Source organism: Hyphomicrobiales bacterium (assembly GCA_039989895.1).
Classification (GTDB): domain Bacteria; phylum Pseudomonadota; class Alphaproteobacteria; order Rhizobiales; family JACESI01; genus JACESI01.
Genome location: JBDXGY010000006.1, coordinates 634,388 through 865,073, shown reverse-complemented (window position 1 = coordinate 865,073; position 230,686 = coordinate 634,388). Strand labels below are relative to the sequence as shown.

Annotated in this window: 197 protein-coding genes and 5 tRNA genes (2 of these 202 cut by a window edge); 117 read left to right on the top strand and 85 right to left on the bottom strand. The window is 45.5% G+C overall.

The window, feature by feature from the left end:
* Positions 1–2,090: the 5' portion of an ATP-dependent DNA helicase RecG gene (gene recG / locus ABJ081_10595; protein MEP6357121.1), read on the bottom strand. 25 nt of this gene lie to the left of the window's left edge; only the first 2,090 of its 2,115 coding nucleotides appear in the window; the start codon lies at positions 2,088–2,090; the stop codon falls past the left edge of the window.
* Between the two features lie 147 nt (positions 2,091–2,237).
* On the opposite strand from recG, the gene ABJ081_10590 reads away from it, so the two are divergent.
* On the top strand, positions 2,238–2,525 hold the full coding sequence (locus ABJ081_10590; GenBank protein ID MEP6357120.1) for a succinate dehydrogenase assembly factor 2: 288 nt from the start codon (positions 2,238–2,240) through the stop codon (positions 2,523–2,525).
* Between the two features lies 1 nt (position 2,526).
* Positions 2,527–6,018, top strand: coding sequence for a transcription-repair coupling factor (gene mfd / locus ABJ081_10585; GenBank protein MEP6357119.1), 3,492 nt, complete (start codon positions 2,527–2,529; stop codon positions 6,016–6,018).
* Here mfd and ABJ081_10580 read toward each other — a convergent pair.
* The 4 genes from ABJ081_10580 to ABJ081_10565 all read right to left on the bottom strand — a co-directional run bounded on the left by ABJ081_10580 (position 6,015) and on the right by ABJ081_10565 (position 11,674).
* Positions 6,015–6,671, bottom strand: a complete 657-nt coding sequence (locus tag ABJ081_10580) for a DsbA family oxidoreductase (GenBank protein ID MEP6357118.1) — start codon at positions 6,669–6,671, stop codon at positions 6,015–6,017. The two genes, mfd and ABJ081_10580, sit on opposite strands and share 4 nt — an antisense overlap.
* A gap of 74 nt (positions 6,672–6,745) precedes the next feature.
* Positions 6,746–8,071, bottom strand: a complete 1,326-nt coding sequence (locus tag ABJ081_10575) for a diguanylate cyclase (protein ID MEP6357117.1) — start codon at positions 8,069–8,071, stop codon at positions 6,746–6,748.
* 106 nt (positions 8,072–8,177) lie between these two features.
* The gene (locus ABJ081_10570; GenBank protein ID MEP6357116.1) at positions 8,178–9,875 is read right to left on the bottom strand and encodes a class I adenylate-forming enzyme family protein; all 1,698 of its coding nucleotides are present in this window, start codon (positions 9,873–9,875) and stop codon (positions 8,178–8,180) included.
* Positions 9,872–11,674 (bottom strand): extracellular solute-binding protein, encoded by a 1,803-nt coding sequence (locus tag ABJ081_10565; GenBank protein ID MEP6357115.1) that lies wholly within the window; start codon positions 11,672–11,674, stop codon positions 9,872–9,874. The genes ABJ081_10570 and ABJ081_10565 overlap by 4 nt, the downstream gene beginning before the upstream one ends.
* Before the next feature lie 470 nt (positions 11,675–12,144).
* On the opposite strand from ABJ081_10565, the gene ABJ081_10560 reads away from it, so the two are divergent.
* Positions 12,145–12,831 carry an invasion associated locus B family protein gene (locus ABJ081_10560; protein ID MEP6357114.1) on the top strand — a complete coding sequence of 229 codons (687 nt, stop codon included), beginning with the start codon at positions 12,145–12,147 and terminating at the stop codon, positions 12,829–12,831.
* Positions 12,832–12,940: 109 nt separating this feature from the next.
* Here ABJ081_10560 and hspQ read toward each other — a convergent pair whose 3' ends face one another.
* The 3 genes from hspQ to ABJ081_10545 form a co-directional block, all read right to left on the bottom strand.
* Positions 12,941–13,279 carry a heat shock protein HspQ gene (gene hspQ / locus ABJ081_10555; protein MEP6357113.1) on the bottom strand — a complete coding sequence of 113 codons (339 nt, stop codon included), beginning with the start codon at positions 13,277–13,279 and terminating at the stop codon, positions 12,941–12,943.
* Positions 13,280–13,383: 104 nt separating this feature from the next.
* Positions 13,384–14,304 carry a hypothetical protein gene (locus ABJ081_10550; GenBank protein MEP6357112.1) on the bottom strand — a complete coding sequence of 307 codons (921 nt, stop codon included), beginning with the start codon at positions 14,302–14,304 and terminating at the stop codon, positions 13,384–13,386.
* A gap of 50 nt (positions 14,305–14,354) precedes the next feature.
* Complete coding sequence (locus ABJ081_10545) at positions 14,355–15,509, bottom strand: UbiH/UbiF family hydroxylase (GenBank protein MEP6357111.1); 1,155 nt, start codon at positions 15,507–15,509, stop codon at positions 14,355–14,357.
* 123 nt (positions 15,510–15,632) lie between these two features.
* Between ABJ081_10545 and ABJ081_10540 the strand changes: the two genes are divergently transcribed.
* From ABJ081_10540 to ABJ081_10520, 5 genes are all read left to right on the top strand, one after another.
* Positions 15,633–16,613: a quinone oxidoreductase gene (locus ABJ081_10540; GenBank protein MEP6357110.1), complete on the top strand. Its 981-nt coding sequence runs from the start codon at positions 15,633–15,635 to the stop codon at positions 16,611–16,613.
* Positions 16,614–16,622: 9 nt separating this feature from the next.
* Positions 16,623–16,970 (top strand): Spx/MgsR family RNA polymerase-binding regulatory protein, encoded by a 348-nt coding sequence (locus ABJ081_10535; GenBank protein MEP6357109.1) that lies wholly within the window; start codon positions 16,623–16,625, stop codon positions 16,968–16,970.
* Between the two features lie 160 nt (positions 16,971–17,130).
* On the top strand, positions 17,131–18,702 hold the full coding sequence (locus ABJ081_10530) for a Re/Si-specific NAD(P)(+) transhydrogenase subunit alpha (GenBank protein MEP6357108.1): 1,572 nt from the start codon (positions 17,131–17,133) through the stop codon (positions 18,700–18,702).
* A 13-nt stretch (positions 18,703–18,715) separates the two neighbouring features.
* Positions 18,716–20,149, top strand: a complete 1,434-nt coding sequence (locus tag ABJ081_10525) for an NAD(P)(+) transhydrogenase (Re/Si-specific) subunit beta (protein MEP6357107.1) — start codon at positions 18,716–18,718, stop codon at positions 20,147–20,149.
* A 171-nt stretch (positions 20,150–20,320) separates the two neighbouring features.
* A complete protein-coding gene (locus ABJ081_10520) occupies positions 20,321–21,007 on the top strand; it encodes an outer membrane protein (GenBank protein MEP6357106.1) in 687 nt (228 codons plus the stop codon).
* 83 nt (positions 21,008–21,090) lie between these two features.
* Here ABJ081_10520 and fdhF read toward each other — a convergent pair whose 3' ends face one another.
* The 10 genes from fdhF to ABJ081_10470 all read right to left on the bottom strand — a co-directional run bounded on the left by fdhF (position 21,091) and on the right by ABJ081_10470 (position 34,121).
* Positions 21,091–23,892 (bottom strand): formate dehydrogenase subunit alpha, encoded by a 2,802-nt coding sequence (fdhF, locus tag ABJ081_10515; GenBank protein MEP6357105.1) that lies wholly within the window; start codon positions 23,890–23,892, stop codon positions 21,091–21,093.
* 10 nt (positions 23,893–23,902) lie between these two features.
* A complete protein-coding gene (locus ABJ081_10510) occupies positions 23,903–25,600 on the bottom strand; it encodes an NAD(P)H-dependent oxidoreductase subunit E (protein ID MEP6357104.1) in 1,698 nt (565 codons plus the stop codon).
* 87 nt (positions 25,601–25,687) lie between these two features.
* On the bottom strand, positions 25,688–26,575 hold the full coding sequence (locus ABJ081_10505; GenBank protein MEP6357103.1) for a LysR family transcriptional regulator: 888 nt from the start codon (positions 26,573–26,575) through the stop codon (positions 25,688–25,690).
* A gap of 3 nt (positions 26,576–26,578) precedes the next feature.
* On the bottom strand, positions 26,579–27,772 hold the full coding sequence (gene glp / locus ABJ081_10500) for a gephyrin-like molybdotransferase Glp (protein MEP6357102.1): 1,194 nt from the start codon (positions 27,770–27,772) through the stop codon (positions 26,579–26,581).
* A 3-nt stretch (positions 27,773–27,775) separates the two neighbouring features.
* On the bottom strand, positions 27,776–28,261 hold the full coding sequence (moaC, locus tag ABJ081_10495; GenBank protein ID MEP6357101.1) for a cyclic pyranopterin monophosphate synthase MoaC: 486 nt from the start codon (positions 28,259–28,261) through the stop codon (positions 27,776–27,778).
* A complete protein-coding gene (gene trpC / locus ABJ081_10490; protein ID MEP6357100.1) occupies positions 28,261–29,067 on the bottom strand; it encodes an indole-3-glycerol phosphate synthase TrpC in 807 nt (268 codons plus the stop codon). The genes moaC and trpC overlap by 1 nt, the downstream gene beginning before the upstream one ends.
* Complete coding sequence (gene trpD, locus ABJ081_10485; GenBank protein ID MEP6357099.1) at positions 29,064–30,080, bottom strand: anthranilate phosphoribosyltransferase; 1,017 nt, start codon at positions 30,078–30,080, stop codon at positions 29,064–29,066. The genes trpC and trpD overlap by 4 nt, the downstream gene beginning before the upstream one ends.
* 20 nt (positions 30,081–30,100) lie before the next feature.
* Positions 30,101–30,682 (bottom strand): aminodeoxychorismate/anthranilate synthase component II, encoded by a 582-nt coding sequence (locus tag ABJ081_10480; GenBank protein MEP6357098.1) that lies wholly within the window; start codon positions 30,680–30,682, stop codon positions 30,101–30,103.
* A 2-nt stretch (positions 30,683–30,684) separates the two neighbouring features.
* Positions 30,685–32,199 (bottom strand): anthranilate synthase component I, encoded by a 1,515-nt coding sequence (gene trpE / locus ABJ081_10475; GenBank protein ID MEP6357097.1) that lies wholly within the window; start codon positions 32,197–32,199, stop codon positions 30,685–30,687.
* Positions 32,200–32,204: 5 nt separating this feature from the next.
* The gene (locus ABJ081_10470) at positions 32,205–34,121 is read right to left on the bottom strand and encodes a SurA N-terminal domain-containing protein (protein ID MEP6357096.1); all 1,917 of its coding nucleotides are present in this window, start codon (positions 34,119–34,121) and stop codon (positions 32,205–32,207) included.
* Positions 34,122–34,310: 189 nt separating this feature from the next.
* On the opposite strand from ABJ081_10470, the gene tpiA reads away from it, so the two are divergent.
* The 4 genes from tpiA to kdsA all read left to right on the top strand — a co-directional run bounded on the left by tpiA (position 34,311) and on the right by kdsA (position 38,217).
* Complete coding sequence (gene tpiA / locus ABJ081_10465) at positions 34,311–35,063, top strand: triose-phosphate isomerase (protein ID MEP6357095.1); 753 nt, start codon at positions 34,311–34,313, stop codon at positions 35,061–35,063.
* A gap of 94 nt (positions 35,064–35,157) precedes the next feature.
* A complete protein-coding gene (secG, locus tag ABJ081_10460; GenBank protein ID MEP6357094.1) occupies positions 35,158–35,505 on the top strand; it encodes a preprotein translocase subunit SecG in 348 nt (115 codons plus the stop codon).
* 150 nt (positions 35,506–35,655) lie between these two features.
* On the top strand, positions 35,656–37,284 hold the full coding sequence (locus ABJ081_10455; protein MEP6357093.1) for a CTP synthase: 1,629 nt from the start codon (positions 35,656–35,658) through the stop codon (positions 37,282–37,284).
* Positions 37,285–37,359: 75 nt separating this feature from the next.
* Entirely contained in the window at positions 37,360–38,217 is an 858-nt protein-coding gene (gene kdsA / locus ABJ081_10450) for a 3-deoxy-8-phosphooctulonate synthase (protein ID MEP6357092.1), read from the top strand.
* Between the two features lie 21 nt (positions 38,218–38,238).
* On the opposite strand, the gene ABJ081_10445 is transcribed toward kdsA, so the two are convergent.
* Positions 38,239–38,460 carry a hypothetical protein gene (locus ABJ081_10445; GenBank protein MEP6357091.1) on the bottom strand — a complete coding sequence of 74 codons (222 nt, stop codon included), beginning with the start codon at positions 38,458–38,460 and terminating at the stop codon, positions 38,239–38,241.
* Positions 38,461–38,711: 251 nt separating this feature from the next.
* Here ABJ081_10445 and eno point away from each other — a divergent pair, with 251 nt between their 5' ends.
* From eno to ABJ081_10395, 10 genes are all read left to right on the top strand, one after another.
* Positions 38,712–39,986, top strand: coding sequence for a phosphopyruvate hydratase (eno, locus tag ABJ081_10440; protein ID MEP6357090.1), 1,275 nt, complete (start codon positions 38,712–38,714; stop codon positions 39,984–39,986).
* A gap of 188 nt (positions 39,987–40,174) precedes the next feature.
* Positions 40,175–40,486: a septum formation initiator family protein gene (locus ABJ081_10435; GenBank protein ID MEP6357089.1), complete on the top strand. Its 312-nt coding sequence runs from the start codon at positions 40,175–40,177 to the stop codon at positions 40,484–40,486.
* 166 nt (positions 40,487–40,652) lie between these two features.
* Positions 40,653–41,669 (top strand): pyruvate dehydrogenase (acetyl-transferring) E1 component subunit alpha, encoded by a 1,017-nt coding sequence (pdhA, locus tag ABJ081_10430; GenBank protein MEP6357088.1) that lies wholly within the window; start codon positions 40,653–40,655, stop codon positions 41,667–41,669.
* 13 nt (positions 41,670–41,682) lie between these two features.
* Positions 41,683–43,056 (top strand): pyruvate dehydrogenase complex E1 component subunit beta, encoded by a 1,374-nt coding sequence (locus ABJ081_10425; GenBank protein ID MEP6357087.1) that lies wholly within the window; start codon positions 41,683–41,685, stop codon positions 43,054–43,056.
* 4 nt (positions 43,057–43,060) lie between these two features.
* Positions 43,061–43,339, top strand: coding sequence for a hypothetical protein (locus tag ABJ081_10420; protein MEP6357086.1), 279 nt, complete (start codon positions 43,061–43,063; stop codon positions 43,337–43,339).
* 6 nt (positions 43,340–43,345) lie between these two features.
* Complete coding sequence (locus ABJ081_10415; protein ID MEP6357085.1) at positions 43,346–44,665, top strand: pyruvate dehydrogenase complex dihydrolipoamide acetyltransferase; 1,320 nt, start codon at positions 43,346–43,348, stop codon at positions 44,663–44,665.
* A 55-nt stretch (positions 44,666–44,720) separates the two neighbouring features.
* Positions 44,721–46,160 carry a dihydrolipoyl dehydrogenase gene (gene lpdA, locus ABJ081_10410; GenBank protein ID MEP6357084.1) on the top strand — a complete coding sequence of 480 codons (1,440 nt, stop codon included), beginning with the start codon at positions 44,721–44,723 and terminating at the stop codon, positions 46,158–46,160.
* Positions 46,161–46,370: 210 nt separating this feature from the next.
* Complete coding sequence (locus ABJ081_10405) at positions 46,371–46,622, top strand: GlsB/YeaQ/YmgE family stress response membrane protein (GenBank protein MEP6357083.1); 252 nt, start codon at positions 46,371–46,373, stop codon at positions 46,620–46,622.
* A gap of 4 nt (positions 46,623–46,626) precedes the next feature.
* A complete protein-coding gene (lipA, locus tag ABJ081_10400) occupies positions 46,627–47,586 on the top strand; it encodes a lipoyl synthase (protein MEP6357082.1) in 960 nt (319 codons plus the stop codon).
* Positions 47,586–48,041: an SRPBCC family protein gene (locus tag ABJ081_10395; protein MEP6357081.1), complete on the top strand. Its 456-nt coding sequence runs from the start codon at positions 47,586–47,588 to the stop codon at positions 48,039–48,041. The genes lipA and ABJ081_10395 overlap by 1 nt, the downstream gene beginning before the upstream one ends.
* Here the strand turns inward: ABJ081_10395 and ABJ081_10390 are convergent.
* Positions 48,026–48,505 (bottom strand): CinA family protein, encoded by a 480-nt coding sequence (locus ABJ081_10390; protein MEP6357080.1) that lies wholly within the window; start codon positions 48,503–48,505, stop codon positions 48,026–48,028. The genes ABJ081_10395 and ABJ081_10390 overlap by 16 nt on opposite strands.
* 16 nt (positions 48,506–48,521) lie before the next feature.
* Entirely contained in the window at positions 48,522–49,742 is a 1,221-nt protein-coding gene (locus tag ABJ081_10385) for a bifunctional 2-C-methyl-D-erythritol 4-phosphate cytidylyltransferase/2-C-methyl-D-erythritol 2,4-cyclodiphosphate synthase (protein ID MEP6357079.1), read from the bottom strand.
* A gap of 201 nt (positions 49,743–49,943) precedes the next feature.
* Between ABJ081_10385 and dusB the strand changes: the two genes are divergently transcribed.
* The 10 genes from dusB (at position 49,944) to hflX (ending at position 63,145) form a co-directional block, all read left to right on the top strand.
* Positions 49,944–50,957 carry a tRNA dihydrouridine synthase DusB gene (gene dusB / locus ABJ081_10380; GenBank protein MEP6357078.1) on the top strand — a complete coding sequence of 338 codons (1,014 nt, stop codon included), beginning with the start codon at positions 49,944–49,946 and terminating at the stop codon, positions 50,955–50,957.
* Entirely contained in the window at positions 50,954–52,114 is a 1,161-nt protein-coding gene (locus tag ABJ081_10375) for an ATP-binding protein (protein ID MEP6357077.1), read from the top strand. Before dusB ends, ABJ081_10375 begins: the two co-directional genes overlap by 4 nt.
* Positions 52,114–53,559 carry a nitrogen regulation protein NR(I) gene (gene ntrC / locus ABJ081_10370; GenBank protein MEP6357076.1) on the top strand — a complete coding sequence of 482 codons (1,446 nt, stop codon included), beginning with the start codon at positions 52,114–52,116 and terminating at the stop codon, positions 53,557–53,559. The genes ABJ081_10375 and ntrC overlap by 1 nt, the downstream gene beginning before the upstream one ends.
* Positions 53,560–53,811: 252 nt before the next feature.
* The gene (locus ABJ081_10365) at positions 53,812–56,073 is read left to right on the top strand and encodes a PAS domain-containing sensor histidine kinase (GenBank protein ID MEP6357075.1); all 2,262 of its coding nucleotides are present in this window, start codon (positions 53,812–53,814) and stop codon (positions 56,071–56,073) included.
* Between the two features lie 39 nt (positions 56,074–56,112).
* A complete protein-coding gene (locus ABJ081_10360; protein ID MEP6357074.1) occupies positions 56,113–57,498 on the top strand; it encodes a sigma-54 dependent transcriptional regulator in 1,386 nt (461 codons plus the stop codon).
* 98 nt (positions 57,499–57,596) lie between these two features.
* Positions 57,597–58,976 carry a Trk system potassium transporter TrkA gene (gene trkA / locus ABJ081_10355; protein MEP6357073.1) on the top strand — a complete coding sequence of 460 codons (1,380 nt, stop codon included), beginning with the start codon at positions 57,597–57,599 and terminating at the stop codon, positions 58,974–58,976.
* Between the two features lie 6 nt (positions 58,977–58,982).
* Entirely contained in the window at positions 58,983–60,440 is a 1,458-nt protein-coding gene (locus ABJ081_10350; protein MEP6357072.1) for a potassium transporter TrkG, read from the top strand.
* A 52-nt stretch (positions 60,441–60,492) separates the two neighbouring features.
* A complete protein-coding gene (locus ABJ081_10345) occupies positions 60,493–61,350 on the top strand; it encodes a D-amino-acid transaminase (protein MEP6357071.1) in 858 nt (285 codons plus the stop codon).
* 139 nt (positions 61,351–61,489) lie between these two features.
* Positions 61,490–61,726, top strand: a complete 237-nt coding sequence (gene hfq, locus ABJ081_10340; protein ID MEP6357070.1) for an RNA chaperone Hfq — start codon at positions 61,490–61,492, stop codon at positions 61,724–61,726.
* A gap of 48 nt (positions 61,727–61,774) precedes the next feature.
* On the top strand, positions 61,775–63,145 hold the full coding sequence (hflX, locus tag ABJ081_10335; GenBank protein ID MEP6357069.1) for a GTPase HflX: 1,371 nt from the start codon (positions 61,775–61,777) through the stop codon (positions 63,143–63,145).
* 7 nt (positions 63,146–63,152) lie between these two features.
* On the opposite strand, the gene mazG is transcribed toward hflX, so the two are convergent.
* From mazG to ABJ081_10310, 5 genes are all read right to left on the bottom strand, one after another.
* Complete coding sequence (gene mazG / locus ABJ081_10330) at positions 63,153–64,001, bottom strand: nucleoside triphosphate pyrophosphohydrolase (GenBank protein MEP6357068.1); 849 nt, start codon at positions 63,999–64,001, stop codon at positions 63,153–63,155.
* Positions 64,002–64,064: 63 nt separating this feature from the next.
* Entirely contained in the window at positions 64,065–65,282 is a 1,218-nt protein-coding gene (locus ABJ081_10325) for a CoA transferase (protein ID MEP6357067.1), read from the bottom strand.
* Positions 65,279–66,055: an enoyl-CoA hydratase gene (locus ABJ081_10320; protein MEP6357066.1), complete on the bottom strand. Its 777-nt coding sequence runs from the start codon at positions 66,053–66,055 to the stop codon at positions 65,279–65,281. Before ABJ081_10320 ends, ABJ081_10325 begins: the two co-directional genes overlap by 4 nt.
* Before the next feature lie 150 nt (positions 66,056–66,205).
* The gene (gene glnA / locus ABJ081_10315) at positions 66,206–67,615 is read right to left on the bottom strand and encodes a type I glutamate--ammonia ligase (protein MEP6357065.1); all 1,410 of its coding nucleotides are present in this window, start codon (positions 67,613–67,615) and stop codon (positions 66,206–66,208) included.
* 136 nt (positions 67,616–67,751) lie between these two features.
* Complete coding sequence (locus ABJ081_10310) at positions 67,752–68,090, bottom strand: P-II family nitrogen regulator (protein ID MEP6357064.1); 339 nt, start codon at positions 68,088–68,090, stop codon at positions 67,752–67,754.
* A 522-nt stretch (positions 68,091–68,612) separates the two neighbouring features.
* Between ABJ081_10310 and ABJ081_10305 the strand changes: the two genes are divergently transcribed.
* The 29 genes from ABJ081_10305 to ABJ081_10165 all read left to right on the top strand — a co-directional run bounded on the left by ABJ081_10305 (position 68,613) and on the right by ABJ081_10165 (position 98,389).
* Positions 68,613–68,697 (top strand) — tRNA-Leu (locus tag ABJ081_10305).
* A gap of 151 nt (positions 68,698–68,848) precedes the next feature.
* Positions 68,849–70,192, top strand: a complete 1,344-nt coding sequence (gene tig / locus ABJ081_10300; GenBank protein ID MEP6357063.1) for a trigger factor — start codon at positions 68,849–68,851, stop codon at positions 70,190–70,192.
* Positions 70,193–70,444: 252 nt separating this feature from the next.
* A complete protein-coding gene (locus ABJ081_10295; protein ID MEP6357062.1) occupies positions 70,445–71,068 on the top strand; it encodes an ATP-dependent Clp protease proteolytic subunit in 624 nt (207 codons plus the stop codon).
* Positions 71,069–71,239: 171 nt separating this feature from the next.
* Complete coding sequence (gene clpX, locus ABJ081_10290; GenBank protein ID MEP6357061.1) at positions 71,240–72,508, top strand: ATP-dependent Clp protease ATP-binding subunit ClpX; 1,269 nt, start codon at positions 71,240–71,242, stop codon at positions 72,506–72,508.
* 192 nt (positions 72,509–72,700) lie between these two features.
* Positions 72,701–75,112 (top strand): endopeptidase La, encoded by a 2,412-nt coding sequence (lon, locus tag ABJ081_10285; protein MEP6357060.1) that lies wholly within the window; start codon positions 72,701–72,703, stop codon positions 75,110–75,112.
* A 94-nt stretch (positions 75,113–75,206) separates the two neighbouring features.
* Positions 75,207–75,572, top strand: a complete 366-nt coding sequence (locus ABJ081_10280) for an HU family DNA-binding protein (GenBank protein ID MEP6357059.1) — start codon at positions 75,207–75,209, stop codon at positions 75,570–75,572.
* Positions 75,573–75,741: 169 nt separating this feature from the next.
* Positions 75,742–75,817 (top strand) — tRNA-Val (locus ABJ081_10275).
* A gap of 195 nt (positions 75,818–76,012) precedes the next feature.
* A tRNA-Asp gene (locus tag ABJ081_10270) sits at positions 76,013–76,089 on the top strand.
* Positions 76,090–76,431: 342 nt separating this feature from the next.
* Positions 76,432–76,797 carry an NADH-quinone oxidoreductase subunit A gene (locus ABJ081_10265; protein MEP6357058.1) on the top strand — a complete coding sequence of 122 codons (366 nt, stop codon included), beginning with the start codon at positions 76,432–76,434 and terminating at the stop codon, positions 76,795–76,797.
* Between the two features lie 22 nt (positions 76,798–76,819).
* Positions 76,820–77,398, top strand: coding sequence for an NADH-quinone oxidoreductase subunit B family protein (locus ABJ081_10260; GenBank protein MEP6357057.1), 579 nt, complete (start codon positions 76,820–76,822; stop codon positions 77,396–77,398).
* Positions 77,399–77,425: 27 nt separating this feature from the next.
* On the top strand, positions 77,426–78,040 hold the full coding sequence (locus ABJ081_10255) for an NADH-quinone oxidoreductase subunit C (protein MEP6357056.1): 615 nt from the start codon (positions 77,426–77,428) through the stop codon (positions 78,038–78,040).
* Between the two features lie 2 nt (positions 78,041–78,042).
* Positions 78,043–79,233, top strand: coding sequence for an NADH-quinone oxidoreductase subunit D (locus ABJ081_10250; GenBank protein MEP6357055.1), 1,191 nt, complete (start codon positions 78,043–78,045; stop codon positions 79,231–79,233).
* Positions 79,233–80,450: an NADH-quinone oxidoreductase subunit NuoE gene (gene nuoE, locus ABJ081_10245; protein MEP6357054.1), complete on the top strand. Its 1,218-nt coding sequence runs from the start codon at positions 79,233–79,235 to the stop codon at positions 80,448–80,450. The genes ABJ081_10250 and nuoE overlap by 1 nt, the downstream gene beginning before the upstream one ends.
* Before the next feature lie 3 nt (positions 80,451–80,453).
* A complete protein-coding gene (nuoF, locus tag ABJ081_10240) occupies positions 80,454–81,770 on the top strand; it encodes an NADH-quinone oxidoreductase subunit NuoF (GenBank protein ID MEP6357053.1) in 1,317 nt (438 codons plus the stop codon).
* Entirely contained in the window at positions 81,770–83,848 is a 2,079-nt protein-coding gene (nuoG, locus tag ABJ081_10235; GenBank protein ID MEP6357052.1) for an NADH-quinone oxidoreductase subunit NuoG, read from the top strand. Before nuoF ends, nuoG begins: the two co-directional genes overlap by 1 nt.
* A gap of 11 nt (positions 83,849–83,859) precedes the next feature.
* The gene (gene nuoH, locus ABJ081_10230) at positions 83,860–84,903 is read left to right on the top strand and encodes an NADH-quinone oxidoreductase subunit NuoH (GenBank protein MEP6357051.1); all 1,044 of its coding nucleotides are present in this window, start codon (positions 83,860–83,862) and stop codon (positions 84,901–84,903) included.
* A gap of 15 nt (positions 84,904–84,918) precedes the next feature.
* The gene (nuoI, locus tag ABJ081_10225) at positions 84,919–85,410 is read left to right on the top strand and encodes an NADH-quinone oxidoreductase subunit NuoI (protein ID MEP6357050.1); all 492 of its coding nucleotides are present in this window, start codon (positions 84,919–84,921) and stop codon (positions 85,408–85,410) included.
* Between the two features lie 17 nt (positions 85,411–85,427).
* Positions 85,428–86,045, top strand: a complete 618-nt coding sequence (locus ABJ081_10220; protein MEP6357049.1) for an NADH-quinone oxidoreductase subunit J — start codon at positions 85,428–85,430, stop codon at positions 86,043–86,045.
* Positions 86,046–86,050: 5 nt separating this feature from the next.
* Positions 86,051–86,359 (top strand): NADH-quinone oxidoreductase subunit NuoK, encoded by a 309-nt coding sequence (gene nuoK / locus ABJ081_10215; GenBank protein ID MEP6357048.1) that lies wholly within the window; start codon positions 86,051–86,053, stop codon positions 86,357–86,359.
* 6 nt (positions 86,360–86,365) lie between these two features.
* Positions 86,366–88,342 (top strand): NADH-quinone oxidoreductase subunit L, encoded by a 1,977-nt coding sequence (gene nuoL, locus ABJ081_10210; protein MEP6357047.1) that lies wholly within the window; start codon positions 86,366–86,368, stop codon positions 88,340–88,342.
* A 30-nt stretch (positions 88,343–88,372) separates the two neighbouring features.
* On the top strand, positions 88,373–89,896 hold the full coding sequence (locus ABJ081_10205; protein MEP6357046.1) for an NADH-quinone oxidoreductase subunit M: 1,524 nt from the start codon (positions 88,373–88,375) through the stop codon (positions 89,894–89,896).
* Between the two features lie 12 nt (positions 89,897–89,908).
* Entirely contained in the window at positions 89,909–91,360 is a 1,452-nt protein-coding gene (gene nuoN, locus ABJ081_10200) for an NADH-quinone oxidoreductase subunit NuoN (GenBank protein MEP6357045.1), read from the top strand.
* Between the two features lie 3 nt (positions 91,361–91,363).
* A complete protein-coding gene (locus tag ABJ081_10195; protein ID MEP6357044.1) occupies positions 91,364–92,128 on the top strand; it encodes a biotin--[acetyl-CoA-carboxylase] ligase in 765 nt (254 codons plus the stop codon).
* 33 nt (positions 92,129–92,161) lie between these two features.
* Positions 92,162–93,838: a ribonuclease J gene (locus ABJ081_10190; protein ID MEP6357043.1), complete on the top strand. Its 1,677-nt coding sequence runs from the start codon at positions 92,162–92,164 to the stop codon at positions 93,836–93,838.
* 14 nt (positions 93,839–93,852) lie between these two features.
* Entirely contained in the window at positions 93,853–94,257 is a 405-nt protein-coding gene (mce, locus tag ABJ081_10185) for a methylmalonyl-CoA epimerase (protein MEP6357042.1), read from the top strand.
* A 2-nt stretch (positions 94,258–94,259) separates the two neighbouring features.
* Positions 94,260–94,532 (top strand): DUF1467 family protein, encoded by a 273-nt coding sequence (locus ABJ081_10180; protein ID MEP6357041.1) that lies wholly within the window; start codon positions 94,260–94,262, stop codon positions 94,530–94,532.
* 492 nt (positions 94,533–95,024) lie between these two features.
* Positions 95,025–96,347, top strand: coding sequence for a proline--tRNA ligase (gene proS, locus ABJ081_10175; protein MEP6357040.1), 1,323 nt, complete (start codon positions 95,025–95,027; stop codon positions 96,345–96,347).
* A gap of 46 nt (positions 96,348–96,393) precedes the next feature.
* A complete protein-coding gene (locus ABJ081_10170) occupies positions 96,394–97,665 on the top strand; it encodes a lipoprotein-releasing ABC transporter permease subunit (protein ID MEP6357039.1) in 1,272 nt (423 codons plus the stop codon).
* Positions 97,658–98,389, top strand: a complete 732-nt coding sequence (locus ABJ081_10165) for an ABC transporter ATP-binding protein (protein ID MEP6357038.1) — start codon at positions 97,658–97,660, stop codon at positions 98,387–98,389. Before ABJ081_10170 ends, ABJ081_10165 begins: the two co-directional genes overlap by 8 nt.
* A gap of 237 nt (positions 98,390–98,626) precedes the next feature.
* Here the strand turns inward: ABJ081_10165 and ABJ081_10160 are convergent, their stop codons facing one another.
* Positions 98,627–99,364, bottom strand: a complete 738-nt coding sequence (locus ABJ081_10160; protein ID MEP6357037.1) for an alpha/beta hydrolase — start codon at positions 99,362–99,364, stop codon at positions 98,627–98,629.
* A 77-nt stretch (positions 99,365–99,441) separates the two neighbouring features.
* Positions 99,442–100,830, bottom strand: a complete 1,389-nt coding sequence (locus ABJ081_10155; GenBank protein MEP6357036.1) for a hypothetical protein — start codon at positions 100,828–100,830, stop codon at positions 99,442–99,444.
* A gap of 268 nt (positions 100,831–101,098) precedes the next feature.
* Here ABJ081_10155 and dnaE point away from each other — a divergent pair, with 268 nt between their 5' ends.
* The 20 genes from dnaE to ABJ081_10055 all read left to right on the top strand — a co-directional run bounded on the left by dnaE (position 101,099) and on the right by ABJ081_10055 (position 122,656).
* Positions 101,099–104,566, top strand: coding sequence for a DNA polymerase III subunit alpha (gene dnaE / locus ABJ081_10150; GenBank protein ID MEP6357035.1), 3,468 nt, complete (start codon positions 101,099–101,101; stop codon positions 104,564–104,566).
* A gap of 181 nt (positions 104,567–104,747) precedes the next feature.
* A complete protein-coding gene (locus tag ABJ081_10145; GenBank protein MEP6357034.1) occupies positions 104,748–105,842 on the top strand; it encodes a 30S ribosomal protein S2 in 1,095 nt (364 codons plus the stop codon).
* A gap of 92 nt (positions 105,843–105,934) precedes the next feature.
* Complete coding sequence (gene tsf / locus ABJ081_10140) at positions 105,935–106,858, top strand: translation elongation factor Ts (GenBank protein MEP6357033.1); 924 nt, start codon at positions 105,935–105,937, stop codon at positions 106,856–106,858.
* A gap of 175 nt (positions 106,859–107,033) precedes the next feature.
* Positions 107,034–107,750: a UMP kinase gene (gene pyrH / locus ABJ081_10135; protein MEP6357032.1), complete on the top strand. Its 717-nt coding sequence runs from the start codon at positions 107,034–107,036 to the stop codon at positions 107,748–107,750.
* An 82-nt stretch (positions 107,751–107,832) separates the two neighbouring features.
* Entirely contained in the window at positions 107,833–108,396 is a 564-nt protein-coding gene (frr, locus tag ABJ081_10130; protein ID MEP6357031.1) for a ribosome recycling factor, read from the top strand.
* Between the two features lie 28 nt (positions 108,397–108,424).
* Positions 108,425–109,192 (top strand): isoprenyl transferase, encoded by a 768-nt coding sequence (locus ABJ081_10125; GenBank protein ID MEP6357030.1) that lies wholly within the window; start codon positions 108,425–108,427, stop codon positions 109,190–109,192.
* A 5-nt stretch (positions 109,193–109,197) separates the two neighbouring features.
* Positions 109,198–110,007: a phosphatidate cytidylyltransferase gene (locus ABJ081_10120; GenBank protein ID MEP6357029.1), complete on the top strand. Its 810-nt coding sequence runs from the start codon at positions 109,198–109,200 to the stop codon at positions 110,005–110,007.
* Positions 110,008–110,036: 29 nt separating this feature from the next.
* Complete coding sequence (gene dxr, locus ABJ081_10115; protein MEP6357028.1) at positions 110,037–111,236, top strand: 1-deoxy-D-xylulose-5-phosphate reductoisomerase; 1,200 nt, start codon at positions 110,037–110,039, stop codon at positions 111,234–111,236.
* 122 nt (positions 111,237–111,358) lie between these two features.
* On the top strand, positions 111,359–112,492 hold the full coding sequence (gene rseP, locus ABJ081_10110) for an RIP metalloprotease RseP (protein ID MEP6357027.1): 1,134 nt from the start codon (positions 111,359–111,361) through the stop codon (positions 112,490–112,492).
* A gap of 193 nt (positions 112,493–112,685) precedes the next feature.
* Positions 112,686–115,037, top strand: a complete 2,352-nt coding sequence (gene bamA / locus ABJ081_10105; protein ID MEP6357026.1) for an outer membrane protein assembly factor BamA — start codon at positions 112,686–112,688, stop codon at positions 115,035–115,037.
* Between the two features lie 50 nt (positions 115,038–115,087).
* Positions 115,088–116,134 carry a UDP-3-O-(3-hydroxymyristoyl)glucosamine N-acyltransferase gene (gene lpxD / locus ABJ081_10100; protein MEP6357025.1) on the top strand — a complete coding sequence of 349 codons (1,047 nt, stop codon included), beginning with the start codon at positions 115,088–115,090 and terminating at the stop codon, positions 116,132–116,134.
* Between the two features lie 44 nt (positions 116,135–116,178).
* Positions 116,179–116,652 (top strand): 3-hydroxyacyl-ACP dehydratase FabZ, encoded by a 474-nt coding sequence (gene fabZ / locus ABJ081_10095; protein MEP6357024.1) that lies wholly within the window; start codon positions 116,179–116,181, stop codon positions 116,650–116,652.
* Between the two features lie 17 nt (positions 116,653–116,669).
* Positions 116,670–117,470 (top strand): acyl-ACP--UDP-N-acetylglucosamine O-acyltransferase, encoded by an 801-nt coding sequence (gene lpxA, locus ABJ081_10090; protein MEP6357023.1) that lies wholly within the window; start codon positions 116,670–116,672, stop codon positions 117,468–117,470.
* 8 nt (positions 117,471–117,478) lie between these two features.
* Positions 117,479–118,345: a UDP-2,3-diacylglucosamine diphosphatase LpxI gene (lpxI, locus tag ABJ081_10085; GenBank protein MEP6357022.1), complete on the top strand. Its 867-nt coding sequence runs from the start codon at positions 117,479–117,481 to the stop codon at positions 118,343–118,345.
* Positions 118,338–119,495: a lipid-A-disaccharide synthase gene (gene lpxB, locus ABJ081_10080; protein MEP6357021.1), complete on the top strand. Its 1,158-nt coding sequence runs from the start codon at positions 118,338–118,340 to the stop codon at positions 119,493–119,495. Before lpxI ends, lpxB begins: the two co-directional genes overlap by 8 nt.
* A gap of 21 nt (positions 119,496–119,516) precedes the next feature.
* Entirely contained in the window at positions 119,517–119,879 is a 363-nt protein-coding gene (locus ABJ081_10075) for a copper resistance CopC family protein (GenBank protein ID MEP6357020.1), read from the top strand.
* A 6-nt stretch (positions 119,880–119,885) separates the two neighbouring features.
* Positions 119,886–120,758: a CopD family protein gene (locus ABJ081_10070; GenBank protein ID MEP6357019.1), complete on the top strand. Its 873-nt coding sequence runs from the start codon at positions 119,886–119,888 to the stop codon at positions 120,756–120,758.
* A gap of 147 nt (positions 120,759–120,905) precedes the next feature.
* Positions 120,906–121,187, top strand: coding sequence for a PqqD family protein (locus ABJ081_10065; GenBank protein MEP6357018.1), 282 nt, complete (start codon positions 120,906–120,908; stop codon positions 121,185–121,187).
* Between the two features lie 18 nt (positions 121,188–121,205).
* A complete protein-coding gene (locus ABJ081_10060; protein ID MEP6357017.1) occupies positions 121,206–121,676 on the top strand; it encodes a lasso peptide biosynthesis B2 protein in 471 nt (156 codons plus the stop codon).
* 2 nt (positions 121,677–121,678) lie between these two features.
* Positions 121,679–122,656, top strand: a complete 978-nt coding sequence (locus ABJ081_10055; protein MEP6357016.1) for a hypothetical protein — start codon at positions 121,679–121,681, stop codon at positions 122,654–122,656.
* A gap of 126 nt (positions 122,657–122,782) precedes the next feature.
* Here ABJ081_10055 and ABJ081_10050 read toward each other — a convergent pair whose 3' ends face one another.
* Positions 122,783–122,914: a hypothetical protein gene (locus tag ABJ081_10050; GenBank protein MEP6357015.1), complete on the bottom strand. Its 132-nt coding sequence runs from the start codon at positions 122,912–122,914 to the stop codon at positions 122,783–122,785.
* A gap of 149 nt (positions 122,915–123,063) precedes the next feature.
* Here ABJ081_10050 and ABJ081_10045 point away from each other — a divergent pair, with 149 nt between their 5' ends.
* The 4 genes from ABJ081_10045 to ABJ081_10030 are packed head-to-tail and all read left to right on the top strand — an operon-like array spanning position 123,064 to position 126,262.
* Positions 123,064–124,470 carry a class I adenylate-forming enzyme family protein gene (locus ABJ081_10045; GenBank protein ID MEP6357014.1) on the top strand — a complete coding sequence of 469 codons (1,407 nt, stop codon included), beginning with the start codon at positions 123,064–123,066 and terminating at the stop codon, positions 124,468–124,470.
* Positions 124,471–124,474: 4 nt separating this feature from the next.
* Positions 124,475–125,047 carry a GNAT family protein gene (locus ABJ081_10040; GenBank protein ID MEP6357013.1) on the top strand — a complete coding sequence of 191 codons (573 nt, stop codon included), beginning with the start codon at positions 124,475–124,477 and terminating at the stop codon, positions 125,045–125,047.
* The gene (locus ABJ081_10035) at positions 125,040–125,279 is read left to right on the top strand and encodes an acyl carrier protein (GenBank protein MEP6357012.1); all 240 of its coding nucleotides are present in this window, start codon (positions 125,040–125,042) and stop codon (positions 125,277–125,279) included. The genes ABJ081_10040 and ABJ081_10035 overlap by 8 nt, the downstream gene beginning before the upstream one ends.
* Positions 125,280–125,326: 47 nt before the next feature.
* The gene (locus tag ABJ081_10030) at positions 125,327–126,262 is read left to right on the top strand and encodes a nucleotidyltransferase family protein (protein MEP6357011.1); all 936 of its coding nucleotides are present in this window, start codon (positions 125,327–125,329) and stop codon (positions 126,260–126,262) included.
* Positions 126,263–126,370: 108 nt separating this feature from the next.
* Here the strand turns inward: ABJ081_10030 and ABJ081_10025 are convergent.
* Positions 126,371–126,458, bottom strand: a tRNA-Ser gene (locus ABJ081_10025).
* A 177-nt stretch (positions 126,459–126,635) separates the two neighbouring features.
* Between ABJ081_10025 and ABJ081_10020 the strand changes: the two genes are divergently transcribed.
* The 10 genes from ABJ081_10020 (at position 126,636) to wecC (ending at position 137,363) form a co-directional block, all read left to right on the top strand.
* The gene (locus ABJ081_10020; protein MEP6357010.1) at positions 126,636–127,028 is read left to right on the top strand and encodes a hypothetical protein; all 393 of its coding nucleotides are present in this window, start codon (positions 126,636–126,638) and stop codon (positions 127,026–127,028) included.
* Positions 127,029–127,185: 157 nt separating this feature from the next.
* The gene (locus tag ABJ081_10015) at positions 127,186–128,529 is read left to right on the top strand and encodes a septal ring lytic transglycosylase RlpA family protein (protein ID MEP6357009.1); all 1,344 of its coding nucleotides are present in this window, start codon (positions 127,186–127,188) and stop codon (positions 128,527–128,529) included.
* Between the two features lie 80 nt (positions 128,530–128,609).
* Positions 128,610–129,776: a D-alanyl-D-alanine carboxypeptidase family protein gene (locus ABJ081_10010; protein MEP6357008.1), complete on the top strand. Its 1,167-nt coding sequence runs from the start codon at positions 128,610–128,612 to the stop codon at positions 129,774–129,776.
* Between the two features lie 27 nt (positions 129,777–129,803).
* Complete coding sequence (gene tmk / locus ABJ081_10005; GenBank protein MEP6357007.1) at positions 129,804–130,490, top strand: dTMP kinase; 687 nt, start codon at positions 129,804–129,806, stop codon at positions 130,488–130,490.
* Positions 130,487–131,533, top strand: coding sequence for a DNA polymerase III subunit delta' (locus ABJ081_10000; protein ID MEP6357006.1), 1,047 nt, complete (start codon positions 130,487–130,489; stop codon positions 131,531–131,533). Before tmk ends, ABJ081_10000 begins: the two co-directional genes overlap by 4 nt.
* Before the next feature lie 61 nt (positions 131,534–131,594).
* Positions 131,595–133,142 (top strand): methionine--tRNA ligase, encoded by a 1,548-nt coding sequence (gene metG / locus ABJ081_09995; protein ID MEP6357005.1) that lies wholly within the window; start codon positions 131,595–131,597, stop codon positions 133,140–133,142.
* Positions 133,143–133,144: 2 nt separating this feature from the next.
* Positions 133,145–133,945 carry a TatD family hydrolase gene (locus ABJ081_09990; protein ID MEP6357004.1) on the top strand — a complete coding sequence of 267 codons (801 nt, stop codon included), beginning with the start codon at positions 133,145–133,147 and terminating at the stop codon, positions 133,943–133,945.
* A gap of 11 nt (positions 133,946–133,956) precedes the next feature.
* On the top strand, positions 133,957–134,763 hold the full coding sequence (locus ABJ081_09985; protein ID MEP6357003.1) for an MBL fold metallo-hydrolase: 807 nt from the start codon (positions 133,957–133,959) through the stop codon (positions 134,761–134,763).
* Positions 134,764–134,967: 204 nt separating this feature from the next.
* Positions 134,968–136,110, top strand: coding sequence for a UDP-N-acetylglucosamine 2-epimerase (non-hydrolyzing) (gene wecB / locus ABJ081_09980; protein ID MEP6357002.1), 1,143 nt, complete (start codon positions 134,968–134,970; stop codon positions 136,108–136,110).
* A gap of 2 nt (positions 136,111–136,112) precedes the next feature.
* Positions 136,113–137,363, top strand: a complete 1,251-nt coding sequence (gene wecC, locus ABJ081_09975; GenBank protein ID MEP6357001.1) for a UDP-N-acetyl-D-mannosamine dehydrogenase — start codon at positions 136,113–136,115, stop codon at positions 137,361–137,363.
* Between the two features lie 48 nt (positions 137,364–137,411).
* Here wecC and ABJ081_09970 read toward each other — a convergent pair whose 3' ends face one another.
* Genes ABJ081_09970 through ABJ081_09935 form a run of 8 tightly spaced genes read right to left on the bottom strand, consistent with a single transcriptional unit; the run spans position 137,412 to position 145,875 of the window.
* Positions 137,412–138,560: a glycosyltransferase family 4 protein gene (locus ABJ081_09970; GenBank protein MEP6357000.1), complete on the bottom strand. Its 1,149-nt coding sequence runs from the start codon at positions 138,558–138,560 to the stop codon at positions 137,412–137,414.
* Entirely contained in the window at positions 138,557–139,183 is a 627-nt protein-coding gene (locus ABJ081_09965) for a CatB-related O-acetyltransferase (protein MEP6356999.1), read from the bottom strand. Before ABJ081_09965 ends, ABJ081_09970 begins: the two co-directional genes overlap by 4 nt.
* Positions 139,184–139,207: 24 nt before the next feature.
* Positions 139,208–140,491, bottom strand: coding sequence for a hypothetical protein (locus ABJ081_09960; GenBank protein ID MEP6356998.1), 1,284 nt, complete (start codon positions 140,489–140,491; stop codon positions 139,208–139,210).
* Positions 140,478–141,830 (bottom strand): hypothetical protein, encoded by a 1,353-nt coding sequence (locus ABJ081_09955; protein MEP6356997.1) that lies wholly within the window; start codon positions 141,828–141,830, stop codon positions 140,478–140,480. The genes ABJ081_09960 and ABJ081_09955 overlap by 14 nt, the downstream gene beginning before the upstream one ends.
* Positions 141,831–141,843: 13 nt before the next feature.
* The gene (locus ABJ081_09950; protein ID MEP6356996.1) at positions 141,844–142,983 is read right to left on the bottom strand and encodes a DegT/DnrJ/EryC1/StrS aminotransferase family protein; all 1,140 of its coding nucleotides are present in this window, start codon (positions 142,981–142,983) and stop codon (positions 141,844–141,846) included.
* Positions 142,984–142,987: 4 nt separating this feature from the next.
* The gene (locus tag ABJ081_09945; protein MEP6356995.1) at positions 142,988–143,593 is read right to left on the bottom strand and encodes an acyltransferase; all 606 of its coding nucleotides are present in this window, start codon (positions 143,591–143,593) and stop codon (positions 142,988–142,990) included.
* Positions 143,594–143,603: 10 nt separating this feature from the next.
* Complete coding sequence (locus ABJ081_09940) at positions 143,604–144,545, bottom strand: Gfo/Idh/MocA family oxidoreductase (protein ID MEP6356994.1); 942 nt, start codon at positions 144,543–144,545, stop codon at positions 143,604–143,606.
* 16 nt (positions 144,546–144,561) lie between these two features.
* Positions 144,562–145,875: a nucleotide sugar dehydrogenase gene (locus tag ABJ081_09935; protein ID MEP6356993.1), complete on the bottom strand. Its 1,314-nt coding sequence runs from the start codon at positions 145,873–145,875 to the stop codon at positions 144,562–144,564.
* Between the two features lie 451 nt (positions 145,876–146,326).
* Here ABJ081_09935 and ABJ081_09930 point away from each other — a divergent pair, with 451 nt between their 5' ends.
* The 9 genes from ABJ081_09930 to ABJ081_09890 all read left to right on the top strand — a co-directional run bounded on the left by ABJ081_09930 (position 146,327) and on the right by ABJ081_09890 (position 156,496).
* On the top strand, positions 146,327–148,453 hold the full coding sequence (locus tag ABJ081_09930; GenBank protein ID MEP6356992.1) for a bi-domain-containing oxidoreductase: 2,127 nt from the start codon (positions 146,327–146,329) through the stop codon (positions 148,451–148,453).
* Positions 148,454–148,458: 5 nt separating this feature from the next.
* On the top strand, positions 148,459–150,294 hold the full coding sequence (locus tag ABJ081_09925; protein MEP6356991.1) for a heparinase II/III-family protein: 1,836 nt from the start codon (positions 148,459–148,461) through the stop codon (positions 150,292–150,294).
* A gap of 3 nt (positions 150,295–150,297) precedes the next feature.
* Positions 150,298–151,518 (top strand): glycosyltransferase family 4 protein, encoded by a 1,221-nt coding sequence (locus ABJ081_09920; GenBank protein MEP6356990.1) that lies wholly within the window; start codon positions 150,298–150,300, stop codon positions 151,516–151,518.
* Between the two features lie 150 nt (positions 151,519–151,668).
* A complete protein-coding gene (locus ABJ081_09915) occupies positions 151,669–152,448 on the top strand; it encodes a TauD/TfdA family dioxygenase (GenBank protein MEP6356989.1) in 780 nt (259 codons plus the stop codon).
* A 224-nt stretch (positions 152,449–152,672) separates the two neighbouring features.
* Positions 152,673–153,221, top strand: coding sequence for a hypothetical protein (locus ABJ081_09910; protein ID MEP6356988.1), 549 nt, complete (start codon positions 152,673–152,675; stop codon positions 153,219–153,221).
* Positions 153,193–153,879, top strand: coding sequence for a sugar transferase (locus ABJ081_09905; GenBank protein ID MEP6356987.1), 687 nt, complete (start codon positions 153,193–153,195; stop codon positions 153,877–153,879). Before ABJ081_09910 ends, ABJ081_09905 begins: the two co-directional genes overlap by 29 nt.
* A 37-nt stretch (positions 153,880–153,916) precedes the next feature.
* Positions 153,917–154,627: a class I SAM-dependent methyltransferase gene (locus ABJ081_09900; GenBank protein MEP6356986.1), complete on the top strand. Its 711-nt coding sequence runs from the start codon at positions 153,917–153,919 to the stop codon at positions 154,625–154,627.
* Positions 154,628–154,636: 9 nt separating this feature from the next.
* Positions 154,637–155,287 carry an acetyltransferase gene (locus ABJ081_09895; protein MEP6356985.1) on the top strand — a complete coding sequence of 217 codons (651 nt, stop codon included), beginning with the start codon at positions 154,637–154,639 and terminating at the stop codon, positions 155,285–155,287.
* A 3-nt stretch (positions 155,288–155,290) separates the two neighbouring features.
* Positions 155,291–156,496 (top strand): DegT/DnrJ/EryC1/StrS aminotransferase family protein, encoded by a 1,206-nt coding sequence (locus ABJ081_09890; GenBank protein MEP6356984.1) that lies wholly within the window; start codon positions 155,291–155,293, stop codon positions 156,494–156,496.
* A gap of 56 nt (positions 156,497–156,552) precedes the next feature.
* Here the strand turns inward: ABJ081_09890 and ABJ081_09885 are convergent, their stop codons facing one another.
* The gene (locus ABJ081_09885; GenBank protein ID MEP6356983.1) at positions 156,553–157,872 is read right to left on the bottom strand and encodes a DUF2793 domain-containing protein; all 1,320 of its coding nucleotides are present in this window, start codon (positions 157,870–157,872) and stop codon (positions 156,553–156,555) included.
* Positions 157,873–158,057: 185 nt separating this feature from the next.
* Here ABJ081_09885 and ABJ081_09880 point away from each other — a divergent pair, with 185 nt between their 5' ends.
* Positions 158,058–159,920: a nucleoside-diphosphate sugar epimerase/dehydratase gene (locus ABJ081_09880; protein MEP6356982.1), complete on the top strand. Its 1,863-nt coding sequence runs from the start codon at positions 158,058–158,060 to the stop codon at positions 159,918–159,920.
* A gap of 19 nt (positions 159,921–159,939) precedes the next feature.
* Here ABJ081_09880 and ABJ081_09875 read toward each other — a convergent pair whose 3' ends face one another.
* The 8 genes from ABJ081_09875 to gmd form a co-directional block, all read right to left on the bottom strand.
* Positions 159,940–161,196 carry an O-antigen ligase family protein gene (locus ABJ081_09875; protein MEP6356981.1) on the bottom strand — a complete coding sequence of 419 codons (1,257 nt, stop codon included), beginning with the start codon at positions 161,194–161,196 and terminating at the stop codon, positions 159,940–159,942.
* Between the two features lie 9 nt (positions 161,197–161,205).
* The gene (locus ABJ081_09870) at positions 161,206–162,435 is read right to left on the bottom strand and encodes a hypothetical protein (GenBank protein MEP6356980.1); all 1,230 of its coding nucleotides are present in this window, start codon (positions 162,433–162,435) and stop codon (positions 161,206–161,208) included.
* Positions 162,436–163,123: 688 nt separating this feature from the next.
* A complete protein-coding gene (locus tag ABJ081_09865) occupies positions 163,124–165,472 on the bottom strand; it encodes a polysaccharide biosynthesis tyrosine autokinase (GenBank protein ID MEP6356979.1) in 2,349 nt (782 codons plus the stop codon).
* Between the two features lie 90 nt (positions 165,473–165,562).
* Positions 165,563–166,282: a polysaccharide biosynthesis/export family protein gene (locus ABJ081_09860; GenBank protein ID MEP6356978.1), complete on the bottom strand. Its 720-nt coding sequence runs from the start codon at positions 166,280–166,282 to the stop codon at positions 165,563–165,565.
* Positions 166,283–166,539: 257 nt separating this feature from the next.
* A complete protein-coding gene (locus ABJ081_09855; protein MEP6356977.1) occupies positions 166,540–167,328 on the bottom strand; it encodes a CpsB/CapC family capsule biosynthesis tyrosine phosphatase in 789 nt (262 codons plus the stop codon).
* 268 nt (positions 167,329–167,596) lie between these two features.
* Positions 167,597–168,205 (bottom strand): hypothetical protein, encoded by a 609-nt coding sequence (locus ABJ081_09850; GenBank protein ID MEP6356976.1) that lies wholly within the window; start codon positions 168,203–168,205, stop codon positions 167,597–167,599.
* 555 nt (positions 168,206–168,760) lie between these two features.
* Positions 168,761–169,693, bottom strand: coding sequence for a GDP-L-fucose synthase (locus ABJ081_09845; GenBank protein MEP6356975.1), 933 nt, complete (start codon positions 169,691–169,693; stop codon positions 168,761–168,763).
* 45 nt (positions 169,694–169,738) lie between these two features.
* On the bottom strand, positions 169,739–170,806 hold the full coding sequence (gene gmd / locus ABJ081_09840) for a GDP-mannose 4,6-dehydratase (GenBank protein ID MEP6356974.1): 1,068 nt from the start codon (positions 170,804–170,806) through the stop codon (positions 169,739–169,741).
* A 368-nt stretch (positions 170,807–171,174) separates the two neighbouring features.
* Here gmd and ABJ081_09835 point away from each other — a divergent pair, with 368 nt between their 5' ends.
* Both ABJ081_09835 and lexA read left to right on the top strand, forming a co-directional pair.
* The gene (locus ABJ081_09835) at positions 171,175–171,987 is read left to right on the top strand and encodes a GDP-mannose 4,6-dehydratase (GenBank protein MEP6356973.1); all 813 of its coding nucleotides are present in this window, start codon (positions 171,175–171,177) and stop codon (positions 171,985–171,987) included.
* A 184-nt stretch (positions 171,988–172,171) separates the two neighbouring features.
* On the top strand, positions 172,172–172,885 hold the full coding sequence (gene lexA / locus ABJ081_09830) for a transcriptional repressor LexA (protein MEP6356972.1): 714 nt from the start codon (positions 172,172–172,174) through the stop codon (positions 172,883–172,885).
* A gap of 13 nt (positions 172,886–172,898) precedes the next feature.
* Here lexA and ABJ081_09825 read toward each other — a convergent pair whose 3' ends face one another.
* Complete coding sequence (locus ABJ081_09825; protein ID MEP6356971.1) at positions 172,899–175,142, bottom strand: ComEC/Rec2 family competence protein; 2,244 nt, start codon at positions 175,140–175,142, stop codon at positions 172,899–172,901.
* A gap of 139 nt (positions 175,143–175,281) precedes the next feature.
* On the opposite strand from ABJ081_09825, the gene gltX reads away from it, so the two are divergent.
* From gltX to ABJ081_09810, 3 genes are all read left to right on the top strand, one after another.
* On the top strand, positions 175,282–176,703 hold the full coding sequence (gene gltX, locus ABJ081_09820) for a glutamate--tRNA ligase (GenBank protein ID MEP6356970.1): 1,422 nt from the start codon (positions 175,282–175,284) through the stop codon (positions 176,701–176,703).
* A 291-nt stretch (positions 176,704–176,994) separates the two neighbouring features.
* Positions 176,995–178,287: a citrate synthase gene (gene gltA / locus ABJ081_09815; GenBank protein MEP6356969.1), complete on the top strand. Its 1,293-nt coding sequence runs from the start codon at positions 176,995–176,997 to the stop codon at positions 178,285–178,287.
* A gap of 155 nt (positions 178,288–178,442) precedes the next feature.
* On the top strand, positions 178,443–180,497 hold the full coding sequence (locus ABJ081_09810) for an NAD(+) synthase (GenBank protein MEP6356968.1): 2,055 nt from the start codon (positions 178,443–178,445) through the stop codon (positions 180,495–180,497).
* 89 nt (positions 180,498–180,586) lie between these two features.
* Here the strand turns inward: ABJ081_09810 and ABJ081_09805 are convergent, their stop codons facing one another.
* The 10 genes from ABJ081_09805 to ABJ081_09760 all read right to left on the bottom strand — a co-directional run bounded on the left by ABJ081_09805 (position 180,587) and on the right by ABJ081_09760 (position 189,478).
* Complete coding sequence (locus tag ABJ081_09805; protein MEP6356967.1) at positions 180,587–180,778, bottom strand: hypothetical protein; 192 nt, start codon at positions 180,776–180,778, stop codon at positions 180,587–180,589.
* A gap of 252 nt (positions 180,779–181,030) precedes the next feature.
* Positions 181,031–181,231: a hypothetical protein gene (locus ABJ081_09800; GenBank protein MEP6356966.1), complete on the bottom strand. Its 201-nt coding sequence runs from the start codon at positions 181,229–181,231 to the stop codon at positions 181,031–181,033.
* Between the two features lie 206 nt (positions 181,232–181,437).
* Positions 181,438–182,568 carry a tRNA guanosine(34) transglycosylase Tgt gene (gene tgt / locus ABJ081_09795; GenBank protein MEP6356965.1) on the bottom strand — a complete coding sequence of 377 codons (1,131 nt, stop codon included), beginning with the start codon at positions 182,566–182,568 and terminating at the stop codon, positions 181,438–181,440.
* 9 nt (positions 182,569–182,577) lie between these two features.
* Positions 182,578–183,660, bottom strand: coding sequence for a tRNA preQ1(34) S-adenosylmethionine ribosyltransferase-isomerase QueA (gene queA, locus ABJ081_09790; GenBank protein ID MEP6356964.1), 1,083 nt, complete (start codon positions 183,658–183,660; stop codon positions 182,578–182,580).
* A gap of 76 nt (positions 183,661–183,736) precedes the next feature.
* Positions 183,737–184,201, bottom strand: coding sequence for a peptidylprolyl isomerase (locus ABJ081_09785; GenBank protein MEP6356963.1), 465 nt, complete (start codon positions 184,199–184,201; stop codon positions 183,737–183,739).
* Between the two features lie 39 nt (positions 184,202–184,240).
* On the bottom strand, positions 184,241–184,735 hold the full coding sequence (locus ABJ081_09780) for a peptidylprolyl isomerase (GenBank protein MEP6356962.1): 495 nt from the start codon (positions 184,733–184,735) through the stop codon (positions 184,241–184,243).
* A 93-nt stretch (positions 184,736–184,828) separates the two neighbouring features.
* Complete coding sequence (gene coaD, locus ABJ081_09775) at positions 184,829–185,323, bottom strand: pantetheine-phosphate adenylyltransferase (protein ID MEP6356961.1); 495 nt, start codon at positions 185,321–185,323, stop codon at positions 184,829–184,831.
* A 58-nt stretch (positions 185,324–185,381) separates the two neighbouring features.
* On the bottom strand, positions 185,382–188,192 hold the full coding sequence (gene gyrA / locus ABJ081_09770; GenBank protein ID MEP6356960.1) for a DNA gyrase subunit A: 2,811 nt from the start codon (positions 188,190–188,192) through the stop codon (positions 185,382–185,384).
* A 234-nt stretch (positions 188,193–188,426) separates the two neighbouring features.
* The gene (locus ABJ081_09765; GenBank protein MEP6356959.1) at positions 188,427–188,789 is read right to left on the bottom strand and encodes a hypothetical protein; all 363 of its coding nucleotides are present in this window, start codon (positions 188,787–188,789) and stop codon (positions 188,427–188,429) included.
* Positions 188,790–188,989: 200 nt separating this feature from the next.
* A complete protein-coding gene (locus ABJ081_09760; GenBank protein ID MEP6356958.1) occupies positions 188,990–189,478 on the bottom strand; it encodes a single-stranded DNA-binding protein in 489 nt (162 codons plus the stop codon).
* A 318-nt stretch (positions 189,479–189,796) separates the two neighbouring features.
* On the opposite strand from ABJ081_09760, the gene uvrA reads away from it, so the two are divergent.
* Together uvrA and trmFO are read left to right on the top strand one after the other, a co-directional pair.
* A complete protein-coding gene (gene uvrA / locus ABJ081_09755; GenBank protein MEP6356957.1) occupies positions 189,797–192,700 on the top strand; it encodes an excinuclease ABC subunit UvrA in 2,904 nt (967 codons plus the stop codon).
* Positions 192,701–193,102: 402 nt separating this feature from the next.
* The gene (gene trmFO / locus ABJ081_09750) at positions 193,103–194,518 is read left to right on the top strand and encodes a methylenetetrahydrofolate--tRNA-(uracil(54)-C(5))-methyltransferase (FADH(2)-oxidizing) TrmFO (GenBank protein ID MEP6356956.1); all 1,416 of its coding nucleotides are present in this window, start codon (positions 193,103–193,105) and stop codon (positions 194,516–194,518) included.
* Between the two features lie 25 nt (positions 194,519–194,543).
* Here the strand turns inward: trmFO and ABJ081_09745 are convergent, their stop codons facing one another.
* From ABJ081_09745 to yajC, 4 genes are read right to left on the bottom strand one after another with little or no spacing between them, the layout of a single operon-like run.
* Complete coding sequence (locus tag ABJ081_09745) at positions 194,544–195,368, bottom strand: phytoene/squalene synthase family protein (GenBank protein MEP6356955.1); 825 nt, start codon at positions 195,366–195,368, stop codon at positions 194,544–194,546.
* Between the two features lie 2 nt (positions 195,369–195,370).
* Positions 195,371–195,784 carry an Mth938-like domain-containing protein gene (locus ABJ081_09740; GenBank protein MEP6356954.1) on the bottom strand — a complete coding sequence of 138 codons (414 nt, stop codon included), beginning with the start codon at positions 195,782–195,784 and terminating at the stop codon, positions 195,371–195,373.
* Entirely contained in the window at positions 195,781–198,375 is a 2,595-nt protein-coding gene (gene secD, locus ABJ081_09735) for a protein translocase subunit SecD (GenBank protein MEP6356953.1), read from the bottom strand. The genes ABJ081_09740 and secD overlap by 4 nt, the downstream gene beginning before the upstream one ends.
* Positions 198,376–198,409: 34 nt before the next feature.
* Complete coding sequence (gene yajC, locus ABJ081_09730) at positions 198,410–198,739, bottom strand: preprotein translocase subunit YajC (GenBank protein MEP6356952.1); 330 nt, start codon at positions 198,737–198,739, stop codon at positions 198,410–198,412.
* A 231-nt stretch (positions 198,740–198,970) separates the two neighbouring features.
* On the opposite strand from yajC, the gene ABJ081_09725 reads away from it, so the two are divergent.
* Positions 198,971–199,858: an ATP-binding protein gene (locus tag ABJ081_09725; GenBank protein ID MEP6356951.1), complete on the top strand. Its 888-nt coding sequence runs from the start codon at positions 198,971–198,973 to the stop codon at positions 199,856–199,858.
* Positions 199,859–199,868: 10 nt separating this feature from the next.
* Here ABJ081_09725 and ABJ081_09720 read toward each other — a convergent pair whose 3' ends face one another.
* The 15 genes from ABJ081_09720 to ABJ081_09650 all read right to left on the bottom strand — a co-directional run bounded on the left by ABJ081_09720 (position 199,869) and on the right by ABJ081_09650 (position 216,203).
* Positions 199,869–201,866 (bottom strand): peptidoglycan DD-metalloendopeptidase family protein, encoded by a 1,998-nt coding sequence (locus ABJ081_09720; protein MEP6356950.1) that lies wholly within the window; start codon positions 201,864–201,866, stop codon positions 199,869–199,871.
* A 62-nt stretch (positions 201,867–201,928) separates the two neighbouring features.
* Complete coding sequence (locus ABJ081_09715; GenBank protein ID MEP6356949.1) at positions 201,929–202,606, bottom strand: methyltransferase domain-containing protein; 678 nt, start codon at positions 202,604–202,606, stop codon at positions 201,929–201,931.
* The gene (locus ABJ081_09710) at positions 202,603–203,547 is read right to left on the bottom strand and encodes a DMT family transporter (protein ID MEP6356948.1); all 945 of its coding nucleotides are present in this window, start codon (positions 203,545–203,547) and stop codon (positions 202,603–202,605) included. The genes ABJ081_09715 and ABJ081_09710 overlap by 4 nt, the downstream gene beginning before the upstream one ends.
* A complete protein-coding gene (surE, locus tag ABJ081_09705; protein MEP6356947.1) occupies positions 203,547–204,302 on the bottom strand; it encodes a 5'/3'-nucleotidase SurE in 756 nt (251 codons plus the stop codon). The genes ABJ081_09710 and surE overlap by 1 nt, the downstream gene beginning before the upstream one ends.
* 12 nt (positions 204,303–204,314) lie before the next feature.
* The gene (gene serS, locus ABJ081_09700) at positions 204,315–205,589 is read right to left on the bottom strand and encodes a serine--tRNA ligase (protein ID MEP6356946.1); all 1,275 of its coding nucleotides are present in this window, start codon (positions 205,587–205,589) and stop codon (positions 204,315–204,317) included.
* Between the two features lie 60 nt (positions 205,590–205,649).
* A complete protein-coding gene (gene tatC / locus ABJ081_09695) occupies positions 205,650–206,435 on the bottom strand; it encodes a twin-arginine translocase subunit TatC (protein ID MEP6356945.1) in 786 nt (261 codons plus the stop codon).
* A gap of 17 nt (positions 206,436–206,452) precedes the next feature.
* On the bottom strand, positions 206,453–206,974 hold the full coding sequence (gene tatB / locus ABJ081_09690) for a Sec-independent protein translocase protein TatB (protein ID MEP6356944.1): 522 nt from the start codon (positions 206,972–206,974) through the stop codon (positions 206,453–206,455).
* A gap of 72 nt (positions 206,975–207,046) precedes the next feature.
* Complete coding sequence (gene tatA, locus ABJ081_09685) at positions 207,047–207,262, bottom strand: twin-arginine translocase TatA/TatE family subunit (GenBank protein ID MEP6356943.1); 216 nt, start codon at positions 207,260–207,262, stop codon at positions 207,047–207,049.
* Between the two features lie 98 nt (positions 207,263–207,360).
* Entirely contained in the window at positions 207,361–208,488 is a 1,128-nt protein-coding gene (locus ABJ081_09680; GenBank protein MEP6356942.1) for an ABC transporter ATP-binding protein, read from the bottom strand.
* Between the two features lie 9 nt (positions 208,489–208,497).
* Complete coding sequence (gene scpB, locus ABJ081_09675; protein MEP6356941.1) at positions 208,498–209,130, bottom strand: SMC-Scp complex subunit ScpB; 633 nt, start codon at positions 209,128–209,130, stop codon at positions 208,498–208,500.
* A gap of 97 nt (positions 209,131–209,227) precedes the next feature.
* Entirely contained in the window at positions 209,228–210,067 is an 840-nt protein-coding gene (locus tag ABJ081_09670; GenBank protein MEP6356940.1) for a ScpA family protein, read from the bottom strand.
* 37 nt (positions 210,068–210,104) lie between these two features.
* Entirely contained in the window at positions 210,105–211,121 is a 1,017-nt protein-coding gene (nagZ, locus tag ABJ081_09665) for a beta-N-acetylhexosaminidase (GenBank protein MEP6356939.1), read from the bottom strand.
* Between the two features lie 36 nt (positions 211,122–211,157).
* A complete protein-coding gene (locus ABJ081_09660) occupies positions 211,158–213,059 on the bottom strand; it encodes an SPOR domain-containing protein (GenBank protein MEP6356938.1) in 1,902 nt (633 codons plus the stop codon).
* 67 nt (positions 213,060–213,126) lie between these two features.
* Entirely contained in the window at positions 213,127–214,896 is a 1,770-nt protein-coding gene (locus ABJ081_09655; protein MEP6356937.1) for an arginine--tRNA ligase, read from the bottom strand.
* A 77-nt stretch (positions 214,897–214,973) separates the two neighbouring features.
* A complete protein-coding gene (locus tag ABJ081_09650; protein MEP6356936.1) occupies positions 214,974–216,203 on the bottom strand; it encodes a deoxyguanosinetriphosphate triphosphohydrolase in 1,230 nt (409 codons plus the stop codon).
* 151 nt (positions 216,204–216,354) lie between these two features.
* Here ABJ081_09650 and ABJ081_09645 point away from each other — a divergent pair, with 151 nt between their 5' ends.
* Together ABJ081_09645 and xth are read left to right on the top strand one after the other, a co-directional pair.
* On the top strand, positions 216,355–216,705 hold the full coding sequence (locus tag ABJ081_09645) for an iron-sulfur cluster assembly accessory protein (GenBank protein MEP6356935.1): 351 nt from the start codon (positions 216,355–216,357) through the stop codon (positions 216,703–216,705).
* 8 nt (positions 216,706–216,713) lie between these two features.
* Entirely contained in the window at positions 216,714–217,520 is an 807-nt protein-coding gene (gene xth, locus ABJ081_09640; GenBank protein ID MEP6356934.1) for an exodeoxyribonuclease III, read from the top strand.
* An 11-nt stretch (positions 217,521–217,531) separates the two neighbouring features.
* On the opposite strand, the gene ABJ081_09635 is transcribed toward xth, so the two are convergent.
* The 8 genes from ABJ081_09635 to ABJ081_09600 form a co-directional block, all read right to left on the bottom strand.
* Positions 217,532–218,503, bottom strand: coding sequence for a glycosyltransferase (locus ABJ081_09635; GenBank protein ID MEP6356933.1), 972 nt, complete (start codon positions 218,501–218,503; stop codon positions 217,532–217,534).
* A 551-nt stretch (positions 218,504–219,054) separates the two neighbouring features.
* Positions 219,055–219,933: a sel1 repeat family protein gene (locus tag ABJ081_09630; GenBank protein ID MEP6356932.1), complete on the bottom strand. Its 879-nt coding sequence runs from the start codon at positions 219,931–219,933 to the stop codon at positions 219,055–219,057.
* Positions 219,920–221,644: a dihydroxy-acid dehydratase gene (gene ilvD / locus ABJ081_09625; protein MEP6356931.1), complete on the bottom strand. Its 1,725-nt coding sequence runs from the start codon at positions 221,642–221,644 to the stop codon at positions 219,920–219,922. The genes ABJ081_09630 and ilvD overlap by 14 nt, the downstream gene beginning before the upstream one ends.
* A gap of 197 nt (positions 221,645–221,841) precedes the next feature.
* The gene (locus ABJ081_09620) at positions 221,842–224,697 is read right to left on the bottom strand and encodes a valine--tRNA ligase (protein ID MEP6356930.1); all 2,856 of its coding nucleotides are present in this window, start codon (positions 224,695–224,697) and stop codon (positions 221,842–221,844) included.
* Between the two features lie 97 nt (positions 224,698–224,794).
* Positions 224,795–225,523: a DUF2497 domain-containing protein gene (locus ABJ081_09615; protein ID MEP6356929.1), complete on the bottom strand. Its 729-nt coding sequence runs from the start codon at positions 225,521–225,523 to the stop codon at positions 224,795–224,797.
* A gap of 146 nt (positions 225,524–225,669) precedes the next feature.
* Positions 225,670–227,085: a TolC family outer membrane protein gene (locus tag ABJ081_09610; protein MEP6356928.1), complete on the bottom strand. Its 1,416-nt coding sequence runs from the start codon at positions 227,083–227,085 to the stop codon at positions 225,670–225,672.
* Between the two features lie 162 nt (positions 227,086–227,247).
* Complete coding sequence (locus ABJ081_09605; GenBank protein MEP6356927.1) at positions 227,248–227,919, bottom strand: protein-L-isoaspartate O-methyltransferase; 672 nt, start codon at positions 227,917–227,919, stop codon at positions 227,248–227,250.
* Positions 227,920–228,022: 103 nt separating this feature from the next.
* A tRNA-Cys gene (locus ABJ081_09600) sits at positions 228,023–228,096 on the bottom strand.
* 302 nt (positions 228,097–228,398) lie between these two features.
* Between ABJ081_09600 and moaA the strand changes: the two genes are divergently transcribed.
* Entirely contained in the window at positions 228,399–229,430 is a 1,032-nt protein-coding gene (gene moaA, locus ABJ081_09595; GenBank protein MEP6356926.1) for a GTP 3',8-cyclase MoaA, read from the top strand.
* 1 nt (position 229,431) lies between these two features.
* Positions 229,432–230,686 carry the 5' portion of a multidrug effflux MFS transporter gene (locus ABJ081_09590; protein ID MEP6356925.1) on the top strand. 8 nt of this gene lie beyond the right edge of the window, so the window shows 1,255 of its 1,263 coding nt (coding positions 1–1,255); it begins with the start codon at positions 229,432–229,434; its stop codon lies beyond the right edge, outside the window.

Here is a 230,686-nt window from a genome sequence, read left to right as displayed (position 1 = left end):
GCTTCATCTCTATCAAATATATACAAAAGCCGACGAAGCGCATCGCCGCGAGCGCCTGTTAAATCAGGGTCTTTTGATAAAAACAGGCGTGCATCGTCTCTCGCTGTTGCGAGAAGGTCTGCGTGAAAGGCCATGTCAGCCACTTTAAAACCTGGCATGCCGCTTTGTCGTGTACCTAGCAGATCGCCTTCGCCGCGTAGTTTCAAATCTTCTTCGGCAATAATGAAGCCGTCTTCGGTATCCTTCATCACCTGAAGGCGCGCACGTCCCACCTCACTTAGTGGGCCTTTATAAATTAAGACACAGTTGGATTTTTTCTGTCCACGCCCAACGCGACCACGTAATTGGTGTAGCTGGGCAAGACCAAAGCGCTCGGCGTGTTCAATGACCATGATGGTGGCATCAGGCACATCAACGCCCACTTCAATCACGGTAGTTGCTACCAAAATGCGGGCATCTCCTGTTGCAAAGCGCTGCATGGCGGCGTCTTTTTGGTCTGCGGGCATTTGTCCATGCACGAGGGCTACCTTTTCGCCCACTAATTTTGAAAGCGAGGCGTAGCGTTCTTCGGCGGCGGTAAAATCAAGGTCTTCATTTTCTTCCACCAATGGGCAGACCCAATAGACTTTCTCACCCTCATCGATGGCGGCTTTTATACGGGCCGCGATGTCGGGCAAACGATCTATTGAGACGGTGCGTGTGTCAATCGGCAATCGTCCTGCGGGTTTTCCATGGAGTTTTGAGACATCCATGTCGCCAAAATAGGTCAAAACCAACGTGCGTGGGATCGGAGTTGCCGTCATAACCAAAAGGTCCGTGGCTTCACCCTTAGAGGTTAGAGCTAAGCGCTGATGGACACCAAAACGGTGCTGCTCGTCGATGATGACAAACCCAAGCTTGTTGAAAACAACGCTTTCTTGAAACAATGCATGAGTGCCGATGATGATATGAATATCACCGCGTTGCAGTGCGTCCAGTATCTCTGTCCGCTGAGCGCCTTTTTCACGCCCCGTTAGAATTTCGGCCCGAAGACCAGCGGCTTCAGCTAGCGGTGCAATGGTTTTCATGTGCTGGCGAGCTAGAATTTCGGTTGGGGCCATGAGGGCTGATTGAAAACCAGCCTCGGCTGAGTGCGCCATAGCCATAAGACCGACGACCGTTTTCCCAGCCCCTACATCGCCTTGTAGCAGACGCAACATGCGCTCAGGTGCCTCTAAATCAAGTTCTATTTCTTGTAACGCCTGAACTTGCGATTCAGTCAAGGTAAAGGGTAAGGCGTTTATAATCTTTTGTTTGTGTGTGCCTGTGCCTGTTTTTACGATACCGCGCGTTTTACGCACCTTTGCCCGTGTCAACGCAAGCGCTAGCTGGCTTGCCAGAAGCTCATCATAGGCAAGGCGCTGGAAACCGGCACTCTCAGGCCCAAAATGCTCGGCATCTACGGGAAGATGCACAGTTTCAATCGCCGTCTTGAATGAAGGCCATTTCTCTCGTGCCATTACAGATGGATCAATCCATTCTGGCAGTGGAGGCACAAGGCCAAGCCCTTGGCGCAAAGCTTTACCAAATGTTTTCGGCGAGAGGCCTGCTGTCATTGGGTAAATTGGCTCAATCAGAGGTAGTTTTTTGAATTGCTCTTCATTGACGATGTGGTCAGGGTGGGTCATTTGCGGCATGCCGCCAAAATCATCCACTTTACCGCTGATATAGCGCATGTCGCCAATTGGCATTTGCTTGGCTAGATAATCACCATGGGCATGAAAGAAAATCAGTGTTAGATCGCCAGTTTCATCATGGACAGAAATTTTATACGGCACTCTTTTGTTGCCGCGCGGGGGTGGGCGATGTTCGTCAATTTTTACCTTCAAGGTAACGATTTTCCCCGGTTCAGCATTGGCAATGCCGGGTTGTTGGCGTCTGTCGACCATGCCCGATGGCATATGCAGTATTAAATCAAGAACGCGTGGTTCCAGATCCACACGTAATGCGGGGAATAGTTTTTCTAATATTTTAGCGAGTTTTGGCCCGATACCGTCCAATGTTGTGGCCGGTTTGAACATGGAATCAAGATTGTTTGGGCGGGTTGTCATAGCTAGGGTTAGGTCTACCGAATGAATAAAATCATAACTGAAGTCACACACTATAGCCTAGTTGCTTTGTAGGCGGTATAGAACCGTTTAGCGTGTGTGAAGTGAAAGCCTTCCACAGCCCTTTGATGACAAGACGGATAAATGACAATGGCAAATTCGAGCGGACCTTCCATCTCATCCAGTGGCCTTGATGCCAGACGCAAGAAAATTCTATTTCGCGCGTGGCATCGCGGCATTAAAGAAATGGACATTGTGCTTGGAAATTTTGCAGATGAACATCTGGCAACAATGACAGAGGCTGACCTTGATATTTTGGAGCATTTGATGAGTGCCCCCGACATTGAACTTTTCAAATGGATATCTGGGGAACAAGAAACGCCAGAAGAATACCGTTCTCATGTGATAGACCGCATCGCGGCATTTCATAGCGTCTAATATGAATTCAACCGCTGAATTTATTGAGAATGAAGAAGATGTTATTCTGTCGGGTGTGCCGGACGGGATGGAAGGGCTTGTCCTTTCGGATATGATCCGAGCGAAAAAAGGCGAGGGCTTGTCTCTGGTTTTTGTAGCGCGCGATGGTAACCGTCTTTCGATGATTGAAGAGGCGCTGCGGTTCTTTGCGCCAAATGTCGATATCATCACGCTACCAGCATGGGACTGTCTTCCCTATGACCGTGTGTCGCCATCAGCTTCTGTTTCCGCCGAACGCATGGCGGCTTTATCGAAACTTGGCAATTTGGACGCCATCACTAAGCCCACCATTTTATTGATGACAGCCAATGCAGCGCTTCAAAAAATACCGGCAACGCATACGCTCACCGGCCAAGCGCTTTCAGGAAAACCGGGCAGTCGGTTTGATATGGATGAGATTGTTGGTTGGTTGGAAGATAACGGGTTTGAACGAACGCCGAGCGTACGCGAGCGCGGGGAATATGCTGTGCGTGGCGGTATTATCGATCTTTATGCACCCGGCGATGGTGAACCACTGCGGCTCGATTTCTTTGGCGATACATTGGAATCAATCCGTACTTTTGATGCAGATACTCAGTTATCGGTTGTAAAAAAAGCAAACTTTGAACTCGTTCCCATGAGCGAAATTCAATTGAATGACGCAGGGATCAAACGCTTTAGAGAAACCTATGTTCGGACTTTTGGCGCCACCACACGCGATGATGCCCTTTATCAGGCGGTGAGCGAAGGGCGGCGTTTTGCGGGTATGGAGCATTGGCTGCCGTTTTTCCACGACGAATTGAAGGATATTTTAAGTTTTACTGGCAAAGCACCCATTGTATTCGATCATTTGTGCGATGAAGCGATGAAGGCCCGCTTTGCGCAGGTGAAAGATCATTTTGATGCTCGCCAAAGCGCGCTGGATGAGGCGTTATCCGATGGCTCAACACCCTATAAGCCTGTCCAGCCTGATACGCTTTATCAATCACCGAATCTTTTGGCGGAGGGTATTGTTGCACGCCAGCGTATTGATATGTCGCCGTTTAATATCATGGAAACGGACCGACGCGTGATTGATCTGCAAGGCAATCAAGGTCGTAATTTTGGGCCTGAGCGTAGTAATGAGAATGCCAATGTATTTGATGCAACGGGTACTCACATTATAGATTTGCAGAAGAAGAAATCTCGGGTGGCTATCGCGTGTTGGTCGGTTGGGACTGCCGAGCGCATGGGGCAAATGCTTGTGGACCATGGGTTGGAGCAGGTTAAAACCTGTGAAACATGGGACGATGTGCAGGCGCTACCGCTAAACCATGCAGCCTTGATTGTACTTCCGCTCGAAACTGGTTTTGAGGCGCCAAACTTTTCCATCATTGGCGAACAAGATATTTTAGGCGACAGAATGGTGCGCAAATCAAAGCGCCGCCGCAAGGATGCCGATTTTATTTCTGAAGTGGGCACACTTGGCGAAGGCGATCTGGTTGTTCATATTGACCACGGCATTGGTCGTTTTGAGGGCTTGCGCTCGATAGAGGCAGCTGGTGCGCCACATGATTGTTTAGAGATTGTCTATCACGGTGGTGACCGTCTGTTTTTGCCAGTTGAAAACATCGAGCTTTTGTCGCGCTATGGTTCTTCCGCTGAAGGGGATGCCCATCTTGATCGGCTTGGTGGCACAGCATGGCAGTCACGCAAGGCGAAGCTGAAAAAGCGTCTTTTGGAAATGGCGGATCAGTTGATTGCCGTCGCCGCCAAACGCGCGCTTCGAACTGCCACAGCACTTCCCACGCCTGATGGTCTTTATGGTGAATTTGCAGCGCGGTTTCCTTATGATGAAACCGAAGACCAGATGAATGCGATTGATAGCGTTTTGGATGATCTGGTTGCCGGTCGCCCGATGGATCGGCTTATTTGTGGTGATGTTGGTTTTGGTAAAACAGAAGTTGCACTGCGCGCTGCCTTTGTAGCGGTGATGAATGGCAAACAAGTGGCGGTCGTTGTGCCGACAACTCTTTTAGCTCGTCAGCATCATAAAACCTTCAAAGAGCGTTTCGCCGGTCTTCCTGTGCGTATTGAACAGGCATCACGCCTTGTGGGCGGCAAAGCCTTGAGTGATACCAAAGCGGGCATGAAAGAGGGCGATGTTGATATCGTTGTTGGCACCCATGCGCTGCTTGGTAAGGCGGTTGAATTTAATGACCTTGGCCTTCTTATTATTGATGAAGAACAGCGTTTTGGGGTGAAGCACAAAGAACGGCTGAAAGAGCTTAAGAGTGATGTGCATGTGTTGACGCTATCCGCGACACCTATTCCGCGCACCTTGCAGTTGGCTTTAACAGGCGTGCGCGAATTATCACTCATCACCACCGCGCCGATTGATAGGCTGGCAGTCCGCACTTTTGTTTCTCCTTTTGATGGGTTGACCGTGCGAGAGGCACTACTTCGTGAACATTATCGCGGTGGACAGAGTTTTTATGTGTGTCCGCGGGTCAGTGATATTCGCACTATCAAAGAGTTTTTAGGAGAAAAGGTACCAGAGCTGAAAGTTGCGGTTGCTCATGGTCAAATGGCTCCAACTGAGTTGGAGGATATCATGAATGCCTTTTACGAGGGGCGTTTTGATGTGCTTTTAGCCACCACAATTGTCGAGTCCGGCCTTGATGTGCCGCGCGCCAATACATTGATTGTGCATAGAGCGGATATGTTTGGTCTGTCACAGCTTTATCAAATCCGTGGGCGGGTGGGGCGTTCTAAAACCCGCGCTTATGCGATCATGACAACGCCAGTGAATAAGATACTGACGAAATCAGCCGAGCGTCGCCTTAAAGTACTGCAATCGCTTGATAGCCTTGGTGCGGGTTTTCAGCTTGCTAGTCATGACCTTGACCAGCGCGGTTCGGGTAATCTTTTGGGTGAAGAACAATCTGGCCATGTGCGCGAGGTTGGTTTTGAACTTTATCAACAAATGCTAGAGGAAGCCGTTGCCCAACAAAAAGCTGGTGGTGAGCTGGAAGATGATGGCAAATGGTCGCCACAAATTACCGTTGGTACGCCGGTTTTAATACCAGAGGACTATGTGCCTGATCTCAATTTGCGCCTAACGCTTTATCGTCGCCTTGCTGACCTTCAAGATGCTAAAGAGATTGATGGTTTTGGGGCTGAGTTGATCGACAGATTCGGACCATTGCCAGATGAGGTCGAGCATCTTTTGAAGATTGTCTTCATCAAAGGCCTGTGTCGTACTGCCAATGTTGAAAAAGTTGATGCGGGGCCAAAAGGTGTTGTTTTGACCTTCCGCAACAAAGAGTTTCCCAACCCTGCAGGACTGGTTCAATTTATTGGCGAGCAGGGACGATTGGCTAAAATCAAGCCAGATCAGCGAGTTGTTATTTTGCGCGATTGGCCAGTGCCGACCAAACGCCTTAAAGGCAGTGCTGTGATCTTGAAGCAGCTTGCTAAACTGGCAAAAACTTAAGTGTCTGCGTCGCGTTCAGCTAAAGCTTGTTGTAGCGCTTGCACCAAAGTTTCCGGCTGTTGAGCGCCCATAATGGCGTATTTTTGGTCGATGATAAAACACGGAACACCGGTGACGCCGATTGTTTGTGCATGGGTAATCTCGTCTTTAACTTCCTTCATGTCACTGTCGCCATCAAGCAATCGTTCAACGACGTCGCGGTCCATGCCAATTTCTTCTGCCGCGTCACTGAGTACTGCTTTGTCGCCGATGTCTGCACCTTCCATAAAAAACAATTTAAACAGCTTCTCGACCAATGGCCCTTGATGACCTGTTGTTTTTGACCAGCGAATTAGACGGTGCGCATTGAGTGTGTTGGGGGATTTTTCAATTAAATCAAAGGCAAAGGCTAAGCCTTCGACTTCGCCTGCTTCTTCGATTTGTGAATAGATTTGCCGCGCGTCTTCTTCACTGCCAAATTTTTTGCTGAGATATTCTTGTCGAGACATACCATTGGCTGGAATAGTGGCATCGAGTTGAAAAGGGCGCCAATTGATTTCCACATTCATATTGGGCTCAAGCTCTAATGCCTGCTCTAACCGCCGCTTCCCGATGTAGCACCATGGGCACATTACATCTGAAATAATATCTATGGTGAGTGGCTCGGCAATCATTTCTACTCTCCTGAATTATACAAGCCCGCACTTTTGAGGACTTGAATCAAGAGATAGCACAATCACAGAGGTTCTCAAGCATAGGCTGTGGTGAGGCTTTCCATTATTTGCACCAGACTATCTTCAGGCTTGGAGTCGAAATAATGAGTATCAACATCGACTTTACCCATAAGGCCGCCGACTGAAAATTCTGTCATGCTTAAAACCGCACTAATGCGGCCAATCAAAACAGAGATGGTCAGACCTGATGAATTTGGAGCTGCTACGATGAACTTTCCATCGCCGCGATATGTTGCAATGTCCTCTGCGCGCACGAGCGAGGCGATCGTCTGACCCACTTGTCCGAAGATGCCATCTTGTCGTTGCTTATCGCTTGCTGTCTCGGTGTTGAAAAGGACGGAAACATCAAGCATTCCAAATGCGATTGGTGTTTTCCAAGCTTGACTTTGTCGTACCAGTTTATCGAGATGACGTTCAAAGAATTCGTTGCTTGGCAGATTGGTGGATTTATCACGTATTTTGTCAAAACCGCGAGATTTAAAGGCCATCAACAAGGCGCTTCGCAGTTTTTCAGCCTGAATGAGCGTCTTGGTATGGGTCACAATTTCATTCGCCTCGCCATGTAGATCAAAAAGATCACAAATACCGGTTTCAACAAGGGCTTCTTGTTCGCTCGTGTCCAGCCCTTCTTGCAAAAGTAGTACGGGAAGGGTGAAATAGCGTGCATCCAGTTTGAATTGCTTCAATGTATCAATATCGAAATTTGTATAGGCCAATGTATCGATAATCAGGCAATCAAATGAATGGGTCTCAAACAAAGTCCGCGCTTCTTCAAAATTTGCTGCTGATTTCAAGGTAGCACTGCCGTTGAAAATTGACGCAAGCTGAAAATAACGCTCACCTTTTCCGACCACCAATAAGCGTTCAGAAGAAGGGCTTTGCAAACTCTCAATAGCGGGTGCAGCTACATTAAACAGACGGGCGGTTTCAATTCTACGCGCATATTCAATTTTCATAGCGTTTACGCGAATGAGATGTTTCAATTTCTTTGCAATCACATGGGCAGGTGCACGGTGATTAAGATGTAGATTGACATCAAAAAGACTGAAGTCATTTGGTGAGCCGACCACAACGATTGGCAACACTTTAGAGAGTTTGTTGGATAACAGACGCTTTGAATAATCAGACATAACGGATGGGTCTAAAGCGGAGCCAACATCCAAAATTACAACATCTGGTAAGACGTCAATGACGCTCAAATCAACGTCGCTGCCTGCATAGACCGTTTCGGTGATAACACCATGATTGATGATCTGCTCCAAAGGGCTGTCATAAGCCGTGGCTGGTAGCTTTTGATCTTTGGATGGCTTGATTACAAGTGCACGCGCCGCTCTATACATATGCTCACTATTTCCCCATTCATGAACGCTTCTTTGAACATGGATAAAGGTTGAATATGAATCGAGGGTGAAAGGCGGATGTGTAATTGAAAATAGAGTTAAGCAATTATATCGCTACTTGTTGTCTATCTTCCATCAATTTTCGAGATTTGTTTTCCTCAATAAGCTCGACGAGTTCATGGCGCATGACAACACCACCAACCCCTCGTTTTATTTCATTTATTGGGTAAAGCGCTACGGGTATCTTCAGGTGAGAAACGCCCATTTCCGATAGCTGATTGCTAAATGTTTCTATTGATAGGGTAAGATCACGTGTGACCACTGCGACATTTAGTTCATCTGTTATGGGGTCAATAAAATGAGCCGCGTCAATGATATTGGCAACGGATTTATAAAGATCATCAAGTTCTCCTGCCACCGCTAATTGGTTGGAGCGTTGAATTGTATCGATTAAAAAGCCAATCGGCTCGCATTGTGTAGGGTCATTTTCATTCAAACGGCAGGCAACATGAGTGCACGCGCCTGCATAAACTGTTTTGTTTCTCAGCCGTGATAAGGCTCGTTTCTCACTATTGCTTGGGAACAAGGCTTCAGGGACAGATGCTCCGGTTGCAATAAGTTCACCTCCGGCCAATTTTGTGGACTGTTTTAATTTTGTGTTGGTTGGTTTTTTCAATCGAAGACTAAGATCTTGAACGTCTTCGGTGAGAGGTAAGGAGCTGGGGGTATGTTGGCCAGGGGTGCGTAATTGGCCAAGAGCCACAATCTCATTCAAAATACTGACATCGAATAATTGATTGCCACTATCGCTTTGCTCAACGGGCATTTGGGCTAAATGATTGTTTTTCCATACACAGCCGATGGTCACCTTTTGGTTGGCTGAAAACCGGTTCATTTGTTGAGCAACACAATGTTGTGGAAGGAGCACGAGATCAGGTTTTACCAAATCAAGATGACCAGCCAGCATGTTATCAGTTTGGAAATGGTGAAAATTTACAGCTCCCTTTTGTGTCAGTGTTCGTACGATACCTGCACAAAAACCAATCAACCCAGATAATGCAAAAGGCAAAAGTGTATTTGTTGTTTCTTCAATGACATCAAAAATAGCCCGCTCAGTGCTTAGCCACTGATTTGATGTGCGCGGGATCGCGATCTCAGTGTCTCGTGATTGTAGACTGGTTGGATGCAGACTTATTATTGCATCTGGATGAATGACATCAAAAACAGGTTCAGATTCCATCATCTCTGAAACGGATGGTAGTATCTTGTCGAGGCTGACCACACCATCGGGCAAAGCATAGCCGAAGGCTAAAACATATTTCATGGAAAAGAGATGCTGTGTTAAATCACGACAGCGAAGGGCAGGAGAGTCATTTTCAACCCTGTCTACTGTGATCATTGCACGGGCATGGATCTCGCTCAAATAGTCTTGCATTTCAGCTTGTCGCCAAAAAAGCGGTATGGGGGCTGCTATTAATCCCGCGCGATTAATAGCCAAGATAGATACCGCCATATTGACGGTGTTGGGACCATAAAGTGCCACAACGGCATCTTTTGCTAAGCCTAGCCCTTTGATGAAGGTGGCGAGAATATCTACTTCTTTGTTGAGCGCCCCCCATGTGAGGCTCTTCGTTTCGCCGCTGGTCCATTGACTACGGTTAGGTGCATCACAAAAAGCGAGTGTGTCTGCTTTCTCGCGCCCATTTGTTCGTAAGATGCTGTCTAGCGAATGTGTTTCTGAATTTTCACCCCACAACCCAGAATTAATATAGGTTTGCCGCTGTTCTTCTGTGACCAAAATCATTGACTAGCCTTTTTGATCCACCAAGTCTCAGGACGGGTTCCATACACAGATACTCTAGCTGGCATGCCTATGCGAGTACTATGGGCTACAAGCTGTTTCCCCAGATGATAATGGGGAAGAACGTAATGGCCGGATATCAACAGTCTATCGAGCGCCCGCACGGCATCGATAAAATGTTCTTTTTCACGGGCTGCTAGCATGGCGTCAATCATTGCATCAACGCCAGGGCTTTTAACCCCAGAGAAATTGAAAGAGCCTTGCCGTTCGGCAAAGGGCGAACTCCATCTAAAATATTGTTCATTGCCTGGCGACAGAGAACCGGACCAGCGCCATAATATCATATCAAAATCAAAACTTTTGCGACGTTCTTCAAACTGCGCGGCATCGACTTGGCGGATGGTCAAATTAATACCTAGTTTGCGCAGGTTTTCTGAATAAGATATTGCGATACGACCCGCCGCTCCACCAGCAGGTAGCAAAAGCTCAAGCTCTAATGGCTTGCCATCAGGCCCAATCATAACGCGGTCTTTTAATTGATAGCCAGCTGTGCTCAACATTTTTATAGCATCGCGCAAGACCGTGCGATCGCGACCCGTTCCATCCGTTTTTGTTTGTGAAAATGTGCCCTCAAGAACGTCAAGATTAATCTCGTCCATGTAATCCTTCAATAATTCACGCTCGCGCTTTGATGCTGGTACATTGAGAGAAGACAGAATAGAGGATTGAAAAAAGCTGGAAGTACGGGTGAACCCGCCGGAAAACAAATTGTTGTTTAGCCATTCAAAATCGAAAAGTTTACTAAGAGCCGCGCGAACGCGTACATCGTTTAGGGGAGGGCGTCTTGTGTTATAGGCATATCCGCGCATCCCGGTTGACACACCAGTCATAAATGTCGATTGGACAATACGATCTTGTACGCTTTGATAATTGCTTTTCCAACTGTTGGGATCTGTTTCAAAAAAGACATCGACTAATCCTTTTTTGAAGGCTTCAAAAAGCGTGTTGGTTTCACGATAATAAGTAAAACGAATTTCATCGAAATTATCAAAGCCACGTTTGACAGGTAAATCTTTGGCCCAGTAATTAGGATCACGTGTGAGAGTGATGGACGAGCCTTGATCAACATCGCTCAAGATATAGGGTCCGCTACCCATAAGCGGCGTTAATGTGGTTTGATCGAATGTTTCAGGATCAATCGCATGTTTTGGTAAAATAGGCAGCAGGCTTATAAGGAGCGGCAACTCGCGGTCGGTACCTTTTTTGAAGGTGATGCGTATTTTTCGCTCACCAGTCTTTTTAATATCTTCAATGCTTGCGTAGTATCCTTGGTAATTGGGCCGTCCTTTTTGTGCTAATAGATCAGCGGAAAATATCACATCGTCGACTGTGACAGGATTGCCGTCTGAAAAACGCGCCTTTGGGTTCATTGTAAATTCAATAAATGACCGGTCTTCCGGCATGTAGACGCTTTCAGCCAGCAATCCATACATAGTGAAAGGCTCATCGCGGCTTCGTAACATCAAGCTTTCATAGACGTTATTTCCAAAAAAGGTATCCCTTAATCCTGCGACTTTTTGGCCACGCAGAATGAATGGATTCACACTATCGAACGACCCTCTAATGCCATAAGTAATGGTGCCACCCTTGATGGCATCTGGATCTGCATAGGGAAGATGCTCAAAGTTATTCTCGTGCTCTGGTAAGCCGTGCATTGATATGCCGTGTGTTGGTTTGATTTCTGTAGCTGATGACAATGATGCGGTTAGCAACAAAATAGATAAAACCATGAAACCAAACATGGCTCTCAAGCAACACGGTATAGAGTGCATTCCTATTTTCATGTTTTATTGTTCCTAATGATTATCAAAATTTTGATTTGGCGAATCATGTTTTGGGATTTGACCAGAACAATCATTGTTAGGAAAGATATTCCTTTAAAATCATAATGTGTTCCACCTTGTTTATTAGAATTCATCTGGTTTTATTAGAATCAAACTGGCATCGGTTCATTTTAATGAAAACTGAGGCACTGCTATCGGTTTTGTTAGGGAATATATAACTCATAAAGTGATCACAATTGCGTATAACCAGGAATTAAGAAGGCAGAAAACTTGGTTTCCATTTTTTGATGTTGTACACGATATACGCTGATTCAAATTCTGGCCTAAGTATATAATTGCCGCATTTCTTCCCTTATTGGTATGGAAACTACAGTCATTTCATGCTTAGACGGAGTTAACTACTCTATCAAAACTATATTGAGGTTTTTATGAAGATGTTTTTTCGACCTGTTTCTACACTAATAGCCGCAACCGCAGTTTGTGGCTTATTGACATCTGGCGCTTTGTCACAGGAAACAAAACCTGCGGCACCGCAAGCTGCTGCACCGCAAGCTGCTTCCGCAATTTCAAATACAAATAGCTGGTATAAGATTTGTGAAGTTGATCCGCGATCAAAAGCAAAATTATGTACTTTGAACTTCAGCTTGGCTAATGAGAAGGGTGCCGTAGTTGCTCAGGCTCGTATTATAGAGCAGGCGGGTGCAGCTCAGAAAGGGTTTAGTTTTGCCCTTCCACCAGGACTTTTGATTCAACCTGGTATGCGCATTCAAATTGATGGAGCTAAAACGGGAACCGCTAAATTTCAGGTCTGTACTCAACAGGCGTGCTTTGCTGAAGCTCGGTTTGATAAGGGTTTCATCTCAAACTTGAAGCGTGGTAATGAGATGAAAATTATTGGCATCAACCCAGCAGGCAAGCAGGCTGAGTTCCCAATAACATTAACAGGTTTCACCGCGGCCTATGATGGGCCAGCAGTTGATCCGAAGGCTCTTGCTAAAACTCAAGAGACATTGCAAGACCGCTTGCAACGTAAGGCCGATGAAGCGCGTAAAAACCTTCTTGAAAAAGAGAATAAAGAAGGTGCGGCTGCCGAGCCTGCAAAAGCAGCAGAATAAGCGTTTTAATGACGCAGTCATTTAAGATGATTTTTAATTAAAGGCGGCTCAGAATTGGCCGCCTTTAATTTTGACTTTATGATTGTTTGAAGGTGTTTTTTGCAGATATTTAATGGATGACTTGTCCGGTATTTTCATAAACACCATTGCGCAGCTCACCAAATACCTCCCGTATTTGGGGGTGTCTGATAGGTAGTCCTGTTTTATCAATTATGAGATTTTGTTCGGAAACATAGGCTATATATTCAATTTCGTCATTCTCTGCCAGTAGATGATAAAATGGTTGGTCTTTTTTTGGGCGCACGTCTTCTGGAATAGCCAGCCACCATTCTTCTGTGTTGTTGAACACAGGGTCGATATCGAAGATAACACCACGAAAATCAAAAATACGGTGCTGAACAACTTGCCCAATTTTAAAGCGAGCTGTCCGCTGTTTATTTGTTTCCATTACACTTGTCGTCCAATGATAATAATCTATCTGTCGTAATTCTGTATATCTTATTCGCCAAGACGATTTCGTGCAAGTTTTTGATTTAATGCACAAAATTACTTCTAACACATTGGCTTTTTAATTGGTTGCAGACGATGGGTCCAGCGATAAGGCGCCCACATCCATTGTTCTGGGTTTTCACGGATCCATAATTCAAATTGGCTATGAAGAGCTTGCGTTAAATTGCGGCTATCAACCTTTAGATTGCCAGTTGCTTCATAGTGTATTTGCTTCATATCTAGCGCGAAATGGGCACCTTTGACGCGGCGCAATTGAGCAGCAAATACAGGCTTTTTATATTTAATTGCCAATGTCTCAGGGAAACTTGATACAGGGAATGGCATATTAAAAAATTTGATTGGTATGCCACGGTTAAAGCGAAGATCGCAGACCATTGCCATATCAATACCGTTGCGTATTTTTTCAATGGATTTTTTTGCTGCCCCATCTTGTTGTGAGTAAATCCCTCCGGGAAATAGTGGCTTTCGTAATTTTAGAAAAAAAGCTTCTACTAGCGGATTTCTTATACTTTTATAAATGCCTAATATTTTGTGGTCGCTATATAATACGGTGGGGGCGCTGCTTAATTCCCAATTTCCAAAATGGTGTGTAAGCAAGAGGGCACCATCTTTGCATTCTTCATTCCAATACCGAAAAGTCTCGCTGTCAGCGATAATGCGTTTTGGGTTTTTTAATATGCGATCAGAGATCAAGCCCTCACAAAAAGTGCGGCCAATATTCTCCCACATGGCACGTGCAATTTTCTCACGTTCAATAGGCGTGCTGTCATCACCCAAGGCCCATTCCATATGACGTATTGCGCGTTGATGGCGCTTGTTAAAGGGTGCGATGATCCGCCATGCTTTTCCCATTAAATAGGAAGCCATATCGACAGGCATGTACAGCAGTATGAACCGTATAAAGCGTAGCAGGATATACTCTGTGTAATGTTTATATCTTGTGGGTATGAACTTTTTTTTCATTACATAGGTGATCCGCTATTTGCCTGAGTGGGTGTAAGCTATAACGGCCTTTATTCTGCGCTAAGACCACGTTTCATCACGAATTTTCTCAAAAACGGCAAAGAATTAATAGCGTAAAGGCCGATGCCACGGCCAAGGTGAACCGGAAGTATCTCAGTTAAAAGCGAGCGGTTGAGTGTATCAACTGCTTTTGTGCGGATAGTAACATCTGTTTTTCGTGCTTTGGAATATTGATCTGATAATGATGATGGAGCTGAGTTATGATTGGATGATTGCTGGGTGAGGCAGTCACTCAATGCTTTGATGTCGCGAATGCCGAGATTCATGCCTTGAGCACCTATAGGAGGAAAGACATGGGCACTTTCACCAATCAAAACGACAGGGCCTTTGCCAAACTCATCTGCAGTCAAACCACTTAGTGGATAGGCCATTGGTTTGGCCTTAATCGTTACATCGCCTAAAAGATAATGAGATTTCTCACTAATGCGCTGGGCTAATTCAACGAGAGGTAAGTCAAGAATTTTCTGCGCCTCATCGGGCTTTTCAACCCATACCAGTGAGGAGTTTTTTCCCGGCAGGGGAACAAGCGTAAAGGGGCCGCTCTCAGTGTGAAATTCTGTTGAAATAAAATCATGATCGCGGGTATGCGATAGGTCCATAACCATAGCAATTTGTGGGTAGGACCATTGTGTGGTTTGAATGCCAGCGGCACTTCGCACCATAGAATTGCGACCATCAGTGGCAACCAGTAAACCAGTATTCAGCACTGTGTCGTCTTCGAGTGTTATGGACGCCTTTTCTTCGTTATCGAATTTGACACTGAGAGCGGGCATTTTAATGCGCTTGATATTGGAATGCTTTTTTATAGTTTCATTGAGCGCTATTAAGAGGTCTTGGTTTCTTATGTTATGTCCGAAACAATCGGCATTAAGTTCACTGCTATCAAAGCGTGCTTCAGGGGCCCGTATCAAACGTTTCGTGCCATCCACAATGCGCATAACTTTGAGGGGTGCTGTTTTGTTGTTGAGCTTTTCCCAAACCCCAAGCGAGTTAAGGAAATCAACACCCTCATTCAAAATGGCAGTCGTCCGTCCATCTTTGGGAGCATCAGGGCCAATCAATGTTATTTTTTCGTAGTGATTACCAAGGGAAAGTGCCGCCATTAGTCCAAGTGGGCCCGCGCCAACAATAATGGGATGTGACATGATAAGTGTTGTCCCTTTTGGTAATTTAGTTTGCAGCGCCGCTTTTATCATACTACGAAGCATGTAAACAATAAGCGATTGAGCTAATCGCTTACATGATGCGTGGAACAGGAGAACTTTAAAATGGGCAATGCTATAATTGTAAGTGAAACTGGCGAGCCGCAGGTTATGAAGTATACCTCGATTGAAACGCCGAAGCCGGGACCGGGCGAGGTTCTTGTTCGCCATACAGCCATTGGTGTTAATTTCATCGATGTTTATTTTAGATCAGGTCTTTATCCTTCGCCAAGTGGTTTGCCGTTTACGCCGGGAGCAGAAGCTGCGGGTGTTGTTGAAGTGATTGGGGAAGGAGTGACGGAAGTTGATCCGGGTGATCGTGTTGCTTATGTCATTCCCACAGGCTCGTATAGACATGAGCGTGTGGTGCCAGTGGATCGTTTGGTGGCCATTCCTGATGGCATTGATGACCAAACCGCAGCGGGCATGATGCTCAAAGGTCTGACAGCACAATATCTTCTGCGTCGGACTTATGATGTGAAGGCAGGGGATACAATACTTATTCATGCAGCCGCAGGCGGTGTTGGTCTGCTTGTTTGTCAGTGGGCAAAGCATCTTGGCGCTACGGTGATAGGCACTGTTGGATCAGAAGAAAAAGCAAATCTTGCAAAAGAAAACGGCTGTACCCATACGATTTTGTATCGTGAGGAAAACTTTGTTGAGCGTGTACAAGAAATCACAGAGGGTGTGGGCACGGATGTTGTTTATGACTCTATCGGCAAGGATACTTATCCCGGCTCATTGGAATGCCTTAAACGCTTAGGAACATGGGTAACCTTTGGTCAGTCATCTGGTCCCATCGTCGATTTTGATCTGGCACTTTTAGCTAAAAATGGCTCGCTATTTGCAACCCGACCGACCTTATTCAACTATATAGCGGCGCGTGAAGATTTGATTGCAATGTCAAAAGATTTGTTCGATGTGGTGGAAAAAGGAGCGGTTAGCATTCCCGTCAATCAGCAATATTCATTGCGCGAAGCTGCCGATGCTCATAAAGCGCTAGAAAGCCGCATTACGACTGGCTCTACCGTTCTAATACCTGACTAGAAGCATAAAATGACATTGATACTTTATGGATTAAAAAACTGCGACAGTTGTAAGAAAGCAATCAAGGCTATTGAGGCAACTGGCAAGGCGATAACATTCTTTGACGTGCGCAATGATGGTATTTCCAAGGAAAGCCTTGATGAATGGCTTGCCGCTGTCGGGCGCGATAAGCTTGTCAACACACGCTCTACCACATGGCGAGCACTGAGTGATGATGAGCGCGTTATGGAAAATGATGAAGACGCAAAGCGACTTTTAATTCTTTATCCCACTTTGATCAAACGGCCCGTTATTATCAATCAAGGAACGATAAGTGTTGGATGGTCAAAGGGTCAGGAATCTTTATTCGCTGATTGATCAAGAATGGTTGTTCAACAATAGACCAAATCTAATATTGAATATATACTTTTGTATTAAACCGTATTAAAGAATGCGGCTGACGCCTAATGGGTTGATCAAAGGCGGCGCTCTATTTGTTGCAGAGTGTGAGAATTACAAAGGATAGGGAAGTTAGTCCATGAAAATTGGAAGTCCTAAAGAGATATTTGCTGGTGAAGACAGAGTGGCGCTGACGCCACAAAGTGCAGTGCAGCTTCAAAAGCTTGGCTATGATGTGGCGATTGAAAGCGGTGCGGGCAAAGCTGCACGTTTTTCCGATGCTGATTATAAGGCTGTGGGCGTTGAGGTTATCAAGGGAGCGGCGGCTCTTTGGAAAGCCTGTGATATTGTTGTGAAAGTGCGTGCGCCTGAAGGGGCAGCTGAACTAAAACGTATCCAGCCTGGACAAACACTGATTTCCTTTATTTGGCCTGCCCAGAATGAAAAGCTGCTTGAGCATCTCAAGAAGAAAAAAGTGACCTGTCTTGCGATGGACATGGTGCCGCGTATTTCACGCGCTCAGAAAATGGATGCTTTGTCATCTATGGCCAATATTGCGGGCTATCGGGCTGTGATTGAGGCAAGCAATAATTTCGGTCGTTTCTTTACGGGTCAAATTACAGCTGCCGGTAAAGTGCCGCCTGCGAAAATTCTTGTGGTTGGCGCGGGCGTTGCCGGTCTTGCCGCGATCGGTGCAGCTCAAAGCATGGGCGCGATTGTTCGTGCCTTTGATGTGCGCCCTGAAGTTGCCGAACAAATTGAATCAATGGGCGCAGAATTTCTGTTCCTCGATTTTACAGACACACAAGTTGATGGTGCAGCAACGGGTGGTTATGCGCCGCCGTCGTCACCAGAGTTCCGCGAGAAGCAGTTAGAGCTCTTCCGCGAACAAGCCCCTGACGTTGATATTGTTATTACAACAGCGCTGATACCAGGCCGTGATGCCCCTAAGTTGTGGCTCAAAGACATGGTCGACGCCATGAAGCCCGGTTCCGTCGTGATTGACCTTGCGGCTGAACGTGGTGGCAATTGCGACTACACTGTTATGGATGAGAAAATCGAAACCAAAGGCGGTGTGACCGTGATTGGTTACACTGATTTCCCAAGCCGTATGGCAACGCAATCATCGACGCTCTATTCAACCAACATCCGTCATATGATGGATGATTTGACGCCGAAAAAAGACGGTAAGACAAAAATTGATATGAAGGATGATGTGATCCGTGGGGCGGCGGTGACGCATGCCGGTAAGATAACATTCCCACCACCACCACCAAAGGTACAGGCGATTGCGGCTCAAAAGCCAAAAGCACCTGAAAAGACCGCTGAAGAAGTGAGAGCAGAAGAAGAAGAAGCCTTTAAAGCACAAACAAAAAACCAAGTTGCTTTGATTGGTGTTTCTGCGGCCGCTCTTTTGCTGATGGGGCTTGTGGCTCCTGCAAGCTTTATGCAGCACTTCATCGTTTTTGTCTTGTCAGTGTTCATCGGCTTCCAAGTCATTTGGAATGTCGCACACAGCCTGCACACACCTTTAATGGCGGTGACTAACGCAATTTCATCCATCATCATCCTCGGTGCGCTGATCCAGCTAGGATCAAGTTCGTGGTTGATTACCATTTTATCCGCTGCGGCCATTTTTATGGCCTCAATCAATATTTTCGGCGGTTTCCTCGTAACACGGCGTATGCTCGCCATGTTCCAAAAGTCGTAAGGAGCATCGCGTCATGGATTTCGGATTTACAATTGCAGCCTATGTAGTGGCAGCTGTTCTTTTCATTCTCTCACTGGGTGGGTTGAGCGATCAAGAAAGCGCAAAACGCGCGGTGTGGTATGGTATTGCTGGTATGGCGATTGCCGTGCTTGCAACTCTTATGGGGCCGGGTAGTGGCCTTTGGGGCGCTTCACTGGTGCTGATTGCACTTGGCGCTGCTGTTGGTTATCAACTAGCAACCAAAGTGCAAATGACACAAATGCCTGAGCTTGTGGCTATCATGCACTCGCTCGTTGGCCTTGCGGCGGTCATTGTTGGTTTTAACGCTGATATTACGATCCTTGGTGTGCAAGCAGCCCAATCTGGCGGTGATGCCATCACGGGTGTCTTTGCTGAACTTGTCGCCAAGAAAACGCCTGTTGAAATTAATATCTTGCGCATTGAGCTTGTGCTCGGTGTGTGGATTGGTGCGGTGACATTCACGGGCTCGCTTATTGCTTATGGCAAATTGGCGGGGCGGGTCGATTCATCTGCAAAACAGTTAAACGGTGGCCATATGCTCAATGCGGGCGCGGCTGGTTTATCTGTCATTATGATGCTGATGTATCTTAATGGCTCTGGCAGCTGGAGCTTGGTTCTTTTGACCCTTCTGGCGCTGTTTATCGGTTATCACCTCATTATGGGTATCGGCGGCGCTGATATGCCGGTTGTGGTCTCTATGCTCAATTCATATTCCGGTTGGGCGGCTGCCGCGATTGGTTTCTCACTCGGCAATGATCTTTTGATTGTTGTGGGCGCATTGGTCGGCTCATCTGGTGCAATCCTGTCTTACATCATGTGTAAGGCGATGAACCGCAACTTTATCTCGGTCATTCTTGGTGGCTTTGGTGGTGCAAGTGGTCCGGCGATGGAAATTGAAGGTGAGCAGATTGCTATTGATTCTGATGGTGTTGCAGCCGCTTTAGAAGAAGCTGATAGCGTTGTGATCGTGCCAGGCTACGGCATGGCGGTGGCGCAGGCGCAGCAATCTATTTCTGAGCTTACTAAACGGCTACGGGCGAAGGGCAAAGAAGTTCGCTTTGCAATCCACCCTGTTGCAGGGCGTCTGCCAGGTCACATGAATGTACTTTTGGCGGAAGCAAGGGTGCCCTATGATATTGTGATGGAAATGGATGAGATCAATGACGATTTCCCGAATACGGATGTCACAATCATTGTTGGTTCCAATGACATTGTAAATCCGGCTGCACAAGATGATCCAAACAGCCCAATCGCTGGCATGCCGGTGTTGGAAGTTTGGAAATCAAAGCAGGTGTTTGTTTCAAAACGTGGGCAGGGTACGGGCTATTCTGGTATCGAAAACCCATTGTTTTATAAAGAGAATACGCGGATGTTCTATGGTGACGCGAAAGCGTCGGTGGATTCATTGCTTCAAAAAATTAGCTGAATTCTAGCAATTTCGAGAAACAAAAGCCCGATCATGTCGGGCTTTTGTGGTATTTGCGTCACAAATTCGAGCGAAAGCGCACGATTTGCGATTATTGAGTTGCGCTCCCTCTATCGGTAGCGTCTACATTGGACAAATACTTGAATCAAATTCTAAAAGTAAGCGATCATCATGAAGTACCTCATCTCCTTAGCCCTCGCATCAACCATGCTTGCAGGCGTAAGCGCACATGCTGCGGACATCGATCCAGCGCCCGTCGTCGAAGAAGCACACGATTGGCGCGGCGGTTACTTTGGTATCCAAGGTGGTGGCGTGTTTGGTTCTAATGTAACCGCATCGACTCCAATAGTGGCACCATTTGATTTCGTTACTGGCACAAATTTAGACGGCGTACATGGCGGAATATTTGGCGGTTACAACTTCCAAAGTGGCAATGTTGTTTTCGGCATTGATAACGACTTTTCATTCACAAGCTCAGATACCATACTCGATGGGGGGCCTGCGACTGCTGATCTGAGAACTTTGTCATCTGTTCGTGGTCGAGTTGGGTATGCTTTTGACCGTGTTTTACCTTATGTAACGGGCGGCCTCGCTTACGGGAATGTTCGAGTTAATTTACCTGGTTTCGGTTCGGAGAGCGAATTTCAATTTGGCTGGACTGTGGGTGCAGGTGTTGAAGCAGCACTAACCGACTATGTGTCTGCACGCGTGCAATACACCTACTCTGATTTAGGTAGTGATGGGTTTTTACCTGATGTGTTTGGCGGTGTAAACGTTGACCTTGGTGGCATCCATGCAATCCGTGCTGGTGTCTCCATCAAAACGGCACCACTTTGGAATAAAGTTTTTGGTCGGTAGTTGACGACATAATTTGAATTAAAAAGCCCCGCATATGTTGCGGGGCTTTTTTGTTTCTAGCATTGAAAAGAGCTGAAGCATTATTACTCTGCCGCTTCCAAATCACCGCTCTTGGTCGCTGCAACGCGACAGGCGGAGAATTTGAACTCTGGAATTTTGCCAAAAGGGTCAAGCTGCGGGTTGGTCAGCGTGTTGGCGGCAGCCTCCACGAAGGCAAACGGCATGAATACCATGTCTTCAGCCACCGCACGGTCTGCGCGTGCCATGATAGAGATCACCCCGCGACGGGTCTCAATATCGATCATCTGACCCGGTGCCACGCCCATTTTACGTAAAGTTTTGGGGTGTAGCGATGCATTGGCTTGTGGTTCCACAGCATCAAGAACATTGGTGCGCCGTGTCATAGAGCCCGTATGCCAATGCTCTAACTGACGACCCGTTGTGAGGATCATCGGGTATTCTTCATCTGGCACCTCAGCGGGTGGTGTCACTTGCGCTGGCGTAAACCGAGCGCGGCTATCAGCGCGTGGGAACCCGTCACCAAATACGATCGCTTGACCGGGGTCTTCCGGTGATAGGGATGGATAGGTGACAACATCCTGATTTTCGAGCCGCTCCCATGTAATATTATCAAGTGATTTCATGCCAAGCTTCATTTCGGCAAAGACTTCAGATGGGTGTCCATAGTGCCAATTGAGACCAAGTCGGTTGGCAAGGTCGGTGATGATTGCCCAATCTTCGCGCGCTTCACCTGGAGGGGTGGTGGCTGGACGGCCCATTTGCACCTGACGGTTTGTATTGGTGACTGTGCCGGTTTTTTCAGCCCATGCGGATGCTGGTAAAATGACATCGGCGTAATTGGCCGTCTCAGTTAAGAAAATATCTTGAACGACCAAACATTCGAGTTTGGCGAGAGCGTCGCGGGCGTGTTCTACATCAGGATCAGACATCGCAGGATTTTCACCCAGCACATACATGCCTTTGATTTTATCATCATGGACCGCGTCCATGATTTCAACCACTGTTAATCCTCGTTGAGGGTTCCAATCATCGCGCTCCCAAATTCCGTTAAAGAGTGAGCGTACGCCATCATCAGCCACTGACTGATAATCAGGCAGGAACATCGGAATAAGGCCTGCATCTGATGCGCCTTGTACGTTGTTTTGTCCACGTAGTGGGTGAAGACCGGCGCCCGGGCGTCCTATTTGACCACACATAAGTGCAAGTGAGATGAGGCAGCGTGAATTATCTGTGCCGTGGATATGTTGTGAAATACCCATGCCCCAGAAGATCATGCCAGCTTTGGCGGATGCAAAGGTTCGCGCCACATCGCGTAAGACATCAGCCTCAACGCCGCAGAGCGGGGCCATTTTTTCTGGTGAAAACCCGGTTAGATGATCCTTCATCGCATCCCAATTTTCAGTGTAGGTTTGAATATATTGTTCGTCGTATAGCTTTTCTTCAACGATGACATGCATGAGAGCATTCAGCATGGCGACATCAGAGCCGGGGCGGAATTGCAGCATGTGCGATGCATGACGTTTTAGGCCTTGACCGCGTGGGTCCATGACAATGAGCTTGCCGCCACGCTTAGTGAATTGCTTGAAATAGGTGGCCGCAACGGGGTGATTTTCTGTTGGATTTGCACCAATCACAATTGCAACATCAGCGTTCTCTATTTCATTGAAGGTTGCTGTTACAGCACCTGAGCCGACATTTTCCATGAGGGCTGCAACGGATGAAGCGTGGCAAAGCCGTGTGCAGTGATCAACATTATTGTGGCCAAAGCCCGTGCGGATCAGTTTTTGAAATAAATAGGCCTCTTCATTGGAACATTTCGCTGAGCCAAAGCCTGCAACGCTTTCGCCGCCAAGCCTGTCACGTAAGCCGCCAAGACCGTCTGCTGCGACACCAAGCGCTTCTGTCCATGTGGCTTCGCGGAAATGCGTCAATGGATTGTTAGGGTCAACATTGAGGCCTTTTTCTGGCGCGTCATCGCGGCGAATAAGTGGCTTTGTTAGGCGGTGTTTGTGGTCTACATAATCAAAGCCGAAACGACCTTTGACACAAAGGCGGCTTTCATTGGCAGGACCATCAACACCTTCTACGCGGATGATTTTGTCGTCTTTTATTTTATAGGAAAGCTGACAGCCAACACCACAATAAGGGCATACAGATTGAACCTCGCGGTCATGGTCTTTGCTATCGCCTAGTTGATTATCGTCAAGCACACTGGCTTCCATGAGCGCGCCTGTCGGGCAGGCCTGAACACATTCGCCACAGGCTACACAGGTCGATGAGCCCATTGGATCATGAATATCAAAGATGATTTCAGAGGTGCGGCCACGGCCGGACATGCCGATCACGTCATTGACCTGCACTTCGCGGCAGGCGCGGGTGCACAGGTTACACTGAATGCAGGCATCCAGATTAACATTCATGGCCACATGGCTTGAGTCTAGGAGGGGAATAAACTCTTTTTCGATTTTAGGGAAACGGCTCGTTGCCACATTTTGCGCATCTGCCATGTCCCAAAAATGGGAGGATTTATCATGTGCTTCATTACGTGCTGGCTGGTCTGCTAGTAAAAGCTCCATCACCATTTTACGTGATTTTTCAGCGCGCTCGCTCGATGTTTTAACAACCATGCCTTCGCTGACAGGGCGAATGCAAGACGCCACAAGCGTACGCTCGCCTTCCACTTCCACCATACAGGCACGACAATTGCCATCAGGACGATAGCCAGTTGTGTCTTTGTGGCAAAGGTGGGGAATTGTTGTGCCTTGACCTTTGGCAACATCCCAAATGGTTTCGCCTTTTGTGGCGGAGACTTCTTTGCCGTTAAGAGAAAAGGTAACGCGGTTATTTGAGTTTGTTTCAAGCATTATTTTACCCTTAAATCTCGTCTGAGAAATGTTGCATTGTCAGCTTAATCGGGTTTGGCGCTGCTTGGCCAAGGCCGCAGATAGAGGCATCAGCCATCACATCGCATAGGTCGGTGAGCAGGTCTTGATCCCATGCGTCGGCCTGCATCAGTTTTACAGCTTTCTCGCAACCATTGCGGCAAGGTGTGCATTGGCCACAGCTTTCATCTTCAAAGAACTTCAACATGTTAAGCGCTGCGTCGCGGGCTGAATCTTTGTCTGATAAAATAACAACAGCAGCAGAACCTATGAAGGTGCCAAGCGGTTGAAGTGTATCAAAATCAAGCGGCACATCGTTGATGGAGGCGGGAAGGAGGCCCGATGATGGTCCACCCGGTTGATAGGCTTTGAACTCATGGCCGTCTAACATGCCGCCACAAGCTTCAATGATATCTGTGATGGTGGAACCTGCAGGAAGAAGCTTCACGCCCGGTTTTTTTACACGGCCTGAGACCGAATAAGAGCGCAGACCTTTGCGGCCATTTAATTCTGTAGAAGACAGAACTTGTGGTCCTTCACGGCAAATTTTAGCAATCCAATGCAATGTCTCAATGTTGTGAACCAGTGTCGGTCGATTAAAGATGCCAACTTGCGCCACAAAGGGGGGGCGATGACGGGGAATGCCTCGTTTCCCTTCAATCGATTCTATCATTGCGCTTTCTTCGCCACAGATATAAGCGCCTGCACCACGACGAAGGTCGATATAACCCTCAGGAGCAATACCAGCGGCTTCCAAAGCTTTGATTTCAGTTGCTAGTATTTCAAGCACGGCAGGATATTCATCGCGCATATAGATAAAGCAGGTTTCAGCCTCAATTGCCCAAGCGGCAATGAGCATGCCTTCAAGGAAAAGATGTGGGGTGCGTTCTAGATAATAGCGGTCTTTGAAAGTCCCCGGTTCACCTTCATCGCCGTTGACCGCCAAATAGCGGGGCCCGGGTTCTGCACGCACGAATGACCATTTTTTGCCGGATGGAAAGCCAGCACCACCAAGCCCGCGAAGGCCAGAGGAGAGAATGGTTTCTTGCAGTTGGTCTGGTGTTTGATCACCAGATCTGAGCGTTTCAAGAGCCTGATAGCCGCCATCAGCTTTATAGGCGTTCAATGTCTCATAAGCGGGTATTTTATGATGTGTATCACCGGCATTTACCGCAGTTTCGACTTTTTCAACAGTAGCGTGGTCGATGTGGTTATGACCCAGTTCAAGGGTTGGCGCCGTGTCACAACGGCCCATGCAAGGCGCACGAAGAACGCGTACGTTACCGCCGCCGCCATATTTATCGCCAAGGTCTTTTAAAAGCTCTTGAGCGCCTGCCAATTCACAAGAAAGACTGTCGCATACTCGAATGGTGATGTCGGGCGGCGTTTGTTCGCCTTCTTTGACCACATCAAAGTGAGCGTAGAAAGTTGCCACTTCATAGACTTCTGCCTGTGCAAGGCGCATTTCTTCGGCAAGTGCGCGAAGATGCTCGGCAGATAGGCACTTATATTTATCCTGTATGAGATGCATATGCTCGATTAGTAGATCGCGTCGACGCGGTTTGTCACCTAGGAGATCACGCACTTCTGTGAGAGCTTTATCATCAAGTTGACGGCCTTTTGGTGTTTTTCGGCCTTTGCCCGTGCCGTCTTTCCAGACACCTTGCCTGTTTTCAACTTTCTTGAGCATGCGTAATTCTCCCGTTAAGAGAGAAGAATCTAGTCAAAGCAAGGAATCACATCAAATTCAAAGATGCAATGGCGTGATAGCTTATAGTTATCGTGAAATAGCCGCTAAGGTGTCCATCAATACTTTATGTGAAGGGGGAGCTGGTTCGCGCTTGGGCAATAAAAGTCCAATTTCACGTTCAACGACAGGGTCTGTCATTTTTAGCGCAATGACTTTGTCGCTTAATGGCAAGACATCGACTAGGGCTTTTGGGATAATTGTCGCAGCGACACTTGCCTCGACTTGAGCCAGTGAGATCATCAGCGCATTTGTTTCCATAAGAGGTTCAATGCTTATACCAATTTGAGTGAATATTTCTTCAATGATACGGCGATTACGCATGGTGCGCGATAAAAGGCATAAAGGCAGTTCTGCGGCGTCATGCCATGTAATTGTCTGTTTCTGGTTCTTGAGCAGTTTCTTTGGCGCCAACAGATAATATTGTTCATTATATAAATGAGTAACTTCCAGTGAGGAGCCAAGTCCGTCCTCGATATAGGAAATGCCCGCGCCAAACGAGAAATTTTCCAAGCCACGTTTTATCTCTATTGATGTTGCCGAGCTAATCTCAATACGCAATTGAGGGTGCTTTTGTTGGATGATCATCGGGATTTGTCCCGCAATGGGCAGAGCCGTTGGTATCACGCCAATGCTAAGATTACCCTCAAGCTCTTTGGTTGCGGATGTGAGTTCTTGTCGAAAGCCGTCTGCATCAAGCATTAATTTACGAGCCCATTTAAGAGCAATATCGCCTTCTGGTGTGAAACCCATAAACCGATTGCCGCGTTGTATGAGCGACGTGTCCAGTTCTAGTTCGAGGTTCCTTATGCGCGCAGAAAAAGCGGGTTGTGATATGCCGCATTGTGCCGCCGCACGCGCAAAATGCCTATGGTGATCAAGGGCGATTAGCAGTTCCATATCTCGAAGATCAAACACGGCTTAAATCCACATTATGGTGCAACGATCACCAGTTTTTGCAGGTTCTTCAAAAGAGTCACGCAAGACGAGACAGTTGGATTTTGCTAAGACTGATAAAATCGAACTATCTTGCTGCGCAAAAGTATCAACCACCCATTTCCCGTCCACTTTAGCAGCAAATGCGCGCAAATAGGCGGGGCGTTGTGAGTTTTTAGGAATTGGGGTGCCAACAAGGGCTGTATCAAGATCATAGGCTGGATCGCGCCCCTGCATGGCAAGCAAGAGCGGGCGCAAAAACAACAGGCTACAGACAAGAGAGGAAACAGGATTGCCCGGCATGCCGAGCATGCGCATGTTGTCTAATTTGCCAAACATGAAAGGCTTGCCTGGACGCATAGCGATTTTCCAAAAATCGAGTGTCACGCCTTTTTTCGCTAATGCGGGTTTGATGAGGTCGTGATCACCCACGGATGCGCCGCCAAGTGTGACGAGAACATCGCATTTCGCGCTTTGGGCGCGATCAAAGGCATTGACGATATCTGATGTTGTGTCCCGTGCAATGCCAAGGTCTATCACTTCACCGCCTGCTGCTCGCACGAGGCTGGCAACACCAAAAGCGTTTGACGCAATAATTTGATCATCATTGGGAACTTCACCGGGCAGGACCAATTCATCACCGTTTGACATGATACCAATGATTGGCTTTTTGTGAACCGGCAGGGTCGGGTGGTTCATGGCGGCTGCAATGGATATTGATTGAAAGTTTAAGATGGTGCCAGCGCTGATCAGTTCTTCATTTTCGGCAAAATCCATTCCTGCTGGGCGAACATAAAGACCACATTTTGGTATCTCGCGCGGTATGATCGTATCGCCATCGCGCTCTGCATCTTCCTGTATTAAGATGGTATCTGCGCCATCGGGCAGGGGCGCGCCGGTGAATATTCTTACAGCACTGCCAGCTTGAAACGTGCCGGAAAATCGGTGTCCTGCAGCAGATTCACCTATGACTTCAAGTGATTTTCCAAGCACCAAATCCGCATGGCGCACGGCATAGCCGTCCATGGCGGAAGCTGCAAAGGGTGGCTGTGTGCGTGTGGCAGCAACATTTGTCGCGAGCGTATAGCCATCGGCTTCATGAAGCGGCACATGTATAGTTTGAGTTTTTGGTGCATCTTCTAAGACACGGGTGAGAGCTTCATGGACCGGCAGCAGCATGATTTACGCCTTAAAGTCGCCAGAGACACCACCGCTTTTTTCAATTAAACGAATGCCGGTGAGGGTCATGGTGCGGTCAACTGCTTTTGCCATATCATAGATCGTCAGACAGGCAATGGAGGCAGCGGTAAGTGCTTCCATTTCAACGCCTGTTTGACCTGTACATTTTGCCATACTCTCTACTCGTAAGCCGGGCAAGCTTTCATCTGGTGTGATATCAACGCTTACTTTGGTGAGCGCCAAGGGATGACAAAGCGGGATCAAATCAGATGTGCGCTTTGCGCCCATAATACCTGCTAGCCGTGCAGTGCCTATAACATCACCCTTTTTTGCGTCGCCTTTTATAATCATTGCTAATGTCTCAGGCTTCATTATCACGGCACCTTCAACGCGAGCTATGCGTGTGGTCACTTCTTTGTTGCCAACATCAACCATATTGGCTGTGCCATCACTGTCGATGTGAGTGAGAGTATCGGTTTCCCTCGCCATCACGCTGCTCCTTCTTTGCGTTCAAGTATAATACGAGTGGCGGCTGCCACATCATCTTGCCGCATTAAGCTCTCGCCGACCAGATAGGTTGTGATGCCAATGGCTTCCAGCCGTGCTGTGTCTTCGCTTGTAAATATACCGCTTTCTCCCACAAGAAGCCGGTCGCTTGGTACTTGTGGTGCCAAGGCTTCAGATGTGGCTAATGTCACATCAAATGTTTTGAGATTGCGATTGTTAATACCAAGAAGCCGTGAGGTGAGTTTAAGCGCGCGCTCTAGTTCTTCGGCATTATGCACTTCCAATAGAACATCCATACCAAGCTCAAAAGCGGTCTCTTCAAGCGCTTTGGCTTCATCATCTGTGACTGAGGCCAAAATGATCAAAATACAATCAGCCCCCCAAGAACGAGCCTCATAGACTTGATAAGGTTCATAGAGAAAGTCTTTGCGAAGGGCAGGCAGATCACAGGCTTCACGTGCTGCTATCAGATAGTCGGGCTTCCCTTGAAAAGAAGGACCATCAGTGAGAACAGAAAGACAAGTCGCCCCGCCAGCTGCATAAGCACGAGCATGGTCTGCTGGATCAAAGTTTTTACGGATGAGACCTTTCGATGGACTGGCTTTTTTGATTTCTGCAATCAAACCATAGTCACCAGCAGCCTTCTTGATTTCAAGCGCTTTGAGAAAACCGCGAGGGGGAGATTGATCTGCCGCGCGCGCTTTTAACTCATCAAGTGAGACCACATTTTTTGCGGCGGCGACTTCTTGGCGTTTATAAAGCTCAATCTTTTTGAGAATATCACTCATTTGGTGTTTGATACCTCAACGAGTTTATCGAGGGCATTGAGTGCTTTGCCTGATGAAATGCTGGTTCTTGCTAGTGCAATACCGTCTGCCAATGTATCTGCTTTTCGGGCAACTACGAACCCTGCGCCAGCATTGAGTAAGACTGTGTCTGTATGCGCGCTTACCTCGCCACCTAATACAGCGCGAAGAGCTGCGGCGTTTTCCACGGCATCCCCGCCTTTGATGGCTGATAGGGGTTCGCTTTTGATGCCTACATCTTCTGGTTTTACTGTCATTTGACTGATATTATTGTCTTTTAGGGCAACAATATGTGTGGGACCTGAAATAGATATTTCATCCAGATTGCCGTCGCCATGCACGAGCCATATGTCGGTTGAGCCGAGAGATTTTAATGTTTCAGCCATCGGCATGAGCCAGTCTTTTGAAAAAACCCCTATCATCTGTCGCTTAACGCTGGCAGGACTGGACATTGGACCAAGCAGATTGAAAATTGTGCGTGTGCCAAGTTCAACGCGTGTAGGGCCTACAAAGCGCATGGCAGCGTGGTGGTTTGGGGCAAACATGAAACCAATACCGGCCTCATGAATACATTTTGTGATGGTTGCCGCATCGATATCAAGATTGATTCCAAGAGCCGACAAAACATCGCCTGCGCCGGATTTAGAGGACATGGCACGGTTGCCGTGTTTAGCAACGGGAACACCGCCGCCAGCCAGTACGAAAGCTGAGCAAGTTGAAATGTTATAGGTGCCGGAGCCGTCGCCGCCCGTGCCGACGATATCAACTGCCTCTTTTGGTGCCGCTACCGGCGTCATTTTAGAGCGCATCGTGCTTACCGCACCGATTAGCTCGTCAACCGTCTCACCGCGCACCCGCAGCCCCATTAGAAAGCCGCCGATTTGTGATGGTGTTGCATCACCTGACATGATGGTTTCAAAAGCGCTTGAGGCTTCTTCCCGATTCAGGCTTTCACCGTTTGCCACTTTGGCAATCAATGGTTTGATGTCAGGCATCTCAGTATCCTCAAAATAAGTCAGGTGTTCTTTTTCGCAATATCCAAGAAATTACGCAATATATGATGTCCATGTTCAGAGGCAATGCTTTCAGGGTGAAACTGAACGCCGTGGACTGGGTGCGTTTTATGCATGGCGCCCATGATTGTACCGTCTTTAGCCGTTGCGGTTATTTCAAGGCTGTCAGGAAGACTGTCTTCTTTGAGTGTTAGCGAGTGATAGCGGGTCACATTGATTGGACCGTTGAGACCAGCAAATACACCTTTTGCGTTATGATTTATCTCGCTCACTTTGCCATGCATCAAGCTTTTGGCACGCACCACTTTTGCGCCGTAAGCCTGACCGATTGCTTGATGACCGAGGCAAACACCGAGGATGGGTACTCTTCCATCAGCTTGTTTGAGCAAATCAAGACAGATACCCGCCTCATTTGGCGAGCAGGGGCCGGGAGAGAGGATGATACCTTCCGGTTTTAAATTCAAAACCTCTTCGGCTGTGATTTTATCATTTCGGTGGACGACCAGTTCGGCACCTAGTTCACCTAAATAATGGACTAGATTATAGGTGAAACTATCATAATTATCGATGACAATAAAACTCATGACTATTGCCCCCGTCCGACTTGGTTTGCAAAGCGCACAGCTTCTTCTGCTGCTTTAAAGAGTGCTTTGGCTTTGTTGACGCACTCTTGATACTCGCTCTCTGGCACGGAATCTGCCACAATACCAGCGCCTGCCTGCACATACATCTTATTATCTTTGATGATTGATGTGCGCAGGACAATACATGTATCCATGTCGCCGTCAGCGGTGAAATAACCAACACAGCCTGCATAAATACCGCGCTTTTCGTGTTCCAACTCGTCAATAATTTCCATTGCTCGCACCTTGGGTGCACCCGAAACTGTGCCCGCAGGAAAGCCTGCGCATAATGCGCTGATCATATCGTGGTTGGCATCGTCAAGCTCGCCAGTCACATTTGAGACGATGTGCATGACATGGCTGTAGTACTCGAGAAAGAATTGGTCTGTCACGTTGACGGTGCCGATTTTTGCTACACGGCCGACATCATTGCGACCAAGGTCGAGAAGCATAAGATGCTCAGCACATTCTTTCGGGTCAGCTAAAAGATCGGCTGCATTGGCTTTGTCTTCGGCCTCTGTTGCTCCACGAGGTCTTGTTCCGGCTATAGGGCGCATGGTGACTTCGCCATCACGCACCCGCACTAAAATTTCAGGGCTAGAACCGGCAACACAAAAGCCTGCAAATTTCAAAAAGAATAAGTAAGGAGCAGGGTTGGTTCGTCTGAGTGCACGATAAAGCGCGAACGGTGGTAATGTGAATTCGGCCTCAAAGCGCTGGGCGAGGACGACCTGAAAAATATCACCCGCCGCAACATAGTCTTTCGCCTTGGCAACCATATCTAGATAGTCGGCTTTTGACGTGTTTGAGGAAATTTCAATATTAAAATCTGACGCAATGTCATGTGCTTTTTTATCGATTGGATTGTCTAGCTGATCCATAACGCTGGTTAATCGATCAAGTGCGCGAGTATAGGCTTTCTCAGCACTCAAAGTGCTATTGGGCCGTACTGGTGTAACAATAATGATTTCGTCTTTAACACTGTCAAAAATAACAATGACCGTAGGGCGGATCATAAGAGCGTCCGGCACGCCGATGGGGTCAGGGTTGATGTCTGGTAAATGTTCGATAAGGCGGATTGTGTCATAGCCCAGATAGCCGAACACACCCGCAGCCATTGGGGGCAGGCCTTCCGGTAGGGCAATATTTGATGAAGCAATCAACGCACGAAGAGCATCCAATGTTGGTTCACTACAAGGCTCAAAGGTGTCTGGTGATGTTATTGCTTTATTGTTGATTTCAGCTTCATTGCCATGAGCACGAAAGACAACATCAGGATCAAGCCCAATAATTGAATAGCGTGCCCGTGCAGCACCGCCTTCGACGGATTCGAGCAAAAAACAATTTTCACGCTCCGCTGAAAGTTTCAGCATAGCAGAAACCGGTGTTTCAAGATCACCTACTTGACGCGTGAACACCACTTGAGGCTCACCCGCGTCATATTGGGCGACGAATAGGCTGCGTTCAGGTTCAAACATGAGCTTTAGTAATTGCCACCGTGTCCACCATAACCGTGCTGAGCGTCAAGGTCTGTGGCATATTCAAGAGCTTCAGCATTGATTGTTGATCCTTCACGATCACGCACGTAACCAATATATGTGGCAAGCACATCGTTTTGTACGGCGCTTGTAATATTGTTTGTAAGATCCTCATTGCGTTCGCTTGATCCGCTGGCAATGTCGGTCACTTTGATGACAAAGGCTTGGTTGCTGCGTTCACCGGGTGCGCTGGTGATATAACCTTTCGCGCCATTGAAGAGTAGGCCAACAGCGGCTTCGCTTAAGCCATCAACGGGTGCATTGCGTTTGATGCCGCTCACAGTCGTTACTTTACGCCCCATCTCTTCTTCAAGCTTAGCGATCGTTTTACCACCGTTGAGGGCGTCAACGATTGCATCAGCGCGTGCTGCGATCTCGTTCGTTGTTTCTGCTGTAATCCAGTCTTGGCGCGCACGCTCTTTTACTTCTTCAAGCGTGCGGTCGCGTGCTGCTTTGATGTCTGTGACTTCAAACCATATAAAGCCATCACGACCCACTTCAATGACGTCATTTTCAATGCCTACATCACTTTGGAACGCTTCGCTCAAAAGTTGTTCGCGACCAGGTATTGTCGATGAAACTTGGCCAGTTGCTTTCAGCTCGCCTGATTGAGCGACATCTTGCAATTTTGAAAGTTTAAGAGAGTACTTAGCCGCGATCTCGGAGAATGTGCTGCCAGCTGCGCGCGCGTCTTCCACTTGATCGAGTTTTTCCAAAAGAACACGGTTGTCTTTCTCTGCAGCCATTTCGCTTTTGATTGATGTGACGAGAGATTCAAATGTTTGGGTTGAACCACCTTCGATATCATCAACAATGATAATCATTTTACCAAAGTCACCGTCAATCACGCCACTTGGCTTTTTAGCTTCCAGCGCAAAGGCCGCATCGGCGAGTTTTTTATCAAGGATAGCATTTTTTGAAAGAACACCTAGGAAGACATCGGCTGCCGTTAATTCAAGTTCCATCAGTAAGGTATCAAAGCTTATGCCGCCTTTTAATTTTGTTTCCGCATCGCGCGCTTTAGCTTCTGTATCGAAGTTGATACGACGAATGTTGCGTTTTTCGGTTTTGGTGAAACGTTCTTTGTTGGCGTTATAATACACACGCGCATCTGCATCACTTATACCGTCTGCTCCACCTAGATCAGATAATTGTACTGAGATATAATCAATGGAGCGGTATTCCGGTGCGCGGTATGTGCTTTTATTGCTGTCGAAATATGCTTGGAGCGTTTCGTCGTCTGGTGAAGGGATGGCTGTGATGTCACGCACATCAATTTCCAAATAATCGACTGTGCGTTCCTCATTCATGTGGGCTGCAGCCGCTGCTAGTAACGCGTCTGGTATGGCTACGTCACCAATCAAGGTGTTGACCACTTGTTGTCTCGTGTAGGCTTTCTTTTGTTCCTGTAAAAACGCTTTTTCGCTCAAACCTGAACCAACAACAAGTTGTTGATAGCGATAGCCGTCGAATGAGCCATTGGCATTTAAAAATGCGGGATCTGTTAGTATTTCTTCTGCGACTTTATCATCAGACACGCCAAGCTTGAGTGCCGCTGCTCTATCATCGAGTGTTGCCTGATTGACCATGCGGGCAAGTATCTGGCGATCAAGGCCAAACTGACGCGCTTGCGTGGATGTTATTCGTTGACCAAATTGACGGCCAACGCGATCTATTTCGGCAAGGTACTCACGTTGGAAATCTGACGTGCTGATTTTTGTTGATCCAACGGAACCAATAGTGCCACTGGCAAAATTAAGAGCGGCACCAGAAACGCCCCAAACGGCAAAACTTGCAATGAGTAAACCTAGCAAAATTTTTGCAACAATTGTTCCAGAAGCGCCTTTTAGAAAAGTGAGCATTGATAAAGGACCTTTATGAGCCGTTGATTAGATATAATAACATATGTGGCTGTGGCTTACGCTGCAAGCTGAAAGACGTCAATATCATGCATAATATTGTGAGTGTTCTATATAATGATACACTTGTAACCTTTGATTGTTCTGTTAAAACACGCTCAAAGTTTTAAGAAGAATTGAGGATTTAAAAAGATGGCGATTAAACCACTGGTAGCAGGCAATTGGAAAATGAATGGCTTATCCAGCGCTCTTGCTGAGTTTGTGCACATGAAAAAAGCCTACAATACAGACTTGAGTGCTGCTGTGGATTTGATGATATGCCCTCCCGCAACTTTGGTTCATTCCTTAGCCAATGATCGCGATAATATGCTGGTTGGAGCGCAAGATTGTCATATGGAAGTCAGTGGTGCTCATACTGGTGATTTATCGGCTGAAATGCTTGTAGATAGTGGCGCAAGCGCCATAATCGTTGGCCATTCCGAACGTCGCGCTGACCACGGTGAAACAAACGACACGGTTCATGCAAAAGCCTTGGCTGCAAAACGGGCAGGGGCGGTTGCTATCATATGTGTAGGAGAAACAAAGGATGAGCGGGAGGCTGGTAATGCCATTTCAGTTGTTTTGTCCCAACTCCAAGGATCCACACCAGCTGATGCAACAGCTGCTGATGTTGTGATTGCTTATGAGCCTGTTTGGGCCATAGGAACAGGATTGGTTCCAACAGCTGATGATATCGCTGAAATGCACGCTGCGATTCGCAAGGCTCTCAATGAGCGGTTCAATGCTCAAGGCGATGCGATGCGTATTCTTTATGGCGGTTCCGTCAAGCCATCTAATGCCGGTGAGCTTATGAATATTGATAATGTGAACGGCGCTCTTGTGGGCGGCGCAAGCCTCAAGTCAGCGGACTTTTTGGGGATTGCTGAGGTCTACAGAGGTAATTGAAGTGCGAATGGGACTGGCTTTTCATGGCCAAGTCTTGTAAGGCAGCAAAAGAAAGCCCATTTGTTGGGTACTTAATTGTAAGAAAGTAAGCCATATGGAAACGGTATTAATCGTTATTCACTTAATTATTGTCCTAGTGATGGCTGTCGTCATTTTGTTGCAACGTTCTGAGGGCGGAGCTCTTGGTATTGGCGGCGGCGGCGGCGGCATGATGTCCTCACGCGGGACAGGCAATTTGCTGACAAAAACAACAGCTATTTTGGCCGCTGGCTTCTTTATTACATCCATTACATTGACCATTTTAGGTAATTTAGACTCTGGGTCGTCACTTTTGGATCGTGTGCCTGGTGCTGAAAATGGTGGCATACAACCGCTTTCGCCACTGACGCCGATTGAGCCTGTAGTGCCGAGTACTGGACCACAAGTGCCAACAGCTGAATAAATTGGCAGTCTATATATTTACAACTAAAACAATACATTAAGTGATTTTCTCGTGATTTATTCCATTCTATATGGATTTCTCACGGGGAAAGTTTTGGAAAAGTGCATTTAGCATTTGGAATTCAAGATTAGGACGCTATTCTGCACGCCCATGGCACGGTATATTTTCATCACTGGTGGCGTGGTTTCCTCGCTTGGAAAAGGTCTCGCTTCGGCAGCACTTGGTGCTGCCCTTCAAGCGCGAGGTTATAAAGTTCGCCTTCGCAAACTCGATCCCTATTTAAACGTTGACCCGGGCACAATGAGCCCCACACAGCATGGTGAGGTTTTTGTTACCGATGACGGCGCGGAAACTGATCTTGATCTTGGTCACTATGAGCGCTTCACCGGACGCGCTGCCAATAAAACAGACAACATTACCACTGGTAAAATCTATCAAAGCATTATTTCCAAGGAGCGCCGAGGTGAATATCTTGGTGCGACTGTTCAAGTCATTCCTCATGTTACGGATTCGATTAAAGACTTTGTTCTTGATGGTAACGAAGATTATGACTTCGTTTTATGCGAAATTGGTGGAACTGTTGGTGATATTGAGGCTTTGCCGTTTTTTGAAGCGATACGACAACTCGGCAATGAATTAGACCGTGGGCAAGCAATTTACATTCACCTGACCTTGATGCCTTATATTAGCAGTGCGGGTGAACTTAAAACAAAACCAACCCAGCATTCGGTAAAAGAATTACGCTCGATTGGTGTGCAGCCTGATATTTTAATGGTTCGGTGTGATCGCGAAATTCCTAAAAGCCAATGTCGGAAACTAGCTCAGTTTTGTAATGTTCGTGAATCGGCTGTTATACCCGCACTAAATGCTCTCAGTATCTATGATGTACCCATTGCCTATCATGATGTGGGTCTTGATCGGGAGGTATTGAATGCTTTTGGTATTACCGATGCACCTGAGCCTGACTTTACGCCATGGCGTGATATTTCCCATATTCTGCATAACCCTGAAGGTGAAGTGACAATCGCGATTGTTGGCAAATATGTGGATTTGCATGATGCCTATAAATCTCTCATCGAAGCACTGACCCATGGTGGGATTGCTAATAAGGCGCGCGTTAAAATTGAGTGGATTGCCTCAGAAGTTTTTGAGCAAGAAGATCCAACGCCTTATCTCCATCAGGTCAATGGTATTTTGGTGCCGGGTGGATTTGGTGAACGCGGTGCTGAAGGAAAAATCAAAGCCATCCAATATGCGCGCGAGCACAATGTTCCTTATTTCGGTATATGCTTTGGTATGCAAATGGCCGTGTTGGAAAGCGCGCGCAATCTGGCAGGGATTACAGACGCTACATCTTCTGAATTCGGCGAAGGCGGCAAACCGATTGTTGGCCTGATGAAAGAATGGGTGCGTGGTAATATGCTTGAAAAACGCGCTTCTCAGGGGGACATGGGCGGTACATTGCGACTAGGCGCTTATCCAGCATCTCTTGGTGAAGGCAGTCAGATTGCAAAAATCTATGGTGATACGACAATTTCAGAACGCCATCGCCATCGTTATGAGGTGAATGTAGCTTATCGGGAAACACTGGAAGATACGGGTCTAATCTTTGCCGGTATGTCGCCTGATGGCATTTTGCCAGAAACCGTGGAACGCACCGATCATCCGTGGTTTGTTGGTGTTCAATATCATCCTGAATTGAAAAGCCGTCCGCTAGAGCCGCATCCATTATTTTCATCCTTCATATCCGCAGCACTCGACCAAAGCCGACTTGTTTAATAACGTGATGCCTCATCTGTTGATGTTATTATCGCGACAGGTAAAATTATAAGTATCAAAAATTAGGTGCGCCGAATGAGTAATAAACCAAATGCAAAAGTAAGCACCTTGAGAGGTGCCGTTACTTTCGACAATCAGGCGCCTTTTGTTCTGATATCTGGTCCCTGTCAGATGGAAACTCGCATTCATGCTCTGATGATGGCTGAAGCCTTGAAGGAAATTGCTGATAAGCTTGGTGTCCCTTATGTCTTTAAAGCTTCATTTGATAAAGCAAACCGTACCAGCTTGAGCGGCAAGCGTGGCATTGGGCTTGAAAATGCAATCCCTGTATTCGATGAAATTCGCGACCGTTTTGGGATTCCTGTTCTCACCGACGTCCACACAGAAGAACAATGCGCGGCCCTTGATGGTCACGTTGATATTTTGCAAATTCCGGCCTTTTTGTGCCGCCAGACTGATTTGCTGATTGCGGCGGCAAATACATCCTGCATCGTGAACATTAAAAAGGGGCAGTTTCTTGCGCCTTGGGACATGACAAATGTATTGGCTAAAGTCACCGAAAGCGGCAATCAAAATGTATTGCTGACTGATCGCGGAACAAGCTTTGGTTATAATACGCTCGTGTCTGATTTTCGTGGGTTACCAACTATGGCGGCAAGTGGTGCGCCGGTTGTCTATGATGCAACACATTCAGTGCAGCAGCCTGGTGGCCTAGGTGGCGCCTCAGGGGGGCAACGTGAATTTGTACCGGTATTAGCGCGTGCAGCCGTTGCTGTGGGTGTCGCAGGTCTGTTTATGGAATGTCATCAAGACCCCGATAATGCACCATCTGATGGCCCAGTTATGGTGCCTTTGGCAGAAATGGAACGCCTGCTAGTTAGTCTTGTGGCACTTGATAAATCAGCGAAAGAGAACCAATTCTCTTTCGCTTGATTGCTTAGCTAAACGAGTTGATTAGCGTTTCCGCTTATCATTCTTAGAGGCAACTTTTCTCGCTTGTCTCTTTTTTGCCTGTCTCTCTTCGAACTGTCTATTTTGTTCTTCAGCTATTGCGGCATTTAGAGCTGTAGTGCTTGGGTCTTCACCGCCACCAGCCGTGGCAAAAGTAATGCCGGTTAAGCCTATGGCAAATACGAGGCTTGCAGTTGAAATTATGTTGAATGCTATTTTTTTCATGGTCTGGCGTCCTTTGAAAATTTAAACCACACGTCGAATGTCCAAGATTGATCGGGTCGTTTCATAGGTTTAAACTAAGGAGTGGCCGATTGTCATACCAATCATATGAGGTAATAATTACGTGAATTTGTTGCCAAACGCTCCAAAAATTAGGCCGGATGCGGCCGAATTTCAAAATACAACTTTTCATTTTTCCCCTCATGGGATAGGACCTTCGTATTAGTTTACCCCTATTGCTACAGGAAAATTGAATGACTGCTATTATTGATATTACTGCCCGCCAAATTTTTGACAGCCGTGGAAACCCTACTGTTGAAGTCGATGTGACACTGGAAGATGGGTCAATGGGCCGTGCTGCTGTACCTTCTGGTGCATCTACTGGCGTTCACGAGGCCGTTGAGCTACGAGATGGCGGCGATCAATATATGGGCAAAGGTGTGTCTAAGGCTGTTGAAGCTGTGAACACGGAGATTTTTCAATTGCTCAGTGGTCTTGATGCAGAAGATCAACTCCAGATCGATCAAGCGATGATTGAGCTTGATGGAACACCGAATAAATCTCGCTTAGGTGCTAATGCGATTTTGGGTGTATCATTGGCAAATGCAAAGGCCGCAGCAGAAGCTGCTGCTTTACCGCTTTACCGCTATATTGGTGGAACGCAATCGCATGTGATGCCGGTGCCGATGATGAATATCATCAATGGTGGTGAGCACGCAGACAATCCAATTGATATTCAAGAGTTTATGATTATGCCGGTTAAGGCCGCATCCATTGCGGATGCTGTTCGTATTGGCTCTGAAATCTTCCACACGTTGAAGAAAGCGTTATCAGCTGCTGATCATAACACCAATGTTGGTGATGAAGGTGGCTTTGCTCCTAATATTGGCTCCACAAATGAGGCGCTCGATTTCATTATGAAATCTATTGAAGCTGCAGGATATAAGCCAGGCGAAGAAGTTTGTCTCGCGCTTGATTGTGCATCTAGCGAATTTTATAAAGATGGAAAATATGTACTTGCAGGCGAGGGCAAAACGCTTTCATCTGATGAAATGGCGCATTATCTGGCAGACTTGGTTGCGCGCTATCCAATTATCTCAATTGAAGATGGTATGGACGAAGACGACTGGGATGGTTGGAAAACATTGACTGATTTGGTTGGTGATAAATGCCAACTTGTGGGGGACGATTTGTTTGTAACTAACTCAGTGCGCTTGCGTGAGGGTATCGCTAAAGGTTGTGCTAATTCCATCCTTGTGAAGGTCAATCAGATTGGCACTTTGTCTGAAACACTGGATGCCGTTGAGACAGCGCATAGGGCAGGGTTCACGGCTGTGATGTCGCATCGCTCTGGAGAAACCGAAGACAGCACGATTGCTGATTTGGCTGTTGCTACGAACTGCGGACAAATTAAAACAGGCTCTCTGGCGCGCTCTGACAGAATGGCAAAGTACAACCAGCTTATCCGTATCGAAGAAGAGCTGGGGACGCAGGCCGCTTATCTTGGACGTGACGCGCTTAAAATCTAAATGTTGGCCTGCAACAATTGCATGCTTGTGTGTTCACATTAAAAGCATAAATATCGAATTATGTGGCGGCGCTTTCAAGCGCCGCTTTTTTTCATTACTGATTCGAAAAATAACAAATGGAAACTATTTCTTAATGTGGGTGAAGGATAATTAAGGCTTGTTTTGAGTAAAGTGTAACGGTGTATTCAATGGCCACCCGCCAGAGAAAAAAATCTTTCATAAATCGTCTATTACTACCCGTATTCACAATAGCGTTTTTAGGCTATTTTGGATTCCATGCCTTTCATGGTTCTTATGGATTGATAGCCTATTGGTCTATTCGTAGTGATATTAATACGCTAGAAGCGAAACTATTTGATACACGAGAAGAGCGTAAGGCCTTAGAGCGACGTACGACGCTCTTGGCGCATGGCAGTCCTGACCGTGAGACAGTAGATGAATTAGCGCGCGCTAAATTGAATGTTATTCATCCTAATGAGGTTGTTTACCTTTTGAATTAAAATTAATCACTATATTGTAAATTTATTTAATTTGCTTATATTTGGTTTATTATGTGATAGTTCATCAATAATAGTTATTTAGCTCATAAAAAAAACCATTTATATTTGTTCCGCGCTTTTAAAATATCTGATACATTGCAACAATAGGTTCCAAACGGGAGGCACTATGGCAGCCGCTGCTAAGAAAACCACGAGTCGATCTAAGGCGAAGTCAAATATAGACTTTACTGAAGAGCAAGATGTACAAGCGTATAAGGATATGCTCCTTATTCGCCGCTTTGAAGAAAAAGCGGGGCAGCTTTATGGCATGGGCGTTATTGGTGGTTTTTGCCATCTTTATATAGGCCAAGAAGCCGTGGTTACTGGCATGCAGATGTGCATTAATGAAGGCGAAGATCAGGTTCTAACAAGTTATCGCGATCATGGTCACATGTTGGCCTGTGGCATGGACCCCAAAGGTGTGATGGCTGAGTTGACCGGACGCATTAGCGGTTTGTCGAAAGGCAAGGGCGGATCAATGCATATGTTCTCTAGAGAAAAGCAATTTTTTGGCGGTCATGGCATCGTTGGTGCGCAGGTGCCAATTGGTGCAGGGCTTGCTTTTGCAAATAAATATCGGGGCAATGATAAAGTATCTCTCACCTATTTTGGTGATGGAGCTGCTAATCAGGGTCAAGTTTATGAAAGTTTCAATATGGCTTCCTTATGGAACTTGCCAGTTATTTTTGTTATTGAAAACAATCACTACGCTATGGGAACGTCTGTTTCACGGGCATCGGCACACACCGAATTTGCTGATCGAGGTGCTTCTTTCGGCATACCGGGTATCAAGGTGGATGGCATGGATGTACGCGAGGTGCATGCAGCAGGGCAAGACGCTGTTGCTCATTGTCGTTCGGGCAAGGGGCCGATGATATTGGAGATGAGTACGTATCGTTATCGCGGGCACTCAATGTCAGATCCGGCAAAATATCGCAGTAAAGACGAAGTTCAAAAAATGCGTTCAGATCACGACCCGATCGAACAGGTTAAAGAGCGTATTCTTGGCAATAAATGGGCCGATGAAGCAGGCTTGAAAGCAATTGACAAAGATGTGCGCGCGGTGGTGAATGAGGCTGCAGATTTTGCAACCAATGATGCTGAGCCACCTGTGTCAGAGCTTTATACAGATATTTTGATTTAAGGGGAGGCTGATCATGCCTATAGAAATTCTCATGCCTGCCCTGTCGCCAACAATGGAAGAGGGTACTCTTGCTAAATGGCTCGTCAAAGAGGGTGACACGGTTTCATCAGGTGATGTAATTGCTGAAATTGAAACCGACAAAGCGACCATGGAAGTGGAAGCTGTTGATGAGGGCACCGTTGGTAAGCTGCTTGTGGCAGAAGGCACAGAGGCCGTTAAAGTCAATGCGGTGATCGCTATTTTGGTTGAAGAAGGCGAAGATGCCAGCAATTTGAGCGCTTCAGAGCCTTCCGCAGCCGGTCCTGCTGCAGCGCCAAGTGAAGAACCAGCACAAGCGCCTGTTGCGGCCGCGCCGATTGTTGCAGAAGTTGCCAATGACCCAGACATACCAGCCGGTACGGAAATGGTTTCAACCACTGTGCGTGAAGCTTTGCGCGATGCTATGGCTGAAGAAATGCGCCGGGATGATGATGTTTTCGTTATGGGCGAAGAAGTGGCCGAATATCAGGGCGCTTATAAAATCACTCAAGGCTTGCTTGATGAATTTTCAGACCGTCGAGTCATTGATACACCGATTACTGAGCATGGTTTTGCTGGACTGGGTGTTGGTGCGGCCTTTGCGGGCTTGCGGCCAATCGTTGAGTTTATGACTTTCAATTTTGCCATGCAGGCAATGGACCATATAATCAATTCAGCGGCTAAAACTCTTTATATGTCGGGTGGTCAAATGGGTTGTCCGATTGTGTTTCGTGGTCCAAATGGTGCCGCTTCTCGCGTTGCCGCTCAGCACTCTCATTGTTATGCCGCTTGGTATAGCCAGGTGCCGGGTCTTAAAGTGGTCATGCCTTACAGCGCTGCAGACGCTAAAGGTCTCTTGAAGGCTGCAATCCGTGATCCAAACCCTGTTGTTTTCCTTGAAAACGAAGTCATTTACGGCCAGAGTTTTGATGTGCCTAAGATGGATGACTTTGTGTTGCCAATTGGCAAGGCTCGCATTCATAAAACGGGCGATGATGTGACGATTGTCTCGTTTGGTATTGGTATGAAATACGCGATTGAAGCGGCTGATATACTTGCTGGTGTTGGGGTGAGTGCTGAGGTTATTGATCTTCGCACAATTCGCCCGATGGATTTGCCTACGGTTATTGAATCGGTCAAAAAAACAGGCCGCTGTGTCACCGTGGAAGAAGGTTTCCCGCAGTCATCAGTCGGTTCTCATATTTCAAGCCAGATTATGCAGCAAGCTTTTGATTATCTGGATGCACCAGTGATTACCCTGTGCGGCAAAGATGTGCCGATGCCTTATGCGGCTAATTTAGAGAAACTTGCATTGATCACGACAGAGGAAGTGGTCGAGGCGGTGAAAGCTGTCACATATATGGGCTAAGAATATGATCAGATTGGACATTAAATCTGTGCGCTATGATCGCATGAATGACGGTGTTCAGTTTGATACAATGAGACGAGTAGGGCGTAGCCCGGGATTGATAATTGAAGTGAGCAAAGATGCTCTTGAAGATCATTTTCGGCGGCCCATGAATCAAGAGACTGCAATCGCGAAAGCGGTTGAAATACAAACGTTTATTCAACAGGCGGCCAACCGTATTCCAGCGGATGACGGTAAAGTCCGCCTCACAAAAGCCACGCTAAGCGGGCGGGACTGGGAGTAAAGAACCATGCCGATTGAAATTTTAATGCCCGCCCTTTCACCAACCATGGAGGAAGGCACACTTGCCAAATGGATGGTAAAAGAAGGGGATGCTGTTACATCTGGCGATGTTTTGGCGGAAATCGAAACCGATAAGGCGACGATGGAAGTTGAGGCCATCGATGAAGGTACTGTCGGCAAGATTATGGTGGCAGATGGCACTGAAGGCGTGAAGGTCAATGCTGTTATTGCTGTTCTTCTTGAAGATGGCGAAGATGCAAGTGCTATTGGATCATCACCCAAAGCTGCCGCTGCACCCGCAAGCGGCGCTCCTGCTGCCGCTGAGCCTGATGCCGCACCAGCTGCGGCTGCCACCCCCGCGCCAGCACCAGCACCAGCCGCACCAAAAGTAGATGGTGAGCGCATTTTCTCGTCACCTCTTGCGCGGCGTATTGCTGGACAAGAAGGTCTTGATCTTACAAAAATTACTGGCACGGGGCCTCGTGGTCGTATTGTGAAGCGGGATGTTGATGAAGCGCTTAAATCGGGCACAGCTAAGGCTGGTGCACCGGCGCCTGCTAAATCTGGTGCGAGCGCTATGCCAACTGGCATGTCTGATGAGGCGGTGCTCAAACTGTTTGAGGAAGGCTCTTATGATGTGGTTCCGCATGATGGTATGCGTAAGACAATTGCCAAGCGCCTCACAGAATCCACGCAAACAATACCGGGCTATTTCCTAAGTGTTGATTGCGAGCTGGACGCCTTGATGGCGGCGCGCAAGGAAATCAATCAAGCTGCACCGGTAAAAGACGATAAGCCTGCCTATAAAATCTCAGTGAATGATTTTATTATCAAAGCACTGGCGTTAGCTCTTAAAGCGGTACCTGAAGCAAATGCATCATGGACTGAAAGCGGCATGATTGTCCACAAACACGCAGATGTGGGTGTGGCTGTTGCTATTGATGGCGGTTTGATTACGCCGATTGTACGTGAAGCAGAGAACAAGTCTTTGTCTGTCATTTCAAATGCAGTCAAAGATATGGCTGGGCGCGCGAAATCCAAAAAGCTGGCACCCACAGAATATCAAGGTGGTACGACTGCTGTTTCTAATCTAGGTATGTTTGGTGTGAAAGAATTTACTTCCATCATCAATCCACCGCATGCGTCCATTGTGTCCATTGGTGCTGGTGACAAGCGTCCTGTTGTCAAGGATGGGGAGCTTAGTGTTGCCATGGTGATGACGGCAACATTCGCGTTTGATCACCGTGTTATTGATGGTGCTGTTGGTGCGCAATTGGCAGCTGCCTTTAAAAATTACATTCAAAACCCGATGAGTATGCTCGTTTGAAGGATGGCTGCTTAAGCCTGCTCAATCGATCCTTTTCGAATTAGGAGTTCGTCCCATGTCTCAATACGACGTTATTATTATCGGTGGAGGGCCAGGCGGATATGTCGCGGCTATCCGTTCTGCGCAACTAGGTTTGAAAACAGCCGTGGTTGAACGTGAGCACTTAGGCGGTATTTGCCTCAATTGGGGTTGTATCCCGACCAAAGCGCTTTTGCGATCAGCTGAAATTTTTCATTATATGCAGCACGCCGAAGATTATGGCCTAAGTGTCGATAAAGCCGGCTTTGACATAAGCAAAATTGTGGGGCGCTCGCGTGGTGTTTCAGCACAGTTGAATGGTGGCGTTGGTTTTCTTCTTAAGAAGAATAAAGTTGATGTGATTTGGGGCGAAGCTGAAATCATTAAAGCGGGTGAAATAAAAGTAACTGCCAGCCCAACGAAAAAAGCCGTTATGCCGCAGCATCCTGCTCCAAAAGGCACGAAGGGCGAAGGCACCTATAAAGCTAAGCATATTATCATCTCTACTGGCGCTCGGCCACGTGCTCTACCGGGCATTGAACCGGATGGCGATCTAATCTGGACCTACTTTGAGGCAATGGTGCCCAAGGATATGCCAAAGTCACTCGTTGTGATGGGCTCAGGTGCGATTGGTATTGAATTTGCCAGCTTCTTCAACACCATGGGCGCGGATGTGACTGTTGTTGAACTTATGCCACAAATTATGCCGGTGGAAGATGCAGAAATTTCTGCCATCGCGAGAAAACAGCTTGAAAAACAGGGCATGAAAATCATCACCGAGGCCAAAATCACCAAGGTGGAAAAAGGCAAAGGGCAGGTAACCGCCCATGTTGAGGGTAAAGATGGAAAAGTGACGCCAATTACTGCAGATAAAATGATTTCTGCGGTTGGTGTTCAAGGCAATATCGAAGGGCTTGGCCTTGAGAAACTCGGCATTAAAACGGACCGTGGCTGTGTCGTGATTGATGGCTATGGCAACACCAATGTTGCTGGCATTTACGCCATTGGCGATGTGGCTGGCCCGCCGATGCTTGCGCATAAAGCGGAACATGAGGGCGTGATCTGCGTTGAGAAAATTGCAGGCCTCGATGCGCATCCAATGGACAAAAAGAAAATTCCAGGCTGTACCTATTGCCATCCACAGGTGGCCAGTGTTGGCTTGACTGAAGCAAAAGCCAAGGAAGAAGGTTATAAAGTCAAAGTTGGCCGCTTCCCGTTTGCTGGAAACGGTAAGGCGGTTGCGCTTGGTGAACCTGATGGATTGGTGAAAACTATTTTTGACGAAAAAACAGGCCAATTGCTTGGCGCACACATGGTGGGCGCAGAAGTGACTGAGCTTATTCAGGGCTATGTGGTTGCTATGAATTTAGAGACCACCGAGGAAGACCTCATGCACACAGTCTTCCCACATCCAACTTTGTCAGAAATGATGCATGAAAGTGTGCTTGATGCATATGGGAAGGTTATCCATTCCTAGAATAAGCTTTGCCTAGGTAATCCGCTAGAATATTACGTATAAGGACCGGTGAGAAAAAATCAAAAGCGGGTAACGATGCGTCGTTAAGCGTGATGTGCATAACAAGTGTCAACCGACAGGGCTTGTGCAACAAGATGTCTTGGTATTCAATTATTCGCATCAGTGCTCGATATTGAATAATAAAGGATTTCACTGAAACAGGAGAAGTTTATGAGTTTTATATTTTGGATTATCATTGGTGGTGTTGCTGGTTGGATAGCTGAACGTGTTACAAACAGCGACCACGGTATTTTTACCAATATCATTGTTGGCATTATAGGTGCTTTTATAGGGGGTTGGGTCATCAATCTGCTGGGGCTTCAAATTGGTGGCGGTATTATTCCATCCTTAGTCACCGCTGTTGTTGGCGCTTTAATTCTGCTTTATGTCCTGAAGTATTTCAAAGGTCGCGGCTCGGAATAATATTGTGGTAACTTTACTCGACACAAAGCTGCGACCAAAAGATTTTGTGCGGCATCCGGAAAAAGCCAAACGTCCAGCGTCTCCACGCGTGGAGAAGCCATCTTGGATTCGTGTAAAGGCACCAGGGTCTAAAGCCTATAATGAGACGCGAGAAATCGTAAAAGAAAACAATCTTGTCACGGTTTGTGAAGAGGCAGGATGTCCTAATATTGGCGAATGTTGGGAAAAGAAGCACGCGACTATGATGATCATGGGTGAGATTTGCACCCGTGCTTGCGCCTTTTGTAATGTGCGTACCGGCATTCCTGATGCATTGGACGATAAAGAGCCTGAAAATGTCGCTATTGCCGTTAAAAAACTCGGCCTACTGCATGTGGTGATTACTTCGGTTGATCGTGATGATTTGAGCGACGGGGGCGCTGAGCATTTTGCGCGTGTTATCCGCGCAATCCGCGAGCATTCGCCAAGCACAACTATTGAGATTTTAACGCCAGATTTTCTGCGCAAAGAAGGTGCGCTTGAAGTTGTGGTGGCGGCCAAGCCTGATGTCTTTAATCACAACTTGGAAACTGTGCCCTCTAAATATCTCACAGTGCGTCCGGGTGCGCGTTATTTCCACTCGTTGCGGCTTTTGCAACGGGTCAAAGAGTTGGACCCTGAAATTTTCACCAAGTCCGGCATTATGGTAGGCTTTGGTGAAGCGCGAAACGAAGTGCTGCAATTGATGGATGATTTGCGCAGCGCTGATGTGGATTTCATTACAATTGGCCAATATTTGCAGCCTACACCACGCCATCATGAGCTTGTGCAATATGTCACGCCAGAAGAATTTAAGGCCTATGAAACAATTGCCTATACCAAGGGTTTCTTGATGGTTTCATCAAGCCCGCTCACACGTTCTTCTCATCATGCCGGTGAAGACTTTGCTCGTTTGAAAACCGCGCGGGCCAGCAAGCAGAGCTAATGCCTTCTTTCGAGACACACCATATTGTGCGCCATAGCATGGCGAATATGTTTGATCTGGTGGCGGACGTTGAGCAATACCCCAAATTTCTTCCCTTATGCGAAAGCCTAAACGTGCGCGGCCGCAAAACCATGCCTGATGGTCGTGAGGTGCTCGTCGCCGATATGACCGTGGCTTATAAATTGGTGCGGGAGACTTTTACCACCAAGGTGACTTTTGATCGGGAAGGCTCGAAAATTCTGGTTGAATATCTTGATGGGCCAGTGAGCGATCTTGAAAACCTATGGACGTTTAAGAAAATTGACGCAACGACCACGGAAGTCTTGTTTCATCTCACATATGAATTCAAAAGTCGGACATTTGCGGCCCTGATGGGGGCGGTTTTTGATCGTGCTTTTCGTAAATTTGCGGCAGCTTTTGAGGCGCGCGCTGATGAGGTTTATGGAGTGAGCTGAGCCGAGAGCATTTCTAATGCTTTGATAACGGTTTTTTGGCGCACTGCTTCGCGGCCAATGTCGCCAAATAGTTCTTTTGAGACGAAAGCCTCTCGCCCGCGCCTTTGGGCTGCGATATAGACAAGGCCGACGGGCTTCTCAACTGTGCCGCCACTGGGACCAGCAATACCGGTGACGGCAACTGCGACATCAGCGTTTGAATGTTTTAGGGCACCTGCGGTCATGGCTTGTGCAACAGGGTGGCTTACGGCGCCATGCTCCACTATGAGAGGTGTGGGCACGCCAAGCATCTCAGCTTTTGCTTCATTGGAATAGGTGACAAAGCCGCGATCTAGAACGCTAGACGAGCCGGCTATTTCTGTGAGCGCTGCTGCGATCAGTCCGCCGGTGCAGCTTTCAGCCGTCGCCACCATCATTTTATTCGCGTTAAAGCGTTCTATGACGGTTTGGGCGAGAGAATGCATGGTGGGCGAGGCCATCTTAGTCCTCAAACGGAATTTGTATGGTGGCTGTTGCCATGGCAGCAATGCCTTCTTCGCGCCCTGTAAAGCCCAGCCGTTCGGTTGTTGTTGCTTTAACCGCCACACGAGAGAGAGGTAGCGAACAAATTTCGGCGATTTGGGCGCGTATGGTATCGCGGTGCGGGCCAATTTTAGGGGCTTCACACATCAAGGTGAGGTCAAGGTGGACAATGCGCCCGCCGCGCGCTTTTACCCGTTCGCAGGCATGGATCAAGAACTGATCAGAAGCCGCGCCCTTCCATTGTGGATCGCTCGGCGGAAAATGACTGCCGATATCGCCGTCAGCTAACGCGCCGTAGATAGCATCTGTGATGGTATGCAAACCAACATCCGCATCAGAATGCCCTTTAAGTTTCTTTGTATGGGGTATTGAAACACCACCTAGTATGACTGCATTGCCTTCTTCAAAAGCGTGGACATCAAAGCCATTACCGACACGGGTTTCCATCATTACTGTCTCACTCATTCGTTTGTTGGCCTCATCTATATCGTCAGCGGTGGTTATTTTGACATTCTCTATATTACCTTCAACCACATGCACATCATTGCCTCGCCACTCCATAACAGCGCAATCATCGGTAAATTGGTCTGCTTTTGCTTGTGTATGTGCTGCATATAGTGCATCGAAGTGAAAGCCCTGCGGTGTTTGTGCTGCCCATAATTGAGAGCGATCCACAGTTTCGCGGATGATGTTATCATTTGTCGAGGTTGTTTCTACGCGTTTGATTGTATCAACAACGGGTAAGGCAGGCAGCACGGCTTTGTGATTAAAAAGCGCGTCAATGACCCGCTCAATGGTGCCATGCGACACAAAGGGGCGCACGCCATCATGTACCAGAACATAATCAGGGCTTAATGAGTGTATCGCCTTTAATCCTTCGAAAACAGATGCTTGTCGTGAAGCGCCACCTTTTACGGTTTTACGTATTTTATCATTGGCGATATTTGCATCGATGTTTGCCAGTGCTTTGCTGCACAGTGCATCATCGTCTTTATGAATGACAACAACAATATCAGTAATAAGAGAGTGGGTTGCAAACCGCTGAACCGTTTCGGCAAGTACAGTTGAGGAGCCTATCTGGCGATATTGTTTTGGCCCTTTGTCGCTTTCACCCTTTCTACGTGCCCGTTCTCCGCGCCCAGCAGCAACAATGACTACAGCAATCCTCTGACTTTCCATTAAATACGGCTTTCATGCGATTTTAGTATATTTTAAGCCAAGGCATACGCTTCACAAAGCGCATCCGCAATAAGTCTAGCTGGATTTTTACCATACTTCATCTTTTGCGCTTGTCGAAAAGATATAAATGATTATTATGTAGGCAAGATATAAAACGCATAATTATTATGCATATTGCGGATCAAAGGTTCCTTGTATTCAATGAATATCGGCGATTTCACCATTAGAAATCCGACCTTTCTTGCTCCCATGTCGGGCGTAAGCGATTCGCCGTTTCGTCGTCTTGCTATGCGTTTTGGGGCCGGAGCGGTTGTTTCCGAGATGATTGCCAGTGAACAATTGGCCATGGAAGATGATGAGGCCGTTTTAAAATTAAAGGGAGAGGGTATCTCTCCTAATATTGTTCAACTTGCTGGTCGTGAAGCCAAATGGATGGAAATCGGCGCGATGCGGGCGCGTGATTCTGGTGCGGATGTTATTGATATCAATATGGGCTGTCCGGCGAAAAAGGTCACAAGCGGTTATTCCGGATCAGCACTTATGCGCGACCTTGATCATGCGATGGGCCTTGTTGAGGCGACGGTCAATGCGGTTGATTGCCCTGTAACGCTCAAAATGCGTCTTGGTTGGGATGATAATTCTTTAAATGCGGCTGATCTGGCTAAGCGAGCTGAAGAGGCGGGCGTGCAAATGATAACGCTGCATGGGCGTACACGATGTCAGTTTTATAATGGATGCGCTAATTGGCCTGCAATAGGTGCTGTAAAGCAAGCTATATCTATACCTCTTATTGCCAATGGCGATGTTTGTAGTGTGCGTGATGCGGCTCATATACTTGATATTACTGGTGCTGATGGTGTGATGATCGGACGAGGTGCTTATGGTCGTCCATGGCTTGTTGGCCATGCTGCTCATTACCTTGAAACTGGTGAGGTCTTAGAGGAGCCAACTCAGGATGCTCTGGTTGATATTATTATTGAACATTATGAGGCGTTGCTTGATCATTACGGTGAGCATATTGGGATGCGGGCCGCGCGCAAACATTTGTCTTGGTATCTTGACGCCAATGAAAATCGCGCACGCCAGACACCAAAAGAGGAGCGTTTAGTGCTCTTAACAAATACCGATACTGCACTTATTTTGAAAACCATAAAAACCGTGTTTGAGCGTGCTGTCGCGCCAAAACATGAAAACGCAAAGCGAAATGCCGCATGAATAATAGCAAAGCAAATGATGGCATGAGTGTAGAGAGCGACATTCAACAAGGCGTGTTAAATGTTTTGCCGAACCCTGTGCTTGTTGTTGATGCTGATAACAAGATTATTTATGCCAATTACGCTGGTCAAGATTTCTATCATGCAGGTATTGCATGGCTTAAAAAACATACCATTGAAGAGATATTGCCTTTTGGTAGCCCTGTTGTTGATCTCATTCCTCAGGTAAGAGAGCGAAATGGTCCGGTGAACGAATATAAGGTTGATATAGGCACGCCACGCACCAATGGTTCCCAAATTGTTGATGTTTTTGCTACTCCAATAGACCATGGCAGGGGCGAGGTCGCGATTATGCTGCAAAAGCGTAGTATGGCCGATAAAATTGATCGCCAACTAACCCATAGAAGTGCGGCAAAAAGCGTCATCGGTCTGGCGTCAATGCTTGGCCATGAGATTAAAAACCCTCTATCCGGCATAAGAGGCGCTGCGCAACTTTTGCAGCAATCAGCAAACAATGATGACCGCGCGCTGACACGTCTTATTATCGATGAAACTGATCGTATTGTTGGCCTTGTGGACAACATGGAAGTGTTTTCGGATGAGCGGCCTATAGAGCGTGAACCGGTTAACATTCACACGATCTTCGATCATGTTGTTAGCATTGCAGAAAATGGTTTCGCAAAGAGTGTGAAAATCATCAAAGATTATGACCCATCGCTGCCGCCAGTCTTTGCTAATCGTGATCAATTAATACAGGTATTTTTAAATCTGATTAAAAATGCTCAAGAAGCAGCAGTAGGCAATGAGAATCTTGAAATCATTGTTTCGTCTGCTTTTCGCCCCGGTGTTCGTATTGCCGCAGCTGGCAGCAGTGAGCGCGTTGCTCTGCCTATGGAGTTTTGTATCATTGATAATGGTAAGGGCGTTCCTGATGAAATCCACCCCTTATTATTCGATCCATTTGTAACCACGAAAACGAATGGTAAGGGCCTTGGCCTTGCTTTAGTTGCCAAGATTATAGGTGACCACGGCGGTATTATTGAATGCAAATCGCAACCAAAACATACGGTTTTTCGCATACTCCTCCCAGCCTACAATTCTGATGTGGAACCAAAGCGCAATGGTATGGAAGATCATGACACGGAAGGTAATAACTGATGTCAAAAGGCCAAATTCTCGTCGCTGATGATGATGCAGCAATTCGAACAGTGCTTAATCAGGCGTTGTCTCGCGCTGGATATGAGGTGCGGTTGACGTCTAATGCGGCAACACTTTGGCGTTGGGTCGCTGAGGGTGAGGGTGATCTTATCATTACTGACGTGATCATGCCTGATGAAAATGCCTTTGACCTTCTGCCACGCATCAAAAGGGCGAGGCCAGAAATTCCGGTTATTGTTATGAGTGCACAAAATAACTTTATGACCGCGATCAAAGCCTCTGAACGTGGTGCTTATGAATATCTACCCAAACCTTTTGATCTCACAGAACTAACATCCATTGTTGGTCGCGCTTTGTCTGAACCAAAGAGTCAAATTTCAAAACAAGTATTCGATGACGGCGACGACAGTATGCCTCTTGTTGGGCGTTCAGCGGCAATGCAGGAAATTTATCGAATTCTTGCGCGATTGATGCAAACTGATCTGACCGTGATGATCAATGGCGAATCTGGCACAGGTAAAGAACTGGTCGCCCGTGCTCTTCACGATTACGGCAAACGCAAGCACGGCCCTTTTGTTGCGATCAATATGGCGGCTATACCACGCGATCTCATAGAGGCTGAACTTTTTGGTCATGAAAAAGGGGCTTTCACCGGGGCTCAAACACGTGGAACAGGCCGATTTGAACAGGCAGAAGGCGGCACGCTATTTCTTGATGAGATAGGTGATATGCCGATGGAAGCGCAAACCCGTTTGTTGCGGGTTCTCCAACAAGGTGAATATTCCACCGTGGGTGGACGCACCTCGATTAAAACTGAAGTTCGGATTATTGCAGCAACCAACAAGGATTTGCACCAGTTAATTAATCAGGGGCTTTTTCGCGAGGACTTGTTCTTCCGGCTCAATGTTGTGCCGCTTCGTCTTCCGCCATTGCGTGAACGCGTGGATGATATTGCAGACTTGGTACACCACTTTTTTGCTCTTGCAGAAACTGAGGGTTTGGGCAGTAAGCAAATTGAAAAAAATGCACTCGAACGGCTTAAACGGCATAATTGGCCTGGTAACATTCGGGAGCTTGAAAATTTGATGCGCAAACTGGCTGCTCTTTGTCCTGAAGATGTCATCACTGAAGGCATTATTTCTGCCGAATTTGATCAAATTGATGAACCGGCCCTTATGCGTCAGGCGATTGAAGAAGAATTGACTTTGAGTGGCTCTATTGAACGATATTTAGCAAACTACTTTAATAGCTTCGGTGATGATTTGCCGCCACCAGGCCTGTATCACAGGCTTCTCAAAGAGCTGGAATATCCTCTGCTCACATCAACACTGACTGTGACAAGGGGTAATCAGATTAAAGCAGCCGAATTATTGGGCGTGAACAGAAATACATTGCGCAAGAAAATTCGTGATTTGCAGATACCTGTCGTTCGTATTTCTGTCTGAACTGGACTTTTCGTTCCAGTATTATGGCCAGTATTATTGCCAATATCATGACTCGTATCATGGCTACAACTTTGGCCTTGGTTTAAGATAAATCGTTGTGGCGAGCATATTTTGCTCATTGATATGTAGTAAAATTGTATAAATACAGCGCCCTAGGTGTTGTGTGTCATTTAAGTAACAGTTAGTGTTGCATATTAATCGCAGTACATTAGATATACTGTCGAGCGTAGCAAGAACAGTCTTTGATTACACATGGCTCATCAGACAGAAACGATGAATGTAGATATAGTCCCCAAAACCAAACGGATGAATCTGTTGCAATCAGGTCGGTTGTTTGGGCTCGTTTTGGTTGTTGTAGCGCTCATTAGCACCATTATTGCTTTCGCAGTTTTAATGGGTTTCACGTCGATTGAACCAACCAGTGAAGTTACTCGTACGATTGCGATTTTGATCACAAGCTTGATTGTTTGTCTGGTCATAACGGTTGGCTATGAGATTTTTCATTTATGGCGGGCAAGATTAAAAGGTCGTGCCGCCGCTCGTTTGCATATCCGTATTGTCAGCCTTTTTGGACTTATCGCGGCTGTACCAGCTTTAATTGTCGCTATTGTAGCAAGCTTCACGCTAGATCAGGGGCTTGATCGGTGGTTTTCGGATAGAACTCAAAGCATCGTTGATTCATCGGTCATTGTTGCTCGTTCTTATCTTAACGAACATGCACGTTTTCTTTTGGCTGATGTTGATGCAATAGCGAAAGATTATGAAAGGATACGTGACGTCCTTGATCAAAACGTGAAACAACGACATTTGTTTCTAACGTCACAAGCGGGCATTAGAAAAATTCCACATCTTCAGATCATTGACGAAAATGGGGAAGTGATTGATCAAGCCAATATCGCGAGCCCGCGCGAATGGCCTAAAGTACCTCAAGTCGCCCTCGATGATGTGACAAAACGCCTTGAAAAAGTTCCTATATTTATCAATCCAGGCCGGACAGAAAACCTTGTTGGTGCTCTTATCCGAATTGATGTTTTTGATAACCATTTCCTTTATGCCATCCGTGCCGTGGACCCTAAAGTTGTCGAACATCTTCGCAATGCGGAATTAAAGTCAGCGGAGTATTCGTCATTGGATGCCTCACGAACCGGGACGCAGGTTGCTTTTGCTCTGCTTTATCTCGGTGTTGCGCTTGTTCTTTTAGTGTCGTCTGTGTGGATGGCCATTAATTTTGCTGATGGCTTGGTAAATCCAATACGAAAACTCATGCTCGCTGCAGAATCTGTTTCTAAAGGTGATTTGTCCGTTCAGGTGCCTGTGCGCAAAAAAGAAGGTGATATTGGTGCTTTGAGCGACACATTCAATACAATGACCATGCAGTTAAATGATCAGCGTCGTGATTTGTTGGAAGTCAATGATCAGCTAGAGCTTCGACGTCGGTTCATTGAGACCGTCTTGTCAGGTGTAACCGCTGGTGTAGTTGGCATTTCGGCGAATGGTAATATTGAAATTATCAATCGTTTTGGCCAGTTATTGATCAATCTAAAAGAAGAAGAGGCGGTTGGTAAGCCTGTTGCGGAGGTAATACCAGAAATAGCAAAATTGATGAAAACAGCCATGGCCGCTGACCGTGATTCTCATCGCGCACAAGTCTCCCTTGTTCGAAGCGGTATGGAATACACTGTTAACGCGCGTATAACATCGGGGTTTTCTGATGCTACTAGAGATGGTTTTGTTCTCACGCTCGATGACATTACAGATTTGGTGACAGCTCAGCGTACCTCCGCTTGGGCAGATGTTGCTCGGCGGATTGCCCATGAGATTAAAAATCCACTGACCCCGATCCAGTTATCAGCGGAACGGTTACGTAGACGTTTTGGTAAAAATTTGAATGAAAAAGATCAAGATGTCTTTGACAAATGCACCTCAACGATCGTCCGCCAAGTCGGTGATATTGGTAGAATGGTGGATGAGTTCTCATCCTTTGCCCGTATGCCGAAGCCAAGTTTTCAAAAAGGCGATTTGAGGGAGTGCCTCAAAGAGGCCGTCTATGTGCGTGAGGTTGCGCAGCCGGAGATATCATTCGCCCTAGAATTGCCTGAAGAACCTTTGACTGGTTATTTTGATGAACGTTTACTCTCACAAGCTATCACAAATATTGTTAAAAATGCCGGAGAAGCGATCACCCCATCGGATTCTGACCCAGCGGATCATGTCGGTAAAATTGATATCAAAGGCTCGTCTGATGAGAATTTTTTGATAATTGAGATTATTGATAATGGTAAGGGATGGCCGAAGGAAAACCGCCACAAGTTACTCGAACCTTATATGACGACACGCAAAAAAGGCACCGGCCTTGGTTTGTCAATTGTTGTTAAGGTGGTTGAGGATCATAAAGGTAAGGTAGAACTGCTAGATTCACCAGATTTTGCTCAAACTGGACGTGGCGCAATGGTGCGCATAAGCCTTCCAATCAAAAATGAGAATTTATCTAGTGAGCAGGAAGCAGCAGAATAATGATGAATGAGATTTTTAAAAAGCGAGTAGTTTCAAGCAATGGCAACTGATATTCTTGTTGTAGACGACGAAGATGATATACGCGAGCTTGTGGCAGGCTTACTTGAAGATGAGGGTTATGAAACACGCTCAGCTGCGACAAGTCATGATGCTCTGGCAGAAGTGGCCAAAAGGCGTCCAGCTCTTGTGTTTTTGGATATCTGGCTTCAAGGCAGTGATATGGATGGGCTTGGTGTTCTTGATGAACTCAAAAAGCTCCACGATGGTTTGCCTGTTATTATGATTTCAGGACACGGAAATATTGAAACGGCGGTCTCAGCCATTCAGCGTGGTGCTTATGACTATATTGAAAAACCATTCAAAATGGATCGTTTGCTTCAGGTGACAGAGCGCGCCTTGGAGGTTTCTAAATTAAGATCAGAAGTTGAGGAGTTACGGCAGCGGACAGGCGTTGACGATACTTTGATAGGGGAATCTCTCATCTTTCGTCAGATGATGCATAATGCCCAACGCATTGCACCAGGCAATAGCCGCATTATGATCTCTGGTCCTTCTGGTGCGGGTAAAGAATTAATCGCGCAACATATTCACAATCAATCTCAACGCGCCAAAGAACCTTTTGTTATTTTGACAGCGGGTGGTTTCGATCCTGACCAGATAGAAGAAGAGTTATTTGGTAGTGAAGCACCTGATGGTAGTGCGCGGCGTACGGGCGCTTTAGAACGCGCTCATGGCGGCACGCTTTATCTTGATGAAGTAGCCGATATGCCGATTGAAACGCAAAACAAGATCTTACGCGTTCTGGTTGATCAGTATTTTCATCGGGTCAACGGCAAAACACCTGTAAAAGTTGATGTGCGCTTTATTTCTTCAACGGCACGAAACCTTGAGGCAGAAATTGAACAAGGCACATTCAGGGATGACTTGTTTCATCGGTTGGCCGTTGTGCCGCTTCGTGTGCCAGCTTTGTCTGAGCGACGCGATGATATTCCGCTTCTCGTTACTCATTTCATGGGCCAAATTTCAGAATCTCAAGGCCTTCCAGTTCGTGAAATCGCTGGAGATGCAATGGCTATTTTGCAAGGACACGATTGGCCAGGCAATATTCGGCAATTACGAAATAATATTGAAAGATTGATGATCCTTGCTAAAGGGGAACCAGATAGCGAGATCACTGTAGATCTTTTGCCGTCAGATATTGGTGCTTATTTACCAAGTGCGCCTCATGGTTCAAATACGGGTGGTGGCGAGCAACTTATGGCCATGCCGCTTCGTGAGGCGCGAGAAGTCTTTGAACGTGAATATCTGTTAGCTCAGATTGCTCGTTTTGGCGGTAATGTGTCGAGAACCGCCGATTTTGTGGGTATGGAGCGCTCAGCCTTGCATAGAAAAATCAAGTCCTTGGGTGTAAGTAGCAAAAAGTGATACTAACAGAACGACAATTTAGCTAGAACCTGTTGAATAGAGTAAAGGTTTATATGCTGACCTTTAAATTCTATTAGCATTACGCGGGGCAAATTCTTATGAAAGTGGTTATTTGTGGAGCAGGGCAGGTTGGCTACGGTATTGCTGAGCGCCTCTCATCCGAGGGAAACGATGTAACTGTTGTTGATTCATCTGAAACCTTGATACAGCGCATTCGTGAAACGCTAGATGTGCGCGCTGTTGTTGGTCATGGGGCGCATCCTGATACGTTGCAGCAAGCTGGTGTTGCAGACGCTGATATGTTGATCGCCGTTACCCTCTATGATGAGGTGAATATGGTTGCTTGTCAGGTGGCTCATTCTCTTTTCAAAGTACCTACAAAGATTGCACGCATCCGCGCCCAATCTTATCTCAAATCTCATTGGCACGATTTGTTTTCCCGTGAAAATATGCCGATCGATGTTATTATTTCGCCAGAAGTTGAAGTTGGTGAAATGCTCCTGCGCCGTCTGCAGGTTCCTGGTTCTGATGATACTGTCATGTTCGCAGATGGTAATGTCGCAGTTGTTGGTATTCACTGTAATGAGGATTGTCCCGTTGTAGAGACACCCCTCAGGCAGCTTTCCGAATTATTTCCTAATCTCAATACGGTTGTCGTGGGCATTGTGCGCGGTGATAACCTTTTTGTACCGCGTTCTGATGACAGCTTGTTGGTTGGTGATGTGGTTTATGTGGCAGTGGAGCGAGATCAAATACGTCGTGCACTTGGTATTTTTGGGCATGAAGAGGCGCAAGCAAACAGAGTTATTATTTCGGGTGGTGGTAATATTGGTCTTTATGTTGCTCAAGAAATTGAAGCCAATCAAACCCGCGCAAAGGTCAAAATTATTGAAGCCAATAAAGAACGCGCAATAGCTGTCGCCGATCGCTTGAAGCGAACAGTTGTTTTGAATGGTAGCGCCTTGGAGAAAAATCTGCTGATTGAAGCTGATGCCGGGGATGCAGATATCATGGTGTCACTGACAAACAATGATGAAGTAAATGTATTGTCTTGTGTGATCGCTTCACAACTTGGTTGTAAACGAACAATGGCATTGCTTAATAACCCGGCCTATCCAGGATTAACTCGATCTTTGGGCATCGATTCTTTTATCAATCCAAGACAAGTCACCATGTCCAAGATTTTGCAACACGTGCGTCGTGGACGTATCAGAGCCGTTCATTCAGTACAAAATGGAAAAGCGGAAGCGCTCGAAGCGGAAGCGCTCGAAACATCATCTTTGGTTGGTCGTCCTTTGCGTGATCTGGGGCTTGATGATGGCATTCGTTTTGGCGCGATTTATCGGGATAAACAGGTCATCATACCAAACGGTGACACGCAAATTCAGGCAAAAGACCGCGTTATTATTTTCGCAGAAGCTACGAGCGTCAAACAGGTTGAGCAAATGTTCCGTGTCAGCCTAGACTTTTTTGGGTAACGGAGCATGTCAGGTGTTTTCCGTTTTTCTACTATATGGTTTGCCTTTGCAGGCGTGATCATAGGCTTATGTGCCTTAATTGGTAAAGAATCTGGGCCAGAGTATGAAAATCTGATCCTGTCGTTCATCATCTTACAAATAAGCGTATGCTTGTTTTTTGCCTTCCGCATCAAGGACGTATCAATCAACCGAGCTGAAGGTTGTATCTTACTTGTTATATTATGGGTTATCTTACCTTTGCCCATTGGTATATTTATGATGCAATCAATAGGTTTATCCTTTGTAGATGCTTATTTCGAGGCGACATCCGCTTTAACCACGACAGGTGCAACAATTCTGTCGTCTTATGAAAATATTCCAAATTCAGTTCTGTTTATAAGAGGCATGACACAATGGCTTGGTGGACTGCTCACGCTTATGGGGGTTTTCTCGATAATGGCGCCGGCTGGTTTGGGTGGTTTGCCGAAGAAAAATTCGGCCTTTATCAATAGCGAGAATAAAAACTCACAACGCACACAACGCTTAGCGAGTAACAAAGTCATTTTAAGTTATATCGCTTTGTCTGCAATTTGCTTTATCTCTTTAAATATCAGCCAAGTTCCGATTCAGGATTCATTTTTATTGGCTCTTGCAACTGTATCGTCGGGTGGATTTGTTTTCTCTGATACGCCTGTTTCTGAAATAGGTAACGGTTTTACACCGTTCGCATTGATGATCTTTATGGTTTTGGCAGGTAGCAGTATCATATGGCAGGGGTATTTTTTGTCATGGCGCAAGGACCTCTTGAAGAGTCACAGAGAAACCTACTTTTATTTTTTAGCCATACTAGGTCTTGGTTTCGTGTTTTCTCTGACCTTCTTTGAACGGGCGGGCTCTGTTAGCGTTTTGACGCCTTTTGAGGCTTTGGTTGAGGGTGCTTTTACAGCTGTTTCGCTTATCAGTACAACTGGATTTGAAATCCGCAATAGTAGTTTTAGTGTCTTGCCTGCGACCTTGATGATTATGGTCGTTTTGATAGGTGGATGTTCGTTTTCCACAGCCGGTGGCATGTCTTTTTATCGTCTAGGTGCTATGTTGGTACACTCACTAAAAGATTTGAAAAAACTGGTCTATCCAAACAGTGTTCATCGATCAAGTTTTGGGTCGCAAACGTTCGAAACTGGTTTGGCTAAATCCGTTTGGACATATTTTTTTCTAGTTACGATGACTATAATGTTGGGTACTATGTTTCTAGCGCTCCGGCTCGATACATTTGAAGCCTCTTTGATTGCTAGCATTGCAGCATTTTCAAATATAGGATCATTTTATGCCACTGGTTGGAATGAGACGGGGCAGTGGGTGCCTTTTAAAGACATGGATGCCGAATCTAAGTTTGCCTTATGTGTATTAATGACCCTTGGCCGTTTACATATTGTGGCCCTACTAATTGCCTTCAATCGTACTTATTGGCAGCAATCACGTTAAAATTTAAGATCAGGTGGCACCAAGTCTGTACTGACTAATATTGGAGTAAACAATGAGCCGTATTGCATATGTAAATGGATATTATGTATCCCATCTTGATGCCGCTGTTCATGTTGAAGATCGCGGATATCAATTTGCAGATGGCATTTATGAAGTGTGCGAAGTCCGAGACAGTAATTTAATTGATGTTAAAGGGCACCTTGATCGTTTGGAGCGCTCAGCCAGTGAACTGGATATGAATATGGCTTTAGGTCGCCGTCAGCTTGAGTTTGTGATGGGTGAAATTTGCACCCGCAATAAAGTGCGTGACGGGTTAATTTATATACAAATGACAAGAGGTGTCGCTCCACGCAATCATCTATTTCCTGATGCTGATACACCTTGCTCGATCGTTCTTACAGCTCGCTCAACACCTCGTGCAGTATCTGAAGCAAATGCAACTCATGGAGTATCGGTTATAACGGTGCCCGATAATCGCTGGGATCGCGTTGATATTAAAACAACCTCTTTGCTACCTAATGTTATGGCTAAACAAAAAGCGAAGGATGCTGGTGCGTTTGAGGCTTGGTTTGTTGATGATGATGGGCTAATCACCGAAGGCACATCGACCAATGTATGGATCGTGACACATGATAATGTTCTCGTGACACGTGATGCAAGCAAAGGGATTCTTAAAGGAATCACTCGTGAAGGTGTGCTCATGACCGCTGAGCGCTTGCAGCTCAAAGTAGAAGAGCGCCGCTTTAGTGTAGTCGAGGCTCAAAACGCGAAAGAATCTTTTATTACTGCGGCGACAACGGTGGTTGTTCCTGTAGTGAAAATTGATGGAAAAATTGTGGGTGAGGGAACGCCTGGGGAAATATCACAAAAAGTGCGCACTTATTTTCACAAATATACTGCGCCGCAATAAACAACTAATTTTTGATCTTGTTTAATGTCACGGCTTATGCCAGCCTGACATTGTACTATTATTACAAGATACTTATATAAAGATTATATCAAACTGATTGTTACAAAAATAAGATGTATCAATAAGGGCAAAAAGAAGAATGGCAGAACGCTCACAAAATTTACAAGACACTTTTCTCAATACTATACGTAAAACAAAAATACCCGTGACTGTTTTCCTCGTTAATGGGGTAAAGCTACAGGGAGTTGTGACTTGGTTTGACAATTTTTGCTTGCTGTTGCGCCGTGATGGGCATTCGCAAATGGTTTATAAACACGCTATTTCAACGATTATGCCGTTGCAACCTTTGCAAATGTTTGAAAATGAAGAAGAATAACTTGTCATATCGTTGGCAATTTTCATTTTCGACTAAAAGAGGTTGCGTTTGAGCGCTCCTATATCCACCGAAACGCCAAAAACGCGATGTGCTGTTTTTGTCCCTGTTGTGGGATATTCTTCCACGCAACGGATGAATGCAATCGACGTGCGACCAAGGAATAACGGCATAAGCCATATCCGCGCACCACATGCACAGCTTGAAGAGGCTTGCGGTCTGGCTGAGGCCATCAATCTCGACATCGTGCTCACAGATATAACTCGTGTGGCAACTTTTAAACCTGCGACGCTTTATGGCGGTGGCAAGGTTGATGAGATGCATGGCGCTTTGAAAATGCATGAGGTCGATGTGACACTTGTCGACCATCCACTCACACCAGTTCAACAGCGAAACCTCGAACGTGCATGGAATACGAAGGTGTTGGATAGAACGGGTATGATTCTCGAAATATTTGGCGCTCGAGCACAAACAAAAGAGGGGCGGCTACAGGTCGATCTGGCAGCGCTTCGCTATCAACGTGGCCGACTTGTGCGTTCATGGACGCACCTTGAAAGACAAAGAGGCGGCGCTGGTTTTCTTGGTGGCCCTGGTGAAACGCAAATTGAGTCTGACAGGCGCGAACTACAGATGAAAATTGAGCGGCTGGAAAAACAACTCGAAGAGGTCCGCCGCACGCGCTCATTGCATCGTAAACAACGCAAGAAACGCGAAATTCCAATCATCGCTTTCGTTGGCTACACGAATGCGGGCAAATCGACACTTTTCAATAAGATGACGAAAGCTAATGTCTTAGCAAAAGACCTTTTGTTTGCCACGCTTGACCCAACCTTGCGGCGCATTGAATTGCCACAAGGGACTGTGGCTGTGATGTCTGATACTGTGGGTTTCATTTCAAATTTGCCGACCGATCTTGTCGCCGCATTCCGCTCAACCCTTGAAGAAGTGCTAGAGGCAGATGTTATCGTACATGTGCGCGATATTTCACATGATGACACACACGCACAGGCTGATGATGTGGTGGGTGTTCTTCAAGATTTGGGACTGGATATCAACGATAGTGATGAGCTTTCATTAGCTGGTACACATTATATGGAAGTGTGGAATAAAGTTGATTTGCTTTCGCCAGAAAGACAAGATGAGGTTAAAGCGCTCATTGACGAGCGCGATGTTTCTCCAACATGCATCACATCTGCCACGACAGGTGAAGGTATTGAAAATTTGTTGGTGCATCTTGAGGCTTTTTTGAACTCAGGGCAAAAAACACGAACAGTCACATTAAAAGACGCGGCACTTGGCAAAATGCATTTTGCTTATGAACTTGGTACGGTTTTAGATCGCAAAAATACAGATGAAGGACATGTTATTCTCAAGGTGCGCTCGGCTCGATGGCATGAATTAAACCATCATCTTGATTTGTAATTGAAAATCATTTTTTTGCATTTTTAGCTGCTTGCCAAAGCGCTTCCATCTCCTCCAAAGTCGCATTTTCCAAAGTTTTATTCTTCTTGTTCAGTGCGTTTTCGATAAAATTGAACCGTTTAATGAATTTTGAATTTGTCGAATTAAGCGCGACTTCAGGATCGATTTTTAAATGGCGCGCGAGATTTACGGCAACGAACAAAATATCTCCCATTTCATCAAGCTGCTGCTCATTAGAATCATCTTTAGCGCATTCAGCTTCGAGTTCCGCAAATTCTTCGCGTAGTTTATCAAAGACGAGATCAATGTTGTTCCAGTCAAATCCGACAGTAGATGCGCGCTTTTGTAATTTCATCGCATGAGTGAGAGCAGGCAATGTATTTGGTACACTATCAAGGAGTAGGGAAGAATTTGATTTTTCATGCGCACTTTTTGTTGCTTCTTTCTCTGCGCGCTCTATCGTTTTGATGCGCTCCCAATCACCTTCTTTCATGCCGCTTTCGCGTTGTTCATTTGTGCCAAAAACATGAGGGTGGCGGCGTATCATTTTTTTGGTGATTGACTTAACAACATCCTCAAAATTAAAAGCACCACGTTCACTCGCCATTTCTGCGTGATAGACAACCTGTAAAAGAAGGTCACCCAGTTCATCGCAAAGATCGTTCATGTCATCACGTTCAATCGCGTCTTTGACTTCATAAGCTTCTTCGATTGTGTAGGGAACGATGGTTTTGAAGGTCTGTATTATGTCCTGCGGGCATCCAGTTTCAGGATCTCGAAGCCTGCCCATAATTTCAAGCAATCGAGCTATATCGCCTGAAGGCTCAAGGTCGCGGTAATCATCATCTATGCTCATGGTTTTACTCAATCAGATCATTGTTTATCATTCTTATATCGAAATATAAGATGGCATGTAGCTTTACGCCTTAGTCTCATTGAGAGTGACGATCTTTTCAATCTCGTCATTACTGTAACCAAGTTCAATTAAGACCTCACGGGTATGCTGTCCAAGCAATGGAGCAGGGCGGGTGACCCCGCCGGGAGTTTGCGAGAATTTGACCGGCAACCCAATCGCACTGGTTTTACCAACGATAGGATGCTCGGTTGTTTCTATCATGTTGCGGGCAAGTGTTTGCGGGTCGCGGTGCATTTCTTGAATGCTTGATACAGGACCGGCAGGAAAACCACCTTCTTCAAGCATGGATAACCACTCAGTGGATGATTTTTGCCTAAAAATAACGTTTAAAGCTTCTTCAAGTTCGCCACGATGCGACATGCGATCAGCATTGGTCAAAAACCGCGAGTCTTTTTTCAAGAAATCGGCATCAATCAAATCAATCAAACGTTCCCAGTTTTTTTGATTAGCGGCCCCCAGTGTTATCCAGCCATCAGCTGTTTGAAATGCCTGGTAAGGGGCATTCAAAGGATGCGCAGAACCCATGGGGCCCGGTGAGGTTTGGGTGGCAAGTGCAATAGCAGATTGCCAATAGGTATGCGTGATGGCCGCTTCATAGAGGGATGTATCGATAAATTGGCCCTCGCCAGTGGTTGTACGATGATGCAGCGCGGCACATACGCCCATTGCACCTAATATACCTGCTGTGGTGTCAGATACAGGTGCGCCGACTTTAACAGGAGGGCGACCTTCACCTTCGCCAGTAATAGCCATTAAACCAGACATGCCTTGAGCAATCAGATCAAAACCACCACGATCCGCATAAGGACCAGTTTGTCCGAATCCAGAAATTGCCACATAGATCAGGCCAGGGTTTGTTTTTTTGAGGACGTCATAGCCAAGGCCTAGTTTTTCCATCGTGCCTTTGCGATAATTTTCGATCACAACGTCAGCGTCACTCAAGAGACGTTTGAGTGCATTGATGCCTTCCGGTGTCTTCAAATTGAGCGTGATACCCCGTTTGTTACGGTTCATCATCATATAAGCGGCGCTTTCGCCGTTTACATCAGGTGGAACCATGCGTCGGGTGTCATCACCGCTTGGTTTTTCCACCTTAATAAGATCAGCACCCATATCAGCCAACATCAAACCGCAAACTGGCCCTGCCATAATGTGTGCAAGTTCAATGACGCGTAGGCCTGCGAGTGGGCCTTTTGGCTTTTCACCATGTGCTTGGTTCATTTGCCTTTCCATTCCGGTTTACGTTTGGCGAGAAACGCTTCCATACCTTCTTTGAAGTCATCGCTCATGTAGGTATCAACGATGATATCGCTGCCGTCAGCATCAGGGCCATCCATGCGTAATCGTCTAAGACCTTCTTTCGTCGCTTGTAAGGTCATCGGGGCATGGGTGCTAAGAAGTGCTGCCAGCTCAAACGCGCGTTGTCGCACGCTCTCGGCATCTTCTAGCACCTCGCTCACCAGTCCAATGAGGTGCGCCTCCTCATGGCCTATCAAACGTGCTGTGAAGAGTATCTCACGTAACTTTCCCATGCCTATGAGAGTGCCAAGACGATTGAGATTGCCGATTGAGAGGCAATTGCCAAGGGTTCTTGCAATGGGAAACCCAAATTTCAACCGTTGGTCGCATATGCGTATATCACAAGCTGCTGCAATGGCAGCGCCACCGCCGGTGCATGCTCCGGTGACCGCCGCGATTGTGGGGATTGGACATTTTTCAATGTCACCCAAGACACCATCCATGCGTGCTTCATAGTCAAGTGCATCTTGAGGTGTTGTGAAAGCGCGGAACTGGGTCATATCTGTGCCAGCAGCAAAAGCTTTATCACCTGCACCACAGATCACCAGCGCTTTTATAGGTCCGCCAGCGACAGTGTCGCGGCAGATTTTAGCTAGTCCTTCATACATTTCAAAGGTGAGGGCATTGCGCGCTTGCGGACGATTAAGGGTGGCATGACCAATATCGTCCCGAATTTCATATAAAATATCACTCATATCGGGTGATGTTACTTCTCAATTACAAATATACAAGTGTCTTCATATTAGCCGTAATTGTTGCGGCCAAAAAAAAGGGCGCTTCGATGAAGAAGCGCCCAGTCTGCGGACCATCATAAGGGGGGATGGCCCGTAATTTTTTCAGTTTCCTTAAACTGAGTAGTAGAGATCGAATTCTACTGGGTGTGGTGTGTGCTCATAAATGGTGTTTTCTTCCCATTTAAGTTCCATGTAAGCGTTGATTTGATCAACGTCGAATACGTCACCAGCAGTAAGGAAGTCATGATCTGCTTCAAGGCTATCGAGAGCTTCACGCAAGGAGCCACAAACTGTTGGGATCTCAGCAAGTTCAGCTGGTGGTAGATCATAGAGATCTTTATCCATCGCTTCGCCTGGGTGAATTTTGTTCTTGATGCCATCAAGGCCAGCCATAAGCATTGCAGAAAATGCAAGATATGGGTTGGCTGTTGGATCAGGGAAGCGCACTTCAACGCGTTTCGCTTTCGGGTTGTTGCCGTAAGGAATACGACAAGAAGCCGAACGGTTACGAGCGGAATAAGCAAGAAGTACTGGTGCTTCATAACCCGGGATCAAACGCTTGTATGAGTTTGTGGATGGGTTTGTGAAAGCATTCAATGCTTTTGCGTGCTTGATGATACCACCAATGTAGAACAAGCAGCTTTCTGAAAGACCTGCATATTCAGAACCTGCAAAAGTCGGCTCGCCGCCTTTCCAGATAGACTGGTGAACGTGCATGCCTGTACCATTGTCACCCATGACTGGTTTAGGCATGAATGTTGCCGTTTTGCCGTAAGCGTGGGCTACGTTGTGAATGCAGTATTTGTAAAGCTGTAGGTGGTCAGCAACTGTTGTCAGTGTGCGGAATTTCATGCCAAGTTCGTGTTGAGCTGCCGCCACTTCGTGGTGGTGCTTTTCAATCTCGACGCCCATCTCACCCATAACGGAGAGCATTTCGCCGCGAATGTCTTGACCTGAATCAATTGGGTTTACTGGGAAGTAGCCGCCTTTAGTGCGTGGACGGTGGCCCATGTTGCCCGCTTCGTAATCTGAATCCATGTTTGATGGAAGTTCGACTGAATCGAGTTCAAAGCCTGTTTTATAGGGATCTGTTGAGAATTTTACATCATCGAAGATGAAAAACTCAGCTTCAGGGCCCATGAAAACTGAATCGCCTGCGCCTGATGATTTAACATAAGCTTCTGCTTTTTTGGCTGTCATGCGTGGGTCGCGGTTATAGCCTTCGCCACTGTCTGGTTCCAAAATGTCACAAAATACTGACAATGTTGATTGAGCGTAAAAAGGGTCCATTGTTACCGTTTCAACGTCAGGCATCATTACCATGTCGGATTCATTGATAGCTTTCCAGCCCGCAATTGATGATCCATCGAACATAACGCCATCAGCGAACATGTCTTCATCAACGCAAGATGTATGCATGGTCACATGCTGCATTTTGCCACGTGGGTCCGTGAAGCGTAGATCCAAATATTGAATGTCATCGTCTTTGATGGTTTTTAATACATCGTTTGCTGTTGTCATAAGTTCAGTCCTCAGTACTTTTGTTTTACCTGTCTCGCTTAATTATGCGATCTAGGGAGATTAAATAAACCACACTCGTCCGAAAGGAAATGGTGATTCTGCACAATTTGCAGGCATGATTAGTGTCTGCACATTTTTAAATAGCTTCTTCGCCGGTTTCTCCAGTCCGAATACGAATTACTTCATCGATTGTAGAAACAAAAATTTTGCCATCGCCAATACGTCCGGTTTGCGCTGCGCTGCGGATAGCCTCCACTGTGCGTTCCAGATCTTCATCTTTAATCACCACATCAATTTTCACCTTAGGTAAAAAATCAACGACATATTCGGCGCCCCGATAAAGCTCTGTGTGGCCTTTTTGACGCCCAAAACCTTTGGCTTCTGTTACAGTTATACCTTGTATGCCAACATCCTGCATCGCTTCTTTTACTTCATCGAGTTTGAATGGCTTGATAATGGCTTCAATTTTTTTCATTGGTTATTAGCCTCCGCGTGACCCACTTTTTATAATTCTATATTTTTTATGTTTAGCAAATCGATGATTGATTATTGTTTTGATTGCTCGCAATTTCATCATCTATAAGCACAAGGCATGCCACTTTTAACTTTTAAGCAATAAATCTTCAGAGTAGATGTAACTGCTCATTTATTAGGTATTTTCTTTTTTAAAAAATAATCATCCCTGACCTATTGCCTAAATCATAAGCAATTGTATAGCCTATACAATGGGCAATTGCATAGATTGTGTGCATATATTAATTGTGAGATTTCTAGTTTTGTTGTGTTGGTAGCAAATACAGGGGCGGCTTATCATTGTTTCTCGCTTCGGATTAATTGCGAACTTTCCGCTAATTGCGAGATAAATCATCATAAGAATGCGTTAAGTTTCAAAATCTGCCACGTTTTTTATTGACCCCACCGCGCGGGGTGTTATAGAGGCGCTTGAATTTTGGAATTATGGCGTATTTGGCCATATTCGATATTTTACGCCAAAACAGCGGGCGTGGTGAAATTGGTAGACACGCCAGATTTAGGTTCTGGTGTCGCAAGACGTGGGGGTTCAAGTCCCTCCGCCCGCACCAGCTCTCCCGGTTATGTGATCATAACCATAAGCGAGAGCTACACCACAGGTCGACTTCATGTTGACTTTTTGAAAGTAAGATTTCGGCATTCCTTGAATTATGATGGGTAGGGCAAGACCGCAACCCTGAAGACTTAATAAGGAAACAGACGATGCAAGTCACAGAAAAGCTCTCCGAAGGCCTCAAGCGCGAGCTACAAATCACTATTCCTGCAAAAGAGCTGGAAACGAAACTGATGGACCGCATGGTGGATCTTAAAGATAAGGTTCGCATCAACGGCTTTCGTCCGGGCAAAGTTCCACTGTCACACATCAAAAAAACCTATGGCCGCTCTATCATGGCTGAGATTGTCCAAGAAACTGTAACAAAAAGCAGTGAGGAAACATTGGAAGAGCGCGGTGAACGCGCTGCCATGCAACCTCAGCTTGATATGACAGAAGATGAAAATGAAGCTAACCAGATACTGGATGGTAAAAAAGACCTCGATATTACGATGTCATATGAAATTATGCCAAGTTTCGAAGTTGGTGATTTGTCCGGTTTGAAAATTGAAAAGCCCGTAGCCGAAGTTGCTGAAGAAGAGGTGATGGCTGAAATTACTAAAATTGGCGAACAAAGTCGTCCTTTTGAAGAGAAAAAAGGCAAAGCCAAAGACGGTGATCGTATTACCATGTCTTATCTAGGCAAGATTGATGGCGAAGCATTTGAGGGCGGCGCAGACGAAAATGGACAGCTTGTTTTGGGCTCAGGTCAGTTTATTCCAGGCTTTGAAGAACAGCTTATAGGCAAAAAAGCTGGCGATGAATCTGTTGTTAAAGTTACCTTCCCAGAAGAATATCAAGCAGCACACCTTGCCGGTAAAGAAGCTCATTTTGATATTGTTGTTAAAGAAGTGGCCAAACCGGGCGAGCTTGTAATTGATGATGAGTTTGCGAAAAATCTCGGTTTAGAATCTTTAGAGAAACTCAAAGAAATATTCACTACTCAAGTTGGCAATCAATATGAGGGCGCAGGTCGTCAAAAAGTAAAACGTCAGTTACTCGATCAGCTTGATGAGAAATACGACTTTGAATTACCGCCAACCATGTTGGAGCAGGAATTTCAGGGCATTTGGGATCAAGTGATGAAAGATCTCGAAGAGTCTAAAAAGACTTTTGCAGATGAAGACACGACTGAAGAAGAAGCACGCGCAGAATATATGAAAATTGCTGAGCGCCGCGTGCGCCTTGGTCTCGTGCTTGCTGAAATTGGTGATAAAAATAAAATACAGGTTACCGATGAAGAAATGCGCCATGCTGTTTTACAGCAAGCGCAGCAGTATCCTGGACAAGAAAAAGAAATTTTTGAATATTTTCAAAAGAATCCAGAGCAACTCGCTGGGATTCGCGCCCCTATATTTGAAGAAAAAGTCGTCGATTATATTCTTGAGCTTGCCACTGTGACTGAGAAAAAAGTCTCTAAAGAGGAAATTCTCGCCCAAGACGAAGACGAATAAAGACAGCTTGTCTTGTATTTCAGATTTTCGAGTTCCATATGGAATTAAGGTTAAGCTGAGAATATCGTTGTAAATTTTGTAGATGTGATGCTTTTTGAAGTTCACGAAAACAAAATGCATTCCTAGTATCGAGTATTGAAGTTTTTGTGCAAAGGCAGTCATTTAGACTGCCTTTGTTAACTTCAACTTGCTCTAATGCGTACGATTCGCAAAAGCAACTAAGGCAGATTAAGAGCCGCGGCAGGAGAAAAAATGAATAACCCGATCGATACTTATATGAATTTAGTACCTATGGTGGTCGAGCAGACAAACCGTGGTGAGCGAGCTTATGATATTTTCTCGCGCCTGTTGAAAGAGCGGATTATTTTTATTGCTGGACCCGTTGAAGATGGCATGGCCACTCTTGTCTGCGCACAGCTTTTGTTTCTTGAGGCTGAGAATCCTAAAAAGGAAATCTCGCTTTATATTAATTCGCCAGGCGGCGTTGTGACGTCAGGCATGGCGATTTATGACACGATGCAGTTTATTCGTCCTAAAGTTTCCACACTTTGTTTTGGGCAGGCAGCTTCTATGGGCTCGCTGCTTCTTGCTGCAGGTGAACCTGGCATGCGCTATTCATTGCCCAATGCTCGCATTATGGTTCATCAGCCATCTGGTGGATTCCAAGGGCAGGCGTCAGATATCGAGCGCCATGCACAAGATATTGTGAAATTGAAGAAACGCCTCAATGATGTATATGTGAAACATACAGGTCAAAAATACGATACTGTTGAGAGCACTTTGGACCGCGATCACTTTATGACGGCGCAAGAATCACTTGAGTTTGGGTTAATAGATCAGGTCTTTGACAGCCGCGCTCCAGTGGAAGATGATTAAGGAATAAAGATTAAATTAGCGAAAAATAACGATAGTTAAAGGCAATCAGCGCATATAGAATTTCTTTTTCTTGCGTTAAGCTCTCTTGAAGTCTTTGTGTTTATGGTATTTCGTTAGGTTTATAAATTTTACCTCCTATTTATAAGTGGAGGAATTTAGAAGGATAGTAGAATGAGCAAAACTAGCGGATCTGGCGACACAAAAAATACGCTCTATTGTTCCTTCTGTGGCAAAAGCCAACATGAAGTTAGAAAGCTAATTGCTGGACCCAATGTTTTCATCTGTGATGAATGCGTTGAGCTGTGTATGGATATTATCCGTGAAGAGAATAAATCTTCACTCGTTAAATCCACAGAAGGTGTTCCAACTCCGCAAGAAATTTGTGACGTTCTCGATGATTATGTGATCGGCCAGTATCATGCAAAACGTGTACTCGCTGTTGCTGTGCATAATCACTATAAGCGCCTCAACCATGCATCTAAAAATGAAGATGTTGAATTGGCGAAATCTAATATCCTTCTGATTGGGCCGACAGGTTGTGGTAAAACACTGCTTGCTCAAACATTAGCGCGCATCATTGATGTGCCTTTCACGATGGCTGATGCAACGACGCTGACAGAGGCAGGTTATGTCGGTGAAGATGTTGAGAATATCATTTTGAAGCTTCTTCAAGCTGCTGATTATAACGTTGAACGCGCTCAACGTGGCATCGTTTATATTGATGAGATTGATAAAATTTCACGCAAATCTGACAATCCTTCGATTACTCGCGATGTGTCGGGTGAGGGTGTGCAGCAAGCTTTGTTGAAAATTATGGAAGGCACAGTTGCCAGTGTCCCGCCACAAGGTGGACGCAAGCATCCGCAACAAGAATTCCTGCAAGTTGATACGGCCAACATCCTATTTATTTCAGGTGGTGCTTTTGCGGGCCTTGATAAGATCATTGCTGACAGAGGCGAGGCTACATCAATCGGCTTTAATGCACATGTTGCTGCTGAAGATGATCGTCGTATCGGTGATTTGTTCCGCAGTGTTGAACCTGAAGATCTATTGAAGTTTGGCCTTATTCCTGAATTCGTTGGTCGTTTGCCTGTTCTTGCAACATTGGAAGACCTTGATGAGGATGCGCTTATAATGATTTTGTCAGAGCCTAAAAATGCTCTCGTAAAACAATATCAACGCCTCTTTGAGATGGAAAATGTTGAATTGACATTCAATGACGACGCTTTGAAAGCGATTGCTTTAAAAGCGATTGAGCGCAAAACAGGCGCTCGTGGATTGCGTTCGATTATGGAAACCATTCTTCTTGACACAATGTATGACCTACCAGGTCTTGATGGTGTTGATGAAGTTGTGATTTCAGGTGATGTTGTCGATGGTGATGCAAAACCGCTTTATATTTATAGCGAACGCACAGAAGACACCGGCACTGGTGCTTAAATAATTACCTAGATTTATGTTTTTTCTCTGGCGATCATTGATTTGATCGTCAGATACGTCCTTGACGATGTTCTTCGTGGATACCATGTAGTAATTAGGTGTATTGGCTTGGATTGTTACGGCAAATCGCGCACATTACTTACTAATTCTATTTAGGGGCTATGAAATGAGCTCCGCAAGAAAGGACTACGAATGACCAAAGATAATATCGGTCTTTCATCAGAAGAGAATGTTTACCCGTTGCTTCCGCTGCGCGATATCGTTGTTTTTCCTCATATGATCGTTCCATTGTTTGTTGGTCGAGAAAAATCAATTAGTGCGCTTGAAGAGGTCATGCAGGCAGATAAGCAAATCCTTCTTGCTACACAAATTAATTCAAGCGATGACGATCCAAAACCTGAAGCCATCTATCCTGTGGGGACTATTGCTTCTGTTCTTCAGCTTTTGAAATTACCTGATGGCACTGTGAAGGTTCTTGTTGAAGGCAAAGAGCGTGCAGAGATCCAGCAATATACGGACCGCGAAGAGTATTATGAAGCGCAGGCCATGACGCTGGACGAGGAACTTGGTGATCCAGCTGAAGTCGAGGCTTTATCCCGCTCAGTAATCACTGAGTTTGAAAGTTATGTAAAACTCAATAAGAAGCTTTCTCCTGAGATCATCAGTGCTGTTGGTCAAATAGAAGACTATGCAAAGCTCGCTGATACAGTGGCCTCTCATCTTGCGATCAAAATTGCTGAAAAACAGGAAATTTTAAGTTTCACGAGTGTTATTCAGCGACTTGAGCATGTGCTTGGCTTGATGGAGAGCGAAATTTCTGTTCTGCAGATTGAAAAACGCATCCGTTCACGCGTGAAGCGTCAGATGGAAAAAACGCAGCGCGAATATTATTTGAATGAACAAATGAAAGCCATTCAAAAAGAGCTGGGTGAGGGTGAAGACGGCAAAGATGAGCTGCAAGAGCTTGAAGATAAAATTGCCAAAACCAAATTTTCAAAAGAAGCTCGCGATAAAGCCACAGCTGAACTCAAGAAATTACGTCATATGAGTCCAATGTCTGCTGAAGCGACTGTGGTGCGTAATTATCTTGATTGGTTGCTTGGTATTCCATGGAGCGCTAAATCAAAGGTCAAAACCGATCTTGCCTATTCGGAAGAGGTTTTAGACGCTGATCATTATGGTCTTGAAAAAGTAAAAGAACGGATTCTTGAATATCTAGCAGTACAGACGCGCGCAAAAAAATTGAAAGGTCCGATTATATGCTTGGTTGGACCTCCAGGTGTTGGGAAAACATCGCTTGGCAAATCAATTGCCAAAGCAACAGGACGCGAGTTTGTTCGCATGTCGCTTGGTGGTGTCAGGGATGAATCAGAGGTTAGGGGCCATAGGCGCACCTATATTGGTTCGATGCCTGGTAAGGTTATTCAATCAATGAAAAAAGCGAAGAAGTCGAATCCACTTTTCCTTCTCGATGAAATTGATAAAATGGGTATGGACTTTAGAGGTGATCCATCTTCTGCTCTACTCGAAGTTCTTGATCCTGAGCAAAACTCTTCCTTTGGTGATCACTACCTTGAGGTCGACTACGATCTGTCCAATGTCATGTTTTTGACGACAGCCAATACACTAAATATCCCCGGTCCCTTGATGGATCGTATGGAGATTATTCGTATCGCTGGTTATACAGAGCAAGAAAAACTTGAAATTGCTAAACGCCATTTGATACCTGAAGCCATTAAAGATCACTCTTTGAAAAAAAGTGAGTTTTCAATTGATGATGAAGCTCTCTTGATGGCAATCCAGCGCTATACTCGAGAAGCAGGTGTGCGTAATTTGAAGCGTGAGATGGCTAAGCTGACACGTAAAGTGCTCAAAGAAATCATCTCAGGCAACAAGACGAGTATTGATGTTACGGTAGATAACATCGAAGAATTCCTAGGCGTTCCGAAATACCGTCACGGTGAAGCTGAAGGTGAAGATCAAGTCGGCGTTGTGACTGGTCTTGCTTGGACTGAAGTTGGTGGTGAGCTACTGACTATCGAAGGTGTCATGATGCCTGGTAAGGGCAAGATGACTGTCACTGGTAACTTAAAAGATGTGATGAAAGAATCAATTTCTGCAGCCGCGTCTTATGTGCGCTCAAGAGCAGTTGATTTTGGTGTTGAACCACCACTATTTGACCGTCGTGACGTTCATGTGCATGTGCCAGAAGGGGCGACGCCAAAAGACGGGCCGTCGGCTGGTATTGCTATGGCAACAGCTATTGTTTCCATGATGACAGGCATTAAAGTCTCAAAAGAGATTGCCATGACAGGCGAAGTAACTTTACGTGGCACTGTTTTGCCCATTGGTGGATTGAAAGAGAAGCTTCTTGCGGCTCTTCGCGGCGGCATTAAGAAGGTGCTAATCCCTGAAGAGAACGCGAAAGACCTTGCTGATATTCCTGAGAGCATAAAGGATGGTTTGGAGATTGTTCCTGTTTCTATGATGGATGAGGTTTTAGAACATGCTTTACTTGAAAAGCTGGAGCCTATTGAATGGACTGAACCTGACCCGAATCAAAAAATTGATGATGATGCCGAGCTCGCTCTGACGGCTCATTAGAAAAATCTAAAATAAAACCCAGTCCTTAATAGCCTGGGTTTTTTGATTTTTGATTGTTTTATATGAAAACTTTATAAAATAATCTGAAAACCCTATAGATAGCCTTGTTTTTATAACCGACTCCGATAATTGTCAGTCACCAGATAATTTTGCTTTATATAGAAGAAAAATAAGGATTAATCTTATGAACAAGAACGAGCTTATAGCCGCAGTTGCTGAAAAAACTAATACAACTAAAGGGGCTTCTGGAGAAGTTGTGGAGGCGACATTTGAAGCTATCGCTAGCGCGCTAAAATCAGGTGATGAAGTTAAGATCCTTGGTTTTGGTAACTTTAGTGTAACACAACGTGCTGCGACAACTGGACGTAACCCACGTACGGGTGAGTCGATTCAAATTAAAGCGTCTAAATCGCCAAAATTTAAAGCTGGCAAAGGCTTGAAAGACGCGATCAACGGCTAAGCTATTTAAATATTATAAATTTAAAGACGGGACTTCATATCTGAAGTCTCGTTTTTTTATGTTTTATTTGATTTAGATATTCTTCATTGTCTTTTTGTTGAATATTTCATCTTCAAAACATATAAAGTTGTTGCGTCAAGGTTGTGTTCGCGCTATCTCCATCGCGGTTGGGTGGTTAGCTCAGTTGGTAGAGCATCTCGTTTACACCGAGAGGGTCAGGAGTTCGAGCCTCTTACCACCCACCATTTTCTCAAATTTCAATTTTTCTGCTGCTTTATGTGGCATGAATTGTGATATTCGCAGCGTTATATTCGGCCGATATAAATTTACCATTTTTGCAATCTGTATTATTTTTACAATAAGGCAGAAGTCGACGCTTGACTTGACGCTGTGCATCCCTTAACCCACTCAAACACACCGTTCATCGGTGTGTAAAATGCGCGGGTGTAGCTCAGTTGGTTAGAGTGCCGGCCTGTCACGCCGGAGGTCGCGGGTTCGAGTCCCGTCACTCGCGCCATTTTTTCATATTTTAAATCAGATTTGAGAAAATGGCGCATTAAATGAGTAATAAGCTCGTAACCCAGTATATTATAACTTTCCCCATTCTTTCGAAATTTAGGACCAAGTGTTTTGTTTCGTGGTAATATATGAAATCTGAAAATGAGACTTGTCGCTGATGGGATTTAAACGCTATATTTCTGATACAATTTGTGGGCATTTCTGATCTTGATGCTCAATCTGACATTCTACTCAATTGCCCTCTTGACGATTCCTCTTTGCGGGCGTAGTCCAAGTTTAACTTATTTGAATTGAGATAATTATTAGCAAGCTATGCTAATGGCTATGAAGGAAGCGGATGATGGAACAACTCCTTTCTGAATATTTACCGATTATTGTTTTTATCGGCATTTGTCTGGGAATTGGAATTGCGCTTCTTATTGCCCCCTTTGTTGTTGCCTATAAAGCACCAGACACAGAAAAACTTTCAGCATATGAGTGTGGCTTTAATGCTTTTGATGATGCGCGCATGAAATTTGATGTGCGCTTTTATCTGGTTGCTATTTTATTTATTATTTTTGATCTGGAAGTAGCCTTTCTTTTTCCTTGGGCAGTCGCCTTTTCAGATCTTGGTTGGTTTGGTTTTAATTCAATGATGATCTTCCTTGGTATCTTGACGATCGGTTTTATCTACGAATGGAAAAAGGGGGCACTTGAGTGGGATTAAACCACTTAGGAGATATAAAGATATGGCAATGACAGATACATCCCCTTTGATCGCTGAAAAGCCAAAAGGCATTATTGACCCCAATACCGGCAAGCTGGTTGGGGCAACTGATCCTTTCTTCGTTGAAGTTGACAACGAGCTGGCTGACAAAGGCTTTTTAGTTACAAGCACAGATGATCTTATAAATTGGGCGAGAACTGGCTCTTTGATGTGGATGACATTTGGTCTTGCGTGTTGCGCTGTTGAAATGATGCAAATGTCGATGCCGCGTTATGATGCTGAACGCTTTGGCTTTGCGCCTCGGGCTTCCCCACGACAATCCGATGTGATGATTGTTGCTGGAACGCTGACGAACAAAATGGCGCCAGCCTTGCGCAAGGTTTATGACCAGATGCCTGAGCCACGTTATGTGATCTCAATGGGCTCATGTGCGAATGGCGGCGGTTATTATCACTATTCATATTCGGTTGTGCGCGGTTGTGATCGTGTGGTTCCGGTGGATATCTATGTGCCAGGCTGTCCGCCTACCGCTGAAGCTCTTCTTTATGGTGTACTTTTGCTGCAAAAGAAGATTAGACGCACAGGAACAATTGAAAGATAAGAGACCCAATCGGGGGAATTCGTTAATATGACCATTGAAGTCGACCAAGGGCTGGATGAACTAGCTGAATATTTACGTTTGTCATTAGGTGACAAGCTGGATGATGCTGTGATTGCCTTTGACGAATTGACCTTAAGGGTAAGCGCGGACAGTATTTTAGATGTCTTGCGTTTTTTGCGTGATGACGGACAATCCATGTTTGTCAATCTAACCGACATCTGCGGCGTTGATTGGCCAGGTAGGGGGCGACGTTTTGATGTGGTCTATCATCTACTGTCGCCCAAACAAAACGCACGCGTTCGAGTCAAAATTCAAGCCAGCGAAGAAACATTAGTTCCATCAGTAACGAGCGTTTTTCCTGGAGCCGACTGGTTTGAACGTGAAGCATATGACATGTATGGGATTTTGTTCACAGGACATCCTGATTTGCGCCGCCTGCTAACAGACTATGGTTTTGAAGGGTATCCATTACGAAAAGACTTTCCGACCACAGGTTATGTCGAAGTGCGTTATGACGATAAAGCTAAACGGGTTGTCTATGAACCAGTCAAACTTGCACAGGAATTTAGAAATTTTGATTTTGAATCCCCTTGGGAAGGCACAGAATATGAGTTGCCCGGCGATGAGAAGGCGACGCAGTAGATATGGCTGAATCACAGGTAAGAAATTTCAACATCAACTTCGGTCCGCAGCATCCGGCAGCGCATGGTGTTTTGCGCCTTGTGCTCGAACTTGATGGTGAAGTGGTTGAACGCGTTGATCCGCATATCGGACTTTTGCATCGCGGCACAGAAAAGCTAATCGAATCGAAAACCTACATGCAGGCGATTCCTTATTTCGATCGGCTTGATTATGTCGCGCCGATGAATCAAGAGCACGCCTATGCGTTGGCGATTGAAAAAATGATAGGCATCACTGTGCCATATCGTGGCCAGCTTATCCGTGTTCTATATTCTGAGATTGGGCGTATTCTTTCACACCTTCTCAATGTCACGACACAGGCTATGGATGTTGGCGCTCTAACACCGCCGCTATGGGGCTTTGAAGAGCGTGAAAAGCTTATGGTGTTTTATGAGCGTGCCTCTGGTGCTCGTATGCACTCAGCCTATGTGCGCCCCGGCGGTGTTCATCAAGATTTGCCGCAAGAGCTGATTGATGACATTGGCGCATGGTGTGATCCGTTTTTGGAAACCTGCGATGATATTGAAAGCCTTTTGACAGAAAACCGCATTTTCAAACAGCGTAATGTTGATATTGGCTATGTGTCATTGGATGATGCGTGGAAGTGGGGCTTTTCTGGTGTCATGGTGCGCGGTTCTGGTGCGCCATGGGATTTGCGTAAATCGCAGCCCTATGAATGTTATGCGGATTTAGATTTCAAAATACCAATTGGCAAAAATGGCGACAATTATGATCGCTATGTCATCCGCATGGAAGAAATGCGTGAATCTGTGAAAATCATGAAACAGTGTGTTGAGCTTTTGTCCGGTCAAAAAGGTAAAACGCCGATCTCGTCAAAAGATGGCAAGGTTGTGCCGCCAAAACGCCCTGAGATGAAAAAATCGATGGAGAGTCTGATCCATCACTTCAAACTCTATACCGAGGGATATAGCGTTCCCGAAGGTGAGGTCTATGCGGCCGTTGAAGCGCCAAAGGGTGAGTTTGGGGTTTATCTTGTGTCTGATGGCTCAAACAGGCCTTATCGCTGCAAAATTAAAGCGCCGGGCTTTGCGCATTTGCAAGCCATGGATTTCCTGTGTCGTGGTCATATGTTGGCTGATGTCTCTGCCGTTCTTGGTTCATTGGATATCGTTTTTGGTGAGGTGGATCGCTAATGTCTGTTCGTCGTATCGCAAAAGAACAACCTGATAGTTTTGTTTTTGACAAAGCTAATCTTGCATGGGCAAAAAAGCAGATCGCAAAATACCCTAAAGGGAAACAAGCCTCTGCTGTAATTCCACTTTTATGGCGGGCGCAAGAACAGCATGAAGGTTGGTTGCCTGAGCCTGCTATGCGCTATGTAGCTGAAATGCTGGATATGCCTTTCATTCGTGTGATGGAAGTTGCGACTTTCTATACAATGTATCAGCTGAAGCCTGTGGGTTCTGTGGCACACATTCAAGTATGTGGCACAACGCCTTGCATGTTGCGCGGCTCAGAAGACATCATTGCTGTATGTAAGAGCCGTATTTCACCGAATCAACACGAAGTAACGACTGACGGAAAATACTCATGGGAAGAGGTTGAGTGTCTTGGTGCTTGTGTGAATGCGCCGATGGTTCAAATTTTCAAAGATGCCTTTGAAGATTTGACGCCTGAGACATTTGAAAAAATGCTAGATGATATGGATGCTGGTCGTCCCGTTAAACCAGGGCCGCAGATGGACCGCCATTTGTCAGTCAATGAAGGCGGACGGACGCAACTTTTTGATGACAGCATGGATTATGGTCAAGCCGCTGACCCTCATATCCCGCCTTATGTGATGAGCGGTAATGCAGCCATGATTAAGAGCGATGCAGGTGATTTTGGTGCTGCCAATGATGCAGGACCTGTTCGCCGCAAGAAGGTGACAGCGAAAGCTACACCCAAGAAAGCGGCGACCAAAAAGCCTGCTGCGAAAAAGCCTGTGGCGAAGAAAGCAGTAGCCGTTAAGAAGCCGGCTGCCGTGAAAAAACCGACAGCAGCACAATTGAAAAAAGAAGAAGCCGCAGCCAGCGCGAAACTCGCAAGCCTTCCTAAAGGGGCTAGCGCAGAAGATAAAGCCAATGCTGTGGGTAAGAAGCCTCGTGGCTTACCAAAAGCACGCAAGAGCGGTGCAGATGACTTGAAGTTGATTAAAGGGGTTGGTCCGGGGATTGAGGGTAAGCTCAATGCTCAAGGCATTTTCCATTTTGATCAGATTGCTAAATGGGCACGGCCTGAAATTTTGTGGTTTGATACATTTTTGTCTTTCAAAGGTCGTATCGACCGCGATGACTGGATCAAACAAGCTGGTACATTAGCGGCCGGTGGCGCGACTGAGTTTTCTAAGCGTGCAGGGAAAGGGAAATAAATCATGCAAGCCTTTCTTGAAGATAAAGACCGGATTTTTACCAACATTCATGGCTTCCACGACTGGGGTCTTGCTGGCGCACGCGCACGTGGCCAATGGGATGGTACAGGCGCGCTTATTAAAAAAGGCCGCGATTGGGTTGTGAATGAAATGAAAGCTTCCGGCCTTCGCGGACGCGGTGGTGCTGGTTTCCCGACTGGCCTTAAATGGTCCTTCATGCCAAAAGAATCCGATGGTCGTCCTCATTATTTGGTCGTTAATGCGGATGAATCAGAGCCGGGCACCTGTAAAGACCGTGAAATCATGCGTCATGATCCTCATACATTGGTTGAGGGTTGCCTGATTGCTGGTTTCGCCATGGGCGCGAATGCCGGTTACATCTATGTGCGGGGTGAATTCATTCGCGAACGTGAACGCCTACAAGCGGCGATTGATCAAGCTTATGATGCAGGCCTTTTGGGCAAAAATGCTGCAAAATCCGGATGGGATTTCGATCTTTATGTTCATCATGGCGCGGGCGCTTATATCTGTGGTGAAGAAACTGCATTGTTAGAGAGCTTAGAAGGCAAAAAAGGGCAGCCGCGTTTGAAACCACCATTTCCTGCAAATGCTGGTCTTTATGGTGCGCCCACAACGGTGAACAATGTTGAATCGATTGCGGTGGCTCCGACAATTCTGCGTCGTGGGGCCGAGTGGTTTTCCTCCTTTGGCGCGGAGAACAATAAAGGCACTAAGCTTTTCTGTGTTTCAGGTCACGTCAATCAGCCAGCAACTTTTGAAGAAGCGATGTCGGTTCCTTTTAAAGAGATGATGGATAAACATTGCGGCGGTATGCGCGGTGGATGGGACAATCTTCTGGCCGTTATTCCTGGTGGATCTTCGGTGCCTTGTGTACCAGCTGAACAGATCATGGATTGCCCGATGGATTTTGACAGCCTGCGCGGGTTGCAGTCTGGTCTTGGGACGGCTGCCGTTATTGTGATGGATAAATCTACTGACATGATCCGAGCGATTGCGCGGCTTGCTTATTTTTATAAGCATGAAAGCTGCGGCCAATGTACACCGTGCCGCGAAGGTACTGGCTGGATGTGGCGTGTTCTCACGCGCATGGCAGAGGGACGCGCTCAAAAAAGAGAAATCGATATGTTGTTAGAGGTGACCAAACAAGTTGAAGGTCACACTATTTGTGCGCTGGGGGATGCTGCGGCTTGGCCTGTTCAAGGTCTTATCCGCCATTTCCGCCCAATGATAGAAGAACGCATCGATCAATATTCACATCGCTCCGATAAAGATGGCGCGGTTATGGAGGCGGCTGAATAATGGGTGACACAGCAAAAATTGTCGTTGACGGCCAAGAGATCGAAGTCCCGAGCCACTTCACCTTGCTGCAAGCATGCGAAGAAGCAGGAGCTGAGGTGCCTCGTTTTTGTTTCCATGATCGCTTATCGGTCGCGGGCAACTGTCGCATGTGCCTGATTGAAGTAAAGGGCGGCCCACCAAAACCTGCTGCTTCTTGTGCTATGGGTGTCAAAGATTTGCGCCCTGGTCCAGAAGGCCAGCCACCTGAGATTTTCACCAAAACACCAATGGTCAAAAAAGCGCGGGAAGGGGTGATGGAATTCCTTCTCATCAACCACCCCCTTGATTGTCCAATTTGCGATCAGGGCGGTGAGTGCGATCTACAAGATCAGGCCATGGCCTATGGTCTTGATGGCTCGCGCTTTGATGAAAACAAACGCGCAGTTGAAGATAAATATATTGGGCCGCTTGTCCGCACAAAAATGACACGTTGCATCCATTGTACGCGCTGTGTCCGTTTTACGACTGAGATTGCCGGCGTTTCTGATTTGGGCCTGATTGGTCGTGGTGAAGACGCTGAAATTACTACTTATCTTGAGGGCGCAATGTCGTCTGAGCTTCAGGGTAATGTTGTGGATCTTTGTCCCGTTGGTGCGTTGACATCGCGGCCTTATCAAGATCAGGCGCGACCTTGGGAACTCAATAAAACTGAAAGCATTGACGTGATGGACGCGCTTGGATCTGCCATTCGCGTTGATACACGTGGGCGCGAAGTGATGCGCATTATGCCGCGTCTCAATGAAGAAATTAATGAGGAATGGATTTCAGATAAAACCCGTTTCATTTGGGATGGTTTGAAAAGCCAACGCCTTGATCAACCTTATGTCAGAAAATCTGGTAAATTAGTGCCTGCAACATGGGCGCAAGCCTTTGCCGCGATTGCGAGAAAGATCAAAGCAACCACAGGCAACAAGATTGGTGCGATTGCTGGTGATCTTGTTGGTGTTGAAGAAATGTATGCAGCAAAAATTCTGCTTAATTCACTTGGCTCCAAAAATGTTGATTGTCGCCAAAATGGTGAGACACTTGATCCATCAAAAGGCCGCGCTGGATATCTGTTTAATTCTACGATTGAAGGCATTGAAGAAGCCGATGCCATTGTTTTAATTGGCACAAATCCACGTAGTGAAGCAGCTCTTGTGAATGCTCGTATTCGCAAAGCATGGCGCGCCTCACAAGGCAAATTGCCAATTGGATTTATTGGTGAGCCTGCCGATTTAACCTATGATGTTTCTTATCTAGGAGCAGGGCCTGACTCTCTCGCTGAACTTGTGAGCGGTAAAGGTGCGTTTGCTTCGAAATTAAAAAGAGCAAAGCGACCACTTATTATTGTTGGCCAAGGGGCTCTTACACGTGCTGATGGCGTTGGCGTACTTGCCAATGCAGCAGCACTTGCGGGTAAAGTTTCTGATGCTTGGAACGGTCTTTCTATTCTTCATACAAGCGCAAGCATGGTTGGCGGTCTTGATATTGGATTTGTGCCTGGCAAAGGAGGCGTTAAAGCCTCTGGTATGGGCAAGCTTGACGTGCTCTTCATGCTTGGTGCTGATGAGATCGATATCACGGGTAATGCGTTTAAGGTTTATATCGGCTCGCACGGTGACAAGGGTGCTAATTCAGCAGATGTTATTTTGCCGGGTGCCGCTTATACTGAAAAATCGGCCATCTATGTGAACACTGAAGGCCGTCCACAAATGACAGGCCGCGCAGCATTTGCTCCAGGTGATGCACGTGAAGACTGGGCGATTTTACGTGCCCTGTCTGAAGTTTTGGGCCAAAACTTACCATTTAACAATTTGAATGAATTGCGATCAAAGCTCTTTGAGGCGCATCCGCACCTTTCAGCATTGGGAGACATTGTTACTGATGATCCAAGTGCCGTGGTCGCGCTTGCCAAAGGAGCAAAGAAGATGAATAAGGCATCTTTTGCACCTGCCGTACTTGATTTTTACCTCACAAACCCGATAGCGCGTGCGTCTAAGGTGATGGCTGATTGTTCAGCACTTGCAGCCAGCCAACGCGCAGAAGCAGCGGAATAGGGGCAGACACGATGGAATTTATCGATACATACGTCATCCCCGGAGCGATTATCGTCGGGCAAAGTCTGTTGCTTTTAGCGATTGTACTTTTGGGTGTGACCTATTCGACCTACGCCGACCGTAAAATCTGGGCGGCTGTCCAGCTTCGTCGCGGGCCAAATGTTGTTGGTCCTTGGGGGCTGTTTCAGGCTTTTGCTGATGCATTGAAATTCATTTTGAAAGAACCAATTATTCCATCTGGCGCCAATAAGGCGGTGTTCCTTTTGGCGCCCCTTGTTACTGTGACGCTAGGGCTAGCGGCTTGGGTGGTAATGCCTGTGAATGCAGGCTGGGTTGTATCTAACATCAATGTCGGCATTTTGTTTATCTTCGCCATTACATCGCTTGAAGTTTACGGCGTGATCATGGGCGGATGGGCATCAAACTCGAAATATCCATTCCTTGGTGCGCTTCGTTCTGCTGCTCAAATGATTTCTTACGAAGTCTCTATCGGTTTTGTGATCATTACAGTGCTGTTGTGTGTTGGCTCACTGAATATGTCAGAGATTGTGCTGGCGCAAGCAGAAGGGCCGGGCACGATGATTGGCCTACCAGCTTCCATCCTTGATTGGCACTGGTTTGCGCTCTTCCCGATGTTCATCATCTTCTTTATCTCGCTTTTAGCGGAGACAAACCGTCCTCCATTTGATCTGCCTGAAGCAGAATCAGAATTGGTTGCAGGTTTCATGGTGGAATATTCTTCCACGCCTTATGTGATGTTCATGCTCGGCGAATATGCAGCCATCTTGTTCATGTGTGCGATGACAACAATCCTGTTCCTTGGTGGTTGGTTGCCGCCAGTGGATATTGCACCGTTTAACTGGGTGCCGGGTGTTATCTGGTTCGTTTTGAAGCTATCACTTGTCTTTTTTATGGTGTCTTTGGTGAAAGCCTTTGTACCGCGTTATCGTTACGATCAACTGATGCGTCTTGGTTGGAAAGTATTCCTGCCAATCTCACTCTTCATGGTCTTCTTTGTTGCCTTCATCCTGATGTTGACAGGATGGGGACCGTAGATCGAGGGAAAAATTATGGGTTCATTAGCACAAGCCGGTAAGGCACTTTTCTTGAAAGAATTCGTAGGCGCGATTGCGTTGTCCATGCGCTATTTCTTTAAAGCAAAAGCAACCATCAATTACCCCTATGAAAAAGGGGCGATTAGCCCGCGCTTTCGTGGCGAACATGCACTGCGCCGTTATCCAAACGGTGAAGAGCGCTGTATCGCGTGTAAATTATGCGAGGCGATTTGTCCCGCACAGGCCATCACTATTGAAGCAGGCCCACGCCGCAATGACGGCACACGTCGCACCACGCGCTACGATATAGATATGGTAAAATGTATCTATTGTGGTTTCTGTCAGGAAGCTTGTCCTGTGGATGCGATTGTTGAGGGGCCAAATTTTGAATTTGCGACTGAAACCCGCGAAGAACTTTATTACGACAAAGACAAACTACTTGATAATGGGGCGCGCTGGGAGCGCGAACTGGCTCAAAACATCGCGCTCGACGCGCAATACCGTTAGGAAGCTTGAGGACCGACATGGGCTTGACTGCAATCTTCTTCTACCTGTTCTCCGTCATCGCGATCGGTTCGGCGTTCATGGTTATATCCGCAAAGAACCCAGTGCATTCTGTGCTGTTTCTTATTCTGGCATTTTTTAATGCCGCAGGTTTATTCGTGCTATTGGGTGCTGAATTCCTCGCCATGATCCTTGTGATTGTTTACGTGGGCGCTGTGGCGGTGCTGTTCCTGTTTGTCGTCATGATGCTTGATGTTGACTTTGTGGAGCTGAAACAAGGTTTCTTGCAATATGTGCCACTTGGTGGCTTGGTTGCTCTCATATTGGCTGGTGAGCTTGTTGTTGTTTTGGGTGGTTTTTTGGTGGACCCGAATTTTGCAATTGGGGTAGGTGCCGCACCTATACCTGATATTGGTGAGGTTAGTAACACAGAGGCCATAGGCCTACTTTTATACACCCGCTATATCTATTTCTTTCAAGCCGCAGGCATGGTGCTACTGGTCGCCATGATCGGCGCTATTGTTCTCACTCTTCGCCATAAAGAAGGTGTGAAACGGCAAAACATTTCTGCGCAAAACGCGCGCACACGCGAAACAGCCATCGAGGTTGTGGACGTTGAGACGGGTAAGGGGATTTAACGCTTATGGAAATTGGAATTTCCCATTATCTCGCCTTAGCAGCGATATTGTTCACGATTGGTGTCTTCGGCATTTTTGTGAACCGTAAAAACGTCATTATTATTTTGATGTCTGTTGAATTGATCTTGCTGGCTGTTAATATCAACCTTGTTGCCTTCTCGTCATTTGCGGGTGATTTAGTCGGTCAGATTTTCGCGCTCTTCATTTTGACAGTCGCGGCTGCTGAAGCGGCTATTGGTCTTGCAATCCTCGTGGCTTTTTATCGTAATCGCGGGTCGATTGCGGTTGAAGACATCAACGCAATGAAAGGGTAAGGGCACATGTATTCTGCAATTGTTTTCTTACCTCTTATCGGTTTTCTCATCGCCGGTCTTTTTGGTCGCGTCATTGGCGCTAAGGCCAGTGAATATATAACAAGCGGCTTACTTGTTATATCAGCCGTGCTTTCGTGGGTGGCGCTTTTCCAAGTGGGTTTTGGCGACAACGAAGGCTTCACTGTGCCCGTTATGCGCTGGATTCAATCTGGTGATTTTGCTGCAAACTGGGCATTTCGTATTGATACGCTCACTGTGGTGATGCTTGTCGTGGTCAACTCTGTATCGGCGCTAGTGCATATATATTCTATTGGTTATATGCACCATGATGCGCATCGCCCACGCTTTTTTGCTTATCTCTCGCTTTTCACCTTTGCGATGTTGATGCTGGTCACGTCCAACAATCTCATTCAAATGTTCTTTGGCTGGGAAGGTGTTGGTCTAGCATCTTATCTGCTAATTGGTTTTTGGTATCATAAACCATCGGCCAATGCGGCGGCCATGAAAGCGTTTATCGTCAACCGTGTGGGTGACTTTGGTTTTGCGCTTGGCATCTTCTCGATATTCATAATCTTCGGCTCCGTTGAACTTGAAACCATTTTCTCTGCTGCAAAAGGCATGGTGGATGACAAGGGTAATGTGATCGCTGCTGGTACAATTCTCAATTTCCTTGGTTATGAGCTGGCCCTTGATAGTGCACTGACAATCACCTGTTTGCTTCTCTTCATGGGTGCTATGGGTAAATCGGCTCAGTTCCTGCTACACACGTGGTTGCCTGACGCTATGGAAGGCCCGACACCTGTGTCGGCACTTATTCATGCAGCGACCATGGTGACAGCGGGTGTTTTCCTTGTAGCGCGCATGTCACCGGTGTTTGAGCTTTCGCATACAGCGCTCGCCTTTGTTACATTCATCGGTGCATTTACCGCTATTTTTGCAGCCAGCGTTGGTCTTGTACAAAACGACATCAAACGCGTGATTGCTTATTCGACCTGTTCTCAGCTTGGCTATATGTTTGTGGCTTTGGGGCTTGGCGGATATTCCATCGCGATCTTCCACCTCTTCACACACGCCTTCTTTAAAGCATTGCTGTTCTTAGGGGCGGGGTCTGTTATCCATGCCGTGTCTGATGAACAAGACATGCGTAAAATGGGTGGCTTGAAAAAGCATATTCCTATCACTTATTGGACCATGTTTATCGGCACCATCGCTCTAACAGGCTTGGGTATTCCGGGAACCTATATCGGTACTGCTGGTTTCTTCTCAAAAGATGCCATCATTGAAGCTGCCTTTGTGGGACATAATGCAGTTGCAAGCTTTGCTTTTGCCATGACCGTTTTGGCTGCACTGTTCACAAGCTTTTATTCATGGCGTCTTGTGTTCATGACTTTCCACGGCAAACCACGTGCTTCGGCTTCTGTAATGAGCCATGTACATGAATCACCACTTGTGATGACTGTGCCGCTGTTTATTCTATCGATTGGCGCGCTCTTTGCCGGCGTTGTCTTCTACGGCAGCTTTATTGGTGAAGGTTATGATGGTTTCTGGAAAGAAGCTCTCTTCACGGGCGCTGACAATCATCTCCTACATGATATCCATGGTGTGCCATTCCTTGTGAAATCAGCTGCCACAATCGTCATGGTTCTTGGCTTCTTGATTGCTTATCAATTTTATATTCGCAGACCTGATTTGCCGAAGAAATTAGCGGAAGAGCAACCAGGTCTTTATCAGTTCCTTTTGAACAAATGGTACATCGATGAAATTTACGACTTCCTATTTGTTCGCCCAGCCATGCGGCTTGGCACGTTCTTCTGGAAACGGGGTGACGGCTGGTTTATTGATGGTTTTGGCCCAGACGGCATTTCTGCCCGTGTGCTTAATATCACTGATAAAGTGGTCAAATTTCAAACCGGTTTCATTTATCACTACGCCTTCGCCATGATGATCGGCATTGCTGCCCTTGTCACTTGGATGATGTTCTAACAAGACGATGAGAAAGACGAAATAAATACCATGTCATTTCCAATCCTCTCTACGGTGACCTTTTTGCCTTTAATTGGCGTTGCAATGATTTTGATCGTGCGCGGCGATGATGCAATAGCGCGCCAAAACATTCGCTTTATCGCGCTGATTACGACAGCCGTTACGTTCATATTATCGCTCGGTATCTGGATCAATTTTGATGCATCCAACCCTGGCTTCCAGATGAAAGAACAGTTTAACTGGCTTGACGGTGACGCAATCGGTTATCGCATGGGTGTTGATGGCATTTCTATGCTGTTTGTTATTCTCACAACATTCCTGATGCCGCTTTGTATTTTGGCAAGCTGGGAGTCTGTGCAAAAGCGCGTTAAAGAATATATGGTCGCGTTCTTAGTACTAGAAACACTGATGATCGGTGTATTCTGCTCGCTAGATCTTGTGCTTTTCTATGTTTTCTTCGAAGCAGGCCTTATTCCGATGTTCATCATCATTGGTGTGTGGGGCGGTAAACGCCGTATCTATGCCTCTTTCAAGTTCTTCCTTTACACTCTGCTGGGCTCGGTTTTGATGCTCCTAGCTATAATGGCAATGTTTTGGGATGCAGGCACAACAAACATTGAAACCTTGCTTGCGCATGAATTCCCGCCATCCATGCAAACATGGCTGTGGCTTGCGTTCTTCGCGTCATTCGCCGTCAAAATGCCGATGTGGCCCGTCCATACATGGCTGCCGGATGCTCACGTTGAAGCACCTACGGCAGGGTCTGTTATTCTGGCTGGTATTTTGTTGAAACTGGGTGGTTACGGGTTTTTGCGCTTCTCACTGCCAATGTTCCCGCTCGCATCGGATTATTTTGCACCATTCGTGTTCACTCTATCTGTGATTGCCATAATTTACACTTCACTAGTGGCGCTCATGCAAGAAGACATCAAAAAACTGATTGCCTATTCATCTGTGGCCCATATGGGTTTTGTGACGATGGGTATTTTCGCTGCGAACGAACAAGGCATCCAAGGTGGTATTTTCCAAATGCTATCTCACGGCCTTATATCCGGGGCACTCTTCCTTTGTGTTGGCGTCGTTTATGACCGCATGCATACACGCGAGATCAAGGCTTATGGAGGACTGGTAAACCGTATGCCTTGGTATGCCACCGTCTTCCTGATTTTTACTATGGCAAACGTCGGACTTCCTGGCACCAGTGGCTTTGTTGGTGAGTTCGTCATTCTGGTTGGCGCGTTCAAGGCAAACACTTGGGTTGCGCTATTTGCGACAACCGGTGTCATTCTGTCGGCTGCTTATGCCTTGTGGCTTTATCGACGTGTTGTTTTTGGCACGCTTCAAAAGGAAAGTCTGAAATCAATTTTGGATATGTCACTACGCGAGAAAGTAATCATCGCACCTTTGGTTATTCTGACTATTTTCTTTGGTATTTATCCCGCGCCAATATTCGATGCCACTGCAGCATCAGTCGACAATCTCATTCAGGGTTATCAAGCAGCCCTAGCGAAAGCTGATCTTCTTCAGCAATCTGCCGCAGCAAGCTTGAAATAGGGGGCATAAGACATGCAAGAAAAATATTTAGCCGCCTTGAATTTATCACCTGCCATGCCAGAAATATTACTGGCGATCGGCGCTATGGTTTTGTTGATGATTGGCGTTTTCTCAAGAGAAAAATCGACAGTTACAATTACTGGTCTTGCCATCGCACTTCTTATTGTTGCGGGTGTTTTTGTTTTTAACGGTAGTAATGAAACAATCTCTACATTTGATGGCGCCTTTATTGTCGATCCTTTCGCCAATTATATGAAGATTTTGACTTTAATCGGTTCTATTGCTGCCATTGCTATGTCAATTGCTTTTATCCGCCGTGAAAAGTTTGATCATTTTGAGTATCCCATTTTGATTGTGCTGGCGACACTCGGCATGATGATGATGATATCTGCGAACGATATGATCGCGCTTTATCTCGGGCTCGAGCTTCAGTCCTTATCACTTTATGTGATTGCCGCGATCAACAGAGATTCAACACGCGCGACGGAAGCGGGCTTGAAGTACTTTGTGCTAGGCGCGCTATCATCTGGCTTCCTTTTATACGGCATGTCACTCATCTATGGCTTTACCGGGCATACTGAATTTCCAAACATTGCCGCCTCCTTACAAGAAGGCAAAGCATCAGCTGGGGTTATCATTGGCCTTGTATTCGTGCTTTGTGGTATGGCGTTTAAAATATCAGCTGTGCCATTTCATATGTGGACACCTGATGTTTATGAGGGTGCTCCCACGCCTGTGACCGCCTTCTTCGCCGCTGCCCCAAAAATTGCAGCCATGGCATTGTTCGTCCGCGTTACCTATGACGCCTTTGAACCGGTGACCAAAGACTGGCAGCAGGTTGTTGTCTTTATCTCCATCGCGTCCATGATCCTTGGTGCTTTTGCCGCAATCGGCCAAAACAACATTAAACGTTTGATGGCTTATTCTTCCATCGGTCATATGGGATACGCTCTCGTGGGGCTTGCTGCTGGTAGTCAAGTTGGCGTCAAAGGCGTTATCATTTATATGACCATCTATATGGCCATGACGCTGGGGGCCTTTGCTTGCATCCTTGCCATGCGCCACAAAGATGGCATGGTGGAAGATATTAATTCTCTTGCTGGAGCCTCTAAAAATCATCCGGTCATGGCCTTTATTCTGGCAATGATTATGTTCTCACTAGCAGGCATTCCACCGCTTGCTGGCTTCTTCGGTAAGTGGTTTGTGTTCGTTGCAGCTATAGAAGCTAATCTATATGTGCTTGCTATCATTGGTGTGTTAGCAAGTGTCGTTGGTGCTTTTTATTATCTTCGTATTATCAAGATTATGTATTTTGATGAAGAAAAAGGACCGTTTGAAGCAATGCCGATTGAACTGCGCGTTATCATGACGATCGCTGGGCTTTTTGTGCTGTTCTTTGGTCTTATTATCGGACCGATAGGTGATATGGCGGAAACGGCTGCTAAGACCTTTTTTGTCGGATAGAACTTGCAAGAGTTCGTAGACACATCACTGGATATCACTCATTTTGCCTTTGATACAATTGGTTCAACCAATGATGAAGCTTTTAGGCTAGCGGAAGAGCGAGGGCTGGCGCGGTTTTTCGTTACAGCAAAAGCTCAAAGTAGCGGACGAGGGCGACGAGGCAGGGTTTGGGTCTCTAAGATAGGTAATCTCTATGCAAGCCTATTTCTTAAAGCTCCAGCAAGCCCTGTGTGTTGCGCTGAGCTTTCTTTTGTAACTGCCGTGGCTTTGCATGAAGCGATATCAGATTGTACGCAGGAACGTTCATCGTCATGTGCATTGAAATGGCCGAATGATGTTTTGTGGAACGGGGCCAAAATTGCTGGTTTGCTTTTGGAGGCACGCGAACAGTCCGGTGATATGGATGTCGTGGTTGGTATGGGTGTAAATTGCACCCATCATCCTGATGACACACCGTATCCTGCCAGTAATTTTCTATCCGAAGGTATAGACCTGACTGCTGATCAATTATTTGAAGCCTTAAAGTCGCGTTTGGTCCAGAATGTAAATTTATGGAACGCTGGTCGCGACTTTGAAACGATCCGCACTAAATGGCTGAAACACGCACGCGGTATCGGGCAAGAAATAACTGTACGTTTAGATAATGAGGAAATAAGTGGTCAATTTCGAGATATAAACAATCGTGGCCAACTTATTCTTGGTCTTTCTGACAAAACAGAACGCATTATAACCGCAGGAGATGTTTTCTTTCCTGACCGCACGCGCTAAGTCAAAGTTACACATTTCCAACTAAGGAATATTATGACTGATTCCCAATCCCCTGAACTCGTATTTTCTCCACTTGGTGGTGTTGGTGAAATTGGTATGAATCTCGCGCTCTATGGTTTTGGCCATGCGAAAGAACGAAAATGGATTGTTGTCGATTTTGGTATTTCTTTTCCTGGCCCTCATCAACCTGGTGTGGATGTTATTTTTCCTGACATCGCTTTTTTGGAAGATAATCGTAAAGACATCCTTGGGATATTTATTACCCATGCGCATGAAGATCACTATGGTGCGCTGCTGGAACTATGGCCAGCCGTTGAAAAACCAATTTATTGTTCGGCCTTTGTTGCGGGTCTCTTAAATGCTAAGGCCGCGCGTTACGGCGAATATCAAGCTGTGCCGACAACTGTTGTTGAACAAGGTGAGACGATAGATATAGGCCCGTTTAGTGTCGAATTTATCGCCGTTTCTCATTCAATTCCTGAACCAAATTCGTTGCTGATAACGACTGAGGCGGGCAGGGTATTGCATACGGGTGACTGGAAACTGGACCCAACTCCCGGTGCTGGACGTGCGACAGATGTTAAACGTCTTAAAGAGATTGGTGAGACTGGCGGTGTTGATGCCCTTATTTGCGATTCTACCAATGCCATGCGTGAAGGCGTAAGCCCGAGTGAAGCAGAAATTCAAGAAAATCTCACAAAAATTATCAAGAACGCAAAAAACCGCGTTGCTGTAACAACTTTTTCTTCAAACGTTGCGCGTATTCGCGCGATCGCGCTTGCAGCTAAGGCCGCAGATCGTCAAGTGGTGTTGATGGGTGCTGCCATGCGTCGTGTGGTCGATGTATCGCGAGAGCTTGGATATTTGGACGATGTGCCACCTTTCATCGGTGAAGCGGAATATGGCTATATGCCCCGTGAGAAAGTGCTGGTGATTTTAACGGGATCACAAGGTGAACCTCGCGCTGCTCTTGCGCGCATTGCTAGAGATGATCATCGCAACATCGCTTTTTCAAAGGGTGATCTGGTGATTTTTTCATCCCGTGCGATTCCTGGCAACGAGAAAGTAGTCGGTAATATCATCAATCAACTCGTAACAAGTGGTGTTGATGTAATTACAGATCGCGATGAAGTGGTCCATGTCACTGGTCACCCTCGCATCAATGAACTTGTACAAATGTATGATTGGGTAAAACCACGCTCGCTTATTCCTGTTCATGGCGAGGCTATGCATTTGCGTGCTCAAGCGCGTCTGGCATTGGGGGCGGGCATTAGCGATGTAATGGTCATTGATAATGGTGATGTGGTTCATGTTGCACCGAACGCGCTTCAAAAGGTTGATGAGGTGCCTGTCGGTATTTTGGTGCGTGACGGTAAATATATCCGTGATGAGGATGGGGCAGGCGTCAACATACGACGCAAGCTTTCGTTCGCGGGCATTGTGAATGTTGCTATTGTGCTAGATGCTAAAGGCGGTATTCCTGATGATCCAGCAGTCGAACTATTTGGTCTTCCCTTGGAAGATGATGAAGATGAATTGTTTGAAGATATTATTTTCAATGTTGTTCTCAACACGATTGAAGCGCTACCAATGAAAAAACGTAAAGACGAAGCTTTAGTCAAAGATGCTGTCTACCGTGCCGTGCGGGCCAAGGTAAATCACTTATGGGGCAAAAAACCATTTTGCTCAGTAATGATGCTAAGAGCATAGAGTGGAAAATTGTTATGATTGGTCGTTTAAATCATGTGGCAATTGCGGTGCCTGATCTGACAGCAGCCTGTGCACAATATGAAAATGCATTAGGTGCGAATATAACAAAACCGCAAGACTTGCCTGAGCATGGTGTGCGGGTTGTATTTGTTGAATTACCCAATACAAAAATTGAGTTTTTATATCCGATTGGCGATGATTCTCCGATCGCTGGTTTTCTTGAGAAGAACCCCACTGGTGGGATTCATCACATATGCTATGAAGTCGATGACATTATTGCCGCACGTGAACGCCTTATCAATCAAGGCGCTCGTGTGCTTGGGGATGGTGAGCCTAAAATCGGAGCGCATGGAAACCCTGTTTTGTTTCTCCATCCTAAAGATTTCCAAGGCTCTCTCATTGAGCTTGAGGAAGTATAGTAATGGCTGTAATTACCGTTTTTGCCTTTTATTTCATTTTGTGGTGGTTGGTTTTTTTTACCGTGCTGCCTATTGGCGTGCGCACTCAAGATGAAGATAATGATGTGACGCTTGGCACTGTATCGAGTGCACCTGTTCAACCAATGATTTTGAAAAAGATGCTGATCACTACATTGGTCTCTGCAGTTATTCTAGCCGTGATCTATTTGGTGGTTGTTGGTTTTGGCATCACGATTAAAGATGTTCCATTTTTGCCAACTTTTGAGCAGTTGTAAGCTTTCTCGTTATTCCTATTTTTATGAGGGTGCTAGCCAAAAAAAACAGGACCATAAGGTCCTGTGTTTATAGGTTCAGCTATCTGCTATTCCATTCCAATTTAATTGGTGCAGCGTGACAATGACGCGCCGGAAAACAGTCCCTCCCAAGACTTCAGAATGCTCATAATGGAATGGTGAAATCCACTCTCTATTCTCATTAAAGAAAAACATATACAACCTACAGGCACTTGTCACCTGTATAGTATAAAAAATATTACTGCATTGAGGCTTATGGTTTAAAGTCTATTGATGCTGCGCCCTTAATCTTATAATTTAATGGGATAGTCGGTGCGCGGCGTCGCTTTTTTCTTTTTATTATTATATCAATTAGTTGCGCATAATCAGCATTTTCTGAGCATATTTTTTTGAGTCATGTAATTTTTTGCTAGCTTGCGAGCAATTCTACAGATAACTGATATCTGTATGAAGTAAGAACATAGGACTATGGCCATGCGGCTTTCACAATATTTCCTTCCTATTATCAAAGAAACACCCAAAGAAGCGGAGATTATATCTCATCAGCTTATGCTGCGTGCTGGAATGGTACGTCAGCAAGCCGCCGGTATTTATACGTGGTTGCCATTGGGTTTGAAGGTGTTGGAGAAAATCAACGCTATCGTGCGTGAAGAAATGAACAGAGCTGGTGCAGTTGAGATTCTCATGCCTACCATTCAATCAGCTGATCTGTGGCGTGAAAGTGGCCGTTATGATGCATATGGCAAGGAAATGCTACGCATTCAGGATCGCCAAGATCGCGAGATGCTTTTTGGTCCCACCAATGAAGAAATGGTGACTGATATCTTCCGCAGCTATGTGCGTTCTTATAAAAGCTTGCCGCTTAATCTATACCATATTCAATGGAAATTTCGTGATGAGGTGCGCCCCCGTTTTGGTGTGATGCGCGGGCGAGAGTTTCTTATGAAGGATGCTTACTCTTTTGATGCAGATTATGAGACAGCAAAGCTCTCTTATCAGCGTATGTTTGCAGCCTATTTGCGCACCTTTAATCGCCTCGGATTGCAAGCAATTCCTATGAAGGCCGATACAGGACCGATTGGTGGTGATCTCAGTCATGAGTTTATTGTTTTAGCTAATACGGGCGAGAGTAATGTTTTTTGCCATAAGTCACACCTTGAGCGTGAAGCACCACCTGAAGACGTGGATTTCCAAGATCCCGCTGTTATGCAGGGCATTTTTGACGCATGGACTGCTGATTATGCCGCGGATGAAGAAATGCATGATGAACAGGCTTATGAGGCCATCAGCGAAGAAAATCGTGTGAGTACACGCGGTATTGAAGTAGGCCATATCTTCTATTTCGGTACTAAATATTCTGAAGCTATGGGTGCAACAGTTATGGGTTCTGATGGCGTGGAAAAACCTGTCCATATGGGGTCTTATGGTATTGGCCCATCTCGCCTTGTGGGCGGTATTATTGAGTCAAGCCATGATGACGATGGCATCATATGGCCACAGGGTATCGCGCCCTTTGATATTGGCCTTATCAATATGAAACCAAGTGATGATGCTACTGACCCTGCTTGTGAGCAACTCTATAATACCCTTATCAAAGTGGGCAAAGATGTGCTCTATGATGATACAGATACACGTGCGGGTGCTAAATTTGCTACAATGGATCTAATTGGATTGCCGCAGCAGATTATCGTAGGACCTCGTGGCCTGAAGGATGGTGTAGTAGAATTAAAGAATCGGGCAACAGGTGAACGGGAAACACTGACTATTGAAGCTGTGCTCAACAAACTAACAGCTTGAGTAGGCATGAATGGGGATTGGCGGGGCGCCAAAGTAGGATAGGTTTATGGATCTTCCGGTTAAAACACGTGCATTTTCAAAATTTGAATGGCTGATTGCTAGTCGTTATTTGAGGTCGCGACGTAAAGAAACTTTTATTTCCTTTATTGCGGGGCTTTCTTTTCTTGGAATTCTTTTAGGTGTTGCAACACTGATCATCGTTATGTCTGTGATGAATGGCTTTAGGACAGAGCTGCTTGACCGGATTTTGGGCATCAATGGGCACTTTATTGTCCAGCCTATGGATGGAGCAAACTTTGAGGATTTTGATGCAATTGCTAGACGTATTGAGGGTGTTGGCAATGTTGTGCGAGCCGTGCCTTTTCTTGAAGGGCAAGTGTTAGCAGCTGGGGCGCGTGAGCCAACGGGCACATTGGTGCGTGGATTGCGCGAGAAAGAAATCAACCGGATTGATTCACTTATCAATAATGTTCAATTGGGCACATTTGAAAGTTTTGACACATCTAAAGGTATTGCCCTTGGTTCACGCCTTGCACTCAAGCTTGGTGTTTCATTGGGCGACAATGTCACTTTGATTGCGCCGCGTGGTAATGTCACCGCTTTTGGGGTTACGCCACGGGTGAAAGCATATCCAGTTAAGGCTATTTTCGAAATAGGTATGTCGGAATATGATGCGGCGTTACTGGTGATGCCACTTTTAGAATCTCAAGCCTTCTTCAATAAAGAGGGTAAGGTCGATGCTATTGAGGTGTTTACGACAAATCCTGATTTAGTCGATATTTTGCGCCCAAAAATTGAAGAGGCCATTAATCGCACAGCCTTGGTCTCGGATTGGCGGCAGCGCAATCAAACCTTCTTTTCTGCGCTAGAAGTTGAGCGTAATGTGATGTTCATCATCTTGACCTTGATTATTCTTGTTGCAGCCTTGAACATCATTTCTGGCCTTACGATGCTGGTAAAAGACAAAGGCCGAGATATTGCAATCTTGCGAACCATGGGGGCAAGCCGTGGTTCAATCTTACGGATTTTCCTCATCACTGGCGCAGCAATTGGAACGCTTGGAACACTTGCAGGCTTTTGTGTTGGTATTCTTATCGCCGATAACATCGAACCAATCAGACAATTTATTTCCGAATTGACGCAAACTACGATCTTTCCACCGGAGCATTATTTTTTAAGCGAGTTGCCGTCTGATATTGATATGGGTGAGGTTATTTCTGTTGTCATTATGGCACTTGTGCTCTCATTCCTTGCAACACTTTATCCTGCGTGGCGGGCTGCCCGTTTAGACCCAGTTGAGGCTCTTCGCTATGAATAGTACAGTACGTGCCAATAATTTGGATGAGACGGGGACAGCCACAAGTCCTGCGGCGCCACTGGCTTTGGTCGATGTTGAGCGTCGTTTTAAACAACTCGACGGTGAGTTGACCGTTCTCGATGGCGCTAATTTGACCATCGGTGACGGTGAAATGGTGGCGTTGGTTGCTCCTTCAGGTGCAGGTAAATCAACATTGCTGCAGATAGCAGGCTTGTTAGAGAAACCAGACGCTGGCGAGGTTTATATTGCTGGTCGTTCTTGCGGTAAAGCAAATGATGAAACCCGTACATTGCTACGGCGATTGGAAATTGGCTTTGTCTATCAATTCCATCATCTTTTGCCAGAATTTGATGCATTAGAAAATTTGGTGCTACCACAAATGATTCGTGGCATGTCGACAGAAAAAGCTCAGGTGAGGGCTCTACAAGTTATGGAATATCTCAATATTGATCATCGGTCGACGCATCGACCGACAGAATTGTCAGGTGGTGAACAGCAGCGTGTTGCTATCGCCCGCGCTGTGATTAATGGACCACGCGTGTTGCTTGCTGATGAGCCGACTGGCAACCTCGATCCTGATACAGCATCCCACGTTTTTGAGGCTCTTATGGGTATTGTTCGCGGTAGCGGCCTTGGCGCTTTGGTTGCGACTCACAATATGGAGTTGGCAGCTAAAATGGACCGACGCGTGACATTGCGTGACGGTAAAATAGTCGAATTTTAAAGATTTGCTAACCCTGTTCTAATGGTAATTGTCGGGGTATTGACAATAGAACAAAACAAGAACATACTGAGCTGAACAACAAAAGGAAATACCCAATGTTACTTATTCGTGATTTCGCCGCTCTCATTTCTCTCGCTGCATTCTTCCTTGCCTCTACTTATTGGGCAGACGCATTTATTAAACTAACATAAGGTCTTAGAGGCTAAGAATGCTCAAAGTCACTTATGGCATTTGGGATTATTCACCCCAATGACGTTTCAATTTTTCTGCAAACACTTGTGGGCGTTCACAAATAGCCCAATGACCCGTATTGGGTTCTATGTGTAGGGGAACTGACCATTTGTCGCAAAACTGCTTGCCGAACTTTAATGGCACAAATGCATCCTTTTCTCCCCAAAATACCAGGCCATGCTTTGGAAGACCTGATAAGTCACCACCCCATTCATTGTGCATCTTAAGAGCTGATCTATAGAGTTTGAGGATAGAGCTTTTCATATGCCGGTTAAAATGAGGAACCTCGATGTTTGCAATATCGAGTGGCATACCAGAACTGAGCAGAACTTTTTTAAGACGTTTTTGGTTGAAATAGAGCATGAACAATTCGCCCTTAATTGGCGTTTGCCAAATGCGCGCCAGCGAGTGCCAACCAATTTCAGGTAATAGAACAGCATTCGTAACGGCCCATGTGCGAATAAGGTCAGGGCGCAGATGAATTGCACGCAGGCACAATATCGCCCCCCAATCGTGACCGACCAGATCTATGGGGCCATTATTTCGCTCTGCAGCTGCCTCAAGCACATTTATCAACCATTCGATATAGGCTTCTTTTGTGCTGGAAAAACCAGAAGGCGCCGGAGAAGCAAAACCGGGCAGGGCTGGTGTGACAATCTCATTTTCAGGCAGAGATAATTGTTCTTTAAGCGGCCCCCACATAGCAGGTGTATCAGGGACGCCATGAATGAAAACTCGAAGCATATGACAGCTTTCTTTTATAATATCGTGAATCCATGACATTAGACGATGCAATGATGTGTCGAATGCCAATCCTTTTTTTATTCAGCGATAATTTTTTTCATGTTTGTGAGTGCTGGCACCATGAGTTCACGGATTCTCTCCATAACCTCAATCACCTTTGGTTCATGGGGGTCGACTTCACGTGCAGGCCGCCCAAATCCGTCGAGCCTACAAACGTTAATCCAAGACTGTAATTCTGGTATTTGCGACCAAGCATATTGGTTTGTTGAATTGATAATCTGAGCTGCAATCCAAGTTTCCACTGTGTCGGTCATGGACATAGGTATAGCAAGCTTATTTTTGGTTTCATCGTCGTCAAACATTGACTCAATTTTGGCCAGCAAAGCCACACTAAACGTAGGTTGATAGAGCCGGATCATTTGTAGATCTATGCGATTTTTTGAAAAGATAGGCCATGGCTTATTAGGCTTGATCGCGCGGGCTGTACAATCAACATATAAGGTATCCGGTTTTGCTGGAATGGTTTCTTTTTCAAAGATGAGCTTTTCAGGTTCCACTCTTTTCACATGGCCATTGCGTATGATGTCTTTAATCTGCCGAAGATATGCAAATTCAGCTTTAGATACAGTTGGGCCATGCATGATTTGAGGGCGTACATTGGGGTCAACACGCATCCATATGCCTGCTTCTTCCATTCTTTCCGCAAAATCATCAACAGAAATTGCATCCCGTCCTGCTTCTAATTGGCGCGTTACGCCGCCATAACTCTCGTAAAAGCAAGCCCCACGAGGTTGTGCGAGAGCACGGTTCATCATCCACGGATCGCGCGGCATAATCCAGCTTATTTGATCTGAATCTGCGCCGTTATCTTTCAACCAGATAATAGAGTCCATTGCCGTCTTGCCTGCACCCACAATCGTATAATGACGATGTTTATGAGCATTGCTGGGTAGAAAGTTAGGAGGAATGCAGCGCACCCCTTTAGAGATACTAAATTTTCTTCTGTGAGTTAGAGGGATATTGGTTTCATAGATGGTGGCATCGACGAATTTTTTGCGCGCTGTTACGGTGATTGTTTTATCATTTAACAAATTGCGGATGACACCATCACCGATGTGTTCGTGCATGGGGAAATATTTAACACGTCCTGATGTTAAGAATTTATCGCGCATGACTTCATGGAAATAACTTGCGACTTCAAAGCCAGATGCCAGTTCCTCAAAACCTTTGTTGAGTCCTAAACGGTCAATTCTTCCGCTGCCCAATTCTCGTGAAGCAACACCATAATAGGACGAAGGCTGGTGTAATGACACAAATGGATAAGCTTCATTCCAATGCCCGCCCGGCTTGTCACGCCTATCAACCAACGTGAAATGCGCACCAGTCGTATCAAGCATCGTATCGACAAATGCTAAAGCCGTCGCTCCAGCACCGATAACAAGATAGTCGGTTTCAAAATCATCCAATTACTTCACTCCCAGTGATCTAATATATGATTTAATTTGGGAGTTTGTACACTAAACTATGTTCTCATACCCCAGTAGTAACACCTTATCACAAGCCAAATATTTTATTCACACGCTTGTGAGCGCACAAATCTTTAGGTGCTTCAATTTGCATATTCAGTGGATTAAACAATCTGAAGGCATCTGGGTCTCTCGACCATCTTATTAAATAGATTAAGTTCACTGAGGCGCTGTCGGTCATGTTATCAAAGACTGCTAGGAGAGTTTAATGGTAAATGATGCGGAATTCATACATTTAAGATGTCATTCCGCCTATTCGTTGCTTGAAGGCGGGATGAAAATCCCACAACTTATCTCTCTAACTAAAAAACATAATATGCCTGCATTGGGATTGGTTGATACGTGCAATCTTTTCGGGGCTTTGGAGTTTTCTGAAAAGGCTGCATCTGAAGGCATCCAGCCTATCATCGGTTGTCAGCTCAAATTATCAGATATCACCAATACTGATGATAATGAAACCCGCTTTAGCAACACGAACAATCAGTCATTTTCTAACATCGTTTTAATCGCGATGAATGATGAGGGATATAAAAATCTCGTCGCGCTCGTATCGCGTAGCTATATGGATACTAACGGTGAACAAGAGGCGCATATCACGCCTGATATGCTGCGCGATCTAAATCAAGGTATTATCTGCTTAAGTGGTGGTCGGGGTGGACCAATTGATAAGGGCATATTGGATAATCGCCTAGAGGAAGCAAAGAAAAGAGCCGAGCAACTCAAAAATATATTTAAGGATCGCTTTTATATTGAACTACAACGGGTTGATCTGGGCGAGGAGGCGCGGCGTGAGCCCCTCATAATCGATATTGCTTATGAATATGATATTCCATTGGTTGCTACCAACGAGCCTTTTTTCGCCAGTGAAGAGGATTATGAGGCGCATGATGCATTAATATGCATCTCTGAAGGCGCAGTATTACAGATGGATGACAGGCGGCGGCTGTCTAGTTCTTGCTATTTCAAAACACCGTCCCAGATGTGCGAGCTCTTTGCTGATATTCCTGAGGCAATTGATAATACAATTGAAATTGCCAAGAGATGTCACGTGCGTTCACAAACATGCGACCCAATCTTACCGCAATTCGCGGCCGAAGGGCTTAGTGGTGATGAAGCAGTTAAGGCAGAATCCAAGGCTTTGAAAGAGCAGGCCATCGCTGGGCTTAAAACGCGACTTGAGGTGCATGGTTGCGCCGAGGGGCGTATTGAAAAAGAATATTTTGATCGTCTCGATTTTGAACTTGGCGTGATCGAGAATATGAAATTCCCTGGGTATTTTCTAATCGTTGCCGACTTTATCAAATGGGCAAAAAATGAAGGTATTCCAGTTGGACCGGGCAGGGGTTCTGGCGCTGGTTCTGTGGTTGCATGGGCGCTAACCATTACTGATCTAGATCCGCTTCAGTTTTCACTTCTGTTTGAGCGGTTTTTGAACCCTGAACGTATATCAATGCCCGATTTTGATATCGATTTTTGTCAAGATCGCCGTGATGAAGTAATCCGCTATGTGCAGGAGCGCTATGGTCGCGATCATGTTGCGCAAATCATTACCTTTGGGTCGCTACAAGCCCGTGCTGTAATGCGCGATGTGGGGCGGGTCTTACAGATGCCTTATGGTCAGGTGGATCGTTTATGTAAGTTAGTGCCTAATAATCCTGCTAATCCTGTCACGTTGGCACAGGCTGTTGATGGCGAGCCTAAGTTGCAAGAAGCACGCAAAGAAGAGGAGGTGGTTGATCAGCTTATTTCCACGTCTCTCAAGCTAGAAGGGCTTTATCGTCACGCGTCCACTCATGCGGCCGGCATTGTGATTGGTGATCGATCACTGGAGCAACTAGTGCCTCTATATCGCGACCCGCGATCAGACATGCCTGTCACACAGTTCAACATGAAATGGGTTGAGCAGGCAGGCCTTGTTAAGTTCGATTTCTTGGGCCTCAAAACACTCACTGTTCTGAAAAAAGCCGTTGACCTGATTGCCAAGCGCGGCGTTGATGTGGACCTAAACGCTTTGCCACTCGATGATGACAAGACTTATGAGATGCTGGCGAAAGGCGAGTCTGTTGGCGTGTTCCAACTTGAAAGTCAGGGCATGCGCAAAGCACTTGTGGGCATGAAGCCGGATGTTTTTGAAGATATTATTGCGCTCGTGGCTCTTTATCGTCCAGGGCCAATGGATAACATACCTGTCTATAATGATCGTAAGCACGGCCGAGAAAAACCTGATTTTATTCATCCTAAAATTGAGAAATATCTGAAAGAAACACAAGGCGTTATCATCTATCAAGAGCAGGTAATGCAGATCGCGCAAGAACTGGCGGGGTACTCACTGGGTGAAGCAGATATGTTACGCCGTGCTATGGGTAAGAAAATCCGTGCAGAGATGGAGGCACAGCGCACTCGTTTTGTTACGGGGTCTGTTGAAGGTGGTTTAAAAAAATCTAAAGCAAATGAAATCTTCGATCTACTGGCAAAATTTGCAAACTATGGCTTCAACAAATCCCACGCGGCAGCCTATGCTTTGGTTGCTTATCAAACAGCCTATTTGAAAGCAAACTATCCGGTTGAGTTTATCGCGGCCTCCATGACTTTAGATATGGGAAATACTGATAAATTAAATGATTTCAAGAGGGAAGCAAAAAGACTTAATATAATCGTTGAAATACCTAACATCAATAAATCGGGTGCGGAGTTTGATGTTGATGGCAATACAATCTTTTATGCGTTGTCTGCAATCAAAGGTGTTGGCGGGCAGGCAGTATTGGATATTGTGGCACAACGCCCGCAAAATGGGTTCGCTGATTTATCGGATTTCGGCCACAGGTTGGACCCAAAGTCGATCAATAAACGTACGTTAGAAAACCTCATTTCAGCAGGCGCTTTTGACAGCTTAGTTTCCAATAGGGCGCAAGTACTGGATGCGTTGGAGCAGATCGTGGCACTTGCTCACCGTCGACAAGAAGAAAAACGCAGTGGGCAAAATGACATGTTTGCCGCAGTATCAGGTCCTGAGCCTGTCAGGCTAAAACCAATACAAGATTTTGACATAGCCGATAAGCTTGCGCGCGAGCTCGCTTCTGTGGGTTTTTACCTCAGCGCCCATCCGCTCGATGAATACCAAAACCTACTCAAAAAGCTTGGCGTCAAGCCGTGGCTCACCTTTGAAGAAGATGTTCGAAAAGGTTCGCCTGTTGGAAAGCTTGCAGGAACGATTGTATCCAAACAGGAACGCAATACCAAAACTGGAAACCGCATGGCTATTTTGAATATATCAGATGCCAGCGGCCAATATGAAGCTGTTTGTTTCAGTGAGACATTGGCGAAGCACCGTGATGATTTAGAAGCAGGATCTTCTGTCATTTTGATTGTTGCGGCGGAAGACCGACCAGAAGGGGTTAATGTTCGTATCCAGTCTGTTGAACCACTCGACCGCGCGGCCTCAAATTTCACAGGTGCATTGAGCATTTTCATCAAAGAAACAGGCGCTATTGAGCATTTACACAAGCAGTTACCGGTTAGTGAGAATGGTAAAGGAGGCACCGTGAGTGTCTTCGTTTATGACGAAACAACTGGTCGTGAGGTGGAGATCAAATTAAACGACAAATATATGCTCACACCCAAGCTCTCTGGAGCTTTAAAGGCCATGCCGGGTGTCGTGGATGTTGAACTTCATTAGCAAATATAATTATGAGCAATAAGCGGATATAAAAAAAAGCATTTTTACTTGCAAAATTACGTCAAGCAATGTACGACCCGCGCATCACACACACGGGCTAGGCGCTACGGACAACTTCGTAGTTCCATTCGGTGAAACCACACGGCCCGTGGAGGAAAAACCGAAAAAGGAGAATAGAGCCATGGCTCTACCAGAATTTTCTATGCGTCAACTCCTGGAAGCAGGCGTTCACTTTGGTCACCAGACACACCGTTGGAATCCGCGAGTTGAGAAATATCTCTTTGGCTCACGCAACAACATTCACATCATTGATTTGTCACAAACTGTACCGCTTTTGCATCAAGCATTGAAAGCAGTCAGCGATAGCGTCTCCAAAGGCGGACGGATTCTTTTTGTTGGAACAAAACGTCAAGCCTCAGAAATTATAGCAACGTCATCAAAGAGCTGCGCACAATATTATGTGAATGCGCGCTGGCTTGGTGGCACGTTGACAAACTGGACAACGATTTCAAATTCAATCAAACGTTTGCGCGAACTTGAAGAAATGTTGGCTGGCGACAAAGCAATGTCTTTCACCAAGAAGGAGCGCCTAACGCGAACACGCGAGCTTCAGAAACTTGAGCGTTCGCTTGGTGGCATCAAAGATATGGGCGGCCTGCCAGACATGTTGTTTGTTGTCGACACCAACAAAGAATCAATAGCGATTCAAGAAGCCAACCGTCTTGGTATTCCTGTTATTGCGATCCTTGATTCTAACTGTTCACCTGATGGGGTCGATTACCCAATTCCTGGCAATGACGATGCTGGTCGTGCGATTTCACTATACTGCGATCTCATCGCCCGTGCATCAATTGATGGAATTAGCCGTGGGCAAGGTTCATCTGGCATGGATGTTGGCGAGTCTGAAACAATTGCAGAACCTGCATTGGTAGACGCGCCAGTGGCGGCTGTTGAAGCCGTTGCTGAAGTGAAAACTGAAGCTGAGCCAGAGAAAAAAGCTAAAGCGGCACCAAAGAAAAAAGCTAAAGCAAAAAGCGATGATACATCTGCAAGCCTCTTTGCAGCACCTGAAGGTGATGCAGATGATTTGAAAAAAATCTCTGGCGTTGGTCCTGTTCTTGAGAAAAAACTCAATGATTTGGGGATTACAAAATTTGCACAAGTGGCTGCTTTCACTGCAGAAGATATTGCTAAAGTTGACGATGCACTGTCATTCAAAGGCCGTATTGAACGTGATGACTGGCTAACACAAGCCGCAGCACTTGCCGCTGAATAAGTGATTTAAAACATCTGTATACAGGTGTTTTCACTATCGTTTGAAACTAATGCACCAGTAAACTTAGGGTGCAAAACCTAAATGAGGATGACATGGCTATAACAGCATCCATGGTCAAAGAGCTCCGCGATAAAACTGGCGTGGGCATGATGGACTGTAAAAAGGCATTAAATGAGAATAATGGCAACCTAGAAGAAGCAATCGATTGGTTGCGTACCAAAGGCCTTGCAAAAGCCGCTAAGAAAGCTGGCCGTGTTGCTGCTGAAGGTTTGGTTGGTGTTGCAGCAAGCGGCACGAAAGCTGCCGTTATTGAGCTAAACTCCGAAACAGACTTCGTTGCACGAAATGATGCGTTCCAAGCTTTGGTCAAAAACATCGCAACAGTTGCCTTGTCAGTTGATGGTGATATTGATGCCCTTGCTAAGGCAGATTATCCCGAAGGTAATCGCAGTATTGAAGCTGAAATCACTGATGCTATCGCTACAATTGGTGAAAACATGAGCCTGCGTCGTGCGGCTTCTTTGCAAGTGGATAATGGTGTCGTCGCTACATATATTCATAACGCTATTGCGGATGGTATCGGCAAGATTGGTGTACTCGTTGCGCTAGAATCAACGGGTGATACGGATAAGCTCAATGCTTTCGGTCGTCAGGTTGCGATGCATATTGCGGCGGTCAACCCACTTGCAGTAAGCTCTGATGAATTGGACCAAGAAATTGTTGAGCGTGAACGCGCTGTTTATGCAGAACAAGCCAAAGCATCTGGCAAACCTGATAATATTGTTGAGAAAATGGTCGATGGCCGGATTCAAAAATACTTCAAAGAAGTTGTATTGCTTTCACAGGTTTTTGTTATCGACGGCGAAAATACTGTCGAAAAAGCAGCAGAACTTGCTGCAAAAGATATTGGCGCTCCAGTCAAAATCAAAGCGTTCGAGCGTTTTGTTTTGGGTGAAGGTATAGAAAAAGAAGAAGAGGATTTTGCAGCAGAAGTAGCTGCGATGTCTGGCAACTAGTCTTTGTCGTCAAATTCATTAAAAAGCCGGCGCTTAATACGCCGGCTTTTTTCTGCCTATAACATAAACAAAAATGTCGGGATTGCTTATCATATGCCCGCATATCGGTTCACATCATACCAAGGTTAGTGTATGCGAGATTGAACAGTTATCTTCAAATCGGGAAAAGCCAACAATGTCTGATGATCTTCCCTTTAAAAGTATCTTACTGAAAGTCTCAGGTGAAGCTTTGATGGGCGATCAAGGCTTTGGCATTGATAGATCTGTCATTGATCGTGTTTCAGAGGAAATTGCCGCTGTCACATCTCTTGGCGTGCGTGTGGCGGTTGTTGTGGGTGGCGGTAATATTTTTCGCGGCGCTGATGTGCAAATAGCTGATGAAAACCGTGTCGCCGGACACCATATGGGCATGCTGGCAACCGTGATGAATTGCATAGCGTTGCATGATGGATTGCTAGAAGCTGGGCTTGATGCACGGGTCATGTCTGCCATAGCAATGCCTGAGATTTGCGATACATTTTCACAAAGAGAGGCACGCGAAGCCTATGATAACGGCGAAGTAGTGCTTTTTGCTGCTGGAACGGGAGCTCCTTATTTTACAACAGATACAGGGGCTGCATTAAGAGCACTCGAGATGGATTGCGATGCTCTATTTAAAGGCACCAATGTGGATGGCATCTATACGGCTGACCCGAAAAAAGATGATAAAGCTGAGCGTTTTGATAAAATTACACATGATGAGGTCATTGAAAAGGGCCTTGAAGTGATGGATGTTGCCGCAGTTGCGCTTGCCAAACAAGGAAATATTCCTGTAGTTGTTTTTTCAATTCAAACGCCAGGCGCATTATTTGAGATAATAAATGGAGCAGGGCGTTGTACTATTGTTCGTTAGCTATCAAGTGACGCACGATAAGATAATAGTATAGTATTAAGCCGAGATAGGCGCATAGCCTACAATGAAAGTGATGGAGAATATGTCAGATAACCCGGTAGACTTCGATGATTTGAACCGCCGAATGGAGGGGGCTCTTACGTCACTTAAAAGCGAATTAAACAGTTTGAGAACAGGCCGCGCTTCTGCAAGCCTTCTCGATTCTGTTATGGTGGATGCTTATGGATCACAAATGCCAATCAGTCAGGTTGGAACTATATCAGTACCAGAACCACGCACTGTATCCGTTCAAGTCTGGGACAAGACCATGGTGGCCGCAACGGATAAGGCTATTCGTGAATCCAATCTAGGCTTAAATCCTATTATGGATGGCCAATTGCTCCGTATTCCTATGCCAGAACTAAATGAAGAACGACGCAAGGAGCTTGTTAAGGTCGCTAATCAATACGCCGAGCAAGCCCGTATTGCCGCGCGGCATGTGCGACGTGACGGTATGGATACCTCTAAACAAGCTGAAAAAGATGGCGATTTAGGCAAGGACGATGCCCATAAGGCTTCTGATAAAATACAAAAGATGACGGATGATTTTATTACTAAAATTGATGAAATGTACGCGGAAAAAGAAAAAGAAATAATGCAGGTGTAACGCACATCACGCGAAAGCCAGATCAATCATGTCAGATGCATCTATAATCCCAATCCAGCCAGAAGAGCCAGACAACCGTCAATCGCCGCGTCATGTCGCGATCATTATGGATGGCAATGGACGTTGGGCAAAAGAACGCGGTCTACCACGAGTTGAAGGGCATAGAAAAGGTGTCGATGCCGTTCGCGATATCACGAGGATTGCGGGTGAGAGCGGCATTGAATTTTTAACGCTGTATAGCTTCTCTTCTGAGAATTGGAACCGGCCAGCAAGCGAGATCACTGAACTTTTTAGTTTGCTGCGGTTTTTCGTGCGCAAATATCTTGCCGAATTACATCAAAACAACGTCTGTCTCAAAGTTATAGGCGATGAAGAAGACGTTCCTGATGATATTAATAAACTGGTTCGTGATGCCGTTGAACTGACAAAAGATAACGATGGGCTGACACTGGTGATTGCCTTTAATTATGGCTCCAGAAATGAGATTACTAAAGCGACAAAAAGAATTGCAAAAGCGGTCGCTGATGGAAAACTTTCCGTTGACGAAATCACCATCGATGTGGTGAGTGAGCATCTCGACACCAAAGGCATTCCTGACCCTGATCTTATTATCCGTACAAGCGGCGAACAAAGATTGAGCAACTTCCTGCTATGGCAGGTAGCTTATTCTGAATTTGTATTTACTGACTGCAAATGGCCTGATTTTGATAAAAATGCCTTCACAGAAGCGCTCAATGAGTTTTATCGACGAGATCGTCGCTTCGGGGCAATAGAATCAGCACAGACGAGCAGTTAGAACCATTGTCAAAACCAGCATCACCCAGCGATTTTAAAACGCGACTGATATCGGCTCTAGTGCTTGCTCCTATTGTTATTCTCCTCGCATGGCTTGGTGGTTTATGGTTTGCAGCGCTCATGATTGTTGTCGCCGCTATCATGTATTGGGAGTGGACAACAATCACTGTTCGCGCCATAGACATCCGCCGTGATATCTTCGCTGGCATCATCATAGTGGCTCTCATCATACCAGTCATAATCATGCCATCTATGACGCCGGTCTTGCTTTCCTTTGCCTTGATCGCGATAGGCGCTTTTGTGGTTTTGATCTTCAAACAAAAAATCGGCTGGAACATAGCTGGTGCTGGTGTTGCCAGCAGCTTAGCGCTTTGTTTAATTTATATCCGCAATTCACCGGATCATTCTACAGGTCTTATCTTGCTGATTTTCCTTTGCTTTAGTGTCTGGGCTGCAGATATTTTTGCCTATCTGGTAGGGCGCACAGTCGGTGGTCCTAAATTGATGCCAAAAGTTTCACCGAAAAAAACATGGTCAGGTTTTTTGGGTGGCATGGCAGGCGCTATTTTTACCGGATCAATGGTCGCATTCATTGCCGCGCCCGATAAAGTAATTTTGTTCTCATTCGTTGCGCTTGCTGTGGCATTAGCTGCACAAGCTGGGGATTTAATTGAATCAGCTATAAAACGTCACTTCAATGTTAAAGATGCCAGCAACCTCATCCCTGGGCATGGTGGTGTGCTAGACCGTGTCGACGGTCTTACTTTAGCGGCCTATGCATTTGTTATAATTCATGGCATAGGCATCTTCGATTAATAAATAACGTCAATATACGAAAGCGTTTTATGGATAACAGGCCTTCATCAAAAGCCAAGCAGCGCCGGATTTCAATATTGGGTGCGACGGGCTCAATTGGCAAAAGCACGCTGAGTATCGTTGAGACGCATCCTGATCTCTATAAGGTTGTGGCTGTCACGGGTGGTGGCAATGTTGCGCGACTGGTAGAAATTGCTCGCGCAACGCGTGCAGAATTTGTAGCCATTGCCGATGAAACCAAGCTTGGTGAGCTAAAAGAGGCACTCAGTTCTTTGCCCTGTGAAGTAGCGAGTGGTGATGCAGGCATTATTGAAGCTGCGAAAATGTCATGTGACATGACTATATCCGCTATTGTTGGCTTTGCAGGTCTAGCTCCTACTTTGGCCGCTTTAGATGCATGTGAGACATTGGCATTGGCAAATAAAGAAAGCCTTGTTTGTGCAGGAACGCTTGTGCGCAAAAAAGCAGCTGCTAACAATGTTGAACTATTGCCTATGGATTCAGAGCATAATGCTATTTTTCAGGCGTTGAATGGTGAAAAGATAGACAGCGTTGAAAAAGTGACGCTGACTGCATCAGGCGGGCCTTTTAGAACTTGGAGCAAGGCTCAAATTGCTGAAGCCGGACCAGAGCAAGCCCTCAAACATCCCAACTGGAGTATGGGCGCAAAAATCACTATTGATTCAGCAACGCTGATGAATAAGGGTTTGGAAGTCATTGAAGCTCATCACCTTTTCCCTATAAGACATGATCAGCTTGATGTTGTTGTACATCCCGAATCTATCATTCATGGCATGGTTTCCTTCATTGATGGCGCGGTCATTGCTGAACTTGGTTGCCCTGATATGCGCACGCCAATAGCACACTGTATGGGGCATCCTGAACGCATCAGTGCCCCGGTGGAACGTCTGAACCTTGCCAAGCTCGGCAGCCTTACGTTTGAAGAACCTGATTATGATCGCTTTCCCATGTTGGGCTTGGCGCTTGAAGCTTTGGCAAAAGGTGATATTGCGACCAACTTGCTCAATGCAGCGAATGAAATTGCGGTCCATCAATTCTTGAATAACGGACTGTCTTTTTATGGCATGAGTGATTTGGTGGCCAATGTTTTAGATGAAGGCCTTAAAAACTTCTCTAGCTCACAATCGATAGAAAGCTTAGAGGAAGCTATTGAAGTTGATCATTTTGCGCGCAACAAAGGGTTTGATTTTATGAAGATTGCCTCTTAATTAGATCGCAACCGCTTCGTAATCAGACCATCATTCATCGTATTTTAGTTTTCAATTGCTTTAATGCATAAATGCATCATAAACCGTTCCTATAAAAACAGTTGGAACACGTGGAGTTCAATATGGAATTTATTAGCGAATGGTTTTTCTGGCTTATTGGCTGGGGATTGCCTTTCTTATTTGTTCTCACAATTGTTGTGTTCTTTCATGAGCTTGGCCATTTTATGGTGGCGCGCTGGAACGGGGTAGGGATCGCTAAATTTGCGATTGGCTTTGGACCAGATATCTTTAGCTTTACCGATAAGAAAAATACAATCTGGGCTTTTTCAATAATTCCGCTAGGCGGCTATGTGAAATTTATCGATGACGCTAATCCAGCAAGCATGTCAGGTGATACAAGCGAACTTGAATCTGCGGGCTATGATAAGTCCACATTTTTTGCCAATAAAAAACTATGGCAACGCGCAGCCGTTGTTGCAGCAGGTCCGATTGCTAATTTCATCTTAGCTGTTGTGATTTTCTCTGGCATATTTTTTATAAACGGCCGTGATATTCTGACTGCGCAAGTAGATGAAATAGTCGCTGATAGTGTTGCAGCAGCAGCAGGATTTCAGCCCGGCGATACAATCATCAAAGTTGACGACCAAATTATCGAAAGCTTCTCTGATCTTCAAAGAAAAGTGTCGGTCAGCGCAGAAATTCCACTTGTGTTCATTGTGAATAGGAATGGAAATAACGTTACCATCAATGCAACTCCCGCATTTCGTGAGGTTGATGATGGTTTGGGTGGTACTCAACGCATAGGTCAGCTCGGTATCCAACGCAGTGGAAATGCCGATGCGATCATCAATAAACAATTTGGACCATTAGAAGCCGTGGGCGAGGGCGCTGGCGAAACATGGTACATTATGAAGCGCACTGTGCAATTTTTTGGTGGCCTCATAACTGGTAGAGAATCGATTAATCAGCTCGGCGGCCCAATCCGAATCGCTGATGTTTCTCAACGTGTTGCTGCTATCGGTTTCACAGCACTTATAGGGCTGACTGCTGTTTTGTCAGTTAGTATCGGCATCATGAATCTTATGCCTGTACCTGTGCTGGATGGTGGACATCTAATTTTTTATGCTCTGGAAGCTGTCAGAGGGCGGCCTGTGAGTGAAAAAACGCAAGAAATCTGCTATAAAATAGGCTTCGCATTTTTGCTCACATTTATGATTCTGGTGACTACGATTGACATCAATCGATGGCTCAACTGAATCGCCGCAAAACGCAGACTTTATCGCTATCGTTCACAAAGTGTTTCAAAGATGCAATGCATTGTAAATATTTTGTTAATTTCAAATGGTAGTTTGGCTTGCTTATGAGCTCATTTTTTGCCAAAAGATTATAAAGTAAAAGGAATCTCTATAAACGAGTGACTTCAGAAGCGAATTTAAGGCAGTTTGATTAATGAAATTTATGAACATCCGTCTCCTTGCTAGTTTTTTTGTTATCACAACTATATTTATGACATCACTGGCTGCTAGCATTTTTGACGCGTCGTTTTCTGAAGCGAAAGCTCAAACAATTTCGTCGATTCAGGTTACAGGTAATCAACGCATCGGTCGTGAGACCGTTTTGACTTATGTTACCGCTCAACCAGGCCGCCGTGCATCACCCATTGAAATTGATGAGTCATTGAAAGCTCTCTTTGCGACAGGATTGTTCAAAGATGTATCAATTACAACCAGTGGCAGCACTTTGGTTGTTAATGTAGTCGAAAATCCAGTGGTCAATGGCATCGCCTTTTTAGGTAATGATAAACTTGATGAGACTCAGCTGAATTCTATCCTTTTAACGAAGGCACGCGGTGTATTTGATCGTGAGCAAGTTGCTGTTGATGTTGATCGCATCAAGGAAGCCTATAAATCAGTTGGCCTCTTTAATGTGGCAGTAAAATCTAGAATTGACGGGCTTGATAGCAATCGAATCAATGTGCTTTTCAGTATCGAAGAGAATAAAAAAACAGGCATCGCGAAAATTAATTTTGTTGGTAACAAAGCATTTGGTGACGGACGCCTAAGAAATGCTATTGCGACACGCGAAACTGGATTATTGGGCTTCCTTCAATCAAGTGATATTTATGACGCAACGCGATTAGCTGCCGATGAAGAACAATTGCGTCGTTTCTACTTCAATCATGGTTATGCAGATTTTGAAGTTATTTCTTCTGTTGTTGATATTGATGAAAAGAAAAACAAGTTTTTCATAACGATCACTGTGAACGAAGGTGAACGATACAGATTTGGTAAGATTGCTATTGATACTGTTCTGCTTGATGTGAACCCAGATGATTTCCTTCCGTTGATTACAACGAAGGAAGGCGACATTTATGATGCGCAAAAAGTTGAGCGCAGTATCGAAGCATTATCCTTAGCTGCTGCTGGTAAAGGCTTTGCTTTCGCTCAAGTTCGTCCACGCGGTGAGCAAATTGACGGTCGGATCATCAATATTACTTATGCTATTGACCAAGGTCCGCGCGTTTTCGTCGAACGGATCAACATTTTGGGCAACACGCGCACACGTGAATACGTAATACGCCGTGAATTTGATATTGCAGAGGGCGATGCTTTCAACCAGTCTTTGATTACGAAGGCTGAGCGACGCATTAGAAATCTTGGTATTTTTCAAAGTGTTAGGGTGACTAGAGCACGTGGCAGTGCGCCTGACCGTGTGGTTTTGACCGTAAATGTTGAAGAGCAACCAACGGGCGATCTTTCTTTTGGCGCGGGTGCTGATCTATCTGGTGGATTTTTGACAAATGCCGCTCTTACAGAGAGAAATTTCTTGGGTCGAGGGCAGTTTGTCAGACTTGCCGTTGGTATCGGAACCGGCAATCAGACTTATGATTTAAGCTTTACCGAACCATTCTTCCTCGGTCGCCGAATTAGTGCAGGCTTTGATCTCTTCAGACGTAATAGTGAAGACCAAGATAGTCGAAGCTTTGATGTGAGCAACACAGGTGCGTCAGTTCGTTTCGGCTTGCCCGTAACAGAGAACTTAAGGCTTGGGGTTAACTATACCTACGATAAAGAAAGCCTGTCTGATATTGATCTAGAAGATGCGCCTGCTTCTATTATATCCCAAGGTGAGGGTGATGTTGTGACATCATCACTAGGGTATGCTGTGACCTATAATTCACTTGATAGTAATCAAAACCCAACAGATGGTATTAATTTCAGGTTCACGCAAGAATTTGCAGGCATTGGTGGAGATGTTAATTTTCTTAAGACGGAAGCGCGCGCTGTTGCCTATCATGAGTTAAATGCCAATCACCAAATTGTTGGTCTTGTTAGAGCTCGAGTTGGTAACATAACGGGCATCGGTGAAGATGTTCGCCTTCTTGACAACTTCTTTGCGGGCGGAGACTTGGTTCGTGGTTTCGAAAACCGTGGTATCGGTGCACGTGAAAATGGTGACACTAGCGATGATGATGAAGATGTTGGCAATGATGCTGTAGGTGGGCTTAATTTCTTTGGCGTTTCTGCTGAAGTATTATTCCCTATACCGTTAGTGCCACGTTCAATTGGCGTCAAAGGCGCTCTATTTGCTGATGCTGGTTCTGTATTTGGGCTTGATGATAGTGTCACAGAAGATCTTATTCCAGGATCTGATGACTTTAGCCTTCGTTCTTCTGTTGGTATTGGCTTCGAGTGGAAATCACCATTTGGACCTCTACGCGGTGACTTTGCTTGGGTTTTATCTGATGAAGAATTTGATGATACACAGTTCTTCCGTATTGGTGGCGGTACACGTTTCTAGGCGTTCTACATCATTCAAGAAAACCTGTATTACTGCGGAGAACACTCCTATTGCTTGATGTTGAAACAACATTTTTTCCCAATCCTGAGGCTGTCAAGCTATCAGCGATTGCGGAAATGACAGGTGCATTGATAAAATCAAATGATACGTCAGATCCTGTCATAAACGGTATAGCGCCGTTGAATGATGCAAGAGCAGGCACCATCAGTTTCATTGATAATCCTAAATACCTTGATGAACTTCAAAATACGTCTGCTACCGCTTGTTTTTGTGCAAAAAAATACACAACAAAAATACCTGAAGGGGTGATTGCATTAGAAATATCTGATCCTTATCGCGCCTTCGCACAGACGTCAGCTTTATTGTACCCATCAGCATTAAAGCCAATTCATGGTATCAAAACTGGCACAATTTCCGAGCAAGCCTATATAGCACCCACGGCTAAATTAGAAGAAGGTGTCACTGTCGAAGCATTCGCTTATATCGATGAAAATGCCTTGATCGGAGCGAATACCTATATTGCATCAAACGCAAGAATTGGTGCGAACGTAAAAATAGGTCGCGATTGTTCTATCACCTCAAATGCTGTTATCCAGCATAGTTTGATTGGCGACCGCGTTATTATTCATCCCGGTGTCAAGGTTGGCCAAGATGGCTTTGGGTTTGCAATGTCACCTCAAGGTCACCTAAAAATACCGCAAATTGGTCGCGTTATTATTCAAGATGATGTTGAAATTGGTGCTAATACTGCAATTGATCGAGGCGCGACACGCGACACGGTGATTGGTGAAGGAACTAAAATCGACAACCATGTCCAGATCGCCCATAATGTGGTTGTTGGCCGTCATTGCGTATTGGTTTCACAAGTCGGCATATCGGGAAGCGCCACACTGGAAGATTTTGTTGCCATTGGAGGTCAGTCAGGCGTCAATGGGCATGTCACCGTTGGTATGGGCGCACAAATAGCAGCAGTCAGTGCCGTGCATGACGATGTCCCAGCAGGTGCGCGATGGGGAGGTGTACCCGCGCGTCCCATACGCGAATGGTTTAAAGAGCGACTTTTACTCATGAAAATGGTAAAAGAAAACAAGAAATAAGCGAATATCAAAGAATTAATCACCCGCTGAGGAGGAGAAGAAATATGGATGCTTCTTCGAATACGACATTAGAAACAGCTGACATCATGAAAATTATGGAGCTTTTGCCCCATAGATATCCCTTCTTGATGATTGACCGAATTATAGATATCGATGCTGATAATTCAGCGACAGGAATTAAAGCTGTTACGATTAATGAACCGCATTTCCAAGGTCATTTTCCTGATCAACCTGTCATGCCTGGTGTGCTTCTTATAGAAGCCATGGCACAGACAGCCGGTGCTATTTGCGTCAATGCAGACAAAAATACAAATGCACCATCACTGGTGTACTTCATGACGATTGACCGTGCTAAATTTAGAAAACCTGTAGTGCCGGGTGATGTGGTTAAAATACACGTTAAAAAGCTTAAGCAACGTCGTAATATTTGGAGGTTTGCCTCAGAAGCAATTGTAGATGGCAACAAAGTTGCCGAGGCAGAAATCAGCGCCATGCTTATCGCAGGCGAAGACCAATAACAGTAAGGTAATTCAATATGGCCAGTATACACCCAACAGCGTTGATCTCAGACGATGTAAAGCTAGGTGATAATGTTGACATAGGACCTTATTGTGTTTTGGAAGGTAATATCACCATTGGTGATAATGCGACCCTCAAAAGCCATGTTTCACTTGCTGGAAACACGACAATTGGCAGTGGTTTGAAGGTTTATCCCTTCGCATCTATTGGCAACGACCCTCAAGACCTGAAGTTTAAGGGCGAGGAGACTAAGCTTGTTATCGGTGATAATTGTATTATCCGAGAAGGGGTGACGGTTAATCCAGGAACGGCAGCAGGTTCAATTGAAACACGAATTGGAAATAATTGTGTCTTACTCGCCAATTCGCACGTTGCACACGATTGTGTGCTGGGTGACAACGTCATATTGTCAAACGGTGTTCTAATTGCTGGCCATGTGTCGATCGGCAATCATGTAATCATGGGCGGAGGGTCGGCTGTGCACCAATTCACTCGCATTGGCGATCATGCCTTTATTGGTGGACTTGCAGGCATTGAAAATGACGTTATACCTTTTGGTATCTCTCTTGGTAACCGAGCTTATCTTGGCGGCATTAATCTAATCGGCATGAAAAGGCATGGCATTGCACGCGAAAGTATTCATGCGGTGAGACAGGTTTATAAAGATCTATTTCTCGAACAAGACGAGACCCTGCAAGTACGACTCGACAAGCTCTCTGAAGAACTTCTTCAAGACCCACAAGTAGCCAGTATCGTCACTTTTATACAAGCGGCTTCTGATCGTTCATTGTGTGTTCCACGCACTGTTAAGGAATAGTCATTTTGATGATGGCCTCAAACCCAAAAGAAAAGCCAATTGGTGTTTTCGCTGGTGGTGGTGGCATAGTTGGCGAATTAATAAGTGCACTGGAAAGCAAGGCGCAGCCCTTTGCGGTGGCGGCTATCGAAGGCGAGAGTGATGATGAGCTCAAGGCCGATATTATTTCCCATTTTAAATGGGGGCAAATTGGGAAGATTGCCACGTATTTCCGCGAGCAGGGCTGTGAAAAACTGGTGCTCATTGGGCGTATAAATAAGCGACCAGATTTTCTTAATATTGTTGCAGACCCAAGCACTCTTAAACGTATTCCTAAAATAGTTGCAGCCATGACGGGTGGCGATGACAGTCTTTTGCAAAAGGGCATCAAAATCATCGAAGAAGAAGGTTTCACCGTCATTGGTGCCCAAGAAGTCGCGCCCGAATTGCTACTTGAAAAAGGGCTCTTTGGCAGCAAAAAATCCTTCTCTCATTTTGCAGAAGATGCTGTTACCGGGAAAGCCGTTTTAAGAGACCTTGGTAAACATGACATCGGCCAAGCCTTGGTTATACATAATGGACGTGTGCTGGCTGTTGAAGGTGCAGAAGGCACTGACAATATGTTGCGGCGGGTCAAAATGTTACGTGAGGAAAAGCGCATCACCAATAAGGGCGCAACTGGCGTTTTAATTAAAGCCGCAAAACCCAATCAAGACTACCGAGTTGATTTGCCGACAATCGGGCCACAGACAATTAGGCTTGCTTCTGACGCAGGTCTTGCTGGCATAATTTGTGAAGCAGGAAAGGTGCTTGTGGCCAGCCGCTCAGAGACATTCGCATTAGCAAAGAAACATAAAGTATACCTATCAGGTGAGGGTGGATTTAGTCATGAGTGATGCGCTATTCCATGTTTTCATTGTAGCGGGCGAGGAATCCGGTGATCAGCTGGGGGCGACGCTCATAAAAGCTCTCAAACAGCGCCTAGGAGGTGATTTGATTGTCTCTGGTGTTGGTGGGCGAGCCATGACGGAACAGGGCTTACAATCGCTGTTTGATATGGATGAAATTGCGGTTATGGGTGTGACAGCTGTTATCCCACGGCTACCGAAAATCCTCAAACGCATCAATGAAACGGCGAAAGCTGCTATTGCTGCTAAGCCTGACGCCCTTGTTATTATAGATAGTCCGGACTTCACGCACCGCGTGGCTCGTAAAGTAAAGGCGGCAATGCCAAACTTACCTGTTATCGACTATGTCTGCCCTAGTGTATGGGCATGGCGGCCTGGTCGTGCGAGTAAAATGAGAACCTATGTCGATCATGTTTTGGCACTATTGCCCTTTGAACCGCAAGCGTTGAAGGAACTCAATGGACCGGCTACGACTTATGTCGGCCATCCACTTGCAACTCGAATTACAAAGCAAGACCAAAGACTTGAAACAGATACACGTAAAACGCTACTCGTTCTTCCTGGAAGTAGAAGCGGTGAAATCAAAAGGCTTCTGCCTATATTTCAACAAACATTACAAAAGCTCACATCTGTGCGCGATGATATTGATATTGTAATTCCTGCTGTGCCCCATCTTGAAGCAACCATTCGCAGCACAGTGTCACAGTGGCCGCTTCCGGTTCGAATTGCCTCTGGAGAAGATGAAAAAAAAGCAGCTTTTAACAAAGCATCGGCAGCCTTGGCAGCATCAGGCACGGTCTGCCTAGAGTTGGGTTTAGCTAATATTCCCATGCTTGCCACCTATAAGCTCGATCCAATAGCAAGCAAGTTACGCTTCCTTATGACGACGTGGTCGACAAATTTAGTGAACCTGATTATCGATTATCCCATAGTGCCTGAATATATAGATGTAGATCTTCATCCGGGCAAATTATATCGTGCTTTAAATCGGCTTTTAGATGACACACCAGAGCGGCATACACAGCTAGAGGCCTTTAAAGTTTTGCGAGAAAAAATGGCGTTAGAAGAAGGTGTTTCATCTGATGAAAAAGCTGCTGATATTATAATGCAGCTAACAACAAAAAGCAGGTCGAGCTAGCGCCCACACAAGGATTGATTGATGTTGATGAAGCATATTTGTCTTGTATGCATTTTATTGCTTGGTTCAGTGAGCGCAGTACATGCTCATTCGTCAACCAAGATGACAATTCCTGAGGCGGGTGCAATTTTGAACAAGGCTCCAGATGCTGTTGCTTTGACATTTATAGAACCTGCCCGTGTTACCAAAGTCTTGTTGACCCACAAAACTGATGCCAGCTCGCAATCCGTTAATCTTAAAATCCCTACGAAAGAATTTGTCACAACAATAAAGCTGGCCACCGATATGGTGGGCGCTGGTGATTATCAAATTATATGGCGTGCTTTAGGACATGATGGACACCCAGTAAATGGGGCATTTTCTTTTAAAGTAACGGGAGAATAATAGACTATGCTGATGTGGGATATCTGGCTCACCACTGCAGTTTTACTCAAACTTATTGTTTATATAAGCTCCTTCATGGCGATCGGCTCGATGCTGTTTATTATTATGGTGCAGCCCACGCTAAACACTCTACAAAAAAACCTTCTCAATATCACTATTACAATGTGTCTGATTGCGCTTGTTACAACCGCTATTAGCATACCGGTTCAAGCCGGGCAGATGTTGGATAGTGGCATTATTGGCATGATGGATCGTGAAATGTTGCAGCTTGTTGTGCAAGGACCATCGGGGACTTCCACATTTATCCGAGCTGTTGGTTTACTTATTTTGATAGGCGCAGTCTTTTTCATTTCAACACGCTTAATACTCATACCAATTGGTGCTTTTATGGTGGCGCTGTCTTTCGCGCTTGTTGGTCATGCGACCGAACAAGCAATGTGGCTTAGCAGCTTTCTTACCCTACATCTTCTAGCGGTCAGTTATTGGATAGGGGGGCTGTGGCCGCTTCATCGATTGGCGAGCTCCATTGATACCAGACCAATGGCTGGTCTGCTCGCTCGCCGGTTTGGTAAACAGGCACAATATATCGTGCCTGTTTTGATCGTCACTGGCGTTATATTTTCCGTCATGCTTGTCGGAAATTTTCAGGCTTTATTTGGTTCACTTTATGGGTGGGTTTTGATTGGAAAGATCAGCGTCGTCTGCCTTCTTCTCGGTCTTGCTGCGCTTAACAAACTAGTTCTTGTGCCATCATTACTAAAAGCAGATGAGCAAGCAGCAAGACACCTTCAATTATCTATACGTTTTGAGGTGTTTTCATTCTTCATTATCTTGTTTATTATTTCTGTTTTAACATCAGCAATAACCCCGCCTAAATAAGTGCTAAAAGAGCGGAGATTTTCAATTACGCAGATAAAGTTGCATGCTCACTAGTAATTAAGTCATATTAGATGGCTATTGTAGTAAGAACCTATTTAAGCCTTTTAGTGCTTACGGAATTATAGCCAGAATAAATGGATAGTAAGAATGAGTAAAATTACACATAGTACAATTTTAGAGTTCGAGCAGGTCGCCAGCATGCGTTCTGTTGGGGAGGGAGCGGTTATTCTTCTAGCTGATAGCGGGCAACTTTATACCTGCAACGAGACATCTGAAACTATATTACGCGACATGAGCAAGCAGCGAAGTATTGGCGATATGGTTGATCTTTTATGTGAAGAATTTGATATCACAAAAGAAACCGCCACAACTGATGTTATCGAGATTGCTGAGAACCTGATCGAAGAAGGAATTTTACGCATTGTCTAATAGGCTGGTATTATAGCAATGTCCTCGCAAACGAAGACCGATTATAGTGCGATCCATCGTCGCGATAAACCTGCTGGTTTAGCTCGTTTTTTATTACGATGCGAGATGTGGCTTCATGCTCGCTTACTTCCTTTTCAGGTGAGAGGTAAGCAGCTGCAGCAGGCTCTTAAATTAGCACAGCCGACGCCAAGAATGTTTCATTTCAAAAATTTATCGCCAGCCTACATCGTAAAAGCTGTGCGCCGCACGACACGCCGCCCGTGGTTGATGCGTGATCGTCGCTGTTTTCGCCAAGGCTTGCTTACCTATCGCTATCTCCTTCATACAGGCCACCAACCGCAACTCCATTTTGGTGTGGAACCTGATGTTGTGACGAACGAGAAAGTGAAGGCCCATTGTTGGGTGACTCTCGATGGTAAAACGGTGATTGGTGAATCCGATATTCCCTATATCGAAGTACATGTCCATGCAGACCATAAGGCCAAATGAAGATGGCAAACCACATCTATGATCTTGGCCCCACGCAGATCCGTGTTGAAGCAGAATATGAAGATCTACTTATTGGGTTCAATAACTTTCTTGAAGAGCGACGCTGGCTAAATACATCAAAACTCACTCCAGTTAGCACATTCGAAGTTAGTATTCGTATAGGCGAAACAAAACCACACCCTGCTGATTGCGAATTACTGTTTCAAGGGAAAATGCAGACTGAAGGAGAATGCGAATTTGCTCGCAGGGGAGAGACATATTTTCTGTCGTTTCCCGGTGAAGCACGCATGATGATTGATGTTGAAGGACGACGGGCGGAAATTGTTGTTGCACATAACCACAGAATACGCGCTCAAGGTTGCATGGTGCCGATCATCATTGAATATGCACTAGACCGAGAAGATCAACAGGTCGTTCATGCGGCTGGGCTCGCTTTACCTGATGATAAAGGAATGATTTTGATTTCTGCCGCGAGTAACACAGGCAAGACAACCACGTCATTGGCGCTGGCAAAATGTGGACTAAAATTTGCCGCAGACGATGTTATGGTGCTGCGGCGCGAGGCTGATGGTCTCGTCGCTTGGGGTTTACCTCGATGGCTCAACGTGCATCGCAAAACGGCAGAAATGTTGCCATGGCTAGAACTAGAGCCAAAATGGAATGAAAATGAAGAACAGATGGTACCTCGACGAGATATTGCATCTAAGATTGATATTGAAAATTCTACCTTGCCGGTAACGGCTCTTATCCATTTGAAGCGTGGTGAAAAGGCAGCAATTGAGCCGATAGAAGCTACCGATATGTTGGTTCATCTTACCGAAGATAATGTTCGTGGTTCACCCACTGGGCTAACATCCTTGCAGGCAAACCGTTTCACTATGCTGGCTGATCTTGTGGATAGCGTTCCAGCTTATAGTGTGACGATTGGCGAAGGTCTTTTAGATATTGAAACAGTCGCGCGTGATATCAAAGAACTATAGCGATATATTGACTGTTAGAATTGTTTAGCCCAACCGCGTTTAATTTTACAGAGAATAAAAAAATCCGCCGAAAAACGGCGGATAATATAAATTATCTCTTATTTTATAAGGCGAAGCTGGGATTAATTAAGCACTCGCTATAGCAAGAGGTTTAGCTACAACTCTTGCATCTGAATCTAACGCTGAAACTACCGTTGAAATTTTTACGCGTTTTTCAATGCTTGGTTTAGCATATGCTTTTTTAATTTTTGTATTCATCAGATTTCCCCTTATACAATACCATTTACATAATGCTTTGTTACACATAATAATACAATATGTCAAAACTGATATTAAGTTAATAATATATATTATTAATGCAAAAAATGGGGAGCTGCAATCGTCAGGTCCAGTGAAATTTTCAAACAATGTTACTTTCTCTTTTTAATAATCAAGCCAACCTCATCGATCAACGTTTAGACAAAACAATCGACTTGTCTAAATTTAAGAAAAACATCAAAGCGCGGGCAGATGTGTTGCATCGCTCTGGTCTTGGTAACGGGCAATGCGCGATAGTCGCGCGCACAGCACCTCTCGATTATCTGCTTGATATTTTTGCCCTATGGCAAGTGGGTGCGATGGCTGTTGCTATCAATCCCTCTATCACGCAAGAAGAGCGTGACAATGTCATGCGCGCGACCAATGCATCTCATCTGTTGGATGATACACCACTAGTCCCGATAAAGGGTGGGGCGTGTCATACCTATGAGCCGCTGGGTATTAATGAGGCTGCCTTGACACTTATGACCTCTGGCACCACAGGCCAGCCCAAGGGTATTGTTCACACTCAACAAAGCTTAGCGGCGCGCATTGCACTTAATATCGCGGCCATTGGTGCTGATACTCTTGCGCGCTCTTTATGTGTTCTGCCACTTCATTTTGGACATGGGCTTATCGGCAATATTTTTACTGTGATGGCCGCTGGCGGAACGTTGCATCTTTGGCCTCAGCCCAGCATACAAGAGATGGCAAGCTTTGGCCCCTTGATTGATGAGCATCGTTTTACTTTCATGAGTTCAACGCCATCATATTGGAAAATAGCTATGCGGTTATCATCGCGCCCACACCATGCCATGCAGCGTGTCCATGTTGGCTCTGCACCGCTTTCTATAGAAAACTGGCAAGCGATCGCTGAATGGACCGGCACTCAAAAGGTGTTTAATATGTATGGCATGACAGAAACGGCGAACTGGATTGGTGGCGCTTGTCTTGAAGATGAAAACTTAGCGGATGGTTTGGTAGGTCAGCCTTGGGGTGGTTCATTGGCATTACTAGATCAAAACAATAAAGTTACACAAGAAGGGACGGGCGAGGTGCTTATCTCCACGCCATCAATGATGACAGGGTATCTGGGAATGGAAGAAGCGACACAGGCAGCATTTCACGACTCTTGGTTCCGCACAGGTGATATTGGCCGCCTTGATGCTGAGGGCTGCTTAACGCTGATTGGTCGCATCAAACACGAAATCAATCGCGGCGGCGTCAAAATTCCCGCTGAAGAAATTGATTTGCTGCTTGAACGTCATCCCGCTATCAATGAGGCTTGCGCCTTTAGCATAGAAGACCCTATCGCAGGAGAAGCCGTGGCAGCGGCAATTGTATTCAATGAAGAAGCCAATGTGCAATCGATCCTTGAGTGGTGCCGTGAAAGATGTCGAGCGGAAGCTGTGCCTTCAAAACTTTTCTTACTTGATGAAATACCACGTAATGACCGTGGTAAAGTGGTGCGCGATCGTGTGCGTGAGGCAGCACTAGCAATAGGGGCGGGGGAATAAATACATGAGCAAAACTGGACTTAAAGCACCCTTTGAAAGCGAACGCTTCCGCCTTGTGCCGTTGAATAAGTGGCAAGCCTTTAGATTGACGCATCCATGGACAAGTGACAGCGCCTTCATGTCGGATTATGCCGGTTCTGGCGAGAGCGTATCACGCTGGAGATGGTATCGACGTATGTTGAGACCAAACAATAAGAATAAATTTTGCCATGCAATCATTCCACATGGAGAAACCAAGCCTATAGGAGTGCATAATATCGTGATTCACCCCTATAAGTCATGCCTTCTTGCCGTTGGTATCCCTGACCGTGATTGGTGGGGTAAGGGGGTTGTGCATGAAGTGCGAGGCCGGGTGATAGAACACGTTTTTGAGCACAGTGATGTAGATAGGATCTACTCACAAGTGAACGCACGTAACTTCCCTTCGATTTTCAACTACCGAAAACACGGGTTTACGCATGTCGGTACTATTCACAGGGTAAAGCAAGACAAAGTCACGGGAGCTATCCACGACATGCTCATTTTTGAGATGTTCCGCGAGGAATGGATGGAGAAGAAGGCAAAAGCCAATGCATGACGATCAAATGAAGGCAGGCATTGAAATTATTGCCTCAGTTCTCGGTTGCCAATCACAGGATGTTAAGCCAGATGCGACCATTGGTTTTCATCCTCAGTGGGACAGCATCACACATGTGACAATCATAATGGCGTTTGAGGAGAAGCTCGGACGGCAATTGAGCACTGAAGAAATTGCTTCCTTGATAGATGTTCAAAGTTTCGCCGCTTTACTTGAGCCTTTGAATGAATAAGCTTTTCTTTGGCGTATTGGAGCATGGAGGTGACTGTGACTAATCAAATGACCACTATGTTAGCTAAACTCGCGGACCCTGAGGCTCCAGTCTTGGAGCTATCGGCGCAGGATCGTGAAAAGGTTCTTGAGTTAGCGCGCCTGCATAGGGTTGACAATATTCTGTGGCGCAAATTCGGTTCCAACGTTGATACCAAAGAGGGCGCTCACACGCTTACTCGTGTAGGCCAGTCAATGCTCCTCGACAGTCTTCGTCATGACATAATGGACGGATTCAAAGAAAAGGGTGTGAGTGCCTGCATCGTTAAGGGGCCCGTTTTTGCCCAACGATTATATACATCAACCAGTGACCGTCTTTTCACCGATATAGACCTGCTGATTGATCCTACTGTTATGCCAAAGGCACTTCTGACGATGAGTGAACTTGGTTATAATCGACCAACCAAAACTTGGGACAATTCCGATCGTGATATGGAATATAAGTTCTATCATCCAGATCACCCAATCGTGCTGATAGAGCTTCATGGCAATCTGGTACATTACCCTTTACTGCGCAGACGCGCGAGCTTTGGTCTGCGCGATTTACTTCAAGCAGGTGAGGGCGATGGAGAAGCGCCTAATGCGCTGCTTGCCACAGCTATTGTGCACGCAACTCTTGGACACAAAATAGATCATGTCCAGATGCTGGTTGACGTGCTTCAGGCCACAAGAAACCTGCCACGTGACGACTTCACAAATGCTGTAGAAATTTTAAAAAAGATGCGACTAGGGCTCGAATGCGCTGTGTGTCTTTCTGTTGTGGGGCAATTATTTGATGATGATGTCGTGAATGAACTTGCCGCTCATTTCATAGGCGGGATTCGCTCAAAGATCGGCAGGAAACTAATCACGCCAGATGTCGTCGTACAGGCGCAAGGAAATGAAAGGCACAAAGGCTCATGGCGTAGGCGGAAGACATTTCGCATGCTGCAATATCTGCCTTAAAGCCCACTACAAACCAAAAGTGGCCGTATATATCTTATAAAATGAACCCAACGATTCCGTTGGTTTTAAGCAATCATATTTTTTAATAAATAAGTTAAGTGAGGCAAATGGCGGAGAGGGAGGGATTCGAACCCCCGGAGACTCGCGCCTCAACGGTTTTCAAGACCGCCGCATTCGACCACTCTGCCACCTCTCCACGGGTGCCGTAATGCGACGATGTTCAAAATAAATCAAGTGGAAAATCATATTTCTGCCATGAGTACAGTGAAAAAATGTCACATAGGCCCGATTTGAGAACCCAAAGGTGAACCAATATCCTTTTTAAACGTACTATATTCTAACTCTAGATATAATGGTTGGGAGATATCTTCTCATGAATAAGAATTCTCTAAGCACTATTGTTTTGTCATTTATGATGTTGTTTGGGGCTATGGCAACGGCAAATGCATCTGCTTTGAATAACGATGAGATCAAATCTCTTGTTAATGACAAAGTCGTATTTTTGAAAATTCCGGTAGGCGGTGAATTTCCACTTCGTTATAAGCCCAATGGCACTGTACTTGGTGATGGGTCAGCGGTTGGTCTTGCTAAGTTTTTTACGCCAAAAGACTCGGGTCGTTGGTGGGTTAAAGACAATCAACTGTGCCAAAAATGGGAAGAGTGGTATAAAGGCAAAACCGCTTGTTTTGTTATTAGCAATCTGGATGGAAAGAAATTTCGATGGAAGCGCAATGATGGAAAGAAGGGGTCTGGTCGGGTTAAATAAGATTTAATAATTTATTGAGTGTTCTGTGTGATTATGTCTCGAGGCTTTGACAGCCCTTTGTGTATTGAGTAAACGATTGGTTCTGCATGTGCGTTGAGATGTTTGAAAAAACACTCTGATTTGCTTGCGACCATGATATAGATGAGGCAACCCTACAGTGTTTGTTGATCAAGGATCGAGCCACCACATGGTGAAGCGAGAAGATGCCTCACGTATTTCCCTTAAGTCGGGCCTTATTTTAGGCTTTGGACTATTATTGGCAAGCTGCGCGTCTAATACGACACCTCAGAAAAAGGCTTCTGGGACCAATAAAACACTATCACGCGTAGATTCAAAACCACCTGTAGAAGCTGAGATTGTTACCAAGGCAAAATTTAAAGCGGGCAAAGCCTATGGCACAGCCAGTGAACGGATTGTTCGCTCTGCTCTAAAACCTGTCCCACGCGGCGGCGGACGGGCGGTTGTTGGTAAACCCTATAAAATCAATGGGCGTTGGTATAAACCACGCCGTCAGCCTAATTATAATAAGACAGGTATTGCTTCTTGGTATGGACCAAATTTTCACGGCCGCAAAACGGCTAATGGTGAAATATATGATCAAACGGCTCTTTCTGCTGCCCATCCAACTTTACCTTTGCCCAGCTATGTTAAGGTGACAAATCTATCAAACAAACGTTCTGTGATCGTGCGTGTTAATGATCGTGGTCCGTTTCATAAAAGCCGGATTATCGATCTCTCTTATCGCACAGCCGAATTATTGGGCACGCGGGCAGGGGGACTTGCCAAGGTTAAGGTGAAATATGTCGGGCCAGCGCGCGTTGATGGTAAAGATGAAAAATATCTGTTGGCTTCATACAAGGGCCCAGGCTCAGTAGAGCCAAGCCGCGTTGCCGCACGCAACAAGCTTTTACAATATGCTGGTCTTTCACCAAATCATGAATTAGTTCATGCCGATCTCCCGGCAGTAACAGCGCCACCACCAATTGCGTCTCCAAATCGATACGCAGAACCATTGCGAAGCTTTGCTGGTAGTGGACACGCGCCGTCACCAACTCCCACTATTGTTTCCTCTCAAACATCTGGTAGCGCTATATCAAACCAGCCATTGTCTTTGTCACCTAGCGCCTCTCGAGGCTTAGAAGCACCTAACGTGACGCCTGCTCGCCTTATTAAAGCAAATCCTGCCGCCGAGTCTGGTGGAGCTGCTTATGCCGCACGCGATGTTCGTTCATCACATGTCAATAATGTTTTCTCCAAAGTACTAAAAAATGAGGCGCTAAATTGGAAGACGGATGAAGTCGAGCACTTGCATGTAGGGATATTCCTAGACCGTAATGATGCTTTGAAGATTAAAGATAAATTAGCGCGATTTGGTGCCGTTAATCTGAGTGAACACTATGTTGATGGTAATCCAGCGATACGCATTGATCTTGAAAGCAATTTACCATTTGCTAAAATAGCTATCCGCCAAGTGTTATCAAAAGCTATTATTACAAAGTAATATCTATATAATAGCTGTGCAATGATCAGCGTGGCTACGCCACATCAAATAGATACAACAGGTTAGCTATGATTTCTCGTATGCACATCAGCTGTGCAATAGGTGTTTTTGCCCTCTTAATCTTTGTTACCAATGTTAAAGCGCAGGTTTTTTCAACGAAGGCTGAGTTTGCTGTTTTGGTTGATGTCAATTCAGGAACAACGCTTTATACAAAAAATGAAAATAAGCCGATGCCGCCAGCTAGTATGGCAAAAATGATGACATTGGCAGTGGTATTCGAGGCTTTGAAAAAAGGCGAGCTTGCGCTGCACGATACGATGCCTGTTACCGTCGACGCTTGGAAAAGGGGGGGAACCAATTCTGGTGGTTCCACGATGTTCCTTGATCCGAACCCAAAGGTAGACCCTCCAACTGTAGAAGATCTTATTAGAGGCATCGCCATTCAATCAGGCAATGACGCAAGTATCGTGATTGCTGAAGGAATGTCTGGTTCTGAAAGTGCCTTTGCCGCTCGTATGAATTCTTTAGGTAAAAGCATTGGTATGACCAATAGTAATTTCACAAATTCAACAGGACTGCCTGATCCTGAACAATATACAACAGCACATGATCTCGCGGTTTTGGGAATCTATTTGATAGAAGAATTCCCAGACCTTTATGCCTATTTTTCTGAACCAGAATTTACGTGGAATAAAATCCGTCAATTTAATCGCAATCCACTTTTGAAAGCCAAAATTGGCGGCGATGGTATCAAAACAGGATTCACGAAGGAATCAGGTTTTGGTATGGTTGGCTCAGCTGTCCAAGATGATCGCCGGCTCTTGTTGGTCGTCAATGGATTGAATAAACGACGAGCTCGTACGGAAGAAGCCAAAAGGTTGCTGGCATGGGGATTTAGATCATTTCAATCATATCCACTCTTTGAGAAAAATGAAGTTATTGGAAGCGCTAAAGTATTTGGTGGTGAGAAAAACTCAGTCGAGGTTATCTCAAAGAGACCGATTGCTGTGCTTTTACCAAAGGGTGATCGTGGTCGTATTACCGCTAAAGTTCACTATAGAGGCCCATTAAGTGCACCCGTTGAGGCAGGTCTGCCTATTGGTGAATTGATAGTCAAAATTGATGGTAAGCAAGTGCAATCACAAGAGGTGTTCACAAATGAAGATGTGGCTATAGGAACCTTGAAGCAACGCGCTTATGGTGCTCTATGGGAGTTGACGGGCGGTTGGCTTGGATCAAAGCTGTAAAGCAGACGACCGTTTTGTGAGGGTGATTTGCCAGGAATATTCATAACTTTTGAAGGTGGTGAAGGCGCTGGTAAGTCTACTCAGATAAAAAGACTTGCTGAACGTTTGAAAAAAGAAGGGCGCGAAGTCCTTTTAACGCGTGAACCTGGGGGCTCGCCTGGAGCAGAGGCTGTGCGTTATGTGCTGTTAAGTGGTGCCGCAGAGCCATTTGGTGCAAAGACTGAAGTCATGCTGTTTGCAGCCGCTCGCCTTGATCATATGCGGGAGACAATCTTGCCCGCGCTCAATCGTGATGCCGTCGTGCTTTGTGACAGATTTTATGATTCAACAAGAGCCTATCAAGGAGGAGGCGATGGCGTCTCACCTGATTATCTTGCCTTGATGGAAGAAATCGCAGTCGGTTCACACCATCCCGATTTGACTATCATTTTAGACATAGATCCCAAACTTGGTTTAGAGCGCGTTAAATCGCGCCTTAAGGATTCAAAAAAAGATTCTAACGACGCACAACACATCGATCGCTTTGAGAAGGATACACTTGCTATTCATAAAAAGCGCCGCGCCGCGTTTTTAGCCATAGCCAAGCGCGAGAAAGACCGCTGTGTCATCGTTGATGCCAATCAGGAGGCAGAGGGCGTGTCACAGGTAATCTGGTCCATTGTCAACTCTCACATGGCAAAAGAGATCAAAAACAAGCTAAGGCTCAAAAAATGAGTGCAACTGAGCATGAGCTTCCTATTGCAGATCGAATTGAGGGGTTAAAACAGCCCTATGAGCACAGTGTCTTAAAAGGACAAGAGGAGGCGGAGACGCGTTTTTTGGAGGCTGCATGTTCTGGTCGTCTCCATCATGCATGGCTACTATCTGGGCCGAGCGGATGTGGTAAAGCCACCTTTGCTTTTCGAATGGCTCGATATTTTGCACAGGCCAATGAGGAGGGTGGCTCACCTACAGTTGATGATCTGAATAAAGCAGGTGCGCATGATAATCCGACATTTAAACAAATCGCACGTGGCGCACATCCTAATATTTTACATTTGCGCATTCCATTTGATGAGAAAAAAAAGAAATTCAAAACTGAGGTGACCGTCGATGAAGTGCGACGTAGCGTTGCTTTTTTTGGGATGTCATCCGGTGATAAGGGCTGGCGTATCGTGATTGTTGATAGCGCCAATGATATGAATGCTAATGCAGCTAATGCACTTTTGAAGATATTGGAAGAACCTCCTGAAAGAACAGTATTTTTTCTTTTGTCATCGCAACCAGGTAGATTGCTACCTACCATTCGTTCGCGGTGTCAGCATTTAGCGTTGAAACCACTGGACAATGACAATTTGATTGCAGCCTTAGAGAATGCCTCTCACGATATAACCTTTGAGGCTGACACCTTAAAGCGGCATCATACTGTCATTAATGGTAGCGTTCGCCGCGCGTTTCATTTTGCTAACAATGATGCAGAAGCTCTCTTGAATGATTTCAATACGCTGATTGGCCAACAACCCACTTATGATATTCCTATGTTGCATCAATTTGCCGATAGCGTCAGCGCCCGCAGTGCTGATGAGAAGTATGCGTTTTTTATTGAGTTCATTGAAAATTATGTGGCGAACAAAGTAAGAGTATTCGACAACATAAGGCCGCTTGTCAGCTGGACTGAGGTATGGGACAAGATGCAGGCGCGGATCAAGCAGGAAGAGGCTCTAAATCTCGACCGAAAACAGACTATATTAGCTCTGTTTCACGACCTTCGCATTTAACTTTCAATTGAGCACCTCAATCAAAAATGCTCCCATGATAAAGTGAAGATTATATATTCGCATGTCTGACAATAAAACATTCTACATTACCACAGCCATCGTTTACCCCAACGGTGCACCTCACATTGGCCACGCTTACGAGCTGATCGCAACTGATGCAATTGCCCGCTTTTATCGACTCGATGGTTATGATGTTTATTTCCAGACAGGAAGTGATGAGCACGGCATTAAGATGATGCAAACAGCAAGAGAGCAGGGCATCACACCCCGACAACTGGCTGACACTAATACAGCCGTGTTCCAAGATATGAGCCCAGCCCTTGGGTGTGAGCCAAATAGTTTCATCCGGACCACTGATGAAAGTCATAAAACTGCTTGTCAGGCTATTTGGCTCAAGATGCAGGAAAATGGCGATATCTACAAAGACAGTTATTCCGGCTGGTACTCTGTGCGTGATGAAGCTTATTACGATGAGACCGAGACTGAATTGCGCGATGATAAAAAGCGCTATGGACCGCAGGGGACGCTAGTTGAATGGGTAGATGAGGAAAGTTACTTCTTCAAGCTGTCAGCCTATGGTGACAAGCTACTTGCGCTCTATGACGCGCAACCTGACTTTTTATGCCCCAAAGAGCGGCGCAATGAAATTGTCAGCTTCGTTAAATCAGGCCTGCGCGATCTATCCATTTCTCGCACCACATTTGACTGGGGTGTTCCGGTTCCAGGCGACGAAAAACACGTCATGTATGTATGGGTCGATGCGCTGACGAATTATCTAACTGGCCTTGGGTTTCCTGACATGCAAACAGATGCTTTCAAAAAGCACTGGCCGGCAGACGTTCATATCATCGGTAAAGACATCACACGCTTTCATGCAGTCTATTGGCCAGCCTTCTTAATGTCGGCAGGAATTGATCTACCCAAACAAGTTTTTGGCCATGGCTTTGTCCTCAACAAGGGCGAGAAAATGTCTAAATCTATAGGCAATGTGCTCGACCCATTCGCTTTGGCAAACCACTATGGAATTGACCAAATTCGTTATTATTTACTCCGTGAAGTACCTTTTGGTCAGGACGGAAGCTATAGCCATGAGGCAATTGTTAATCGGGTAAATGCTGACCTCGCCAATGATATAGGCAATCTTGCTCAGCGGTCTTTATCTATGGTTTATAAAAACTTAGACGGATTACTTAATGCACCAGATGCACTAAGTTCTGAAGATGAATCTATGTTGGAAATGGCTGATGGGATGCTGGAGAAATGTCGCACTGCCATGAAGGGCTACGGCATTCATCATTCGACAGCAGCTGTGTGGGATGTGGTGGCAGAGGCCAATCGATACTTCGCTGGGCAAGAACCTTGGGCTTTAAAAAAGACTGACCCTGTACGCATGGCAACCGTTCTTTATGTGACAGCCGAAGTTGTGCGGCAAGTGGCAATACTGGCGCAGCCTATCGTGCCCACATCCGCCAATCTGCTGCTTGATACCCTCAAGATACCAAATGACCAGCGTCAGTTTGCTGATTTAACCCAGCGCCTCGCTTCTGGCACCGTGATTGATAAGCCTGAGGGTGTATTTCCGCGTTATGTGGAAGAGGGGGAGCGCTAGAGATGCTTGTAGATAGTCACTGCCATCTCGATTTTCCTGATTTTGAAGATGAACTGGACGATATAGTTGCGCGCGCAAAGGCTGCCGGCGTCCAACGCATGGTAACCATTTGTACGCGCGTTAAAGAGTTTGATCGTGTGCTAGCGGTCGCAGAACGCTTTCCTGAAGTCTACTGTTCTGTTGGAACTCATCCTAATAATGCAGATGAAGAAACTGATATAACTTACGAATATATAATAGATAAATGCTCAAACAATAAAGTCGTAGCTATTGGTGAAGCTGGGTTGGATTATTATTATGATAAAGCAACACCCATCAACCAAGCGAACAGTCTGCGTCTACATATTGATGTCGCACGTGAGACGGGATTGCCGCTCGTGATTCATGCTCGCAGTGCCGATGAGGATATGATTGCGCTTTTAGAGAAGGAATCCACAAAAGGATTATTCCCAGCAATTTTGCACTGTTTTTCATCTGGGCCAGCCTTAGCAAAAGCCGGTCTTGCGCTTGGGCATTATGTTTCTTTTTCAGGCATTTTGACCTTTAAAAACGCACAGGAAATTCGTGATATCGCAGCTGATGTACCGATGGACCGCTTGCTTGTTGAAACTGATGCACCATATCTCGCGCCAACACCCTATCGCGGAAAACGTAACGAGCCCGCATATACAGCGCATACGGCAGCAGTTTTGGCTGAAGTGAAGGGTGTGAGCACCGAAGAAATTGCAGCTCAAACAACCAAAAATTTCTTTAAACTTTTCACCAAGATACCAAAGCCTGAATCATTCAACGGCAGTATATAAGGCGAGCTTTTATGGATCGCATGATTTTCACAATTCTTGGATGCGGCTCTTCGCCTGGTGTGCCTCGTATTGGCAATGATTGGGGTGCCTGTGATCCAAAAAACATTAAAAATCAACGCTTACGGTGTTCCTTGATGGTTGAGCGTGTAAACGAGCAGGGGGCCACAACACGCATTTTGATCGACACCTCACCTGATTTGCGCACCCAAATGCTACGTGAAGATGTTCAGCATATTGATGGTGTTATATATACCCACAGCCATGCTGACCACATTCATGGCATTGATGATTTGCGGGGATTTTGGATATTACAGCGACAGCGGATCGATACATATGCTGACAAAATAACTGCCGCGCGCTTAAAAGAAGCTTTTGGTTATTGCTATGAAACACCGATGGGAAGTTCTTATCCTCCAATTCTCAATGAGCATTTGATTGAAGCTTATAAAGAAGTGACGATTATCGGCCCCGGTGGTCCTATCACAGCTTTACCATTTGAGCAGACCCACGGTGATATTTCATCGCTTGGCTTTCGCATTGCGAACTTTGCCTATTCAAGTGATGTGAACAAACTCGATGAGAAAGCCTTCAGTGTTTTGACTGGTCTCGATACATGGGTCGTCGATGCGCTACGCTATACGCCGCATCCAAGTCATTTCTCGCTCTCAGAGGCATTAGAGGCTGGTAAGCGCGTGAATGCGAAACGTACGATCCTGACGCACATGCATATTGACCTAGACTACGAAACGCTAAAAGATGAACTCCCACAAGGGTTTGAACCAGCTTATGATGGTTTAAAATTAGAGATATCCATATAATAGCATATATTTTTATTCCATAATATATATTATGCGAATAATGTTTGTTGTTTGTTTTGCCTAAAGCTCTAACCTCCCTTTTGGTGTATATTGACAAGGTAATGGATTTAATTATTTATCCCACCCGCTAAGGTGGCAAAAACATCGCAACACAATCGTTATTACTTCCCATAGTTAGTTTGGTTGCAAATCAAGGTTATCTATATGACTCCAACAAAACGGATATTACTTGTTTTCGGAACAAGGCCTGAAGCTATAAAAATTGCTCCCTTGGTATTAGCCCTAAAGGAAGACTCGCGGTTCGATGTGAAGGTCTGCGTTACAGCGCAGCATCGCCAAATGCTGGATCAAGTCCTTGAGCTGTTCGAGATTGTTCCAGACTTCGATCTAGACATCATGACCCCAAACCAGACGCTGCACCAGATAACCGCTAGGATATTGGAAGGGATGCGAACGGTTTATGAAGCCTATGACCCTGATATGGTCTTAGTGCATGGTGACACAACCACAACATTTGCTGCCGCCCTTGCTGCTTATTATGCCAAAATACCTGTTGGGCATGTTGAGGCTGGACTGCGAACTGGGAATATTTATTCGCCTTGGCCAGAAGAAGTAAACCGCAAGCTCACAGGGAGTTTGACTGCCTGTCATTTTGCTCCAACTGATTTAGCTCGTGACAATCTACTTGCTGAAAACATCGATGGAAAATCGATTGAGGTCACAGGCAATACAGTCATTGATGCCCTACTCCACATACAAGCGCGTATAAAAGAGCATCCAGCACTTATGGCCACACTGGACGATAAATTCAAATTTTTGAATAAAGACAAACGCCTCATTCTTGTAACAGGACATCGGCGAGAAAGCTTTGGCGGTGGATTTGAGCGTATTTGTAATGCTTTGAAAGAAATTTGTACGGAAAACTCCGACGTGGAAGTGCTCTATCCCGTCCACCTAAATCCGAATGTTCAAGAACCAGTCAATAGAATATTAGGCGGTGATAAGAATATCCATCTCATTGAGCCACAAGATTATTTGCCCTTTGTTTATCTGATGGATCGGTCGCATATTATATTGACAGATTCAGGTGGCGTGCAGGAAGAGGCCCCTTCCCTTGGTAAGCCCGTACTTGTCATGCGAGATACAACAGAACGTCCAGAAGCCGTTAATGCTGGAACTGTCAAATTAGTGGGCAGCGATGTGCAGAAAATCAAAGCAGAAATTTCTATACTTTTGAATGACCAAGACGCGTATAACACCATGAGTATGGCCCATAATCCATATGGAGATGGGAAAGCATGTTCGCGCATCATCAAGAGATTAAGCCAGATTAAAAGCAAGGACTGACAGTGAATTTTTCCAAAATATGCGTCATTGGATTAGGCTATATCGGTCTTCCTACAGCAACTATATTCGCTTCGCGCAAAGTCGAGGTTATTGGTGTTGATGTCAATCAACATGCAATCGACACCATCAATCGTGGAGAGATCCATATTATTGAACCCGACCTCGACATTATGGTCCGCTCTTGTGTGCAGGCGGGATATTTGAAAGCGACCAATAAAGCGGAGCCTGCAGAAGCATTTCTGATTGCGGTCCCCACCCCGTTTAAGGGGACAGGTCATGAGCCTGATTTAAGCTATATTAAACAGGCAGCATTGACGATCGCGCCAGTTTTAGAGCAAGGCAATCTTGTTGTTTTGGAATCCACCTCACCTGTTGGCGCCACAGAGAAGCTGGCAAATTGGCTGGCAGAGGCCAGACCAGACCTCACCTTCCCTGAAACACACGGAGAAGACTGCGACATACTTGTTGCTTATTGCCCTGAAAGAGTTTTGCCTGGGCACGTAATGCGAGAACTTTTGGAAAACGATCGTGTCATCGGTGGAATGACGCAAAAAAGTTCAGATGCAGCCGTGGAACTCTACAAAACGTTTCTGCAAGCCGAATGTGTAATCACCAATTCCCGTACAGCTGAAATGGCCAAACTGACAGAAAACAGTTTTCGAGATGTGAATATAGCTTTTGCCAACGAACTTTCATTAATTTGCGACGAACTGGACATCAATGTTTGGGAGTTAATTGCACTAACCAACCGACACCCAAGAGTTAATGTTCTACAACCTGGCCCAGGCGTGGGTGGTCACTGTATTGCCGTTGATCCTTGGTTCATCGTCAGCAGAACGCCAAATCTGGCAAAGATTATTCGTACGGCGCGCGAGGTAAATGATGCGAAGCCGGAATGGGTGATAGAAAAAGTTGAGGTCGCTATTGGTTCTTTCCTGATTGCCAATCCTGACAAAACAGCAAAAGACGTTACCATTTGCTGTTATGGATTAGCCTTTAAGGCTGACATTGATGATCTGAGAGAAAGCCCTGCCCTGAGTATTGCGAAACAATTGAGAGAACGGCACTCTGGGCGGGTCCTCGCGGTAGAACCTAATATTGCGAAGCTACCTAAAGACTTGGACAAGATTAAATTGGTCCAGTTGGATGCCGGAATTTTAGAAGCCGATATTCACGTCATGCTTGTCGCACACAAGGAATTTAAAGTTGTCGAGAACTGGAGTGGATCGATGGTCGATATTGTTGGAATTTAAGGGGCCAGTTTGACTATCCATTCGTGCCAATGCCTGCGGAGTGAAGGATCAACTCAACACTCGTTTTGCCAATTTTTTATAGTCCAGAATTGCCTCGGCAATGGCGTAAGAGTTTTGCTGCATCCGTTCTAGCTCATCTCTTTTGGTTGAGACTTCTTTCAATATATTTTCCAGGGATTGAGCCTCACTAATGAGCCAACCGTTTTCTTTTATGTATTTGGTATGTGCTTTCACATCGTCTAGGATCACTGCGCAGTGAGCACATAGGCTATTTTGCATCGTTACAGATTGGGTTCCAGGTTGTAGATAGATGTCTGCTGCGGCCAATATTGCATTCATTTCATCAGCGGATTTCCAACCGAGAAATTGCACTCTCTTATCAGCGTTGATAAGAGCCATTACTTCAGCCTCAATCGTATCGTCCAAAACTCCAATAATGCATAATCTAAAGTCAGGATTGGTCACTTTGGAAAATGCTGTCAAACTCTCAATCAGTTTTTTCTTTCGAGTTATTTTGCCTGATTGAACAAACAAGATTTGTTGTCTTTCAATCTTTAGCGCTTGCCTAGAAGTTTCGCGTAATTTTTTGTACTCATCAGGCGGTATTGGCCTGCCGCCTAACGGATAAAATTCTAATTTTCCTTTGGGAATGCCATATACCTCATTTACGAAGTCCATGACCTCAGTCGATATGCATAATATCTTTGAAAACGCCTGATGTGATTTTCTTAAGATCGGCCCATAGTAGCGTCTGTGCAGTATTTCGCGTGAGACAAATCCTTTTGCAGAGTTCCCCCAATATTCATGCGCATCTATATACGTAATGACTTTTGGAAATTCTCTTTTGTATCTGGCAATATTCAGCATCTCCCAACCCGTCGTGCCATGAAATAAAATAGCATCTGGCTTCAACCTTACGAGAAGATCATAAACACCTTTGTGGATGCGTAATTTTGACGCGATGAAATGAGATAAAAAGGCAAACCTGTATGGAAGCCGTATTATTCGCGCCCCTTCCGCACCAATGTAATCGGCGGGCTCTACATAAACTGTCTTGCCGTTTTCATCGTGATTATGCGTCGAGGCGATAACAATAACCTCATGGCCATCTTTGATATGCTGCTTGACCAACTCATTTTCTTGATAACTACGGTCATCGATATAAAAGCATGATAAACATACATGTGCGATTATCATATTAAGCCCTTACTTTTTAGAAAATCGGTGGGGTCGGTAAACAAAGAAGCAGCTTCGGTCAAAGTTACATCATCATAATTCCACCATTGAGATTCCAAGAGTGCGTTGACAATCGCAGTATCAAATCTGGCGCGAATTAGCCTCGCTGGATTTCCAGCAACTATGCTGTAGGGCTGGACATCTGAAGTAACAATGCTGCCCATACCGACAATGGCACCATCACCAATCTTAATGCCAGCTTTTATTTTTGCCCCATGTCCTATCCAGACATCGTGCCCTATATAGGTTTGTGGTTGGTGAGAATAACTATGCAGCGAGTATGTTTTCTTGGGGTTTCCTTTATGCTTTAAAAATGCCGGGCTTGTAGACACAAAGTGAGACGGGTGACCTGCTCCTCCGATATAGACTTGATCGGCAATTGAGCAGAAACTACCTATGTCTACATTAATCAGTGTGCAGTTATATCCACAGTAAGAGTGGCGTCCCATCTTTAAATTTGAAACTTGTGACCCTGCTTCAATCTTTGATGTGGGATCTATATTGCTGGACTTTATTGCGCTTATTTGTGCCTTTTTTAAAGCTCTAGCTAAGATATAACGCAGGTTAGTTAGTAGGTTGTTCATCGAATTATTGTTCCAAAAAATAGATCAAAGCTTGTTGATTTGTTGATGATTAGCTTTCAGATGAACAAAAAACCTTGCGACATATCCAAGTAAAAGGACGCTGCTTGCAGCGAGTACAGCAACCCATGCTTCGTGTCCCAATTTTGCAACTGATATAAACGCAATTATTACAAAAATAAATGTGCCGAAGTCACAAAGCAATTGCCAATGTGCTTTGTTGTAAACGATTAGATGAGTTGTTGGACTGAAAACGATCATACCTACAAGATAAGGGGTTACAGCCATCAAAAGCAAACCTGCACCACTCCATTCTTCTGGCCCAAATATATAAGGAATATAAAAAGGGCCCATTAAAAATAGCATCCCCATTGGAATTGCTAAAATTGCTAATCGTTTAATTGTAGATATATAAAAGTGTCGCAAACTTTTGGGGTCGGATTTTGCCATTGTCGCTGCATCTGCCCAAAAACTCTGCACAAGAGCTGCAGTGATCAATCCAATTGGTGCTGTTGCAACTCGGAATACCAAACCATACCAACCAATAATTTTTGCACTGTAGAATAATATCAGAAGACCTGTGATACTCATGGTCATCGATATATTGACGATGCTAAGTGCTGTTGATGATAGGAGTTGGCCCCTATAAAAAAACAAAAGTAGGCTGGCTTTTCGAAAAACTGTAAAAGGCTTTTTAAGCTTGGGCGCCCTTTTGCCTGAAAAAAGAACAATGGCTGCTAATGCAAAGCCGGACACATAAGCAAAAATTAGCGCGGTAGAGACCGGGATGAGCATCCCGAAAGCTAAACTTAAAACCAGTGTAACAAGAGCCTGTGTGAGCTTTGCTTTGGCAACGCGAGACAAATCACCCGTGAAAACATACCAAGCCTGACCCAGAAGCTGAAAAACCCCCGAAATTACACCGAAAAGAAGTAGTGTTAATTCCAGGTTGCCGATGTGCGTGTCGAAAACCAGAACGGTGTAATTTTTCAAAAGAAAAAACAAAAATACAAGTATCAGCAAAATCAATGCTGCGACCATAAGGCCAAGGATTATTAATTCCTTTACCCGCCTTTCCATCTTAGAATTTGGAATGACCCATTCTATTCGAAGGCTCAAAAAGCTGAGCATAATGCTTTGGAAAAGCATGAACGTGGTCAACATGCCAAAAGCTTCTGGAGCGTAAAGCCTTGATAATATAGGTAGCGAAACAATACCTATAACTTGAGAAATTGCGTTTGATGATGCGGTCTTTATAAAATTCGCCCGAAATCTCTTTGATCCGCCAAGTAAGTTTTCAAGAAATGGCATTACGCTGCCTTTGCGGACGCCTCTGGCTCCTTAAACTTATGGGCTGGCCGGGTTGGCGCCATATCATGATAATAAACACCAATGAAAAGAAACCGTAGCTCAATAATGCGGCAGGAAGATCTGTCGAGGTGAAAAATACACTGAAGAAATAAAAGCCAACTCCTGCAGTAGCGACGCGTGGGGAGGTTACATAACTCAAATAATTTACATAGTTTGTAACAACACCTGAAAGCACAGCATATATCAGCATGCCAATAACACCAGCATTGCCATAACCAGAACCGAGCCAACCAGTGTTTGCATTATGAAACTGAACAGCTCTGGCCGACACATCGATACCACTGAAGTAGCTTCCGATAACTCTGGGTGTTGAGACGCCATATGGAGATTGAACAATTCCCAGCCCCACTGTAGAGTCTGACCAATAGGCATAAGGGTTTGTTGTGAAAAACTCCCAGTACAAGAAATTTGCATAGGCCGGCACGAACAAGTATCGCCGCACAAAGAGCGTGGGTAATTCGAGTAATTCGGGATCATAAATATACAGAAGCGTTAGACCTGAAGAGATGCCGCAAAATAATAAAATCAGTATCTTTTTTGGGCTACGTAAACCTAAAATGTAATACAAACCCAATGTAAACGCGCCTACAAATAGGAATGACTTATTAGAGGTCAGGCCGAATATCAGAATATTAATAGCAATCAAAATTATTATTAACGGGTACTTTTTCAAATAAATTGATAGCGCGAAGCCAAAACTTAAAATAATACCGATATAATTCAAAAGCAGGTAATTTAATATTGAACCGCGAGTTGAGCTGGCATCACGTCTGAATTCGTAGACAGAGGAAAAATCAAAATTTAAAAAACTCAATCCGCCTCTCGCTATTGTTAATAATAAAATTAACAACCCAATGAAAATACAAAGATAGATATAATTTGATTGGGAGATAATCCCATATTGTAATCTTATCGTGAGCGCAGTGATTTTTAATTTTGATACATACAAAGATATAGAAAAACAGACCATTACCCAAGCGAGGTAATCTACACCCACCTGTTTATAACTCGCGATGACGCACATTGGCATAATGGGTGTGATGAAAAAGAATAAATGCATATAATCGCTTGGCCGTTTACCAAGCCCAGCGGTTATAAATGCCCCTATCGCAAATAAAAGTGCAGAAATTTCGAAAGCAAATTCGTTTTTAGCACCATGCCCCCATGAGGTCTCTAGAAAATCTTGTCCCCAAGCCTCCAGCATGAAATGCGTATAAGCGAAATGAAGTGCAATATAATAAATTACAAGAAACAGGAATGTATGTAACTTTTTTTCCATGTTTTTAAGCCAGTTACAATGACTGGTGCCTCTCGTAAAAATAGTTCTTTATTGCCTCTACAACAAAATCTTGCTCACCCTCAGTTAAGTAAGGATGCATCGGCAGCGACAATACCGTTTTACTAAGATGTTCTGATACCTGCAATCCATTTGGATCACGCGGAAATTCTGCATAAGCCGGCTGTAGATGCAGGGGTTTGGGATAATACACAACGCTTGGGATATTATGCTCGCTGAGACAGGCTCGCAAAGCTTCACGTGCTTTATTCGTTTCCAAGCTTACTGTGTATTGTGCCCAGATTGATCGGCAGTTTTCTGGAACATGCGGTGTTTTTACAATGCTTTTCAAACCTTGCGTATAGCGGTCAGCAACTACTTGGCGTTTCTCGATTTCGTCCTCGTAAACAGCCAGTTTCTCCAGCAGTATAGCGGCTTGTAAGGTGTCCAGTCGAGAATTCATGCCAATGCGAGCATTATCGTATTTTTCAGTGCCCTTGCCGTGAATTCGCAAACTATCAATGCGCTCGGCGTAAATTTCATTATCCGTAAAGATGGCACCACCATCGCCGTAACAACCCAATGGCTTTGCTGGAAAAAAGGACGTGGTTGTGATGTCGGCAAGTGTCCCAGTCATCCTATTATCGAATAATGCACCGAACCCCTGCGCGGCATCATCAATGATATATAACCCTTCATCCTGAGCTATTTTACCAATCGTGCTAAAGTCTGCAGCTAATCCGAACAGGTCAACGCATACAACAGCTTTAGGGTTAAGCCCGATCTCTCTGGCATGGAGGATTGCCCGCTTCAGGCTCTCAGCATCAATGTTGAAGGTTTCGGGATTAACATCGACAAATACAGGTGTTGCATTTTGTCCGGGCACGACCTCCGCACTTGCTGCAAAAGTGAAGGATGGAACAAAAACTGCATCATCAGCTCCAATCTCCAGTGCCATCATTGCGAGTTGCAGGGCATCAGTTCCATTGGCGCAAGTTAAAGTATGTTTTGCACCACAAAAGCTACCCAGTTTATTTTCAAACTCAGCAACCTCCGGCCCCATTATATAGGCTCCATGTGCAAGAACATCTTGAATGCGGACATCAAGCTTACTTTTTATGCGATTTTGTTGGGCGGCGAGATCAATAAATTTCATTGAGTTATCCCTTGACTAACCGCAAACCGTTAGCTCCATCGTCTTCGTAAGCCTCGCCTGTTGCAGGGCAAACCAAATCTTCATTCATACGATCGCCATTCTTGCTAACCCATCCAATACGAACTGCAGGCACACCAGCAACGAGAGCATGAGCTGGAACATCTTTTGTCACAACAGCACCTGCTGCCACCATACAGTATTCGCCGAGTTTGTTGCCACAAACAATAGTAGAGTTTGCTCCAATAGTTACGCCATCACCAACAGAAGTTTCCGAGAAGCTGTCCTTGCGGTTCACGCCAGCACGTGGAGTAGTTACATTTGTAAAAACGCATGAGGGGCCACAAAAAACATCATCTCCAAGCGTTATTCCTTTGTAAAGCGCAACGTTGTTTTGAATTTTGCAGCCGTTGCCAATGACTACTTCTGGCCCTGCCATAACATTTTGCCCAAGAACGCAATTGTTTCCTATTCGGGTATCACGAAGGATATGCACAAAATGCCAAAGCTTGGTATTGGCACCTATTTCTACAGGTTCATCCACATATGCGCTTTCATGGATAAATGCGCTTTCATCTATATTGGTTTTTATAATGCGGGTTATTGTCATCATTTATGCCGAATTAAAGCGTTGCAAAATCGGGATGTCTTTCACTGTGGCCAGGTTGCAAAGCTTGGGTGCGCAGAGAACTAACAAGCTCTATAGATGGGCGGACTACATCAAGTCGGTAGCCCGAACCACCTAGTATGTTTTGATAACTGATTGTGTGAAGATCGGTGAAACCATGCGAAAATTCTAACTCTTCACCATCAACGGTGACGGATCTATAGGTCGTTTGTCCTTCTGGCGTTTGTGGCGGGAGATGTTCACGATTTATGGATAAAACCCAACGGACGCGCGCCTTGTCAAATTCAAGGTATCCCGCAGCTGTATCAGCCGTTCTGAAATGCATAACACTTTCACGAACATCACCGAAAACATACCCCAGCATGTCGAAAAGATGTACACCAATATTTGCGACGATACCGCCAGATTTGTCTTCGGCACCTTTCCATGAAGCATGATACCACGAACCACGGGAGGTGAAATAACCCAAATCGACATCGTACACCTTATCTGGATCACCGTTCTCAATTTTTTGTTTTAGGGCAATAATTGAGGATTGTAGTCGAAGCTGCAAGATTGAATAAACTCGATTTCCAGTTTGTTTCTCCAGTTTAGCCAAATCATCAAGATCACTTGGGTTTAGCACAAGAGGCTTTTCACAAATCGCATCTGTTTTGTTCCGCAACGCCGAACTCATATGTGACTTGTGCAAATAGTTGGGTGAACAGATCGAAACATAATCCACGCCGCGTCCTGCATGGCTTTCATCAGCCAGATAGGCTTCAAAGCGTTCGAATTCTGTAAAAAATGCTGCCTTTGGAAAATGACTATCTAAGATTCCTACGCTGTCATTCACATCATAAGCAACAATAAGATTGCCATCTGTTTCTCGAATAGCTTTCAAGTGTCTTGGTGCAATATATCCAGCAGCACCTATCAAAGCATATTTTTTTGTCATCTTAATATTTCTTTCGTTAAGCGCGCCAAACATTGTCGTTTGCTTGATTAGGATACTTGCCTCGGGTGTCAATCAAGATTTGGGCATTTCGTAAGATCATTTCATAATCAAAATCACTATGGTCTGTAAGCAGAATAACAGCATCAAAATCTGCTATACTTTCAGGAGTAAGCTGAACTGATTTTAGATTAAAATTATGTTCCCGCATTTTTGGGAACACCGCAACATGTGGATCGCTATAAGATAATTCAGCACCCCAGTTTCTCAATAGTTCCATTACAAAAACTGACGGACTTTCTCGCATGTCATCGATATCACGTTTATAGGCGATTCCAAGGATTAGGATTTTTGAATTTTTGAGCGACTTACCCGCCTGATTAAGGGCATGGATAATCTTATCAACCACATATTGCGGCATGGCTGCGTTGACTTCGCCTGCCAGTTCAATGAAACGCGTATTCAAGCCAAATTCCTTGGCTTTCCATGTAAGATAGAATGGATCAATTGGAATGCAGTGCCCACCAATACCAGGGCCTGGATAATATGCAGTGAAACCAAATGGTTTGCTTTTGGCAGCATCAATAATCTCGAAAATATCTAGACCCATTTCGTCGCAAACGATTTTCATCTCATTGACTAAGCCAATATTTACGGACCGATGGATGTTTTCTAGAAGCTTCACCATTTCCGCGACCTGCGTAGAACTAACCGGCACGATATGATCAATGAACGAGCCATACAGAGCGTTCCCAGCTGCAAGACAGTTGGGTGTATGTCCACCAATTACCTTGGGAATAGTTTTCGTATTAAAGTTAGGATTGCCTGGATCTTCACGTTCTGGCGAATAGGCGAGGAAAAAATCTTCCCCCACAACAAGGCCTGCCTGTTCAACAAAGGGCAAAAGGATTTCAGCTGTTGTTCCGGGCCAAGTAGTGCTTTCTAATGACAAAAACTGGCCTGGACGTAAATAGGGTGAAATCATCTTCATGGTGTTTTTAACAAAGCTCAGATCCGGTTCACGAAACTGGTTCAACGGCGTTGGAACACAGATAATTAATGCATCACATTCTGCGCTGCGTGAAAAATCTGTACTCGCCTCGAACCCAAAACCTTTCATTGCCATGATGTCTTCGGGGAGAATGTGTTTTATTGGGCTAATGCCAGAATTCAAATCGGCTACGCGCTCTTCCAATATATCAAAGCCCAGTACGGGAAATTCAATTTCGGATATCCTCTTGGCAAGTGGAATGCCTACATAACCAAGGCCAAATATGCCGATCTTTGCAGAGCGGTCAGTAATACTTGCAACAAATTTTTCCAAATGTGTCATTCAATGGCCTTATCTTTAATCCCTACGAGATCCCAAATAGGATCAATCCAAGCTTATACAGTTTCAATTTTCTTGTGCGTTACACGTATTACATAAACATCAAGGTCAGCAACTCCTGTATTCATTTAAACTAGGTCATATTTACTAGTTCGTCTGGTAACTTGGACATATTAGGCTCTATCAGTCTCAGCTTGGAATGCCAGTCCATAACAACAAATTATAACGTCTTTTTCAGTTTTCCCAGATTAGTTAATCGGGAAAGAGCCGATTGCAGCTTCAACTTTATTGATAATCCATTCCGACTTCTTACCATTACAGCTCACGCTGTGCGAATAATCTTTGCTATATCAATTCACCTAAATGCCCCATACGCGCTGATGACAAACAGTATTATGACAGCTACAAAGGCACAAAATTAAATATGAAACTTTCCAATGCAGGATTATAACGCGTGAAACAAGTTTTCCAAAACCTCTCCAATGGCAAGTCAGAGCTTGTTGAGGCGCCCTCGCCTGTTGTTACATCTGACACAGTGCTGATCGACACAACTGGGTCACTCATTTCCACCGGTACAGAGCGCATGCTTGTTGGCTTTGGTAAGGCGGGTCTTGTGAGTAAAGCAAGGCAGCAGCCGGAAAAAGTGAAACAGGTTATAACAAAGGCAAAGACCGAAGGTGTTTTGACAACGGTTGACGCGGTTCGTTCTAAATTGGGTGCACCCATCCCACTTGGTTATTGCAATGTTGGTGTTGTGAGCGAAATCGGCAAAAATATCGTAGGTTTCGAAACTGGTGACCGGGTTGTATCAAACGGTCCTCATGCTGATGTCGTGCGGGTTCCTCAAAATCTATGTGCCAAAATTCCAGATGCCGTTTCTGACGAAACAGCCAGCTTCACAGTTGTGGCTGCTATTGGCCTTCAAGGTATAAGACTTGCTGAGCCTACGTTGGGTGAATGCTTTGTCGTAACAGGCGTCGGACTTATTGGCTTGTTGAGCGTGCAAATATTGCGCGCGCAGGGCTGCAAGGTCCTTGCAATTGATTATGATGATGCAAAGCTTGAGCTTGCCCGTAGTTTTGGTGCCTCCATATGCAATCCCGGCAAAGGTGAAGATCCGGTTGCCGCTGGCATGGCTTTTAGCGGTGGTGCGGGCGTGGATGGCGTGATCATAACAGCTTCCACAAAATCAAATGAACCCGTTACCCAAGCAGCCCAAATGTGCCGCAAACGGGGGCGTATTATTCTTGTTGGCGTCGTTGGGCTTGAATTAAACCGCGCTGATTTTTACGAAAAAGAGCTAAGCTTTCAGGTTTCCTGCTCTTACGGGCCTGGACGCTACGACAAGGCATATGAAGACCAAGGCAAAGATTATCCGCTTGCTTTCGTCCGCTGGACTGAACAACGCAATTTTGAGGCGATTTTGGACCTCATGGCGAGTGGGCAATTAAAAACTGATGATCTGCTGACGCATCGCTTCTTGTTTGAAAAGGCTGTTGATGCCTACACCCTACTAACTGATGATACATCAGCTCTGGGCATTTATCTTGAATACCCTCACCCCGTTGCAGAACGACATATCAGTGATCTTGTGTTGGGACCGCGGCAATCAGTTGAAACAGGTTCACCGGTGGTTGGATTTGCAGGCGCTGGAAACTATGCGTCACGCATCTTGATACCAGCATTCAAAAAGGCTGGGGCCGACCTGCACACGATTGCTTCATCCGGCAGTGCCAGCAGCACGTTGCACGGCACTAAAAACGGATTTCACAATGCGACATCCGATACAGATGCAATGATTGCCAATGACGATATCAATACCATTGCTATCGCAACAAGACACAACTCTCATGCCAGTCTGACGGCGAAAGCATTGAGTGCTGGCAAGCATGTTTTCGTGGAAAAACCATTGGCGTTGACCCATGAAGAACTGGAAGAGGTCAAACAGGCTTATACCGAAAGCAAGTCACAACTCATGGTCGGTTATAATCGTCGATTTGCCCCACAAGTTCAAACCATCAAGCGATTGATTGACAATGTTCACGAGCCAAAATCATTTATGATGGTAATGAATGCGGGTTCTATTCCTGCTGATCACTGGACACAGGATGATGCCATTGGTGGTGGCAGGATTATCGGTGAAGCATGTCACTATATCGATTTGATGCGCTTTCTTGCTGGATCGAAAATTATCTCAGCTCAAGCGCGTTGCATGGGCAACCACGACACAGTGCCAATTCGTGAAGACAAGGCGGCGATCATTTTAGGTTTTGAGGACGGTTCATTCGGAACCATCCACTATCTAGCTAATGGCGGCTCCACTTTTCCTAAAGAGCGAATTGAAGTTTTTGCAGCTGGGCAAACATTGCAATTGGACAATTTTTTGAAACTGCGCGGTTTCGGCTGGAAAGGCTTTAAGTCACAAAATGCGTTTCGACAAAATAAAGGACAATTTGAATGCGCCGCTGCTTTTGTCGAGAGCTTGAGAAATGGCAATCCCTCGCCTATACCAGCGGAAGAATTGTTTGAGGTTGCCGAGATAACACTTCAAGTTGCGGAGCAATTGAGAGAGCAAGAATAACCTTGATGGATAAGTTTCGCACACTTTTAAGGCTTGGACCAAGCAATCTTGCAAGGGTGGGAATCTACCGGCTGGGTTTGAAATCTGGATTTCATCGGGTTCAAGCAATATCAGCACCAATTCCATCTGGCCGACTTTTTAAGCCCGTTCAAACCACAGCGCCAAAAGGGTGTGTCGCTCGTAATAGCTGGCACCAAAACAGTGCTCGTATATTCGGGCAGGATATAACTCCCTACCCTGAACTCCCCCAATGGCATGCAAATGCATTGGTCGTGGGCGCATCGCAAAGCGCATCCCAAGACTGGTGGAATATTTCTGATTTTGACCCGAATGTTGGTGATATTAAAGGTATATGGGAGGCGTCTCGTTTTGACTGGTTGATTGCTATGGCCCAGCGCGCTGCATTGGGAGATGCGGGCGAATTAGAGCGGGCAAATATCTGGCTTGAGAACTGGCTTGAGAAAAATCCTCCCTATAAGGGGGCTAACTGGAAATGCGGTCAAGAGGCCTCAATCCGTGTGGTTCATTTGGCACTGGCGGCATGCATTATTGGCCAAGTAGAAGAGACAAGCCCAACATTGCTTTCAGTTGTCGAGTTACATCTAATGCGCATTGCTCCAACCATTGGGTATGCGATTGGGCAGGCAAACAATCATGGCACATCAGAAGCGGCGGCACTTTTTATCGGCGGTAGTTGGCTTGCCAAGAACAATATAGAAGCGGGTAATCAATGGCTGAAAATTGGACGGAAATGGCTTGAAAATCGCGCACAAACATTGATCGAACCTGACGGTTCTTTCAGCCAATATTCTGTCAACTACCACCGCATGATGTTGGATACATACTGCTTTGTTGAAGTGTGGAGACAAAAACTAAAGCTTACAGAATTCTCGCGCAGCTTCTTTGAGCGTCTCGGCAAATCAACACAATGGCTGCAGCAGATGGCTCAGGTTGAGAACGGTTTGGTGCCTAATATTGGCGCAAATGACGGCTCTCAAATACTCGCCCTGACAGATAGCAGCTACCGAGATTTCAGGCCCAGCATACAACTGGCTTGTGCCTTATTTTTGGATGCATGTGCTTTTGATGATGACGGTCTTAATAACCAGCAATTGTTGTGGCTCGGCGTGGATATGCCATCCAAAAAAGCTCAGCCGTTGCAAAGCATGACGTATGATGACGGTGGTTATCACATTTTACGTCAGGGAAACGCCGTTGCATATTTGCGCTATCCTCGCTTCCGCTTCAGACCAAGCCAAGCGGACATCTTGCACTGTGATCTCTTTGTGAATGGTGAAAACTTACTGCGTGACGCTGGCACATACAGCTATAATTCATCACACGAAGATCTTGTCTATTTCAATGGCACTAAGGCACACAATACCATCGAATTTGATGACAAAGATCAAATGCCCCGACTTGGCCGCTTTCTTTTTGGGAACTGGGTGAAAACCAAGAGCATTAACAAAATTAGTGAGAATGAAAACAGGGTAACTGCCGGTGCATCCTATCAAGGTCCAAGTGGTGAAAATCATTCGCGGGTATTGCAGCTTGAACACGATAAACTTGTCTGCATAGACGAAATTAGCGGCTTTAAAGATAAGGCGGTTTTACGATGGCGCCTTGCACCGGGGGCATGGAAGCTTGATGGTGATACACTCAGTGATGGGGTGCGTTCAATAGTCATCAAGTCAACGGTCGCTATAAAAAACATTGAAATTTTAGAAGGCCGTGAATCCTTATATTATATGCAACAGTCAATTCTTCCTGTATTGACTGTCACCCTTAGCAATAATGAAAAATCAAGCCTTGCTCAGATCACAACAACAATCCGGTTTTAACTAATGCATGTAATCTATTTTCATCAGCATTTTAGTACCCCGCGCGGTGCTGTTGGCATCAGGTCGTACCAAATGGCTCAAGGGTTACTGCGAAAAGGCCATCAGGTAACAATGGTATGCGGAAAATATGCAGGTGGCGTCACCGGCCTTGAAGGCGCTTTCAAAAATGGCAAACGTGAAGGCATGGTTGACGGCATCAAAGTTATTGAATTTGATCTCGCCTATGCAAATTCAGATGGCTTTATTCGCCGCACACTCACTTTCTTGAAATTCTCACTTCGAAGCATAATTCTAGCCCTGCGTGAGCCTTATGATCTGGCTTTTGCAACAACAACGCCCCTTACAGCCGGCATTCCTGGAATTGTTGCCCGATGGATTAGACGCAAGCCTTTTGTTTTTGAAGTCCGTGATTTATGGCCTGAGTTGCCGCGTGAAATGGGCGTTATAACCAATCCCCTGATCTTATGGATGATGGGTGTATTGGAATGGACATCATATCGCTCAGCTCATCGTTGTGTTGCTCTTTCGCCAGGGATTGCGAAAGGTATTGAGCGGTGTGGTGTTAGGCCAGAGAAAATTGCAATGGTACCTAATGGCTGTGATCTGGATATATTTAAAGAAACAACTGAAAAACCATGGCGCCCTGCTGGCGTGTCCAGAGACGACCTAATGGCTGTTTTTGCGGGAACGCACGGACTGGCTAACGGATTGGATAATGTGCTTGAGGGCGCGAAAGAATTAAAAAAACGCTCTCGCAAAGACATCAAGATTGTATTGATTGGGCGAGGCAAACTTACAGATTCTTTGAAGGAACAAGCGCAAAGAGACGGGCTGGATAATGTTATTTTTCATGAGCCGGTTTCCAAGGCAAAACTATCCGGTTTGATGGCAGATACTGATATAGGCATTCAGTCACTTGCCAATGTACCTGCGTTTTATTACGGCACCTCCCCTAACAAGTTTTTTGACTACATCGCCGCAGGGCTGCCTGTGCTCAATAATTATCCAGGTTGGATTGCTGATTTGGTCAGTGAGAACGAATGTGGGTTTGCAGTTCCTCCCCTTGATGAAAAAGCATTTGCCGATGCGCTGGAAGAAGCGGCTGATAACCGCACTGCCCTTAAACGAATGGGAGAAAACGCGTCGCTGCTTGCTGCCAAACAGTTCAACCGATCAGATTTAGTGGAGCAATGGTGCGACTGGATTGTAGAAGATTCGGCGTGAATTCATCTGCCTGTTAATCAAAACTCCAGAATGGGTTTTTATGTATAAGAACAATCTATTGTCACAAAGCGGTGTTATGTAGTAATTTAAACTTTGAGTTGAATAAAAGGATCGATTCAATTCGACAGATTAATTCTTAAAGGTGAGATGATGTTCAAAAAAATCGTTTTTGATTCTACTGTTAATGCCAACGCGGTTGCGGAAGCTATTCGTCAAGATTGGTTGGATAAAAAAGTAATTCATGTCAAGCGTCCTCATCAAGGTGACACTGATGAATTGCGGGCTTTTTATGATGAAGTCCTTGAAACACTAGGCGATCCCGTTGATATCGGCGAAGATGCAACCGTGGGCGACCGTGACAATCAAAGAACAGGCCTGAGATGGATGGAAATCCGTTACGATCCTAACATCCCAGATGCCTATAGGCATTCTTCGAACCCGCAACCTCTTCATACAGATGGTTCATACATTCCAGATTTCCCAGATGCCGCAATCATATATTGCCAGTCGAGCGCCAATAATGGCGGGGAAACTGTTTTTCTAGACTCAAAAGTTTTGATTGATGCGCTTGAGAGTGATGCTCCTGAGCTTCTCGCACGTCTTCGCGGAAATATAATTCCACATTCACGATCAGGAGACACACGCGTCTCTAAAATCATTGAAGGTGACACACAGGATCCAACACTTCACTGGAACTATTATTGCGTCGCTAAAGATATAGATGACGATTTAAAGGAACTGCGCGAAGAGTTTCACCAATTCCTACTTAACAGTCAAAAGGTGCAAGATTCTCTCGTTGCAGTAACGTTAAGACCAGGTGATTGTGTCATCTGGAAAGATGACAAAACTCTCCATGGGCGCAATAGCTTTGATCCGAAAGTGAAATCAGAACGGTTTTTATGGAAGTCCGCCGTTCATGTGAGGCACTAAGGTTGGACACACCCAATAAAATAAAACTGAGCCTTTCTAATCATTTTATTTTTGGCACTATGCGTATGGGCGATATCGGGTTGGATGCTTCTCGAGCGCTAATAGCTCATATGCTTAAGTGCGGCGTTACAAAATTCCATACTTCTTTTGAATATGAATGCTACGACCTTTTTTGTTCGGCTCTATCTCAGGCTTGTCAAGAAACCAATACAAATCAAGCCACTTTGAAACATATTGTAAAACTCGCCTCTCCTCACTTCGACGAGACGCATGTTAGTAGCGCAGATATTGTTTCTCATGTGGAGCGGTACAAAGGTGATTTGCAGGTTGATACGTTACACTGCATTCAATGGATGGCGCGCATAGACCTTTCCAAGGAAAATGAACGGCTGGATGTGCTTGAGCGTGATTATGATACGCTTGGCGATGTTTTCAAAAAACTGAAATCCTCCAAAGACATCGAGCAAGTTGGTTGCTTCCCATACACAACAGGGTTCGCACAAAAAGCCATCAAAACAGGTCTTTTTGATTGCATGGTTGATTATCTGAACCCGCTTGAAACTAATGCGCTTGACTATATGAAAGACCTGCAAACGGCTGGCATGCCATTTACGGCTTTACGTCCCTTTAATGCGGGCAAGTGTTTGGATGAAGGATATACGATTGCCAAGTTACTTGACTATGTGAAACAAAACGCACCATTGAGCGGAGCTATCATTGGTACGGGGTCGTTTGAACATTTCAATGAAATTCGGCGGTTATTTGAGCAGTGAACAAATGAAACCTTCAAGTCATTCCTTCTATGTCAACCATATCAAACGTGCGATTGACCTTTTTGCCGCGATTGTAACGATCCCGTTGTGGGGTGGAGTTTGCCTATTACTTTGCCTACTCATTAAAATAAACATGGGTGGCCCAGTTTTGTTCAGGCAAGACCGTGGTGGATACCGTTGTGAAAAATTTAAGCTGTTCAAATTTCGAACAATGACCCAACAAAAGGACGAAAATGGCGACCTTTTACCTGACGATCAAAGGATAACTCCATTGGGGCGTTTTATACGCTCAAGCAGTCTGGATGAGCTACCATCTCTTCTCAACGTTATATTGGGAGACATGAGCCTGATTGGGCCAAGGCCCTTTATATATGATTATATGGATTATTATACAGAGGAGCAAAAAGCGCGGCATAACCTGAGACCCGGCGTAACCGGATGGGCTCAGATTAATGGGCGTAATACGATTACGTGGGAGCAGAAATTTGAGTATGATTTATGGTATGTAGAAAATGTGAGTTTTGGGCTCGATATCAGTATAATCCTTAAAACCTTCAAAAAAGTCTTGTTCAGGAGTAACGTAAACTCCAATCAGGATGAAACCATGCCGCGTTTCGATGCAGGTAAAATCAAGCGAAATTCTGACAATCAGAGTTAGTGTCTATAACTATTATTTTTAAGATAGGTTTTCATATATGAGCCTCGTACAGCGCCTAGACAAGCTTTGGTATCCCAATCACGAACATGCATGGGATGCTAAAAACTTCCGTAAGCGTATTTTGGAGAAAGTATCTTCAGATATGACCTTATTGGATGTTGGTTCAGGCCGTGGCGCGGAACCGGCGATGAATTTTCGCGATATCGCCAAGAAAGTCTATGGAGCAGATATTGATCCGGCTGCCATGGATAATCCTTATCTTGATGAGCCGATGCTGTTTCAAGATGGCGAGCTCCCCAAACTGGAAGACGCTACAATTGATCTGGCTTTCTCCTGTAATGTCTGGGAGCATGTTGCCGACCCCAAGCCCTTTTTGAAAGAAGTAAACAGGGTTCTGGTACAAGGTGGATTGTTCTTAGCCAAGACACCCAATTTTTGGCACTACATGCCTATTATTGCTCATCTCACACCGCACTGGTTTCATGTTTATTATAATAAGCTAAGAGGCCGTAATGTCGTTGATACTTTCCCGACTGTATATGCTTTGAACACTTATAAAGATATCAAACGCCATGCTGAAGAGAACGGCTATGAGGTGCTTTACATTGAAGCTGAAGAAGGTCGTCCAGAATATTTGCGTATATCTGCTTTCACATATGTGTTTGGATATCTATATGAACGAGCAGTCAATCTTCTTGGGTTAAATTCGCTCAAGGTTGTCTATTACATCGCCCTGCGCAAAAAATAGGACCCCGCTTTGGCTTCACATACACCAACGATTGATACTGGCCGTAGACTGCTTTTGATTGGTGCTGGTGGGCACGGCAAAGTAGCCGCTGATATTGCTGAAATTTGCGGCTTTAAGGATATCACCTTTCTTGACCAATCTTATCCAGAGCGTGAGACAAACGGTTCATGGAAAATTGTCGGTGATTTAACGAGCATTGATAATTATAAAGCACAAGGCTGTGCATTCTTTTTAACGGTTGGGAATAATCAGACCCGTGAAAGATTATGGAAAGAATGCAAGCTTCAAGAATGTGTTCAACTCATTCACCCTTCAACCAACATTTCCCGATATGCCACACTTAATTTTGGCGTGCTTGCGGTTGCAGGTGTGATTGTAAACCCTGATACAGTTATTGGGTGTGGCACGATACTCAATACAGCGTGTACCATTGATCATGACTGTGTGATTGGGGATTTCGTACATGTTTCACCTGGAGCAAATATCGCTGGCGGCTGTCGTATTGGTGACCGCTCGTGGATTGGTATTGGCGCCTCCATCAAACAAGGTGTAACAATTGGCCGCGATGTTACAGTTGGTGCTGGGGCGACAGTTGTTAATGATATACCCGATGGTTTGACCGTTACAGGCACGCCTGCCAAACCTTTTAAGGAACAATAACAGATGCTCCACGGACCCTTCCCTCCCTGGCCAAATTTCACACAAGAAGAAGCAGATGCTGTGCAGCGTGTATTGCTTTCTAACAAGGTGAATTATTGGACTGGCGATGAGTGCAAGCAATTCGAAAAAGAATTTGCAGAATTTGCAGGTGCCGAACATGCAATTGCAGTTTCCAATGGCACAATTGCACTTGACCTAGCGCTGGTTGGGCTTGGAATAGGGTCGCATAATGGCGGATCAGCTTCTGACGAAGTTATCGTAACGCCACGCAGCTTCTTGGCTTCAGTATCATGTGTTGTAAACGCTGGCGCCATTCCCGTATTTGCGGATGTAGATTTAGAAACTCAGCTCATAACAGCAGAAACAGTCGCGCCTCATATCTCAGTAAATACGAAAGCCATCTTGTGCGTGCACCTATTTGGCTGGCCGTGTGACATGGACGCCCTTCGCGATCTTGTTGCAGGTCGTGGCATCAAGCTCATAGAAGATTGCGCACAGGCCCATGGTGCTAAATACAAGGGCAAGCCAGTTGGCAGCTTGGGAGATGTGGCCGCATGGTCATTTTGCCAAGATAAAATCATGACCACAGGCGGCGAAGGCGGCATGGTCACTTGTAATGATTTAGATCTTTGGAAAAGAATGTGGGCCTACAAAGATCATGGCAAGAGTTACGATGCTGTCTTTAACCGTGATCATCCGCCAGGGTTTCGCTGGCTGCATGAAAGCTTTGGAACCAATTGGCGGATGACGGAAATTCAAGGCGCAATAGGCCGAATACAGTTGAAACGCTTACCATCATGGACACGCCAACGTACGGAAAATGCAGAGGCTCTCAAGAAATTACTTATGCCGTTTAGCGGGCCGGATAAATGGCTTCGCGTTCCCGATTTGCAATGTATGGCATGCGAAGAACCATGCAACCCCGACGGGGCTTGTAAGCACGCATGGTATAAATTCAGCGCCTTTGTGCAGCCTGAAAACCTACCCACCGACATTTCACGCGACGATGTTATCGGCATGATTGCAGAGCAAGGTTTACCATGCATGCAAGGCAGTTGCAGCGAGATTTATCTAGAGCGGGCCTTTGATAATACAAGGCTAAGACCTGCTAACCGACTTCCAAATGCACAAAAACTTGGCGAAACCAGCCTATTGTTTGTTGTGCACCCGGGAGTTGATGTTGCGGGCATATCGCTTGATTTGAATTAGATATGCCCGCTAATTATGCGCTATCAACGTAAGCCAACGTCGATGGTCGACATCTATTATCCGTAAACGTGGACACTGGGATGTATTCCGACGTTCGAAGGTAAAATCACTTCCCCTACCATGAATGTTGGTAATGCGACTGCGACTTCTGAATTAACTGAAGCGAGTACATCCAACATTCTGAAGTTATATCCAAAAGAGTTTGGCTTTGGATGAAATAAGATATGCTGCCACCCTACATCAGCACGCACAACTTGATTTCCGAATATCCGTTCACCCTCAACATACACACGATTAGAATTACTCGTGTTTATCAAAACCTCACCTGAAATAACTTTGATATAACAACTTGCAGTCATTTGGTAGGAAACCGGTGTCGAGCGCGTCGTCAACACTAAGCCAAAATCGATCTGGTCATGTGATAATGGTGCCAATAATGGTGCAGTTAGCCGTTGAGTGAATTTTATTGCATGCCAATCAGCACCAAAACGCCTTCCATTTGTATTCGTTTTGTATTTTGTAACGAACTCAATAATACTTGGATCAAGTTCTTCGGCCGTTCCTCCGAAACTTGAATTATTGTGCCGAAAACTAGCGAATAACTCCGAGCTTGCCCCTGAAACCTGCGAAATGTAGGAGGGTTGCTGATAAGGCACGCCTGAGAGAGTTGCATTAGAATTAAAAGATATGAAACGCCCGCTGTCAGGCAGTATATTGGGTGTGAAAACTGTATTGGGTAATAGGACTGCACCAGTTTCAGAATTTGCAACTAAAGCCTCATTCCATTGTTCACCATCTGCTGTCACCTTCAGGTGCAAGTCGTCATCACCGACCAAGCCTATTTCAGCCCTGCCAGAAAACCCTGTTTGGAAAAGCAGGCTTCCAACATCATCTTTTTCAGCTTTATTGACTCTCATTTGATGTCCCTCACCGATGTGATTGAACAACGTGCCCGGAGATGAGACTGACAGTCTGTTGACTTCATCTGCCGTAGTATTCACACCAAGAAGAGAAACTGGATTAACAGATGTTTCAGTAGTGACGGGTTGCCAAGTTGTATCCTGATAAACAACGATTTCCATTGTATCGAGGTTCCAAACTAACCAACCTTCTACTGGGGCATAGTTTATCCAAGCGTTGTTGACAAAACAGGCTAGATTATCTTCCCATCCAGACCATTCGTCCGTTGCTTCATTTGCAACCAGATAACAATCACCCTCTTGTGGTGATGTTGGTGGTGATGAAAGATCTCTCGTTATAACACTTGTTTGAACCAACCTATCGAGGGTTTCCAGAGCCTCATTATGGGTCACGTGTTTTTGGGCTTGCGATGGCAATATGCGAGGTAAATTAAGTCGGGTGGTTTTGTCACTCATAGTCATTCTCCTGTTGTGGAGAATATTTTACGCGACTGTGATGTGACGGGGATAAGCCGATTAACTGTAAGTGTTATTTGTATGCTGCAACCTTTATTAAAATGATATATTACTAAATTCAGCTGGGTGGAAAATATAATACGTTTTGATTTGATGCTATGCGTTATCGGTGGGTAAAAGAATAGATGTATAAATATTTGGATGATCTGCCGCGCACTGTGAAGGGCTGGATCCTACTCATTAATGACCATATAATTTTGATCGCTTCATTCTTGATCGCCTTGATGTTGCGCGTAAACGATATATGGCCTTCCTTTTGGATCATTAAATCTTTCCCCCTTCTCGTCTTATTGCTGGTGAACGGGGTCATATTTTCCATGGCTCTTAGATTGTATTCAATCAAAATTGGTACCTTTGAAAACACCGCATTACTAAGAACACTTTGTTGGGTTGCTTTGCTTACTATTATTGGCACGACTGGCAATATTATTTTTCAACTAGGCGCACCACGTACAGTACCTGTCATTTTCGGGTCTGTTATGTTTCTTCTAATTTTGACAAGCCGTATCAGTATGATTGCACTCATAGTCTGGTTACGAGATAGATCAAATGGTAGGATTCCCATTGCAATATACGGAGCGGGCTCAGGTGGATTACAGATGCTTGCGGCACTCAATAACTCGCCCGAGTTTCGACCAACCGTTTTTATTGATGATAACCCAACGTTAAAAGGCACAATAATTGGCGGATTGAAAGTTATCACTACGGAGGGACTGCCACCTTTCATTGCTAAACGCCGAGTAAGAAAGATTTTTCTGGCAATCCCCTCCATATCCCCAAAAATGAAAAGATCAATCGTTAATCAGCTTGAACAATTTGATTGCGAGGTTCTTGAGCTACCCTCTTATATCGAGATGATAAAAACGGGTGGTATATTGGACAGTGTGCGACCTGTGTCAGCTGATGAGCTTTTGGGACGTGATAATATAACTTTGAATGTCCCAGACATCAAACGTGCTTATACCGGCGCTAATATCCTTGTATCAGGTGCTGGTGGCTCCATTGGCTCAGAGCTTTGCCGAAAAATTCTTGAGGTTCAGCCAAAGCACCTTGTCATTGTGGATGCATCCGAATTCAATCTCTACACGATTGAAAAAGAACTGGTCCCTAAAGCTGAGAAATTGAACATCAAGCTAACCGCCGTGCTTGGTTCAGTTGGTTCTGGTGACAAAATAAAATCCGTCCTCTTTGAACATCAAATCGATGTGGTGTTACACGCCGCCGCTTATAAACATGTGCCTATCGTCGAAGACAATGAAGTGGCTGGTGTAAAGAATAATGTTTTAGGTACGCGCATACTGGCAGAAGCAGCCGTTGAAGCGAATGTGAAACGTTTCATTCTTGTCTCTACCGACAAGGCGGTCAGACCAACAAATGTCATGGGAGCAACCAAACGTCTTGCCGAACTTGTGTTACAAGATTTGCATTCTCGAAACAGTGGTACAATTTTTTCGAGTGTTCGGTTTGGCAATGTACTTGGCTCTTCCGGCTCAGTCATTCCGCTGTTTAAAGAGCAGATTGCCAATGGCGGGCCGGTAACGGTTACCCACCCCGAAGTCACCAGGTATTTCATGACAATTACTGAAGCAGCAAGTCTTGTTCTTTTGGCAGGTTCCTATTCAGAAGGCGGAGAGGTTTTTGTGCTGGATATGGGGGAACCGATTAAAATTATAGATCTTGCCCGCAGGATGATTGAACTCTCTGGAAAAACTATATTGGATGCGGAAAATCCAGATGGTGAGGTCGAACTTTTAACGACAGGTCTAAGGCCTGGTGAAAAACTCTATGAAGAACTACTGATTGGCGAGAATACACTTCCAACGCCACACCCCAAGATACTCCGAGCCAAAGAAAACCATTTAGCAGAAAAAGAAATGCGAAAGGTATTAAAGGAGCTTCAATTAGCCGTCAAAAGCTTAGATGTTGAGGCGATTAGAGCTACTTTACACAAGTGGGTTGAAGGCTACAAAGACACGTCGATTGATTAAAAATCAGAGCACTATTAAATTACCCAGCAACTTTTCTGGAGCGTTTTTTAACTTTCTTTTTTTCACGCCCCCCTACTTCCTCTGGCTTAGTCAATATAATGGCGATCGATAATATAAAGACCATGGATATAGCCATTGTGCGCAATGGAAAATCCACAAAGCTATGAATCATAATAGAGAAAATTGAGATTGCTGCCGCTTGTGTGAACTCATTCGTTAGTCCGTTACGCGCAATGAGAGCTATAAAAATTGCCACTAAAATAAAAAATGATATTCCTGTTTCTAGAAACAATTCGATGTAGTCATTGTGTACGTGCGTTATATATGTTTCGCCAAGATTGGTTGTGTCTTCATAGATTGGCCATATTGAAAAAAAGCTTCCCAGTCCCGTTCCTGTAAGCCAGTTTTTGGTGGCTATGTCCCAGCTTTTCAAAAAATAGTAATCGCGAGAACTTGTATCGATAAGGCTTGAACTCTCTTGGGTAAGAAATAGATAGCCAACAAGAGCAACGCCTACTGAAAAGATGATCACTTTTACAGCAAGAGGTTTTTTATGGGTTATTGCCCAAACAAAACAAAATAAAAATAAGCTGGTTGAAATTATCATTCCAGCACGGGCACCCACAGCAAATTGCAGACCAGCCAGCACCAAACCTGCAATGGCATATAATACAGGGTTCCATCTCATTAATAGAAACCTCCATGCAAGAAAGGGAATGACAAGATAACTCAAGCTGCCAAAATGGTTTTCGTTTTGAAATGTTCCCATTCTGATCGTATATGGCAACAATCCTGAGATAACGATTTTAGAATCAAATGAAAGTTGAATGACTGTGATTAATGCGTTGAGTGCAACACCGATGAAAACGAAATTGATGAGAGACTGCAAACTATCTCCACTCAAAGTAGCTAGGTATAGAAAGAAGCCCAGCAAAACAATTGATGTGATGATTAAATTGAAGCTTCTTGATGGAACTGTCGTCAAAAAATAACTGCCATCACTTGGTATTTGATACTCAGGTAGATTTTTCACAATATCTATTGGCAGAAATTGCGCGACGAGAATGACTATAATGGCAATACAGAAGCCTCTAGCAAAACCTCCCAACCTATTTTCAAATAAGTTAGAAAATCCTATTATTACAGCTGGTATTGCCAGCACATATAAAAGGCTATCAGACCAAATACCTTGTTTTGTCGTCCCTCCCAAAAGGATCGCAAACAAAACCAGGCAACCAGCATAATTACGCCTAATGAATTCATCCGAATAATGCATGAGGCCTAACTAGTCTCCAACTTTTTCAATGGATACATCGTGAATAAGCAAGCTTCCCGTTATACGGTTTGCCCAGCTTTTTGAGAAATTCTTATTATACACATTTATCACTTGCATCTTGCAGTCATCGTTCGGTACGAGCACTTCAATATCAATAGAGTTTTGCTCATTTTTAGATTTTAACAACGCCACTTCACCGAGTAATCGTCTTGGTTTAAAGCATGAGATACCCATAACAACTGGTTTTGGACTCTTTAAATTTTGATTTGTATAGCTAACGTTCAATCTTAAACGTCCAGGTGGTAATCTAATATGTTGAATCAGGTTGTTTAAATTTGTGGGTTTGCCGAGAAAGCGTATTTCAAGGGATGTATCATCAGGTGATTTGATCGCCGTTTTTTTAAGTCCAATGTCAACGCCAGCTTGATCTATGATGTGCCAATCAAAAGGACTTGTTGTCGGTTTGAAATCAAATGAACTATTAAACACAAAGCCAGCTTGTTCGCGTTGTTCGTCATTCAACGTCAGCAAAAACAAAATATAAGCATTAGAATATTTTTCGGCTCTGATTAGAGATTTACTAGTGTATGCTATGAGATGCTCAAGATTTTTTTCACCCGATTTATGCCAATCAATAACCAAGCGATAAGCTAAATCTTGGCCACGCACATCCTCACTCTTAATCAAACTTTTTATAAGGTCGACCTCGCTAGATTTATATTGTGTGAAAAACTGACTTGCTGATTTGTAAGAATCTTCATCTTGAAATAGTTCAACCAAGAATGGTTCGATAAGTGGCCAACGGTTTCGCCACCTCAAATAGACCAATTCAGCAAGCTTTGTTGCTTTGAGGTATTCACCTTTTTTGAATTGAAAAACAAACCTTCGCAATAAGGCATATTGGTCTGTCTGGATAAGTTTGCGGGCATGGATGTAAAATTCTTGCGCCTCTTCTTCCCTGCCCTGACTTTCTTCAATGAAACCGAGAAGACTGTAAAGGCGACCATCAAAAGGGTCTTTTTCCAATCCTTCTAATATGATTGGCTTCAGTTCGGAAATATCGCTTCCAGGCTCAGAAGTCGCCAGATATTCATATATGAATGAGCGTCTAGCGTGATTGTTTAAGGGGTTAATTTTAAACGCGAGATGTTTATCAAATTGCTGAACAAACTGACTGGTCGAGCTAAATAAAATTAGACAACATAATAGTAGTGAGACTACAAACATTATCTTTTTCAATTGAAATCACGCCTTAAATTCATGTCATCCGAAGCAACCTGTTTCTAACATTCTCATGCCAAGGATACCATATCTCATTTATTTTTTTACCATAAAGGCGCAAGTGATCATTGCTTGCTACAGATATGGTCTCATGAAATATTTTAAAATTTCCGCCATCACAAATCCCCCACCTAGAACATGGCCTATATTTATTTTAGCTTGAGGTAAGGTCGCGGCTTTAATTCTCGTAATCGAGTAGCTTAATTTGTTACGACAGTTTATTTGATTATGCATAGGTAAAAATACGCTTTTGTAGATTAACTAAAAGCGCATGTGATATAGCTGCTGAATTTACTGAAATTGAATATTTGGATTAAATTTTATCAAAACTTGAGTTGAAGAGGCTTTTAACTTTCCCAAACGTTTCAATATCTGTTTCAAAACGTTTAGTAAAAAGATTAAAGGGTCCGTACTTTATCTTAATTCTAGGACTACCCATGTGATTCCGACGAAAATAAAAATTAGCGCCGCTACTTTTATAATATGATGCCTTGCGAATTAAATCTATATCCATGACTACACAACAACTAATTACTCTACTCTTCAAAATTACAAGTATACTTTAATTGTTTATATGTAGTATATTTTATTCAAATTTGTCAATATTTATACAATTTGGTTAATAAAATCATTTAAATGAGAACAATCATCTATTAGCAAATCCAAACCGGCTCGCTAAACGACTAAATGTGTTGCTTTTTTGCGATGAATGCTCGTTAACATCACTAATATCGTTTGATACCAAGGCTGGTTGTGGCTCGTCGCTCTCATAAGAATAATAATTATACTGCATATATCGATAGGCATAATTATAGTCGAGTTGATTGACTTTGAATTTAGTAAACGCACAACCAATCACATTGGCGCCAACTGCACGCAGCCTCTTCAATGCATTTTTTGCCGCTTTGCGCGTTACCTGTTTAGACGAAACAACAACCAACGTTGCATCAACCTGCCGCGCTATAATTGGCGCATCTGACAGCCCCATTACTGGCGGACAATCAATGATCACCAAATCATACTTCTTAGTGCAATAGTGGATGGTCAGCCCCATTTTTTGTGAGACCAGAAGATCTGAAGGATTTGGAGGGATTGTTCCTGCAGAAAGAAAAGTAATATTAGGATTATCCGTTTCGCGGAAAATCTTAACGACATCTCCACCGCGCACAACATTGGTGAGAAGATTACTTAGACCTATCCCAGCGTCCGTATTAAAGAGACGGTGCATACGAGGTTTGCGCAAATCTGCATCAATCAATAAGACCTTACGACCAAGAGAGGCAAAATCATGGGCAAGACGAAAAGCCGTGGTTGATTTACCCTCCGAAGGCTCAGAGCTGGTTACCATCAAGCTGCGAATATTAGTATCCGTACCCGTAAACTGAACCGAAGTACGCAAAGTTCTATAAGCTTCTGATAGTGCTGAATTCGGGTTGTCGATCGTTTCCAATAGCTCACCGCTCTCCGTATAAGGAAGAACCCCGAGGATTGGAATATTGAGTTCATTCTCCAACTGATCTGGAATACTAAATGTGTTGTTTAATAGTTCCAAGACATAGACTGTTGCCGCAGCTAAGCCAGCAAAAGCGGCTAGAAACGCAACAAGGTTCAGTAGTAATTTAGGAGATAAAGGACGTATAGCAGGTACAGCGAACTCTACGATATTCGCACTGGCATCACGCAATTCCGATCCGATTCCCACATCACTCAATTTAGTAATTAAAGACTCGTATTGACGGCGATTAGAATCCACCTCTCGCTTCAAAATTGTATATTGAATATTCTTTCGTTGGTAAGAAGATTGTTGCTTTTCCAATTCAGCTAATTCAAGCCGCAGTGATGCTTCCTTTGATTTACTCTGCTCATATTTTAGTTCAACAGATTTAGCGATCGAATTGATTTCGGACCTCACCTGTTTGCGCAGTTCATTTATCTGAGCATTTAACCTGATCATTTCAGGAAAACCAGGCTTAAGCGTACCAAGTTTTTCTTGATAAGTAGCGCGGAGTTCAGCAATTTTCAAATTAGTTGTCTGTATCGATCCACTTGCAAATACATCGGGCAGAGAAGCTGCGTCACCATTAGAAATTTGCGCCTTGAAGCGCTCTGCCTCAAGACGCTCTTGAACAGCCTGAGATAGTGCCGAATTAATTTCAGCTATGCTTGATGCAATCAGGGAAACTTCATTTCCTGTAACTGTTATACCGGCATCTTCGGCATATTTAACAAGTTCTTTTTCCGACTTATGAAGACTCTCTTTGGTCTGAATCACTTGTTGTTGGATAAAGTCTTTTGCAACGGTGGATGTTTCGCTTTTTTTATCAATACTTTGTTCGATATAACTCTTAGCCATCTCATTAGAAATTTTCGCAGCTATTTCAGGGTCGGGATGGGTATAATTAACCGCAAGAATGCTCGTATTTCTGATCAAATTAATGGAGAGATTTTTTTTGATTTTATCAAGAGCTACTTCCTCTCGTTGTTCGGCAGTTAACTCGCCAAGCTCCCGTTTATCTGAGCCTAATGTAAATCGCTTGGTTATATTAGTTAAAGAGAATTTAGGTGTAGGCGATAAAAAATCCGGGTCTTCAGCAAGGCCTAGTTCAAATATAACTCTCTTAGCCAATTCCCGTGACAACATCTTTTGTCTTGCTGTCTCAAAGGTTCGCAAATCATTTGACTGGGAAGTCACTTCCAAGTCTTGGAAAACTTTGGCACTGCTGGTCAAAACTTCAATTCTAGTGGTTGAACCATATTGAGGTGTCTGCAAAAAATTAAAGAATACAGCGAGCACGATAGCTGCGATAAAGAAGGCTGCCAGTAACAGTCGGTAATGAATGACGTACCAAAACAGTTTTACAGGATCAAAAGTACTCTCTTCTTCTTCCGGATTACTATATGGATTGAAGCCATGGTGGTTGTAGCCACCATTAGGCATCGGCATCACTGGATGCGAGCTGGCTTCTAAGTGCGTGGGGAGATAATCGGGTTTCATATAAGCAGTGTTACTCGCATAATAGAATTGGTGGCTTTTTAGAATGGCATTGTTTATCGCTATCTATTGAACTCATTACACAATCAACCACTATAGCAATGGAATTGCTCGCACAGCATTTGCCGCAACCCCAAGTGTTTCTTTCAGGTTTTTCTGAGCCAACTTTGTTTTAGATGAAAATGCGACGATTATGTCACCACCAAAAATTTTTGGATCAATTGCCTGACCTTGTTGAATTTTCTTGAGATTATAATTAGCTACAAGCTTCTTCCCTTGAAAATCTCGATAAACGAATATTTTGCCGGTATCAGCAATTGGCGAAAGCCCCCTTGCAAGGGCAACAGCTTGCAAGAGCGTGGTATTCGAGCTGCTCGGATAAACCCCAGGCGTTAAAAACTCTCCATTAAGTGTGACTTGCTGACCTTTGGATTCTGTAACCAAAACTGCGATATCAGGAGATTGCAAGTGCTTTATTTCATATAATCTTTCTAGCTCACTTTCTAAAGCACCAACAGTTTTGCCAGCGGCGGCTACACGACCTATCAAAGGCATTGAAATGCGGCCACTGGAATCAATTTGGACGGTCTTATCAAGCTCATCTACCTGAAAAACATCAACCTCCAGCAAATCACCAACTAAGAGCACAGAATCAGCACCACCCCGCGTGTTTTCAGGGGCTGGCAAGCTTTCAACAATTTGGAGGTCATTTTCAATAGACTTATCTCCATTCGGAAGCTGAACATTATCTTGTGGCGATACGAGAGCAGTTACCGGTACTTGTCTTTCCACACCGCAGGCGGAGATAAGCACGCAACATCCGATCAATATCACATGACAGCATAATTTATTTAAACTGTTCAAAACCATTACTGTCGCCCTTTATAATAACTCAACACCACTCATTTTATTTTAATCATATTCAAAATACTTGCCCTAATAGCTTATGATACAAGTCTTATTTTTATGACAAGAATAAGATAATAGCAAAATTTGAGTATTTTAGATACTCTATCAATTGCCCGTTTTTTTAGCTAAAATTGTTATCTATTCCTAAATCCAACTTCTATCTATTTGAACCAACTCCAGAAGCCCTTTGATTTTTCTTTACCATCCCTTTTAATAACACTACGGTTTTTTCTTGGGAGCGGCTGGTTTTCCATAATCAACTTTGGGTTTTCATGGACAATTTGAATAGCCGCTGATTCGTCCAAACGGGCGGAGATGATCTCGAATGCTTTACTAAGTCCAGGCGGGCGACTTTTTAAATTATGTGCATCACTTGCTATGATATCTACACGCCCCTCATCTAACATACGTTCTGACCAATACTTAGCTCTATCCCCAAATCGTCCGGTTATTGATGCTGCTGTCAATTGAATTGGAACGCCTAATTCGTCCATTTCAACCATCTTGTCATAATGGCTCTCAATCCAAGTGAGTCTCTCAGGGTGAGTCAGAATTGGAATGTAATTTTCGGCCAATATTTTTTTACTGAACTCAACAATTTTGGGTGGCATGACATGATGGCTAGGTTCAAATAGAAAATAACGTGTTCCATTCAATGATGGTATATAACCAGCTTGCAATCCTTGGACGTTTGATGGACCAATATGCACATCGGCACCAATTATCAGTTTGAGAGGCAGTTCTTGTTGTTTGAGCGCTTCTTCTAGTTCGCTCATTTTCTGCTGGATTATACCGGTGTCGTTATCATAAATGCCAGGCATAATATGTGGCGTACAAGCGATATGTGTTGTTCCATCAGCAACAGCCAATCTGGCCATTTCAACTGACATCTCAATATCCTTTGCACCATCATCAATGCCATGAAGTATATGACTGTGTAGGTCTATCATTTAACAGGACAGCTATCTTTTCAATTGATTCACATAGCTACATTTAAAATAAAAGATCAGATATTACCCTTATCCATTCTCCTATATTAAACTACTATCGGAATAATATATTTACTCATGCGACATGTACCCTACATGAACGCTGGAACTAAACAGTTGTCACGCATGAATATGCTAGATTTCAAATACTGATATTACCGCAAAATTAATGCCGCAACCATTATGGTGCGACATTAATAATTCAAAATCAAATCTGAAAGAAAATCAACTATGGAGTTGCTGGAGAAGCGCCGGCAGCATCATCATCGTCGTCGTCAATCAGTTCAAAAATGCCATATCCAACACCACCAAGGACTGCGGCGCCGAGAAGCAAGTAAGCAGGGGAGAAACCACCACCAGTAACAGCCTCAGTTACTGGTGCGAGGACTGAATCAGACACAGCTTCAGGAAGGTCAGCCCCATATTTAGTTTCAATCGTGTCAAAAGTTGTTACGGAAGCTTCCTTTTGCCCTGTAGATGAAATACTAGCGCATATCGGAGCAGCGACATTATCTGTGAGAGAAACTTTCAACTCAGAATTTGCAGGAACCAAAACTGAACAAGAAGAACCAAATGAGACCTTCGCAGCAGACTTTTCTCCAACGCTCAAAAGAGACCCTACAGAAATATCAGAACCAGCTACTGCTTGGCTATAGCCAGACTTGCCAGACTGAAGAACTTCCCCGGCTACAGAAATAACTTTACCAGCAGAATTACCCGCTGAGGCTGAAACACAACTACAATTGATTGTATCATTTGCCGCAAATGCAATTGATGTATGCGCCGAAGTCGCTGCCACCAAAGAAAGGCTTAATACAGAGCTCAATACCTTATTCATTTTTATCATTCCTGTTTCATGGTTCTTGAGAGTTTTCAAAATCACATATGCGATAGCTTAAAAACCTCATTAGAATATTCATTTAGAGACTCATTAACTCAAGTCAATTAGAGACTCATTAACTCAAGTCAATTGATAACGCAAATTACTTTTTATTGCAACCTACAATTACAATCACACATTTAATACACCCAACAATGAAATGTGATATCTTTAACCAATCAAAACTGCAATAAATCAATGTTTATCAATAGCTTATTCATAAAGCTACCACATACCGATGACCGTTTTATTAACAAATTATTTTAATTTGTTTTGAATAATAAAATACTAATAATTTTTTTTCAAATTAGATTTAACTAAACAACAGGCAAAACATTATTTTCGTCAGGTTTGTCTGTCGTAAGGTCGTTTCAATCATAATGTAAGCAAAACCAAGGTGAGCAACTGTACAAGCGAATGAGTATAAGGTTGCCGGTTATTGGTGAACTTTTTTTTGATAACGGGCTCCAGCCTAACAAAGCCATTGCAGGTACAAAAAATAATTTAAATAGCTCATATCCAAGTATGAGCAATATCTTCATAAGTTGACTTCACTCCGAGGTTTAGTTTTCTCGCATTATTCCAGCCCAGCAATTTCAATTTTGTAACATCACTAAGTTTGCGTGGGGTGCCATCTGGTTTTGAGGCATCAAAGACCAATTCTCCTTTAAAGCCGACAACATCACAAATAATTTCGGCGAGCCCACGGATCGACACTTCTTCCCCAGAGCCAACATTAATGAGATTTTCATCGCTATAATTTTTTGTCAGGAACACAACAGCGTCAGCAAGATCATCTACGTGTAAAAACTCACGCAAAGGATCACCACTTCCCCATACCGATAAAGTCTCGGCATTTCGTATTTTTGCCTCGTACGCTTTTCTTAACAACGCAGGCAAAACATGGCAGTTCTCCAAATTATAGTTATCATCTGGACCATACAAATTTGTTGGCATTAAAGAAATGAAATCGCAACCATACTGTTTGCGGTAAGCCTGACATAACTTTATTCCGGCAATCTTGGCAATTGCATACCATTGATTTGTTGGCTCCAATGGTCCGGTTAGCAGCGAATCTTCCTGCATCGGTTGTGGCGCCAGTCGCGGATAGATACACGTAGAACCTAAAAATACGAGTTTTTCGACACCTGCTTTAAATGCAGCATGGATCAGATTTGCCTCAATCATCAAATTCTCATAAAGAAAATCCGCTGGATAGATGTTATTGGCATGAATACCACCGACCTTGGCAGCAGCAATAAAGACCACATCAGGTTTGCTGGATTGCATCCAAGTTTCGACCGCTGCCTGATTGATAAAATCAACCTCTTTGCGGCCCACACCCAATATATCGCAATTCTCTGATTGTAGTCGCCTCACAAGGGCGGCTCCTACCATGCCGCGATTGCCTGCTACACATACTTTTTTGTTGCTCAGATCAAACATTAGACATGCCTAATTCAATTATTTTAAAACCCAAGTTCGGCATTATCAGGCCAACTTCTTTTTCAACAAAGCAAGATCTGATGCGACCATATCCTTAACCAATTCAGAAAAACTCGTTGTGCATTCCCAGCCCAAAAGTTTTTTGGCTTTGGAAGGGTCGCCTAAAAGAATGTCTACCTCTGTCGGACGAAAGTATCTCGGGTCGATCTCAATCAAAACTTTTCCCGATTTAACATCTATACCTTTTTCTTCAACGCCCTGCCCGCTCCATTCAATCGTAATTCCAAGTTCTGCAAAAGCTATCTCGACAAATTCCCGAACAGACCTTGTTTCACCGGTTGCCAGAACAAAATCATCTGGTTCATCGTGCTGCATCATACGCCACATACCTTCAACATAGTCGCGCGCATGGCCCCAGTCACGTTTTGCATCAATGTTGCCGAGGTAAAGCTTGTCTTGCAAACCCAACGATATCGAAGCCGCTGCATGGGTAATCTTACGAGTTACAAAGGTTTCGCCACGAATTGGACTTTCATGGTTAAAGAGTATGCCGTTCGATGCGAACATTCCGTAGGCTTCACGGTAATTTACGACAACCCAGTATGCATAGAGTTTGGCCGCCGCATAGGGAGACCTTGGATAAAACGGCGTTGTCTCAGATTGCGGTGTTTCTTGTACTTTCCCGTAAAGTTCAGATGTTGATGCCTGATAAAACCGTGTTTTCTCTGTCAAACAAAGCAGTCGAATAGCCTCTAATAATCTAAGGGTACCGACAGCATCTGAATTCGCGGTATATTCCGGTGTTTCAAAACTAACCTGAACATGCGATTGGGCGGCAAGGTTATAAATTTCATCGGGTTGGGTTTCTTGTATAATACGGATCAAATTAGTGGAATCCGTCATATCACCATAATGCAAATTGAACTTTACATCGCTCTCATGCGGATCTTGATAAAGGTGGTCAATTCTCTGACTATTCAATGAAGATGAACGACGCTTTATGCCGTGAACGATATAGCCTTTAGAGAGAAGTAGTTCTGCAAGGTAAGCGCCATCCTGCCCTGTAACCCCTGTAATAAGTGCCGTTTTTATAGTCAAAATTATTCCATTCATTGTAAGGTTTGATTAGATAATCAAGCGGGCTATTTGATTGTTTTGACCCCTAGCCCGTCAAGATTGTTCGAATTCTTTTTAGGACGATTAACAGATCAAGCCATACTGAGAAATGTTTGATATAAAAGAAATCATAATGAGGTTTCTCTAACATAAGATCTGGAGTTGCTAAATGCCTTGATTGACCCAAGCCCAACCAGACACTTCAGGCCTTAAGATAAGCTAATACTTGTAGTAAGACAATTCCATTTGATACCAATCAGATAGAGCAATTGCTTCTGGGTATGGACCTTACCGCTTTCGTTCCAAGAATCCTTTAGCAATTCTCAACAACACGCTTGCTTCAAGCATGCATAGCAGCCACAGAGATGAACGCACTCAATAATCTGCTTGATAGCATCAACCTTAAATCTTTAGTGAATAAAAGCTTAGCCATGACCGCCTCCTTGTCCTCAGTCTTATGGAACAAGCCGCCTACAAATCTAGTGGCTATTCATTATCAACATGATCCAGTGCAGACGGCAAAAACATCGGTGATCGGCGCCATCAACATGCTTGGACTAGCTAAGCGGTTGGGTTGCAAAATATTTCAAGCCTCAACAAGCGAAGTTTACGGTGACCCAAGTGTTCACCCGCAACCGGAAGAATATTGGGGCAACGTGAACCCAATCGGCCCACGCTCTTGTTATGATGAAGGTAAGCGTTGTGCGGAGACTTTATTCTTTGATTACAATCGTCAAGTAGGTGTGCCGGTCAAGGTTGCACGTATTTTCAATACCTATGGCCCAAGAATGCATCATGCTGATGGCAGGGTCGTTTCAAATTTTATTGTCCAGGCTTTGAATGATGCCCCTATTACAATCTATGGCAATGGAGAACAAACAAGGTCGTTTTGTTATGTTGATGACTTACTTGATGGCTTTATGAGAATGATGGATACACCAGATGACATCACAGGGCCTATTAATCTTGGCAATCCAAACGAATTCACAATTGGTGAATTGGCTAAAACGATCATCCAGATGACTGATAGTCAATCAGAGCTCTTACAGGAGCCACTGCCCATAAATGACCCAAAGCAGCGGAAACCAGACATATCAAAAGCACGAGAATTACTAAATTGGGAGCCAACTATTGAGCTTAAACACGGGCTTGAAAAAACCATCGAGTATTTTAGATAATTTTAGACCCCAATATATCAAGTGTGTTGCGGCACTTATCATCTCTATATTTCATCAATAGATTACGTGCTTCAGCTCAAAACGCCATGCTTTACGAAATATTTACACTTGTGGAACACAACTAGAACATCTATAAATGTTCTTGATTTGTATCCAACAAGATTCGGAAAGCAGGAATCGGTCAATGTTAACACGCAAACAGCACGAGCTCTTAATGTTCATCAATGAACGTTTGAAGGAATCTGGTATTCCGCCAAGTTTTGATGAAATGAAAGATGCACTTGATTTAAGATCAAAGTCAGGTATCCACCGATTGATTACAGCATTGGAAGAACGCGGTTTTTTACGTCGCCTGCCCAACCGTGCACGGGCGCTTGAGATTTTGAAACTCCCTGAATCTGTAACACCAGGTCTTGCCTCCACTCAACGCTCAACGGGTTTTTCGCCCAGTGTGATTGAAGGCAGCCTTGGTAAAGTGCCTCCAACACCATCTAATAATACAGATGAAACAACGGATGCGATCTCTATTCCTGTTATGGGCCGCATTGCAGCAGGCACTCCAATTTCCGCTATACAAGAGCATTCCCATTCCATCTCCGTCCCACCTGATTTGCTATCAAATGGTGAACATTATGCACTCGAAGTACGTGGCGATTCTATGATTGAGGCTGGTGTTTTAGATGGTGACACAGTCATCATCAAAAATCAGAATTCCGCTGATAATGGCGATATTGTCGTGGCTCTTGTCGATGAAGAAGAAGCCACGCTGAAACGCTTGCGACGCAAAGGTGCTTCCATTGCACTCGAAGCGGCTAATCCTTCCTATGAAACACGAATCTTTGGCCCTGACAGGGTCAAAGTTCAAGGCAAATTAGTAGGCCTTATTCGGCAATATTGATTAAAATAAAGACCTATCTGTTTTTAGATTGATAGTGGTTGTGCCATGGACGTTTTATCGCAGGTATCGATGATTTCACGATAAAGATTTCATCTGCGCTCTTATTTTTCACGCCATGTGTTTTCTTTATATACACACTATGCGCACCCCCTGCTTTCAGGCGATAACGATCAATGACAAGAGCTGATTGCTCACAATATCGTGGCGCCGAGAATTGCGAGATGACGATATCAGCCCGTCTGCAATCTTCATAAAAGCCTGAGGGGTGTTTCACATGGGCAATAATCTTATCTTGGAATTGAAACACACACCCAAAGTCATCACAAAATGGCTTGTTTATTTTATCACTAGGCTTCTGGTCTTTATGTAGACCAAGGCCTGCGCGCCAAACCTTTTGCTCAAACCGCCCTGCCCTCGCCCCAGAGACAACCAATTCATCGCCGTTAGTGCGCACAGCGACCGTCTTACCGTCTTCAGCAATTAAAACATGCGGCCGAGAGGTGACCGGTAGCGCCCAAAACCCAAGAGCAAAAACAGGTATAAGCAATAGACGCAATTGGGATTTCATTACGCACAATAAAATAAGTGCCGCACTGAGCAATAAAAACGCTTTTGAATTTAACGCACCGGTTGCAGCATATGCACCCGTATATGTGCCTATTTGATCTGCGACTTGCACAATGATGTCGATACCAAGCCCCATAACCTTAAAAGGCAGCGCTTCATAACCAAATGGCATCAAAGCAAGCCCCAAAAAGCCAAATGGCATAACGAGGGACGCAAAAATGGGCACACCAATCAAATTTGCCACAAGCCCCAAAGGAGCTATGCGATGGAAATGGAACGCAGCAAATAGCCCCGTCGAAATACCCGCGAGAAGTGATGTGATAATCAAACCCAAAAAGTAACGTTTGGCGTTTAAAAGCAACCAGCTAGGAATAGTTATATTACCTGCATTTAAGGTCGATCTACCAAGCCAATAAGAAGCAAAAGCTACCAGACACAGCGTGGCCGCGAAAGACATTTGAAACCCTGGACCGATCAGTGCAAAAGGTGACAGCAACAATATCAACAAACATGCCAATGCAATATTTCGAACAGAAATGGCGCGGCGACCAAAAAGCATAGCCAAAGCCATAATACTTACCATGATGAAGGCCCGCGTTGCCGAAACGCTCCCACCTGACAAAAGAAAATAGATAAATCCTGTCCCAAGACCTGCGTAAGTTGCAATATTTCGAATTGAATAATGCAAAGACCATCGTACATTAAGAGCCAATACGCCTCGTGTAGCAAAGATGATGAATGTCATTACCAGCGCCATATGTAACCCCGAAATAGCCAATAAATGAGCAAGACCAGAGACCACAAATGCCTCACGAATTTCTGGTTCTATATTACCCCTCTCTCCAACCAAAAGAGCGGCTGCAACGCCTTGGAATTGCGCTTGTCCATTTGCCTCAAAGGCGTTTGAGATGCGGCCTGAGATTGCCGCGCGCCATTTTGTCGTTGAAGACAGAATTAGCATTGAACCAGACTGTCTAGCGGGCACTATTTTAGGGGTTCCAAAAACAAAACCCGTAGCCCCGATGCCTTTAAAAAACATATCACGGGCGAAATCATATCCGCTTGGCATGACCGGCCCCGGTGGTGGACCAATTTCGGCACGAAAGGCTAAACGGTCGCCGGGCTTCGCGGTAAAGCCTTTAGCCAAGACCCGCACTCGAATGCGCTTTGGCATAACAAGCCCTTCGCGTGTGCTTTTTAAAGCAATATCACCGATTACAAGCCGCTTCGATCCATCAGCTCTTTTCTCGTAATTTTGAACGGTTCCCTCAAGCGATACGCTATATTTTCGATCAATGATCGACGGATCTGACCAATGCGTATGAAAGGTAGCGATTGTAAAACCACCCATGAGTGCGAAAATCGCACCTATCCCATAAAAACGCAGCCCCTCAAACCGCCAACGCCATAAAAGGACACTAACGCCCGTAAGCAACAGCACAATTGTCATCAAGTGAGGCTCACTTGGAGCCGCAAAATAAAGCGCAATGCCAACTAAGAAAAGGCAGGTCATCCATACCAAAGGCTCGGCAAGGCGTATCTCTTTTACAATATTCAGAGAAAACCAATCGATCAAACGAAAAGACAAGCGACGATGAAGACCAACGCCGCGATATGCTAGACCAAACCGTTCACGCTTGATGTCGCTCGCAGCATCTTTCTTCTTGTCTTTCTGCTCTTTGATCCCCAAGGCAACACCATTAACAACACTATCCGCTTACTTTCTGCAAAACTACGCTTCATTGCAAACACTCTTCATGCTAAACGGCCAATAAATTTGGTTCACTCAAAGCCATTCATGTTTTTATTTCAAATATCGGAACGCATTTATGTCCAAAACTGTGGTCACTCGCTTTGCCCCCTCACCCACTGGTTATCTTCATATCGGTGGCGCCCGCACGGCGCTTTTTAATTGGCTCTATGCCAAGAAACATGGCGGCAAAATGCTGCTGCGCATTGAAGATACCGACCGCGCCCGTTCGACAAATGAAGCCGTGGAAGCAATTTTGGATGGATTAAGCTGGCTTGGTATTGACTGGGACGGTGAGCCACTTTCACAATTTGCACGCATCGACCGGCACAAGCAGGTAGCAGAAGAACTTGTGGCAAAGGGTCGTGCATATCATTGTTATGCATCACCAGAAGAACTGACCGAAATGCGCGAGAAAGCACGCGCAGAAGGTCGGCAACCGATTTATGATGGCCGCTGGCGTGATCGTGATCCAAGTGAAGCACCTAAAGACATTACACCCGTTATCCGCTTGAAAACCGAGACCGAAGGCGAGATAATCGTTAATGACAAAGTTCAAGGCGAAGTGCGCATTCCAAATAAGGATATCGATGATTTCATTATCCTGCGCTCAGATGGCACACCAACCTATATGATGGCTGTGGTTGTGGATGACCACGACATGGAAGTCACTCATGTTATCCGAGGGGATGACCACCTGACCAATGCCGCGCGTCAAACCGCGCTGTTCAAAGCGATGGACTGGGATGTACCGGTTTTTGCCCATATCCCGCTTATTCATGGGCCTGATGGCGCAAAACTATCAAAGCGTCACGGTGCCCTTGGGGCAGAAGCCTATCGCGCGCTTGGCTATCTGCCGATTGCCTTGAAAAATTATCTCGTGCGTCTTGGGTGGGCAAAGGGTGACGAAGAAATCATATCACCTGAAAATATGATCGAATGGTTTGGTTTTGATGGCATGGGCAAAGCTGCATCACGATTTGATTTCACTAAACTTGAAGCGGTTAATGGCCATTATATACGCCATAACAATGATACAGATCTAATGGATGCTCTTGAGCTTATGTTGCCAGAAATGGAATCCGGTCCAGCCATCATTGAAGCACTTGATGATGAGAAGCGCGCGCAATTACTCAAAGCCATGCCTGTCTTGAAAGAACGTGCGAAAACACTTGTAGAGCTGATTGAAAACGCCTCTTTCGTCTATGAAAGTCGCCCACTCAATATGAATGAAAAAGCGGCAGGCCTTCTAACTGATGACAGCCGTGCTCTTTTCGTGGAATTGGCCAATGATCTAGAAGCACTTAACGAATGGAACCACGATGCCATCGACGCTTGCATTCGATCTTTTGCTGAGAAGTCAGATCTAAAATTGGGTAAAATTGCACAACCACTTCGAGCAGCTTTAACAGGGAAAACCACATCACCGGGTATATTTGATGTTGCCGATGTTTTGGGACAACAGGAAGTCTTACTAAGAATAAGAGACCAAGCAATATAAACGAGGCAAAGTTTTTTCCAAAATATTTTATATCCAAGGATTATAGATTTTTCTAATAATCACTTGTTTTCAGTTACTTAAAAAGAGTTGGTGAATTTTAATTTTGGTACTTTGGATAACGTCGATCAACAATTAGTCTAGTTGTATTGCTCCTGCGTGTAAAATCAGTTAGTCAATGACTACCAATTAACGTGCGATTTCATAATCTTGCACAAAAAGAAAACTACGCAGTCATACAAGCTACGCAGTCATAAAGTTGCGTAAATTATTTCCCAAAGATGGAGAATGCACATGTCCGATAAAAAGGCACAACTCACAATTGATGGTAAAACTATCGAATTTAATATCAGTGACGGTGTAGTAGGACCAAGCGTTATCGATATTTCGTCCCTCTATGCGAAAACAGGAATGTTCACATATGATCCAGGCTTCACCTCTACAGCTTCATGTGATTCTCAAATAACCTTTATTGATGGCAATAAAGGCCAGTTATTGCATCGTGGTTATTCCATTGAAGAGCTGGCGATCGAAGGTGATTTTCTAGAAACTTGTTACCTTCTCCTTTATGGTGACTTGCCCAACAAGCCAGAGAAGGATGATTTTGTTGCTCGAGTGACATATCACACGATGATACACGAACAGATGTCACGTCTCTTCACTGGTTTCCGTCGTGATGCTCACCCAATGGCTATCATGTGTGGCGTGGTTGGTGCGCTTTCAGCTTTTTATCATGACAGCACTGATATCACTGATCCTCATCAGCGTATGATCGCCTCCTTACGTATGATTGCAAAAATGCCAACAATTGCGGCGATGGCTTACAAATATCACGTAGGTCAACCCTTTGTTTATCCGCGCAATGACCTTAGTTATACAGGTAATTTCTTGCGCATGTGTTTTGCCGTTCCATGCGAAGAATATGAAGTTAATCCTATTCTTGCACGCGCAATGGATCGCATATTTATTCTTCACGCAGACCACGAACAAAACGCTTCGACATCGACAGTGCGCTTGGCTGGTTCTTCTGGTGCTAATCCATTTGCCTGTATCGCTGCCGGTATTGCTTGTTTGTGGGGCCCTGCCCACGGTGGAGCCAATGAAGCTGCTCTAAAAATGCTTGAGGAAATTGGTACAAAAGACCAAATTCCTGAGTATATTCGTCGAGCAAAAGATAAAGAAGACCCGTTCCGTCTGATGGGTTTTGGTCACCGTGTTTATAAAAACTATGATCCACGCGCCAAAATCATGCAAACCACAACCCACGAAGTACTTAATAGCCTTGGCATCAAAGATGACCCGCTACTCGAAGTTGCTATGGAATTAGAACATATTGCTTTAACGGATGAATATTTCATCGAGAAAAAACTCTATCCAAATATTGACTTCTACTCCGGTATAACACTGAAAGCTCTCGGCTTCCCGACATCCATGTTCACTGTACTGTTTGCTCTTGCACGTACAGTCGGCTGGATTGCCCAGTGGAAAGAAATGGTTGAAGATCCATCACAGCGTATAGGGCGTCCGCGTCAACTCTATACCGGTTCAGCGCCACGCCAATACCAAAAGTTAGACGAACGCAGCTGATAGAGCTTGTTAAGCTTGAGAATAAACAACCCGTCCATGCATGAGCATTGGCGGGTTTTTTCTGTTATAGTGTTATAATAAAGACCAATATTTGACCCAAAGTCAGCAACTTGGCAAAAGAAGTGCTTAAATTTATCGCGTAAAGGCGCTCTCAAATGACCCTTGGTCGTAATTTTTATAATCTTCACGAACATGGATTTGTCCGTATTTCCACGGCCACTCCATTGGTGACAGTTGCTGACCCAATTTCAAACGGCAAAGCCACGCTCGATATGGCAAAAGTGGCCCATAAACAAAATGTAAGTCTCGTCGTCTTTCCCGAACTCGGTATCAGCGGTTATTCACTGGATGATTTATTCTTTCAAGACGCCCTCCTTGATGGCTGTCTTGAGGCATTGGAGAGCTTGATTAAGGGCAGTGAGAAGCTTACGCCCGTTTTAGTGGTTGGTATGCCGCTGCGAGTGCGCTCTCTTCTCTACAATGTTGCAATTGTTATTCATCGCGGCAAAATTCTTGGTGCTGTGCCAAAAATGTTTTTGCCAAATTACCGTGAGTTTTATGAAAACCGCCACTTTACTGCTGGCACAAATCGCAGTGCCGATACGGTTAAAATCGCCGGACAATGCGTGCCTTTTGGCAATGACTTGATTTTTGAAGCTGATGACATGCCTGATTTCAGTCTGAACATTGAAATCTGCGAAGATGTTTGGGTACCTGTTCCTCCCTCTTCTTATGCTGCTATGGCAGGCGCCCATGTAATTGCAAATCTATCTGCCAGCAATGTCACTGTTGGAAAATCTGACTACCGCCATGCCTTATGTCGAGTACATTCAGCGCGTACCTATTCTGCCTATCTTTATTCGGCGGCTGGGCGCGGTGAATCCACCACCGATCTCGCTTGGGATGGCCACGCCATGATTTATGAAAATGGCGAGCTGCTTGGCGAGAGCGAGCGCTTTTCAATGGAACCGCAACTCATCACGGCCGATGTAGATCTTGAACGCTTACGCCAAGAACGTATGCGGCACACAACCTTCGCTGATTGTGCAGGTGAATATAAAAACCGCGCGTTCAGACGTATTGAGTTCACGCTCAAACCTGATCGCAAAAAAGATTTGGGCCTGCGCCGCCCTCTCGATCGCTTTCCTTACGTGCCCAATGACAATGATAAACTCGATGAATTGTGTTTTGAGGCCTATAATATTCAAGTAGCTGGCCTTGCCAAACGGCTCCAAGCTAGCGGTATTAAAAAGATTGTGGTTGGTATTTCAGGCGGGCTGGATTCAACACAAGCCCTCTTAGTTGCCGCACAAGCTTTTGATGAGCTAGGCCTTAGCCGCAAAAACATCCTTGCCTATACATTGCCTGCCTTTGCCACCTCAAAATCAACCAAGAGCGCCGCATGGGCCTTGATGAAAAGCCTTGGGGTGAGCGCAGAAGAAATAGACATGGAACCGGTGAGCCGGCAAACACTTGAAGATATCAAACATCCTTTCGCATCAGGCAAAGAGCTCTATGATGTGACTTTTGAAAATGTGCAGGCGGGTGCACGTACAGCCACCCTATTCCGGCTTGCTAATATGCATGATGCGCTTGTGCTTGGAACAGGCGACCTATCAGAACTGGCGCTTGGTTGGTGCACCTATGGTGTTGGCGATCATATGAGCCATTACAACGTCAATGGCTCTGTTTCCAAAACACTAATTCAACACCTCATCAGATGGGTTGCAGCCTCTGATCGGTTTGGCACGGATGCATCGAGCGTTCTTTATAAAATTTTGGACACTGAAATATCACCCGAGCTTGTGCCTGGTGATGATGATGAGGCACCAAGCCAGCGCACCGAGGACTTTGTTGGGCCTTATGAACTTCAAGATTTCAACTTATTCCATATTACGCGGTTCTCTTTGCGCCCCTCAAAAATCGCGTTTCTGGCGATGCATGCATGGGGTGATTTAGAACAAGGCCATTGGCCACCGCATATGAAAGAAGAAAAGCGTAATAGCTATGATTTGAAAACCATTCGCAAATGGCTGCGTGTGTTTTTGTGGCGCTTTTTTCAAACGAGCCAGTTCAAAAGATCGGCCGTACCTAATGGTCCTAAAGTCGCGTCAGGCGGATCCCTCTCACCAAGAGGCGACTGGCGCGCTCCATCAGATAGTTCTGCGGAAATATGGATTAAAGAACTAGAAGATAACATACCAAAATAAAAAAGAGCAGCTTTGAGAAAAGCTGCTCTTTTTTTACGATACTCTAATACCTTAGGGAGGCGTATTAAGCATTGAATTGATACTTGAAATTAGCCTTCGTTTTGTATCAAGAAACCTTCTGTAGTGTCTTCATTAAAGCCATCGAATGAAGAAGAAACTGAAGTCGTTAGGTCAACAGCATTTAATTCTTCAAATGATGCACCATCAACATCGTCAGCGAAAGCAGCACCTGATGCGATAAAAGCAGTGGCGGCCAGTGTAGAAATAAGAACCTTTTTCATAATAAAACCCTTTATGTTTGTTTTGTTTGGAAGAGCATCATCGCCCTTCCGATGATTTATATTTGGGAAGGGATGGGATCACATACAATTCAAACGGTCGCCAACAAAAAGTACATTTAAATCACAAATTTGTGATATTAAAACAATAACTTATGACAACCCAACAAAAAAGAGCAGCTTAATAAAAGCTACTCTTTTTTATCTATTCCTGTGCCCGGAGAGACACTTTAAGCGTTGTGTGACCGCTTAACCTTAGTTATTGCCTATAGTTTCTTCGAAAAGAACGTCAGAAGCATCAATTTGCTTGAAGCCATCGAATGAAGAAGAAGCTGATGCGGTTTGATCAACAGCGTTCAATGCTTCAAATGATGCACCATCAACATCGTCAGCGAAAGAAGCGCTTGATGCGATAAAAGCAGAAGCAGCAAGTGTAGCGATAAGAACCTTTTTCATAATAAAACCCTTTATATTTGTTTTATGTAGAAGAGCATTATCGCCCTTCCGATGATTTATATTTGGGAAGGGAAGAGATCACATACAATTCAAACGATAGCGAACAAGAATGACCTTTAACTCACGGATGCGTGACCAGAATTTTTGGTATTAAAAAGGCTTCAACCATTGTATTTTATAAAGAGTGCAGCGCGCAGATTGAGTGGTTAAAGTACAGGGATATCGCCCTGCTCCCAACCTGATTGACAGGTCGCGCTATAATCAGCAAATCCGCCAGCCTCAATAGAATCCCGCATACCTTGCATCAGGTCTTGGTAATAGCTGAGATTATTCCATGTCAAAAGCATGCCGCCCAAAGCCTCATTCGCACGAACAAGATGGTGCAGATAAGCGCGGCTATATTGGCTTGAAGCCGGACAACTTGATGTCTCATCAAGGGGGCGGTGATCATCGGCATGGCGCGCATTGCGCAAGTTGACCTTGCCATGCTTTGTAAAAGCCTGCCCGTGACGCCCTGCCCGCGTTGGCATCACGCAATCAAACATATCAACACCGCGCCCAACGGCTTTTAAAAGGTCATCTGGCGTACCAACGCCCATCAAATAACGTGGTTTTTCAACCGGCAGATGTGGACAGGTTGCCTCCAGCATCGCCATCATTATTTCTTGTGGCTCACCAACGGCAAGACCGCCTATGGAGTAGCCTTTGAAATCCATATCCGCCAAAGTTTTCGCCGAGCGCTCGCGCAGCAGCACATTGTCACCGCCTTGCACAATGCCAAAAAGCGCCTGTGCAGGCCTATCACCAAAAGCCACTTTACAGCGCTCAGCCCACCGCAATGAGAGTTCCATTGCGCGTTCAATATCTTCTTCACTCGAAGGAAGACCAACACATTCATCAAGTTGCATTTGAATATCAGAACCAAGCAAGCACTGGATTTCGATTGAGCGTTCAGGCGTCATTTCATGTTTTGAGCCATCAATATGCGAGGTGAATGTGACACCGTTTTCTGAAAGCTTTCTCAACTTTGCAAGCGACATCACCTGAAAGCCGCCGCTATCGGTCAAAATTGGATGCGGCCAGTTCATAAACTCATGCAGCCCACCAAGGCCCGCTACCCGCTCAGCGCCGGGTCGCAACATCAAATGATAGGTGTTACCCAGAACAATATCCGCGCCAAGATCGCGCACTTGGTTTGGGTACATGGCTTTAACGGTTGCAGCGGTCCCAACTGGCATGAAAGCGGGCGTTCCTACAACGCCACGATGTGTCACAATTTCACCGCGTCGAGCTAGACCATCGGTTGCCATCAAATTAAAAGAAAAAGGTGTTGTCATAAAAGGCTCTTATCGCAATTCTTCGTTTAAGTCAGCCCGCCATAACAAAGAAGCATCACCATAGGAATAAAAACGGTAGCCTGTTTGAATTGCATGGTCATAAGCTGCTTTCATCAAATCAATTCCGCAAAAGGCTGAGACCAACATAAAGAGTGTGGATTTTGGCAAATGAAAATTTGTCATCAACATATCGACCGCACGGAATTTATACCCTGGCGTGATGAAAATATCTGTCTCACCTGCGAAAGGCTGAACGATTCCTTGCTCATTGGTGGCACTTTCAAGAAGCCGTAAGCTCGTTGTACCAACCGCAATAATCCGCCCGCCTTGTGCACGAACATCATTCAGCGCTCTTGCTGTCTCTTCACTCACAACACCAATTTCCGCATGCATTTTATGTGTTTCAGTATCATCAACTTTAACAGGCAAAAAAGTACCTGCCCCCACATGCAAGGTTAAATAATGCAGCGAAACACCCTTCGATTTGGCCGCGTCAAGCAACCGCTCTGTGGTGTGAAGACCCGCAGTCGGTGCTGCCACTGCTCCGGGCTTGCTTGCATAAATAGTTTGGTAATCTTCAAGGTCGTGTTCATCTTTTCCACGTTTACCAGAAATATAAGGTGGCAGAGGCACATGACCCACAAGCGCTATGGCCTCATCAAGGGCTGCGCCTTTACAGTCAAAATTTAATATAACCTCGCCCGCTTCGCCCTTTTCCATTACCTCAGCCATGAGGTCACCAAAATGCAGTGTGTCGCCAGTTTGCAGCTTTTTTGCAGGGCGCGCGAAAGCTTTCCATTGGTGTGGAGCTGATCGTAGGTGAAGCGTTAGATCAATCTTTGCTTCAATGGCACCCTTTGGCCCGCCTCGACGCCGGATACCAGATAATTGAGCTGGTATAACTTTGGTATCGTTGAATACAAGCGCATCACCCTCTCGTAAAAAAGTGGGCAAATCCATCACACCATGATCACTGACAGGAATATCACTATGCGGATTTATGCCAAGCATTTTGGCGCTATCGCGGGGTCTAGCGGGGCGAAGAGCAATGGCCTCATCTGGCAAATCAAAATTAAACAGATCAACGCGCATGGCGCTATTCGCCTCTTACAAAAAAGATGGCCTTCAGCATGCTGAAAGCCATCTTAAATTTCCATCAAAATCGCTCTTAAGCGTCAGCAGCAACTTTTGCCGAAATAATTTTATCAGGATCTTGAACTGGCTCACCACGTTTAATCTTGTCAACGTTGTCCATGCCGTCACTCACTTCACCCCAAACGGTATATTGACCATCGAGAAAACCAGCATTACCAAAACAGATGAAGAATTGAGAATTGGCAGAATTCGGATTTTGTGAACGCGCCATAGAACATGTGCCACGAACGTGTTTTTCGGTCGTGAATTCAGCACGAAGATCTGGCTTATCTGAACCACCCATGCCAGTGCCGGTTGGATCGCCGCCCTGTGCCATGAAGCCATCAATCACGCGGTGAAAAACCACGCCATCATAAAAACCTTCACGCGAAAGCTCCTTGATCCGCTCCACATGATTAGGTGCAAGATCAGGCCGCAAGGTTATTGTAACCGTGCCAGCCGTCGTTTCCATAATAAGTGTATTTTCCAGATCGCTCATATTGCCACCTATTTCCTTTCAGTTATTTTGAAATCGTTCCTATCTGGAGACGACAGATGCTTTGATAATTTTGTCACGTTTGTCCACGGGCACGATGCCACCTTGGCCATCACCTTTTTGTAATGCGTCAACAGCATCCATGCCTTTGATCACCCGACCAAATGCAGTATATTGACCATTCAAAAAATGACCTTCATCGAACATAATGAAAAACTGTGAATTCGCACTATTGTGGGATTGGCTACGAGCCATACCAACAACACCACGATCAAAAGGTGTAATTGAGAATTCTGCATTTATATTGGGTTCTTTTGAACCACCAGTACCTGTCCCTGTTGGGTCACCAGTTTGCGCCATAAAACCTTCGATCACACGATGGAAAACAATGCCGTTATAAAATCCGCTTTTAGCAAGTTTAGATACTTGTGCCACATGCTTTGGTGCAACATTTGGCAAGAACTCGATTTCTACGGTTCCTTTGCTTGTTTCAAGCACAAGAACGTCTTTCGCATGAACCAATGTATTGAACGCCATGACAAAGACGAACACCATAAAACCAAGTGTAATTTGTTTAATGTTTCTAATCATAAAACTTCCTTTAACGTTTGAAGAATGGGCCGCTGGCCCTCATGCAAATTTATCTTTCAAAGCAGTCGTGACAGCCTTTGGTACAAAAGATGTGACATCACCACCCATTTTTGCGATTTGCCTCACCAGTGTGGCCGTAATAGGACGAACAGAGGGGCTTGCCGGCAAAAATACGGTCGGAATATTTGGTGCCATTGCACCGTTCATGCCCACCATCTTCATTTCATAATCGAGATCGGTGCCATCACGAAGACCACGAACGATGATCGATGCACTCTCACGCGCCGCTGCATCAACCACAAGGTCATCAAAAGCAACTACCCGTAAGATTTCAGTAGAGATAACGCTGGTTTCGCTTACCGCTGCATGCACAAGGCCTGCTCGTTCATCGAATGAGAACAAGGGAGCTTTACCTGGATGAACCCCTATACCCACAACAATTTCATCCGCGATTGAGGCGCAATGCTTCAATACGTCAAGATGACCATTTGTTATGGGATCAAATGATCCAGAATAAAATGCGATACGTCTCATGGAACGAGGTGATACCTTCTGTTAGGCTTTTCTGCAACGCAAATTCTCATTTATAGCGTTATTCAGATGCAGATCCTTCCTCTGGTGCGTCAGTATTACCTTCAACAGTGCCGTTTGTATCTTCATCTTCGGCGTCATCTTCGCCAACATCAGAAATACGTTCAACAGAGACAACACGCTCTTTTTCTGCAGTAGAGAAGACAGTAACGCCCTGTGTTGAACGTCCCATAACACGGATTTGCTCGTTTTCGGCTTGCACCGGCACACGAATGAGTTTGCCAGCATCCGTGACCAGCATAATCTGATCGCTGTCTTGTACCGGGAATGATGCAACGAGCGCTCCATTCCGTTTTGTCATGGACATAGCCGCGATCCCTTTGCCGCCACGACCCGAAACACGATATTCATAAAGCGAGCTGCGTTTGCCATATCCATTTTCAGACAAGGTGAGAACAAACTCTTCGGCAGCACTCATCTCAGCATAACGCTCCGTTGAAAGCTGCGCATCTGATGCGCTGTCATCTCCGTCTTCATCAAGTGTGACAGCCTCATCCGTATCCGTGTCGCCAGCTATCAGGCGACGCTGTTTAAGATAGGTTGTGCGTTCTTCGGGTGCTGCATCAAAGTGACGGATAATAGACATTGAAATCACGTCATCATCATCAGCCAATCTGATACCACGAACACCCGTGGAATCACGACTTTGGAACACGCGCACATCGCCCACTGGGAAGCGAATGCACTGGCCTTTGAGTGTTGTCAGCATAACATCGTCATGTTCGGTGCATGGTTCCACGCCCAAAATATCCATGCCTTCATCCAGTTTCATCGCAATTTTACCTCTGCGATTAACCTGTACAAAATCAGATAATTTATTGCGGCGGACCGATCCGCGATTTGTCGCAAACATCACGCCTAATGTATCCCAGCTGTCTTCATCTTCTGGCAGTGGCATAATAGTCGTAATGCGCTCACCGGCTTCGAGTGGCAACATATTCACTAGGGCTTTGCCGCGCGCATTAGGGGCTGCAAGCGGCAAGCGCCAGACCTTCATTTTGTGAACAATGCCGCGCGATGTGAAGAATAGAATAGGCGTATGGGTATTTTCAACGAATAGACGCGTGACAAAATCCTCGTCCTTCGTGGACATGCCCGCACGTCCTTTACCGCCACGTTTTTGCGCACGATAAGTATCAAGCGCAACACGTTTGATATAACCACCATGTGTCACCGTGATGACCATATCTTCTCGCTGGATCAGGTCTTCATCTTCAAGCTCTGCCCCGCCCTCGAGTATTTCTGTGCGGCGTGGTGTTGAAAACTCTTCCGAAATTTGGGTCAGCTCATCTTTGATGATGCTCATAATGCGAATGCGCGAACGCAGAATATCAAGATAGTCTTTGATGCGCTCACCAAGCTTGTTTAATTCCTCATCAATTTCATCGCGTCCAAGAGCTGTAAGGCGCTGTAGGCGTAGATCAAGAATAGCGCGGGCTTGCTCTTCGGAAAGCATGTACGTGCCATCACCCTCTAAACCATGGCGCGGATCATCAATCAGCTCGACAAGCGGGGCCACGTCTTTGGCAGGCCAACGGCGCTCCATCAGTTGTTTGCGCGCGGTTGCTGGATCTGGGGCACTGCGTATTAGTGCAATCACTTCATCAATATTGGCAACAGCAATGGCAAGCCCCACCAAGACATGTGCCCGCTCTCGTGCCTTGTTCAAAAGGAACCTAGTGCGGCGCGAAACAACTTCTTCACGGAAATTGACGAAAGCTTTGATCAAATCAAGCAAATTCAGTTGCTCGGGCTTGCCGCCATTTAAGGCCACGATATTACAACCAAAAGAAGACTGGAGCGGCGAGAAACGATAGACTTGGTTCAAGACAACATCAGCGACCGCATCACGCTTTAACTCAATCACGACCCGCATCCCATTGCGGTCGCTTTCATCACGGATATCAGAAATACCTTCAATGCGTTTATCACGCACGAGTTCGGCAATTTTCTCAATCATCGTTGCTTTGTTTACCTGATAAGGGATCTCCGTAATAATAAGAGCTTGGCGATCCTTACGAATTTCTTCCACACTCGCCTGGCCACGCATGATAACGCTGCCACGACCTGTGTTATAGGCGGAATGAATGCCAGAGCGACCAAGAATCTGCCCACCTGTAGGAAAATCAGGCCCCGGCACATGTTCGATCAGGCCAGCAACATCAAGGCTTGGGTCATCAATATAAGCTTTGCAGGCAGAAATCACTTCGCCCAAGTTATGAGGCGGGATATTGGTCGCCATACCAACGGCAATGCCGCCAGAGCCATTGACGAGAAGATTGGGGAATTTGGCAGGAAGTACGGTCGGCTCAACTTCGGAATTATCGTAATTTTCCTTAAAGTCGACCGTGTCCTTGTCGATATCATCGATCAGTTCGTGGGCGACTTTTTCCAATCTAATCTCGGTATAACGCATCGCAGCTGGCGGGTCGCCATCAACTGAACCAAAATTGCCCTGACCATCGGCAAGGGGCAAGCGTAGTGAAAATGGCTGCGCCATGCGCACCAACGCATCATAAATCGCCGTGTCACCATGGGGGTGATATTTACCGATCACATCACCAACGACACGAGCGGACTTACGGTAAGGCTTGTTCCAATCGTAGCCGTTTTCATGCATTGAATACATAATGCGGCGATGCACAGGCTTTAAACCATCACGCACATCAGGAAGAGCGCGAGAGACGATAACGCTCATCGCATAATCAAGGTATGAGCTCTTCATTTCATCAATGATTGAAATCGGCTCAATACCGGATTCGGGACCGGATTCAGGGGTATCGGACGGCGGTAAAATTGTTTGGTCTGACAAGGGTGTTTCCACTTATTGCTACTTTGTCACAATAATAAATGATTCCTTGCGTAATGGCTACTTTTCACCCCTCACCAAGACATATTAATCCACTGACAAAACAAGCTCTTAAAAGGTTTTCCCAATTTGTTTTTCTCTATAAATATAAAGACGCCATAAAGTGATCAATTAGCCATCAGTACATCGAACAAACCAAAGTCTCCTCGAGCCGACGTAAATGGCATTGCAAAGGCCTTATTTGGGCAATGTAACAACGATTTCAGCACCGCCAAGACCATGAACCAAATCATTCGCCCTCACCGTCACTTTTGAGATGTCGGCAGGAATATCAATAAGCCCTGACCTTGTGAAGGGCTGTTCTTCAACGTGAGGGTGGGCCAAAACACGCTTCCCAAGGACGGTGCCATCAGGTCCAACGACCTCCCAGCCATTGGCATAATGCTCCCATCCTGTATCTGCATGACGAACCGTAACATTAAAGCGCCACTTGCCGCTACCTGCTGCTTCAACATCCACAGCTGTGACATCAGATTCCCCTGCAAAGGTGGGTTGAGCGAACAAACCCAACACAGCACTCAATAAAATCAATTTTCGCATGGCATAGCCTCCTAAAAATAACACCCAGTCAAAGCCGTATACTACTATACATAAAAAATGCGAGACTATTGATCTATTTAATGATTTCACAAGTAACGCTTACATCAGCACCGCCAATAGGCGCGTGACCAATAGGCGCGTGATTTGAGTGGGCATGTGAACTGAGAGAGCTAATTAGATATGGCTGATTGTTTTTCTCATTAAAACGGAATTTCATCATCCATATCATCGGCCATGCCCGCTGGCGCAGCACTTGGCCCGCCGGCACCAGAAGATGCTCCATCATAGCCCATTTGCTGGCCACCGCCGCCATAATTTCCGCCGCCACCGCCTTCGCTGCGTCCATCAAGCATCGTTAGGGTGCCATTAAAGCCCTGCAGCACAACTTCAGTACTGTATTTATCCACGCCCTGCTGGTCTTGCCACTTGCGAGTTTGAAGTTGTCCTTCAATGTAAACCTTGGCGCCCTTACGCAGATAATTTTCTGCAACCTTGCAAAGACCTTCGGAAAAGATCACGACACGGTGCCACTCTGTTTTATCGCGCTTCTCGCCCGTATTTTTATCGCGCCAGCTCTCACTGGTCGCAATACTTAAATTAGCAATCGGCCTACCATCTTGTGTGCGCCGAATTTCAGGGTCAGCGCCCAAATTGCCCACTAAAATTACTTTATTCACACTACCAGCCATACTAACCTCACAATTCACGCCACAATCCGTGGCTATATTCATAACTTGAGCTGCACCATAACAGTCGCCGCGACATCCCTATATGTTCATTATTATTATCCACAGCATGTTCATTATTGCTATTCATAGCAATATTTCAAGTATTTTGTTCTATTTTTGTTCTTTTTTAATAAAGGCTGTGAATAAGGAAACAGCGGGGACAATTCGAGATCCTTTATAATCAGGATCTCGACAAACTGTGCCAGTGACCTAAAACATCAATAAAACAACACCACAGGATAATTTCCATTGCCAAGCGCGACTTACGATAAAACCAGAATGATTTCCGTCAAAGGCGCCCGCGAGCATAATCTTAAAAATGTGGATATCGACCTCCCCCGTGACCAGTTGACCGTCATCACGGGGCTTTCTGGGTCAGGAAAATCCTCTCTAGCCTTTGATACAATTTATGCAGAAGGACAGCGACGCTATGTAGAAAGTCTGTCAGCCTATGCGCGCCAATTTTTGGAAATGATGCAAAAGCCGGATGTAGATCAAATTGATGGTCTATCGCCTGCCATTTCTATTGAACAAAAGACCACATCGAAAAACCCGCGTTCAACTGTCGGCACCGTGACAGAGATTTATGATTACATGCGCCTTTTGTTCGCGCGGGTTGGTGTTCCCTATTCGCCAACAACGGGCTTGCCGATTGAAAGCCAGACCATTAGCCAGATGGTTGATCGCATCGTGATGCTTGAAGAAGGAACGAGACTTTATCTCCTCGCTCCTATCGTGCGTGGTCGCAAAGGCGAGTACCGCAAGGAAATTGCCGAGTTAATGCGAAAAGGTTTTCAGCGCATCAAGATCGACGGTGAATTCTATGAAATCGCTGAAGCGCCCGTTTTAGACAAAAAATATAAACACGATATCGACGTGGTGGTGGATCGCCTTGTTGTGCGTGACGACATTGCGACAAGATTAGCCGATTCACTAGAAACTGCTTTACGACTCTCCGATGGTCTTGCTGTTGCAGAACTGGCGGACAAACCATTGCCAGTAAATGAAACTGCTGGAGGCTCCGCCAATAAATCAAAGAATGAAACCCACGAGCGCCTCACCTTTTCAGAAAAGTTCGCCTGCCCCGTCTCTGGGTTCACCATTTCAGAAATTGAACCACGCTTGTTTTCCTTCAACAATCCTTTTGGCGCATGTCCAAAATGTGATGGTCTTGGCACTGAGCGGCGCGTTGATCCTGGTCTTGTCGTACCTGACAGTAGTTTGTCAGTCACAAAAGGCGCAATTGCACCGTGGTCAAAATCAACGTCACCTTATTATATGCAAACGCTTGAAGCCGTTTGCCGTCATTTGAAGGTTAAACCATCTACTTCCTTTGAAAAATTGCCGCAAAAAATTCAACACGCTTTGCTTTATGGCACGAAGGATACAGTCACTTTCACCTATGACGATGGGGTGCGCTCATATGAAACGAAAAAGCCGTTTGAGGGTGTCATCAACAACCTAGAACGGCGATGGCGTGAGACAGAATCAAATTGGTCGCGCGAGGAAATAGAGAAATTCATGGCGGCAACGCCTTGTGATGCCTGCTCAGGACATCGCCTGAAGCCTGAAGCTTTATGCGTAAAACTTGCCGATATTCACATTTCACAAGCCACAGAAATGTCGATCCGTAAGGCACAAAACTGGTTTGGCACCTTGCCAGAATATCTCAATGACAAACAAAATGAGATCGCAATTCGCATCTTAAAAGAAATTCGTGAGCGGTTGCGCTTTCTCAATGATGTTGGACTTGAATATCTAACTTTATCGCGGAATTCTGGCACGCTATCGGGTGGTGAAAGCCAGCGCATCCGCCTTGCCTCACAAATCGGGTCGGGTCTGACCGGTGTACTTTATGTGCTCGATGAACCATCCATCGGGCTTCATCAGCGTGACAATGAACGATTGATCGGAACCTTGAAGCACCTACGCGACCTCGGCAATACGGTGATCGTGGTGGAACATGACGAAGACGCGGTGCTGTCCGCCGATTATGTGGTCGATGTGGGGCCGGCTGCCGGTATTCATGGCGGCGAGATTGTCGCTCATGGCACACCCGCAGAAGTGATGGCCAATCCAAAGTCGCTCACCGGCCAATATATCAGCGGTGAAATGGCTATCCCGACACCTGAAATACGGCGCAAGGCATCAAAGAATCGTAAGATTAAAGTTGTTGGAGCACGAGCCAATAATCTCAAAAATGTCACGGTTGATGTCCCGCTTGGGCTTTTCACCTGCGTTACTGGTGTCTCTGGCGGAGGAAAATCCACGCTTTTGCTCGATACTCTTTATAAGGCGGTTGCACGTAAATTAAACAATGCGCGCGCCAATCCAGCAGAACATGACCGTATTGAAGGCCTTGAGCACCTCGATAAAGTGATCGACATTGACCAATCGCCAATTGGTCGCACACCGCGCTCTAATCCAGCCACATATACCGGCGCTTTCACCCCTATTCGCGAATGGTTTGCTGGTCTTCCTGAGGCAAAAGCTCGTGGCTATGCGCCAGGTCGTTTCTCTTTCAATGTCAAAGGCGGACGCTGTGAGGCCTGTCAGGGCGATGGTGTTATCAAGATCGAAATGCACTTTTTGCCTGATGTTTATGTCACCTGCGAACAATGTAACGGTAAACGCTATAATCGTGAAACGTTGGATGTTCAGTTCAAGGGCAAGTCAATTGCAGAAGTGCTTGATATGACTGTTGATGAAGGTGTCGAATTTTTCTCTGCTTTTCCTGTTGTGCGTGACAAACTGGCGACATTACAACGGGTTGGCCTTGGCTACATCAAGATTGGCCAACAAGCGACAACCCTATCGGGTGGTGAAGCCCAGCGTGTCAAACTTGCCAAAGAACTATCCAAACGAGCAACGGGGCGCACGCTTTATCTGCTTGATGAACCAACCACCGGCCTGCATTTTCACGATATAGCTAAACTGCTTGAAGTGCTTCATGAACTGGTAGATAGCGGCAACAGCGTGATTGTTATTGAACATAATCTGGAAGTCATTAAAACCGCTGACTGGATCATTGATCTTGGGCCGGAAGGTGGCGACGGGGGTGGTGAAATCGTCGCGGTTGGCACACCCGAAGATGTGATCAATGAGCCACGCTCGCACACGGGACAATATCTCTCAGAACTCACTAAACGCCGCCCTGTAAAACACGCCAGAGCTGCAGAGTAACGGATGCTTAAACTTTAGCGTTTATTTTTGTTGCAAGTTAAATGCTGATCAATCGCTTCGCTATGCACTGAGCGCATAGCTGGCATACTTTTTTTGCGCTGCACAATTTTACGAATCTGACTATATTCAAATCAACACAGCAACACATACATTGAGTTGTTGTTAAAGAGATACGAAATCATCACCCTCCTCCCAGATGATTTCGTTGTGAAATGGTTCACCCTCCTCCCAGAACCATTTCTGAGTAAAACGCCAGCCGAAGAACCCTCCTTCCTCGGCTGGCGGTTTTTTTTACCAAGCCTCCTTTTTTTTGAGTAATCTCAAATTTATTTTTGATCAATCCAATAACAATTTATTGCTCTGGCAGTTGCACTAAATCTGGAACCAGATTAGCTTCCGTCCATGACAGATAAAGCTCCAATTCATATCATCGGTGGCGGTTTGGCAGGCAGTGAAGCAGCTTGGCAATTAGCCGAGCGCGGCGTGCCAGTTATTTTGCACGAAATGCGTCCAACCAGAAAAACTGATGCTCATCAGACAGACGGATTGGCTGAGCTGGTTTGTTCAAATTCATTTCGCTCTGATGATGCTGAAAACAATGCCGTTGGCGTTCTTCATGCAGAGATGCGGCTGGCAGGATCTTTGATTATGCGTGCAGCCGATGCCAATCAGGTGCCAGCTGGCGGCGCATTGGCTGTCGACCGTGTCGGTTTTTCTGATGCTGTCACCGATACACTCAACAACCACCATTTGATCACCATTGATCGTGGTGAAGTCAAAGACGTGCCCCTTGATGAATGGGGTGACGTATTGATCGCATCCGGCCCTCTCACCTCAGACAATCTTGCGAATTTTATTCGCGAGAAAACAAGCGCAGAAGAATTAGCCTTCTTTGATGCCATTGCACCGATCGTTCATAAAGACAGCATTGATATGAGTAAAGCTTGGTATCAATCGCGCTACGATAAGGTTGGACCGGGTGGAACCGGAGCTGACTACATCAATTGCCCGCTCGATGAGGCTTTATATAATGCTTTTATTGATGCACTCATTGGCGGTGAAAGCACTGACTTCAAGGAATGGGAAGAAAACACGCCCTATTTTGATGGCTGCCTGCCAATTGAAGTCATGGCTGAGCGCGGGCGTGAGACATTGCGTCACGGTCCGATGAAGCCGATGGGACTTACCAATTCGCATCAACCGGATATCAAGGCCTATGCGGTGGTGCAATTACGTCAAGATAATGCGCTCGGCACGCTTTATAATATGGTCGGTTTTCAGACTAAGCTACGCTATGGGGCACAGGGGGATATTTTTCGCATGATCCCCGGCTTAGAAAATGCTGAGTTTGCCCGTCTTGGTGGCTTGCACAGAAACACATTTTTAAATTCCCCAAAGCTGTTGGATGAAACTCTTCGCCTGCACAATGATCCGCGCATTCGCTTCGCCGGACAAATTACAGGTTGTGAAGGATATCTCGAGTCCGCGGCAATTGGATTATTGACAAGCCGCTTCATCGCCGCTGAGCGCCATGGTGAAAAACCAAGTTTGCCGCCTGAAACCAGCGCCTTTGGTTCGCTTCTTGGTCATATCACAAAGGGACATATTTCTTATCAAGAAACGAATGCCAAAAAATCATTCCAGCCTATGAACATCAACTTTGGACTTTTCCCGCCAATCGAAGTGCCAAAACCTGACGATGGCAAGCGTTTTCGTGGTAAGGAAAAGACAAGAGCTAAAAAACAAGCCATGGCTGCGCGCGCCTTGGCGGACACCAGAACATGGCTAGGAATAGAGGCAAAAGAAGCGGCAGAATAAAGCCTATCGCCCGCGCCACACCCCCCTATTGCCCGCGCCACAAAGCCCATTGTGCACGGAGTTGTGAAATTTTCATGCGATCTGCAAATGGATTAAACCCAGCCTTTTCCATGTTTCTAAGGTGCGGCTCAATCAAACAGAGCGGCAGGAAAGCCGGACGCAAACTTGATGGCAATTCGTCAAGTGAGGCTACAGCTTTCTCTTTATGATCACGACAAAGAGCAATCATTTTTGTTAGCGCCTTTGGTAACCCCTCATGCATATCGCCGCTCAAAATTAACGCAGGCTGTGCACCGGCATTCTTCAAAATATCAGCTGGCAAATAAAGCTGGCCTCGCGATGAATGGCGTGGCAAATCTCGAAGAATAGTCATAAGGGCATAGCAAACCCCAGCATGACCACAGCACTCTGCCAATTGTGAAGAAGGCTCAGCGCCCGCAATCAATGCCGAAAGTTGAAACAGCAAGGAAGTTGTCTCTCCCGCATATCCTTCCAAATCACCCATGCTTGGCATTGGGTCATCATATAAATCAAAAGCCCGCGCCAGCAACATTTTATCAAAAGCATCGCGTGGTAAATTATGTTTGGTAATCACCTTAAGCAAGGCATTAGCAAGAGGGTTAGCGCGTGCGCCTTCACCATCATTTGTAATCGCATCACGCCACCATTGCAGGCGGATTTCACCGGGCATTGGTTCGCTAACAACATCACGCACCCGCGCTATCTCTGCATTAAAGGCATAAAGTGCAACGCAGTCATCGAGGTATTTTTCAGGTAAAAGCAAACTGGATAGATAACGGTCACGATCATGCATCCGCAAAACTTCAAGACAATGAGCATTATCATCCATTTTTAATCCACCGCGATGAGACCGCAGGCAACAGCACGCGATTCAGACAGAAGAACATTGTAGGTTCTCACCGCAGCGCCCGTGCTCATAGGGTCAATCGTAATGCCTGCTTCTTTAAACAAAGCTTTGATCGATGCATCCAATGGCCTGAAATCAGCTCCAAGGCCCAGCAAAAATACCTCGACATCAGAACGCGATATGACCTGCGCAAAATGGTCTGAGTTTAAGTCCGAAAATTCAGCCACATCCCAGCGTGAGATACTGTCCGGCAAACATAGTATTGAGCCTTGATGCGACATTTCAGCAAACCGAAAACCACCATTCCCATAAGCATCAATTGCAGCGCGACCAGGAAAATGGGCCGCATGCATTTCTATTCCACGCGCTCCACTTTGACCAGATTCATTATCGCTCATGCAGTAGCCTTTTCCTCATCATCCTTATCGGTTTCGCGCGTTTGATCAATTTGACCAGGGCGCAAATTAAGCAAAATCAAGATTGGCGCGGCAATAAAAATTGAGGAATAGGTACCAATGATTACACCCCATATCATCGCAAAGGTGAACGAGCGAATAACTTCTCCGCCCAGCACATAAAGTGACAAAAGCGCGAGTAATGTGGTTACCGATGTCAATGTTGTACGAGACAAGGTCTCATTGATCGCAAGATCAAGGACAGAGCCGACGGCACGCTTTTTGAATTTCCGTAAATTTTCACGAATTCTATCATACACCACAACCGTGTCATTCAATGAATAACCCACGATGGTCAAAACCGCCGCGATGGTTGAGAGATTGAAATCAAGTTGTAAAAGAGCAAATAGTCCGATCGTAATTGCCACATCGTGAACTGTGGCAACAACGGCACCGATGGCAAAATGCCACTCAAATCGGAACCAGATATACACCAGCACCGCCAACAATGCGGCAATCACTGCGATACTACCAGCCTGTGTCAATTCTTCAGAAACGCGCGGGCCAACCACCTCGACACGTCGGTAATTAATATCGGTTTCACCAAGTGATGCGCGAACTATTTTGATAGCTTCTTGCTGAGCTTTCTCGCCGCCCTCTTGTTGTTGAACACGAATAAGAATGTCATTTGGCGCCCCAAATTCTTGAACTTCGATATCACCAAGACCAAGGGTTCCAAGTTTGCCGCGAATTGCAGCGATATCCGCCGGGCCGTCGGTTGTTTCGATTTCAACCAAGGTGCCACCTTTAAAATCAATCCCTAAATTCAGGCCGTTAAGGGCAAACAATCCCAGCGACGCAATAATAAGCACCACTGATAGCGGGAAACTCCAGCGGCGATGTTTCATGAATTGGAATGTTGTTCCATCAGGAATGAGGTCCAAGATCCAACGCAAGGAAAGCGTTTTTGGCTTTGAGCGCAAGACCCACTTCACAACAATAAACCGCGAGAAAGTGCAAGCACAAAACACGGTGGCGAAAATACCAATAGCAAGAGTGACCGCGAAGCCTTTAACAGGGCCCGAACCAAGGAAAAACAGAATAGCGGCGGCGATGAAGGTTGTGATATTGGCATCCAAAATAGTGCCAAGCGCCCGTGAATAACCCGCATCAATCGCTTGCATCGGTTTTCGCCCGTCGCGCAATTCTTCACGCACGCGTTCGAAAATCAGAACATTGGCATCAACTGCCATACCAACGGTCAAAACGATACCCGCAATACCCGGTAGTGTCAGCGTTGCGCCAAGTGCTGTTAGCGCACCGATGATAAGTGCAATATTCGCCATAAGAGCAAAATCAGCAATAATGCCGAACCGGCCATATACCAAGATCATGAATATAATAACGGCTATCGAGCCAACAATTGAGGCCCAGAACCCAGCATCGATGGAATCTTGTCCAAGACCTGGTCCCACTGTGCGCTCTTCCACGATTGTCAGCTCAGCAGGCAAAGCACCTGCACGTAACAAAATGGAGAAATTATTCGCACTATCAACGTCAAAATTACCGGTAATCTGCCCACTGCCACCTAGAATAGGCTCTTGAATAGTCGGTGCTGATACCACCTTATCATCCAGAACAATCGCGAATGGTCTGCCTACATTGTCTTGCGTTGCGCGACCAAACTTGCGGGCACCGGCGGTATTAAAGCGGAAGGTTACAACCGCTTCATTTGTTTGCTGCGTGAAACCTGGCTGCGCATCAACTAGATCTTCACCTGATACAATAACTCTGTCTTCAACTACATACTTGATGCCAGCGGCTTGTTCGTCTTCGCTTTGTGCTTCTAGGAGTCTAGCCCCAACAGGAGGTCGCGTGCGTTCCGCCTCTCCAGCAGTGATTGATTGATCGACAAAACGAAATGATAATTTAGCTGTCTGGCTCAAGAGTTCTTTTAAGCGTTCAGGGTCATCAAAACCTGGCACTTGAACCAATATGCGATCAAATCCTTGTCGCTGGATGGTTGGCTCTGTGGTTCCAAGTTCATCGATACGTCGACGGACCACTTCAATTGATTGCTGAACAGCTGACGCCACGCGCTGCTGAATACCTTCGTTGGTTAGGGTCAACCGAAAAAGACCATTTTCCTGTTTAAGGACAACTTCCGTGATGGCCACACCTGCACCAAACACACTGCTTAATGCTGGGCGAACAACTTCGGCTAGTGCTTCCCTCGCCTTATCGGCATCTTCAGCTTTGCGTAGTCGAAATTGTACAAGACCATTGGTAACGGCAAGCCCCGTATAACCAATCCGCTCACCGCGCGTACCATCGATATTACGCCCATTCAAAGCTTGCCGCACATCATCGCGCAAGTTTTGCAGACGCTCTTCAACAATACCGTCCTGCTCCACCTGAATCAAAAGATGCGAACCACCTTGCAAATCGAGGCCAAGGACCATTTGCTTGCCAGGGAGCCATGAAGGCCAGCTCTTTACGGCAGTCTCAGAGACAAGATTGGGTGCTGCGAAGGCAAGCCCTATCAAAACAGTCAGAAGTACAAGCGTCGTTTTCCAAGTGGAAAAATGTATCATTTTGGGTTATCTCAATTATGACTTTAAAGCAGTTTTACTCAGAAGTAACAGGTTCGCCTTTTGAGCGAACTTCATGGATCATCGGACGAAACGCACGTACTTTTACATCTTTCGCCAATTCAATTTGAATTTCAGATTCGTCGACTACTTTTGACACTTTACCAATCATGCCACCAGACATAACGACAGTATCACCACGACGGACATTGTTGACCATTTCTTGGTGCATTTTCATTTTTTGGCGTTGTGGACGCAGAATGAAAAAATACATTATGACAAAAATCAAAACGAAAGGCAGCATTCCAAATATAACCTCGCTTGGGCCGCCGCCTGCTGCTTGTGCATATGCTGGTGTGATGAACATTTAAATTCCCTCTTCATAAAACTATTGTTTGAAAGTCGTGATTCATTTCACACGCTTATTTCAAAGTCGCCGGACTATACCCATGCCATTCCATTTTGCAAATCTTTCAGCCACTAAAGCTTGGGCTTTTTGACCGTTTTCGTCTTTTTCAAATTCAATAGACGTGATACGCCATCTTTAGACGTTAATTTACACCTTTAACACCATTTAAGACCTCAAAGAGATGTTGCAATGAGTAATGACGCAATTAAAGCCCTAAATGATAAACTTGATGGCCTAATTGCCTTGATAGAGCGTGCCGTGCCACCAAAGACGCCGCCATTTGATGCAGATTACGCCGATGCTTTCATCTGGCGGGCTGAAGATGGATTTTTGCAGCCAATTAAATCAATCAACCGCGTTGATCTTGATTTGCTTGTGGGCATAGATTTAGTCCGTGATAAATTTGTAAAAAATACCGAACAATTTGCCGATGGATATGCTGCTAATAACGTTTTGATGTGGGGCGCAAGAGGAATGGGCAAAAGCTCGCTTGTGAAAGCGGTGCATCGCGACATTAATGATACTTTAGAAAACAACCATGCATCGCATCGATTAAAACTCATCGAAATTCATCGCGAAGATATTGATAGCCTACCATCCCTTATGCGCCTTTTGGACGGCAACCCACATCGGTTTATCGTCTTTTGTGATGATTTATCTTTTGACGGCGATGACGCTAGTTATAAATCCCTCAAATCAGCGCTTGATGGCGGCGTCGAAGGTCGTCCGGACAATGTCATTTTCTACGCTACATCAAATCGCCGACACTTGATTCCACGCGATATGATGGAAAATGAACGATCGACAGCTATCAATCCCTCTGAAGCTATTGAGGAAAAAGTATCGCTGTCAGACCGGTTTGGGCTTTGGCTCGGATTCCATAAATGCACCCAAGACGACTATCTCAATATGATCGAAGGCTATATAAAGCGCTACAACCTTGAGATTGAAGAAGAACTCTGGCGTTTTGAAGCCTTGGAGTGGGCAAAAACACGCGGCAATAGATCAGGTCGCGTGGCTTGGCAATTCATACAGGATCTTGCGGGCCGTTTAGGTAAAACAATAAAACTCGATTGAGGGTTATTATTTAACCTGACAGGTGGTTCAACGGATCAACTGGTTTTTTACCTTCCCTAAGCTCAAAATGCAGCTGTGGTGATTTCACAGCACCGCTTTGACCGGATTTAGCAACAACCTGACCCTGACGAACACGATCGCCACGCCGCACTAACAATTGACTGTTGTGGGCATAAGCGGTGACGAAACCATTGCTGTGACGGATCAAGACAAGATTGCCATAGTCAGCAAGACCATTTGAAGCATAAATTACTTCACCGCTTGCCGAAGCACGCACTGGTGTTCCAACCGGCACATTCAGATTAATGCCAGCGCTCTTTTCACTAAACCGTTTTATCACTTCACCACGTACGGGCCATATGAAACCCGAATTTGCTACAGCTTTGTTGGAAGCTGTCGTAATTTTATCAATTTTCGGCTGCGTAGTAGCTTTTACAGGCTTTGGATTATTAATTTTAGCGGTGACCACCTTAGCTTGATGAGATGGTCTGACCTTAGGTGGCCGCGCTTGTATCACTGATGATTTAGAAATATCCACACGCTGCGTTATAATAGGCTTTGAACGCGGCTCTGTTGTGGCAGCATTTGGTGCATAGCTTGTAACACTTGCGGTTGTCGTATTGTCTAAACGAGGGAGACCAGCAACAGGCGAAACGGATTCACCTGAAACAACTTTTAGTTTTTGACCAATTTGGATGACATCGCTGGTATGAAGTCCATTAGCATTACGCAGACTCGCAACTGACATATTATGATTGGCAGCAATTCTCGTCAGAGTATCACCTTTTTGCACCTGATAGACACCATTATATGAAGCGCCCTGCGCAGTTTTTTTTGGCAACGGCTGCTTTAAAGCATTGTTATTATTAGATTTTATTGTCACAGGTGCATGTGATGCTTGACGTTTATTCACTGCACCAGATGAAATCGGCGCATTAGGCGAATAGACATATGTCGGGATCAATATCTGCTGACCGGAACGCACTTGCGTTGTGTTTGAGATATTATTTGCATTTGCAATCGCTTTGACTGGAACACCATAACGTCGCGATAGCGAATAAAGTGTTTCCCCCTGCTGCAAAGTGACATAAGTGCCGCCAGTTGCTGACCAACCACCTTTTGCAGAGCTATTAGCATTTGCATTGCCCACACTAGCAACATTGACTGGATCAACTTGAGTTCGTGTCGCAGCTCTTTGTGACGCGGGGCGAGCTACAGTTGAACTAATTATTTTAGGACCACCAGACGAACGTATGGAACTCGTTGAAAGAGTGTCAACACTAGATCGTGGCGGTGTGTAGCCTCTTGGACCTGCGGATAAAGAAGAAGACGACGGCCTTGATGCTGGCGAACTGGTTGGAACTGGAGAATATTCCTGTGTCCATGCTGTTCCGTGGCTAAACTGCTGTGCAGGCGCAGATGTAGCAACAGGGCTTTGCAAAAGAGCTTGCTGTTGCGGCTGACGCGCAAGCAGTGGCTTGCTCGTTGAAGAGTTATTTAATTGACGTGCTTGATCCAAGCTCAAACGCCCACTTGATGGGATAGCCGATTGGTTTTGAGGCGTTTGAAATGAAGCGTTTTGCGGTAAACTTTGCGCAGGAGGCAAAGATTGACGTGATATTGATGGCGATCTGGCCAGTTGACGGGAGCCGCTTAGAGTGGGCGCACCAAATTGCTGCGACTGATTATTTAACTGTGTCGGCAACTGACTTTGATTAAAACCGCCTAATCGAGCCTGCGACGTAATATTTTTTGCGTTGAAGAGCCCTTGATTTTGGCCACCAGATAAAGAGCCGCCCAATCGCTGAGCAGCAGCACCAGCCAAATCAGCCTTCGGCAAGAAGTTTTGTGGACCATCCAACCTTTGCGGCGTGGCCGCTGAGGCTGTGAACAGATTATCAAATCTATCCGAACCTCCACTGCACCCTGCAACGATAGACGCAGCAAGCCCCAGATAGACTACATTATACAAAAGATGACCCTTAGGTCGAGAAACACGAGTACTCATAACACAACTCAGTTCGCAATTTTTACCAGAAGCCATTAGAACCCAGTAACCTAAACAAAACTTTAAAGGCTGAGTGCAATTCCTGAAATGAGGGGTATAAAGCGAGCTGAACCAATATTTTTAGCTTCTAAACCAGCCTCAGTTTTTGTGTGAACCATGATATCTGCAAGCCCATTATCCTGTAATATTGGCGCGATAATTATGCCGCCAACTTTCAATTGAGCCAGCAATTCAGGTGATATTGAGCTAATCTCGGCATTGACTATGATCCGGTCGAAGCTCTCGTCATCGCCCCATCCATACTCACCGTCGCCAATTCGCGAAATAATATTTACAATTTTTAATGTTTGAAAGCGATTTGCGGCCTCATCCACCAATGTACGGAACCGATCCACCGTATAAAGTTTGCCACACAATCGCGCCAAAATAGCGCTTTGATAACCAGAACCGGTGCCTATTTCGAATACTTTAGCATCCGGTTCCACCCCTAAAGCTTTAATAATAGTAGCGATGGTGATAGGCGCGGTCTGCACCTGTCCACAAGCGATAGGCGCTGAACTAGTAGGACTTAAACCCGCTTGCACCTGCCCTGCATTTAAGAACATCCGCCGTGGCGTTGCTTCAAACTGATTAAGTAACGCGTTATCCATGATACCTTTTTCACGAATAGCCAATAAAAGCGCCATAGTCTCTTCGCTGGAAAGTGCATCATTCTTATCTGGGTTATAAATTGTATTCAAAGCATCTCCGGTTTGCTCTCGCCTGCCTTCTTGGTCCACCTATTGAAAATATCAACTGGGAATGTAGAAAGTATAACACCACCAAGAATAGTCAGAATACCAATCAAATGAAATTTTTCAAAGCTCTCGCCCAGTATAAGTACAGCAAGCCCAACGCCATAGGCGGGCAATAGATACATGAATATACCAGAGATGGCGGGGCCCGCGACTCTTATGGAATGTTGATAAGCAAGAAACGCAGCCAATGATGAAAAGATAACCAAACCCGCGATCGTTGACCAAACATCAATGCTTGTTGGTATTGGGCTAATCAAGATTATTTCCACGAAGGCAAAAGGCATCAAACATAAAGCTGCTAGCCCACTGAACATGAAAAGCATGAGGCTGTTTGAAAATTGCGTGAAGATTTTATTTTTAAAGACGACCGAATAAACAGCCCAAGCAATGGCCGCAACAACCATAGCTAAATCACCACCATTGAAATTCAATGTCGTGAGCGTTGCTATATCGCCTCGCAGCAATATGGCAGCAACACCGAGGCTCGCAAGGATAATGCCGATGCCTTCACGCGCTTTTATTCGCCGCCCTCGTGCTACCGCTTCAATCATAATAATAAAGGCTGGCGACGATAAATAGATCAGCGTTGCATTTGTCGCCGTGGTCAATGACAGCGCATAATAAACAATCGCGCCACAAATCCACATTGCTAAAAAACCCATGATGGTTGAAAGCAGCGTAATCTGCTTTACAGCTTTCCATTGGACACGCAAATCACCAAAGACGAAGGGAAAAAGAATAAGGCTGACAAGCGTCCAGCGAATGAAGGCTAAAGTCCAGGGCTCAATATTAGGTATGACCGATTTACCAAACAAAAGATTTGAGGCAAAAAACAACGGCGCAAGAAGAAGCGTACTATAGGAAATAAGGCGGGGTAATTGCATCACTCGAGTACAGAACGCAATTTTGTCAAACCTTCATGATCCGTGTAATCAGGCTTCATCGGTGTGACTGATATTTTGTTTTCCCGCAATGCCGAGACATCACTATAAAAATCAGACACAAGAGCCCCCGATTTAAATGTGAGCCAATAGTAATCTATGCCACGCCCATCCAACCGCTTTTCTGCACCCAGCTCATGATCCAGCATACCCTGTTGCACCACCTCAATGCCAGCGACATCATGCGCCGGACAATCTGGAAAGTTCACATTAATGAAAGTATTGGGATCAAATTTTGATGTTAGAAGTTTGTCCACCAGTGCAGGTCCATGGGACAGTGCCGTGCCCCAATGTACGGGGCCATCACTCTGCCAATCCACGCGCTGAGACAAAGCAATCGAGCGTATTCCCAATATCGCTCCTTCCATTGCGCCAGCAGCGGTGCCAGAATAGGTCACATCATTGGCAGCGTTTTGTCCTTGATTGACACCAGACAAAATAACATCAGGCGGCGACGGCATTAGCTCGCGAACCCCCATGATCACGCAATCTGTGGGCGTGCCACGCAGTACAAAGCTTTTTTCATCATCCTGTCGCACTCGCAACGGATGGTTCAGCGTCAATGAGTGGGCAAGCCCGCTTTGATCAGTTTCAGGGGCAACACACCACACGTCATCAGACAACTGTGCAGCAATTTTGCGCATGACGTCAAAGCCTGCCGCGTGGAAACCATCATCATTGACCAGAAGAATGCGCAAGAATAGTCGCCTTTATGAAATCAGTTCCATGCCACCCATATAGGGCTGAAGAACTTCAGGAACACGTATGCTGCCATCTTCGTTTTGATAGTTTTCTAAGACAGCTATCAAGGTGCGCCCAACCGCAAGACCGGAGCCATTGAGGGTATGACAGAATTGCGGGCGCTTTTCGCCTTCAACGCGGTAGCGCGCATTCATGCGCCGCGCCTGAAAATCACCACAGGTAGAACATGATGAAATCTCTCGATAAGTATCTTGTCCAGGCAACCAAACTTCTATGTCATAGGTTTTACGGGCGCCAAAACCCATATCGCCTGTGCAAAGCGTCATCACGCGATAATGGATGTCTAAGCGCTTCAATATTTCTTCAGCGCAACCAAGCATCCGTTCTAGTTCGGCTGCAGAGTCTTCAACCTTGGTGATGCTGACCATTTCGACTTTTGGGAATTGATGCACACGCAGCATACCGCGCGTATCACGCCCCGCAGAGCCAGCCTCGGAACGGAAACAAGGCGTAAAGGCTGTCATCCGCAAAGGCAGTTGTGCTTCATCCAAAATTTCTTCACGCACCAGATTGGTCAGTGGCACCTCAGCTGTTGGAATTAACCAACGTCCATCCGTCGTTTTAAAAGAATCTTCGGCAAATTTAGGCAATTGACCCGTGCCAAACATCACCTCGTCGCGCACCAAAATAGGTGGTGAAACTTCTGTATAACCATTCTCAGTCGTATGAAGATCGAGCATGAATTGTGCCAAGGCGCGCTCGAGGCGCGCGAGAGCGCCTTTTAAGACAACAAATCTTGAGCCAGCAAGTTTTGCGGCATTTTCAAAATCCATAATATCGAGCGCTTCGCCGATCTCATAATGCTCTTTCGGGCTAAAGTCATATGAAGGCTTCTCGCCAACAACACGATAAACGATATTATCTTCTTCTTTTAGGCCAACCGGCACATCTTCAAGCGGGATATTTGGCACACCTGCCAAAGCAGTATTCAGCGCCTGATCAAGCTCGCGCTCGACATCTTCGCCTGATTGGATGAAAGATTTAATTTCTGCCACTTTGGCGATTGCAGCTTGTGCCGCCGCCTCATCACCTGTGGCTTTGGCTTTGCCAATTTCTTTTGAGGCCGCATTACGCTGTTCTTGCGCCTCTTGTAGTTTGGTCAAATGCGTTTTGCGTTTGTTATCGAGTTCTAAGAGAATATCCGCCATAGGCCCTGCTCCACGCGCATTCAATGCGGCGTCAAGTGCCTGCGGATTATCACGGATCCACTTAATATCAAGCATGTCGGTCTAGTGCCCAATCGCTACGACAGTTGAAAGGAGTGTGGAGCAGATCAAGAGAATTTAACTCTCGATATCCTGCATATTGCGTTCGCGCTGCCGTTCCACGAACTTCACACAAAAGATGGATACTTCGTAGAGAAGGAGTGTTGGCAGTGCAAGCCCGATTTGACTCGCAGGATCAGGTGGCGTCAATACAGCCGCCGCACCAAAGGCCAGAACAATCGCATATTTGCGTTTTGTTCTCAGTCCTTCTGACGTCACAACATTAATCCTTGCCAGTAGTGTCATGACAACAGGCAACTGAAACACTAAGCCAAATGCAAAAATTAGCGTCATGATCAGACTCAAATATTCTGACACTTTTGGTTGGTTGACAATGGTCGCAACGCCTTCGCCGCCAGTTTGTTCCAGTGACAAGAAAAATGCAATCGCAAGCGGCATAACCACAAAATAGACAAGACAGGCACCAAGAACGAAGAGAATCGGTGTTGCAATCAAGAATGGATAAAATGCTGATCTTTCGTGACGGTAAAGACCCGGCGCCATAAACATATAAATCTGTGATGCTAATACGGGAAATGCCAGAAAGAGCGCCCCAAAGAAACCAATTTTAATTTGTGTAAAGAAAAGTTCCGGCAAAGCCGTAAACTGAAAAAGAGACGATTCATCACCGCGTGCACGCACATAGGGGCTAGTGAGAATATTGAAAATTTCGTCTGAAAAATAAAAACAAACGACAAAAGCAACCGCAATCGCTCCCATAGCCCGCATGAGCCTTGATCGCAGCTCTGTCAAATGTTCGACAAGCGGCGCTTTAGATTCGTCTAGGTTCTCTTCCTCAGCCATTTTTATCAATACTCATTTCAGGAAGATGTTTTGCTGGTTGTTCGCTTAGCGCGTGGTTTTTTAACACTCGCTGAAGCTGTTTTGCTGGTAGCAGCTTTACGGGCTGCGGGCTTTTTAGTTGCTGGCTTTTTGGCCACTGTTTTTTTAGCTGCCGGTTTTTTGGCTGCTGGTTTTTTTGGCGTTGATTTAGGAGCCGCAACAGCCGCACTCTTCTCAGCCGCCATCTTTTCACCAGCTTCTATGTAATCATCATCTGGCAAATCAAAAGCCCGCGCACTCTCCATATAGTCGTCGACTTCATCTTTGATGCCTTTAACCGGATTAAGGTCGTCCAGACCTTTAAGGTCATTCTTAATGTTATCAAGTTCAGTATCTTTGATAGCTTCATTGACTTGGCCTTTAAAATCACGGGCCATAGAGCGTATCTGACCAATATATTTGGCGCCACTGCGAAGCAAACCCGGCAGGTCTTTTGGACCAACCACGATGATTGCTACAACTGCAATCACCAGTATCTCTGTCATACCGATATCGAACATTTTAGCCCAGTTAGTTGGCGCTAGATGAAATAATCACTAGTCGCATTCAAGTTCTATAAGCCGGTTTATGGCTTAGCTAACTTTGGACTGATCTTTAACGTCTTCAACGACTTCTTTTGCCGTATCGTGATCGAGCGCTTTATCTGGGTCTTCTTTCAAACCCTTTTTAAAGCTGTTGATACCTTTTGCGACATCACCCATCATTTCGGAAATTTTACCTCGTCCAAAAAGAAGGACTACCAAAAGAGCAACAATTATAATTTGCCACGGACCGATTGAACCAAACATATTTTTCTCCTCTTAACACGGTGCTTACAAAAAGATTACAACAACAACCGCGCTTTTCTATGGCATAGATAGCGTCGATTAGTCATCAACTGCAATCACTAATTTGTCTTAGTGGTAAATATAAGCACTGATGCAGGATCCACAACAAATGAAACCAAATTAGATTTTAGCTTTTGTCTAGCAGGTATTTTGAACTTCAAAGGAGCGCGATCTCCGTCAACAAGTACAGAAATCAGCCGTTTGTCGCCTGCAAAACGCTCTGACAAGACACGCCCGTGCGCCAAACCGTCTTTCTCATCGACATCTTTGACGTCTACGCCTTCGATCCGAATAAATACATCTACTTTAGTACCATTACCAAACCCAGGGGCAGCAAATTGTCCCAGTGGCGTTGTCACGCTACCGCGTTCCACAACACAAGAGAACGAATTCAACCCGCCAAAGAAGCCTGCAACGAAGCCATTTGCAGGGCGTAAATAAAGATCTTCAGACGTGCCAACCTGCTCAATTTTACCATCTCGCATGAGGGCAACACGATCGCCTAAATAAAGCGCTTCTTCGGGGTCATGGGTCACAATAATACTGGTTGCAAGTGTTTCCCGCAGCACTGACATTGTCTCCTCGCGCACTTTTTCGCGCAAAACCGTATCAAGACCTGAGAATGGCTCATCAAACAGTAATACCTGCGGGCGTGGTGCGATAGCTCTGGCGAGGGCCACGCGTTGTTGTTGTCCTCCAGACAACATATGCGGAAATGCATCTGCATAATCACTCATGCGTACTCGCCCTAGTGCCTGGCGCGCCACAATCTGTGCCTCTTCTGTACTGATCGCCGTCAGGCCAAACATCACATTTTTCAAAATACTGAGATGCGGAAACAAGGCATAGTCCTGAAAAACCAGACCAACACGGCGTTTTTCCGGCGGCACATGGACATTTGGCCCGCACATTTCCTTGCCATTAATGCGCACAATGCCGGAAGTCTGTGTCTCAATGCCAGCCGCGATGCGCAAAAGCGTCGTTTTACCACAACCGGATTCACCAAGGAGGCAAACAGTTTCACCCGGCTTTATCTTTAGAGAGACATCACTCAGTGCAGGCACATCGCCAAAATTACGAGAGATATTTTCAAAAGACACGCTGCCAGCAAAGGTCGCGCCAGCGGCGCCGCGACGCGGTTCACTATCAGACAGAGTAACTTTGCTTTTACGAAAAAGACGGTTCATACGTCCCTTCTAAGCCTCTTCGTCCTCAGCAATCAAGTCCGCCATCATAAGAAGATCGTCATCATCAAGCGGTTCTTCGTCTTCCTGCAAAGCATCATCGTCATTTGGCAAGGGCATTTTGAAACTTGCAGGCATAGCGCTATCCAAAAGACCCGCGCCCTTTAATTCATCAAGACCAGGGAGATCAGACACGCCTTCCAACATGAAATGATCAAGGAATCCGGGTGTTGTTCCATAAGTTACAGGCCGGCCCGGTGATCGGCGGCGTCCACGCATCCGCACCCATGTCGTTTCCATCAAAACATCGAGTGTACCTTTGCTGATAGAAACGCCACGAATTTCTTCAATTTCTGCCCGTGTTACTGGTTGATGATAAGCTATGATTGCAAGCGTTTCCAACGCTGCTTTCGAAAGCTTGCGGCTTTCAACAGCTTCCCGTTGCAGTAAAAATGATAGATCATCCGCAGTACGAAATGCCCAGCCACCTGCCACAGAAACCAGATTAATGCCCCTGCTCGAATAGTGTCTCTTCAATTCACAAACAAGCATCTCTACGTCTGTGCCTTCTGGTAGACGTGATGCAAGCGCATGGCTACTTACTGGATCTGCTGACGCAAATAAAATAGCTTCTATAATCCGCATATTATGACGTTCATCATCATGCAGTTCTGCGGGCTCCGATTGCTGAAAAGGGATGACGACGCCTGTAGTTTCTCCGTTATCTGTCTCTTGGTCTTTATCAGACATCACGTTCTCCTTGTGCTTCGCTAGCCTTATTCTCATCACTCGTCTCTTTTGATCTTAGATAAAGAGGCGCGAAGGCTTCGGATTGACGCAATTGTAATGCGCCTTCACGCACAAGCTCAAGACTCGCAGAAAAACTGCTGGCCAAAACAGAGGCGCGTTGCTCAGGTTCCACTAGATACTTTATCAAATAGTCATCAAGACACGCCCATTCTTTGGTCGTACCGATGAGACGTTGTAGCGTTTCTCGTGCCTCTTGCAGCGACCAAACCTTGCGCTTGGTTATATGAACGATAGAAACTGATTGTCGCTGACGCTGTGCGGCATAGGCCGTCAAAAGATCATAAAGCGTCGCAGTAAATGTGCTTTTTTTGATCACTTCAACGGCTTCAGGAGCGCCTCTTGCAAAGACATCTTGCCCCAAACGATTGCCGTTCATTAAAGACGCAGCTGCATTGCGCATTGCTTCAAGCCTTTTGAGGCGAAAAGCTAGAATTTGCGCGAGTTCTTCGCCACTTTCTTCTTCTTCATCTTCTGGAACAGGAAGAAGTAGCTTGGATTTTAAAAAGGCAAGCCACGCCGCCATTACAAGATAATCAGCGGCAAGCTCAAGCCGCATATCGCGCACTTTATCAATAAAAGTGAGATATTGCTCAGCAAGCATTAAAATTGAAATTTTAGAAAGATCGACTTTTTGCGTGCGCGCAAGAGATAACAATAAATCAAGCGGCCCCTCAAAACCATCGACATCAATGACAAGAGCATCACTGGACGGTTTTTCAGTCAAAAGATCGGGACGAACATCCTCTTCCCAATTGATATTTTCATCAGCCATAAATTCACCTATTTCAGCAAATCATGATGGCGATAGCTCACAGCTTTGAGATCAGTGCCTTAAGTTCTTCATGTCCTGCAACGACATCGAAGGCTTCAGGTTTTTTTCTCTCATCCAGTGCTTTAATAGCTCGCTCAAGGGCCATTCCCTCAATCGCTGGTGTTTTTTCTGCAACGCTACGCATTTCATCTAATTTGCCGTTGCAGTGAAGCACAAAATCACAGCCTGCGGCAAAGCATGCCTCAACTCTGGTGCCGATTTCCCCATGAAGTGCATTCATTGACACATCATCAGACATCAAAAGCCCCTGAAAACCGATTAATTCACGAATTACATCGCGAATCACCGTCTTCGACGTGGAACAGGGTGCAGTCTCATCAAGCGCTGTGTAGACAACATGTGCTGTCATCGCCATAGGCAAATGATTGAGTTTCTTGAATGGGTGAAAGTCTATCGCCTCCAAATCGGCGCGCGAAGCATCGACCACGGGCAGCTCATGGTGACTATCTGCTCCTGCGCGTCCATGTCCAGGAATATGCTTGATTACCGGCAAAACACCACCAGAGAGTAATCCAGATGCGGCTAAAGCACCCAAATGAGCAATAAGGTTAGGATCGCGCCCATAGGCTCGATCACCAATCACATCATGAGCGCCAGGTACGGGCACATCAAGCACAGGCAAGCAATCAGCATCCACGCCCACTTCAATCAAATCATGCGCGATTAAACGGGCCGCCAACCATACGGCGCGTTCTCCAAATTCTGGTTGAATTGCATAAAGGTCGGCAAATGCTTGCCCAGTTGGATATTTGGGCCAAATAGGTGGACCAAGGCGTTGCACGCGCCCGCCTTCTTGGTCGATGAATACAGGAGCTTGTGGCGCATCTGCTGCATCACGCAGAGCTGCTGTCAATTCAAGTATTTGTTGCTTACTTTCGCAATTCCGTTTGAAAAGAATAAAGCCCCATGGCTTTTGCTCACCCAAAAATACTTTTTCATCTGCGCTCAACGTGAGACCGGCGCAGCCACATATGAAGGCTTTTTGAGAAGTCATTTAAGTCTTTAATCCGTTTGTTACGTCAATAAACACTTAGCTTCGGCTCACAATACAATCACCACCAGCTGCTTTTAAATTCTCACATAGCGAGATCGCCTCACTTCGCGAATTGAATTTTCCAACTTGCAGCCTATGAAAAATACCCCGAGCCCCAAGGTCAGCGCGTTTTACAATGGGTGAATATGATGAAAGCACAGAGAAACGTCTCTGCAAGCCTCTGAAAGCCGTGCGGGCCTGATCTGCTGATCTTTGAGAAGACAGTTGCACAACAAAACCACCGCTTGAGCTTGTCTGTGGTGCGCTTGCCGCTGGTGAACTGGCACGCTGTGTCTGGCTCGATGGTCTAAGTGCGATCGGCTCGTTAGACGCTGTGGGCGTCGTTGCCCTTGGTGCAGGCTGTGTGTTTTGCACACGTGCAGTCGTTATTCTTTTTACCCGTGGAATCGGTGGAGTGGGCGCAAAATCTTGAGGAGAAAAAGTGGCTGCAGGCTCATTTGATTCAATAGGTTGCGATACTTCTTCTGTTTCAACAACGCGCGGGATTAAATTATCCTGATCAGGCGCAACGATAGACGTTGGTGGGGCCGTTTCTGGTGTCGCGGTATCTGGTGTCGCGGTATCTGGAGTCGGCGTATTTAGTGCAACAGTAGTGGTCTTCGGTGTTTTTGTTTCTGGCACGATAGAGCCATCAGGACGAATGACGACAGTACGGACACTCCGCGGCCCTTTAGGCGGTGTTGTTGAAGAGATAGGCGCATCACTTGATAAGCCAGGCAAGACAACGCGCGGCGTTGATTTTTCTACATCATCACCCACCCCAACAATTAAACTTTCAGAACTATCAACTAAATCACCTGTGGTATCTTGATTTTTTTCTGAACCTGATATGGCCTCATAAACCGTTCTATCTTGGTTAGGGATAGTCTTACCACCTGGATCAGTTGGCTTGACGCGCACTGGTTCATCGCTGGCAGCAACGACAATATCTGAATCACCGTTTCCACCTATACCAAAAGCATAATATGCAGCACTGCCGCCAATGACAGCAATCAGCAAAACCGCTGCCACAGCCAATAATGACCTACCGCGGTTAGAGTGTGCTTCATCCTCTAAGTCATATGAAAAATGCTCATTTTCAGAATCAAGATTGATCTCATCCAATGGATCAATATCGCCTCCCACTCCTTTGAAGGCATCAACAGAAACGCTAACTGATGAATCTACTGGAGCACCATCTATAAGCCCGCCTGATGAAGGTGTAGCACCCTGTGTTACAGAGGCAAATTCAGCATCAAAAAAACTATCGAGATTATAAGCTTCTTCTATCGCATTCGGTTGCGGAACATCCTTAGTAAGTTCGTCTGTTATGGTCGCAGTATTCAGTGCTTCTGTTGTTGCAACAGAAGCAATACTTGGGTTTTCCATAGCTGGTTGCGATCCGGCCAATTCTTCAGGCTTAGCAATGGAGCTCACCTCATCTGCACCAACAGTATTCAGTGGTGAAGGAGCAATTTCATTCACAATATCATCTAGATTAACTTCTTCACTAGCGGTGTTTGAGAGCGCAATCTCTGGATCACGCTGAAGTTCATTAAACAATTCTTCTTCTAGCTGAATTCCAAGCTCCGCCTCCAGCTCGTTTGGCGGCGCTTCGGCTTTGGGATCATCTTGCACCGATGAGGACATAAAGTCAGGCAATTCAACTTCTTTGACATCACCGACAAGAGAGGCTGCATCAACCGGGTTACTCGGTTGTTCAGAAGCAATGTCAGCCTGAAAAGGCGACCCCAAATCTATAGGTTTATTCTCAGACGGATCGGAGATTTCACCAAATACACTACCTGCACTTACAATACGCGCCAATTCTGCCAATGGGTCTTCTTTGACGCTTTCATCGATTGGCGCATTAGCATCTTTAGATGACTGTTCTGACATGCCTATTCCTGAATATTTCTCAACTGGCCTTCACAAAACTAATGCAAAAACATTCGAAAAGCAAAAACTAGCGCATTTCCTGAGGAGCAGAAACACCCATTATGGAAAGCCCTGCCGCAATAACATTACTCACAGCAGAAACCATCGCCAGTCTTGCACAGGTTAATTCTCTGTCATTGTCATTAATAAATCGTAAGTCTGGCTGATCTTTTCCAATGTTCCAATGACTATGGAAGCTACTGGCAAGTTCATATAAATAAAAGGCGATTCTGTGCGGCTCTTTAGAATCAACCGCCGTTTCCAAAATTCTTGGAAAGGCTGCCATTTTTTGTATAAGAGCAACCTCGGATTTGTGTTCAAGACGATTGAGGCCCTCAAGACTGATTGCGTCCCAATCCTTACTAACTATCCCTGCGCGTTCCTCGGCCATCTTAAATACAGAATGCGCTCGCGCATGGGCATATTGCACATAAAATACCGGATTATCCTTTGATTGCTCAGTCACTTTTGCAAAATCGAAGTCAAGCGGCGCGTCACTCTTTCGATAAAGCATCATAAAACGCACCGCGTCGCGGCCCACCTCTTCCACCACATCGCGCAATGTGACGAGGTTGCCAGATCGTTTGGACATTTTAACCGGCTCACCCTCTCGCATCAGCTTGACCAACTGACACAAAAGGACTGAAAGCTTGGCCTCATCACCAGCAATCGCCTTCGCCACCGCACCAAGGCGTTTGACGTAACCACCGTGGTCAGCACCCAAAATATACAACATGTCTTGAAAACCGCGCTCATATTTATCGCGGAAATAAGCAACATCAGCGGCAAAATAAGTGTAGTCGCCATCGGATTTTTTGAGTGGACGATCTATATCATCACCAAAATCTGTGGCTCGTAATAAAGTCTGTGGACGATCTTCCCAATCTTCGGGTAATTGTCCTTTTGGCGGCGGTAACGTTCCCACATAAATAAGATCGCGCGACGCAAGGCTTGCCAATGTTTCGTCAATCAAGCTTGAGCCTTGTGGTCTTGCCGCATGAAGCGTGCGCTCGGAGAAGAAAGCGTCATGGCGCACATTAAGCTGAGCCAAATCTTCGCGGATCAATTCCATCATGGCATCAATAGCCGCATCGCGAATAATCGGCAGCCACTCAGCTTCCGACATATTTTTGAGTGCTTCGCCGTGTTCTTCAGCCAGTTTTGCTGCAATCGGCTTGAGATAATCTCCCGGATAAAGGCCTTCAGGAATCTCGCCAATATTTTCGCCCAGTGCCTCACGGTAACGCAAATGAACCGAGCGCGACAAAACATCAATCTGCACGCCAGCATCATTGATATAATATTCTTTGGTGACATCATGTCCCGCGAAGCTAAGTAAATTGGCAATCACATCACCAACAACCGCACCACGACAATGGCCCACATGCATTGGACCTGTTGGATTGGCTGACACATATTCTACGTTTACCTTGCGCGGTGTCTCCACATAGTTCGCACCATATTTTTGACCCGCTTTCAAAATCTCAGCTAAATGCGCCACCCAAAAACTTGGGTTAAGGCGAATATTCACAAAACCAGGCCCCGCAACCGATACCTCAGCCACATCACCATCTAACCGTAATTGTTCTGCAAGCTGTTCTGCTAAATCGCGTGGTTTTAGCCCAAGAGGTTTAGCCAGAACCATCGCAACATTTGTTGCAAGATCGCCGTGGGCTGCATCACGTGGCGGTTCAACCACAACGCGGGAAAAATCTACATTCGCCCAATCAACACCGTCAATTGACAATGCATGAGCAGCAACGACTACTCTCTCTTGAAACAGGCTGAATATGTTCATCGAAAGTCCTTATGTCTTATTATGGCTTTATCATTGCAAGGCACGAAGCTTGACAACAGAAAAACCCTCGCCCGCGCCTAACTTAAATCTGGCGTAACGTCAAATAGCCGGTGATGCTCTTGAAGTGCAAAACGGTCTGTCATACCGGCCACATAGTCACAAACCAAACGTGGCAAGACATCTAAGTCCGACAACGGCTCACCCCACTCATTTGCCATAAGCGTTGGGTCATTGAGATAACGGTCGAATAGATTGCCGACAATAATCTCCGCATTATCCCGCACTGCCAGCACCTTGGGTGTGCGATACATATGCTCAAACAAAAAGGATTTAATGGCCCGCTCAGCCAGTATCATATCTTTTGAAAAAGCAACCATCACCCTACCCGCACGGCGCACATCATCCGCCGAAGTTGGCTGAAGAGCAGCAAGATTGGATTGCGTGGTCATAATAACATCTTCAATTAAGCGCGTTATCAGGCGGCGGACGAGTTCATGGGTGGTGCGTGTTTTATCCAGTTTGGGATAAAGCTCCCTAACCTCTTTCAAGATATCACCCACAAGAGGCACATCGCTCAAATCATCAAGCGTAAAAACACCTTCCCGCAATCCATCATCAATATCATGAGCATCATAGGCGATGTCATCAGCAATCGCGGCTGATTGAGCTTCAATACTGGCATATGTATTCAGCATTAAATCATGGCTTTTAGAATAAACTTGAATGGCGTGCGGTAATCCATCGTCTGCATATTTGCCAATGCTTGCGCCACTCGCATTGAGCAACGGGCCATTGTGTTTCACAATACCTTCAAGCGTTTCCCAAGAAAGATTCAACCCGTCAAAGGTCGCATAGCGTTTCTCTAGCGCTGTAACAATGCGCAGGGTTTGTGCATTATGTTCAAATCCATCGTAATCCACCATAGATCGAGCCAAGGCATCTTCACCCGCATGACCAAAGGGTGTGTGACCTAAATCGTGCGCTAAGGCCAAGGCTTCCGCTAAGTCTTCATCCACCCGTAAAGCCCGTGCAATAGATCGCGCCACTTGCGCCACTTCTATCGTGTGAGTTAATCGAGTACGAAAATGATCACCCTCATGATAAATAAACACTTGGGTTTTATGTTTCAAACGCCGAAAAGCAGTTGAATGAACCACGCGGTCGCGGTCGCGCTGTGAAGGAGTACGTGTTGGACTGGCAGGTTCAGAAATTAATCGTCCACGGCTGTTTTGAGGATCACAGGCATAGGATGCGCGATATTCGCCCCCAAAGCCAACTGTCTCGAAAGGAACACCGCTATTATTCAAGCTCAGCCTCTATCATTCTCATTCATCAACGCAATCTTTGATCACCGTATCGAGCAGATTATCGCAAATGCTATTTGACACTGCTTATTGTTGTCCCTAACTATCAAGTTAAGAACAGCGTAATCTAAATTTGAACCATATAGAGATTCTCGTGCCAGAACCATCATCATCACCATCATCCAATATCACATTAAGTGCCAGTGCTGCTAAACGAATTGCTACTATTCTCAGTGAGGAAACTCAAGGAACCGCGCTACGCATCAGCGTAGAAGGTGGCGGCTGTTCTGGCTTTTCATATAAATATGATCTGGACAAAGAACGCCAAGACAATGACCTTGTTTTAGAACGTGATGATGCTGTTGTGTTTATCGATGATGTATCCGTCCCGTTTCTTGAAGGCTCCGAAATAGATTTTGTGGATGATGTCATCGGTCAATCGTTCCAAATCCGCAATCCAAACGCCACTGCCTCGTGCGGATGCGGCACAAGCTTCACGATCTAGGCACATCAATGAAAATAGCAACGTGGAATATCAACGGCGTCAAAGCTCGTATTGAGGCTCTTGAAGCATGGCTCAAAGAGGCAGAGCCTGATATCGCCTGCTTGCAGGAAATCAAAAGCCAAGACGAAGGCTTTCCACGTGAACGCTTGGAGACGCTGGGTTATAATGTGGAAACCCATGGCCAAAAAGGGTTTAACGGCGTGGCGCTCCTGTCCAAATTACCTTTTGAAGAAGTAAACCGTCGCCTGCCGGGCGATGATAGTGACGAACAGGCTCGTTTTATTGAAGGTGTATTTTCTCTGCCCAATGGTCCTTTGAGCGTCTCATCGCTCTATTTGCCAAATGGCAATCCGGTGGAAAGCGAAAAGTACCCCTATAAGCTAAACTGGATGGCGCGCCTTCAGGCATGGACCGAGGCACGTTTAAAACTGGAAGAGCCTTTCATTTTGGCCGGCGATTATAATGTTATACCTGAGCCAAAAGATTGCCACGCCCCTGATGCATGGCAAGGTGACGCTCTGTTTCGTCCTGAAACCGATAGTGCTTATAAAGCGCTTTTAAATCTCGGGCTGACTGAGGCGCTTCGTTCCGTCACGGATGAGGCGGAAACCTATACATTTTGGGATTATCAAGCCGGTGCTTGGCCAAAAAACAATGGCATTCGCATTGACCATCTTTTGATGTCGCCAGAGGCCGCGCCAAACCTCATCGGTTGCGCCATCGATAAACACACTCGCGGCTGGGAAAAGCCATCGGATCATGTACCTATATGGATTGATTATGATGAGCTCGCTAAGAGGCACAAAGCAGCTTAACAGCGCATAGATTATGATCCTGTAATGTTGCGGTAGGGCTCAACTTGTGTTCCAAATAAGGCATCCCAAAAACCTAAAACCTCCATCATATTTCTTTTGGCTTTATATTTCATCCGCATGGCTTTTTTTGGGGTCACGATGGACAATGGATAAGACAACAAAACGTATATCGTTCCACGCATGAAACGCCTTAAAGATCTTAGACCATAACGAGAGATAAGCTCGAATAGCTTATTTCTTTTTTTCGAAACTATTACCAAGGTTGACCATACCCTGCGGCGGCGCTCTAATTGCCAGACCATTTCCAAACGCTCTTTCGGCACATCTTCTCTCACAATGGCATCATCAACCCATTGGATCTTCCCACCTAGGTCCGTTAGCGCATAGAAAAAATCCGTATCCTCGCCTCCCGTATACCTAAAAAAAGGGTCAAACTGTAATTCTTTTTGGTGTTTTGAATACCAAGCTACTTGCAAGAGTGTGTTGTTGGTTGCTGCCTTCTCTAGACTATCGCCTCTGGGAATAGTCTCCATAACAGGCCTTTTCAGAAACACAGGGATTTCATCAGGGTAGATATATCGAACAGGCCCGGTCAACACTTCGCAATCCATCTCTAAGGTGGCCCGGCGCATTGCTTCCAACCAGCCTTCTTCCAAGGTTTCATCATCATCGATGAAAGCCGCCCATTCTGCCTCTTTTGATAAACAAAAATTAAGACCTGTTTGGCGCGCAAATGATATACCGATATTGGTTTCCAATAGATAATGCATCGGAATATCAGGAAACTTTTCGCACAGTTTTGCAACTATATTCTCACAATGGTTTTCACTATCATTTTCAATAATGATAATGAAATCATCATGGTCTGAGGATTCTATCTGTTCGATAACCGATAAAAGGCAGTTCTTGAGCATCAAGGGCCGCTGCCTGGTGCAGATCATAAAACCAATCGCCCCTTGTTTGGCCTTCTCGGTCTGGGTCATTCAAGCTCCAAAATTTCAGGTCACATGATAGTCTCAATAAAATAAAAGACCTTTTATACTAATTTATACTAATTTATACTAATTCAAAGTTTTGACAGGAACACAATATCTTTATTTCAATATAGTCAGGTTGAAATTACGTGGAGCAGCCCTTCTAAAAACCGTTAGACAGCTAGCAATCTATTTTTGTCTTGCAATAGGCATCCATCCACTTTTGTGCTGTGCCAAGAGCTTTTTTGCGCTCTTTCACATCAGCCACAGAGAACGCTTACTCATGAAACGATTGAACCCCATTCGGGCGCATGAGGAGAGCACATTGGTGAGCTATCGTCAGCCATTACAGAACGGCAAAAAGTGAATTGGTGGAAGTGGGCGATTATACCTGCATTAAAACGAATGAAGGATTACGCGAAGCGCGATGTGAATTTGTGCTCAACAACACAGCGTGGAAATTTACCGGTAAACTTTGTCCTGTTGGGCTCAATGAGCATAACCAAAAGGAACGAATTCAAAACGTTGCGAGAATTGACTTCAAAAAACTGAGCTGAGATTCAACAGCTAATATCATTTTTGCAATAATTATCTATCCATTTTTGTGCACGTTTCTGTGCCTTTTCGCGCTCTTTTGAAGAGGCGACAGAAAAGGCTCTTTCGTGAAGCTCTTGAACCCATTCATGGCGTGCTGGATGAGCACGCTGACGTGCGACTGTGAGCCATTTCAGGCCTTCAACTTTGTCTTGCTTTAAACCTTTGATGCCTTCAAATTGACGATAGCCAAAGCGGGCTTGGCCGCTAACATCACCATTCAAAGCTGATTTCTTCAACCAGCGCCCAGCTTGGACGTTTGAACATTTTTCCAAAGCCGCTGCATCACACATTTCAAACAATGCATATTGTGCATTTGGGTCGCCGTAATATGTGGCGGCTGTCAAAAACATACCCCAGGCCCTATCTTCATTCTTTTGAATGGGCGAATCTGGAATGCCGCTTCTGTAATACTGGCCGAGAGAAACAAAGGCGTTTGCCGTGAACGGCGCCTTGCTGGAATAAGGGGTAAGATCAACCTGTGACCTGACCACGCGGCTAAACATTTCAAAGGCACGTAGATGACTTTGTTTATCTTGTTGGCACGAAGAGTAAATCCTGCCCAACTTCCACATTGCCACTTCATTACCCTCTTCGGCGGCATATTCCAGACGCTTCAAAGAATCATCAGCGCTCACATTCGGTAGACTTGAATTCAAGTTCACTCTATTTTCGCAATTAGATTGAAGATCAAGAACTTCAAACGGGTCAGAAGGCAAACCAAGGTCGGCGACTTCTTGCGCATATGCACGATTATCTGCAACAGCCACAGCAACAAGCCCTGCGATAAACAGGTGTGAAACCAATTGCCTTTTAAAACTGTGAATGTTTTTAAATATCGGCATAGACCTTCACTTCACTTTTTCCACCAGGGTGGGTTACGGCGCCATTAACAGCAGAACCCACTGTTTGAGCATATTTCCAAAGAACACCTGAGCCGAATTCAGTTACTCGAGGTGCCCAGTTTTTCTTACGTTCTTCTAATTCTACATCAGAAAGTTGAACATTTAGTGTCCCTTTGATGGCATCAATTTCAATAATGTCACCATCCTTTAACAATCCAATAGGTCCACCCACCTGTGCTTCAGGACCAACATGACCAATACAAAAGCCGCGTGTTGCACCTGAGAAGCGGCCATCTGTGATGAGCGCGACTTTTTCGCCCATGCCTTGACCATAAAGTGCTGCCGTTGTTGAGAGCATCTCACGCATACCCGGCCCCCCTTTGGGGCCTTCATAACGGATCACGAAAACATCGCCTTCTTTATATTGCTCTTTTGTGACGGCTTCAAAGGCAGCTTCTTCATTTTCAAAACAACGTGCAGGCCCCGTAAATGTGAGATCAGTCATGCCAGCGACCTTCACAATCGCCCCTTCAGGTGCCAGATTACCTTTTAAGCCGACAACGCCGCCGGTTTCTGTAATCGGCGTTTTGGCAGAATAAACAACATCCTGCTCATCATTCCATTTCACGGATTCCATGTTCTCAGCAATCGTGCGTCCTGTCACGGTCATACAATCACCGTGCATATATCCAGAATCCAAAAGCGTCTTCATCAATAACGGAATACCGCCCACTTCAAACATGTCCTTCGCGACATATTTCCCACCCGGCTTCAAATCAGCAATATAAGGCGTGCGCTTAAATACTTCGGCCACATCGAAAAGATCAAAATCGATACCGATTTCATTGGCAATCGCAGGCAAATGAAGCGCCGCATTCGTGGAGCCACCGGAAGCTGCGACAACGGTCGCTGCATTTTCTAGTGCTTCACGGGTCACAATATCCCGGGGGCGAATATTAAGCTTGATGAGTTCCATCACCTTCTCGCCGGCTGCGACACAGAATTGATCACGGAATTCATATGGGGCTGGCGCACCAGCTGAATAAGGCAGCGCTAGACCAATAGCCTCAGATACAGTTGCCATGGTGTTAGCAGTAAATTGCGCTCCACAAGCACCAGCAGATGGACAAGCAACCTGCTCCAGTTCTGTCAAATCTGCCTCAGACATTTTGCCGACCGAATGCATGCCCACAGCTTCAAAAACATCTTGAACTGTTACTTCTTTGCCTTTGAATGTACCAGGCAGGATTGAACCGCCATAGATGAAGACAGAAGGAACATTAAGGCGCACCATTGCCATCATCATGCCGGGCAGCGACTTATCACAGCCAGCCAGCCCAACAAGCGCATCATAACAATGACCGCGCATAGCGAGCTCTACAGAGTCAGTAATAACATCACGCGACACTAGTGACGACTTCATGCCTTCATGGCCCATTGCAATGCCGTCTGTCACGGTAATGGTCGTAAACTCACGCGGAGAACCCTTGGCGCTTGCAACACCGTGCTTCACAGCCTTGGCTTGACGTTGCAAAGCAATATTACAAGGTGCTGACTCATTCCAGCATGTTGCTACGCCAACGAATGGTTGTTTAATCTGCTCGCCTGTCATGCCCATTGCATAATAAAAAGAGCGATGCGGCGCGCGCTGCGGACCAACACTGACGTGACGGCTTGGTAGTTTGTCTTTATCGATGATCGTTGTCGTCATTAAATTATTATCTCCACGGGCAACGCTAAAACTTGCACCCATTAGTATAGAAATTTTTTTCCGTGCAGAATGTGCCCAAAACGAGGCAAGATTTCACCTGAAATCGTCTCAACGTGCAGAATGAATCACACCTGTTGCAGATGGGTCACATTTTTTGATAAAAATGAGCGTTTAAATGGAGAAATCTGGTTTAACGATTAACCAAGACGCTTCATACCTTCATCGATTTTTACAAGCTTCTCACGCAAATCAATCAAACGCTGGCGCTGTTCAGCAACAACGGCTTCGGGCGCTTTTGATACAAAGGCTTCATTGGCGAGTTTTTTCTCTATCTTGCCAATTTCATCAGAACATTTATCTGCATCTTTTTGCAGGCGAGCGCGCTCGGCATCAAAGTCGATCACGCCTTCAAGCGGCAGGCAGGCCGTAATCTTGCCAACAACGATCTGCGCTGATGATTTTGGTGCCTGATCGGCCACAGACATTGCCTCAACACGGGCAAGCCGCTTGAGCGCTGCGGCATTACGCTGCATGCGTTCGCCGTCTTCGTCACTGGCATTGACCAAAATAAGGTCGGTTTTCGCGCCAGCTGGAACATTGGTCTCTGCGCGTGCAGAACGGATCGCCTGCACAAGTTCAATCAACCAATTGATATCGTCAGCGGCGGCCGCATCTTGAACACCCACATCTGGCCAGCTTGAATGCATCAAGAAGCCATCACGTGCTGGCCCCACCTCGCCTGTGCGCTCCCATAGTTCTTCGGTGATGAACGGCATGAAGGGATGCAAAAGCACTAGGATTTTATCGAGCACATAGGCTGTTGTGGCGCGTGTTTCAGTTTTCGCGGCCTCATCATCACCGTTGAAAACAGGTTTCGCCAATTCCAAATGCCAGTCACAAAATGTATTCCAAACGAAACGATAGGCAGAGGCCGCCGCTTCATTGAAACGATAGGCTTCCAACTCTTTGGTAATGGCGCTTGTGCTGTTTGAAAGTTCAGTCAAAATCCAGCGGTTTAATTGCAGTTTCGTGTTCGCCGGATCAAATCCTTCCACACGCTTACATTCATTCATCTCGGCAAAACGCGCGGCATTCCAGAGTTTTGTCGTGAAATTACGATAGCCCGCAACGCGGTCGGTTGAGAGCTTAATGTCCCGCCCCTGCGCCGCCATAGCAGCCAGCGTGAAGCGCAGAGCATCGGCGGAATATTCTTCAATCAATTCCAATGGATCAATAACATTGCCCTTGGATTTAGACATCTTCGCACCTTTTTCATCGCGAACGAGGGCATGAATATAAATCGTGTGAAATGGTTCTTCCTTCATGAAATGAAGGCCCATCATCATCATTCTGGCAACCCAGAAGAAGATAATGTCAAAACCCGTTACCAGCACATCAGTCTGATAATATTTATCAAGCTCCGGTGTCTTTTCGGGCCAGCCAAGCGTGGAAAATGGCCATAGACCTGAGGAGAACCATGTGTCGAGCACGTCGGGATCACGCGACAAAATGACATGATTAATAATTAATTTTCCACTGTGAGGATCTTCTTCTCCAAGAGCACTTACACTAAGATATTCGTTGTCCTGATCCACTTCGATTGTTACTGTGTCCCCGTAGTACAACCGGGCTTCATCCAATGCAGCTTCTTCTGATTTTGCCACAAACATTTTGTAAGGAGCTTTAGGATTTTCACGACCGCTACTGTCTACATTGGGGCCATACCAAACAGGAATACGGTGCCCCCACCAAAGCTGGCGCGAAATACACCATGGTTCGATATTCTCTAGCCATTGAAAATAGGTTTTATCCCATGTTTCGGGCACAAATTTCGTGCGGCCTTCCTTGACCGATGCGATGGCGGGCTGGGCTAAGGTTTTAGCATCCACGTACCACTGGTTGGTCAAAAATGGTTCAATCACCACCTTGGAGCGATCGCCAAAGGGCTGCATGACCTTTTTGTCTTCAACCATAATCAAGAGGCCTGCCGCATCGATATCGGCAACCACGGCTTTTCGTGCTTCTTCGCGGGTCATACCACGGTATTTTTTAGGCACGAGATTATTATCGCGGTTATCTGCACGCATATTCGCTTTGCTATCCATTAGCGAATAAAGCGGAATTTCATTACGCCGCGCGACCTGATAGTCGTTGAAGTCATGCGCGCCGGTAATTTTCACCGCACCGGAACCAAAATCCGGGTCTGGATACTCATCAGTGATAATAGGGATTGTGCGCTCGCAAAGCGGCAAATGCACTTGCTTTCCAACAATCGGTGTATAGCGCTCATCTGATGGATGAACCGCAACCGCGCCATCACCCAACATAGTCTCAGGGCGTGTTGTCGCAATCGAGATATAATCGCGGGTCTCGCGAAGGGTAACAGTGCCCTCCTCGTCCTTCTCGATATATTCGTAGGTCTCGCCATTTGCTAGCGGATATTTGAAGTGCCAGAAATGACCATCAACCTCGATGTTTTCAACTTCAAGATCTGAAATAGCCGTTTCAAACTTCGGATCCCAATTGACCAGACGTTTGTCCTTATAAATCAAACCATCATTATAAAGCGTCACAAAGACTTCCAAAACAGCGGCTGACAAGCCTTCGTCCATTGTGAAGCGTTCACGCGACCAATCGCATGACGCGCCAAGGCGTTTTAACTGACCAATAATCGTGCCGCCGGATTCTTCTTTCCATTGCCATACGCGCTCAAGGAACTTGTCACGGCCCATGTCGCGGCGGCTTGGTTCTTGGTTTTCAGCCAATTGCCGCTCAACCACCATTTGCGTTGCAATGCCCGCGTGGTCTGTGCCCGCTTGCCATAAAACATCACGCCCGCGCATGCGTTCAAAACGCACCAGCATGTCTTGCAGCGTGTTGTTCAGCGCATGGCCCATATGAAGCGAGCCAGTGACATTGGGGGGTGGTATGACAATGCAATAAGGATCAGCACCGTCAGCTGCCTTAACACCAGCCTTAAAAGCCTCTGCTTTTTCCCAATTTTCATAGATGCGAGGTTCAACGCTTAAGGCGTCATATGTCTTGTCGAGCATTTATGGGTTCCAAATCAAGCCAGATAAAGATTGAACCCGTGTAAAGAGGAAGGCGCGTCTCATGTCAACTGTCACCATCCACCTTTTGAAAATCAATCTATTGATTTCGCATCCGTTCGATTTCAGCTTGAACGAGACGCTCTACTGTTTCTGGCAAATTCTCATCAAGCCATTGCTTAAGCATAGGCCTCATCATCGACTTCATAAGGTCTTCGACCGTATTGGCAGAAGACAAAGTCATATTAGAGTTCAAAGCACCTAAAGATGCCATAACTGCGCCAGCGGCGTCGTTTGACAAAAGAGATGCGTCAGCTTCCAATGCGGGTGATGGAGCTGTTGGCGCTGGCGCAACTGCCGCTGCGATCGGCGCTTCTGGCACATCGTCATCTTCCATGTCGAAGGAAATATCATCATCGGCGCTTATCGCCTCTAATGTTTGATCTGCCGACAACGCAAGCACATCTTCGTCTGCGTCTGCGTCGTCATCTACATCAGGCGCATCAAACATGGCGTCAACATCATCAGTCGACATCTCTTCATCAGCACCAGTGTCAATATTATCGAACGCCGCATCAATTGCTGCTTGATCATTTTCTTCTTCTGGCGCGCCTGACGGTGCATCAAATAATGCATCTACATCGTCTGTAGACATTTCTTCACCGGCATCACCACCAGCGTCGACAGTGTCAAAAACATCATCAATAGCAGCCTGATCTTTCACTTCCTCAGCCTCCGCCTCTGGAGCATCCTCGTCAGCAATAATCTGTCTAATAGAGGAAAGAATTTCCTCCATTGACGGTTCTGAAGCTGCCTTAGCAGACGCCATCTCTCTCTCCAACTAATACTATTGCGAGTATATTTTTATACTGATTCGCACACATCCACTCTAACTTATTTGCAGTTTAGCATGAATCAGAACAGTGCTAACAATGGCTTATCCGCAGATAAATCAACTTTGTGGTTAAATTAGCTCTAATTACCGGAGGTCGTGCGCAGACCAAACCATTTATCGCGCACTTTTTTGTAGTGGATCTCAGTTGAGACAACATTAGTTCCCTTAGCGATATCGATACGATCTCCTGTCAGATCCCCAATAGAAGACAGAAGGCTGTAAGAGGCGACGATTGTATCTCTTCTTGCGTTTGCAAGTGCCACTTGCGCGGTGATCAAGTTAGATTGAGCATTCAAAACATCAAGTGTTGTTGCTTCTCCAACTTTTCGTTCTTCGACAAGTCCATTCAGCGCAATTTGGGATGCACTAACATTTGTCTTGGCAGAACGTGTTTGCGACCGTGCGGATTGAAGCTGTGCATATGATGCATGGACAGCTTGGTCTATTTGCCTGTGAGCTTCATCAACTTGAATTCGAAGTTGGCTAACTGTTTCTTTTGCTTGACGAATATTTGAAAATCTCGCACCACCTTGATAAATTGGGATGCTCACATTGGCCGTGACCGTACTTGTGTTGCTATCGCTAACAGTCGTGCCACGCTGTAAGGCATGCTGATAATTTGCATCTAGTGTAACAGAAGGCAGGAGTGTGCCCTCAGATACTTTAACATTAAACTGACCCGCATCTACATTGTATTGCGCAGCCTTAATGAGGGGATGATTTTTTCTTGCAATAGATAATGCTGCCTTAAGAGATTTAGGTAAGAAACGGGTTGCCTCTGTCGGTGAAGATAGTTTGCCTGGCCTCTTTCCAATAATTTGGTCATATGTTGCTTCGCTGCTACGCAATGTCGATTTTGCCGCTGCTAGGTCTGACAGAGAATCTGCGAGGTTTGCCTGCGCCAAAGCAACATCAGTGCGCGTTCCCTCACCCACTTCAGCAAGAGCCTCTGAAGCACGCAATTGCTCACGAGAAAATTGCGTATTACGCACTTGCAGATTCAAAACTTTACGGTCGCGCAAAACATCAACATAAGCTGTAACAGCTGATTGCAAGGTATTTTGTTCTGTATTACGGAGATTCTCAAATCCTGCTTTGACACCAGCTTGGGCAGATTTCACATTATTGGTTATCTGAAACCCATTGAATAGGTTTTGAGTAATAGTCACAGCTGAATTGCTCGTTATTACATCATCACTGAAATCACCCTCGCCAAAACCACCAGTCAGTGAACTTGACGAACTTTGGCCACCAAGTGACGTGGTTGCATTTATTGTTGGACGGCGACCGGCTAGCGCTTGTGAAACATTTTCATTTTGCGCACGTTGAGCCGCACGCGCAGCATTTAGGGTTGGGTTATTTGAATAAGCAGACGTTAGCGCACTATGCAAGCTCTCAGCCGATACATCGAAAGGAGTAAAGCTAACTATGGCTAACAAAATAGCTATAAACAAATACTGTTTTGAACCCATTTTTAATAGAACTCCGCTCCTCATTCAAGTGATCTCCTGAATGAACAATCAGCAAACATCGGCCTCCCGATTGGAGACTTAATGAAATCTTCGATTTACAGATACGCAATACAAAAAAATATGGTTGATAGAATCAAACCATTTCAAGATTTATCAATGAATAAAGGATTCGCTGAATTCGACAACTCAAAATATGAATTTTTTATTAATATTAAATGCCGCTAGGCGCGGGACGGAGACATTACCGCTTTTTATTAGCGATATATCGCTCCCTTGTTTTAAATAAAGACAGACTTCAGATGAAAGCCCTTCACCCATAACCGTCACCAAACGGCCGCCATCGCGCAATTGCCCAAACAGTGATTCTGGTTGCGCAATAATCGCGCCTTCAATGAAAATCACATCAAATGGCGCTTCGCTCGGGCACCCTTTTTCCAGATCACCACGAATAATGGCAAGATTATCAATACCCAATTCATTTGCGGTGTCGCTTGCATGATCCACAAGACTTTGATTTTCGTCAATTGCAACAACACTGTCAGCTAGTTTTGCAATAATCGCAGCACCATAACCACAACCGCAGGCAACGCACAAAACAAGATCACTTGGTTTAATAGCTGCGGCTTTGACCAATTTAGCAAATGGTGTTGCCTGCATTAAAAAACGTTCTTCACTGGGTGAATCACCGGCTGAGATCATGAGATCCTTATCAATATAGGCTATCTCTTTTTTGTTTTGCGGAACAAATGCCTCTCGTGGCACCGCACTGAAAGCATCAATAATATCAAGATCCGTGATATCATTAGGTCTAATTTGGCAATCAACCATTTGACGTCGCGCTTGTTGGAAATCAATCATAATTGCAATCCTCGTTGCACTTTACCGCTTAAATTACTGAGCTCATATTGTGACGCATGCTTATCGTAAAAACAAGCATTATAAGACCAAATTAAAGTGCGATTGGAGGCCTCACCCGGACTCGAACCGGGGTAGACGGATTTGCAATCCGCTGCGTAACCACTCCGCCATGAGGCCCTCTTATTGGCAATCGCACGCGCTAGGTACGTCAAAGCGAATGGTGGCGCAAGTGTTGGATTGAAAATTTCGCTATCATCCCTAATGATGAACGCCCATTCTCAAAAAATATATCTCGCTGTCTCAAGAAGTGCTACATTTTCATTCCTTTGCAACAAAGTCTTTGATTTACGGAATAAGTGCTAATAAGCTTGTTCTATAGTAAAGTGTCCGCTGGGAGAGAGCGGTTCAGGAGGTTTGATTTGGCTACAATAATTTCACCCGAGAAACGCCCACGCCATGAAGGCCCTACCCCAGAACCAATGACTATTCCATTGCGTTCAACCAATCCTGACACGCCTGAACTGATAGACCCGTATCAGCGCGCAATCACTTATTTGCGGGTGTCGGTCACAGATCGCTGCGATTTTAGATGTACTTATTGTATGTCAGAGGACATGACCTTCCTGCCCAAACGTGAAGTTTTGAGTCTGGAAGAGATCGATCGTTTGTGCACAGCTTTCATTGATAAAGGCGTTAAAAAACTGCGTTTAACCGGTGGCGAACCACTTGTTCGCAAGGGAATCATGACGTTAATACGCACTTTGTCTCGGCATTTGGACAGTGGTGACTTGGAAGAGTTAACATTGACAACCAACGGTTCACAATTGCCAAAACATGCAGACGAAATGGCAGATCTAGGGATTAGGCGCGTCAATGTGTCTCTCGATACCCTCGATGCAGAGAAATTCAAACGCATCACACGACGTGGTGACTTAAATCAGGTACTCGACGGCATTAAGGCTGCAACAAAAGCTGGAATCGCTGTCAAAATCAACGCCGTTGCCCTCAAAGGCGATAATGAACATGAAATCGTAGAGATGATGCGCTGGGCACATGGTGAAGGCCATGATCTGACATTGATTGAAACAATGCCTCTTGGAGAAATTGATGAAGACCGCACAGAGCAATATTTGCCTTTATCGACTATACGCGCCCGTTTATCTGAACAGTTCACGCTGAAAGATATTCCTTATAAAACCGGTGGTCCTGCCCGCTATGTGGAAATTGAAGAAACTGGCGGAAGGCTTGGATTTATCACGCCGATGACCCATAATTTCTGCGAAAGCTGTAATCGCGTTCGCATTACCTGCACTGGCACACTTTATATGTGTCTGGGTCAAGAAGATGCTGCCGATTTACGCGCACCTATGCGTCATAACGATGATAATGCTGCACTTTATAAAGCGATCGATGATGCCATTACTTTAAAGCCGAAAGGCCATGATTTTATTATTGACCGTCGGAACACCAAACCATCCGTTGGTCGGCATATGAGCACAACCGGCGGTTAATTTGGATCAAGACCAATCCGTGCCCTTTGAAAGCCCACGACAAAAGCGCGTGCCTTCAGTTTTTATTCTCGTAGCTATTTCTATGGTAGCACCCGCGGGCATCAATATAATTGCACCTTCGCTATCGGCCTTTGTTGATGTGTTCGATACCGACTATGGAAGAGTACAACTCGCCCTTTCTCTCTTTTTGGTCGCGATTGCTTTTTCACAGCTTGTGCTCGGCCCCCTATCAGACTTTTTCGGTAGAAGACCAATTATTTTGATTGGCATGCTTATTTCTATGGTCGGCAGCGTTATTTGTATTTTTTCACCCACGATTGAAATATTTATTACAGGTCGAATTTTGCAGGGTATGGGCGCTTGCACGGGCATTGCTTTGGCTCGAACCATCATTCGCGATCTATATACGCGAGATAAAGCCGCCAGCATGATTGGCTATGTCACTATGGCAATGACGGTTTCACCGATGGCGGTTCCTTATATTGGAGGCCTACTACAGGAAAATGTCGCATGGTGGGGCAGTTCGCTGTTTATGCTGGCGTTGGCGGGCGCAGTCTTCGTGGGTGCTTTCATCAATTTGCACGAGACCAATCCTTATCTTGGCAAGAAAACAAGCATCCGCCAGCTCTCAGGAAATTATAATTCTTTATTACGTGAAAAACGCTTCATTGCTTTTGCTATTACCTGTGGGTTTTCATCAGCTGCCTATTTTGCCTTTATGGGAGGCGCGCCACTTTTATCGGACAAAATTTTAGGCCTTACACCAACGGGTTACGGGCTTTACTTCATCATGATCGCAGCTGGTTATGGTTTTGGAAATTTCCTGTCTGGCAGGTTTGCACAAAGACAAGGCATTGTGCGTATGATCATGACCGGATGTTTTATCAATATATGTGGCATCTTGCTTGTGGCAGCGCTTTTCAGTGCGGGCTATGTTCATCCAGCAAGCCTCTTTGTCCCTTGCTTTATTTCATCCATTGCAAATGGCCTCACGCTCCCCTCCACCATTGCAGGCGCTGTCAGCATCAAACCCGAAATCGCCGGAACCGCAAGTGGTGCCATCGGCTTCACACAAATCGGCTTTGGCGCTATTGCCGCAACCTTGACCGCCGAGTGGCTTAATATTCACCTCAGCATCTGGCCCATGGTTATTGTTATGATTGGCTCTGGTGTTTTGGCTCTTTTATGTGGGCTTTGGGTTAAAAAGCTTGAGCGGATAGAAAATCATACCGTCGCACCGATTGCGCCAGCAGCGA

Bases quoted from the DNA above. Each gene is read 5' to 3' on its own strand.
- ABJ081_10590 (MEP6357120.1), top strand. From the start codon at position 2,238: ATGGCAAATTCGAGCGGACCTTCCATCTCATCCAGTGGCCTTGATGCC.
- mfd (MEP6357119.1), top strand. From the start codon at position 2,527: ATGAATTCAACCGCTGAATTTATTGAGAATGAAGAAGATGTTATTCTG.
- ABJ081_10580 (MEP6357118.1), bottom strand. From the start codon at position 6,671: ATGATTGCCGAGCCACTCACCATAGATATTATTTCAGATGTAATGTGC.
- ABJ081_10575 (MEP6357117.1), bottom strand. From the start codon at position 8,071: ATGTATAGAGCGGCGCGTGCACTTGTAATCAAGCCATCCAAAGATCAA.
- ABJ081_10570 (MEP6357116.1), bottom strand. From the start codon at position 9,875: ATGATTTTGGTCACAGAAGAACAGCGGCAAACCTATATTAATTCTGGG.
- ABJ081_10565 (MEP6357115.1), bottom strand. From the start codon at position 11,674: ATGTTTGGTTTCATGGTTTTATCTATTTTGTTGCTAACCGCATCATTG.
- ABJ081_10560 (MEP6357114.1), top strand. From the start codon at position 12,145: ATGAAGATGTTTTTTCGACCTGTTTCTACACTAATAGCCGCAACCGCA.
- hspQ (MEP6357113.1), bottom strand. From the start codon at position 13,279: ATGGAAACAAATAAACAGCGGACAGCTCGCTTTAAAATTGGGCAAGTT.
- ABJ081_10550 (MEP6357112.1), bottom strand. From the start codon at position 14,304: ATGAAAAAAAAGTTCATACCCACAAGATATAAACATTACACAGAGTAT.
- ABJ081_10545 (MEP6357111.1), bottom strand. From the start codon at position 15,509: ATGTCACATCCCATTATTGTTGGCGCGGGCCCACTTGGACTAATGGCG.
- ABJ081_10540 (MEP6357110.1), top strand. From the start codon at position 15,633: ATGGGCAATGCTATAATTGTAAGTGAAACTGGCGAGCCGCAGGTTATG.
- ABJ081_10535 (MEP6357109.1), top strand. From the start codon at position 16,623: ATGACATTGATACTTTATGGATTAAAAAACTGCGACAGTTGTAAGAAA.
- ABJ081_10530 (MEP6357108.1), top strand. From the start codon at position 17,131: ATGAAAATTGGAAGTCCTAAAGAGATATTTGCTGGTGAAGACAGAGTG.
- ABJ081_10525 (MEP6357107.1), top strand. From the start codon at position 18,716: ATGGATTTCGGATTTACAATTGCAGCCTATGTAGTGGCAGCTGTTCTT.
- ABJ081_10520 (MEP6357106.1), top strand. From the start codon at position 20,321: ATGAAGTACCTCATCTCCTTAGCCCTCGCATCAACCATGCTTGCAGGC.
- fdhF (MEP6357105.1), bottom strand. From the start codon at position 23,892: ATGCTTGAAACAAACTCAAATAACCGCGTTACCTTTTCTCTTAACGGC.
- ABJ081_10510 (MEP6357104.1), bottom strand. From the start codon at position 25,600: ATGCTCAAGAAAGTTGAAAACAGGCAAGGTGTCTGGAAAGACGGCACG.
- glp (MEP6357102.1), bottom strand. From the start codon at position 27,772: ATGCTGCTGCCGGTCCATGAAGCTCTCACCCGTGTCTTAGAAGATGCA.
- moaC (MEP6357101.1), bottom strand. From the start codon at position 28,261: ATGGCGAGGGAAACCGATACTCTCACTCACATCGACAGTGATGGCACA.
- trpC (MEP6357100.1), bottom strand. From the start codon at position 29,067: ATGAGTGATATTCTCAAAAAGATTGAGCTTTATAAACGCCAAGAAGTC.
- trpD (MEP6357099.1), bottom strand. From the start codon at position 30,080: ATGCCTGACATCAAACCATTGATTGCCAAAGTGGCAAACGGTGAAAGC.
- ABJ081_10480 (MEP6357098.1), bottom strand. From the start codon at position 30,682: ATGAGTTTTATTGTCATCGATAATTATGATAGTTTCACCTATAATCTA.
- trpE (MEP6357097.1), bottom strand. From the start codon at position 32,199: ATGTTTGAACCTGAACGCAGCCTATTCGTCGCCCAATATGACGCGGGT.
- ABJ081_10470 (MEP6357096.1), bottom strand. From the start codon at position 34,121: ATGCTCACTTTTCTAAAAGGCGCTTCTGGAACAATTGTTGCAAAAATT.
- tpiA (MEP6357095.1), top strand. From the start codon at position 34,311: ATGGCGATTAAACCACTGGTAGCAGGCAATTGGAAAATGAATGGCTTA.
- secG (MEP6357094.1), top strand. From the start codon at position 35,158: ATGGAAACGGTATTAATCGTTATTCACTTAATTATTGTCCTAGTGATG.
- ABJ081_10455 (MEP6357093.1), top strand. From the start codon at position 35,656: ATGGCACGGTATATTTTCATCACTGGTGGCGTGGTTTCCTCGCTTGGA.
- kdsA (MEP6357092.1), top strand. From the start codon at position 37,360: ATGAGTAATAAACCAAATGCAAAAGTAAGCACCTTGAGAGGTGCCGTT.
- ABJ081_10445 (MEP6357091.1), bottom strand. From the start codon at position 38,460: ATGAAAAAAATAGCATTCAACATAATTTCAACTGCAAGCCTCGTATTT.
- eno (MEP6357090.1), top strand. From the start codon at position 38,712: ATGACTGCTATTATTGATATTACTGCCCGCCAAATTTTTGACAGCCGT.
- ABJ081_10435 (MEP6357089.1), top strand. From the start codon at position 40,175: ATGGCCACCCGCCAGAGAAAAAAATCTTTCATAAATCGTCTATTACTA.
- pdhA (MEP6357088.1), top strand. From the start codon at position 40,653: ATGGCAGCCGCTGCTAAGAAAACCACGAGTCGATCTAAGGCGAAGTCA.
- ABJ081_10425 (MEP6357087.1), top strand. From the start codon at position 41,683: ATGCCTATAGAAATTCTCATGCCTGCCCTGTCGCCAACAATGGAAGAG.
- ABJ081_10420 (MEP6357086.1), top strand. From the start codon at position 43,061: ATGATCAGATTGGACATTAAATCTGTGCGCTATGATCGCATGAATGAC.
- ABJ081_10415 (MEP6357085.1), top strand. From the start codon at position 43,346: ATGCCGATTGAAATTTTAATGCCCGCCCTTTCACCAACCATGGAGGAA.
- lpdA (MEP6357084.1), top strand. From the start codon at position 44,721: ATGTCTCAATACGACGTTATTATTATCGGTGGAGGGCCAGGCGGATAT.
- ABJ081_10405 (MEP6357083.1), top strand. From the start codon at position 46,371: ATGAGTTTTATATTTTGGATTATCATTGGTGGTGTTGCTGGTTGGATA.
- ABJ081_10395 (MEP6357081.1), top strand. From the start codon at position 47,586: ATGCCTTCTTTCGAGACACACCATATTGTGCGCCATAGCATGGCGAAT.
- ABJ081_10390 (MEP6357080.1), bottom strand. From the start codon at position 48,505: ATGCATTCTCTCGCCCAAACCGTCATAGAACGCTTTAACGCGAATAAA.
- ABJ081_10385 (MEP6357079.1), bottom strand. From the start codon at position 49,742: ATGGAAAGTCAGAGGATTGCTGTAGTCATTGTTGCTGCTGGGCGCGGA.
- dusB (MEP6357078.1), top strand. From the start codon at position 49,944: ATGAATATCGGCGATTTCACCATTAGAAATCCGACCTTTCTTGCTCCC.
- ABJ081_10375 (MEP6357077.1), top strand. From the start codon at position 50,954: ATGAATAATAGCAAAGCAAATGATGGCATGAGTGTAGAGAGCGACATT.
- ntrC (MEP6357076.1), top strand. From the start codon at position 52,114: ATGTCAAAAGGCCAAATTCTCGTCGCTGATGATGATGCAGCAATTCGA.
- ABJ081_10365 (MEP6357075.1), top strand. From the start codon at position 53,812: ATGGCTCATCAGACAGAAACGATGAATGTAGATATAGTCCCCAAAACC.
- ABJ081_10360 (MEP6357074.1), top strand. From the start codon at position 56,113: ATGGCAACTGATATTCTTGTTGTAGACGACGAAGATGATATACGCGAG.
- trkA (MEP6357073.1), top strand. From the start codon at position 57,597: ATGAAAGTGGTTATTTGTGGAGCAGGGCAGGTTGGCTACGGTATTGCT.
- ABJ081_10350 (MEP6357072.1), top strand. From the start codon at position 58,983: ATGTCAGGTGTTTTCCGTTTTTCTACTATATGGTTTGCCTTTGCAGGC.
- ABJ081_10345 (MEP6357071.1), top strand. From the start codon at position 60,493: ATGAGCCGTATTGCATATGTAAATGGATATTATGTATCCCATCTTGAT.
- hfq (MEP6357070.1), top strand. From the start codon at position 61,490: ATGGCAGAACGCTCACAAAATTTACAAGACACTTTTCTCAATACTATA.
- mazG (MEP6357068.1), bottom strand. From the start codon at position 64,001: ATGAGCATAGATGATGATTACCGCGACCTTGAGCCTTCAGGCGATATA.
- ABJ081_10325 (MEP6357067.1), bottom strand. From the start codon at position 65,282: ATGAACCAAGCACATGGTGAAAAGCCAAAAGGCCCACTCGCAGGCCTA.
- ABJ081_10320 (MEP6357066.1), bottom strand. From the start codon at position 66,055: ATGAGTGATATTTTATATGAAATTCGGGACGATATTGGTCATGCCACC.
- glnA (MEP6357065.1), bottom strand. From the start codon at position 67,615: ATGACAACAGCAAACGATGTATTAAAAACCATCAAAGACGATGACATT.
- ABJ081_10310 (MEP6357064.1), bottom strand. From the start codon at position 68,090: ATGAAAAAAATTGAAGCCATTATCAAGCCATTCAAACTCGATGAAGTA.
- tig (MEP6357063.1), top strand. From the start codon at position 68,849: ATGCAAGTCACAGAAAAGCTCTCCGAAGGCCTCAAGCGCGAGCTACAA.
- ABJ081_10295 (MEP6357062.1), top strand. From the start codon at position 70,445: ATGAATAACCCGATCGATACTTATATGAATTTAGTACCTATGGTGGTC.
- clpX (MEP6357061.1), top strand. From the start codon at position 71,240: ATGAGCAAAACTAGCGGATCTGGCGACACAAAAAATACGCTCTATTGT.
- lon (MEP6357060.1), top strand. From the start codon at position 72,701: ATGACCAAAGATAATATCGGTCTTTCATCAGAAGAGAATGTTTACCCG.
- ABJ081_10265 (MEP6357058.1), top strand. From the start codon at position 76,432: ATGGAACAACTCCTTTCTGAATATTTACCGATTATTGTTTTTATCGGC.
- ABJ081_10260 (MEP6357057.1), top strand. From the start codon at position 76,820: ATGGCAATGACAGATACATCCCCTTTGATCGCTGAAAAGCCAAAAGGC.
- ABJ081_10255 (MEP6357056.1), top strand. From the start codon at position 77,426: ATGACCATTGAAGTCGACCAAGGGCTGGATGAACTAGCTGAATATTTA.
- ABJ081_10250 (MEP6357055.1), top strand. From the start codon at position 78,043: ATGGCTGAATCACAGGTAAGAAATTTCAACATCAACTTCGGTCCGCAG.
- nuoE (MEP6357054.1), top strand. From the start codon at position 79,233: ATGTCTGTTCGTCGTATCGCAAAAGAACAACCTGATAGTTTTGTTTTT.
- nuoF (MEP6357053.1), top strand. From the start codon at position 80,454: ATGCAAGCCTTTCTTGAAGATAAAGACCGGATTTTTACCAACATTCAT.
- nuoG (MEP6357052.1), top strand. From the start codon at position 81,770: ATGGGTGACACAGCAAAAATTGTCGTTGACGGCCAAGAGATCGAAGTC.
- nuoH (MEP6357051.1), top strand. From the start codon at position 83,860: ATGGAATTTATCGATACATACGTCATCCCCGGAGCGATTATCGTCGGG.
- nuoI (MEP6357050.1), top strand. From the start codon at position 84,919: ATGGGTTCATTAGCACAAGCCGGTAAGGCACTTTTCTTGAAAGAATTC.
- ABJ081_10220 (MEP6357049.1), top strand. From the start codon at position 85,428: ATGGGCTTGACTGCAATCTTCTTCTACCTGTTCTCCGTCATCGCGATC.
- nuoK (MEP6357048.1), top strand. From the start codon at position 86,051: ATGGAAATTGGAATTTCCCATTATCTCGCCTTAGCAGCGATATTGTTC.
- nuoL (MEP6357047.1), top strand. From the start codon at position 86,366: ATGTATTCTGCAATTGTTTTCTTACCTCTTATCGGTTTTCTCATCGCC.
- ABJ081_10205 (MEP6357046.1), top strand. From the start codon at position 88,373: ATGTCATTTCCAATCCTCTCTACGGTGACCTTTTTGCCTTTAATTGGC.
- nuoN (MEP6357045.1), top strand. From the start codon at position 89,909: ATGCAAGAAAAATATTTAGCCGCCTTGAATTTATCACCTGCCATGCCA.
- ABJ081_10190 (MEP6357043.1), top strand. From the start codon at position 92,162: ATGACTGATTCCCAATCCCCTGAACTCGTATTTTCTCCACTTGGTGGT.
- mce (MEP6357042.1), top strand. From the start codon at position 93,853: ATGATTGGTCGTTTAAATCATGTGGCAATTGCGGTGCCTGATCTGACA.
- ABJ081_10180 (MEP6357041.1), top strand. From the start codon at position 94,260: ATGGCTGTAATTACCGTTTTTGCCTTTTATTTCATTTTGTGGTGGTTG.
- proS (MEP6357040.1), top strand. From the start codon at position 95,025: ATGCGGCTTTCACAATATTTCCTTCCTATTATCAAAGAAACACCCAAA.
- ABJ081_10170 (MEP6357039.1), top strand. From the start codon at position 96,394: ATGGATCTTCCGGTTAAAACACGTGCATTTTCAAAATTTGAATGGCTG.
- ABJ081_10165 (MEP6357038.1), top strand. From the start codon at position 97,658: ATGAATAGTACAGTACGTGCCAATAATTTGGATGAGACGGGGACAGCC.
- ABJ081_10160 (MEP6357037.1), bottom strand. From the start codon at position 99,364: ATGCTTCGAGTTTTCATTCATGGCGTCCCTGATACACCTGCTATGTGG.
- dnaE (MEP6357035.1), top strand. From the start codon at position 101,099: ATGGTAAATGATGCGGAATTCATACATTTAAGATGTCATTCCGCCTAT.
- ABJ081_10145 (MEP6357034.1), top strand. From the start codon at position 104,748: ATGGCTCTACCAGAATTTTCTATGCGTCAACTCCTGGAAGCAGGCGTT.
- tsf (MEP6357033.1), top strand. From the start codon at position 105,935: ATGGCTATAACAGCATCCATGGTCAAAGAGCTCCGCGATAAAACTGGC.
- pyrH (MEP6357032.1), top strand. From the start codon at position 107,034: ATGTCTGATGATCTTCCCTTTAAAAGTATCTTACTGAAAGTCTCAGGT.
- frr (MEP6357031.1), top strand. From the start codon at position 107,833: ATGTCAGATAACCCGGTAGACTTCGATGATTTGAACCGCCGAATGGAG.
- ABJ081_10125 (MEP6357030.1), top strand. From the start codon at position 108,425: ATGTCAGATGCATCTATAATCCCAATCCAGCCAGAAGAGCCAGACAAC.
- dxr (MEP6357028.1), top strand. From the start codon at position 110,037: ATGGATAACAGGCCTTCATCAAAAGCCAAGCAGCGCCGGATTTCAATA.
- rseP (MEP6357027.1), top strand. From the start codon at position 111,359: ATGGAATTTATTAGCGAATGGTTTTTCTGGCTTATTGGCTGGGGATTG.
- bamA (MEP6357026.1), top strand. From the start codon at position 112,686: ATGAAATTTATGAACATCCGTCTCCTTGCTAGTTTTTTTGTTATCACA.
- fabZ (MEP6357024.1), top strand. From the start codon at position 116,179: ATGGATGCTTCTTCGAATACGACATTAGAAACAGCTGACATCATGAAA.
- lpxA (MEP6357023.1), top strand. From the start codon at position 116,670: ATGGCCAGTATACACCCAACAGCGTTGATCTCAGACGATGTAAAGCTA.
- lpxI (MEP6357022.1), top strand. From the start codon at position 117,479: ATGATGGCCTCAAACCCAAAAGAAAAGCCAATTGGTGTTTTCGCTGGT.
- lpxB (MEP6357021.1), top strand. From the start codon at position 118,338: ATGAGTGATGCGCTATTCCATGTTTTCATTGTAGCGGGCGAGGAATCC.
- ABJ081_10075 (MEP6357020.1), top strand. From the start codon at position 119,517: ATGTTGATGAAGCATATTTGTCTTGTATGCATTTTATTGCTTGGTTCA.
- ABJ081_10070 (MEP6357019.1), top strand. From the start codon at position 119,886: ATGCTGATGTGGGATATCTGGCTCACCACTGCAGTTTTACTCAAACTT.
- ABJ081_10065 (MEP6357018.1), top strand. From the start codon at position 120,906: ATGAGTAAAATTACACATAGTACAATTTTAGAGTTCGAGCAGGTCGCC.
- ABJ081_10060 (MEP6357017.1), top strand. From the start codon at position 121,206: ATGTCCTCGCAAACGAAGACCGATTATAGTGCGATCCATCGTCGCGAT.
- ABJ081_10055 (MEP6357016.1), top strand. From the start codon at position 121,679: ATGGCAAACCACATCTATGATCTTGGCCCCACGCAGATCCGTGTTGAA.
- ABJ081_10050 (MEP6357015.1), bottom strand. From the start codon at position 122,914: ATGAATACAAAAATTAAAAAAGCATATGCTAAACCAAGCATTGAAAAA.
- ABJ081_10045 (MEP6357014.1), top strand. From the start codon at position 123,064: ATGTTACTTTCTCTTTTTAATAATCAAGCCAACCTCATCGATCAACGT.
- ABJ081_10040 (MEP6357013.1), top strand. From the start codon at position 124,475: ATGAGCAAAACTGGACTTAAAGCACCCTTTGAAAGCGAACGCTTCCGC.
- ABJ081_10035 (MEP6357012.1), top strand. From the start codon at position 125,040: ATGCATGACGATCAAATGAAGGCAGGCATTGAAATTATTGCCTCAGTT.
- ABJ081_10030 (MEP6357011.1), top strand. From the start codon at position 125,327: ATGACCACTATGTTAGCTAAACTCGCGGACCCTGAGGCTCCAGTCTTG.
- ABJ081_10020 (MEP6357010.1), top strand. From the start codon at position 126,636: ATGAATAAGAATTCTCTAAGCACTATTGTTTTGTCATTTATGATGTTG.
- ABJ081_10010 (MEP6357008.1), top strand. From the start codon at position 128,610: ATGCACATCAGCTGTGCAATAGGTGTTTTTGCCCTCTTAATCTTTGTT.
- ABJ081_10000 (MEP6357006.1), top strand. From the start codon at position 130,487: ATGAGTGCAACTGAGCATGAGCTTCCTATTGCAGATCGAATTGAGGGG.
- metG (MEP6357005.1), top strand. From the start codon at position 131,595: ATGTCTGACAATAAAACATTCTACATTACCACAGCCATCGTTTACCCC.
- ABJ081_09990 (MEP6357004.1), top strand. From the start codon at position 133,145: ATGCTTGTAGATAGTCACTGCCATCTCGATTTTCCTGATTTTGAAGAT.
- ABJ081_09985 (MEP6357003.1), top strand. From the start codon at position 133,957: ATGGATCGCATGATTTTCACAATTCTTGGATGCGGCTCTTCGCCTGGT.
- wecB (MEP6357002.1), top strand. From the start codon at position 134,968: ATGACTCCAACAAAACGGATATTACTTGTTTTCGGAACAAGGCCTGAA.
- ABJ081_09970 (MEP6357000.1), bottom strand. From the start codon at position 138,560: ATGATAATCGCACATGTATGTTTATCATGCTTTTATATCGATGACCGT.
- ABJ081_09965 (MEP6356999.1), bottom strand. From the start codon at position 139,183: ATGAACAACCTACTAACTAACCTGCGTTATATCTTAGCTAGAGCTTTA.
- ABJ081_09960 (MEP6356998.1), bottom strand. From the start codon at position 140,491: ATGCCATTTCTTGAAAACTTACTTGGCGGATCAAAGAGATTTCGGGCG.
- ABJ081_09955 (MEP6356997.1), bottom strand. From the start codon at position 141,830: ATGGAAAAAAAGTTACATACATTCCTGTTTCTTGTAATTTATTATATT.
- ABJ081_09950 (MEP6356996.1), bottom strand. From the start codon at position 142,983: ATGAAATTTATTGATCTCGCCGCCCAACAAAATCGCATAAAAAGTAAG.
- ABJ081_09945 (MEP6356995.1), bottom strand. From the start codon at position 143,593: ATGATGACAATAACCCGCATTATAAAAACCAATATAGATGAAAGCGCA.
- ABJ081_09940 (MEP6356994.1), bottom strand. From the start codon at position 144,545: ATGACAAAAAAATATGCTTTGATAGGTGCTGCTGGATATATTGCACCA.
- ABJ081_09935 (MEP6356993.1), bottom strand. From the start codon at position 145,875: ATGACACATTTGGAAAAATTTGTTGCAAGTATTACTGACCGCTCTGCA.
- ABJ081_09925 (MEP6356991.1), top strand. From the start codon at position 148,459: ATGGATAAGTTTCGCACACTTTTAAGGCTTGGACCAAGCAATCTTGCA.
- ABJ081_09920 (MEP6356990.1), top strand. From the start codon at position 150,298: ATGCATGTAATCTATTTTCATCAGCATTTTAGTACCCCGCGCGGTGCT.
- ABJ081_09915 (MEP6356989.1), top strand. From the start codon at position 151,669: ATGTTCAAAAAAATCGTTTTTGATTCTACTGTTAATGCCAACGCGGTT.
- ABJ081_09905 (MEP6356987.1), top strand. From the start codon at position 153,193: ATGAAATTCGGCGGTTATTTGAGCAGTGAACAAATGAAACCTTCAAGT.
- ABJ081_09900 (MEP6356986.1), top strand. From the start codon at position 153,917: ATGAGCCTCGTACAGCGCCTAGACAAGCTTTGGTATCCCAATCACGAA.
- ABJ081_09890 (MEP6356984.1), top strand. From the start codon at position 155,291: ATGCTCCACGGACCCTTCCCTCCCTGGCCAAATTTCACACAAGAAGAA.
- ABJ081_09885 (MEP6356983.1), bottom strand. From the start codon at position 157,872: ATGAGTGACAAAACCACCCGACTTAATTTACCTCGCATATTGCCATCG.
- ABJ081_09880 (MEP6356982.1), top strand. From the start codon at position 158,058: ATGTATAAATATTTGGATGATCTGCCGCGCACTGTGAAGGGCTGGATC.
- ABJ081_09875 (MEP6356981.1), bottom strand. From the start codon at position 161,196: ATGCATTATTCGGATGAATTCATTAGGCGTAATTATGCTGGTTGCCTG.
- ABJ081_09865 (MEP6356979.1), bottom strand. From the start codon at position 165,472: ATGAAACCCGATTATCTCCCCACGCACTTAGAAGCCAGCTCGCATCCA.
- ABJ081_09855 (MEP6356977.1), bottom strand. From the start codon at position 167,328: ATGATAGACCTACACAGTCATATACTTCATGGCATTGATGATGGTGCA.
- ABJ081_09850 (MEP6356976.1), bottom strand. From the start codon at position 168,205: ATGAATAAGGTATTGAGCTCTGTATTAAGCCTTTCTTTGGTGGCAGCG.
- ABJ081_09845 (MEP6356975.1), bottom strand. From the start codon at position 169,693: ATGTTTGATCTGAGCAACAAAAAAGTATGTGTAGCAGGCAATCGCGGC.
- gmd (MEP6356974.1), bottom strand. From the start codon at position 170,806: ATGAATGGAATAATTTTGACTATAAAAACGGCACTTATTACAGGGGTT.
- ABJ081_09835 (MEP6356973.1), top strand. From the start codon at position 171,175: ATGAACGCACTCAATAATCTGCTTGATAGCATCAACCTTAAATCTTTA.
- lexA (MEP6356972.1), top strand. From the start codon at position 172,172: ATGTTAACACGCAAACAGCACGAGCTCTTAATGTTCATCAATGAACGT.
- gltX (MEP6356970.1), top strand. From the start codon at position 175,282: ATGTCCAAAACTGTGGTCACTCGCTTTGCCCCCTCACCCACTGGTTAT.
- gltA (MEP6356969.1), top strand. From the start codon at position 176,995: ATGTCCGATAAAAAGGCACAACTCACAATTGATGGTAAAACTATCGAA.
- ABJ081_09810 (MEP6356968.1), top strand. From the start codon at position 178,443: ATGACCCTTGGTCGTAATTTTTATAATCTTCACGAACATGGATTTGTC.
- ABJ081_09805 (MEP6356967.1), bottom strand. From the start codon at position 180,778: ATGAAAAAGGTTCTTATTTCTACACTGGCCGCCACTGCTTTTATCGCA.
- ABJ081_09800 (MEP6356966.1), bottom strand. From the start codon at position 181,231: ATGAAAAAGGTTCTTATCGCTACACTTGCTGCTTCTGCTTTTATCGCA.
- tgt (MEP6356965.1), bottom strand. From the start codon at position 182,568: ATGACAACACCTTTTTCTTTTAATTTGATGGCAACCGATGGTCTAGCT.
- queA (MEP6356964.1), bottom strand. From the start codon at position 183,660: ATGCGCGTTGATCTGTTTAATTTTGATTTGCCAGATGAGGCCATTGCT.
- ABJ081_09785 (MEP6356963.1), bottom strand. From the start codon at position 184,201: ATGAGCGATCTGGAAAATACACTTATTATGGAAACGACGGCTGGCACG.
- ABJ081_09780 (MEP6356962.1), bottom strand. From the start codon at position 184,735: ATGGCGTTCAATACATTGGTTCATGCGAAAGACGTTCTTGTGCTTGAA.
- coaD (MEP6356961.1), bottom strand. From the start codon at position 185,323: ATGAGACGTATCGCATTTTATTCTGGATCATTTGATCCCATAACAAAT.
- ABJ081_09765 (MEP6356959.1), bottom strand. From the start codon at position 188,789: ATGCGAAAATTGATTTTATTGAGTGCTGTGTTGGGTTTGTTCGCTCAA.
- ABJ081_09760 (MEP6356958.1), bottom strand. From the start codon at position 189,478: ATGGCTGGTAGTGTGAATAAAGTAATTTTAGTGGGCAATTTGGGCGCT.
- uvrA (MEP6356957.1), top strand. From the start codon at position 189,797: ATGATTTCCGTCAAAGGCGCCCGCGAGCATAATCTTAAAAATGTGGAT.
- trmFO (MEP6356956.1), top strand. From the start codon at position 193,103: ATGACAGATAAAGCTCCAATTCATATCATCGGTGGCGGTTTGGCAGGC.
- ABJ081_09745 (MEP6356955.1), bottom strand. From the start codon at position 195,368: ATGGATGATAATGCTCATTGTCTTGAAGTTTTGCGGATGCATGATCGT.
- ABJ081_09740 (MEP6356954.1), bottom strand. From the start codon at position 195,784: ATGAGCGATAATGAATCTGGTCAAAGTGGAGCGCGTGGAATAGAAATG.
- secD (MEP6356953.1), bottom strand. From the start codon at position 198,375: ATGATACATTTTTCCACTTGGAAAACGACGCTTGTACTTCTGACTGTT.
- yajC (MEP6356952.1), bottom strand. From the start codon at position 198,739: ATGTTCATCACACCAGCATATGCACAAGCAGCAGGCGGCGGCCCAAGC.
- ABJ081_09725 (MEP6356951.1), top strand. From the start codon at position 198,971: ATGAGTAATGACGCAATTAAAGCCCTAAATGATAAACTTGATGGCCTA.
- ABJ081_09720 (MEP6356950.1), bottom strand. From the start codon at position 201,866: ATGAGTACTCGTGTTTCTCGACCTAAGGGTCATCTTTTGTATAATGTA.
- ABJ081_09710 (MEP6356948.1), bottom strand. From the start codon at position 203,547: ATGCAATTACCCCGCCTTATTTCCTATAGTACGCTTCTTCTTGCGCCG.
- serS (MEP6356946.1), bottom strand. From the start codon at position 205,589: ATGCTTGATATTAAGTGGATCCGTGATAATCCGCAGGCACTTGACGCC.
- tatC (MEP6356945.1), bottom strand. From the start codon at position 206,435: ATGGCTGAGGAAGAGAACCTAGACGAATCTAAAGCGCCGCTTGTCGAA.
- tatB (MEP6356944.1), bottom strand. From the start codon at position 206,974: ATGTTCGATATCGGTATGACAGAGATACTGGTGATTGCAGTTGTAGCA.
- tatA (MEP6356943.1), bottom strand. From the start codon at position 207,262: ATGTTTGGTTCAATCGGTCCGTGGCAAATTATAATTGTTGCTCTTTTG.
- ABJ081_09680 (MEP6356942.1), bottom strand. From the start codon at position 208,488: ATGAACCGTCTTTTTCGTAAAAGCAAAGTTACTCTGTCTGATAGTGAA.
- scpB (MEP6356941.1), bottom strand. From the start codon at position 209,130: ATGCGGATTATAGAAGCTATTTTATTTGCGTCAGCAGATCCAGTAAGT.
- ABJ081_09670 (MEP6356940.1), bottom strand. From the start codon at position 210,067: ATGGCTGATGAAAATATCAATTGGGAAGAGGATGTTCGTCCCGATCTT.
- nagZ (MEP6356939.1), bottom strand. From the start codon at position 211,121: ATGACTTCTCAAAAAGCCTTCATATGTGGCTGCGCCGGTCTCACGTTG.
- ABJ081_09660 (MEP6356938.1), bottom strand. From the start codon at position 213,059: ATGTCAGAACAGTCATCTAAAGATGCTAATGCGCCAATCGATGAAAGC.
- ABJ081_09655 (MEP6356937.1), bottom strand. From the start codon at position 214,896: ATGAACATATTCAGCCTGTTTCAAGAGAGAGTAGTCGTTGCTGCTCAT.
- xth (MEP6356934.1), top strand. From the start codon at position 216,714: ATGAAAATAGCAACGTGGAATATCAACGGCGTCAAAGCTCGTATTGAG.
- ABJ081_09635 (MEP6356933.1), bottom strand. From the start codon at position 218,503: ATGACCCAGACCGAGAAGGCCAAACAAGGGGCGATTGGTTTTATGATC.
- ABJ081_09630 (MEP6356932.1), bottom strand. From the start codon at position 219,933: ATGCCGATATTTAAAAACATTCACAGTTTTAAAAGGCAATTGGTTTCA.
- ilvD (MEP6356931.1), bottom strand. From the start codon at position 221,644: ATGACGACAACGATCATCGATAAAGACAAACTACCAAGCCGTCACGTC.
- ABJ081_09620 (MEP6356930.1), bottom strand. From the start codon at position 224,697: ATGCTCGACAAGACATATGACGCCTTAAGCGTTGAACCTCGCATCTAT.
- ABJ081_09615 (MEP6356929.1), bottom strand. From the start codon at position 225,523: ATGGCGTCTGCTAAGGCAGCTTCAGAACCGTCAATGGAGGAAATTCTT.
- ABJ081_09610 (MEP6356928.1), bottom strand. From the start codon at position 227,085: ATGAGGAGCGGAGTTCTATTAAAAATGGGTTCAAAACAGTATTTGTTT.
- ABJ081_09605 (MEP6356927.1), bottom strand. From the start codon at position 227,919: ATGATTGATTTCCAACAAGCGCGACGTCAAATGGTTGATTGCCAAATT.
- moaA (MEP6356926.1), top strand. From the start codon at position 228,399: ATGACTATTCCATTGCGTTCAACCAATCCTGACACGCCTGAACTGATA.